Raw genomic sequence first — 228856 nt, 5'->3', positions numbered from 1 at the left:
GAACTTCAAGGGCGTCCTCGACTGCAAGACCTCCGTCGCCGCGACCACCGGCACCATGGGCCAGCCCCAAAACCGCCCCAGCCCGGCCACGGCCGGTGACATCCCCGTCGACGAAGGCCTGGACCTCGCCGAGACCGGGAGCTCCGACGCGACGCCGATGATCGCGGGCGTGGCGATCGCGTTCGTCGTGGCCGGCGGCGCCGCGGTCTTCCTGCTCCGCAAGAAGAAGGCACCTTCGGACGACGAGTAGGGACAGGTGCAGTACGGCAGCGCTCGGTGACCGAGCGGTGACAGCGGCCCCGGTTGCCCTTTGGCGCACCGGGGCCGTTGGCATACCCGTTTCCGTCAGGGGATGGACGTCAGGCAAGATGGGGTGTATCTGCCCACACATCGATTGCCGGACGGTTTCTCTTGGCTGAGTACATCTACACGATGCGCAAGACGCGCAAGGCGCACGGCGACAAGGTCATCCTTGACGACGTCACGCTGAGCTTCCTGCCCGGCGCGAAAATCGGTGTGGTGGGTCCCAACGGTGCCGGTAAGTCCACGGTGCTGAAGATCATGGCCGGCCTGGAGCAGCCGTCCAACGGTGACGCGTTCCTGTCGCCCGGATACAGCGTCGGCATCCTCATGCAGGAGCCGAAGCTCGACGAGTCCAAGACGGTCCTGGAGAACGTCCAGGACGGCGCCGCCGAGATCATGGGCAAGCTCCAGCGCTTCAACGAGGTCGCCGAGCTCATGGCGACCGACTACTCGGACGCCCTGATGGACGAGATGGGCAAGCTCCAGGAGGACCTGGACCACTCCAACGCCTGGGACCTCGACGGTCAGCTGGAGCAGGCCATGGACGCGCTGGGCTGCCCGCCCGGCGACTGGCCCGTCACCAACCTCTCCGGTGGCGAGAAGCGCCGCGTCGCGCTCTGCAAGCTGCTGATCGAGGCCCCCGACCTGCTCCTCCTCGACGAGCCCACCAACCACCTCGACGCCGAGTCGGTGAACTGGCTGGAGCAGCACCTCTCGAAGTACGCGGGCTGCGTCATCGCCGTCACTCACGACCGGTACTTCTTGAACAACGTCGCCGAGTGGATCCTTGAGCTCGACCGCGGCCGTGCCATCGCCTATGAGGGCAACTACTCCACGTATCTGGAGAAGAAGCAGGCCCGCCTCAAGGTCGAGGGCCGTAAGGACGAGAAGCGGCAGAAGCGGCTCAAGGACGAGCTGGAGTGGGTGCGGTCGAACGCCAAGGGGCGGCAGACCAAGTCCAAGGCGCGTCTTGCCCGTTACGAGGAAATGGCCGCCGAGGCGGACAAGATGCGGAAGCTGGACTTCGAGGAGATCCAGATTCCGCCGGGCCCGCGTCTCGGTTCGATCGTCGTCGAGGTCGAGAACCTGTCGAAGGCGTTCGGCGAGAAGGTTCTGATCGATGACCTGAGCTTCACGCTGCCGCGCAACGGCATCGTGGGCATCATCGGCCCCAACGGCGCCGGCAAGACCACGCTCTTCAAGATGCTTCAGGGCCTGGAGACGCCGGACGCCGGCCAGGTCAAGATCGGCGAGACGGTCAAGATCTCGTACGTCGACCAGAGCCGCGCCAACATCGACCCCAAGAAGACCCTCTGGGCGGTCGTGTCGGACGAGCTGGACTACATCAATGTCGGTCAGGTCGAGGTGCCCTCGCGGGCCTACGTCTCCGCCTTCGGCTTCAAGGGCCCCGACCAGCAGAAGCCGGCCGGTGTCCTGTCGGGCGGTGAGCGCAACCGCCTCAACCTGGCGCTGACCCTCAAGGAGGGCGGCAACCTGCTCCTCCTCGACGAGCCGACCAACGACCTCGACGTCGAGACACTGTCGTCCCTGGAGAACGCGCTGCTCGAGTTCCCCGGTGCGGCCGTGGTCATCTCCCACGACCGCTGGTTCCTCGACCGAGTGGCGACGCACATCCTCGCCTACGAGGGCGAGTCCAAGTGGTACTGGTTCGAGGGCAACTTCGAGTCGTACGAGAAGAACAAGGTCGAGCGCCTCGGTGCGGACGCGACTCGCCCGCACCGCGCGACGTACAAGAAGCTCACCCGGGGCTGATGTGAGCCGGCACATCTACTCCTGCCCCCTGCGCTGGTCGGACATGGATGCCTTCGGGCACGTCAACAACGTCGTGTTCCTCCGATACCTGGAGGAAGCGCGGATCGACTTCATGTTCCGGCTGGCGCCGGGGGACGGCTCGCCGTCGTTCTCCGGCGGGTCCGTCGTGGCCCGGCACGAGATCGACTACAAGCTGCCGCTGGTCCACCGGCACGAGCCGGTGACCATCGAGTCCTGGGTCACGAAGATAGGCGCGGCGTCCCTGACGATCGCGTACGAGATCAAGGACGAGGACACCGTGTACGTACGGGCCTCGACCGTCGTCGTGCCGTACGACCTGGAAGCGGCGCGGCCCCGTCGTATCTCGGCGGAGGAGAAGCGCTTCCTCCAGGCGTACCTGGACGACGGTCAGGATCGTCAGCAGGAGGCCGTGGCCGCATGACGGCACAGCGTCTCGCGCCGGCCGATGCCGGGGAGGCGGCGGATCTCGTCGCCTTCCTGGCCCGGCTGATCCACTGGGACAAGACCGCGGTCGTACGGCTGCAGGGGCACGGATCGGCGCTGGCCGTCTTCGGGCAGCCGCCCTTCGGGGGCGGCGTGCTCGCCGTCCGTACGGTGGAGATCGCCGCGCCCGTCGAACTGGACACGACCGTGTCGGCCGGGCAGCTCCTGGAGGGCATCGACGAGCAGGGCGGGCTGGTGTCTGTGCCGCCGGCGGTGACCGGTAAGCCGTGGGCCGGGGTGCTGCCGCCGCAGGGTGGCTGGAAGCGGGTCGCCGAGCTGGCGGCGGATGATCTGCGGGGCGCGGCTGCTGCCGCGGTCCGCGAATTCCGCGCTCGCAGCGAGGAGTTGGCTCCGGAGCGGCGGACCCGGGCGGGGCTCGACGCGCTCGCGGACGAGATCTGGTCGCGGCAGCTGGGCGGGTCCGGGCTGCCGTTGCGTGCGGTGCACGCGGCTCAGGCGCTGGGGTTTTTGCGGCCGGTGCGGGCCGGGGTGTCCTCGGCCGCCGGCGGCGGTGAGGGTGCCGGTGCGGAGCCGCTCGCTTTGCTGGCGGCCGGGCCGTGGCTTCGGCTTCGTACGCCGTACGGGTCGATCGCTGTGCGGCGGGCGGGGCTCGGGGCGCTTTCGGTGGCGCCGGTCTAGCTCGGCGGCGGTGCGGTGCGGGTTGCCTGCGGGTCGGAGAAAACAAGCCCCCGCAAGCCCCCACGCACCCGCGTCAGTCTGCCGCGTTCACCATTGAAGCCGCGGCGTACGTCAGGTACCCCCACAGCTCCTGCTCGTGCTCCTCGGAGAGGCCGAGCCCCTCGACGGCCTCGCGCATGTGCTTCAGCCAGGCGTCGTGAGCCGCCTTGTCGACGGTGAACGGCGCGTGCCGCATCCGCAGGCGGGGATGGCCGCGCTCGTCGCTGTACGTACGCGGGCCGCCCCAGTACTGCATCAGGAAGAGGGCAAGCCTCTCCTCGGCGGGGCCCAGATCCTCCTCCGGGTACATGGGCCGCAGCAGCGGATCCTCCGCGACCCCCTGGTAGAAGCGGTGCACCAGGCGCCGGAAGGTCTCCTCGCCGCCGACCCGCTCGTAGAAGGTCTGCTCCTGAAGCGTGCCTCGCGGAATCTCTTTCACGGGTCCATGGTCTCAGACGGGCGGCCGAAGACCTTCGGCCTAGGACCATCGGCCGGACTGGTACTCGCTTCCTGCCGCACGCCGCGCGACAGTGGGCCTATGGGCGCTGACGTCGACATGTACGCCGAGGCCCGCGCGGCGCTCGTGCAGGAGCTGGTGGCCGCCGGGGTTCTGGAGGACCCTGCCTGGCGCGCGGCCTTCACGGAGGTCCCGCGCCACCTTTTCGTGCCGTACTACTTCGTCGGCGGCGCGACCGGCTACGAGCGGCTGTGGGGCGAGGACCCCGATCCGGAACGGCGGGCGCGCTGGCTGCGCGGGGTGTACGAGGACACGCCCCTGGCCACTCGCGTGCGCGACGGCGAGCTGATCTCCTCCAGCAGCCAGCCGTCCCTGATGGCCAAAATGCTGACAGAGCTGGACGTACGGGGCGGGCACGCCGTACTGGAGATCGGCGCGGGCACCGGCTACAACGCGGCACTCCTCGCCCACCGGCTCGGCGGGGAGCTGGTGACCACCGTCGACCTCGACCCGGAGATCACCGAGTCGGCGCGCAAGCATCTGGAGGCGGCCGGTTACGACCCGGTGGTGGTGACTGGTGACGGCGCGCGCGGCTGCCCCGCGCGTGCGCCCTTCGACAGGATCGTCGCGACGTGCGCGCTGCCGTCCGTACCGCGTGACTGGCTGTCCCAGTGCCGGCCCGGGGCGCGGATCCTGGCGCCGCTGGCGACCGGGCTGATCGCGCTGGTGGTACAGGACGACGCGCACGCCGAGGGGCACTTCCTGCACACGCCCGCCTACTTCGTCCCGCTGCGGGGCGGCTCGCCGGGGCCTGCTCCCAGGTATGCGGGGGGACTGCCGCGCAGGGCGATGGAGAACGACCTCTTCCAGTTCATGCTGAGCCTGACCGCGGGCAGCCTCGACCCGTACGAGGCGCTCGCCCTGTGGCACCGGGAGCGGCGGCCGGAGCGGGAGCGGTTCGGGGTGACGGTCACTGGTGAGGGGGAGTGGGCGTGGCTGGACGACCCGCAGGGGCCGTATGCGTGGCCGCTGGTGGGTGGTGCGACGCGATAGGGGGTCTGGGGGCAAGCCCCCAGACCCCCTGGAGGAAGGTCCTCAGCCCCGGCGCACCGTGATCGTCGTCCAGGCGCCGACATGCACCCGGTCGCCGTCCTGGAGCGGGATCGGGACGTAGGGCTGGATCGGTTCCTCCGCGCCGTTCACCGTCGTGCCGTTGGTCGAGTTCTGGTCGACCACCGCCCAGGAGCCGTCGGGCTGCTGGACCAGTACCGCGTGCTGGTGCGAGACGCCCGGGTCCTCCGGCGGTACCGCCAGATCGATGTCGGGGGCTTCGCCCGTGCTGTGGCGGCGGCGGCCGATGGTGATCTGGTTGCCGGTGAGCCTGCGCTGCTGCTCGGGCGAGTACGCGGGCAGGTTGAGGCCCGCCGCGTCGGGGCCGCTGCGCTGCATCATCGCCATGAAGTACTCACGGTCGGGGCCCACGGTCGCCGTCCAGCTCGCGGGAGCCGTCGGCTGGCTGTGCTGCTGGGGCATCTGCTGCTGGTGCTGCGGTTGTTGCTGTTGCTGCTGTTGCGACGGCGGGGGCAGCATCCAGTCGTCGTTGCCATTGCCCTGCGGCTGCTGCTGCGGCGGCTGTTGCTGTTGCGGCGGCGCGGGCGGCGGCGCCTGCTGCTGGAACGCCGGGGGCGACGGAGCGGCGGGCTGCTGGAAGACGTCGGACCGCTGGAAGGTGTCCGGCTGCTGCTGGAACGGGCTCGGCGGGGCCTGGTGCCCCGACTGCTCGGGCGCCAGCGGCTCGGCGGGGCGGTTGATCTGCGACGGCCGCGAGCTCTGGTACTCGTACGGGTCACGAGGCTGCTGCGTCTGCTGCGGCTGCGCGGGCGGCGGCGGAGGAGGCCCCTGCGGCGGCGCCTGCCGCTGCGGAGGCTGGGGGTGCTGGGGCTGAGGGGGCTGCTGCGCCTGGAAACCAGGCGGCAGGTTGAGGCCGCCGGGCCCGGGGCCCTGGCCCGAGTTCTGCGGGGCGACCGGCGTGTACGAGGTTGCCGTGTTCGTGAGGAAGTTCCAGCGGCACTCCTCGCAGAACGGCGCCATCGCCTCGCGCGGCGTCCGGCACTGCGGGCAGATCTCCGCCTGCTGGGTGGCGTCCTGGCCCGGGTAGCCGGGGGGCGGGGCGCCCTGCGGGTAGCCGTAACCAGGGGCGGGCGGCGGCGGGGGAGGCGGCGGCACGGCGCCGGCCATGCGATGGCCGCAGACCTCGCACCAGTCTTCGGAACCCGACTGGTGTCCGTTCGGGCAGGTCGGCATGTCGGCGCTTCCCCCTCTCTCGTCCGGCCCGCAGGCCGCAAATCGGTACTTCTCGTCGCTTCTTGGTTATTTCTTCACGCGAACTGTCTTGGTGGAGCGCGTCTCGAGGGTCATCTCGTCCGCCTCCGCGACCTTCGCCTTGAGTCGCACAGTACCCGTCGTCGCGTCGACGACGTCCACCACCTTCGAAAGGAGTTTCGCAGTGTCGGCGTTCCCCGAAGCGGCCGCCAGCTGCACCGCGCGGCCGAGTTTCGCGGTCGCCCCGTCGAAGTCGCCCGACTTGCGTGCATCAAGACCCTGTTGGATGACTTGCGCCAGTTCCGCCTGGCCCGTGTAGTGCGCGACCTGGGGGTTTATAGAGGTGGATGCGACCATGTCGTCCGTCCACACCGCCCGTACGAGACCCTGGGAGAGCGTTCGCGGCGTACCCCCCGACGGGTCGGGAAGGATGAGCGAGACGCGGGCCGCCAGCATCTCCTGGCCGATGCCGGCCTCGGGGACCTGCACGCACACGTGGTAGTCGCGCGACTCGTCGCCCCACGAGCCCGTCGGGTAGTCGCCCGCGCGCGGGGGCACCTCGGTGCGGCGGCCGGTCAGGTCCTCGACCGCCGGCGCCACCTGCTTGACGAACTTGATCTCCACGCCGACGGGCGTCCACAGCCGCAGCGCCACGTCCGCGACCTCCTTGCCCATCGCGTTCTCCATCATGTGAGTGAAGTCCGCGGCCAGGCCCGTCGGGTCGGCGACGATGTCGGCCGTGCCGAGCAGCGCCGATGCGATGCCGGTGACCTCCTTGACCTCCCAGTCCGTACCCACGCCACGGGCGTCGCAGGTGAAGCGCCCCACGCAGGAGTCGATCGCGGCCCGCAGGTCCTCGGGGCTCTCGTGCTCGTTACGCCCGTCGGTCAGCAGAATGCCGTGCCGGATGGAGACTTCGGCCGCGCCGAGCAGCCGGTCCGTCAGCCGCAGCCACGTGCCGATCGCCGTGCCGCCGCCCGCGCTCAGCTTGCGCAGGGCCTCCTTGGCCTCGGCCCTGGTCCGGTGATCGGCGGTCGCGAGGCCGCCGTTGCCCGGGTAGACCTCCGTGGCGATGTGCGTACCGCCGACCACCGCGAACGCGACACCGTCGCGCAGGGTGTCGATGGCGGCTGCCGTGGCGTCCCGCGCGTTGCGCATCTTGGTCGGCGGGTAGTCCATCGACCCCGAACAGTCGACCATGATCACAACGGCCGCGCTCGGCCCCTGCCCCGGTATGTGCGCGGGCGAGGAGCCGGCCCCGGCGAGCAGCGAGGCGCCGCTCGTACCGCCCCCGGTGGAGGTGACCGTGACGATCGCGTTGACCTCGCGACCGCCCTCCGGCAGGTACTCGTTCTGATACACGTCGACGGAGAATTGCGGCACATGGGACTTGGAGAAGTTGGCCATCGAATTGGCTCCTCGGGACTCCAGAAGGAAGGGGAACAGGGGCCTTACGCCGTGCCGTAGGCCGATCCTGCCCCTTGCGGCGGTACGGGGAACGGCAGCACCGCCACTGTTACGTTGTCGTGGCCCCCGCCGTCGAGTGCGTGCCCCACCAGTACCTGGGCGCAGTGCAGCGGCCGGTCGGCGGCGTCGGCCGGTGCGACCCGCGCCATCTCCTGTGCCGCCTCCGCGTAGTTCCACAGGCCGTCGGTGCATACGACGACCACGCCCGGCCGGTCCGGCTTGAAGGCGGCGGTGTGCGGCTCCAGTTCGTACGCGTCCGCGCCGAGCCAGCCGGTGATCGCGTGGGCGCGCTCGTCGGCGTACGCCTCCGCCTCGTTCATCAGGCCCGCAGCCACCATCTGGGCCGCCCACGAGTCGTCCTCGGTGAGCCGGGCGGGCGGTGCGGTGCGGTCGTCGGGCACCCAGTAGACGCGGCTGTCGCCGACCCAGCCGATGACGAGCAGTCCGCTCGCGACGATCGCGCCGACCAGGGTGCAGGCGGGCGCGTTCGTGTGGTGGTCGGGGTCGTGCTCCTTGGTGTGACCGGGTTCCACGGCAAGGGAGTTGACCGACTCGGCCGCCGCGACGATCGCCTCGTGCATCGCCTGCTGCGGGTGAGTGCCGCGCGGCAGGGATTCGAGGAGCGCCTCGTTGGCGGCGCTCGCGGCGGCCGCCGAGGCCTCGTCGGGGCGGGTCGCCGAGGACACGCCGTCGCAGACGATCGCGACGACGGCCGGCGACCCGTCGGGCAGGGCCGCCGAGGAGACCGCGAAGGAGTCCTCGTTCCGGTGGTGGCGCAGACCCCGGTCGCTGACCGCCGCGACGGCGTCCAGCTCCTGCTCCATGTGGTCGCGCTCGCGGGGCTGGGCGTGGCCGCAGTTCTCGCAGTAGCCGTCCTCGTCGATCCGGCCGCTGCGGCAGGCGACGCACACCTTGGCGGCGGGCGTTCCTGCCGGGGGTGTCGGCTCGGGCACGGGCACGGCGGTGCGGGGGTCGACGGGCTGTACGGGGACCACGGGCGCCTGCGCGGGTGGGGGGACCGGCGCCGCCGCGGGTGGGGGGACCGGTGCCGCTGCTGGTGCGGGGAGGGCGAAGTCGCCGTCCGCAGGGGCGGCTTGGGGCGGGTCGTCATACCGTACGGCGGCGGGGGACAGCTCCGCGCTGCCCGCCGCTGCCGCGCGCGGCCCCACCGAAATGGCCACCGTGGGCTGGTCCTGCGGCATCGGCGGGACGGCCGACAGGTCGTACCCGCACGCACCGCAGAACAGGTCACCCGGCTCCAGCGGCTCCTCGCAGCCGGGACAGGCGGCCGACCCAGCAGGCTGCTGGTGCATCTGCGACATCATTCACACCCAGGTCCGGGGGCGGAAACGGTTGGCCCGTTCCACCAGGTCGATCCTCTCCTCGCCGCGCTGGGCGAGCCGGGCTAGCACCCGGTACGAGCGTTCCAGACCGAAGCGCAGGCCGCGCTCGTCCAGTTGGCTGCCGAGCAGCGCGGTCTGCGCGGGGCTAGCCCCGCGCCCACCGGAGAGTACCCAGTCGAGGGCTGTGCCCAGCACCTCTGTGGACAACTGCTCACGGCGTACGGCGTCGAGACCGACGCTCTGCAGGGCCTCCACCTGGGTGGCGGCCGCCGTCAGATCGTCGATCAGCGGGTCCTGCACGGCGCGGCGCCGCAGGCGTGCCCGTACAGCGGCGACACGGGCCGCCGTGTAGTGGATCGACGCCTCCGGTACGGACTCCAGCGTGCGTACGGCGCCGGGCCGGTCGCCCGCGGCGAGCTGCACGCGGGCAAGGCCGAAGGCCGCACTCACGTAACTCGGGTCTGTCGTCCATACGAGTCGGTAGTACTCGGCGGCGTTGTCCAGCTGGCCGAGGACTTCGGCGCAGACCGCGAGGGCGAGCTTGGGGGCGGCCTCGCCGGGGAACGCGTCGTAGATCGCGTCGAAGGACAGCGCGGCGTTCTCGTTGTCCCCTGTGGCGAGGGAGGCGATGCCCCGGTACCAGACGACCCGCCAGTCGTCCGGGTGCTGCACCTCCAACGCCTGCAACGCATCGGCGGCGGTGATCAGTTCGCCCATCTCCAGCCGGGCACGCAGCTCGCGCAGCCGCCGCTCGACGGAGTCACCGGGCGCGGACTGGAGCGCGGCGATCAGCTCGGCGGGTGCGGAGGCCATCAGGCCCGCGAGGAACCCGGCGTTGGGGTCGTTCGGGTCGACGCGCGGCACGGGCAGCGCGAGCGAAGTGGCCCGCGCCTTGAGCGGCGCGAGGTAGGAGGCCTCCGCCGTTACGCCCGGCGGGACGCGGGGTGCCGGAACGGCGGTCTGGGTAGCGGCATACGCAACGGCAGCGCCCCCGCCACCGTGCGACGACGCCCCCGGACCGGTGTACGTACCGGCACCCGGACCGGCGTAGGCCCCGAACTGCGAGCCCGCTGCGGAGGCCCAGCCGCCGGGTGCCCCGGCCCCACCGTGCCCGCCCGCGGGTGCCCCGGGCGCCGGGTATCCGCCGGGCTGCGAGCCCGCTCCCGGGTATGCGCCGCCGGGTGCCCCGCCTCCGCCGTACGCCGCGCCTCCTGCGCCGTAACCACCAGCTCCGCCGGGGCCGTTGCTGCGCGGGGTGCCTGTGCCTGTGCCTGCGCCTCTGCCGCCGCTGCGGTGCGTCGGCTCCGCGCCGACGTACCCCTCGGCCGCGCCGGGCAGCGGCCTTACTCCCGTGACCTGCGCCGGGACAGCCGACGCGCCCGCGCCGACCGGGACCGGCCCGGGAGCGGCGCCCGCTCCAGCACCGCCCGAGGCCACCGCCTTCGCCGCCGCGCGGCGTGCTCGCCGTCCCTCCGGGAGCGTCCGGCCGCCCAGCTGCGACACGTCGCCCGTCAGTTCCGCGAACAGCTGCGTGTCCGTGACCCGCAGTTCGGGGCCGAAGAGGGTCGACAGGGACGGGCGCGGGCGGCCCGTCTGGAGAGCCACCACCTCCCGCAGTACGCCCGTCAGCTGCTCCGCCATCTCCGTCGCCGACGCGAACCGCCGTGCCGGATCCGGGTCGGTGGCCCGGACCAGGAGGCGGTAGAAGGACTCGTACGTGCGGAAGACCTCGATGTGCTCGGGGTCGGGCAGGCTGGCCACGAAGACGTTCGTGTAGCCCTGGAAGTCGAAGGTCAGCACGGCGAGCGTGCGCGCCACCGTGTAGAGGTCGGAGGCGACGGACGGGCCCACCTCGGCGACCTCGGGGGCCTGATAGCCCACCGTGCCGTAGATCGCGCTCTCCTCGTCGTCCATCCTGCGGACCGCGCCCATGTCGATGAGCTTCAGCTGGTCCTGCTGCTGGATGGCGTTGTCGACCTTGAAGTCGCAGTAGAGGAGGTTCCTGCTGTGCAGGTGGCCCAGCGCCTCCAGCGCCTCGATGCCGTACGCACACGCCTGCTCGACCGGCAGCGGATCCCGCTTGCCCGCCTCGCTGCGCCGCTCATTGGCGATCTCCTTGAGCGACTTGCCGCCGACGTACTCCATGACGATGTAGCCGTCCATGGAACCGGTGCGCTGGTCGAGGTGCTCGACGAAGTTGTAGATGCGGACGATGTTGGAGTGCTCGATCTCGGCGAGGAAGCGCCGCTCCGAGATCGCCGCCGCCATCGCGTCCTGGTCGCCGGTGTCGAGCAGGCCCTTCAGGACCACCCAGCGGTCGGAGACGGCGCGGTCGACCGCGAGATAGACCCAGCCGAGACCGCCGTGCGCCAGGCAGCCCATGACCTCGTACTGGCCGTGCACGATGTCGCCCGCGCCCAGCTTGGGCACGAAGGAGTACGGGTGCCCGCACTTCGTGCAGAACCCTTCCGTACGGCCCGGCCGCTCACCGCGCGAACGCCCCACCGGCGCCCCGCAGTCGGAGCGCGAGCAGAACCGCTTCCGCTCCGGGACCTCCGGGTTCTTCATCACCGCGGTCTGCGGGTCGGGACGCGGCACGTCCGGTATGGAGACAAGACCCGCGCCCAGCCGGTTGCGCCCGGACGCCCCCGACGACGAACCGGAACTGCGGACCGAGACCGACCGGGAGGCGGAGGCGCCCGACAGGGACCGGGAGAGGCGGCCGGAGACCGAGCGGCGCGAAGTGGAGGACCGTGACGAGCGGGAGGAGCTCCGGGAGGACGCCCCCGAACCGCTGCGTGAGGATGTGCTGTTGCTGCCCCGGGCGCCCTGGTTGCTCTGGCTGCCCTTGTTGCTCCTGCCGCCGGCCGCGATCCCGGTAGGCGGAGACGACAGGTTTCCGTTCGGCGACACGACGGGCGCGAGACCGCAGGTGTCGCAGTACATCTCACCGCCGCCCATGTCTTCGTACGACCCCTCGCAGCCGGGGCGCTGACACGTGCTCATGATGTGTTCCCCCTGTGGTCCGTGGGACCGGACTGCTGCCGCGGGACGAGGACCTCCGCCGCGGCCTGCTGATAGCGCAGCACCGCCTGCTCGGCGACGCGCAGATCGCACGGCGCGCTCCACAGCATGCGGCGGGCCGCGTCGTACCGCTCGATCAGCACGGGGTCCTCCGCCAGGCCGTGTCGGGCGACCTTCGCCTTGTACGCATCGAGGCGCCCGCGCAGCTCGGCGCGGACCGCCAGAGGCGCCGTGACCGCCGTCAACGACTCACGCGCCCGCATCAGCTCGTCCTCGGCCTCGCGCTCCAGGGACTCCAGGAGCGGCGAGAGCCGGTGCCACTGGGCGTGCCTGCGGTAGTCGGCCGCGAGCACCAGCTGCTCCTGGAGCACGGTGGACGGGCCGCCGACCGCCGGCACCTCGGAGGCGGCGATCTTCGCCAGGACCTCTCCGCGCGCCGACCGGGCCTCGGTGAGCGTGCGGTCCGCACGCGACAGCACGTCGCGCAGCCGCACCAGCCGCTGCTCGGCGTCCTGCCGTACGGTCAGCACCGCCTCGATCTCGCGCCGGATCTCCTCCAGCGCGCGGGCCGCCCGGTCGTAGCGGTCGGTGTCGGGGCGGCCGCCGCCCGGCGCCGAACTGCCGAGACCCGGACGCCAGAAGGCCAGTGGGTCCGACACCACCTGGGCGCGTAGCGTCGTCAGCTCATGGGTGATCGACTCCAGCTCGTCGCCCGCCGGGTGCTCACCGGGCCGTACACCGACGGAGTACGCCAGCGAACGCGTGCGCCCCAGCTCCGCCGCGAGGAGGTCTATACGGGCGGGCAGCGCCGACCACACAGCGTCGGCCGTGACGACCATGTCCAGCGACTGGGCGTACAGATCGTTCATCCGGGACACCAGCTCCGCCAGGGTGAACCGCTCGGAGAGCTTGGCGGGACCGGTGATCGCGGGCGCGTGCTGTCCGGACGCACCGCCGGCGACGGTCACGCTCTCGCCGCGCAGTACGTCGGTCAGCTCGACCAGGTCGTCCCGGTTCGGCCAGCGCCGCCGCGCCCGCAGCTCACGGGCGCCGTGCAGGGCGGCGGCGTACGCGTCGAAGTACGACCACAGCAGCGTGATGGCCTGCTCGGTGGCTGCCCAGCGGTCCTTGGTGGCACCCGTCAGCTCGGCGCCTTCGAGGAGTCTGCGGCCCGCGTGGTCCTGGAGGGCGAGGAGCGAGGTCTCGATCGCCTCGTGCTCCGCCTCCAGCCGCGCCAGCGCACGGTCGACCTCGTCCCGGTCCATCACCGGGCGATGGGGCACTCCCGCCTCGCCGGGACTGGGGAAGGATCCCGCCGCCACGCCCATTGATCACCTCTCCGCTCTTCCGCAATCCGGTCTTCCGTCATCCGGTCGTCCGCTGTTGATTCCCTTGCTACTGCCGCTAATTGTCCCGGTATTTGGGCGCCGGTGGCTTGGTTATGCCCGGAAGGTCGTCCTTCAGCCATTTGGCGTAAGCCTTCATCCACGGGCTGTCGTCGCCGCCCTCGCGGTAGTCGACGAGCACCTGGTTCAGCCGGCGCACCAGATCGTCGCTGCCGAGCTTCGTGGCGATGCCGTAGTACTCCTGCGTGAACGGTTCTCCCTTGAGCTCGACCGCCGGGTCCTGTGCCGCCTGGCCCGCCGCCAGAGCGTTGTCCGTCACCACCGCGTCGACCTCGCCGAGCTGGAGCCGCACCAGGCAGTCCAGCTGGTTGGACACGGTGCGGTCCTTGAAGTCGGCGCCGTACGACTTCTTGACGAGCGCGTCGTACGCCGTGGAGCCCTTCGCCGTACAGACCTTCTTGCCTGCGAGGGACTTGTCGTAGCCCGTGATCGGCGATTCCTTGGGGGCGAGCACCTGCTGGCCGGCCTGGAAGTACGCCGTGGAGAAGGCGACGTCCTTCAGGCGGGTGCAGTTGACCGTCATCGTCCTGACGACGACGTCGACCTTCTCCTCCTGGAGGGCGAGGATGCGCTGATTGGTGGGTATGGCGCGGTAGATGACCTTGTCGGGGTCGCCGAGGATGCTCTCGGCCACGGCGCGCACGAGGTCGATGTCGAAGCCTTCGAGGTCACCGGTGGCCGGATTGCGGTAGCCCCAGCGGAAGCTGTTCTGGTCGACTCCCGCGATCAGCTTGCCCCGCTCCTTGATCTTCTCGATCGCCGGACCTTCGGCTCCCGACGGGGTCAGGCTCGCCTCGGGGGTGTCGCAGGAGTCCGCCCGCTGCGCGGTCACGGCCCGGCCCACTCCCTGGCCCGCCACTTTGTCGCTGCCGTCGCTGTCGTCGTCGCCGCCGCTGTGTGAGAGCGGCAGCAGTGTCACCGCGGCCGTCAGCGCGCAGGCGGCGGCCATCGCGGCCACTCCACCCCAGCCGCGCAGCCTGCCGACAGGGATCCGCCGGTCCGGCCTGCTGCCCGTTTCGCCGCCTGTGCTGGTCACCGCGCCTCCTCCCGCCCGTCTCACCTGTACTCCGAAAGCCTGCGCCCGATGCCGAGCACCGCGCCCGCGGCGCCGAGCACCGCCAGCACCGCGGCGCCCAGCGGCAGCCCGGTCAGGAAGCCCCGCCCGTCCTCGGCGGCCTGCGTGAACTCTTTCTGCTCGTGGGCGAGCGCCTTCTCCAGCGCCGCGTCGACGCCGCTGAAGCATTCGCCGGTGGAGCCCTTGTCGCCGATGATCTGCTTCAGGGCTCCCTCGTAGTCACCCTTGTCGTCGGTGCCGCGTGCGGTGCCGTGGCGCTTGCGCCACTCCTTGGCCTTGACGGCGGCGTCCGCCACGGGGGCGCTGCCCTCGGGGTCGTCGGCGAGCTTGCGCGCGTCACCGAGCGCCCGGCCGAGGACCTTCATGCCCTGTGTGTACTCGGATTCGTACAGGTCCTGCTTGCCGTCCGCGGCCAGTACGGCACCACGCGCGACCAGGGTGAGATTCTCGTTGGCGCGGGCCTTGAGCGAGTTGATGCGTGCGTCGTTGAGGACTTCGAGGGACTCCTGGCCGTGCGTCTTGGCGTCCTTCAGGCCGGCACTCGCGACGGCGTGCCCGACACCGAGCCACAGCAGCACGACGGCGGACGCGATGCTGGCGGCCAGCAGGCCGTGGTTGAACACCCGGTTCGTACGCCGGTAGTTGCGCCGCTGCGACCAGAACAGGCCACCGAGCGCTACGAGGCCGACGCCGAGCCCGATGAACGGCCACGCGCGTGCCTCGTCGTAGTCCGCTCCGAGGCGCTTGGTCTCCGCCTCGTACAGCCTCTCGGCGGCAGGGAGCAGCGTTTTCGTCATCCGCTCGTTCGCATAGCGGAGATACGCGCCGCCGAGAGGCAGGCCGAGGCGGTTGTTGGCGCGGGCGCGCTCGATCAGGCCCGTGTAGCGGGGGAGCTGCTCGTTGAGGGTGACGATTTCACGCCCGGACGGGCTGGAACTGTCCGTATTGGCGGCGGCCTTCACCAGCAGCCCCGACGCGGTCGCGATGTCCTTCTCGTACCGCTCGCGCACGTCCTGCGGTTCCTGAGCCCCCGCGAGGAAGCCGCTCGCCGCGGCCGAATCGGCGTCGGCGAGGGAGCGGTAGATGCTGGCCGCGTCGGCGCTCAGGGGCTGGCTGCGGGTCACCACGGCGTCGGCGGCGGCCGCGCGGTCCGAGATCTCCCAGGCCGTTGCCGCCCCGAACGCGATGACGAGCGCGGCGACGAGTGCGCCGATGATCCGGAGTCGGCCGGGCTCGGTGGTCGCGCCGGTGCGCAGCCGGTCCACGCCTTCTGCCCACGCGGTGGTTCGTGCGGGTGGCTGTGCCTCGCGCACGTTCGGCGGGTGTGCCACTTGACCTCCCCCTCGGTCACTGACGGAGCTCAGTATGGCCGCAGTGGCCGTCATCCACACCAAGATTGACTGGATCTTGCCCCTGCGGAACCCTCCGAACGCCGATCTCCCCCTCATGAATACGCAGGAGAGATCCGTTCGGTTCCCGTTCGGGTGCGCGGCATGATGCGGATGCGGGCAGGGGAACAGCGCCGCAGGCACCGGCACCGGCACCGGCACTGGCACTGGCACGCGCACCCGCCCTACGCCTCGTACTGCGCCCGCAGCCTCGCGTGTGCCCCGGGCGGGGCCGATACGTGGTCCAGGCCCAGCAGGCCCGCTCCCAACACCGGCGGTGCCGTTACCACGCGCGGCGCCGCCTTAGGGGCCCGCACCGCGAGCAACGTCGCGATGCGGTCGTCCAGTTGCGGATGCCGCGCCGCGAGAACGCTCCCGCCGAGCAGCACCGGCGCCTCCTCCTCCAGCAGGCCGAGCCGCCCGAGCGCAACCGTCGACATGGCCACAACCTCGTCCGCCAGCCGGTCCACCAACGCCCGGGCGACCGCGTCACCCGCCCCGGCCGTCGCGAAGAGCACCGGGGTGAGCTCGTGCCGGCGCACCGGCTCGATCCGGCCAAGGTGCAACGCCTCGATCAGCGCGTACATCGACGGCAGCCCGAAGTGCGCCGGAAGCGCCCGCGCCAGCGCGGTCGCCTCGCCCCGCCCGTCCTCCGCCCGCGCCGCGCACCACAGCGCCTCCTCCGCCAGGCCCCCGCCGCCGCCCCAGTCGCCGGAGATCCGGCCGATCGCGGGGAAGCGGGCGGTGCGGCCGTCCGGGAGCATGCCGACGCAGTTGATGCCCGCACCGCACACCACCGCGACACCCCGCGGCTCGTCCACGCCCGCGCGCAGTATCGCGAAGGTGTCGTTGCGCACCTCGGTCGTACGCCCCCACCCGCGCCCGTGGACCGCCGCCTCCAACTCCCGCTCCTCGACCGGGAGATCCGCATTGGCCAGGCAGGCGGATACGTGCTCCACGCGCTCGGCCCCCGCCTCGGCCAGCGCCCGTCCGACCGCGTCCGCGAGGACGTCGACGGCCGGTTCGACCCCGACCACCGGCGGCTGGAAGCCGCCCCCGCGCGCCGTGGAGAGAAGCGATCCGTCGGCGGCGATCACGGCCACGTCCGTCTTGCTGTTCCCGGCGTCGATGGCCAGGACCGAAGCGATCACGCCCACGCCAGGTGCTCCCGGTTGTGAGCGATCAGCCGCTCGGTGAGCGCCTCGGCGTGTTCGTACTGGCCGATCAGCGGATGCGAGAGCAGCGCCTTGAACACTCGGTCCCGCCCGCCGTGCAGCGCGGCCTCCAGCGCCAGTTCCTCGTACGCCGTCACATGCGCGATGAGCCCCGCGTACATCGGATCGAGTGCGGGCACGGCCAGCGGCGTCGCCCCCGTCTTGTCCACCCGCGCCTGGACCTCGATCACCGCGTCGTCGGCGAGGAACGGCAGCGTGCCGTTGTTGTACGTGTTGACGACCTGGTACGTCGAGCCTCCGCCCACCCGTCGCCCGCCACCACCCTCAACGGATGGCCCTTCGGGCCCGCTGTTGTTTCCCAGCAGGGACGCCGCCAGATCCACCGCGGCCTCCGAGTAGAACGCGCCGCCGCGCTCGGCGAGCAGGGCGGGCTTCTCGTCCAGCGCCGGGTCGCCGTACATGGCCAGCAGCTCCCGCTCCATACCGGCCACCTCGGCGGCCCGGGACGGCTTGGTCCTCAGCTCCCGTACGACCTCGTCGTGCGCGTAGAAGTAGCGCAGGTAGTACGAGGGGACGACGCCGAGCCGGTCGACGATCGCGCGCGGCATGTGCAGATCGTCGGCGATCGCGTCACCGTGCTCGGCCAGCAGCCTGGGCAGGACGTTCTCGCCCTCGGGGCCCCCGAGCCGTACAGCCGTCTCCCACGTCAGGTGGTTCAGCCCGACATGGTCCAGGTGCACATCCGCCGGTGCCACATCGAGCAGTTTCGCGAACTTCCGCTGGAAACCGATCGCGACATTGCACAGGCCGACGGCCTTGTGACCCGCCTGGAGCAGCGCCCGCGTCACGATCCCCACCGGGTTGGTGAAGTCGATGATCCATGCGTCCGGGTTGGTACGCCGTACCCGCTCCGCGATGTCGAGCACCACCGGCACGGTCCGCAGTGCCTTCGCCAGGCCCCCGGCGCCCGTCGTCTCCTGCCCGATGCAGCCGCACTCCAGCGGCCAGGTCTCGTCCTGCTTCCGTGCCGCCTGTCCGCCGACGCGCAGCTGGAGCAGCACCGCGTCGGCGTCGGCGACGCCCGCGTCCAGGTCGGAGGTCGTCGTGATGCGGCCCGGGTGGCCCTGCTTGGCGAAGATCCGCCGCGCCAGGCCGCCCACCAGGTCGAGCCGCTCGGCGGCCGGATCGACGAGGAACAGCTCTTCGACCGGCAGTGTGTCCCGAAGCCGTGCGAAGCCGTCGATCAACTCAGGTGTGTAGGTGGATCCGCCACCCACTACTGCGAGTTTCATATGTCGTCTCAGCCCTTTACTCCGGTCAGCGTGACACCCTCGACGAACGCCTTCTGCGCGAAGAAGAACACGAGGATCACGGGGGCCATGACCAGTACGGTCGCGGCCATGGTCAGATTCCAGTCGGTGTGGTGCGCGCCCTTGAAGGACTCCAGCCCGTACGACAGCGTCCAGGCGCCGGGGTTCTCCGAGGCGTAGATCTGGGGGCCGAAGTAGTCGTTCCAGGCATAGAAGAACTGGAACAGTGCGACGGCCGCTATGCCCGGCTTGGCCATCGGCAGTACCACCCGTATGAGGGTGCGGAATTCGCCGCAGCCGTCGACTTTCGCCGCATCCAGGTACTCGTTCGGGATGGTCAGCAGGAACTGCCGCAGCAGGAAGATGGAGAAGGCGTCGCCAAAGGCCATCGGGATGATCAGCGGCCACAGCGTGCCGGACAGGTCCAGCTGCTTCGCCCAGAAGAGGTACATCGGGATGATGACGACCTGCGGCGGCAGCATCATCATCGAGATGACGAGCATCAGCGACAGATTGCGGCCGCGGAAGCGGAACTTGGCCAGGGCGTACGCCACCGGGACCGAGGAGACGACCGTGAGTACGGTGCCGACTCCGGCGTACAGCAGGGTGTTCCGCCACCAGGTCAGGAAGCCGGGTGTGTCAAAGACCTTGGCGTAGTTGCCCCACTCCCAGGTGTTCGGGGTGAGGTCGCGGGTCAGCGCCTGCTGGTCGTTCATCAGCGATGTCAGTACGACGAAGACGAACGGCAGCACGAAGAAGAGCGCGGCCGCGACACCCAGCGAGTGCACGGCGATCCAGTGCAGCAGCGCTTTGCGGCGTGCGGTGCGCTCGGCCGGCGTGAGGGTGGTGTTCGTGGAGGCGGTGTTCACCGGTTCATTCACAGGCTCAGTCACAGTCACCGTCATCATTCCCCTGCCTGGATCAGGCCGCCGCGCCGCCGCATCAGAAGTGCGGTGAAGGCCATGGCCAGGGCGAACAGAACAAGCGCGACGACGCAGGCGGCCCCGTAGTCGAAGCGCTGGAAGCCGAGGTTGTACACGAGCTGGGGGAGTGTGAGCGTCGACTTGTCGGGGTAACCCGGCTCGAACTGCTGGCCCGAGCCGCCGATGATGCCGGAGGCGACCTTCCCCGCGACCAGCGGCTGTGTGTAGTACTGCATGGTCTGGATCACGCCGGTCACGACCGAGAACATCACGATCGGCGCGATGTTCGGCAGCGTGACGAAGCGAAAGCGCTGCAGCCCGGACGCGCCGTCCAGTTCCGCCGCCTCGTACTGCTCCTTCGGTACGTCGAGCAGTGCGGCCATGAAGATGACCATCAGGTCGCCGATGCCCCACACCGCGAGCACGGTGAGCGCCGGCTTCGACCAGGACGCGTCGTTGAACCAGCCGGGGGCGGGCAGGCCCATGTCACCGAGGATCGAATTGACCGGCCCGGTCCCGGGGTTGAGAAGGAAGACGAAGGCGAGCGTCGCGGCGACGGGCGGCGCCAGGAAGGGAAGGTAGAAGAGGGTGCGGAAGATGCCCGTACCCGTCTTGATCCTGGTGATGAGCAGGCCGATGCCGAGGCCGAAGACGACCCGGCAGGTGACCATGACCAGGACCAGCCACAGCGTGTTGCCCAGCGACGGCCAGAACATCGGGTAGTCGCTGAAGACATACGTCCAGTTGTCGAGTCCGTTGAAGGCGGGGACACCGAAACCGTCGTATTTCATGAACGAGAAGTAGACGGTCGACAGCAGCGGGTATGCGAAGAAGACGCTGAAGCCGACGAGCCACGGCGACATGAAGGCCGCCGTTCGAAGGGCCGACCTGCGGCGCTTCGAGCGGAGCGTGTTCGTGCTCATCGGAGGGCTACTTCGCCTTCGCGATGTCGGTGTCGATCTGCTGAGCCGTCTTCTCCAGGCCGGCCTTCAGGTCCTTCACCGCGCCCTTTTCGTACTGGTACCCGAAGTCCTGGAGCGTGTTCAGGTACGTCGCACCATTCACCGCACCCGCCGGGGTGTTCGACTTCGGGTGCTGCGCGATGTCCAGGAAGGTCTTGAAGCGCGGGTCGAGCTTGAGGCCGGGCGACTTCAGGGCGTCGAAGGTGGACGGCACATTGCGGATCGCGTTGGCGAACTCCACGACCGCCTTCGTGTCCGTGGTCATGAACTTGATCAGCTCCCAGGCCGCGTTCTGCTTCTTGCCGGCCGGGGCGATGCCCATGATCGTGCCGGACAGGAAGCCCTTGCCGTAGCTGTCGGCCTCGTCGTCGGCGACGGGCATCGGCGCGACGCCGATCTCGAACGGCACCTTGGCGTCCTCCGCCATGCCGAGCCGCCACTCGCCGTCCATCTGCATCGCGACCTGGCCGGTGTGGAACGGGTGCTTGGCGCCCCACTCGTCACCGAACGTGCCCCGGTACTTCTCCAGCTTCTCGAAGCCGCCGAGCTCGTCGATCAGTTTCTTCTGCTGCGTGAACATGGCGGCGAAGGCCGGATCCTTGGCGATGTTGGACTTGCCGCTCTCGTCGAAGTACTTCTGGTCCCAACTGCCCATGTAGTGCTCGGTGGTCGTCTCGAAGCCGTGGAAGTTCGGCATGAAGCCGAGCTGCTCGTAGCTGTCGCCCTTGGTCTTCGTGAGCTTCTTCGCCGTCTCCGTCAGCTCGGACATGGTCTTCGGCGGGGACGCGATGCCGGCCTTCTTGAAGGCGTCCTTGTTGTAGTAGAGGCCGTACGCGTCGGCGAGCAGCGGCATCGCGCACCGCTTGCCCTCGAACTGCGTGTAGTCCAGCGTCACCTTCGGGAAGGTCTTCTCCAGGTCGAGCTTCGACTTCTCGATGAAGGGCTTGAGATCGGCGAAGGCGCCCGACGAGCAGAACTTGCCGACATTCGACGTCGTGAAGGACGAGACGACGTCCGGGCCCTTCGAACCACCCGCGCGCAGCGCCTGGTTGAGCTTGTCGTCGTTGATGTTGCCGACGACGTTGACCTTGATGTTCTTGTGCTGTGCCTCGAAACGGTCGACGTTCGCCCGGATCGCCTTCACCTCGGCCGGGGCGCTCCAGCCGTGCCAGAAGGTGATCGTGGTGTTCGCGTTCGGGTCGTCGTTCGCCTCGGACGCCGACTGGCCCGTACACGCGGAGGCGAGCACGGATATCGCAGCGACCGCGACGGCTGAGGTGATGAGACGGCTGGTACGGCTGGTTCTGCGCATGACAAAGCTCCCAGGGGCAGGGACGGGGGTCGGGCGGTAGAGAGAAGGGACTAGCGGGAGGTGTCGAAGACCTCGTCCCGGGTGGTCGCGAGGGCGCTCTCCAGCGCCCCGCGCAGCACCGGCTGTTCCTGTACGGATCCGATGACGAGCCGAGGCCGGGGCGCCGCCAGTTCGGCGAGCTCCGACTGGACCAATGCGCGCAGCGGTTCGCCGCCCGCGACGAGAACGCCGCCGGACAGCACGATCAGTTCGGGGTCGAGGAGCGCGACCATCGAGGCGAGGCCGGTCGCGAGCCCGGTCGCGAAGGCCTGGAGGAGATCCCGGTACGGGCCGCTGCCGGCCAGGGACGCCTCGGCGAGCAGCGCGACGGCCTCCTCGGTGTACGAATCGGCCGCCGGCACCGGGATGTCGAGCTCCCGGGCCAGCCGCGGTACGGCCTGCCCGCCCGCGAGCTCCTGGAAGCCGCCGGAGTTCGCCTTGGTCACCCGGCGTACGAGCGGAGTGCCGGGCACCGGCATGAAGCCGACCTCGCCGGCGCCGCCGGTCCAGCCCCGGTGCAGCTGCCCGTTGATCACCAGCGCGGCGCCGAGCCCGCCCTCGTTCCACAGGAGTACGAAGTCCTGGTGCCCGCGCGCCGCGCCCAGACGCTGCTCGGCGACCGCGGCCAGGTTCACGTCGTTCTCGTACTCGACGGGCATGGGCAGCGCGGCCGCCAGCTCGTCGAGGAGCGTGGGGGAGTGCCAGCCGGGCAGGTGGGACGCGTACCGCAGGCGTCCGGTGCCGGGGTCGAAGGCGCCCGGTGTCGCGACGACGACCCGGTGGACGTCGGACCGCACGAGCCCGGCGGCCTTCACTGCTCCGTCGAGGGCCTCGGTCACTTGGACGACGACGGACTCGGCGGCGCGGCGGCCGGGCGTGGGCAGCGCGAACTGCCCGACGGTCTCGCCCGTCACGTCGGCGACGGCGGCCAGAATCCGCTCCGGTGTCACGTCGAGCGCGGCGACATGGGCGGCGCGGGCGTTGACGGCGTACAGCTGGGCGTTGGGTCCCGGCCGCCCCTCGCTCGTACCGGTGGCGACGACGAGGCCCGCGGACTCCAGGCGGGCCAGCAGCTGGGAGGCGGTCGGCTTGGAGAGCCCGGTGAGCTTGCCGATCTTCGTGCGGGAGAGGGCGCCGTGCTCAAGGAGCAGGTCGAGCGCGGCACGGTCGTTCATCGCGCGCAGTACGCGCGGTGTTCCCGGCGTACCCGGTGTCCCGGCCATGGCAACGCACCCACCTTTCAGCTACCGACACTTTCCCGGAGATCATTGTTAGGAAAGTTTCCTATTCGGTGGGAGGAAGGTAGGACGCCCGTAAGGCAGGCGTCAAGGGCCTCAGCGGGAGTTACTTCGCGAGATTCGTGGGCGGCGGGATCGGGGACGCCGAGACCGACTGCGGGGAGGTCGCCGAGGCGTAGGCGGACGGCGCCGCCATGCCCGCCGTCGGATCGGCAGCAGCGGCCTCCGGCCCGGCTCCCACGGGGCCGCCGACGATCCGGATGCCCGCCCGGTCGAACGCCTGCTTGATCCGCCAGCGCAGTTCCCGCTCCACCCCGAGCGCCTTGCCCGGCATCGTCTTCGCGGAGACCCGCACGACCATCGAGTCGAGCAGCACCGAGTCCAGGCCGAGGACCTCGACCGGACCCCACAGCAGCTCGTTCCACGGCTCGTCCTTGGCGAACTGGTCGGCCGTCTCGGCGATCACCTTGCGTACGCGGTCCAGGTCCTCGGAGGGGCGTACCTGTACGTCGACTCCGGCCGTGGCCCAGCCCTGGCTGAGGTTGCCGATCCGCTTGATCTCGCCGTTGCGGACGTACCAGATCTCGCCGTTGTCGCCGCGCAGCTTGGTCACCCGCAGGCCGACCTCGATGACCTCGCCCGACGCGACGCCCGCGTCGATGCTGTCCCCGACGCCGTACTGGTCCTCAAGGATCATGAAGACGCCGGAGAGGAAGTCGGTGACGAGGTTGCGCGCACCGAAACCGAGCGCCACACCCGCGACACCCGCCGATGCGAGGAGCGGCGCCAGATCGATGTTGAGGGCGCCCAGCACCATCAGGGCGGCCGTACCGAGGATCAGGAACGACGCGACGGACCGCAGGACGGACCCGATCGCCTCGGAGCGCTGGCGGCGCCGCTCGGCGTTCACCAGGAGGCCGCCGAGCGCGGTGCCCTCGACCGCCTGGGCACTGCGGTTCATGCGCGCTATCAGCCTGGTGAGGGCGCGGCGAATGACCGTACGGAGTACGACGGCGATCACCACGATCAGCAGAATGCGCAGGCCCACACTCAGCCAGGCGGACCAGTTCTCCTCCACCCAGCCGGCGGCGTTGTTCGCCTGCTGCGTGGCCTCGTCCAGGGTGACGGGCTCGGTCGTCGGGTCGGTGGCCGACAGGGCGGACCAGAACACGGCAAGAACCTCCAGGCACGGACGACAGCAGACCAACCACACTAACGGGGCATCCCGCCTAGTCCGGTGCTCTGTTCGAGGGAGAGACAAGCCTCACCAGGGCATGAAGGTGATGTGGTCGAAAACACTCCGAGCCCGTTACCTGGACGTGGTGGCGTTTCGACCAGGCATGAGGGGAGACTGAGAGCAGATCGTCCCGGCGCGAGCCACGCGCCGCCGGCGTAATAGGAGGCATCCGTGCCGCATGTCCTGGTCCTCAATGCGTCGTACGAGCCGCTCGGCGTCGTACCGCTCCGCCGCGCGCTCGTCCTCGTCCTGGAGAACAAGGCTCTCTGCCTCGAGGAATCCGGCGCCTTCATGCACAGCGCGACCCGCGCCGTCCCGGCACCCAGTGTCGTGCGGCTCAAACGGTTCGTGCGGGTCCCCTACCGGGGGCCCGTCCCTCTCACCCGCCGTGCGCTCTTCGCCAGGGACGGCGGGCGCTGTATGTACTGCGGTGGCGTCGCAACCAGCGTCGACCACGTCATTCCGCGCAGCCGAGGCGGACAGCACGCCTGGGAGAACGTGGTGGCGGCCTGCCGCCGCTGCAATCACGTCAAGGCCGACCGGCACCTGATGGAGCTCGGCTGGCGGCTGCGCCATCAGCCCGCCCCGCCGTCCGGGCTCGCCTGGCGGATCATCGGGACCGGGCACAGGGATCCGCGCTGGCTGCCGTACTTGCAGCCGTTCGGCGCGGATGATGCGCTGGCCCGGATCGACGGCATTTCCGCCTGACGGTCCGGGCTTTTGCGGTGCGGGGCGTGCGTTGGGGTGCGGTCCCTGCGGGGCCGGTTCCCCTACCCGCCCCGCAGGCACCCCGACCACCGAGCGCGTCACTCCGAGGGCGCATCCACCGCGTACGCCTCCACCCCGAACAGCGAGTAACCGAACGGCAGCGCCCGCTCGTCGCACTGCACCCGCACGAAGCGCGCCCCCTTCGCATCCATCCGCACCGACTCGCGCCCGCCCTGCCCGTCCCTGACGGTTGCCGCCGTGCGCCATGTACGGCCGTCCTCCGACACCTGGACGCGGTACTTCTTCGCGTACGCCTCCTGCCAGTGCAGTACGACCTGGCCGAGCCGCACCGGCTCCGCCAGCTCGGCCTGCCACCACGCGGAAGGGCCGACCGGCGAGGTCCAGCGGGTTGCCGGGTCGCCGTCGGCGGCGGCCGGGGCCGGGAAGTCGGCGGTCTCGTCGCCGGACGACGAGACCCTCGCGCCCTCGCCGCGGATCAGGTCCGGGCCCCCCGTGCGCGGGAACGCCCGCACCGTCAGGACGCTCTCCTGGCCGTCGAAGGCGACCGGCACCTTGTACTCGCCCGCAGGCACCGACTTGTCCACGCTGATCTCGACGGGGACGGTGGCGCGGGAGCCGCGCGGCACCGTCGTCGTCCGCGGCGCCCTCACCGCTATGCCCTTGGGCGGCTCGGCCGTCAGCCGGGCCCGCACATCCCCGGGGCGCTGGCCGGTCAGCCGTGCCTCGACGCGCTGCGGCCTGCCGCCGATCTCCGCGTCCGTCTCGGTGCGCTTGAGCCGCAGCTCCGCACGCGGCTCGTCCGCGAACCAGGGCACGAGGTGGTGGACGGCGGGCGCATCGGCGCCCTTCCGGGACTCCTGCCAGGACACGCGTATCGCATCCGCGCGCGCATCCTCGGCGTCCGCCTGCGTCCAGCCGCTGCCGTGCAGCGTGCCGATGCGCCGCCAGCCCTGACCGGGGACGTGCGCCTCGACGGCCGCGCCCTCGCCCTTACCGGGCTCCGTCATGGCGGTCAGCGCCTCGATGGGACGCGGCCGGCCGAGCTGCACGGTGTACGAGCCCGGGCCCCCGGAGACGCTTCCGCCCTTGCGGTCGGCGCCGGTCCAGGCGTCCGCCTCCTTGCGCACCTGCGTGAGGAACGGGTCGAGCACGCCCTTGCCGACGGTGGCCGGGCTCGCCTTGAGGGAGCCGCGCAGCTCGTCCAGGTCGAGTGACGCCCGCCAGGCGGCCCGGCCGTCGCCGCGCGCCTGCGCCTGGAGCAGGTCGACGGAGAGCTCGCCCGCCGTGCCGTACCGCGCCAGCTGCTCGATCCACGGCCGTACCTCGTCGTCGAACGCACCGCCCGCCGACGACCGGAGCCGCTGCGGCGCCTCCCGCATCACGGTGAAGGCGGCGCGCAGCCTCTTGGCCGCCGCGTCCCGCACGCCCTGGTCCGTGGACGTACGCGCACGCCAGAAGTCGTGGATCAGCGGACGCAGATACGCCGATTCCTCGCCGCCCAGTACGGAGGAGGCGTCATTGCCGGCCAGCGCCCGCATCGCCTCGCGGGCGGGTGCGTCGGCGCCCGCCAGGTCGTCGATCGCGGCCTGCCAGGACTCCTGCGGCTGGTAACCCCGGGGGTTCCAGGCGTAGTCGGCGGCCGTGAAGAGGGGGATGCGGGAGGCGGAGGCCTGTTCCATGGCGTTGGCGAGGAGAGCCGCCGAGCCGGTCGCGACGGCAGGCTCACGGCCCGTATAGGGGCCGAGGAATATGCGGTCCTGCGCGTAATCGTTGACGGGGTAGTTGTCCATGGTGACCAGCGGACGCCTGAACGCGGTGCGCGCGCCCGCCAGTTCACGCCCGGTGATCGTCTTCGGTACGACGCCGACACCCGTCCACGCGACCTGCACCCCGTCGTCCAGCTGGGCGGCCAGGGCCTGCCGGTACGCGGTGTTGCCCTCCTGGTAGAACTCCGTCGGCATCACGGACAGCGGCTCCGCCCCCGGGTGCCGCTCAGTCAGATGCTTCGCCACGGCGTTGGCCACGCGGGCGTGCGCCTTCGCCGCCGCACGGGGGCCCGAGCCGAACGTGTCGGAGTCCTGGCCGCAGTGCCACTCGCTGTAGCTGACGTCCTGGAACTGGAGCTGGAAGGACCGCACCCCGAGCGCCCACATCGCGTCGAACTTGCGGTTGAGCGCCTTGATGTCGTCGTCCGACGACATGCACATCGCCTGCCCGGGAGCCACGGCCCAGCCCAGCGTCACATGGCTGCGCCGGGCCCGTTCGGCGAGCGCCCGGAAGGCGGCGCGCTGGTCCGCCGGGTAGGGGTCGCGCCAGCGTGCCTGGCGGTACGGGTCGTCGCCGGGCGCGTAGAGATAACGGTTCTGCTTGGTGCGGGCCATGAAGTCGATCTGCGCGAGGCGCTGTTCGGGCGTCCACGGCTGCCCGTAGAAACCCTCGGTCATCCCGCGTACGGCCGTCCCCGGCCAGTCGCGGACCATGGCCCCGGCGATCTCCTGCCCGCCCTGCCCGTCCTTGGCGGCTGTGACGAGCTGCCGCAGGGTCTGCGCGGCGTGGAAGAGACCGTCGTCGCCGATCCCGTCGAGCGCGACCGTGTCCCGGCCGTCGACGCTGCCGACGGCGATCCTGTAGCCGCCGGACGGCAGGTCGTCACGTGCGGTGGCGCGCAGGGCACGCAGCGCGTCCTGCGCGCCGGTTCCGCCCGCCTTCACGACGAGGCCGCGCGCGGGCACCGGCTCGCCCTCCTTGACGCTGTACAGCGTCTTCACGCCCGCCCCGCGCAGCACCGCTTCGAGCGCCTCCACGGCGTACGAATCGGATCCGCGCCCCGCTACGAGCACCGCGTCGTCGCCCACGGGGACCGCCGGCCCCGCCGCCCGCATCGACTGCGGACGCGGCCAAACGGGTGGCAGCGCGGCATCGCTCTCGCGGTCCGGCAAGGTGGTGGCGGGGGTACCGGGGCCTGGGTCGGACGGGGCGGCGAACGCACCGTGCGCACCGCCGAGCAGACCGCCTATTACGGCGACCGCGACAGCGGTCGCGCCTCTCCTGCGCCCGAGCTGCACAGCCGTCTCCCCAGTCGCCTCAGACATCCCAGTGTGGGCACCGAGCCCACCACCCGGCCGCCGAGCTGTCAATTTCCCAAGGGGGAACGGATTGTGACCCGGGACACGTTCGGGGAATGTATACGTCTGCGGCCGCGCCCACTGGGTAGGGCTGCTGTGTCCACGTAGACCACCGTAGGGAGGCCCCTGTGGCCGCAGCACAGCTTCTCCTTTCCGCCCTGTCCAAACAGGTGCCGGGCCCGACCACGGCATACGACGCGATGCACGCCGGATACGACTACGCCTCATACGACTATGCGGAGCCGCTGCTCACCACCGAGCCGCCGCTGACCAGCGAGCCTCCGATGGCCGACGCCGCCCCGCTCACCAGCGAGCCCCCGATGGCCGACGCCGCACCCCTGACCAGCGAACCGACTGCCCACGGCACAGCATCGGGCATGGAGCCCACGGGGGTCTGAATGGGCCTTGCCCGCCTCGCCGCCCTGCACGGCGTCGCCACGTCCTACCAGCCATCGGCGAACCGCACCCTCCAGGTCCCCGACGACACCGTTGTGGCCGTGCTCGCGGCCCTCGGCGTGGACGCGGGAACACCCGAGGCGGTACGGGCAGCCCTCGACGCCCACGGGACGGCCGCCGCACACCGTCTGCTGCCCGCGACGGTGGTGACCTGGGCGGGCCCCGCAGGCCCACTGCCGCCACCGGCCCTGACCGGCCTCCCCGACGGCGCCCTGCTCCGCGTCGAAACGGAGCAGGGCGAGACCGTGGAGTGGCCAGTGGAGTGGCAGACCCCGCCCCGGGGCGAGGAGGGGTGGGGTCAACTGCCGCTCGGCGTGCACCGGTTGAGCGTGCGCACGCCGGACGGGGCCGAGGGGGCCGCCACCCTCGTCGTCGCCCCCGACCGCGTCCCGCAGCCACCCGGCCGCTCCTACGGGCTGCTCGTCCAGCTCTACTCCCTGCTGTCCCGGCGCTCCTGGGGCATGGGCGACCTCGGAGACCTCGCCGAACTGGCCGCCTGGTCGGGACGCTCCCTCGGCGTCGGATTCGTACAGATCAATCCGCTGCACGCGGCCGTCCCCGGTACGCCGACGGACCCCTCGCCCTACCGTCCGTCCTCGCGCCGCTTCCCCGATCCCGTACACCTGCGGGTCGAGGACGTGCCCGAGTTCGCGCATGTCCCGGCAGGCGACCGCGCGCGCATCGAAGACCTGCTCGAACAGGCCGCCGCGCTGCGCGACTCCGTCCTGAACAAGGGCGCGCTGATCGACCGCGACGCCGTGTGGGAGCTGAAGAAGGAAGCCCTGGAGGCCGTACGGAAGGTGCCGCTCGGCCCCGGCCGCCGCGCCGCCTTCTGCGATTTCCTCGCCGAGCAGGGCGCCGCCCTGGAGGACCACGCGACCTGGTGCGCGCTCGCCGAGGTGCACGGCTCGGACTGGCACACCTGGCCCGCCGGGCTGCGCGACGACCCGCGCGCCGCCGAGGTCCGGCACGCCCGCTCCGACCTGTACAACCGGGTCGATCTGCACTGCTGGCTGGCCTGGCTCACCGACTCCCAGCTGGCCTCCGCCCAGCGCGCCGCCCGTGACGCCGGTATGCCTGTCGGCGTCGTGCACGACCTGGCCGTCGGCGTGCATCCCGGCGGCGCCGACGCCTGGGCGCAGCAGCACGCCTTCGCCCGGGGCATGTCGGTCGGCGCCCCGCCGGACGCCTTCAACGCGCGCGGCCAGGACTGGGGCCTGCCGCCGTGGCGCCCGGACGTCCTCGCCGAAGCGGCGTACGCCCCGTTCCGAGGCCTGCTGCGCGGGCTCCTGCGCCATGCCGGCGCCCTGCGCATCGACCACGTGATGGGGCTCTTCCGGTTGTGGTGGGTTCCGGAGGGCCGCGAGCCCACGGAGGGGACGTACGTCCGCTACGACGCGGAGGCGATGCTCGCCGTCCTCGCGCTGGAGGCACACCTGGCCGGCGCCGTCGTCATAGGGGAGGACCTCGGCACCGTCGAGCCCGGTGTGCGCGACGCCCTCGACGAGCGCGGAGTCTCCGGCACCTCGGTGCTGTGGTTCGAACGCGACTGGGCCGATACGGGCGAGCCCCTCCCCCCGCAGAACTGGCGCGAGCACTGCGTGGCCACCGCCACCACGCACGACCTGCCGTCCACCGCCGCCCGCCTCACCGGCGGCCATGTCGCGCTGCGCCACCGCCTGGGCCTGCTCACCCGGCCCCTGGAGGAGGAGCACGCCGAGGGTACGGCGGAGGTCGCCGAATGGCTGGCGTACCTGGCGCGGCTGGGGCTGCTGCCGGAGGGCGCGGGCGACGAGGAGGGCGAGATCCGCGCCGTCTACCGCTTCCTGCTGAGCACCCCGGCCCGGATGGTCGGCATCTGGCTGCCGGACGCGGTGGGCGACCGGCGCCCGCAGAATCTGCCGGGCACCTGGGACCAGTACCCCAACTGGCGGCTGCCCGTCGCCGACGCCGAGGGACATCCCGTAACCCTGGAGGACCTGGCTGCCTCGCCGCGGGTGCACAGGCTGATCGACGTGTTCAGGGCCTCGGGGGGAGTGCCTGTGGGATCGCCTGCGGGAATCCGTGCGGCACTGCGTATGGCACCCCCGGGCGCGCGGCCCTCGTAGGCATTCGCTACGTTGGCACCGTGGACAAGAAGAACACCCTGCGCGCCGGAGCCGTCGCGGCCGGTACGACGCTGATGATGCTGCTCATGTCGTCCCCCGCGCTCGCGGTCACCCCCGACGACGGTGACGACCCGGGTCCGGGCCTGAGTGTGGCCGAGACCCTCGGCCTGTATGTCGCGGCACCGATCGGCCTGTTCCTGGTGATCGCGGGTCTCGTCATGGTGCTGGACAAGTCCAGGAAGCAGAGCCGCTGACCCGCGTCCGGGTCCGGGCTCTGCCGCCAGGCACAGCTTTCTGAGGGCGCCCCTGCTCCGTACATACGGCAGCGGGGGCGCCTTCGGTGCGTTTTCCTACCCTTCGGCCGTGCCCGCCAGCAGCTGTCGCAGCAGCTCCGAGAGCTGCTCCGCCTGCTCCTCGCCGAGCCCTTCCAGCGCCTCGCTCTGCAGCTCCAGACCGGTGACCACCGCCTGGTCGACGATCGCGAGGCCGCGCTCCGAGAGCGTCACGCGCAGGCCGCGCCGGTCGTGCGGATCAGGGCTGCGGACCAGCAGTCCGGCCCGCTCCAGCTTGTCGAGGCGGCCCGTCATCCCTCCGGTGGTCAGCATCAGCGTCGCGGAGAGCTGGCGCGGTGAGAGTGTGTACGGCTCGCCGGAGCGGCGCAGCGTGGCGAGGACGTCGAACTCGCCGCGCGAGATGCCGAATTGCGCGTACGCCTTCTCGATGCGGTCGCCCATGGCGCGCGCGATCCGGTAGATGCGGCCGAAGACGGCCATCGGGGCGGTGTCGAGCTCGGGTCGCACCTCGGCCCACTGGGCGGTGATGGCGTCGACGGGGTCCTTGGTCGCCTTGGTCGTCATGCCCGCAGTATCTGCAGAGGTTCGGTCGACCGCAAGAAAGTTGCTTGACGGAAAGTAGCTTACGAGTAAGCTACTTTGGACCAAGCTACTCCTGGGGGTTGCCATGAACCGCGCCGGAACAATCGCCCTGACCGCGCTCGCACCCATCTCGTGGGGTTCCACGTACGCCGTCACCACCGAGTTCCTGCCGCCCGACCGGCCGCTGTTCACCGGCCTCATACGCGCACTCCCCGCCGGGCTCATGCTGCTCGCGATCGGCCGGACCCTGCCGCGCGGCGCCTGGTGGTGGAAGGCGGCCGCCCTCGGAGCGCTGAACATCGGGGCGTTCTTCCCGCTGCTCTTCCTCTCTGCCTACCGCCTCCCCGGCGGCATGGCGGCGGTCTTCGGCTCGCTCGCGCCGCTGTGGGTGGCCGGGCTCGCGATGCTCCTGCTCAGCGAGAAGCCGACCGTACGCACCCTGCTCACCGGGATCGCGGCGGCGCTGGGCGTCAGCCTGGTCGTACTGCGCGCCACGGCGGCGCTGGACATGATCGGGGTGGTGGCCGCCCTCACCTCCTCCGCCTCGATGGCCGCGGGCACCGTCCTCACCAAGCGCTGGGGCCGGCCCGACGGCGTGGGCCCGCTGGTCATGACGGGCTGGCAGCTCACTGCGGGCGGGCTGTTGATCGCGCCCGTCGCGCTCCTGGTGGAGGGTGCGCCGCCCGCGCTCGACGGGCGTGCGGTGGCGGGTTACCTCTACCTCGCGCTGGTCAACACCGCGGTCGCCTACTGGCTCTGGTTCCGCGGCATCGGGCGGCTGACGGCGACCTCCGTCACCTTTCTCGGCCCGCTGTCGCCGCTGACGGCCGCGGTCATCGGATGGGCGGCGCTGGGGCAGGCGCTGACGCCGGTGCAGGTGATCGGAATGGTGATCGCGCTCGGCGCGACGCTGGTGGGGCAGATGACCGTCAGGCCCCGATCTTTCAGCTCACCTGAAGGGAATGGTTCGAAACATTCGATGGACCTGACTGGTGCGTCGGTGCGACGGTAGATCCCGTAACCAAGATCCCCGAACGGGGAGAGGGAAGAGGGATATCAGTGGCAGTCCTGGACCGCGTCCGTGCCGGCATCAGCATCAGCGGCGAGTCGGCAGTGGGGAGGGCGAAGGGGCTGAAGCAGGCCTCCGCGCTCGGCCTCGTCCTCGCCGCCGTCGCTACGGTCGTCTGGTCGGGAAGCTTCGTCACATCCCGCGCCCTCCACGACTCCGTACCCCCCGTGCAGGCCGCCTTCTGGCGCTGGATCGTGGCCATCGTCGCCGTGGCCCCCTTCGCGGCCCGCGAGGCCTGGCGCCAACGGGCCCTGCTCCGCCGCCACCTGGGCTTCGTCACGCTGGCCTCGCTGCTCGGCGTCACCGTCTACAACACCCTCGTCAACCAGGCCGGACTGTCCACCTCCGCAGGCAACATGGGCATGATCATGGCCGCCTCGCCGGTCCTGATGGCACTCTACGAACGCCTCGGCGGCCGGCGCCTCGGCGCCCGCCGCACCCTCGGCATGCTCGTCGCCTGCGCCGGAGTGCTGCTCCTGGTCAGCAAGGGCTCGCTCGCCATGGACTTCGCCACCGGCGACCTGTGGATGCTCGCCGCCGCCCTCTCCTTCGGCTCGTACAGCGCGCTGCTGCGCCGCAAGCCCGACGGGCTGGGCGGACTCGCCTTCCTCTTCAGTACGTTCGTGCTCGGCGCGCTGATGCTGCTCCCGGCGTACGCCGTCAGCCTCGCCGTCCAGGGCGGCTTCGAGCCGACGACGGGAACGGTCGGACCGCTGCTGTACGTCGGCGTCTTCTCCTCCGCGGTCGCCTTCTTCGCCTGGAACAAGGCGATCGCCCTGATCGGCGCGGCGCGAGCGGGGGTTGTGTACTACCTCCAGCCGGTGTGCGTGGCGCTGCTCTCCTTCGCTCTGCTCGGCGAGGCGACCGGCGTGATGGGGGTTGTGTGCATGGTGCTGATTCTCGGCGGAGTGATGCTGGGGGCGGGGCGGGGCAAGTAGGGCCAGGGGCGGGATATGTTGCGCCCCATGATCGAGTGGGACATCAAGAAGCTGCGGATCCTGCGCACCCTGCGCGACCGGGGAACCGTGACCGCGACGGCCGAGGCGTTGATGATGACGCCGTCGGCCGTTTCGCAGCAGCTGTCCAACCTCGCCAAGCAGCTCGGCGTACCTCTGCTGGAGGCGCACGGGCGGCGGGTGCGCCTGACCGACGCGGCCCACCTGGTCCTGCGGCACGCGGAGGCGGTCTTCGCTCAACTGGAGCGGGCGGACGCCGAGTTGACGGGGTACGTGCAGGGGGAGGCGGGGGAGGTGCGCGTCGGGGCGTTCTCGACGGCCGTGCCCGCGCTGGTGGTCCCGGCGGTGCAGCGGCTCCGTACGACACATCCGGCGCTGGAGGTGCGGGTCAGGGAGGCGGAGGCCGCCGAGGCGTACGAGCTGCTGGCGGGCGGGGACGTCGACCTCGCCCTGTCGCTGGCGGCGCACGCCCCGACCGCCCGCGACCCGAAGCTCGCCCGCTTCCCGCTGCTGGCCGACCCGCTGGACGTGGCACTCCCGGCCGGGCACCCGCTCGCGGCCGCGCCGGGTCTGCGGCTTGCGGACCTCTCCGGCGAGGCGTGGATCTTCGGCGGGAGCGGCCCGTGGTCCGAGATCACCCGGCACGCCTGCGAGGCGGCGGGCTTCGTGCCCGAACAGGCCCACAGCGCCGCCGGCTGGACGGCGATCCTGGCCATGGTGGAGGCGGGGATGGGCGTTGCCCTGGTGCCGAGGATGGCGGCGGGGGAGCGTCGTACGGGCGTGGTGATGCGCGTACTCAGCGCGGACCAGCCGCAACGCCACGTGGTGGCGGCCGTACGCCGCGGGGCGGAGGCGGGGCCCGCGGTGGCGCGGGTACTGGCGGCGCTGCGGGAGGTGGCGGCGGCGCGGGTGGGGTGAGGGACCGGACTTGGACCTGATCGTTCGGGTTTGCTTCAAAGGCTGTCCAGAAACTTTCGATGGACCTGACCGGTCAGGCCTGTGAAAGTCAGGGCATGACGACGACCGACGCGCACCCCGAAGACCCGCACGCCAACGACGCCGCTCCCTACACGGGGGGCGACCCGTACGCCGACTACCGGGGCGGGGACTTTCCCTTCACCGAGCTCGTCGATCTGGCCGACCGGCGTCTGGGTGCGGGCGTCATCGCCGCCAATGACGAGTTCTTCGCCGAGCGCGAGAACCTCCTGGTCCGCGAGCGCGCGGTCTTCGACCCGGAGCACTTCGGTCACAAGGGCAAGATCATGGACGGCTGGGAGACCCGCCGCCGCCGTGGCGTCGACGGAACGCAGCCGTTCCCCGCGCCCGACGACCACGACTGGGCCATCGTGCGGCTCGGCGCGGCTGGTGTCATTCGCGGGATCATCGTCGACACCGCTCACTTCCGTGGCAACTACCCGCAGCGGGTGAGCGTGCAGGCCGCGTCCGTGGAGGGCTCGCCCAGTCCCGAGCAGCTGCTCGGCGACGACGTGAAGTGGGAGGAGATCGTCCCGCTGACGCCTGTGCGCGGTCACGCCGCCAACGGGTTCGAGATCGCCTGCGAGCGGCGCTTCACCCATGTGCGGCTGTGCCAGCACCCCGACGGCGGGGTCGCCCGGCTGCGTGTCCACGGCGAGGTCGTGCCCGACCCCGAGTGGCTCGGTCTCCTCGGCACGATCGACCTCATCTCGATCCTCAACGGCGGTACGTACGAGGACGCTTCGGACAAGTTCTACTCGTCACCGGCGCAGATCATCCTGCCCGGGACCTCCTGCAAGATGGACGACGGCTGGGAGAACCGCCGTCGCCGTGTCCGCGACACCAATGACTGGGTGCGCTTCCGGCTCGTCGCGCAGGGCGCGATCCGTGCCGTCGAGATCGACACGGCGTACCTCAAGGGCAACTCGGCCGGCTGGATCGCGCTGAGCGGGCGCAACGGTGACACGGGCGAGTGGTTCGAGATCATCCCGCGTACGAAGCTCCAGCCCGACACGCTGCACCGGTTCAAGCTTCCGGCGCAGGCCGTCGCCACCCATGTCCGGCTCGATGCCTTCCCCGACGGCGGTGTGGCGCGGATGCGGCTGCACGGTGAGCTCACGGAGCAGGGCGCGGCGGAACTGCGTGCACGGTACGAGGACTTGGGCGGCGGCGCCGCCCTGTAGACCCCCGCTCGGCGGGCGGAGCGGCACAGCGCCTGCCCGCCGGGCGGTTTCAACGTAAGACCAGGGGGGACCGGGGGAGAAACGCCGGACGGGCTGGATTTTCCAGCCCGTCCGGCGTTTCGGCGTGGGGAACAAGCCCCACAGGGCGATGCCTAAGCTGCCGCCGCGTCCGCCGCCTGTGCCTTCAGTGCTCGCTCGATGCCCGACCGGGACTCCGAGATCAGGCGGCGCAGCGCCGCGTTCGGGCCCGCCGAGGCCAGCCATGCGTCCGTCGCGTCCAGCGTCTCCTGCGAGACCTGGATGGCCGGGTACAGGCCGACCGCGATCTGCTGCGCCATCTCGTAGCTGCGCGACTCCCAGATGCCCTCGACCGCCGCGAAGAACTTCTCCGCGTACGGTGCGAGCAGCTCACGCTGGTCGGTCTGGACGAAGCCGCCGATGACCGCCTCCTGCGTGGAGTTCGGGAGCTTGTCGGACTCCACGACCGACGCCCACGCCTCCGCCTTCGCCTCCGCGGTCGGCCGCGCCGCCCGCGCGGCCGTGGCGTGCAGTTCGCCCTGGGACGTCCTGTCGCGCTCCAGCTCCGCCGAGATCGCCTTCTCGTCCGCACGTCCCGTCGCCGCGAGCCGCTGCACGAACGCCCAGCGCATGTCGGCGTCCATCGCCAGACCCTCGATGGTCTCCGTGCCGTCCAGCAGGCCCTGGGCCAGGTTCAGCTGTTCGTCGGTGCGGGCCGTCGCCGCGAACGCCCGCGCCCACGCCAGCTGCTGGTCACTGCCCGGCTCGGCGGCCCGCAGGTGCTCCAGCGTCGCCTCCGTCCACCGCGCCAGCCCCGTCTCGCGCCACTCCGGAGCCGCGTACAGCTCCAGTGCCAGCTTCGCCTGGCGGTGCAGCGACTGGACGACGCCGATGTCCGACTCCTTGCTGATGCCCGACAGGACCAGCGCAAGGTAGTCGCGGGTGGCGAGCTCGCCGTCCCGGGTCATGTCCCACGCGGCCGACCAGCACAGCGCCCGCGGCAGCGACTCGGTGAAGTCACCGATGTGCGCGGTGACGGTGGACAGCGACTCGGCGTCCAGGCGCACCTTCGCGTACGACAGGTCGTCGTCGTTGAGGAGGATCACCGCCGGGCGGCGGGTGTTCGCCGGGAACGGGACCTCGGTCAGCTCGGCCGCCTCGATGTCCAGCTCGATGCGGCTCGTACGGACCAGCTTGCCGGCGTCGTCCAGGTCGTAACAGCCGATCGCGATCCGGTGCGGACGCAGCGTGGAGGTGCCCTTGGCGCCCGTGGGCAGCGGCGGCGCTTCCTGGCGTACGGCGAAGGACGTGACATGGCCGTCCGCGTCCGTCTCGATCTCCGGGCGCAGGACGTTGATGCCGGCCGTCTCCAGCCACGCCTTCGACCACGTCTTCAGGTCGCGGCCCGACGTCTTCTCCAGCGCGCCCAGCAGGTCGGACAGGCGCGTGTTGCCGAAGGCGTGCGCCTTGAAGTACGCCTGCACGCCCCGGAAGAACTCGTCCTGCCCGACGTACGCCACGAGCTGCTTCAGTACGGAAGCGCCCTTGGCGTACGTAATGCCGTCGAAGTTGACCAGCACGTCGTCCAGGTCACGGATCTCGGCCATGATCGGGTGCGTGGACGGGAGCTGGTCCTGGCGGTACGCCCAGGTCTTCTCCGCGTTCGCGAACGTCGTCCACGAGTGCGGCCACTTCGAGCCCGGCGCGTACGCCTGGCAGGCGACCGACGTGTAGGTGGCGAACGACTCGTTCAGCCACAGGTCGTTCCACCACTCCATGGTGACGAGGTCGCCGAACCACATGTGGGCCAGCTCGTGCAGGATCGTCTCGGCCCGCCGCTCGTACGCCGCGTCGGTCGTCCGCGAGCGGAAGATGTACTGGTCGCGGATGGTGACCGCGCCCGCGTTCTCCATCGCGCCCGCGTTGAACTCCGGCACGAAGAGCTGGTCGTACTTCGCGAAGGGGTACGCGTAGTCGAACTTCTCCTGGAACCAGTCGAAGCCCTGCCGCGTCACGTCGAAGATCTCGTCCGCGTCGAGGAACTCGGCGAGGGAGGGGCGGCAGTAGATGCCGAGCGGGACGCTCTGCCCGTCCTTCTCGTACGAGCTGTGCACCGCGTGGTACGGGCCGACGACCAGCGCGGTGATGTACGTCGAAATGCGCGGCGTCGGCTCGAAGCGCCAGACGTTGTCCTTCGCCTCGGGCGTCGGCGAGTTCGAAATGACGGTCCAGCCCTCGGGCGCCTTCACCGTGAACTGGAACGTCGCCTTCAGGTCCGGCTGCTCGAACGAGGCGAAGACCCGCCGCGCGTCCGGCACCTCGAACTGGGTGTACAGGTACGCCTGCTGGTCCACCGGGTCGACGAACCGGTGCAGGCCCTCGCCCGTGTTGGTGTACGCGCAGTCGGCGACGACCTGCAGCTCGTTCGGGCCCTCGTGAAGGTGCTTCAGCGCGATCCGGGAGTCCCGGAAGACCGCGGCGACGTCCAGCGACTTGCCGTTCAGGACGACCTGGTGCACGGCGGGCGCCACCAGGTCGATGAAGGTCTCCGCCCCCGCCTGGGCGGAGTTGAACCGCACAGTGGTCGCGGACCGGTAGGTGCCGCCCTCCTGCGCGCCGCTCAGGTCGAGATCGATCTCGTACGCGTCAATGGTGAGCAGGCTCGCCCGCTGCTGCGCCTCTTCGCGGGTCAGATTCGTGCCAGGCACCCGGTCATCTCCTCGGTATGTGACGTTTTTCGTCATCCTTCCACGCCGTTCATGTAATGGCTGCTGAGTATGCTCGCAGCTGACTGGGAGCGGGTGGCAAGGCATGTCCTACCCGGGTAGTATTGAGGGTATGAAGATCAGTGTGAGCCTGCCGCAGGAGGACGTGACCTTCGTCGACGCGTACGCGGCCAAGACGGAGGCGCAGTCCCGGTCCGCGGTGATACATGCGGCGATCGAGCTGCTGCGCAACTCTCAACTGGAGTCGGACTACGCGGCCGCTTTCGACGAGTGGGACGCGAGCGAGGACGCGGCGTTCTGGGACCGGACCGTCGGGGACGGGCTGACCGATGCGCAGAGGTGAGATCTACTTGATCGACTACGAGCCGGTGCGCGGCAGCGAGGCCAACAAGGCTCGTCCCTCGGTGATCGTGTCGAATGACGCCGCCAACCAGAGTGTGCAGCGTATGGGCAGAGGCGTGGTCACCGTCGTTCCGATGGCCTCGAACACCGCCCGGGTCTTCCCGTTCCAAGTCTTGCTGCAGGCCGCGGAATGCAACCTTGCGAAGGACTCCAAGGCCCAGTGCGAGCAAGTCCGCGCGGTTGCCGTGGAGCGGGTGCGACACCGCATCGGCGTGGTGCCTGCCCAGCGCATGGCTGAGGTCGACGCAGCGCTGCGTCGGCACCTGGCGCTCTGAGGCGCCTCGCGAGCATGACGGCGGGGCGGGACTCCGTACCGCAGAGTCCCGCCCCGCCGTCACAGGCGCCGGAAAGGTCAGGCCCGGTCGGCCTTGAGCTCGGCCGCGACCAGCTCCGCGATCTGCACGGCGTTGAGCGCCGCACCCTTGCGGAGGTTGTCGCCGGACAGGAACAGCGAGAGGCCGTTCTCGGCGGTCTCGTCGAGGCGGATGCGGCCGACGTACGACACGTCCTTGCCCGCGGCCTGGAGCGGCGTCGGGATCTCGGACAGGGCCACGCCCGGGGCGCCGCCGAGCAGCTCGTACGCGCGCTCCACGCTCAGCGGACGCTCGAAACGGACGTTGACCTGGAGCGAGTGGCCGGAGAAGACCGGGACGCGCACGCAGGTGCCGGAGACCTTGAGCTCCGGGATCTCAAGGATCTTGCGGGACTCGTTGCGGAGCTTCTGCTCCTCGTCGGTCTCGTGCGAGCCGTCGTCGACGATGCTGCCGGCCAGCGGCAGCACATTGAAGGCGATGGGGCGCTTGTAGACACCGGGCTCGGGGAAGTCCACGGCGTCGCCGCCGTGGGTGAGCTCGGCGGCGTGGTCGACGACCTTCTTGACCTGGCCGTCGAGCTCGGCCACACCGGCGAGACCCGAGCCGGACACGGCCTGGTAGGTGGTGGCGACCATCGCGGTCAGACCGGCCTCGGCGTGCAGCGGCTTGAGGACCGGCATCGCGGCCATCGTGGTGCAGTTCGGGTTGGCGATGATGCCCTTGGGGCGGTCCGCGACGGCGTGCGGGTTGACCTCGGAGACGACCAGCGGCACCTCGGGGTCGCGGCGCCAGGCCGAGGAGTTGTCGATCACGACGGCGCCCTGGGAGGCGACCTTCTCGGCCAGTGCCTTGGAGGTCGCACCGCCGGCCGAGAAGAGCACGATGTCCAGGCCGGTGTAGTCGGCCGTCGACGCGTCCTCGACAGTGATGTTCCTGCCCTGCCACTCGATCGTGGAGCCCGCGGACCGGGCGGAGGCGAAGAGACGCAGCTCGTCGGCCGGGAATTCCCGCTCGGCCAGGATCTTGCGCATGACTGTGCCGACCTGACCGGTGGCTCCGACGATTCCGACCTTCACGGGGACTCCTTCGTACGTAACGGCTGGCCAGGGGTGGCGCACTCCATCATGCGCGTGCCCCCGGCCGCCTTGTCCAATCCATTGTCCGGCCCTCGGACGACGGACGGTGTGCAGCTGCCCAGCCCCAGCGGACGACGGACCGTGGGCGGCCTGGGGCGCCGCGGGTCTCGTGGGTGAGCATCGTCTCGGTTTGGGGGCCGGTGTTGCGTACGACTCAGTACCGCTGCCCGGCGACGTGCGGCCCGACGTGTCCGCAAGCAGAAGGGCGGATGCTCGTGCGAGCACCCGCCCCTCTTCCCTGCAGACCTGGAGGTCAAGCCGTTACGGCGTGACCTTCTCGATCTGGACGCTGCCGACGCCCGCGGCGGTGCCGCGCGCGTTCACCAGCTGCACCTGGCCGAAGAAGGCCCGGCCCTCGGGGGCCGCACCGGCCACCACGACCTCCGCCTTGACCTGCGCGGAAGCGCCGTTGGCCAGCTTCACGACCTGCGAGTCGTCGACCTTGACCGAGCCGAGCGACGGCGCGAAGTACACGTCGCGGTAGTTGTACTCGGTCCCGGCGTCGCCGACCGCGTAACCGTCGACCTCGATGGTGTACGTACCGGCTGCGGGCTTGCTGAGGCTGACGGCCTCCTCCGAGTCGCCGTCCGCGGCCTGGCCGACCTGCACCCCGTCCTTGAGGACGGTGAGGTCGAGGTCGGCGCTCTGGTCGGAGACCCCGCCGATGGCGACGTCGAGGCGCTCGACGCCCTCACCGACGGTGACCGTGGTGGTGTGCTTCTCGCCCTTCTTGATCGAAGGACGCGCGTCCTTCGACGAGCCCAGCGAGCCGCCCGTCAGCTTGCCGTCGATCGCGGCGAAGCCGTTGGTGACCTTCCAGTCCACCGCGGCCGGGGTACCGACCTTGGCCTCCGGGATGGTCTTCACAGCCGGGTCGAAGGCGGCGCCGAGCACCGTGACGTCCAGCTTGTACGGGTTGTCGAGCAGCGGCGACGTACGACGCGACTCGACCTCGACCTCCCACACACCGGCCTGCGGGTTCGCGTACGAACGCTGGTCCGGGCGGCAGGTGTTGGCCGGGTTGGTGTAGTTCGCGTAGCAGTTGATCGTCGACGTCGGGTCGGACGGCACACCGTACGGGTGAATGCTGATGAACCGGGTCTGGCTGTCCTTCGCGAGACCGCCGAGCGCGACCTCCAGGGACTTCGCGCCCTCGGGGACGGTGATGAAGTACGACGTCGGGTTGTTGCGCTGCACCGAGCCGGAGTCCGAGAAGGTGTACGACGGCTTCACCAGATCCTTGGCGGCGACCACGGTCGCGAGGATCTGCTTGTCGACACCCTCGGTGCGCTCGTCGTCCGCTTCCAGGACGGCGCTGTGCAGACCGGTCGAACCGGGCCTCGCCTGCACCTTGACGGTGACCGGCTTGTTCAGCGGCAGGTCGACCTCGTCGTCGCCGAGCAGCCGGAACGTGCCGTCGTTGTACTTCCAGTCCAGCTCGTGCTCGATCGCACGGTCCGGGCCGCTCGTACGCGTGATGGTCACGTCGTACGTCTTCTTCTGACCGGCCTTGAGGCCGCCTTCGCGGTCGTACAGCCCGGTGCCGAAGCCCGGGGTCTTGAGCGCGTAGTCGATCGCGGTGTCGACCGGAGCCTTGACCGTGTAGTCGTGTGCCGTGGCGCCGTCTTCGATGGCGTCCCAGGCGTCCACGATGTCGATCAGGCCGGAGCCCTGCTCGTGCGCCTGCTCGCCGCTGATCCGGTTGGCGGTGCTGGTCAGCGCGGTGCGCAGCTTCACCGGGGTGAGCTCGATCTTCTCCTGCTTGGCCGCGGAGAGCAGCAGCGCGCTCGCGCCCGCCGCCTGCGGCGAGGACATCGACGTGCCCTGCAGCATCGAGTAGCCGGCCGGGAGCCGGTAGCCCGCCTCGGCGACCGGGCCGCCGGGCGCCCAGGTCTGGGTGGTGTTGATGGACGCGCCGGGCGCGGTGATGGTCGGCGTGAAGCCACCGTCCTCGCGCGGGCCGCGCGAGGAGAACGGCATCATGGCGTACCGCTTCTCCACGGCCGAGCCGTAGTTGGCGGCCCAGGTCTCCTTGGAGATGGCCGCGCCGACCGAGATGACCTTGTCGGCGAGGGCCGGGTCACCGATGGTGTTGGTGCCGGGGCCGCTGTTGCCGGCCGAGACGACCAGCTGCACGCCGTACGTGTCGATGAGGCGCGTGTAGAGCTCGGCACGCGCGTTGTTGCCGTCGTTCAGCGCGGGCAGGCCGCCGATCGACATGTTGACGATGTCGACACCGCGCTTGGTGACGAGGTCGATCATGCCCTCGGTGAGCGCGACGTTGGTGCAGCCGCCGCTCCAGGTGCAGGCGCGCGAGGAGACCAGCTTGGCGCCGGGGGCGGCGCCGTTCATCCGGCCGCCGAAGAGGCTGTTGGCGGCGGTGATGCCGGCGACGTGCGTGCCGTGCGAGCCCTCGATGATGCCGATGTTGACGTAGTCGGCCTTCGCGCCGGCCGCGTTGTAGACGACGTCCTTGCGGATCTCGGCGACGAACGGGATCTGCTCGACGACCTCGGTCGCCGGGTCGTCCTTGCCGAAGTACCGGACCTGGTGCTTGTCCTTGTACGGCTTCATCGCCTCTTCGTCGCCGAAGTCGGCGTCGTTGTCGAGGTCGACGCGGACCGTGCCGGACGCGGCGTCGTACAGCACGCCCCAGACGTCGGTGGTGTCACCGTCGCGGTTCAGGTCGCCCGCCATGTCGCCACCCTTGGTGGCGTCCTCGCGGAAGAGGTTGAACTTGTAGCTGCCTTCGGGAGCCGACCACGTACGGTCCGCGATCGTGAAGGTCGGGCCGCTCACGGCGGCCGTCATCCGGCGCCAGGTCCCGTCGCCGTCGGCGACCGGGTCGGTGGCCGTCACCCAGTCGACGATCTTGCGCTCGCCGGTGGTGGTCTTCTGGAGCGCCGGGTGGCCGAGGTCGACACCCGAGTCGAGGATGCCGATGGTGATCCCGCGGCCGTCGGCCTTCGGGTTCTCCTTCACGAACTCCACGGCACCGGTCTCGTGGGACGGGTTGTACGGGTTCTTCGCGGGCGTCTGCTTCCCGGGGCCCGAGTACGTGCCCTCGGCGCCGGCGGCCGCACCCTTGGCGCGGTCCGCCGCCGGGGTCGGGTCGTCCAGCTCGATGACCTGCTTGAGGTCGATGCCGTGTACGTCGGTGAGCTTCGAGGCGGCCTTGATGGCCGCGTCCGCCTTGCCGGTGGGCAGGGTGGCGCGTACGTAGCCGAGCTTGTCGTCCGTACGGCCGACCACGCCGCCCTGTACGGCGTCGAGCTGCTGCGCGACGCGCTCGGTCGCGCCGGGCGCGGTCGCGACCATCAGCGTGACGTTCTTCGTGCCGTCGGCCTGCGCCTCGGCGAGCACCTCCGCGTCGGCGGAACCGAGCTTCGCGGCGGCGGACTTGGCGACCGGCGGCGTGACCCACGGGTCGTCGGCGGCGGCCGCGACGGCGGATACCGGTGCGGCCGCGCACAGCGCGGCGACCAGGCCGGCGGCGAGCGCGATGCGGGCCGCGGGTCTCGCCCCGGGTATCGAGGTGGGGGATTCGAGGGTCATGGGCATCCCTGCTGTCTGAAAGTTTGAAAGAAAGGGTCCGGGCCGGGTCAGGACCTGGAGTCCGGAATACGGTGCCGGATGACCGCTCAGCCTTGCCTAAGTGGAGGTTGTTTGGGGAGTGTTGTCGTCTATGCAATGGGTCAGTGGCGCACATCCGCCACTGCGCGGTATGCGCCACAGGACCTGAACCGCCATATACCGGGCGGGCGTAACCTCAGCCAATGAACCAAGAGCTCAGGGTGGCGGCCTACGCCGTGTGCGTCCGGGACGAGCAGGTCCTGCTGGCCCGCTGGGTGGCACCCGACGGTGCGAAACGCTGGACGCTGCCGGGCGGAGGCATGGACCACGGCGAGGACCCGTACGACACGGTGGTGCGGGAGGCCGAGGAGGAGACCGGGTACACGGTCGAACCGGTGCGGCTCCTCGGCGTCGACTCCGTCAGGCGCCGATATCCGCGCCGGCTGGGCAAGTTCGCCGACTTCCAGGGCCTGCGGATCGTGTACGAGGGCCGGGTCACGGGCGGCGAACTCCGCCACGAGACGAACGGCTCCACGGACCTCGCGGCGTGGCACCCGCTGACGGGCGTGGCGGCGCTGGACCGCGTGGAGCTGGTCGACGCGGGCATCGAACTGTGGCGCACGAGGCCGGCGGTGGGGCGGGTCGGGGTGCGGGGCGGGGGCTGAGGGGGGCGGTGCGGTGCGCCGGTGCGGGGTGCCTGCGGCGCTTTCCCCTACCCGCCCCTTTCCCGAAGCTGGGGCTCCGCCCCAGACCCCGGTCCTCAAACTCCCCCAAGGACTACGTCCAGGGGGACCCCCAGGCTCAAAGATCAGCCCGTCCGGGGGTCTGGGGGCCTGCCCCCAGTGGCACCGCACCCACCCCCCTTCCCCGAAAGGTGAACGCGGAGTGAGCGCAGCCGTGCCGCCCGGGGAGGGGCGGATGGCGTTTCGCGCGCACCCCGCACAGCGGGTGATCCCTGTCCGGTGATCGGCGCTGCGCGTTGCGAAGCCGTTAACGCACAGGCCATCCCCGATGCCAACCATCCAGGTGGGCGGCGGATTTCACCTCCGCCCGGCCGATGCGTTCGCACCCCGGGGAGACCGCACCATGTCACGCCTACGCTCCGCAGCCGAAGCCGCCCTCGACCGCCGTTCGTTCCTCGCCGCCACCGGGGCGGTCGGCGTCTCGGCCGGCCTGGGCCTCACCTTCCGCCAGGAGCACGGCGCAGCCGCCCCCGCCGAGCCCCCCGCCGTGGCCGCCGCGCCGGCAGCCGCACCCACCGCCTCGCCCACCCCCGCCCGCCTCCCCGCCCCCGTCACCCCTACCTGGACCGGCACTTCGCTGCGTACGGTCGCTACCCCCCGCACCTCCGGGTCCGGCTACCGCCGCCTCGGCCCCGGCCCCGGCTGGCAGCGCGTCGTACGCTCCGAACTCGCCGCCGCCCGCTCCGGCCGCGCCGACCGCCGCACCGCGCTCGCCTCCTTCGTACAGCTGACGGACCTCCACCTCACCGACGTACAGCACCCTGTCCGTACGGAGTACCTGCGCGCACAGGCCGCCGGGGCGTGGCGCCCGCAGGAGGCCCTCACGGTGCACGGCGCCGTGGCCCTCGTCGAGCGCGTCAACGCCCTGCGCGGCGGCCCGGTCACCGGGGCCCGCCTCGGCTTCGCCATGACGACCGGTGACAACACCGACAACAACTCCAAGGCCGAACTCGACTGGTTCCTGCGCACGATGAGCGGCGGCCGCATCACCCCCAACACCGGCGACGCGACGCGCTACGAAGGCGTCCAGGACTCCGGCCTGCCCCTGTACTGGCACCCGGACGACGCCCTGCGCGACGCCGACAAGAAGCGCGGCTTCCCCCGCGTCGAGGGCTACCTGGCCGCCGCGATCCGCCCCGTGAACAGCCCCGGTCTGCGCATCCCCTGGTATTCGACCGTCGGCAACCACGACGACCTGCCCAGCGGCTGTTTCGCGAACGCCGACGCCACCGGATTCCTCGCCGACTTCGCGGTGGGCAGCCGCAAACTGCTCTCCCTCCCGACGGCAGACGCCGCCGCCCTGGAATCCGTACTGAAGAAGGGCAACGACCCCCGGGGCAGCTACTTCAAGGACCTCCTGCGCCGCGAGACCCGCCGCATGCGCCCGATCACGCCCGACCCGTCCCGCGCACCCTTCACCCCGCGCGAGTACGTACAGGCACACCTCAACCCGGCGTACGCGGGCGCGCCCGGCGCACCCGGCCACGGCTACACCCAGGAGAACGCCGACTCCAAAACCCTCTACTACTCCTTCCGCATCGCCGACGGCGTACTGGGCATCAGCCTCGACACGACCGACCAGGGCGGCCACTTCGCAGGCTCGATCGGCACCACCCAACTGGCGTGGCTGAAGCGCACCTTGCTCGCCCACGAGGACGACCACGTCATCGTCTTCAGCCACCACAACAGCTGGACCTTCGACGACGGCGGCGGCGACAAGCTGGTCGCGCTCTTCAAGCAGAACCGCAACGTGATCGCCTGGATCAACGGGCACAGCCACCGCAACGAGATCCTCCCGCACGGCACGTTCTGGGAGATCTCCACGGCCTCGCACATCGAGTTCCCCCAGCTCGCCCGCATCATCGAGCTGGTCGACAACCACGACGGCACGCTGTCTCTCTTCACGACGCTCATCGAGTCGGCCGCCCCGCACCGTACGGACTTCACCGACCTGTCCCAGACCGGCCTGGCGGCGCTGTACCGCGAACTGTCGTTCAACGCGCCGGGCGCCCGGCAGACCCTGGCAGGCCCGGCGAACGCCCGGAACACCGAGTTGGTCCTCAAGAAGCGCTAACGAGGCAGAACCACCACATAAGCGGACGGCTCGCGGTCCGCCGACGCCATCAGCGCCGTACGCACGACGGTCGCCTGCTGCTCCAGCGACTCCCGCAGCTTCTTCGGCGTGATGTGTACGACGGTGATGCCGAGCCGCTCCAGGTGCTCGCGCTTACGGGCGTACTCGGACCATTCCCCAAGCTCTCGGCTTCGCTCGAGCAGGGGAGACCCCATTGCGTCCTCGTCCTGGCGGGGCGCCCGCGTGTCAAGCTCCACGGCCACGGCCTGCTCGGGCCAGTAGATGTCCACGCCGCCGAGGTGCGGTCCGCCGGGCAGCCGCAGATCGACGTTCCACAGCGGGTCGGGCAGTCCGTGCTCGCGCACCATGGCATAGAGCCGGTCCTCGGCGATGGCCCGCCCCTCGGCGAGCAGCGAGTCCACGGCGTCGACGACGTGCGGCCGCGACAGCAGCCGGGCGAGGGTCAACTCCCGTACCACCGCAGCAGGTTCGCAATGCGAACCGCGCACGGCCTCGGTGAGCAGCCGCCGTACGGCATCCGCGTCGCTGAGCTGCGCGACGGCGTCCGCGAGGGCGCGGGCGACCGGGGCGACGGGTACGCCGCCGACCTGGTGGGTCGCGGGCATGGCGTGCGCCCGCACGAGCCGTGCGCACCCGGTGGACCGGAGGCGGCGCGTGCGGGGCACGAGTACGTCGATGCGGTCGAGGGAGAGGAGCGGGGGAGCGGAGGAGAACCGGTACAGGGCGAGGGCGGCCAGCCCGGTGACCATGACGTCGCCGTACGACGTCACCTCGCCCTCGGTCCTGGCCTGCGCCGGCACAAGGGGGGCGACGGCCGGCCGCCCCGCGTACAGCAGGGCGGCGTGCAGCCGCTCTTCGCTGGTGGGCGGCCCCGGGTGGAGCACGAACACACCGGGGAGGATCTGCTGCCAGGGCCCGCCGGGGCGGCACTGCGCGGCGGTCTTGGCGGCGGTGACGCCATGCGCACGCAGCTGCGCTGCGGACAGCACGCGCCGCTGGGCGTCGGTGAGGTGGCTGAGGGGGCGGGGGGAGACGGGGGTGTCGTGGTTCATGTCCCGGGCGTTCCCGCCCGGCCCCCGCTCTCTAACCGCTGTTACACGCTCGTCGACAATTCAGGACAACCCCGCACTAAAGTACGGGCGTTCGACTGCCGAAAAGGCAACCCGCCAAACAGTCGAACGCCCCCCGGGGCTCGCCCCGGGGGCGGGGGAACGAAGTCCCTGATTCCGCCCCCGGGAGGCGCTCCGTCACGAGTCCGCAGCGGTGCCGGTGCTCAAGCGGTGCCCAGGGTTCAGGCGGCCGCCGCTGCCCTGTCGCACTCCTGTCCGCGCAGCGTCCGCGCCAAGTCGTCCCGCGCCTCCAGCACCAGCCGCCGCAACGCCGGCGCCGCGTCCTTGTGGGCGGTCAGCCATGCGTCCGTCGCGTCCAGCGTGCCCTGGTTGTCCTGGAGTCCCGGGAACAGCCCGGACACCACGTCCATCCCGATCTGGATCGACCGCTCGGCCCAGACCCGCTCGATCGCGTCGAAGTACTTCGACGCGTACGGCGCGATCAGCTCCCGCTGCCCCGCCTGCACAAAGCCGTCGATCGTGGCCACAACCAGCGCGTTCGACAGTGCGTCCGACTCGACGACCGCCGCCCACGCCTGCGCCTTGACCGCCGCCGAAGGACGCGACGCAAGGCACCGCACCTGGTGCCGCTTGCCTGACGCCGTGTCGTCGCGCGCCAGCTCCGCGTTGATCACGGCCTCGTCCGCCACGCCGTGCGAAGCGAGCGGACTCAGGAACGCCCAGCGCAGCTCCTGGTCGACGTCAAGGCCGTCGATCTTCGCGCTGCCGTCCAGGAGCCCCTGGAGCAGCTGGAAGTCGGCCGGCTCGGTGGCGGTCGCGGCAAAGAACCGCGCCCACGTGAGCTGGTTCTCGCTTCCGGGCTCGGCGAGCCGCAGCTCCCGCAGCGCACCCTCCGCGAGCGCTCGCCCGCCCTCCTCGCGCCACTCGGGAGCGGCGTAGTGCGTAAGGGCCGACCGCGACCACGCGTGCAGCATCTGGAGCACCCCGATGTCGCTCTCGCGCCCGGCGAACCGCAAGACCAGATCAACGAAGTCCCGGGCCGGCATCAGCGCGTCCCGCGTCATGTTCCACAGTGCCGACCAGCACAGCGCCCGCGCCAGCGGATCCGTCAGCTCACCGAGGTGCGCACGCAGCGTGGCGAGCGACTCGGCATCGAAGCGGATCTTGCAGTACGTGAGGTCGTCGTCGTTGACGAGCACCAGCTCCGGCTTCTCGCTGCCCGCGAGCTCCGCCACGACGGTACGCGGCCCGGCGACATCGACCTCCGCCCGCGCATACCGCACCAGCGCCCCGCCCACGCTCTCGCGCCGGTACAGCCCCACCGCCACCCGGTGCGGCCGCAGCTCGGGGTGACTGGGCGCCGCCTCCTGGAGCACCGCCAGCTCGGTGATCCGCCCGGCAGCGTCATAAATAACCTGCGGAGTAAGGGAGTTGACCCCAGCCGTCTGGAGCCACGCCCGCGACCATGTGGCCAGATCGCGTCCCGAGGTCTCCTCCAGCACCGTCAGCAGATCATCGAGCCGGGTGTTCCCGTATGCGTGCCGCTTGAAGTACCGACGGGCGCCCTCCATGAAGGCGTCCTTCCCGGCGTACGCGACGAGCTGCTTCAGTACGGACGCACCCTTGGCGTACGTAATCCCGTCGAAGTTGAGCTTCGCGTCTTCCAGGTCGTGGATGTCGGCCGTGATCGGATGGGTGGAAGGAAGCTGGTCGGCCCGGTACGCCCACGCCTTGCGGTTGTTGGCGAAGGTGATCCACCCATTGGTGAAGCGCGTCGCCTCCACCATCGAATACGACCCCATGAAGTCCGCGAACGACTCCTTCAGCCACAGGTCGTCCCACCACTCCATGGTGACGAGGTCGCCGAACCACATGTGCGCCATCTCGTGCAGGATGACGTTGGCCCGGCGCTCGTACGACGCCTGCGTCACCTTGCCGCGGAAGATGAATTCCTCGCGGAAGGTCACGCAGCCCGGGTTCTCCATGGCGCCGATGTTGTACTCGGGCACGAAGGCCTGGTCGTACTTCCCGAAGGGGTACGGGTAGTCGAAGTTGTCGTGGAAGAAGTCGAGCCCCTGCTTCGTGACCGTGAAGATGTCGTCGGCGTCGAAGTGCCGGGCGAGCCCCTTGCGGCACATGGCGCCGAGCGGAATCTCAAGCTCCGTGCCGTCACCGAACGTCCGCCGGTACACATCGGTCTCGTAGTGGTACGGCCCGGCGACGAAAGCGGTGATATAGGTCGAAATGGGCCTGGTCTCGGCGAACCGCCACACCCCGTCCACCAGCACGCCCACGCCGTTGCTCCACGCGGTCCAGCCCTCAGGCGTGGTGACCTCGAACCGGAACGGTGCCTTCAGGTCCGGCTGTTCGAAGTTCGCGAAGACGCGGCGCGCATCGGCCGGCTCGTACTGCGTGTACAGATAGACCTCGCCGTCCTCCGGATCGACGAAGCGGTGCATGCCCTCGCCCGTCCGGCTGTACGCACACTGCGCGTCCACGACGAGCACATTCGAACCGGCGGCCAGTCCGGCCACTGCGACCCGGGAACCGTCGAAGACGGCGGCCGGATCCAGCAGCTCGCCGTTCAGTGTGACGGTCGTCACTGAATCCGCCAGCAGATCAACGAAGGTGGCCGCGCCGGCCCGCGCGCACTGGAAGCGGATCGTCGTCACCGAACGGAAAGTGCGCGCCCCCTCCCCGGCTTCCCCGACAGCCGATCGCAGGTCGAGGGCTACTTCGTACCCGTCGACGGACAGCAGCTCGGCCCGCTCGCGGGCCTCGTCGCGGGACAGATTCTCACCGGGCACGGGCACTCCTTCGTGTCTCGTCCGAACGTTCCGATCCTCCCATGCGGCACTGACACCCGGCATCGCGGGAATGCGCCGATCAAGCAGCGGCGTTGCCACGGACAAGTTGCGCACGCTTCCTCATGAGGAGAGACATGCCCGAGAACGCCCGGACCGAGACGCAGACCACCACCACGGCCGATTTCTGGTTCGACCCGCTCTGCCCTTGGGCCTGGATGACTTCGCGCTGGATGCTGGAGGTCGAGAAGGTCCGTGACATCGAGGTCCGCTGGCACGTCATGAGCCTGGCCGTACTGAACGAGGACAAGCTCGACGAGCTGCCCGAGCAGTACCGCGAACTGCTCGGCCCCAAGGGCTGGCGCCCGGTGCGCGTGGTGACCGCGGCCCAGCAGCTGCACGGGGACGAGGTCGTCGGCAAGCTCTACACCGCGCTCGGCACCCGGTTCCACAACAAGGGCGAGGGCTCGACCCTCGAGGCGATAGCCGGCGCGCTGGCCGACGCGGACCTCCCCGCCGACCTGATCGAGTACGCCGACAAGGACACGTACGACGCGGAGGTGCGCGCCTCGCACAAGGTGGGCATAGACAAGGTCGGCCAGGAGGTGGGCACTCCGGTCATATCGGTCCCCGGCGCGAACGGCGACGAGGTCGCCTTCTTCGGCCCGGTAGTCACCCCGGCCCCCAAGGGTGACGCGGCGGCCCGCCTCTGGGACGGCACGCTGCTGGTGGCGTCGACCCCGGGCTTCTACGAGATCAAGCGCACGCGCACCGAGGGCCCGATCTTCGACTGACGGGGTGGCGGAGGGCCGTGCCCTAGTGGTGCGGCGGGACGCGGAGCGGCGGGGTGAAAGGGCGCTTGTCCCAGCCCGTGCGCAGGTTCCGGCAGCCCTCTCTCACACACATGATGTACGCGTCGACGTTCCTCGCGTGGATCTGGCCCTTGAGCCAGGTCTTCTCCGAGCTGCTCAGTTGCCGGTGCTGCTCCGTCGAGTCGCAGGTCTCGCAGTAGTACGGCTTGTTGTTCGCCATGCTGCCCTCTCGCGTCAGGAGCTCGCGAGCATATGCCCGCCCGGGCGGGCAACGGCAGAACGAAACGCGCAGAAACAGACAGTTGGCCCCCGCGAGTCACGTCCTCGCGGGGGCCTCCTGTTTTTAACCACCCGCCCCGGTGAAAGTTGAGAAGACGATCACGAGGCAGGGCGTGTGCGGTCCCGCAGCGCTACGGGACGAGCAGCAGGTTGTTCGCGCGCACCTTCGCCGAGGCGTAACGCTTCGCGACGTCCTGCCAGTTGACGACCTTCCACATCGCCTCGATGAAGTCCACCTTCTGGTTCTTGTACTGAAGGTAGAAGGCGTGCTCCCAGGCGTCGAAGACCAGGATCGGGACCGACCCCTGGCCCACATTCCCCTGGTGGTCGTAGATCTGCTCGACGATGAGGCGGCCGCTGACCGGCTCGTACGCGAGAACGCCCCAGCCGGAGCCCTGGGTGGTCGCGGAGGCCTTGGTCAGCTGGGCCTTGAACTTGGCGAAGGACCCGAACGACTCGGCGATCGCGTCCGCGAGCTCGCCCACGCCGTCCTCCGCCAGGGGCTCGCCGCCGCCGTCGCCGGTCATGTTGTGCCAGTAGATGGAGTGCAGGATGTGGCCGGAGAGATGAAAAGCGAGATTCTTCTCCAGGCCGTTGATGGCACCCCAGGACTCCTTGTCGCGCGCCTCTTCGAGCTGCTCAAGGGTGTCGTTCGCGCCCTTCACGTAGGCCGCGTGGTGCTTGTCGTGGTGCAGCTCGATGATCTGCGGGTTGATGACGGGTTCGAGGGCCGCGTAGTCGTAAGGAAGTTCAGGAAGTGTGTAAATGGCCATGATCCGAGCCCTCCGACTGCTTATTGCGACTGATGTGCAAGTGCAGGCTAGCAGCAGGAGGGGTCGGAGTTGATCAGGCGTTGGTCCTAGGACCCGCTCCGGGTCCTACCCCGCGGCCGCGTCCCTGGCGATCACCGCGAGGTCCGGGAAGTCCGTCACGACTGCGTCCACCCCGAGCCCGAAATGCAGGGCGTACTCCGCGAACGCGTCACCGAAGTCGTTGGGCGCGGTGCCGCGCCGGAACTGGGCGGGCAGGAACTGGTTCTCGCAGCGGAAGGTGTACGCCCCGACCTCCAGCCCCGCGGCGTGCGCGTCCGCGAGCAGCGGCGAAGGGGCGACGACGGAGGACTTGTCCGGGCCGATCCAGTCGGCGTACTCCGCGATCCGGCGCAGACCTGCCGGCGTCATCATTTCCTTGTACGTCGCCGGGTGGCCGTACGGCCCGCCGGTGGTGCCGAGCGCCTGCCAGAGGGGGAGGCGCAGGCGGGCCTCCGCGATCCGGGTCAGGCTCGACGGCTCGAAGGACTGGACGATGCACTCGTGGGCGTCGAGGTGGTTGCGGCGGATGACGCGGACGAGTTCCGGTTCGAGGGGGAGGCCGATCGAACGGAAGTAGGTGGGGTGCTTCGTTTCGGGGAACACGGCGATCGTGCGCCCGTACCGCTTCGACAACTTCCTTGCCAGGTCGACGACTTCCTGGAATGTCATGATGTCGAGCCGGCCGTCGAAGGCTGTGTTCCTGTTTCTTACGAGCGGCAGGCGCTCCACGGCACGCAGCGTCTTGAGCTCGGCGAGCGTGAAGTCCTCCGTGAACCAGCCGGTGACGGAGCGGCCGTCCACGGTCTTCGTCGTGCGACGGGCGGCGAATTCGGGGTGCTGCGCTACGTCCGTGGTCCCGGATATCTCGTTCTCGTGTCGTACGACGAGGACGTGGTCCTTGGTCGGTACGAGATCGGGCTCGATCCAGTCGGCGCCGGTCTGGACGGCGTGCGTGTACGAGGCGGCCGTGTGCTCGGGACGCCAGCCGGCTGCGCCGCGGTGGCCGATGACGACGGGGCGGTTGCGTTGTGGTTGTTGCCGGGGTGCGGCGGAGGCGCCTGCGACGGGCAGTGCGGATGCGGCGGTTGCGGCGCCGGCGGCGAGGAGTACGGAGCGGCGTCTTGGCTGTGCGGGCATGTAACTCTCCCTGGCTGAGGCGGATATGAGTGGGCGGCGCATGCACGATAGGCGAGGCCGGACGGGTTCGGGTGGCGCGTGCGCGCCCCTTTCACGCAGTGGCCGATCGGTGGCCACGCGGGGTTCACCCGGCGCACCGGGGTGGGGGCGGACGGCTTGTTCCCCCACCCCGCCCCTTCCCGGCTGTGACATGTGCGGCTGCCGCCGGCGGGGGCTCCGCCCGGACCCCGGTCCTCAACTCCCCCAAGGACTACGTGCAGGGTGGACGCCCAGGCTGAGAGATCAGCAAAGCGGGAAGAATGGGGTCTCCCCTGCTCGAACGAAGTTGAGAGCTTGGGGAAGGGTAGGGGAAAAGGCGCCGGTCACCGATGCGCCCGCGCACGCGCCCGCGTCCTCGCATGCGCCAGCTCCGCCAAGTGCTTCGCGTAGCCCACCCCGTAGCGCTCCGCCCGCGCCCCGTCCGGCTCCACCACCGTCGTCGGCTGCGTCCATGCCGCCACGTCCAGCGGCACCCCGTACCGTTCCGCCGCCGCCAGAACCGCGCCCCGCGCGCCCACCTCGCCCTCGACCACGCGCAGCGGGCGGCCCAGTACATCGGCGAACAGGCGCATCCACGCCGGGGAGCGCGTACCGCCACCGCACACCGCCAGGTCGCCCGTGAGGCCCGCCGCCTCCAGGCAGTGGCGCGCGGCGTACGCGATGCCCTCGCACGTGGCGCGGACCAGGTCGCCCTTCGTGGTCTCCAGGGACACCCCCGTGAGCTCCGCCCGCAGACGCGGTTCCACGAACGGGGCGCGTTCGCCCGAGGGTGCGAAGTAGGGGAGGACCTCAACCCCGTTCGACCCCGGCGGCGTCGCGTCCAGCAGCGCGTCGACGTCCGCGTGCTGTACGCCCGTTGTGTTCAGCACCCAGTCGAGCGCCGCCGTGCCGACCATGGCCGGCATGGCGCGCAGCCACTGGCCGGGGCCGTCGGTCGAGATGTAGAGGCCGGCCGGTTCGCCCTCCAGGTCGAGTACGTCCGTCGCGACGAGCGAGGCCAGGCAGGTGCCGATGATGAGCAGTCCGTCGCCGGGCCGCGTCACCCCCGCCCCGAGCGCGCACGCGGGCAGGTCGTACGGGCCGTCCGCGATCCGGGTGCCGGGCGGCAGACCGGGGCCGTCCGTCTCGCCCACCGCGACCGGGTCGCTGACCGGGGGCAGCAGGCCCCGCCGGTGGCCGAGGCCCAGCAGAGCCAGGGTCTCGTCGTCGTACGTCCGCGTCCGCGGGTCCAGGAACGGCATGGACGCGTCCGACACGTCCGTGGCCCGCACCCCCGTAAGGCGCCGGAAGACCATGTCCTTGCAGTACAGGGCGGTGGCGGCCGCGTCCAGCGCCTTCGGCTCGTGCCGGTCCAGCCACCCCAGCACAGGTCCCGGACACCCCGGGAACATCGCACTGCCCGTACGCCGGAACACCGACGTAAAGACGCCCGACTCCATCCACTGGCTGAGGAGTTCGTGCGCCCGGCCGTCCATCCACGAGATCGCGGGCCGCACCGGACGGCCCTCCTCGTCCACCAGCCACACCCCGTCGCCCTGCCCCGTGAGCCCGGCCAGCTCGACAGGGCCGTCCAGCCCCGCCGTCAGCGCCGCCAGGACGTCCACGACCGCCGCGTACACCTCGTCCATGTCCTGCTCGACGAACCCGTCGCGGATGTCGAGCGCGACCGGTCGCGCCTGGACGGCGATCTGCCGCCCGTGCGCGTCGAACGCGGCCGCCTTCACCATGGACGTGCCCACATCGATACCGACGTACATCCCGGTCCGGCCTCCTCAGGTCAGGCAGTGCGCGAGTGGGGTTCCTGCGGCGTACCTGGCCACCTCGGCCGCCGCGATGCGCGCCGCTTTCTCGGCGACCTGGCGGCTCGCGCCGCCCAGGTGCGGCGTCATGACGACACCCGGCACGCCCCGCAGCCGCGCCCCGGCGGGCAGCGGCTCCTGCTCGTACGTGTCCAGGGCGGCCGCCGCCAACTGACCGCTGTCCAGCGCGTCGCACAGCGCATCCGTGTCGACCAGACCGCCTCGCGCCACGTTGACCAGTACGGACGAGCGCGGCATCAGAGCGAGCTCCCGGGCGCCGATCAGACCCCGCGTCTCCTCCGTCAGGCGCGCATGCAGCGTCACCACCCGCGACCGCGACAGCAGCTCGTCGAGCGAGGCGACCCGTAGGCCGTGCACATCGCCGCGCACATACGGGTCGTACACCTCCACCTCCGCACCGAACGCGCACAGCACCCGCGCGACCCGGCTGCCCACGGCGCCGTAACCGATCAGGCCGACGCGGGTGTCTTCGAGCTCGGGCCCGCACCGCTCGTACGTGTAGTACGAGCCGTCCCAGAGGCCCTGCCGGGCGAGCGAGTCGTGGGTCTCCGGGATGCGGCGCATCGCGGCCAGCATCATCCCGACCGTGAACTCGGCCGTCGCGGCGGCGTTCCGTCCCGGCGCGAAGCACACCTTCACGCCGCGCTTGCGGGCCGCCTCGACGTTGACGTTGACCGGGCCGCCGCGGCAGACGACGACGAGCCGCAGGTCGGGAGCGGAGTCGAGCACCCGCTCCGTGAACGGCGCCATCTGGGTCACGCACACCTCGACGCCCTGGAGCGCCTTGATCAGCTCGTCCTCCGAGTTGCTGGCCTCGTCGACCTCGGCGACCTTGCCGAAAGGTTCCAGCGGCCAGGGGAGGGTGAGCTCGGTCAGTTCGACGGGCGTGCCGGTCATGGCGGAGGCCAGGGCGTCGCCGATCAGTGGGTTGAGGACGAAGTGGTCACCGGCGGCCAGGACTTTCATCGCAGGGCATCTCCTGTCTCGGCGTCGAAGACGTGCGTGAGCTGCGGGTCTGCGGTCACCCGCACGGTCTCGTCCCGGTCGAGGCGTACCTCGGGACCGGTCTGTACGACGAGGGGCTCGGCCACCCCGTCGAGGGCGAGGGTGGCGATCCCCGCTTCGAGCAAGGGCTCGTGCGCGCTGACCCGGGCCGGCACGCCGGGCGCCCCGTCCTCCGCCAGGCGCAGGTCCTCGGGCCTTATGCCGAGGACGACCTCGCGCCCGGCCTCCAGCCGTACCCCCGCCGGAACTGCCAGCCGTACGTCGTCCGAGAGCCGCACCCGCCCGTCGTCCTCGACGACACCTGGCAGCAGGTTGATCGCGGGCTCCCCGACGAAGTCGGCGACGAAGAGGTTCGCCGGGCTGTCGTAGATCTCGTACGGCGTACCGAGCTGCTGGATCACGCCGTCCTTCATCACCGCGATCCGGTCGGCGAGCGACAGCGCCTCCTCCTGGTCGTGCGTGACCAGGATGGTGGTGTGCCCCAGGTCCTTCTGGATGCGTTTGAGTTCGCGCCGCGTCGTGTCGCGCTGCGCCGCGTCCAGATGGGACAGGGGCTCGTCGAGCAGCAGTACGTCGGGCTCGCGGATCAGCGCGCGGGCCAGCGCCACCCGCTGCTTCTGGCCGCTCGAAAGCCCGCCCGGCCTGGCGTCGAGGATGTCGGTCAGGCCGATCCGCTCGGCCATGTCCCGTACGCGCGAGGCCACTTCCTTGCGCGGCCTGCGGCGCGCGGCGAGCCCGAAGCCCAGGTTGTCGGCGACCGTCAGCGGCGGGTAGAGGGCGTAATTCTCGAAGGCGACCCCGATGTTGCGCTGCTGGGCCGGGACGGTCACCACCGAGGAGCCGCCGACGAGGATGTCCCCGCCGGTCACCGGCTCCAGGCCCGCGATCATGCGCAGGGTGGTGGACTTGCCGCAGCCGGACGGGCCGAGCAGGCCGAGCAGCTCACCGGAGTGCAGCTCCAGGTCGATGCCGCGTACGGCCCGGACCTGGGGTCTGCCCCGGGAGGCATAGGTCTTGCGCAGCTCACGCAGCGCCAATTCGGTCATTGCCGGGCCCTCCCGTCGCCGTCGCGCACACCTCGTACGGGACTTTGTGTTCGTCGAGGTCGCGCAGCAGTTCCGCCGACGCCCCGTCGTCGACCAGCACCAGGTCGAAGCGGGACAGCGGGGCGAGGCGGTGGAGTGCGACGCGGCCGAGCTTGGAGTGGTCGAGCAGCAGCACGTTCTTCGCGGCGGAGTCGAGCATGGCCCGCTTGACGGAGACGATGTGCTGCTCCTGGTGGTAGGCGAAGCCGCCGGAGACCGCGGACGTCGACGTGAAGCAGATGTCGACCTGGAGGAGCTGTACGGCCTCCATGCAGGAGACGCCCAGGAAGGAAGAGTGAAGGGGGTCGTAGTCGCCGCCGAGCGCCATCAGGTGGATGCCGCGCTCACTCGACAGCAGGGTCAGCGCTTCGAGGAAGTTCGTGACCACGGTCAGCGGAGTGATCGGGCCGAGCCGGCGCGCTATCTCCAGGGTCGAGGTGGAGTCGTCGAGCATCACGGCCATGCCGGGCTCTATGAGCTTCAGCGCGTGCTCGGCGACAGCGGCCTTCTCGGCGCGCATCGTCTTGAGGCGGTACGCGACGTTCGATTCGAAGACGCCGGACGGCTGGGCGGTGACCCCGCCCCTGAACTTCCGGACCAGGCCCTGCCGTTCGAGCTCGTCGAGGTCCCGGTGGATGGTCATCAGGCTGACGTCGAAGCGCTCGGCCAGCTCGGCGGCGGTCGCCGAGCCCGCCGCGAGCACCTGTTCGGCGATGGCTGCCTGGCGGGGTGCGGGGCCGCGCTGCTGGTCGCTGTTCATTCGGTGATCCTTCGTCCTGGTCGGTCCGGCCCGTCGGCCTCGAACAGCAGCAGGCTCTCAGGCCGTACGGACAGCCTCACCGGCGCATCCGGCCGCAGCCCGGCGGCGTCCGCGCGCGGCACGACCAGGGACAGGTGCTGCTCGCCGAGGCGGACGGTGACCTCGGTGGCGCGGCCCAGGACTTCGGTGATGTAGACGGTGCCCGCCAGTTCGATGCTGCCGGGCCCGAGACCGGATCCGCCGAGCGTCAGGTCGCGCGGTCTGACCCCGATCTGTACAGGCGTGCCGGGTGCGGCGGACCGTACCGTCAGCGGCACCTCGAAGAAGCCGTCCTCCGACAGGAAGGAGCCGTCGCGGGTGACCGTGCCCGGCAGCAGGTTGATGCGGGGTTTGCCGAAGGAGCGGGCGACGAAGGTGTCGTACGGCTGGTGCCAGATCTCCTCGCGTACGCCCGTCTGGACGATCCTGCCCTCCCTGATCACCCCGATCCGGTCACCGAGTGCCAGCGCCTCCACCGAGTCGTGCGTGACGTACAGGGTGGTGGTGCGCCGGACGGCGCCGATGGCCTTCAGCTCGGCGCGCATCGCCTGCCGGAGCTTGGCGTCGAGGTGGGACAGCGGCTCGTCGAGGAGGAAGGCGCGGGCCGGGCGCACCAGGACCCGGCCGAGGGCGACGCGCTGGCGCTGCCCGTTGGAGAGCTGGCCGACGGGGCGGTCGAGGAGGCCGTCGATGCCGAGGAGTTCGGCGATGGAACCGATCCGCTTGCGCGCCTCGGCTGCGGGGAGCTTGTACTTGGGAGAGCGCAGCGGGGACGCGAGGTTGTCGTACGCGCTGCGGTGCGGGTAGAGGGCGTACGACTCGAAGCACATCGCGACGCCCCGGTCGTACGGCTCGACGCCCGTCATGTCCGTGCCGTCGAGCCACACCGTCCCGGACTGGGGCTCCTCCAGGCCGGCGACGGTCTTCAGCGTCGTGGTCTTCCCGGCACCCGACGGGCCGAGCAGGCAGAAGAACTCGCCCTCCTCGACGTCGAGTTCCAGGCCGTCGAGTGCGGTGTTTTTGCCGTACGTCTTGTGGATCCCGCGCAGCGAGATGGCTGCTGTCATCAGGACTTCACCGCCCCGAAGGAGAGCCCGCGCACCAGATAGCGCTGGATGGTGAGGGCGAGGAGGAGCGGCGGGATCACGGAGACCAGCGCCGCGGCAGCTGTCAGGTTGTACTTGGGGCGGTCGCCGCCGAGGAAGGACAGGGCGCCGACGGTGACCGTCTGCGCCTCGGAGGAAGTGAGGATCAGGGGGAAGACGAAGTTGTTCCAGGCGAAGATGAAGGCGAGCAGCGAGACCGCGGCGATGCCCGGCTTGACCAGGGGCAGCGCGACCTTGAAGAAGGCCTGTTTCCTCGTGTAGCCGTCGAGCAGCGCGGCCTGTTCCAGCTCCGGGGAGAGGTCGGAGAAGTACGAGCGCATGATCCAGACGATCAGCGGCAGCGTGACGAGCTGGAGCACCCAGATCATGCCGACGTACGTGTCGAAGAGTCCGAACTTCTGGTAGAGCACGAACAGCGGGATGATCACGGTGAGTTCGGGCGCGAACCGGAAGGACAGCAGGGTGAACATGAGGTTCTCCGAGCCCCGGAACCGCCACCGGGCCGCGGCATAGGCGGCAGGCAGCCCGATCACCAGCGACAGCGCGACGGCCCCCAGCGACACGACCAGGCTGTTGACGAAGAAACGGAGGAAGGGCACACCCTCGTCGTTGCCCGCTCCGAGCACGGTCTTGTACGAATCGAAGGTCGGCGAGAAGGAGAAGTACGTACTGAACAGCTCGTTGGCCGGCTTCAGCGACAGAATGATCATCCAGGCGATCGGAAAGAGCGCGAAGACGAAGTAGAGAATCAACGCACCGTCGGCTGCGATCGCCAGCATCCTGCGTTTCATTTCGGTACCTCCGCCGCCCGGTTCTGGATCGTGCCGAGATACCGGACCAGCACCATCGTCACCAGGTAGACCACCGCCCACAGCACGATCATGTAGCTGATCCCGAACGAGTACCGCTGGAAGCGGATCGCCTCCAGGTACGCCCGGATCTGGAGCACCACGGTCGAGTCACCCGGCCCGCCCTCCGTCAGGGCATAGATGATGTCGAAGACCTTCAGCGAGTCCATGAACCGGAAGATCACCGCCACCAGGACGTACGGCCAAAGCATCGGCAGCGTCAGCTTCCGGAACGTGAACCACCACCCGGCCCCGTCCACCGCCGCCGCCTCGAACGGCGACACGGGCAGCGACCGCAGTCCGGCCAGCGCCAGGATCGCCACGAACGGCGTATAGACCCACACATCCACCGCGATCGACGAGAGCAGCGCGCCGGCCGGGGTGTCCGTCCACTGCACGCCCCCGAGCCCGAAGGGCTTCAGCAGGTAGTTGATGACGCCGACACTCGGCTGGAGCATCAGCTTCCACATGATCGCGGCGATCACGGGCGCGATCATCAGCGGCAGGATGAGGATCTTCTCCAGTACGCGCCCGACCAGCGTCGAGCGGTGCAGCAGCAGCGCCACCGCGACCCCGAGCACCGTCTCGACGGCCGCCGCGCCCACGGCGTACAGCACCGTCACCCACGCCGAGTTCCAGAACGACGTCTCGGTGAAGATGCGCCGGTAGTTCTCCAGGCCGACCATGTCGGGCTGCGGCTTGCTCGCCGCGAAGTCGAAGAACGTGTAGAAGAGGCCGAGCCCGAAGGGGTACAGGATCCCGCCGGTGAGCAGCAGCGCGGGCACGATCAGCAGATACGGCCGCAGCGAACGCCGCCAGCGCGGTACGGCCCGCGCCGGCGGCCCACCCCCCTCGTGTGAGGCCGCCCCGTGGTCGGTCTCCTTGAGGGACGTATACATGAAGCGTCACCCAACCTTCGGCGCCAGGTCGTTGGCCAGGCCGTTCAGCACGGACTTGGCGCTCTTGCCGCCGTAGATCTCCTGGAGCGACGCCGCCCAGCTGGTCGTCGCGTCGAAGAACTGTTCCTGCGGCGTGAACTGGATCTTCGTCTGGTCGACGACCGTCTCGAAGGTCTCGATGAAGCCCTCCAGGTCCTTCATCTTGTCCTTGTACGCCGCGTCCTGACTGACCGACTTGCGCACCGGGTCGATGTGGTTGCCCTCGATCGCCGCCTTGCGCAGATGCTCCTTGCCGGTCGCCCACTGGAGGAACAGCCAGGCCGCGTGCTTGTTCTTGCTCTTGGCGTTCATGCCGAGCGACCAGATCCACATGTTCGTGGCGAGCGACCCGTCCGGCCCCTTCGGCCCCGGGTGGAAGGCGATCTTCCCGGAGGCGGGCGACGCGCCCTTCACCGCTTGGAAGTACGCGGCCGTATCGGCGTCGAAGAGCATCCCGGCCTTCTTCGCGCCGAGGTCGCTGGAGCACTGGTACCAGGTGTACGACGTCCAGGACGGCGGGCCGCCCTTCTTGATCATCTCGGCCCAGTCCTGGGTGAAGGAGATGGCCTCCGGGCTGTTCATGGCGGGCGTGATCCTGCCGCCGTCGACGGTGAAGTCCTTGAGCCCGTAGCGCGAGTACATGGTCATGAAACCGGGGTGGATCGTCGCCCAGCTCCGCGAGCCGCGCACCGCCACGCCGTACATCCCGTCGTAGCCCGCCCCCGGCGCCTTGCGTTTGATGGCGCCGGAGATCTCACGGAGCTCGTCGAAGGTCTCGGCGGGCTTCAGCCCAAGCTTCTTGAAGACCTCGGTGTTGTACGCGACGACGTTCGTCTCCCAGCCCCACGGCAGCGCGTACTGCCCGCCCTGCCCGAGCGGGGCGCCCGCCTTGAGCGACCACTGGTCGGCCTGGAGGAGATTGGGGAAGAAGTCACCCTGGTCCCACTCGCCGCCCGTCGCTGAGGAGTTGCTCATCCACGGGCCGAGATCCTCCAGCCAGCCGGGCGGCCCGTACTGCCAGACCATGTACGCGCCGAGCATGAAGATGTCGTACGACGCGCGGCCGCTGGAGAGGTCGACGGTCAGCTTGTCGAAGTAGTTGTCCTCGGGGAAGACGTCGTACTCGACCTTGATGCCGGTCTTCGCCGTGAAGGACTTCAGGTCGGCGATCAGCGCATCCGTGTACGGGTGCTTGTTCAGCAGCGCCTTGACCGTCTTGCCCTTGGCCTTCTTCCAGTCGAAGGAGCCGGTGACGTCGTCCGCCGCCGATCCGCCGCCCTTCGTGCTCTCGTCGCCGCCGAAGCCCGTACCGCAGGCGCTCAGCAGCGGAGTGGCGGAAGCGGCCGCCGTAAGAGCGAGGAACCGCCGCCGGTCGTGTACGCGCATGTCCATCCCGACCTCCGTAACAGGATCAGCCGACTGGTTAACAGAGCTTGGAACAGGGGAACTTGCGCGTCAATCCCTCGCGCAACGGAATATCTCGGTGCACAGTGAGAACTTCACAGATGAAGACGATATGCGCGGGAGGATCGTGTGCGGTCCGACGACACGGCATGGATGGGCATCGACCTGGGTACGCAGAGCGTCCGGGCGATGGTCGCCACCACCCACGGACACATCCTGGGCAGCGGCTCCGCCCCGCTGACCGGCCGGCGCAGCGGTGTGCGCCACGAGCAGGAACCGTCCGACTGGTGGGCGGCCGTCTGCACCGCCGCCCGCGCCGCCCTCACCGGCGTACAGGCACGCAGACTCCATGCCCTCGCAGTCTGCTCCACTTCCGGCACCGTGCTGCTCACCGACACGTACGGCCATCCGCTGACACCCGGTCTGATGTACGACGACGGGCGTGCCGCACCCGAGGCCGACGAGGCCGGTGTGCCGCCGAGCTGGGGCCTGGCGAAGGCCCTCTGGCTGACCCGGCGGCGCGATGGAACCGGGCCGCCCGTACGCCTCGCCCACCAGGCCGACACGGTGACCGCCCGGCTCACCGGCGGCCCGGTCGCCACCGACTCCAGCCACGCCCTCAAGACGGGCTACGACCTGGAACGCGACACCTGGCCCGCCGAGGCGATGGAAATGCTCGGCCTGGCCCCGGACCTGTTCCCCGAGGTCGTACGCCCCGGAACCCGCCTGGGCAAGGTCGCCGACGCCGCCTCCCGCGAGACCGGCATCCCCGCGGGCACCCTCGTCGTCGCCGGAATGACCGACGGCTGCGCCGCCCAGATCGCCTCCGGCGCCCTGCGCATCGGCTCCTGGAACTCCGTACTCGGCACCACCCTCGTCCTCAAGGGCGTTGCCGCCGACCCGGTCCACGACAGCTCCGGCATCGTCTACAACCACCGCTCCCCGGACGGCAAGTGGCTCCCCGGCGGCGCCTCCAGCGTCGGCGCCGGCGCCCTCACCGCCGCCTTCCCCGGCGCCGACCCGGCCCGCCTCGACCGCCTCGCAGCCCACCACGAGCCGTCCGTCGCGCTCGCCTACCCGCTGGCCTCGCACGGCGAACGCTTCCCCTTCCGCGCCCCGGACGCCACCGCGTTCGTACTCGACGGCGGTACGTCGGAAGGCGACCGGTGGGCGGCGCTGCTCCAGGGCGTCGGTTACGCCGAACGGCTGTGCCTGGACTACCTCCACTATCTGGGAGCGCCCGTCGAAGGCCCGCTGACCTTCACCGGAGGCGCGGCGCGCAGCGCGTACTGGAACCGGCTGCGCGCCGACATCCTGGGCCGCCCGGCCCGTATCCCCGAACAGACCGAACCGGCGCTCGGCATGGCGGTCCTGGCCGCGCACGGGGCGGGGGGCACGGGCGACCTGGCCGGGGCGGCGGAGGCCATGGTCCGCATCCGCGAGGTGCTCCAGCCACGCCCGGAGCGCACGGCGGCCTTCGCGGAGCCGTACGCCCGTATCGTCGGGGAACTGGAGCGGCGCGGCTGGCTTCCGGAGCCCGTCGCGGCGCACGCCCTGGCCCGTCTGGAGACATCCTCGTGAGTACGAATGCGAGTACGAGTACGACGCTGCTGCTTGCCCGTCACGGCCAGACCGTCTGGCACGCCGAGAACCGCTACGCCGGGACCAGCGACGTAGCCCTGACCGAGATCGGCCGCAGGCAGGCCGAGGCGCTGGGGGAGTGGGTGGCCAGGCATCCCGTCGACGCGGTGTGGACGTCCACGGTGCTGCGGGCCATCGAGACCGCCGAACCCGCATGCCGTGCGCTCGGGCTCGCAGCGCACCGTGACCACGAGCTGCGAGAGTGCCACTACGGCGTGATGGAGGGTCGTACGCTCGGCGAATTCGCCGCCGAGAAGCCCGAGTTGGCCGAGGCCTTCCGCGCCGATCCGGTCGCGAACGCCTTTCCGGACGCGGAGGACCCCCGGGCCGTGGCGGCCAGGGGGTCCGATGCAATGCGCCGTATCGCCCGGGAGCACGAGGGGGAGCGGGTACTGGTGGTTGCCCACAACACCCTGCTGCGGCTCGTGCTCTGCGAGCTGCTCGGCATTCCGCTGAGGGACTACCGGAGGGTCTTCCCGCAGTTGCGCAACGCGGCGGTGAGCGAGGTGCGCATCAGCGGGAAGGACACCGCGCTGATCTCGCTCAATCTTCCGTGTTCGTGACGGCCTTGGCGGACCGGGACCGCTGGAGTGCGAAACCGGCGATCGCGAGGGCCACGGTCAGACCGCCCGTCCAGTACAGCTGCAGACGGGTGCCCTCCTCACGGGCCATCAGGACGAAGATGGCGGCCATGCCGGCGAGCGCGACCCAGGTCAGGACCGGGTAGGCCCACATCTTCACGACCAGCGTCTCGGGCGCCTCGCGCTCGGTGCGGCGGCGCAGCAGCAGCTGGGAGACGGCGATGAAGATCCAGACGACCAGGATCACCGCGCCGATCATGTTGAGCAGCCACTGGAAGATGTCGTTCGGCCGCCAGTAGCTGAGCAGCACGCAGCCGAAGCCGAAGACGGAGGACACCAGTACGGCGATGCGCGGGACGCCGCCGAAGACCTGGCCCAGCGCCTTCGGACCCTGGCCGCGGGCGACCAGCGAGCAGGCCATGCGGGAGGCGCCGTAGACGTTGGCGTTCATCGCGGAGAGCAGGGCTACCAGCACGACCACGTTCATGATCTGGCCGGCGGCGGGGATGCCCAGGTGGTCGAGGGTGGCGACGTACGGGCCCTTGGTGACGACCGCCTTGTCGTTCCACGGGACGAGGGTGACGATGACCGCCATGGAGCCGATGTAGAAGATCGCGATGCGCCACATCGCCGTACGCACGGCGCTGGCGACGCCCTTGACCGGGCTCTCGGACTCGGCCGCGGCGATGGTGACCGTCTCCAGGCCGCCGTACGCGAAGACCGAAGCGAGCAGACCGACGATCAGGCCCTCGGAGCCGTTCGGTAGGAAGCCGCCCGCGCCGGTGAGGTTGGCGGTGCCGGGGGCGGGGGCGTCGGAGCCGGGCAGGAGGCCCAGGATCGCGAGGGCGCCGATGCCCAGGAAGAGCGCGATCGCGCCGACCTTGAGGGCGGCGAACCAGAACTCGAACTCGCCGAAGTTCTTCACGGCGGCCAGGTTCGTACCGCAGAAGACCAGCATGAAGAGGGCGACCCAGGCCCACTCGGGTGTGTCCGGCATCCACGCGACCATGATCTTCGCGGCGCCGATGCCTTCGAGGCCGACGGCCACGCAGAGCAGGAACCAGAAGGACCAGCCGGCGGTGAAGCCCGCCCACGGGCCGATCGCCCGCTCGGCGTGCACGGAGAAGGAGCCGGAGGCCGGGTTGGCCGCGGACATCTCGCCGAGCATGCGCATCACGAGCATGACGAGCAGCCCGGATATCGCATAGGAGACGACGATCGAAGGACCGGCGGCGGCGATGCCGGCACCCGACCCGACGAAGAGTCCCGCGCCGATGACACCGCCGAGGGCGATCATCGACAGATGGCGTTGCTTGAGTCCGTGAGTGAGCGGCGAGTCGACTGTGTTCTCGACTCTGTTCTCGCCGTTGTTCTCTACGGGCTCGACGGCGGCGGCGTCCTCGATGGGCGTCGGCGCGGAAGACCGAGACATGGGCATGCCCTGTTCAGTAGCTGAGACGGGGGAGCAGAGCCCACAGTCTGAAGAAATGCCCCGCTCACAGGGAACACCTGACCGCTATACGGACACTACGTTCACACATGGTGAACGATCACGCACGCTTCGAACACCATTCCCTCACGACTGCCACCAGCAGCACCGCGCCGGTGGCCGCCGCCGACCACAGCAACTGAGGCCGCGCGGCATCGTCGGTGAGCATCAGCAGCAGTACGCCGACGAGCCCGGCCAGGGTGACCCAGCTCAGCCAGGGGAAGCCCCACATCTTGAGGACGAGCAGCTCCGGCGACTCGCGCTCGATGCGCCGCCGCAGGCGCAACTGCGAGGCGACGATCAGGCCCCACACGAACAGCAGCACCGCGCCGACGGCGTTGAGCATGTAGAGGAAGACGCTGTCGGGCCACTTGAGATTGAGGAGTACGGAGACGAACCCGAAGGCCACGGAGGCGAGCACCGCACGGCGCGGTACGCCGCCGCCCTCGCCGCCCGACACCTTGAGCAGGCCCTTCGGCGCCTCGCCGCGCTCGGCCAGCGAGAAGATCATGCGCGAGGACCCGTACAGATTGGCGTTGAGCGCGGACAGCAGTGCCACGAACACCACGATGTTCATGATCTGCCCGGCGGACGGGATGCCGATGGCGTCCAGCACGGCGACGTACGGACTGAATCCCGCCTTCTGCGCGGTCCAGGGCAGCACGGTCACGATGACCAGCATCGAACCGACGTAGAAGAAGAGGATGCGCCACACCGCAGCGCGCACCGCGCGGGCCACGTTGCGGGCCGGATCGTCGGTCTCGGCGGCGGCGATCGTGACGACCTCCAGGCCGCCGAAGGCGAAGACGACGGTGAGTACGCCGGAGACGACGCCTTCCCAGCCGTGGGGGAGAAAACCGCCCTGCCCGGTGAGGTTGGTGAAACCGACCGGGGAGGTGTCGGGCAGCACTCCGAAGACGGCCAGTACCCCCAGCCCCAGGAACAGCACAATCGCGCCGACCTTGAGAGCGGCGAACCAGAATTCGAACTCACCGAAGTTCTTCACGGCGGCAAGGTTGGCCCCGGTGAAGACCACCATGAAGATCAGCACCCAGGTCCACTGCGCGACATCGGGCACCCAGCCGTGCGCGATCTGCGCGGCGGCGGTCGCCTCCACGGCGAGCACCACGACGAGCAGGAACCAGTACAGCCAGCCGACGCTGAACCCGGCCCAGCGCCCGAGCGCACGCTCCGCGTGCACCGAGAAGGAACCGGACGCGGGCATGGCGGCGGACATCTCGCCGAGCATCCGCATCACCAGCATCGCGAGTGCGCCCGCGATCAGATACGAGATGACAATGCCGGGTCCCGCGACCGCGATACCGGCACCCGAGCCGACGAAAAGCCCGGCACCGATCACTCCGCCGAGGCCGAGCATCGTGAGGTGTCGCCGCTTCAGCCCATGGGCAAGGGGCTCGGCCGGATCGTCGTGCATGCTGCTCGCAACTCTAGGAACTTCAGCGGATCATTTATGAAGACCCCACAGTCTCGCCGAGCATGCCCCTTATCCGCAAAATGGCCGTGCACTCCTGTGACCTCAGTGACGCGCATCACGCATTCTCAGGATTGCCTCTGCCTCTTTGTGTGAACCCCACCAAACGGTCAACCGCCACTTTGTCGGCGGCTGATGGTGATCGCGCGTTAACTCCTGAGCTAACGTCACGTTGTCCTTCCCTGCCTCCACCTCCACCTTCAGTCCAGTCCTTCCTCAACCCGAACCTGCAACCTGCGGAGTCCCGATGAGCACTGCTGCCGCCCCCGTCCGTTCCGGAGCGGTCCTCGCCGACCTGCTGCCTTCCGCCTCCACCGCCACGCGTGCCTTCGCCCGCGACGCGGCCCTGGTGCTCGGCGGCGCGGCGCTCACCGGCATAGCGGCCCAGATCGCGGTGCCCGTCCCCGGCTCCCCGGTTCCGGTCACCGGCCAGACCTTCGCGGCCCTGCTGGTCGGCACGGCCGTCGGCGCCCGCCGCGGCTTCCTCTCCCTCGCGGTGTACGCCGTGATCGGCATGGCCGGGATGCCGTGGTTCGCGGGCGGCACGTCGGGCGCGGGCGGCGCGTCCTTCGGCTACATCCTCGGCATGCTGCTGGCCGCCACGGTGGTCGGTGCGCTGGCCCGCCGCGGCGGTGACCGCTCGGTGCTGCGCACGGCCGGGACGATGGTGCTGGGCTCGGCGGTCATCTACGCCGTGGGCGTGCCGTACCTGGCGCTGTCGACCGGCATGTCGCTGAGCGCGGCGGTGGCGGCCGGCCTGGTTCCGTTCCTGATCGGCGACGCGCTGAAGGCGGCGCTGGCGATGGGGGCGCTGCCGGCGGCGTGGAAGCTGGTGGGCGACCGGGGCTGAGCCCGGCCGTAAGCACGACGAGAGGCCCGCACCTGCAAGGCAGGCGCGGGCCTTCGCGCGTTCTGCTCGGCCTCTTCTGCCGGCGTCTTCTACTTGGCGTCGGCCCGGCTGCGAGTCGACCACCACGCCCCGGCGCCGCCCGCGGCGAGCAGCAGTACTCCGGCCAGGCCCAGCGGCAGCGTGCCGTCGTACGGGCCGGTCGACGGCAGGTCTTCGGCGGGCTCGGACGACCGGCCGCCGGGACCGAACGGCGTGTTGTCGGTGCCGAGGAGGAGAGGGGTGTCGGGGGCGTTCGGTGTCGGGTGGGACGCGCCGAAGGCGACGGGCCCCTGCTGCCACAGCAGCTCCTTGCTGCTTCCCTTCGTCACGGGCAGGCAGATCTTGCCGGTCTTCTGGAGGTCGAAGGTCGCGGTGACGGCGTACGAACGGTCCTTGCCCGCCGCGACGTTGTCGATGACGCAGGCGAAACCGCTGTTGGAACCCTTGGGCAGCCGGTTCCCGGGAATCGGTGAACAGCCCTCAACGGCGGTTATCCGCATACCGTCGAAGCCGACGACGGCCATGGTGATCGGACCGGTGTCCTTCTTCCCCTGGTTGAGCACCTTCGCGGACAGCTCCGTCTTCTCCGACGTGTTGTCGACCGTGATGCGTTCGGGCAGCTCGGTGGTGACCTTCACGTCGGCTTGGGCAGCGGCTGCCGGACCTGGCTTTCCCCCTTTGCTGCTGCCGGGCGCGGGTTCGTCCGCGGCCGATGCGCTGAACGGCAAAAACAGCACGGCCGCCATGGCGGTCGCCGTCATTGATCCAGCGGTTTTGGTCTTCGATGCGTGCATTTCCCATCCCCCTTGCCGTGCAGGGCGTTTCGCTACTTGAAGAGGTACCACAAGATTTCACGCAACTATGCTGTGATAGTGGGAAGTTCACGCTTCTGTCCTGGCCGCAGCGGGTGCTGAGGGGGAGGACTCCAATGCCGGGAATATCGAGGAAGTCCGGGTCAACGGGGAAGCCGGTGCCGCCGGGAATGCCGGGCACCCCGGGTTTATTGGTCGCCGGGCGTTATCGCCTGGGCGAAACAATAGGCCAGGGGGGAATGGGGCGTGTGTGGCGTGCGTTCGACGAAATCCTGGACCGCCGTGTCGCCGTAAAGGAAATGCGGATGGACGGCCTCGACGCGGAGGACAGCAGGATCCGCCGCGAACGCACACTGCGCGAGGCGCGCGCGACCGCCAGGATCGACCACCCCAATGTGGTCAGGGTGTACGACGTGGCGGAGGAGAACGACCGCCTGTGGATCGTGATGGAGCTCGTCGACTCGCGTTCCCTGGAACAAACCCTGGCAGAAGAAGGCCCGTTGTCCCCGCAGGAGGCGGCGAGAATCGGCATGGGCCTGGTGGCGGCGCTGAGAGAAGTCCACACGGTAGGAGTCCTGCACCGCGACATCAAGCCGGGCAATGTGCTGCTCGGCCGGGCGGGCAGGGTGGTCCTGACGGACTTCGGCATCGCGGCGATCCAGGACACGAAGGCGCTGACGATGGCGGGGATGCTGGTCGGCTCACCCGACTACATGGCCCCCGAGCGGGTGGGCGGCCGCCCCCAGGGCCCGCCGTCGGACCTGTGGTCCCTGGGCGCGACACTGTGCGCGGCGGTGGCGGGCCATTCCCCCTTCTCCCGCCCGACGACCCTGGCAACACTGCACGCGGTGCTGTACGAGGAGCCCGTACTCCCGCCAGAGGCGGGCCAGTTGACCCCGGTACTGGCAGCACTACTGGTCAAGGACCCGGCACTGCGCCCGGACCTGAACGCCTTGCATGCGGCGCTGGAGGCGATCGAGTCGGCAGAGGCGGCTGCGCCGGGGCGTGGCGGGTCGGAGCTCCAGGAAGGGCCGCCTCGCGGCGTGGCGGAGGCCCTGGACGTGCTGCCGCGCGGCGCGTCCGAGGCCCCGGACACGCCGCGCGGCTTGGCGGAGCCCCCGCAGGAGCCCCTTGATTCGCCGCGGCGTGGCCTGGCGGAGTCCCCTGGGGGGCTGCCCGTGCCGGGCGCGGATTCGGGGCGTACGCCTGCGGGGAGTCGTAACGCCGCCCAGGCCACCGTTACCGCCGCCGCCCCGGCCGTCCCGCGCCCGCCCCGCTTCCGTAAGCCCACGAGCCACGCACTCGTCGCGGCCGTACTCGCCGCCGCTGCGGTCGTCGCCACCGTCATGGTCCTGATCGCCCGCGACCGTGGCGGCGACCCGGTCGGGAGGACGACACGTACGCCCGCCCCGGCCTCGACCTCCGCCCCCACCGTTGCCGGGACTTCCCGGCCCCCCACCGCGCCGCCCGGCACCCGCAGCGAGACCGGGTTCGCCTGGGCGCCGCCCAAGGCGTGGACCCGTAGCGCCAAAAGCCCGTCCAACGTCCACTACCACTCGCCCGCCGGACAACAAGAAATCGCCGCCTCGTACGCACTCGTACGCGGCGGCGATCTCCTCGCCCAATGGCAGCAGTTCGAACGGGACTCCCAGGACGTCCCCGGCTACAGCAAGGTGCGCCTGGAGCGCACCACCTTCCAGCAGCGGCCCGCCATCGTCTGGGAGTACCTGTTCACGCAGGGCGGCGAGCCCTGGCGGGCCCGTCAGCTCGGCTTCAATGCCGGCGGCAAGTCGTACCAGCTCAACATCTGGTACGCCGCCGGCACCCGGACCGAAGCCCTGCGTATTTACGACACGGTGGCCGAATCCTTCACACCACTCTGATCCTGCTGCTCCTTGTCCCGGCGGAGCTTCTCGCGGACCAGGGCGATACCGACCACGACCGCCGCGACCAGCAGCGACAGCAGCACCTGCTCGCGCGCCGCGTCGTCGTACGCCATGTAGACGATCACAAACGTGATCACACCGGCCGTCGCCCACGTCAGGTACGGGAAGAGCCACATCTTCACGATGAGCTTCTCCGGCGCCTCGCGCAGGATGATCCCGCGCATCCGCAGCTGCGTGAAGCAGATGACCAGCCACACGAACAGCGCAACCGCACCCGACGAGTTCAGCAGGAACGCGAACACCGTGTCCGGCCACTTGTAGTTGAAGAAGACGGCGACGAAGCCGAAGGCGACCGACGACAGGATCGCGGCGCGCGGGACGCCCTGCGCGTTCGTACGGGCGAACGCCTTCGGCGCGTCACCGCGCTTGCCGAGCGAGAACGCCATGCGCGAGGCGGTGTAGAGGCCGGAGTTCAGGCACGACAGAACCGCCGTCAGCACGATGACGTTCATGATCTGACCCGCGTGCGGGATACCGATCGAGTTCAGCGCGGCGACGTACGAGCCGTCCTTGACGATCGACTTGTCGTTCCACGGCAGCAGCGTCAGCACGACGAAGATCGAACCGAGGTAGAAGACACCGATACGCCAGATCACGCTGTTGGTCGCCTTGGTCACGGCCCGCTGCGGGTCCGCCGACTCACCGGCCGCCAGCGTGACGATCTCGCTGCCCATGAAGGAGAAGACGACCATCAGTACGCCGGTCAGGATCGCGCCCGGCCCCTCGGGGAAGAATCCACCGCTGTCCGTCAGATGCGCGAAGCCCGCCCCCGGGTTGTCCGAGCCCGGCAGCACGCCGAAGACAGCGAGCAGACCGATGATGACGAAGCCGCCGATCGCGACGACCTTGATCCCGGCGAACCAGAACTCGAATTCGCCGTACGAAGCGACCGAAGCGAGGTTCGTGGCGGTCAGCACGACCATCACGATCAGTGCCCAGCCCCACTGCGGTACGGCCGGTATCCAGCCCTCCAGGATCTTCGCGCCCGCGGTCGCCTCGACCGCCAGCACCACGACCCAGAAGAACCAGTAGAGCCAGCCGATCGAGAACCCGGCCCAGCGCCCGAGCGCTCGGTCCGCGTACGCCGAGAAGGATCCGGACGTCGGGTTCGCCGCGGACATCTCGCCGAGCATCCGCATCACGAAGACGACCAGCGCGCCGACGAGTGCGTACGACAGCAGAATCGCGGGACCGGCGGCTGCGATGCCGCCGCTCGATCCGACGAAGAGGCCGGCGCCGATGACGCCGCCGATGGCGATCATGGACAAATGGCGGTTTTTGAGACCGGCCTGGAGACCGTCGGAGGGCTGCGAATTCCCGGGTTCTACGGGGTTCTCGCCTGCCTTCGCAAGGGTCGGCTGCGCGTTCATGCACAATCCTTAGCTTCTCGGGTCACTCGGGTCACGAGCCCACGCATTCAAACGCGACATGTCTCTGGACGGAAGAGCCGACTCCGGATCGTTGTACAGCGAGCGAATTTCCGAGTGCGGAGGCGACGCGGAACCGGCGGCGGACCCGACCCGGAACGCGACCCCGACCGGACCCCGGCGACGGCGGCCGGGCGTCCCCCGTGCCACACTCGTCCCATGCGCGTGTACCTCGGTTCCGACCATGCCGGATACGAACTCAAGAACCACCTCGTCGAGTGGCTGAAGGCCCACGGCCACGAGCCCGTCGACTGTGGTCCCCACATCTACGACGCCGTGGACGACTACCCGCCGTTCTGCCTGCGCGCCGCGGAGAAGACGGCGGCGGACCCGGACAGCCTCGGCATCGTGATCGGTGGCTCGGGCAACGGCGAGCAGATCGCCGCGAACAAGGTCAAGGGCGTACGGGCGGTGCTGGCCTGGAGCGAGCAGACGGCCGCGCTCGGCCGGGAGCACAACGACGCGAACGTCATCTCCATCGGTGGCCGGATGCACACGGAGGAGGAGGCCACGAAGTTCGTGGAGATCTTCCTCGCCACTCCGTACTCCAACGAAGAGCGCCACCAGCGCCGCATCGACATGCTGGCGGCATACGAGCAGACCGGCAACCTCCCCCCGATCCCCTCTCACCACCCGCAGCAGCCGTAACCCGAGCCGCACCCCGCCCGCCGTCCGTCGGGTGGGGTGCGGTGCGGTGGCTTCGAGGCCGGTGCCGCGCAGGGGCGGCCCCTTTTTGGATGCCGCGCTCGCGCCGTTCGGCCCTTGGGGCCTGCGTCGGACCCCGTCCGCCGGGGCGGGGCGTGGTGCGGTGGCTTTGGGGTCGGTGCCGCGCCGGGGCGTCTCCTCGGGTGCCGAACGGGCGGGGGAGTGGTTTGTACGCCGCCCAAACTGTGTTCGACACCCTGCGGGGAGCGCCCCTGCACGTCCCCTCCCGCAAACCGGTTTGCGAAGCGGCGTGGGGCTCGTCCCGCGCCGCGAAGCCGGCGCACCGCCAGGGGTAACCCCGTACCCGGGGGTCTGGGGGCCTGCCCCCAGTTTCGGGAAGAATGGGGTCTCCCCTGCTCGAACGAAGTTGAGAGCTTGGGGAAGGGGCAGGGGAGAAAATCACCGCGCCGCACCGGACACTCAACCCGCAGGAGACCTGGACCATGCCCGAGGGGCACACTATCCACCGCCTCGCCGAGGACCACCTGGCGCGCTTCGCCGGGTGGCCCGTGCGCGTGAGCAGCCCGCAGGGCAAGTTCTCCGACAGCGCGGCCCTCCTGGACGGCCAGGTCCTCGACGGCGTCGACGCCCACGGCAAGCACCTCTTCCTCGGCTTCGACGATGCCGACTGGATCCACATCCACCTCGGCCTCTTCGGCAAGCTCGGCTTCGGTACGACTCCGGCGCCCCCGCCCACGGACACCGTCCGCCTGCGCCTCCTCAACGACGACCACTACGCCGATCTGCGCGGCCCCACCACCTGCGCCCTGATCACCGAGCCCGAGAAGCGTGCGATACACGACCGCCTGGGACCGGACCCGCTGCGGAACGGCGACGACCCGGACAAGGCGTGGCGGCGGATCTCGAAGAGCCGCACCACGATCGCTGCCCTGCTCATGGACCAGAAGATCATCGCGGGCGTCGGCAATGTCTACCGCGCCGAGGTCCTCTTCCGGCACGGCATCGACCCGTACCGCGCGGGCAAGGACCTCACCCACCGCGAGTGGGACGCGATGTGGGCGGATCTCGCGGACCTCATGCGGGAGGGCGTACGCAACAACCGGATCGATACGGTCCGCCCCGAACACACCCCGGAAGAGATGGGCCGCCCGCCGCGCGTCGACGACCACGGCGGCGAGGTCTACGTCTACCGCAGGGCCAACCTGCCCTGCCACATCTGTGGCGGCGAGATCCGCACCGCCGGTCTCGCCGCCCGCAACCTCTTCTGGTGCCCGGCCTGCCAGCACCGCTGACCGGCCGGGCGCGCAGCGCCGCCGCTCAGAAGCCGTGGGGCAGGAAGGGTGCGACGGCCGCCCCGAACGCAACCGACGCCTCCCCCAACGCCCCCGGCCGCAGCTCCCGCACCCGCCCCGCGCCCGCCAGCGCGGCCAGGCTGACGCCGCCGAGATACGCCGCGCCCAACTCCCGTACGGACAGCGCGAGATCCGCCGCATCGTCCGTACGCTTGCACGACGCGCCGCCCTTGTCGTCGCACCTCAGCCGCCAACGCCCCTCGTTCCAGGGGCAGAACGCGTCCGCGACCTCGAACACCACATCCACAGGCGCCTGATACGTACGCGCCTCCAGCGCCGCCCCGACGTCCACGAGCCGCACATACAGCGAATCCCGCAGCCGTACGTCGCACCGCCGGATGTCCGAGACGAGGTGCTGCCAGGGATCGTCAACGGGCCTATTGCGCGCCCGGATTCGCGATGTGAGGTCGATGTCGAAGAGGAAGCGCCACAGCGCCGCGTACGCCGCCGGGTCGACCGCCTCCAGGTCGCGCAGCACGACGGTGCCCTTCGCCCCCGCCGCGTCCCACTCCGGCTTGACGTGGAACCGGGCGTACCCCACCGTCTCCCCGTCCAGGTCGGCCAGCACGCACCGCAGCGGCGAAGCACCCTCGCGCTCGCTCACCGGGTCGAGCAGCGGCACGCCCTCCCAGTGCGGCCTGCGCGCGAGCATCCCCGGCCGGACCGCGACCTGTTGTGCGTACAGGGCCTCGCACACGTCCCGCGCATCGACCGGCTTCGCGAACCGGAGCCGTACGTCGTCCGTCCCCGGCGGCACCGAGAGCCGTACCCGCGCGGTGTCGATCTCCGCCGACATCTGCTGCGTGGCGGCGCCGTAACCGAATCGTCCGTAGATCGCCGGCTCCGACGCGGTCAGCAGCGCGAGCGGCTCGTCCCCTGCCCGTACGTCGTCAAGCTGGCGCCGCATCATCGCGGTGAGGATCCCGCGCCGCCGGTGCGTCGTCGCGACGCTCACCATGCTTACGCCCGCGGCCGGCACGACGGCGCCGCCCGGCACGGACAGCCGGAACGAGAACGCCGTCGCCGTACCGACGTACTGATCCCCGTCACAGACCGCCAGGCTCCGGTCCGGTTCGGTCACCGCGCGGTCGAGCTCGCGCTCCTCCGGACTCGCCGCTACGCCCCCGAAAGCGAGTTCCACCGCCTCGAACCAGTCGTCCCATTCGCCGGGCCGCAACACGCGCAGTTCGGTGGTCATATGCCATGCCTACCAGGCCCCCGGCAATCGGGCGACTCAATTTCGAACACAATGTCACAGGGGTCCCCCTGCGGAGCAGCGACGAGGATGGATAGGGTCCACCGCAATGGCACGTGGAGTAGGAGCAGATTCGTACACGGCCCGGACGCGCAAATCGGCGCACCGGGCCCGCATCGCGCTGCGCAAATCCGGCGTCGACTACTTCCGGGGCGACGGGTCCGACTGGATCGCACTGGCGGGCCTGCTGCTCACCGTCCCGGCGATCGCCTGCGGCACGATCGCGACGCCCGTGTGGTGCGCGCCGTCCGCCCTCGTCCTCCCGATCGTCGCGGGTGGCCTGCTGCTGCGTCCGGCGAGCCTGCTCGGGCTCTACGCCGCGGCCGCCACCGCGCTGATCGTCGAGTCGATCGTGCTGGGCCCGTACACGCAGGGCCCGGCGAGGGTCACCCCCGGCACGGTCCTGACGGTCGCGGCGTGCGGTTTCTTCGGCCTGGTGATCGCCCAGTTCCGGGCCCGGGTCGGCGTCCCCTGGCGGCGCGGCGGCACGATGCTCTTCGACCTGCGCGAACGCATCCGGGTCCAGAGCGCGCTGCCGCGCCTCCCCAAGAACTGGCACCGCGAGATGGCGCTGCGGCCGGCGGGCGGCCAGTCCTTCTCCGGCGACTTCGTGGTCGCGGCGCGCACGAACGGCGACCGCACGCTGGAAGTGGTCCTGACCGACGTCTCGGGCAAGGGCATGGACGCGGGCTCCCGGGCCCTGCTCCTGTCAGGCGCTTTCGGCGGCCTGCTGGGCTCCCTGCCACCGCACGCCTTCCTCCCGGCGGCGAACGCGTACCTCCTCCGCCAGAACTGGGACGAGGGCTTCGCGACATCCATCCACCTGGTCCTGGACCTGGACTCCGGCGACTACGAACTCTTCTCGGCAGGCCACCTGCCCGCGCTCCAACTCCACGCGGGCAACGGCCGCTGGGAGGAGCAGTCGGGCGAGGGCCCGCTGCTGGGCGTGTACGACGGCGCGCAATTCGACCCGGTAAAAGGCTCATTGCGCCCCGGCGACGTACTGATGCTGTTCACGGACGGCCTGGTGGAGACGTCGGGCCGGGACATCGCGGAAGGCATAGACCGCCTGACGGGCGAGGCGGACAGGTACGTCGCCTCAGGCTTCGGCGGCGCGGCATGGCACCTGATCGAAGCAGTGGCAAAGGACGTGAACGACGACAGGGCGCTGCTGCTGATCTGCCACGAGGCGTAGTAGGGGCGCGGTGTTTGGGGCCGGGGACCCAGATGCCCGGAGGCCGAGGGGCCTGTGCCCGTCGGCCTTTGTGCCCGTCGGCCTGTGCCCGTCGATCAAGTCGGCCCGTCGGTCTGCACCCGAGCGCCCGACGGTCTACAGCCCGGCGGTCTATGGTCTGCGGTCTGCGACCGAACGGCCTGCGGGCTTTGGGGCGGGCCCCGAAAGCTCCGACCGCCCCGACGCCACGAAGCCGCCGCTCCGGACCGCCGAGGCAGGACCAGCCTCTCGAAGTCACCGCCCCGCACCGGGCCCGCGCCTCGCCCTAACCCTTCCCCAAGCCCAGGGGTCTGGGGGCCTGCCCCCAGTATCGGGAAGGGGCGGGTAGGGGAAAAAGCCCTTCGCCACCCACCCCCGGATGCCCCCAGCGCATCGCCCCACCCTGCAGGAGCCTCCGTCAACCAGCCCGCTGACCGGGGGTTTCCCCCACCCCCCTTCCGCCAGCAGCCGCCATGGTCTGCCCCGCCCCTCCCTCCGTAGGTTCGAAGACGTAGAACGACGAACCGGAAAACGCGAGCGGGAAAGGCGGCCACCCATGGGACTGCGCACGAAGAAGAGCGACGGGCACAAGCCGGTGGGCAGCACAGCCGGCACGGGGGACTGGGCCGTCGAACTCCGCGGCGTACGCCGCCAGTACGGTCGAGGCGCCTCCGCAGTGCACGCCCTGCGCGGCATCGACCTCGCCCTGGCGCGCGGCAGTTTCACCGCCGTCATGGGCCCCTCCGGCTCCGGCAAGTCGACGTTCCTGCAGTGCGCGGCGGGCCTGGACCAGCCGTCCTCCGGTTCGGTACGCCTCGGCGGCACCGAGATCACCGGCATGAGCGAGAACAAGCTCACCGCACTGCGCCGCTCCCGCCTCGGGTTCGTCTTCCAGGCGTTCAACCTGCTGCCCTCCCTGACCGTCGAGCAGAACGTCCTGCTGCCGATGCGCCTCGCCGGCGCCCGCCCTGACCGCCGCCACGCCGCAGACGTCCTCGCCCAGGTCGGCCTCGGCGACAAGGGCAAGCGCCGTCCCGGCCAGCTCTCCGGCGGCCAGCAGCAGCGCGTGGCGATCGCCCGGGCCCTCGTCACCCGGCCCGACGTCGTCTTCGCGGACGAGCCGACCGGCGCCCTCGACACCACCACCGCCGCCGAGATCCTCGGCCTCCTGCGCAACGCCGTGGACGGCCTCGGCGCGACGGTCGTCATGGTCACGCACGACCCGGCCGCCGCGGCGTACGCCGACCGCGTCCTCTTCCTCGCCGACGGCGAGATCGCCGGCACCCTGCCGCGCGCCTCCGCGGCCCAGATCGCCGCCCGGATGACCACACTCACCGCCCCTTCCTTCGCCGAGGCCGCCACCGCCGCATGACGGGGTGCTTGACTGCACCCATGACGCATCTGAGCCTGGCCGAGGTCGAAGCCATCGCCCGCGAGGCCCACGCCGCGCAGACCGACAAGGCGGGGCGCCCGTACGCCGAGCACCTTCAGGCGGTCGCCGAGGGGGTACGGGCCCGGGGCGGCACCGACGAGCAGATCGCGGCGGGCTGGCTGCACGACTCCGTGGAGGACGACGCGCTGTCCCGCGCCTGGCTGGATCGGGCCGAACTTCCGCAGTCCGTGAAAGACATGGTGCTGGCCGTCACCAAGCGCCCGGGGGAGGACCTGCGTACGTACACCGCCCGCATTCTCGCGACCCCCGGCGCACTGCTGGTCAAGGAGGCGGACCTCGCACACAACGCGGACCCCGGCCGTCTCGCCGTACTCGACGAGGCGACCAGGGCCCGGCTCACGCTCAAATATGCAGAGGTACGCCGCCTCCTGGGGCTGGCCTAGGAGCTCTTCCCGGCCGGCTGGGGACGGTGCTCGCGCTGCCTGGCGACCTCGACCGCGTCGCGGCGGAAGGCCCAGTTCATCTCCGGCTCCATCGCGAAGCGGAACAGCCGCCGCACCGGCGGGGTGCAGAGCAGCGTGACCGCGACGGCCATCACGACCGTCACGAAGATCTCGCCGAGCGGGGTCGAGAGCGACGGGTAGGTCTCGAAGAGTTCCGCGTAACCGGCGCCCTTCACCAGGAAGCCGTGCAGCAGATAGCCGCCGAGGGTGCCGGCGCCGAGCACCGTGAACCACATCTTGCGGCGCGGGACCCAGGACAGGAAGCAGGCGGTCAGCACCAGCGAGCAGCCGAAGAGGGCGAAGGTCATGACGACCCCGGCCCACCACGGTGCGCCGATCTGCTGCGAGGCGCTGCTGTGGTAGAACCACCCGAGCCCGACCCGCGGGGCCGCCCAGTAGGCGAAGACCAGCGTGCACAGGACGACGGGGATCGCCAGCAGCCTGACCTCGCGGCGCCGCACCATCTGGAAGTGCTCCGGCTTGAGCAGCAGACCCAGCACGAAGAACGGCAGGAACTGCAGTACGCGCTGGAGGTTGAGGTCGTCTCCGATATTGGGGGTCACGGAGGCGAGCACAGCGATACCGAGCGCGACCGGCAGCGGGTACCTGATCACGCGCCACAGCGGGGTGGTGATCCGCCAGCAGAACAGGGCGATCAGGAACCAGGTCAGGTACCAGGGGTCGAGCAGACTGATCGACTGGTCCGGGTCGTCGGCCCACCGCTTGAAGAAGGTGTAGGCGGTCTCGAAGATTACGTACGGTACGGCGACGCCCGTCACCAGCCGCTGGATCTTCTTGGGGCTCATGTCGAAGCCACGCGAGAAGTAGCCGGAGATGATGATGAACGCAGGCATGTGGAAGCTGTAGACCACGATGTACAGCGCCCGGGTGGCACGGCTGCCGTCCATCACCGGTTCCCACATGTGTGCCATCGCCACGAAAACGATCGCCAGGTACTTGGCGTTGTCGAAGAAGGCGTCGCGCTGCTTCGCTGCCGGAGCGGAGGATGCGGGAGCAGCTTCGGCCCCGGACCGCGGGGTGGTCGCGCCGGTCCGTGCAGGGGGGGCTTCGGGCTCCAACTCCCGGGCCGGGGGGAGCGGGGCCCTCTGATATCCGTGCGGAGCGTGAAACATCTGAGGCACCCTAGCGTCGCCCGATGGATTTCGTAAAACGTCGTTCTCGACGATCTCCTATTCGCTCGGGTACCCCGCTCACGGGAAGTCGACATAGTGATGCGCTCTTATGACGTGACTCACATGTTCGCCCTCGTATGGCCCAATTCATCCCACTTAAATGGTGCATACCGCCATCGGGCGACTCTGGTGATATGTCCTGTTCATTGGGCCTATATCGACCCCATCGGATGTGCACTGCCCGGCTATTCGAATTTCCTGCGAACAATATGTGTGGGAGCGGAAACGATCACGACGTATTAACTCCCGCGCGTGGCGGATCAATTCAGTGGCGCTCAGGAGGCGCTCCGGTGGCGATTTGGCCGCGCGCATGTGCGGCGCCCGCGCCGGGTTGTGCGCGCTGGGGGCCACCGCGGCGCGAACCGGCCACGGACGTTCCGTCACCCGGCAGCCACCACTGGTGAGTTGGTGGCACGATGGTGCCTGCGGGAGTGCGCCGGGTCGTTCGCTCCCGGGCCGGCAAGGCGGACCGACCAAGGGTGTGATCAGTTGTGGCCATTTCACTGTCTGTGGTGCTTCTGTTGGCGATCGTCCTCGTGGTGTTGATCCGAGGGGGCTCGATCAAGGCGGGACCAGCGGTGGTGGCCGTGCTCTTCGGCTTCTTCCTCGCGTCCACCGGGATGGCGCCGTCGATCAATCGCTTCCTGGACTCGATAGCGGACACCATCAACCAGATCAGCTTCTAGCGCTTGAGCGGCTTCCACAGCTTCTGGAGCGCAAAAAAACCTCCGGCCCGGCCTGGTGACGTAATCACCGAGCCGGGCCGGAGGCCGTGGAGCGGGCGACGGGAATCGAACCCGCGTAGCTAGTTTGGAAGACTAGGGCTCTACCATTGAGCTACGCCCGCACATGTCGCACCGCAGGTCAGGTGACCGCGGCACGAGAAGCATCGTAGCGGGTCCGGGGCCGCCGGTGCACACCCGCTAACGCCCTCGGTAAACCTGCGGCCGCACTCTCTGCGGGCATGTACCCTACGTGTCGCACCGACGGGGTGTGGCGCAGCTTGGTAGCGCGTCCGCTTTGGGAGCGGAAGGTCGTCGGTTCGAATCCGGCCACCCCGACCATTACCAGCACGATCTTGCCTGATCCCACCCGATCCCGATTCATGATCGCGTTGTGGGAGTCTTCCTCCTTGCCGTTACTATGCAATCTGCGTGCCCGTGTGTCTGATGTGCCGGGCCCGATCGGCGAAGCCGCCTCCCGCGCGGCCCAGCAGAACCCCAGATGTCAGCCACCAAGGAGACCGAACCGTGAAGAGCGCCGTGGAGACCCTGAACCCGACCCGGGTTCGGCTCAGCATTGAGGTGCCCTTCGAGGAGCTCAAGGACAGCCTCGACGCGGCGTACAAGAAGATCAACCAGCAGGTCACGGTGAAGGGCTTCCGTAAGGGCAAGATCCCGAACCGAGTCATCGACCAGCGGTTCGGCCGTGGTGCTGTGCTGGAGGAGGCCGTCAACGACGCCCTTCCGAAGTTCTACACCGAGGCTGTCAACGAGGGTGAGCTGAACGTTCTCGGCCAGCCCGACGTCGACATCACCGAGCTGAAGGACGGCGAGCTGCTGTCGTTCACCGCCGAGGTGGACATCCGCCCGACGATCGAGATCCCGGACTACTCCGGCATCGAGGTCGAGGTCGACGCGGTCGAGGTCACCGACGAGGACGTCGACAAGGCCGTGGAGGAGCTGCGCGCGCGCTTCGCCTCCACGAACCCGGTCGAGCGTGCCGCCGCCGAGGGCGACGTCGTGACGATCGACCTCGAGGCCAAGGTCGAGGGCGAGGTCCTCGAGGACGGCGTCGCCGAGGGTGTTTCGTACACCATCGGTTCCGGCGAGCTTCTCGACGGCATCGACGAGGCCGTGGCCGGCCTGGAGGCCGGTGGCGAGGCCACCTTCACCTCCTCGCTCAAGGGCGGCAGCGCCGAGGGCAAGGAAGCCGAGGTCACCGTCAAGGTCACCGCGGTCGCCGCCCGTGAGCTGCCCGAGCTGGACGACGACTTCGCGCAGATGGCGAGCGAGTTCGACACGCTGGACGAGCTCAAGGCCGACAGCCGCAAGCGCCTCGAGAACATGAAGCAGTACGACCAGGCCACGCAGGCTCAGGAGCGTGTCCTCGACAAGCTGCTCGAGCTGGTCGAGGTCCCGATCCCCGAGAAGCTTCTCGCGGACGAGGTCAAGACCCGCAAGCACAACCTGGAGCACCACCAGCTCGGCCAGATGGGCCTGGACATCGAGAAGTACCTCGAGATCCAGGGCAAGACGGCCGAGGAGTTCGACGCCGAGCTCAGCGAGCAGGCCGTCAAGGGCATCAAGACGCAGTTCATCCTCGATGAGCTCGTCAACAAGGAGAAGCTGAACGTCAACCAGGAGGAGCTCACCGAGCACCTCATGCGGCGTGCGCAGTCCTCCGGCATGAGCCCCGACCAGTTCGCCCAGGCCGTCGTCGAGGGTGGCCAGGTGCCGATGCTCGTCGGCGAGGTCGCCCGCGGCAAGGCGCTCGCGGTGGTCGTCGAGGCCGCCAAGGTCGTCGACACCAACGGTGAGGCAGTCGAGCTCGAGGACGAGGACGAGGTCGAGACCGCCGTCGAGACGGTCGAGGCCGTCGCCGAGGGCGAGGACAAGTCCTCCGAGGGCGAGGACAAGACTGAGGCCTGAGCTTCAGCCTGATCTCCTGCAACGGGCCCGGACGCGTCATGCGTCCGGGCCCGCTGTCGTACGTGGGTACGGGCCCGTACCTTGCGCTCCCAGCGAACAGTTCGGGAACCGGGATGGCGTTGTCCCACCTGCGCGTTAGGGTCCATGAAGAGGAGAGTGGGGAGTCCCCGCCCTTCGGTACAAAGACGCTGAGACGGCCGGAGCCGTCAGAGACGAGCAGGTGTAAACGTGACGAATCTGATGCCCTACGCCGCGGGTGAGCCGTCCATCGGTGGAGGCCTCGGCGACCAGGTCTACAACCGGCTGCTCGGCGAGCGGATCATCTTCCTCGGCCAGCAGGTCGACGATGACATCGCCAACAAGATCACCGCGCAGCTGCTGCTCCTTGCCGCGGATCCGGACAAGGACATCTTCCTGTACATCAACAGCCCCGGCGGCTCGGTGACGGCGGGCATGGCGGTCTACGACACCATGCAGTACATCCCGAACGACGTCGTCACCATCGGCATGGGCATGGCGGCCTCGATGGGCCAGTTCCTGCTGACCGGTGGCACCGCGGGCAAGCGCTTCGCGCTCCCCAACACCGACATCCTGATGCACCAGGGCTCGGCCGGCCTGGGCGGTACCGCCTCCGACATCAAGATCCAGGCCGAGCAGCTGCTCCGTACGAAGAAGCGCATGGCCGAGATCACCGCCAGGCACTCCGGCCAGACCGTCGAGACGATCATCCGTGACGGTGACCGCGACCGCTGGTACACCGCGGAGGAGGCCGTCGAGTACGGCCTCATCGACTCGATCATGGCCACTGCCTCGGGCGTTCCGGGCGGCGGCGGCACCGGGGCCTGATCCCCCCCAGCCGAGCCTCCCCAGCCCACCGAACGCCACCAGGATGGTGAACACCCACATGAACAACTTCTCCGCGAACGGCCTCTACACCGGCCCGCAGGTGGACAACCGCTACATCGTCCCGCGCTTCGTCGAGCGCACTTCGCAGGGCGTGCGCGAGTACGACCCGTACGCGAAGCTCTTCGAGGAGCGCGTGATCTTCCTCGGCGTGCAGATCGACGACGCCTCCGCCAACGACGTCATGGCGCAGCTGCTGTGCCTGGAGTCGATGGACCCGGACCGCGACATCTCGATCTACATCAACAGCCCCGGCGGCTCGTTCACGGCCCTCACGGCCATCTACGACACGATGCAGTTCGTGAAGCCGGACATCCAGACGGTCTGCATGGGCCAGGCGGCCTCCGCCGCGGCCGTGCTGCTCGCCGCCGGTACGCCGGGCAAGCGGATGGCGCTGCCGAACGCGCGTGTCCTGATCCACCAGCCGTCTTCGCAGACCGGCCGTGAGCAGCTCTCCGACCTGGAGATCGCGGCCCGGGAGATCCTCCGGATGCGCTCGCAGCTGGAGGAGATGCTGGCGAAGCACTCCACCACCCCGATCGAGAAGATCCGCGACGACATCGAGCGCGACAAGATCCTCACCGCCGAAGACGCTCTCGGTTACGGCCTGATCGACCAGATCGTGTCCACGCGCAAGAACGTGCCGGCCATGGCCGTTTGACGCGTGGCAGCCAGCCCCTTGGCACAGAGCACGTCAATGTGAACCGTGCCAAGGGGGGCCCGAACGGGGGGCCAGGCAAGGTACCGTCGGATATGAGGCACCAGGAGACGCTGAACGTGGCGTCTCCCAGGCGAAGGGGAAGCACCTCGTGGCACGCATCGGTGATGGCGGCGACCTGCTCAAGTGCTCGTTCTGCGGGAAGAGCCAGAAGCAGGTGAAGAAGCTCATCGCAGGTCCCGGTGTGTACATCTGCGACGAGTGCATCGACCTCTGCAACGAGATCATCGAGGAGGAGCTCGCAGAGACCTCCGAGGTGCGGTGGGAGGAACTCCCCAAGCCGCGGGAGATCTACGAATTCCTCGAAGGGTACGTAGTCGGCCAGGAGCCGGCCAAGAAGGCCCTCTCGGTAGCGGTGTACAACCACTACAAGCGCGTCCAGGCCGGCGAGAACGGCGGCGGCGCGGGCCGCGACGACGCGATCGAACTGGCCAAGTCCAACATCCTCCTGCTGGGCCCCACGGGCTCCGGCAAGACGCTGCTGGCCCAGACACTCGCCCGGATGCTCAACGTCCCGTTCGCCATCGCCGACGCGACGGCGCTGACGGAGGCGGGTTATGTCGGCGAGGACGTGGAGAACATCCTCCTGAAACTGATCCAGGCCGCCGACTACGACGTCAAGAAGGCCGAGACCGGGATCATCTACATCGACGAGATCGACAAGGTCGCCCGCAAGAGCGAGAACCCGTCGATCACGCGCGACGTGTCGGGCGAGGGCGTACAGCAAGCGCTCCTGAAGATCCTCGAGGGCACGACGGCGTCGGTCCCGCCGCAGGGCGGCCGCAAGCACCCGCACCAGGAGTTCATCCAGATCGACACGACGAACGTGCTGTTCATCGTGGGCGGCGCGTTCTCCGGTCTGGAGAAGATCATCGAGTCGCGTGCGGGCGCGAAGGGCATCGGCTTCGGCGCGACGATCCGCTCCAAGCGGGAGATCGCGGCGAGCGACCAGTTCCAGGAGGTCATGCCGGAGGACCTGGTGAAGTTCGGGATGATCCCCGAGTTCATCGGCCGCCTCCCGGTGCTGACCTCGGTCCACAACCTGGACCGCGAAGCGCTCCTCCAGATCCTGATCGAGCCGCGCAACGCGCTGGTGAAGCAGTACGAGCGCCTCTTCGAACTCGACGGCGTGGAGCTGGAATTCGAGCGCGAGGCGCTGGAAGCGATCGCGGACCAGGCGATCCTCCGCCAGACGGGCGCGCGGGGCTTGCGCGCGATCATGGAGGAGGTCCTGATGTCGGTGATGTACGAGGTCCCGTCCCGCAAGGACGTGGCGCGTGTCGTCATCACGGCGGACGTGGTCCACAACAACGTGAACCCGACGCTGGTCCCGCGAGAGCCGCGCATCATCAAGAACGACGGCCGCCACGAGAAGAGCGCGTAGCGGTTGCGACGTACGAACGCCGAAGGGGCGCCCGGCCAGTCCAACTGGCGGGGCGCCCCTTTGCGTTGGGGGCAGCCACTACTGCTTGATGCGGATTTCCGCCCGGAGCTTGGCGGCGAGATCGGCCGTTTCGTCCATGGTCGGGGGCTTCGCCCTGTCATCGGCCATGACCAGCGCGAACGTGCTGTAGTCGGCCCACAGGCACATCACGCTCGTCCGGTTCTGCCCGGTGGCGGCGTCCTTGCCCTCGAAGTTCTGGCACTTCATGATGCCGCTGTCGAAGCCGTCCGGGGAGACTTCCTCGGGGTCACCGATCAGCTTGGTGGCGTTCGGCTTCCCTGCGTTCTTCTGGGACTCTTCCTTCATCTTGGCGAATTGGAGGTCCAAGGTGTTCTCGGGGTCGCTGATCTCGCCCCAGGTCCCGAAGACATTCAGGGACTTGGCCGTCTTCATGTCCTCGAGCGCTGTGGGGTCAGTGGGGTCGAACTTGCTCAAGTCCGCGGTCGAGTAACTGGCCCCGGTGGGGTGCCCGTTCTTGATCCCCAGGGCGGCGAGTTCCTTCTCGTCCTTCGGGGTCGTCTCGGACTCGCCGGACCCCTTGCCCAGGCGCTTGTACTCGCCGCCGAGCACCGTCGCCGGAGTCGTCAGCTTGTGCGGGCCGTCGTCCGCGAGGTCGGAACCGCCGGCACCTGCGGTGAAGTACCAGACACCACCACCCACAACCGCCAGCGCCACAATCACCGCGCCCACGATCAGGCCCGTCTTCTTCTTCGGGGCGCCCGGCGGGGGCGGGACCATGCCGCCCGGGTACTGGGGCTGCTGGCCGTAGGGGCCCGGCTGTTGGGGGTGGCCGTAGGGCGGCTGCTGGGCCTGCTGGGGGTAGCCATAGCCCTGGGGCGGCGGGGCCTGCTGCGGGTAGCCGTAGCCGGGCTGGCCCTGCGGGGGCTGCTGTCCGTACGGGTTCGGCTGGCCCTGCGGCGGCTGCTGGCCGTAGGGGCCGGGCTGCTGAGGCTGCTGCCCGCCGTACGGGCCCGGCTGGTTGTAACTCATTACTGGGTTCCCCTCCAGATGCTTATGCGTTCCGAACATCCTGACGGAACCGTCATCATCATGGGACGGCGGGGGGCTCACCGTTACCAACAATCCGGTTTCGGTACGGGGCTGTGACGCCCGTAAACTGAGCCCGTGACCGAGAACTCTCAGCAGCAGCCAGCAGCCACCCCCGAACTGCCGACCCAGTACGCGCCGGCCGAAGTAGAGGGGAAGCTGTACGAGCGCTGGGTAGAACGCGGTTACTTCGAAGCCGACGAGAAGAGCGACAAAGAGCCGTTCACCGTCGTCATCCCGCCGCCCAACGTCACCGGCAGCCTCCACCTGGGGCACGCCTTCGAGCACACCCTGATCGATGCCCTTACGCGCCGTAAGCGCATGCAGGGGTACGAGACGCTGTGGCAGCCCGGCATGGACCACGCCGGTATCGCCACCCAGAACGTCGTCGAGCGCGAGCTCGCCAAGGAGGGCAAGTCCCGCCACGACCTGGGGCGCGAGGCGTTCGTCGAACGCGTCTGGCAGTGGAAGGACGAGTCCGGGGGCCAGATCTCCGGGCAGATGAAGCGCCTCGGCGACGGTGTCGCCTGGTCGCGCGAGCGGTTCACCATGGACGAGGGCCTGTCCAAGGCCGTCCAGACGATCTTCAAGAAGCTGTACGACGACGAGCTGATCTACCGCGCCGAGCGCATCATCAACTGGTGCCCGCGCTGCCTGACGGCCATCTCCGACATCGAGGTCGAGTACCAGGAGGACGACGGCGAGCTCGTCTCCATCCGGTACGGCTCGGGCGAAACCGAGATCGTCGTCGCGACGACCCGCGCCGAGACGATGCTCGGTGACACCGCCGTCGCCGTCCACCCCGACGACGAGCGGTACGCCCACCTCGTCGGGACCGAGATCGAGCTGCCGCTCACCGGCCGCCGTATCCCGGTCGTCGCCGACGAGCACGTCGACCCCGAGTTCGGCACGGGTGCCGTCAAGGTCACCCCGGCCCACGACCCGAACGACTTCGAGATCGGCCAGCGGCACGGGCTGCCCAACCTGGCCGTGATGGACGAGCGGGCCGTCATCACCGCGCACGGGCCGTTCCAGGGCCTCGACCGTCTCGAAGCGCGCAGCGCCATCGTCGCCGCCCTGCGCGCCGACGGCCGGATCGTCGCCGAGAAGCGTCCGTACGTCCACTCCGTCGGGCACTGCTCCCGCTGCAAGACGACCATCGAGCCGCGCCTGTCCCTGCAGTGGTGGGTCAAGGTCGGCCCGCTGGCGAAGGAGGCCGGCGACGCCGTCCGCGACGGCCGCGTCAAGATCCACCCGAAGGAGATGGAGCCCCGCTACTTCGGCTGGGTCGACAACCTCCATGACTGGTGCATCTCGCGTCAGCTGTGGTGGGGCCACCGGATCCCGGTCTGGTACGGCCCGAATGGTGAGGTCGTCTGCGTCGGTCCCGACGACGAGGCGCCGACCGGCGAGGGCTGGCACCAGGACACGGATGTCCTGGACACCTGGTTCTCCTCCGGCCTGTGGCCGTTCTCCACGCTCGGCTGGCCCGAACAGACGCCGAGCGTCGAGAAGTTCTACCCGAACTCCGTGCTGGTCACCGGCTACGACATCCTCTTCTTCTGGGTCGCCCGGATGATGATGTTCGGCCTGTACGCCATGGACGGCACCCCGCCGTTCCACACCATCGCCCTGCACGGCATGGTCCGCGACCAGTTCGGCAAGAAGATGTCGAAGTCCTTCGGCAACGCGGTCAACCCGCTGGACTGGATGGACACTTACGGCTCCGACGCGGTCCGTTTCACGCTCGCGCGTGGTGCGAACCCCGGCGTCGACGTGCCGATCGGCGAGGACTGGGTCCAGGGGTCCCGCAACTTCGCCAACAAGATCTGGAACGCCACCCGCTTCGCGCTGATGAACGGCGCGACGGTGGAGGGTGAACTGCCGCCCGCCGAGCAGCTGTCGGCGGCCGACCGGTGGATTCTGTCGCGGCTCAACGCGACGGTCGCCGAGGTCGACGCGTACTACGAGGACTACCAGTTCGCGAAGCTCTCGGACTCGCTCTTCCACTTCGCGTGGGACGAGGTCTTCGACTGGTACGTCGAGCTGTCGAAGACGACGTTCTTCGCGGGCGGGGAGGCTGCCAAGGTCTCCGGCCGTGTCCTCGGCGAGGTCCTCGACGTCACGCTGCGGCTGCTGCACCCGGTCGTCCCCTTCGTCACCGAGACGCTGTGGACCACGCTCACGGGCAAGGAGTCGCTGGTCATCGCCGACTGGCCGAACGACTCCGGCTTCCGCGACGAGGCGGCCGAGAAGGAGATCGCGCTCGTCCAGCAGGTCGTCACCGAGGTCCGCCGCTTCCGCTCCGACCAGGGCCTCCAGCCCGGCCAGAAGGTTCCGGCCGAGCTCACCCTGACCGGTACGGCGCTGGCCCCGCACGAGGCGGCCATCCGCCAGCTGCTGCGCCTCCAGCCGGCCGGCGAGGACTTCCACGCCACCGCGTCGCTGCCGGTCGCCGGTGCCAGGGTCGCGCTCGACCTGTCCGGCACGATCGACGTCGAGGCGGAGCGCAAGCGCCTGGCGAAGGACCTCGCGGCGGCCGAGAAGGAGAAGGGCCAGGCGACGGGCAAGCTCGGCAACGAAGCGTTCCTCGCGAAGGCTCCGGACAACGTCGTGGACAAGATCCGCACGCGGCTCGCCAAGGCCGAGGCCGACATCGAGCGGATCACCGCGCAGCTGGCGGCGCTGCCGGAGAAGTAGGCCACGGCCGGTACGGACGGTACAGCCGGTACGGACGGGTACGTACGTACGCCGATGGGGCCCCGCGCAGTGCGCCGGGCCCCATCGGCGTACGGGGGCGCAGCTCCTGTCAGTGGTGCTCCGTAGACTGGTCCCGTGAGCCAGCTCCCCCCGCACGACGACAGTGATGCCCCCGACGCCCCCGACGCCTTCGAAGAGATCGTCCAGGCCGAGACCGGCCGCGATCCCGACCTCGCGGTGATCGAGGCAGGCAGCCGCACCCTGCGCACCCAAGGCGCCCCGCCGCAGGGCGACGGCGCCGCCGGCCGCCCCAAGGACCCGGAGGTGGACAAGGCGCTGCGCGCGGTCGAGCAGGAGCTCATGGGCCGCTGGCCCGAGACCAAGCTCGATCCGTCGCTGGTGCGCATCGCCGCGCTGATGGACCTGCTGGGCGAGCCCCAGCGCGCGTACCCCTCGATCCACATCACCGGCACCAACGGCAAGACCAGCACCGCCCGCATGATCGAGGCGCTGCTCGGCGCCTTCGAGCTGCGCACCGGGCGGTACACCAGCCCGCACGTGCAGTCGATCACCGAGCGCATCAGCCTGGACGGCGCCCCGATCGACCCCGAGCGCTTCATCGAGACGTACAAGGACATCCAGCCGTACGTCGAGATGACCGACGGCATGCAGGAGCACCGCCTGTCGTTCTTCGAGACGCTGACAGGCATGGCGTACGCCGCCTTCGCGGACGCACCGGTGGATGTGGCCGTCGTCGAGGTCGGCATGGGCGGCAGCTGGGATGCGACGAATGTGATCGACGCGTCGGTCGCCGTCGTCACTCCCATCGACCTGGACCACGTGGAGCGGCTCGGCGCCACGGCCGGCGAGATCGCCGTCGAGAAGGCCGGAATCATCAAGCAGGGTGCCACGGTCATCCTGGCGCAGCAGCCGGTCGACGCGGCCCAGGTGATGCTCAAGAAGGCCGTCGAGGTCGACGCGACGGTGGCCCGCGAAGGCATGGAGTTCGGCGTCGTCGCCCGCGAGGTCGCGGTCGGCGGCCAGCTGATGACGCTGCGCGGTCTCGGCGGTGAGTACGAAGAGATCTTCCTGCCGCTGCACGGCGCGCACCAGGCGCACAACGCGGCGGTCGCGCTGGCGGCCGTCGAGGCGTTCTTCGGCATCGGCGCGGAGCAGGCGCGCACGCTCGACAACGAAACGGTCCGCAAGGCCTTCGCCTCGGTCACGTCACCGGGCCGCCTGGAGGTCGTACGCCGCAGCCCCACCGTCGTCCTGGACGCGGCGCACAACCCGGCGGGCGCGCGGGCGGCGGCCGACGCCGTCACCGAGGCGTTCAGCTTCAGCCGCCTGATCGGGGTCGTCGGCACGAGCGGCGACAAGGACGTGCGGGGGCTTCTCGAAGCCTTCGAGCCGATCTTCGCCGAGGTGGTCGTCACCTCCAACTCCACGGGCCGTGCGATGGACGTGGACGAGCTGGCCGCGATCGCCGTGGAGGTCTTCGGCGAGGACCGGGTCCAGGTCGAGCCGCGCCTCGACGACGCACTGGAGGAGGCGATCACCCTCGCGGAGGCGGAGGGCGAGTTCTCGGGCGGCGGCGTGCTGGTGACCGGTTCTGTGATCACGGTCGGCGAGGCCCGGCTGCTTCTCGGGAGGGGCTGAGTTCTTGTGCGTACGCTCTGTGCATCCACGCTGATCAGCGAAGTTTTCGTCATAGGCTTCGCCGGCCTGGTCGCCATGAAGTCCGACGACATCTCGATGACCACGGTCTGGACGGTCTGCGGCGCCGGGATGCTGCTGTCCGTCCTGCTCTGCGGGATGCTCGGCCGCCCCGGCGCGGTCCAGCTCGGCTGGGCGCTCCAGATCGGGCTGATCGGCAGCGGCTTCGTGGTCCCGACGATGTTCTTCCTGGGCGCGGTCTTCGCGGGCCTGTGGTGGGCGTCGATCCACTACGGCCGCCAGATCGACGAGGCGAAGGCGAAATGGGCCGCGCAGGCGGAGGCATCCGCCGGGCCTGACGCTGCGTGACCGGTCACCGGACACGCAGGGTAGCCTTCTCGCACTTCCGCACCCACGTTTTGAAGGAGCCCGCACCGTGAGCCAGCGCACGCTCGTCCTGCTCAAGCCCGACGCCGTACGCCGCGGCCTGATCGGCGAGATCATCAGCCGCATCGAGCGCAAGGCGAACTGGACCATCACCGCGCTGGAGATGCGCAGCCTGGACCGGGTGATCCTTGAGCAGCACTACGGCGAGCACGTCGGGCGCCCCTTCTACGAGCCGCTCGTCGAGTTCATGTCTTCGGGACCGGTCGTCGCGCTCGTCGTCGAGGGCGAGCGCGTCATCGACGGCGTACGCCAGTTGGCGGGCCCCACTGACCCGATTGCCGCCGCGCCTGGCAGCATTCGTGGTGATTTCGGGACTATTGTCCGTGAGAACCTCGTCCACGCCTCGGACTCCGAGGAGTCCGCAGAGCGAGAGCTGAAGCTTTTCTTCCCCGGCATTTCCTGACATAACGTCAGCCATATAGAGCTCATGGTCTGGGGCGACCGAAGTAATTCGGTCGCCCCTCGGCATATGCACGATGATGCAGGGAACGCATCCCTCAGACACGACGTCACCATTACTGGGGCGGGTACGTGTTCCGCTCACAATGGCGAAGGACCCTCGCGCTGTGTCCGTGCAGGCGGCACTACGATGAAGCCTCACGCCCACACCACTCACTTCGCCGTCCTAAAAGCCAACCGCTCCGCTTGGGAAGGCCCGACGCATCCTCATGGGGAACAAGGGGAACTCAATGTCGTTCATCGGCCGTGACATGGCTATCGACCTCGGGACTGCCAACACGCTGGTGTACGTCAGGGGTCGCGGGATCGTGCTCAACGAGCCCTCCGTCGTCGCCATCAACACCAACACGGGCGGAATTCTCGCGGTCGGTTCCGAGGCGAAGAAGATGATCGGCCGTACGCCCGGCAACATCGTGGCCGTGCGACCGCTGAAGGACGGCGTCATCGCCGACTTCGAGATCACGGAGCGGATGCTCCGCTACTTCATCCTGAAGATCCACAAGCGCCGCTACCTGGCCCGCCCCCGCGTCGTCGTCTGCGTACCCTCCGGCATCACCGGAGTCGAGCGCCGCGCCGTCATCGAGGCGTCCACGCAGGCCGGCGCCCGCCAGGTGCACATCATCGAGGAGCCCATGGCCGCGGCCATCGGCTCGGGCCTGCCGGTCCACGAGGCCACCGGCAACATGGTCGTGGACATCGGTGGCGGCACCACCGAGGTCGCCGTCATTTCGCTCGGAGGAATCGTCACAGCACAGTCCATCCGGGTCGCCGGCGACGAGCTGGACAACGCGATCATCCAGCACATCAAGAAGGAGTACTCCCTCCTCCTCGGCGAGCGCACCGCCGAGCAGATCAAGATCACCATCGGTTCGGCGTACGACCTCGACAAGGACGAGCACACCGAGATCCGCGGCCGTGACCTCGTCTCGGGCCTGCCCAAGACCGTCGTCATCTCCGCCGCCGAGGTCCGCAAGGCCATCGAGGAGCCGGTCAACGCGATCGTCGACGCGGTGAAGACCACGCTCGACAAGTGCCCGCCCGAGCTCTCCGGCGACGTCATGGACCGCGGCATCGTCCTCACCGGCGGCGGCGCACTGCTCCGCGGCCTCGACGAGCGGCTGCGCCGCGAGACCGGCATGCCGATCCACATCGCCGAGGACCCGCTGGACTCCGTCGCGCTCGGGTCCGGCAAGTGCGTCGAGGAGTTCGAGGCGCTCCAGCAGGTACTGGACGCCCAGCCCCGCAGATGACCGGCTCAATGAATCCGCCGTACGAGGCCTCCCAACTCGTGCGGCGGATCGTTGATATACAGGCATAGGTATTCCGACGAGGAAGGCACGGCCGCCGCACGTGAGGGACACACGAGAGAGCCGGCTGCTCCTGGTGCTGCTGATCGCCATCGCATTCGCACTGATTACGGTGGATATCCGCGGCGGCGAGGAGTCACCGGTAGACGGCGCGAGGCAAGCCGCCGCCACCGTCTTCGGACCGGTGGAGAACGGGGTCGCCGCAGCTGTCGACCCGATCGGCAACGCCGTTGGCGCCATAAGGGACTCCGGTGAGCGGCACGACCGCCTCGCCGTCCTTGAGCGCGAGAACGCCGCACTGAAGCAGAAGCTCGGCAGCGACGACCGCAACCGCAGCCGCGTACGCCAGCTCGACAAGATGCTCAAGACAGCGGGCGCCGGCCGGTACGGCATCAAGGGCGCCGAGGTCATCGCGATAGGAGCGGCCCAGGGCTTCTCCTGGACCGTCACCATCGACGCCGGCCGCAACGACGGCCTCAAGCGGGACATGACCGTACTCAACGGCGACGGACTCGTCGGCCGCATCACCACCGTGGGCCCGGACACCGCGACCGTGCTGCTCGCCAACGACCCCGACTTCACCGTCGGCACCCGCCTGGAGAAGACCGACGAACTCGGCTTCGCCACCGGCCACGGCGACCGCCCGCTCGCCGTGCAGATGCTCAACGGCAAGGCCAAGGTCAAGGCCGGCGACCGCCTCGTCACCTTCGGCTCGCAGGCGTCCAAGCCGTTCGTGCCGGGCGTCCCCGTCGGCCAGGTCACCCGCGTCGACCCGTCCGGCGGCGACCTCACCCGCACCGTCTACGTCCGCCCGTACGTCGGCTTCAGCAAGCTCGACATCGTCGGCGTCGTCGTCGAAGCGCCCCGCCAGGACCCGCGCGACACGGTGCTGCCGGCCAAGCCCGCCGGCCCCAAGCCCACACCCACGGTCACCGTCACGGTCACCCCCTCGGCGCCCCCCGCCGACGGCACCCAGTAGGAGCTGAACTTCATGCGCTTCAACCGGATGCTGCTCTCGACCACCCTGGTGGTCGTCGCCCTGGTCGTCCAGGTCAGCGTCCTCGCCAGGCTCCAACTCCCCGGCGCCGTCCCGGACATAATGCTCCTCACCGTCCTCGGACTCGCCTTCGTGTACGGCCATGTCAGCGGCGCCCTCATCGGTTTCGGCGCGGGCCTCCTCGCCGACCTGGCCCCGCCCGCCGACCACGCCGTCGGCCGCTACGCCCTCGTCCTGTGCGTCATCGGCTACCTCGCGGGCCTCGCCAAGCCGGAGAGCGGCCAGCTCAGGTCCGCCTCGGGCCCGATGGTCGCGGTCGTCGTGGCCGCCCTCGCCTCCACCATGCTGTACGCCGGAGTGGGCGCCCTCGTCGGCGACACCGCGGCCCGCCATGTGGGCATCGGCTGGCTGCTGTTCACCTCCGCGCTGTACGACCTGCTGCTCGCCCCGTTCGTGGTGCCGCTGGTCATGGCGCTGGCGAGACGCGCGGAGAACGATCCGCTCGCCGACACCCAGAGCAGCCAGGGCAATGACGTCGCCACCGGCTGGCTCTCCTCGGGCACCGGGCTGCGCATCGGCAGCCAGGGCGGCGGACTGCGCATCAGGGCCGCACGCTCGCGGGCGGCAAAGGCCGGACGTATCAAGGGGGTCAAGCGCCTGTGAGGCTGCGTTTCTCCGGGGGGCCCCAGGCCCCCGGCCGGACATTCTGTGGGGGGCCACGTGAGTAACATCCCCGAGACCGGCCGGACCCCCCGGGTCCAGATCCGGCTCATCATCATCCAGGTCCTCGTCTTCTCGCTCCTCCTGACCCTCGGCGGCCGCCTCTGGTACATCCAGATCCGCAACGGCGACGAGTACACCGCCGAAGCCGCCAGCAACGGCGTCCAGCAGGTCGTCCAGCCCGCCGTCCGCGGCTCGATCCTCGACGCCCGCGGCGTGCCGCTCGCCGACAACGAGACCCGCCTCGTCGTCTCCGCCAGCCGCACCGAGCTGATGAAGATGAAGGACGACGGCAAGGCCGTACTGGCCCGCCTCGCCCAAGTCCTCGGCATGAAGCCGAAGGACGTCGCGTACAAGGTCAGGCTCTGCGACTCCAAGACCCCCCAGCCCTGCTGGAACGGCTCGCCCTACCAGCCGATCCCCGTCACCGACGAGGCCACCACCAAGCAGGCCCTCCAGATCCGCGAGCGCGCCGAGGACTTCCCCGGCATCACCGCAGAGCCCACCGCCGTACGCCGCTACACCGCCCCGGGCAAGGCCAAGACCGCCCAGGTCCTCGGCTACCTCTCGCCGGTCACCGACGAGGAGATCGAGAAGGCGAAGGACGGCCCGTCGCCGTACCTGCGCTCCGACATGGTCGGCCGCTCCGGACTTGAGCGTACGTACGACAAGGAACTGCGCGGCAAGGCCGGCGTCACCCGCTACGAGGTCGACAACCTCGGCCGCGTCATGGGCGAGGCGGAGAACGACCCGGCGGAGCCCGGCTCCAGCGTCGTCACCAGCCTCGACGCCCGGGTCCAGGCCGTCGCCGAGTACGAGCTCCACCAGGCGATGAAAACCGTCCGGAAGGAGACCGACAAGATCACCGGCCGCAAGTACGAGGCCGACGCGGGCGCCGTCGTCGTCATGGAGTCCAAGACCGGCCGCGTCGTCTCGATGGCCTCCCAGCCCGACTACGACCCCAACGCCTGGATCGGCGGCATCTCCGGCAAGGAGTACGCCAGGCTCACCGACAAGAACTCCAACTACCCGCTGCTCAACCGGTCCATCCAGGGCCAGGCACCCGCCGGCTCAGTCTTCAAGGTGGTGTCGGCGAGCGCGGCCGTGCGGGCCGGCCACCCCTTCGACAACCGCTACAACTGCAGCAGTTCCTACAGCATGGGCAACCGGAGCTTCGCGAACTTCGAGTCCAAGGGGCACGGCCCCATCTCCCTCGGTGACGCCCTCAAGTTCTCCTGCAACACCGTCTTCTACCGTCTCGGCCACGAGGAGTGGAAGCGTGACGGCGGCATAAAGCCGAAGAAGAACGCCCACGACTGGTTCTACCGGACCGCCCATGACTTCGGATTCGGTGGCGAGACCGGCATCGACCTGCCGAATGAGGTCAAGGGCCGCATCCCCGACCGCAAGTGGAAGCAGAACTTCTGGGAAGCCAACAAGGACGCCTGGTGCAAGCAGGGCAAGAAGGGCGGCACCTACGTCGAGAAGATTGCCTACGAGAGCTGCCTCGAAGGCAACCAGCTGAAGGCCTTTGACAGCATCAACTTCGCCATCGGCCAGGGCGACGTTCTCATCACCCCCATTCAGCTGGCCACCGCCTACTCCGCCATCAGCAACGGCGGCACCCTCTACAACCCCACCATCGGCAAGGCCGTGATCAGCCCCGACGGCAAGAGGATCGAGGAGATCAAGCCCAAGGCCCACAGCAAGCTGCCGGTCGACGCCGAAACCATTCGAGACCTCGACAAGGGCCTGCGCTCCGTCGTCGAGCCCGGCGGCACCGCCGCCTGGCGGTTCGGCGGCTGGCCGCAGGACAAGATCCCGATGCGGGCCAAGACCGGCACCGCCCAGGTCTACGGCAAGCAGACCACCTCGTGGTTCGCGACCTACACCGACGACTACACGATCGTCATGACGATCTCCCAGGGTGGTACGGGCTCCGGCGCCTCCGGCCCCGCCGTACGCAACATCTACGACGCCCTCTACGGCGTCAGTGACGACGGCGAGATCAACCCGAAGAAGGCCCTGCTCCCCAAGCCGCAGAAGGCCCTCCCGAAGATCGATACGGACGGCTCCATCGACGCCCCGGAGATCAGGCCGTACGTACCCGAGAAGCCCAAGGACCCGGCCGCGGACAAGCAGATCGCTATCGGCAGGAGTGGCGACTGATGGCCGGCCCTCACGGTTTCTCCGTCCAGCGGTACACCCCCGACCGCGGCGCACTCGCCAGGCTCACCGCCCGCGACTCCATGCTGCGCAGGCTCGACTGGCCGCTGCTCTGGTCGGCGCTCGCGCTGTCCGTCCTCGGCGCGCTGCTCGTCTGGTCCGCGACCCGCGGCCGCGACTCGCTCAACCACGGCGACCCGTCGTACTTCCTCGTCAGGCACATCCTCAACACCGGTATCGGTCTCGCCCTGATGATCGGCACCATCTGGCTGGGACACCGCACCCTGCGCGGCGCGGTCCCCGTCCTGTACGGCCTGTCCGTGGTGCTGGTCCTGGCCGTACTCACCCCGCTCGGCGCGACTGTCAACGGCGCGCACGCGTGGATCGTGCTCGGCGGCGGATTCTCCCTCCAGCCCTCCGAGTTCACCAAGATCACGATCATCCTGGTCATGGCGATGCTGCTCGCGGCCCGCGTCGACGCGGGCGACCAGCTGCATCCGGACCACCGCACGGTCGTCAAGGCGCTCGGCCTCTCCGTCGTACCGATCGTCGTCATCATGCTCATGCCCGACCTCGGCTCGGTCATGGTCATCGCGGTGATCATCCTCGGCGTGCTGCTCGCCTCCGGCGCGTCCAACCGCTGGGTGCTCGGCCTGCTCGGCACGGGCGGGTTCGGCGCGGTCCTCGTCTGGCAGCTCGGCCTGCTCGACGAGTACCAGATCAACCGCTTCGCCGCCTTCGCCAACCCGGAACTCGACCCGGCGGGCGTCGGCTACAACACCAACCAGGCGCGCATCGCGATCGGCTCCGGCGGCCTCACAGGCACCGGCCTCTTCAAGGGCAGCCAGACCACGGGACAGTTCGTCCCCGAACAGCAGACCGACTTCGTCTTCACCGTCGCCGGCGAAGAGCTCGGCTTCGTCGGCGCCGGGCTGATCCTGCTGCTGCTGGGCGTGGTGCTGTGGCGTGCGTGCCGCATCGCGCGCGAGACGACCGAGCTCTACGGCACGATCGTCGCCGGCGGCATCATCGCCTGGTTCGCCTTCCAGTCCTTCGAGAACATCGGCATGACGCTGGGCATCATGCCGGTGGCGGGCCTGCCGCTGCCGTTCGTCTCGTACGGCGGGTCGTCGATGTTCGCGGTCTGGGTCGCGATCGGACTGCTCCAGTCGATCAGAGTGCAGCGCCCGCTGTCGGCGTAGGTCCCGGCCCCTGCCCCCTGCACGGATGCCCGATTCGCGTCTAGATTCGGTACATGGCGGACACTAAGCGCGAGATCGAGCGGAAGTACGAAGCCGATGCCGAGGCCCGGGCCACCGGCGAGACCCCGTTGCCCGACCTGACCAGGGTGGCCGGGGTCTCGTCCGTTCCGGACAAGGGCGTCGCGGAACTCGACGCCGTCTACTACGACACGCACGACCTGCGGCTCGCCGCCGACTCCATCACCCTGCGCCGCCGCACCGGCGGCGACGACGCCGGCTGGCACCTCAAGCTTCCGGTCTCCCCGGACGTACGCGACGAGATCCGCGCCCCGCTGGCCGACGCGATCCCGCGCTCGCTGGCGGGCCTGATCCGCTCCCGCACCCGCGACGACCTCGTCGTCCCCGTCGTACGGCTCCTCTCCTCCCGCGACGTCCGCCACCTCCTCGACGCGCGCGGTGAACTGCTCGCCGAGGTCAGCGTCGACTCCGTCACCGCGGAGCGGCTCGACGGGGACGGCGGCACGGCCCGCTGGACCGAGATCGAGGTCGAACTCGCCGACGGCGGCGACCCCGCCTTCCTCGACGCCGTGGAGAAGAGACTCCGCAAGGCGGGCGTGCGCCGGGCATCCTCGGCGTCCAAGCTGGCCAGGGCCCTGGCGGACACGGCGCCAGGGCCGAAGCCGGAGAAGGAGAAGAAGCAGCGGAAGACCGCGCCCGACACCGCGGGCGACCATGTCCTCGCGTACCTCCGCGAGCAGGTCGACGCCATCGTCGCGTACGACCCCGCTGTACGGCGCGACCTGCCCGACTCCGTGCACCAGCTGCGCGTCGCCACCCGCCGCCTGCGCAGCGCATTGCGTACGTACAAGAAAGTCCTCGACCGGACCGTCACCGACCCGATCGCCGAGGAACTCAAGTGGCTGGCCGGGGAGCTGGGCGTCGACCGCGACCACGAGGTCCTGAACGACCGCCTCCAGACCCGCATCGCCGCCCTCCCCAGGCCCCTCCTCCTCGGCCCGGTGCGCGGCCGCCTGCGGTCCGTGTCCCGCCGCACCGGATCGCGCCGCAAGAGCATCGCCGTACTCGACAGCCGGCGCCACCTGGACCTGCTCACGACCCTGCACGCCCTGCTGGCCGACCCGCCGCTTCTCCCGGCTGCGGCGCGACCGGCCGCGAAGCTGATCCCCAAGGCGGTCCTCCGGGACTACGCCCGCCTGGCCGCCCGCGTGGAGCACGCACTGTCGGTCCCGCCCGGCCACGACCGCGACCTGGCCATGCACGAGGCCCGCAAGGCCGCCAAGCGCGCCCGGTATGCGGCGGAGGCGGCCTGCCCGGCGCTGGGCAAGCCGGCGAAACGTTTCGCGAAGCGCATGAAGGCCGTCCAGACCGTACTGGGCGATCACCAGGACAGCGTCGTGGCCCGCGACGCCCTGCGAAACCTGGCGGTACAGGCGCACGCGGCGGGCGAGACGGCGTTCACCTGGGGACTTATGTACGGACAGGAGGAGGCGGACGCCGCCGCGCGCGAGCGGGAGCTGCCGGAGGTGTGGGAGCGGGCTTCGCGGCAGGAACTGCGCGCGGATCTGCGGGCCGTTTGAGGCGGGTCCGAGGCTGGCCCGAGGGTGGATCCGCGGGCGGATCTGAGGGGGTGACCACCGGGGTACGCTTGATGGTCACCCCTTTGCCCGCTCACGAGAGACACCACGATGCCTGTCGAGTCGGTCTTCCCACGCCTGGAAGCCCTCCTGCCGCATGTGCAGAAGCCCATCCAGTACGTCGGTGGAGAGCTCAACTCCACCGTCAAGGACTGGGACGCCTGCGATGTGCGCTGGGCCCTGATGTACCCGGACGCGTACGAGGTCGGGCTGCCCAACCAGGGCGTCATGATCCTTTACGAGGTACTGAACGAGCGTGACGGCGTCCTCGCCGAGCGCACCTACAGCGTGTGGCCGGACCTTGAGGAGCTCATGCGTGAGCACAAGGTCCCGCAGTTCACGGTGGACGCGCACCGGCCGGTGAAGGCCTTCGACGTCTTCGGTCTCTCCTTCTCCACCGAGCTCGGCTACACCAACATGCTCACCGCCTTGGACCTGGCGGGCATCCCGCTGGAGTCCAAGGACCGCACGCTCGACGACCCGATCGTGCTCGCGGGCGGACATGCCGCCTTCAACCCCGAGCCCATCGCGGACTTCATCGACTGCGCCGTGATCGGCGACGGCGAGCAGGCCGTCCTGGAGATCACCGAGATCGTCCGCGCATGGAAGGCCGAAGGCCGTCCCGGCGGCCGCGACGAGGTGCTGTTCCGGCTGTCCAAGACCGGCGGCGTCTACGTCCCGCGCTTCTACGACGTCGAGTACCTGCCGGACGGACGTATCGGCCGCGTCGTACCGAACAAGTCGGGCGTGCCGTGGCGCGTCTCCAAGCACACCGTCATGGACCTCGACGAGTGGCCGTACCCCAAGCAGCCCCTCGTCCCCCTCGCCGAGACCGTCCACGAGCGGATGTCCGTCGAGATCTTCCGCGGCTGCACCCGCGGCTGCCGTTTCTGCCAGGCCGGCATGATCACGCGCCCCGTGCGGGAGCGAAGCATCACCGGCATCGGCGACATGGTCGAGAAGGGTCTCAAGGCGACGGGCTTCGAGGAGGTCGGCCTGCTCTCGCTGTCGTCCGCGGACCACACCGAGATCGCCGACGTCGCGAAGGGCCTGGCCGACCGGTACGAGGAAGACAAGATCGGTCTTTCGCTGCCGTCGACCCGCGTGGACGCGTTCAACATCGACCTCGCCAACGAGCTGACGCGCAACGGCCGTCGCTCGGGTCTGACGTTCGCGCCCGAGGGCGGATCCGAGCGCATCCGCAAGGTCATCAACAAGATGGTCTCGGAAGAGGACCTCATCCGGACGGTCTCCACGGCGTACGGCAACGGCTGGCGCCAGGTGAAGCTGTACTTCATGTGCGGCCTGCCGACCGAGACCGACGAGGACGTCCTCCAGATCGGCGACATGGCCGTCAAGGTCATCGCCGAGGGCCGCAAGGTGTCCGGCCAGAACGACATCCGCTGCACCGTCTCCATCGGCGGATTCGTGCCGAAGCCGCACACCCCGTTCCAGTGGGCGCCGCAGCTGTCGGCGGAGGAGACGGACGCGCGGCTGGAGAAGCTGCGCGACAAGATCCGCGGCGACAAGAAGTACGGCCGCTCGATCGGTTTCCGCTACCACGACGGCAAGCCCGGCATCGTCGAGGGCCTGCTCTCGCGCGGTGACCGGCGCATCGGTTCGGTCATCCGCGCGGTCTACGAGGGCGGCGGCCGCTTCGACGGCTGGCGCGAGCACTTCTCGTACGACAGGTGGATGGACGCCGCCGCGAAGACGCTGCCGGACTTCGGCGTGGACGTCGACTGGTACACGACGCGTGAGCGCACGTACGAGGAAGTCCTGCCCTGGGACCACCTGGACTCCGGTCTCGACAAGGACTGGCTCTGGGAGGACTGGCAGGACTCGCTCGACGAGACCGAGGTCGAGGACTGCCGCTGGACGCCGTGCTTCGACTGTGGCGTCTGCCCGCAGATGGACACGCAGATCCAGATCGGCCCGACGGGCAAGAAGCTGCTGCCGCTGACGGTCGTCAAGTAGTTGTGAGGTGAAGGCCCGGCCCCGGGAGCTCCCGGGGCCGGGCCTTCGCGTGTACTTGCACTTGCACTTGCACCGGACCTGGCACAACGCACGGCAAGGAAAGCCCTGATGGTGGATCCGGACGGCGGACTGATGCGTCCTTGCTGGGGAGAACACGGGGAGAGACCGACATGGATTTCGAAAAGCAGCCGCCGGCGCGGCACGAGCCTGCCCGGCACGAGCCTGTCCGGCAGGGGCCCGAGCAGGCGGAAGGCTGCCTGACGGCCGTCATCAGGATCCCGGTGCGGATCGTCGTGCTGGTCCTGGTCGTTCCCGTGCGGATGGTCTGGGACCTGCTGGTCGTCTGCGCGAAGGCGACAGGGCGGGGGCTGGGCCGGCTGGGCCAAGTGCTGCTGGTGGTACCGCTGTTGTGGCTGTACGAGAACGTCCTCGTCCCCGTCGGGAAGGCGCTCGCGTACGTCGCCTACGCGGTGCTGGTCCTGCCGTGGATCGTGCTCTGGAAGTACGTCGTGGTGCCGGTGGTGCGGTACGGGATCGTGGTGCCGGCGGTGTGGGTGTACCGCTGGCTGCTGACGCCCGTCGGGCACGGTCTGGCCTGGCTCGGGCGCATCGTGGGCGTGGCGGTTACCTGGCTGGTCATGACCTTCGTCGTGACGCCGCTGGCCTGGCTGTACGCGCAGGTGCTCACCCCGGTGGGACGCGCGCTCGCGTGGGTTGCGGTTGGGATCGGACGAGCGGTCGCGTGGCTGGCAATTGGGATCGGGCGGGTGCTCGCCTGGCTGGGCAAGGCGGTGTTCGTGTGGCCGTGGGTGGCGCTGTGGCAGTACGTGCTCGCGCCGGTGGGGCGCGCGCTGTGGACGGCGTTGGCGTGGTGCGTCATGACGCTGCTCGTGACGCCCGTGGCCTGGGTTTGGCGCCGGGTCGTGGTGCCGGTCGGGCGCGAGCTGGCCGCCGCGTTCGGGCACGCGTGGCGCATCGCCGGGTACATCTCGCGGGCCGTCGGGCGCGTACTGAAGTGGCTCGGGTGGAATCTGGTCGGGCGGCCGGTGCGGTCGGTGTGGCTCGGCGTTTGTACCCCGGTGGGGCACTGGGTCCGCGACACGATCTGGGCGCCGGTGAAGCGGGCGTCCCTCGAAGCGGGCCGGGCGGCGCGCGGCGCGCTGCGCTCCGCGCGGGAAACGGTGCGGCGGGCTCGGCGGGATGCGTGGCGGGCGGTTGTCGGGGGCCCGGGAGATACGTGGGCGGCTGAGCCGCGGGGTGTGGGCGGCGGGGACGCGAGTGCGCCGCCGAGCGTCGGTCCGGGCGTGGATCCGGCGCAGGGTCCGGGGGCGGCTCGGCCCTGAGTGGGGCGGGCCTTGCGGGGGCTTGGTCCCTTCCCCGCCCCTTCCCGGACTGGTGGCAAGCCCCCAGCCCCCCGGTCGGACTGATCTTTCAGCCTGGGGGTCCCCCCTGGACGTAGTCCTTGGGGGAGTTTGAGGACCGGGGTCTGGGGCGGAGCCCCAGGTCTGGGAAGGGGCGGGGTGGGGAAAAGGCTTGCGCCCGAGCCGCTCGCCACCGGGGCCGGACCAGGGCGGGGAACTGGTTGCGGCTGCTGCGCGTACTCTGGGTAGTAAGACGACTGCCCCCAGCGCGGCACCCGCGTCCGTGATCTCCCTGCGCAGGCAGGGGTGAGCCGGGCGGTCGGGACGCGAGGGGACATCCCACGCCGGAGGGTGGCGCGCGGAGAGCGCGCCGCCCCGCACGAGGAGAAGAACCACTGGGCAAGCGACAGCCCGAAGGCCCGCCGCCCGCACCGGCGGTGCAGCGCATCCGACTGCGCTACACCAAGCGCGGCCGCCTCCGGTTCACCAGTCACCGCGACTTCCAGCGCGCATTCGAGCGGGCGCTGCGCCGCGCCGAGGTGCCCATGGCCTACTCGGCAGGCTTCACCCCGCACCCGAAGGTCTCGTACGCCAATGCCGCACCCACCGGCACGGGCAGCGAGGCCGAGTACCTCGAAATCGCGCTGACTGCCACGCGCGACCCCGACGAGCTGCGCGAGCTGCTCAATGAGTCGCTGCCGGCCGGGCTCGACGTCACCGACGCCGTCGAGGCCCGTACGTCGGGTCTCGCCGACCGGCTGCAGGCCTCCGTATGGGAGATGCGCCTCGACGGCGTCGCTCCCGAGGACGCGGAGAAGGCCGTCGAGGCCTTCCTCGCAGCCGAGAGCGTCGAGGTCCAGCGCCGCGCGAAAAACGGCATGCGGACCTTCGACGCACGGAGTGCCGTGGCAGATCTGCAGGCCATCCGTCCAGCGGCCGATAGGCCGGGGGACGGGCCCTGTGCGATACTGCGGCTGGTTGTTCGGCATTTGACACCCGCCGTTCGACCCGACGACGTCCTGTCCGGTCTCCGAGCTGTGGCCGACCTGGCGCCGCCGGTCCCCGCAGCGGTGACCAGGCTGGCGCAGGGGCTCTTCGACGAGGAGTCCGGCACGGTGACCGACCCGCTCGCGCCCGACCGCGAGGCAGTCACGGCCGCCCCACCCATGGCCGCCGGACTGACCGCCGCGACGGCGCCGGATGGTGCAGGTTCCGCGTAGGACGGTCGTCGTAGCGCAGCCCTGGTACTCGGGAGCCACCTGGGTCGGGCAGCGCACTGACCAGAAGACTTTCGCCAGGCCGTGCGTACAACGCGTACGGAACCGGCGAGCTAGACAACAGCTCCCGTGCGGCGCCCGCGCCCCGGACGGCGGTACTGCGCTCATCGCGCGGACCGGACCGGACCGGAATCAGGTGTGGCGCCCGGGAGCGTGACGGGAGAACCGCCCGCAATGCTTGAGCCGATCAGTTCCACTGAGCCCTCGGAAGGTACCGCGCGTACCGCCGGGGACACTGACAACAACCATTCGCCCAGCGACACGCTGCCGCCGCGTCGTCGGCGCCGCGCGGCTTCGCGTCCTGCCGGACCTCCGTCCGGTGACACGAAGGCCGCAGTGACCGCCCAGCCCGCCGAGAGTACAGAGGCCGCGGCTCCGGCCATACCGGCCGGAGAGAGTGCTGTGAGCGACACCAGCGACATCAACGAGACCACTGAGCCGACGCCGCCCGCGCGCCCGCGTCGCCGCGCCACCCGTAAGGCGACCGCGCCCGCCGGGGCGCCCCAGCCCGCCGAGAGTACAGAGGCCGAGGTGCAGGAGGCGGAAGAGACGGCTGCGGCCCCTGTGGCTGCCGCCGACGAGAGCGCTGCCGCCGAGGAGACCGCACCGCCGGCTCGTACGCGTCGCCGTGCGACCCGTAAGGCCACTGCGCCCGCCGGTGCGCCCAAGGCCGCTGAAGCCGAGGCCGCGCCCGAGGCAGAGGTCGAAGTCCAGGCTCCGGCCGAGGTCGTAGCCGCAGACGAGAGCGCCGAGGTGGCTCCGCCGGCTCGTACGCGTCGCCGTGCCACCCGTAAGGCGACCGCGCCTGCCGGTGCGCCGAAGCCCGCCGAGGCCGAAATCGAGGCCGAGGCCGAGGTGCCCGTCGCCGTGTCCGAGGTCGCCGAGGTTGCCGAAGCGCCCGAGGCCGTCGCCGAGGAGGCGCCGCGTGGCCGTGGTCGCCGTCGTGCGACGCGCAAGGCCACCGCGCCCGCCGGTGCGCCCAAGGCCGAAGAGCCCGCCGCCGAGGAGGCCGCCCCGGCCGAGCCCGTGGCTCCCGCCGCCGAGGCGGAGGAGGCACCGCGTGGCCGTACGCCGCGTCGTCGCGCCGGTCGCAAGGCGGCCGACGAGGCTGCCGTGACCGCCGAGGCCGCTGCCCCGAAGGTCGCTGCGCCGAAGGCTGCCGCCCCGAAGGCTGCCGCCCCGAAGGCCGCCGAGCCCGCCGCCGAGGAGCCGGCGCGTTCGCGCCGCCGTGCGGCGCGTCCCGCTGTCGCCGTGTTCCAGGCCCCGGTCTTCACCGAGCCGATGTTCCAGACCCCGGAGACGGCTGCGGCTGCCGCTGCCGCCCGGGCGAAGGAGCCCGAGTACATCGAGGACATCGTAGAGGAAGAGGAGGCGGAGGAGACGGTCGTCGAGGCCCCGCCCGCCCCTCAGGGCCCGGCGCGCGGCCGCCGTCGCCGCCGTCGTGGTGAGGCCGCCGAGGAAGAGCGCCCGGAGCGCGCCGAGCGTGTCGTCGAGACCGCGCCCGAGGTCGAGGAGGAGGCCGAGCCGGCCGAAACCGACGAGTCGGAGGAGGCCGAGGACCGCAGGGCCCGTCGCCGTCGCCGTGGTGGCCGTCGCCGTCGTCGTGGCGAGCCCTCCGACGAGGACGAGCGCGCTGAGGAGACGGAGGAGGCGGCCGAGGCTGTCGCCGAGCGCGAGGCCGAAGAGGAAGAGCGGGCCGAGGAGGACGAGGACGAGCAGGCGGGTGCGGGTTCCGCGTCCAGCCGTCGCCGTCGTCGCCGTCGCCGCCGTAGTGGTGACGCGGGTACGGAGGCTGCCGAGAACGGCGTCGACGACCCGGAGCGTACGGTCGTCAAGGTCCGCGAGCCGCGCAAGAAGGAGGCCGAGCGCGAGCCCGGCACCGGCTTCGACGAGGTCCAGTCCATCAAGGGCTCGACCCGTATGGAGGCGAAGAAGCAGCGCCGCCGCGAAGGTCGTGAGCAGGGCCGCCGACGCGTCCCGATCATCACCGAGGCCGAGTTCCTGGCACGCCGCGAGGCCGTCGAGCGTGTGATGGTCGTCCGTCAGAACGGCGACCGCACGCAGATCGGTGTGCTCGAGGACAACATCCTCGTCGAGCACTACGTCAACAAGGAGCAGGCGACCTCGTACGTCGGCAACGTCTACCTGGGCAAGGTCCAGAACGTACTGCCGTCGATGGAGGCAGCCTTCGTCGACATCGGCAAGGGCCGCAACGCCGTCCTGTACGCCGGTGAGGTCAACTTCGACGCGCTGGGCATGGGCCACGGCCCCCGCCGCATCGAAAGTGCCCTGAAGTCCGGCCAGTCGGTCCTCGTGCAGGTCACGAAGGACCCGATCGGCCACAAGGGCGCCCGCCTCACCAGCCAGGTCTCGCTGCCCGGCCGCTACCTGGTCTACGTGCCCGAGGGCTCGATGACCGGCATCAGCCGCAAGCTGCCCGACACCGAGCGCGCGCGTCTGAAGACCATCCTCAAGAAGATCGTCCCCGAGGACGCGGGCGTCATCGTCCGTACCGCCGCCGAGGGTGCGAGCGAGGACGAGCTGCGCCGCGACGTCGAGCGTCTGCAGCAGCAGTGGGAAGACATCCAGAAGAAGTCCAAGAGCACCGGCGCGACCAGCGCCCCGACTCTGCTCTACGGCGAGCCGGACATGACCGTCCGCGTGGTCCGGGACATCTTCAACGAGGACTTCTCGAAGGTCATCGTCAGCGGCAACGACGCGTGGGACACCATCCACGGTTACGTCGCGCACGTCGCCCCCGACCTGACGGACCGGATCTCGCGCTGGACCTCCGAGGTCGACGTCTTCGCGACGTACCGGATCGACGAGCAGCTGATGAAGGCACTGGACCGCAAGGTCTACCTGCCGAGCGGCGGCTCGCTGGTCATCGACAAGACCGAGGCGATGGTCGTCGTCGACGTCAACACCGGCAAGTTCACCGGTCAGGGCGGCAACCTCGAAGAGACCGTCACCAGGAACAACCTGGAGGCGGCCGAGGAGATCGTGCGCCAGCTGCGGCTGCGCGACCTGGGCGGCATCGTCGTCATCGACTTCATCGACATGGTCCTGGAGTCCAACCGCGATCTGGTGCTGCGGCGCCTGCTGGAGTGCCTGGGACGCGACCGTACGAAGCACCAGGTCGCCGAGGTCACGTCGCTGGGCCTGGTCCAGATGACCCGTAAGCGGGTGGGCCAGGGTCTGCTGGAGTCCTTCTCCGAGACCTGCGTCCACTGCAACGGGCGCGGCGTGATCGTGCACATGGAGCAGCCGACCACCGCCGGTGGCGGTGGCAAGCGCGCCAAGAAGCGCGGCCGTGGCGGTGCGGCGGAGCCGGAGCACGAGCACGTCGAGCTGATCGAGGCAGAGGTCGAGACCGAGGCCGAGGTGGCTGCCGAGGCGGCCGCGCCCGTGGCGCTCGCCGAGCCCGAGTTCGTACCGGACGAGGAGCTGTACAGCAGCCCGGCGGAGGCCGAGGCGGCTGCGGGACGCGGGCGTTCGCGCCGCAGGGCGTCGCGCAAGGCGACGGCTCCGGCCGGTGCGCCCAAGGCGGCCGTCCCGGTCCAGGTTCAGGAGCCGGTGAGTGTGCCGGAGCCCGAGGCCGCACCGGAGCCCGAAGCGGTGACGGAGCCTGCGGCCGAGCCGCAGCCGGAGGCCGTCCCGGTCCGTACGCGCCGTCGTGCGACCCGGAAGGCGACGGCCCCGGCCGGTGCGCCGAAGGCCGCCGAGGCGTCGGCCGAGGCTGTCGTCGTCGAGCCGGTCGTCGTCGAGGAGGCGCAGGTCGCAGCCCCGGCCCCGGTGGTCGAGGAGCCGAAGGCCGCGGAGCCCGTGGTCGAGGCCCCGGTGGCCGAGGCGCCCGCAGCGGCGGCTCCGCCGCGTGCGCGCCGTCGTGCGACCCGCAAGGCCACCGCGCCCGCAGGTTCGCCGAAGGGCGCGGAGGAAGCGGCCGTGCTCGTGGTCGAGACCGCGCCCGAGGCCCCGGAGGCCAAGGCCGAGGTCAAGGCTGAGGCCAAGGCCGAGGAGCCGGTGGCCAAGGCGGAGGCCGCTGAAGTCGGCTCCGAAGCCGAGGTCGCGGCCCCGGCCAAGAAGGCGGTTCGTAAGACCGCCAAGAAGGCCACCACCAAGAAGGCGGCGACCGCCACCAAGGCGACCGCCGCGAAGAAGACGGCCGCCAAGAAGACCACGGCGAAGAAGACGACGGCCAAGAAGGCGTCGGCTTCCAAGAAGACCGCGGCGGCGGAGCAGTCGGCGCCGTCCGTCTCGGCTCCGACCGAGGACTGACCTTCGGTCGCGTCCAGCGCAACACAGCCGTGTGGGCTGTCCCGGATTCACTTCCGGGGCAGCCCACACGGCTGTTCATGTGTCAGCTGTCCGCGTGTCTGCTGTCGATGTGTCCGCCCAAGAGGCCGATGCAACCTTTCACCTGCCTGAGGAGTCTTGTCTGCGATTTCTTTCCCTGGGGTTTACCTCCAGTTTTCCCTGAAAGGCTCGTCGCCCATGGCCTCCACCTCTGTCGGTACCGTCCCCGCCCAGCTGAGCCGGAACATGAAGTACTTCCCGGAAGCTTCCGCCGCGGACCGTGCCGCATTCCTCGCCGAGGCGAAGGAATTCATGGCGAAGGCCGATCCCAGGAAGGTGGCGAAGTTCCCGCCGGTCAGCCGGATCCAGTGGCACCTGGCCGCGCAGGGCCGCGCGGAGGAGCTCGTCGAGGCCCTGCGGTACGAGAGACAGAACCCGGGGGTCTACCGGGTCAAGGGCCTCAGACAGGCCCGGATCGAACTGCCGGGTGTGGAACTGGGCCCACTGCCGCCGCAGGCGCGCAACCTCAGCCGGCGTGAACTGCCCATGCGCAGCAAGCTGACCGACATGGTGTGGCAGGACGGCCGCCTGATCCTCCGCGGTTACGCGTACGTGCCCAACGCCCCGGCCGCGACCGGCAAGCGCTCCCTCCGCATCGCCGGACTCCGCGGGGAGGGCGGCGGAGGCAGCGTCCCGCTCAAGCTGAAAACGGTCCTGGAGCCCCGCGCCACCGCATCCGCCAAGGGCGGCCTGCACTGCTACGACTGGGCGGGCTTCGAGATCGTCATCGACCCCAGGCGGCTGCGCTCCCGCGGCCGCTGGCAGCCGGGCACCTGGGCCCTCGGCATCGGCATACCCCGGCCCGGCGGGCTCTCCGTCGGGCGGGTGCGCAAGAGCGACGCGGGCCGCGCGGGGCACAGCCAGGTGCAGGTCTTCGACGGCGGTGTACGGGTGGTGGCGGGCTTCAAGAGCGGCCGCTTCCAGCTCACCGTGGATGTGGTCCCGGTGGAGGTCGAGGCCCATGAGGCCGTACGGGACGGTGTGGCGGTGACGCTGCGGTCCCGGCCGAAGACCCCCGAGGCGAGGCGGCCCGCAGCGCTGCGCGTCACGCACGCCGCCTCCAAGACGGTCCACGAGTACCCGCTGGAGGCTCAGGAGGGCAGTTACGGGGACGGCTGGGCGCGGACCACGGCGTGCATCCCCTTCGCGGATCTGCCCGTCGACGGCGTGCGGCCCAAGAAGGTGCAGAACTTCCGGGCCTCCGTGGTCTTCGCCGACGGCACCACCCGCCGCGCCACCGTCGCCGATGCGATGCGGACCGGTACGTACCCGCTGGGCGGCGGCCAGGAGCTGGCCGCGCACACGGATGGGGCCGGCACCTTCTTCCTCCAGGCCAGGGTCGTACAGCCGGTGGTCGACCGGATGCACTGGACCGCGGACGGTGAACTCGCCCTCGAAGGCTCGTACTCGGGCAGCGGCTCGGGCAGTGGCTCCGGCAGCGAGGAGCCGATGCGGCTCATCCTCAGGCACGGCACGCGCCACGAGGACAAGGCGCTTCCCCTCACGGTCGCCGACGGCCGGTTCTCCGCGCTCGTCGCGCCGGACGCGATGCCGACGTACGACGGGACGCTTCCGCTGCGCAGCGGGCGCTGGTACTTCGCCTTCCGCGCCGCGAGCGAGTGGGACCACGCCAACGACATCCCGGTGACGATCCGCCCCGACCTCGTCGCCGCGCTGCCCCTCGCCCACAAGGGCGAGCACCGCAAGTACACCGTGGACCGGCGCTTCTTCGACCGCTTCTTCCTGCGCTCGGGATCGGCGCTGAGCCCGCAGGTGCGCGGCGGCTACCGGCAGCGGCAGCTCCGCGACGTCCACTACCCGGCGCAGCAGCAGCTCCCGCTGCGCGAGGCCGTGCTCTACAACAGCTTCGGCGGCAAGCAGTTCTCCGACTCGCCCCGGGCCGTGTACCAGGAGCTGGTGCGGCGCGGCGCCGACGTGGAGCACATCGCCGTCGTCGCCGACCAGCAGGCGGTCCTGCCCGCCGGGGTGCGCGGCGTCGCGTGGGGCAGCCAGGAGTGGTACGAGGCGCTGGCGCGCAGCCGGTACGTCGTGACCAATGTCGGCATCAACGACTGGTTCACGCGCCGTGAGGGCCAGATCGTCGTACAGACGTGGCACGGTACGCCGCTCAAGCGCATCGGCGCGGACCTGCTGGGCACCCCGAAGGCGAACCTCGCCTACATCGCCAGCCTGCCCCAGCGCTCGCGGCAGTTCAGCATGTTCGTGTCGCCGAACGCGTTCACGACCCCGATCATGACCCACGCCTTCCAGCTCAAGTGCGAGGTGCTGGAGGCCGGTTACCCGCGCAACGACGTCTTCCACGCCGAGGACCGAGTGAAGGCGGCGGCGCGCGTGCGCGAGCAGCTGGGGATTCCGGACGGGAAGAAGGTCGTGCTGTATGCCCCGACCTGGCGCGACGACCAGCGCTACGGCGGCAAGCGCTTCAAGCTCGACCAGCAGGTCGACCTGACGGCGGCCGAAAAGGCGCTCGGCGACGACCACGTCTTCCTCTACCGCAAGCACAACAAGGTCCTGGACAGCATCCCCGGCGCCGGGCAGGGCTTCGTCTACGACGTGGCGGCGTACCCCGACATTGCCGACCTGTATCTGATCGCCGACGTCCTGATCACCGACTACTCGTCGGTGCTGTTCGACTTCGCGCACTCGGGCCGCCCGATGCTCTTCTTCACCTACGACCTGGAGCACTACAGGGACACACTGCGCGGCTTCTACTTCGACTTCACGGAGCGCGCTCCGGGGCCGCTGCTCAAGACGTCCGAGGACCTGGTCGACGCGATCAGGAACATCGATTCGGTGTCGGCGGAGTACAAGGAGAAGTACGAGCGGTTCGTGAAGGACTTCTGCGAGCCCTCGGACGGCCGCGCCGCCGCCCGGGTGGTGGACCGGATGCTGGAGACGGCCGCGGGGGAGTGACCTCGTGGGGGAGTGACCCGGCGGACCCGGTTTGACCCTCCCTGCCGGGGGCCCGTACTCTTGACCGTCGGCGTGTTTTTATGCACGCCATCTCCTGAGCATCTCCCTTCCAGCACTCCTCAGGTGTGCTGTTAGAGGCCGCTCGTCCATTCGGATTCGTCGCGGGCCCCGGCCCGTGCGAGCGGCTGGCATCAGGGGTCCCGTTCCGAGCGAAAGAGAGATCCGCGTGTACGCCATCGTGCGCAGCGGTGGTCGCCAGCACAAGGTTGCTGTCGACGACATCGTTGAGGTTGACAAGATTCCCACGGCCAATGTTGGCGACACGGTCGAGCTCTCGACCCTGCTCGTGGTCGACGGCGACTCCGTCACCAGCGACCCGTGGGTCCTGGCCGGCATCAAGGTCACCGCCGAGGTCGTGGACCACCACAAGGGTGCCAAGATCGACATCCTTCGGTACAAGAACAAGACCGGCTACCGCCGTCGCCAGGGTCACCGCCAGCAGTACACGGCGATCAAGGTCACCGGTATCCCCACGGCTGCGAAGTAAAGGGACTGAGACATGGCACACAAGAAGGGCGCATCGTCCACTCGGAACGGTCGCGATTCCAATGCCCAGCGGCTCGGCGTGAAGCGCTTCGGCGGTCAGGCCGTCAACGCCGGTGAGATCCTGGTCCGCCAGCGCGGCACCCACTTCCACCCGGGCACGGGCGTCGGCCGTGGTGGCGACGACACGCTGTTCGCTCTCGCCGCAGGTGCGGTCGAGTTCGGCACGCACCGTGGCCGCAAGGTTGTGAACATCGTTCCGATCGCCGAGTAATTCCGGCTTTCGTCGAGCGGTACGCACAGCACTTTCCGAGGGCGGACGCGCTTTCCCGGGTGACGGGGAAGCGCGGCCGCCCTTGGCGCGTTACGTATGTAGACATTTCCGTATGTACTGGAGGACCCACCCATGACCACCTTCGTGGACCGCGTCGAACTGCATGTCGCCGCGGGTAACGGAGGCCACGGCTGCGCCTCCGTACACCGTGAGAAGTTCAAGCCGCTGGGCGGTCCGGACGGCGGCAACGGCGGGCGTGGCGGCGACGTCACCCTCGTCGTCGACCAGTCCGTGACCACGCTGCTCGACTATCACCACAGCCCCCACCGCAAGGCCACCAACGGCCAGCCCGGCGCGGGCGACAACCGCTCCGGCAAGGACGGCCAGGACCTGGTCCTGCCGGTTCCCGACGGCACCGTCGTCCTCGACAAGGACGGCAACGTCCTGGCCGACATGGTCGGCCACGGCACCACCTACGTCGCCGGTGAGGGCGGCCGCGGCGGCCTCGGCAACGCGGCGCTGGCCTCGGCCCGCCGCAAGGCGCCCGGCTTCGCGCTGCTCGGTGAGCCGGGCAAGGGCGGCGACATCGTCCTGGAGCTCAAGACCGTCGCCGACGTGGCGCTGGTCGGCTACCCGAGCGCCGGCAAGTCCTCGCTGATCTCGGTGCTGAGCGCGGCCAAGCCGAAGATCGCGGACTACCCCTTCACCACGCTCGTACCGAACCTCGGCGTCGTCACGGCGGGCTCGACCGTCTACACGATCGCGGACGTCCCCGGCCTGATCCCGGGCGCGAGCCAGGGCCGTGGCCTGGGCCTGGAGTTCCTGCGGCACGTGGAGCGCTGCTCGGTGCTCGTGCACGTACTGGACACGGCGACGCTGGAGTCCGACCGTGACCCGCTGACCGACCTCGATGTCATCGAGGAGGAGCTGGCGCAGTACGGCGGCCTGGGCGACCGGCCGCGTGTGGTGGTCCTCAACAAGATCGACATCCCGGACGGTCAGGACCTCGCGGACATGATCCGCCCGGACCTGGAGGCGCGCGGCTACCGCGTCTTCGAGGTGTCCGCGGTCGCGCGTACTGGCCTCAAGGAGCTGTCCTTCGCGCTCGCCGAGGTCGTCGCCAAGGCGCGTGCGGCGAAGCCGAAGGAGGAGGCGACCCGCATCGTCATCCGCCCGAAGGCCGTCGACGACGCGGGCTTCACAGTCACGGAGGAGGACGGCGTCTTCCGCGTGCGCGGCGAGAAGCCGGAGCGCTGGGTGCGCCAGACCGACTTCAGCAACGACGAGGCCGTGGGTTACCTCGCGGACCGCCTCAGCCGCCTCGGTGTCGAGGACAGGCTGATGAAGGCCGGTGCGCGTGCGGGTGACGCGGTCGCGATCGGTGAAGAGGAGAACGCGGTCGTCTTCGACTGGGAGCCGACGATGATGGCGGGCGCGGAGATGCTCGGCCGTCGCGGCGAGGACCACCGCCTCGAAGCCCCGCGCCCGGCGGCGACACGCCGCAGGGACCGCGAGGCGGCGCGCGACGACGCACAGCGCGAGTACGACGAGTTCGACCCCTTCTAGGCGGTGGGCCCTGCGGGGCTTCTCCCCTCCCCGCCCCTTCCCGGCTGTGACATTTTGCGGCTGCCGGGAAGGGGCGGGGAGGGGAACCGCGCCGCCGGCGCCTGTGGCATCTGTCACCGTGCAGTGCGCAGCGGCCACCAACCCCCGCATGTACCCCACGCACACCTGCGGTTTCGCACAGATGTCGGCAGAACGACGTCCACCTTGCGAGACGGTCACGGAGAGTGCGACCATCAGCCTGTCTCCCAGCCCTCGCAAGGTAGGTCGTCTGTGTCTGTGCAGCCCATAGCGAAGCCCCGAACCACAGCAGTCGTGCTCGCCGGTGGTACCGGTCAGCGTGTGGGTCTGTCGATCCCCAAGCAGCTGCTGAAGATCGCAGGCAAGGCGGTCATCGAGCACACGCTGTCGATCTTCGAGCAGGCAGAAGGCATCGACGACATCATCGTGTTGATGGCGCCGGGTTACGTTCCCGACGTCGAGAAGATCGTCGCCAAGGCCGGTCTCACCAAGGTCACGAAGATCATCGAGGGCGGTACGACGCGCAACGAGACCACCGAGCGCGCCATCTCCGCGCTCGGCGAGGGCCTCCTCGACGGCGAGGACCGCAACGTCCTCTTCCACGACGCCGTGCGGCCCCTCCTGTCACAGCGTGTGATCCAGGACTGCGTCGACGCGCTGGAGCGCTACGACGCGGTCGACGTCGCCATCCCGTCCGCGGACACGATCATCGTGACGCGTACGCACGGCGGCGACGGCGAGTTCATCACCGAGGTCCCGGACCGGTCCCGGCTGCGCCGCGGCCAGACCCCGCAGGCCTTCAAGCTGTCGACCATCCGCAAGGCGTACGAGGTCGCGGCCGGTGACCCGAACTTCCAGGCCACCGACGACTGCTCGGTCGTACTGAAGTACCTGCCGGACGTGCCGATCTACGTCGTCGCGGGCGACGAGTACAACATGAAGGTGACGCAGCCCGTCGACGTCTTCATCGCCGACAAGCTGTTCCAGCTCGCCTCCACCGCAGCCCCGCAGCAGGCCGACGAGGCCGCGTACCGCGAGCTCCTCGCCGGCAAGACGTTGGTCGTCTTCGGCGGCTCGTACGGCATCGGCGCGGACATCGCGACCCTCGCCGAGCAGTACGGCGCCAAGGTGTACGCACTGGGCCGCTCCACCACCGGTACGCACGTCGAGAACCCCGAGCACGTCGACGACGCCCTGTCGAAGGCGTACTCGGAGACCGGCCGTATCGACTACGTGATCAACACGGCGGGCGTGCTCCGCATCGGCAAGCTCGCCGAGACGGACAACACGACCATCCAGGAAGCGCTGAACGTCAACTACCTGGCCCCCGTCCAGATCGCCCGCGCCTCGCACAAGTACCTCGCCGAGACCAAGGGCCAGCTGCTGCTCTACACGTCCAGCAGCTACACCCGCGGCCGCGCCGAGTACAGCCTCTACTCCTCCACGAAGGCCGCCATGGTGAACCTCACCCAGGCCCTCGCGGACGAGTGGGCGGGCGACGGCGTACGCGTCAACTGCGTCAACCCGGAGCGCACGGCGACCCCCATGCGCACCAAGGCGTTCGGCGACGAGCCCGCGGGCTCGCTGCTGTCCTCCGAAGCCGTGGCCCGTACGTCGCTGGACGTACTGCTCTCCGAGCTGACGGGTCACGTCATCGACGTACGGCAGGTCGACCCGACCCGTGGGGCCTCCGAGGCTTCCGGCTTCGAGCAGGCGCTGGCCGCCGTCCTGGACCGTCAGGCAGATGTGTAATACTCCTTGACAATCCTTGACTGATTCGGGCCTCTGTAGTCGCCAGCAGCGACCTGCAGAGGCCCGAGTTCGTGGAGCTCGGCTTCACATTTGCACCGTAATTAGCACCGTAAATAGCCGGCACCCTCTGGAGCAGGTTCTTCGTGATTTCGACCGCCATCCGTCTCGCCCGTGTGGGCAGCGGATCCGAGCTGGCCGCCGCCGCAGTCATCGGGCTCGGGTATCCGTGCATCATGCTCGCCGCCCTGATCCCGAACCTCTGGATCTTCGCGGCCGCCGTCGCCGCGACGTATGTCGCGGACCAGCATCTGCACCAGCGTGGTAGCTACCTGATCAATCGCCTCGGCAAGGTGCGCGCGGGTCTGTCGATCCGCTTCCTGGTACGCCAGCTGCTGCTGATCCTGTTGCTCGCCCGCATGCAGCTCGCCGAGCAGACGATCTTCTACTTGACGATCGCCTCCCTTCTGCTGTTCTACGGCCTCCAGGCCCCGCACGGCGCGCTTGTGACGCTGGTCCGGCTGCGCCGCAAGATGCCGGTGGTCACCCGCAACATCGACCTCGGCATGCTGCGCATCCCGTCGGCCCCGCCGCGGCGGCTGCTGAACCGATCCGCCGAGAAGATGCTGCACCTCGACATCTTCGGCTTCACGGGCGTCCTGATCGCGGTCCAGAGCGGCAAGGACGTCTTCGGTTACGTCGGCCTCGGCCTCACCGTCGCCCTGGCGATCGGCTACGTCGCCGCGCTGCTGCCGTACCTGCGGCGGAACCGCCGGGTACCGGCCGTGGACACCGTCCTCCAGGGCGTCGACGAGTGGCTGCGCGAGTACCGGCCGACCACGGTCCTGTACTTCTCCGGCTCCCGGGACTCGGCGTACCAGGTCAACATGTGGCTCGACACGATGAAGCAGGTCGAGGGCAGGCCGCTGATCGTCCTGCGCGAGCGCCACATCGTGGGCCAGCTCGGCCCGACCTCCGTGCCGGTTCTCTGCGTCCCGAGCGCCACGCATCTGATGAACATGGACCTCTCCACGGTCCGTGTCGCGCTCTACGCCGCCAACGTCGGCAAGAACATCCACATGCTGCGCGTCCCCACCATGAAGCACGTCTTCATCGGCCACGGCGACAGCGACAAGGTCGCGAGCATCAACCCCTTCAGCAAGGTGTACGACGAGGTGTGGAGCGCTGGCCGGGCAGGCCGCGACCGCTACGCCCTCGCCGACGTCGGCGTACGCGACGAGGACATCGTGGAGGTGGGCCGCCCCCAGCTCGCCCCCATCCAGACCTGGACCGGTACGCCGAAGAACCCGGTCCCGACCGTCCTGTACGCCCCCACTTGGGAGGGCTGGGACGACAACCCGGGCAACACCTCGATCCTGCTGGCCGGCGAGAACATCGTCAGGCGCCTCCTGGAGGCCCAGGAGCCCGTAAGGGTGCTGTACAAGCCGCACCCCTTCACCGGCACCCGCAGCCCCCAGGCCAAGGCCGTACACGCCCGTATCACCGCGATGGTGGAGGCGGCGGCCGCCGAGCGCGCCACCGACGCCCGCTGGGCGAAGGACGCGGCGGAGCTCCAGGCGGAGCAGAGCGCGGCGACTGCCGAACTGGCCCGTATCGAGGCACGCCTGGGCGAGCTCGGTGCCAAGGGCAGGGGCAAGGCGAAGCCGACCGGCAAGGACGAGGCCGAGACGTCCCGCGACGCGCTGGCCGACCCGGCCCGCGAGGCGGAGCTGGCGCAGCTCAAGGACGAGTGGAACGCGGCGTACTGGCGTTCCTTCGGCTGGTGGGAGCACCGGGTCATCACCGGTGCCGAGCCGCGTCTGTACGACTGCTTCAACGAGTCGGACGGCATGGTCTCGGACATCTCCAGCGTCGTGTCGGACTTCATCGCGAGCGGCAAGCCGTACGCGGTGACCGACTCCGCGGAGCTGGGCGTCGAGGAGTTCAAGCAGCAGAACACCGCTGTACGGGCCGCCGTGATCCTCTCGAACAGTGCGGCCCAGCTCGACGAGCTGCTCGCCGCCATCACGGGCGGCGAGAGCGCCGATCTGCTGGCGGACGCACGGCGTGAGCTGAAGGCGTACCTCCTCGGTCCCGACGAGCCCGCGTCCATCGTCCAGTTCAACGACGCCGTACGGGCCCTGGCGGACAAGTCCGAGGCCCGCAACCAGGGTGTCGCGCAGCGCATGGGCGTCGAGCTGGCCGCCGCGGCGGAGCCGAGCGACTCGGCGCCGGAGGCGACCGGCGACCCGGTCGACGGTGACTCAAGCACCGGTGACCTGACCGGCAGCGAGTCGGCCGACGTCGATTCGACGGTGGCGGGCTGACCCTCCGGCACTGACTGACAACCAGATAGCGGTATAGAACCGGCCCGGTAGAACGTCATTTAAGACGTTTTGCCGGGCCGCTCTGCGGTGCGCTGTGGTGAGCGTCACGTGGAAAAGTACGGTTGGTGAACAACCCGCACCCATGTGCCGACTGTCTTGGATGTCGATGAACGAGAATGTGACAGGCCTGGCTGCCAGTGAAATCCCCGACGTGACCGTGATCGTCGGGGCATACGAAGCAATGCCGTACCTGATCCCCTGCCTGGAGTCGGTCGAAGCCCAGACGCTGGGTGCGGACCGCATAGAGATCGTGGCCGTCAACGACGGCTCGACCGACGGGACCGGAGACTATCTCGACGAATTCGCCGCCAAGTCCAAGGTCGCCACGAGGGTGGTCCACCAGGAGAACTCCGGGGGCCCCAGCAAGCCGCGCAACGTCGGGCTGAGCATGGCGCGCGGGCGCTATGTCTTCTTCCTCGACGCCGACGACTACCTGGGTGGGGAGGCCCTGGAGCGGATGGTCGCGATGGCCGACCGCAATGGCACGGACGTGGTGCTGGGCAAAATCGAAGGCATCGGGCGGGGTGCGCCCAAGTCCATGTTCGGCCGCACTCTGGAGCGTACGGACCTCTTCTCGTCCAACATCAAATTCACGCTCAGCGCGGAGAAGCTCTTCCGGCGCGAGCTGTTGGAGCGGCACAGCATGCGCTTCGACCAGCAGCTGTACACCGGCGAGGACGCGCGCTTCACCCTCGAAGCGTATGTTCGCAGCGCCGGGGTCTCGATCGTCGCCGACTACACCTGCCTCTACATCGTGCGCCGCGACGACGGCAAGCACATCACACAGAGCGGCAGTTACGCGATGCGGTTCGACTCGGCGACCGCCCTGATGGACCTGATCGCGAAGTTCTTCCCGCCGGGGGAGAAGCGCGACGAGCTGATGATCCGTCCGTTCGTGATCACCCTGCTGCCGCAGTTCGACCCGCGCTGGCTGAAGCTGAAGACCGCGACACGGCAGCACAAGATGGAGCTGGCCAAGCCGCTCATGGACAAGTACTGGTCGCCCGGCGTCGCGCGCCGGCTGAAGGTCCCCGAGCGACTGCGGATGCATTACGTCGCCGAGGGCCGGGCGGATCTCCTGGCCGACCACCTGGAGTTCATGCGGAGCAAGGCGGTGCCCGACATCGTCCGCAGGGGTTCCGCGGGCAAGCCGTACCTCGCGTATCCGCACTTCGGCGACAAGGCGGCGGGCGTACCCGACGAGATGTTCGCGGTGACGGTGGCGGAGTGGGTGGGCGGGGTCCGTATCACCGTCCCCAAGGGTGCGAGGCCCAAGGTGTCCTTCGCCCGGCGCGTGGTCCGCAAACTGCGCCGGATGGCGAAGGGCACGGTACGGGGTACGCCGGTCCGTTCCTGACGGGACGTTACGTGCGGGAGCGGCGCGTACGGTTGTGCTGTGCGTAGCTTCGCTCACGAGTTCCGTTCACCCGGCCAACAGCCTCAGGAACGGTACTGGAAGGACACCGGCTGCCGAGCAGCTGATGGAGGGCACGGTCGATTCGAGCAGCGAGATCATCGACCGTGCCCTCCACGTGAGCCCGGGCCCCCGCAACCCCTCGGCCCACCGGCTCGTACGCGGCGATCACAGCAAGATGCAGATCGCGGTTTCATCGGCTCGCACTACGTCCGTACGGTCCTCGGCCCGCAGGGGCCCGCCGATGTGTCGGTCACGGTGCTCGACAAGCTCACGTACGCGGGCAGTCCGGCGAATCTCGACGAGGTGCGCGCCCATCCCGGATTCGCCTTCGTGTAGGGCGACATCTGCGATCCGGAGCCCGTCGGCAGGCTCGGGCGGTCCGGCGCCCCGCCCGTCGGCCGTCCAGGCCGCGGAATGCGGAGGCGGCATCCGGACCTGCTCACGTACATTGCGGGGAGAACCGGGCGAGCAAAAAGTGGGGTCTGTACGTGTCAGTGGCAAGGCAGGGCGTAGCGGAAGCCCGCAGGATCGTCGTCAAGATCGGATCCTCCTCACTCACCACCGCATCGGGCGGCCTCGACGCCGACCGCGTCGACGCCCTCGTCGACGTCCTCGCCAAGACGCGCAGCGGCGGCGAGAAGGAGATCGTGCTGGTGTCGAGCGGTGCCATCGCTGCCGGACTCGCGCCGCTCGGGCTCGCCCGCCGCCCCAAGGACCTCGCCAGGCAGCAGGCCGCCGCCAGCGTCGGCCAGGGCCTGCTCGTCGCCCGCTACACCGCCTCCTTCGCGCGCTACGGCGTACGCGTCGGCCAGGTGCTGCTGACCACGGACGACACCAGCCGCCGTGCCCACTACCGCAACGCCTACCGGACCCTGGACCAGTTGATCGCCATGGGCGCGGTCCCGGTCGTCAACGAGAACGACACCGTCGCTACGGACGAGATCCGCTTCGGCGACAACGACAGGCTCGCCGCCCTCGTCGCCCACCTCGTACGGGCCGACCTGCTGGTCCTGCTCTCGGACGTCGACGGGCTCTACGACGGCGACCCCAGCACCCCCGGCACCTCACGGATCGACGACGTCCGCAGCCCCGAGGACATCGCTCACGTCTCCATCGGCAGCGCCGGCAAGGCGGGCGTGGGCACCGGCGGCATGGTCACCAAGGTCGAGGCGGCGCGTATCGCCGCGGCGGCCGGCATCCCCGTCGTCCTCACCTCCGCCAGCCACGCCGCCGACGCCCTCGCCGGCCGTGACACGGGCACCCACTTCCACCCCACCGGCCGCCGCAGCGCCGACCGCTTGCTGTGGCTGGCCCACGCCTCCACCCCGCAGGGCGCGCTCATCCTCGACGACGGGGCCGTACGGGCCGTGGTCGAGCGGCGTACGTCGCTGCTGCCCGCCGGGATCGCCGGGGTCGAGGGGGAGTTCAGCGCGGGCGACCCCGTGGAGCTGCGCGACACCGCGGGCCGGGCCGTCGCCCGGGGGCTCGTCAACTACGACGCCAAGGAGCTCCCGCAACTGCTCGGCCGCTCCACCCGTGACCTGGCGAAAGAGCTCGGGCCGACGTACGAGCGCGAGGTCGTACACAGGGACGATCTGGTTCTTCTCGCCCCCTGAAACGGCTGAAAGTCCGGTCTCGCGGCAGATACCTTCCCCAAAACCGTCACGCGCCCGGCCCAGGACTGGTCAACTTTGCTGGGGAGTACAGCACGACAACGCATTACAGGAGGCCGCCGGTGAGACGAGCGCGTCCGGGGGCGCTGCCCCGAGGGACGGCCGAGCGAGCCCTGACGAGTGTCGGGGCAGGGGCGGACTTCGACGACGCCCCGAAGACGGAGTCGGAGCAGAGGCCGGCTCCCGGCCGGGAGATCCGCGACAACCGTGAAGTGTCCAGGCTCTGGCACATCACCCTCAGCGTCTCGGGTGCCGAGGCGCCGCTGAAGGAGGTCAGGCGAGGTCTCGAACAGCTTGCCCACGACCATCCTTTCCTGCTGACCAGCAGATACGCCAATGATCACGCGGAGATCCGGTACTGGGAAGAGGCCCGGGACCTGCACGACGCGGCGGCGGTCGCGCTGCGCCTGTGGGGCGAGCACCGGTCGACGGCGAAGCTGCCGCCGTGGGAGATCGTGGGCCTGGAGGTCATCGACCGGGACACGTACCACCAGCGGATCGCCGAGGGGTACGGCCCGCCGCCCGCGGCCCCCGTCGGCGTTCATCCGTACTGATTGCTGTCATCGGTGCTGCGGTCGTGAGGCGGGCCGGCTGTGATCGTGAGGTGGGCGCGGCGTCTCGCGGAGCGGGATTGACCATGAACGCCCGCGGCGGGCGCATTACCCTGCGGGCATGACCTCGCACTCTCCCCTCGCCGATTCCGCCCCGCAGTCACCCGAGTCCCCGGTCCTCCGGACCGCCCGGCGGGCCCGCACCGCCGCTGCCGAGATCGCGCCACTCCCGCGCTCCGCCAAGGACTCCGCACTGCTCGCGATCGCCGAAGCGCTGGTCGCCAGGACGGCCGAGATCGTCGAGGCCAACGCCCAGGACATCGCCAAGGCCCGCGCCGCGGGCACCAGCGAGACGGTGATCGACCGGCTCACCCTGACCCCGGAGCGGGTCGCCGCCATCGCCTCCGACGTACGGGACGTGGCCGCGCTGCCCGACCCGGTCGGCGAGGTCGTACGCGGCTCCACCCTGCCCAACGGCATCGACCTCCGCCAGGTCCGTGTGCCGCTCGGCGTCGTCGGGATCATCTACGAGGCCCGCCCGAACGTCACCGTGGACGCCGCCGCGCTCTGCCTCAAGTCCGGCAACGCAGTGCTGCTGCGCGGCTCGTCGTCGGCGTACGCCTCCAACACCGCGCTCGTCGGCGTCCTGCGCGACGCCGTCGCCGCGGCCGGGCTGCCCGCCGACGCCGTACAGCTCGTGCCGGGGGAGTCCCGCGATTCGGTACGGGAGCTCATGCGGGCCCGCGGCCTGGTCGACGTCCTGATCCCGCGCGGCGGCGCCTCCCTGATCCGTACGGTCGTCGAGGAATCCACCGTCCCCGTCATCGAGACCGGCACCGGAAACTGCCACGTCTACGTCGACGCCCGCGCCGACATCGACATGGCCGTCGACATCCTGATCAACTCCAAGGCCCAGCGGCCCAGCGTCTGCAACGCCGCCGAGACCCTCCTCGTCCACCAGGACATCGCCGACGCCTTCCTGCCGCGCGCCCTGGACGCGCTCGCCGACGCGGGCGTCACGGTGCACGCGGACGAGCGGGTGGCGGCGTACGCCGGCGCGTCCAAGGCCACCGTCGTGCCGGCCACGACGGAGGACTGGGAGACCGAGTACCTGTCGTACGACATCGCGGCCGCCGTCGTCGACTCGCTGGACGGCGCCGTCGAGCACATCCGGCAGTGGACCTCCGGCCACACCGAGGTGATCGTCACGACGTCGCAGGCGGCGGCCCGCAGCTTCACGCAGCTGGTGGACTCGACGACGGTCGCGGTCAACGCGTCCACGCGTTTCACGGACGGCGGCCAGTTCGGTTTCGGCGCCGAAATCGGCATCTCCACGCAGAAGCTGCACGCCCGTGGCCCGATGGGGCTGCCCGAGCTGACCTCGACGAAGTACATCGTGACGGGCGACGGCCACACACGCTGACCCACTCCCGGTTCGCACTTTTCCCTGCCCAAACCGACCCGCCAGGGCTACGCTGAACGGGTGCCGGACGACGTGGGGGGCAAGCCGTTTCCGGACGGCTGGGAGCCCGACGACGACCGCGGAGGCGCGGACGAGGACTTCGCCTCCGTGGTGTTCGACGAGGACTTCGTACGAGCCGCCGAGATTCATGAACCGACCGCTGTGGAGCGGCTGCTGGCCGCTGCCCAGGCGCGCGCGGACGCCGAGGCGGCCCGGGCCAGGGCGGGCAAGGGCCCGTCGGACGACGACCTCTACGACGACGGGTACGGGTCCGAGTACGGCTCCGGGCGCGACCCCCGTCACGACGGCGCGTACGGCCCCTCGGACGACGACGGCTACGACGATGGCTACGGCGACGGCGCATACGACAGCAGGGGCCCGTACGGACGCCACGGCGGCGCCCTGCGGCCCTACCGGGGGCATGCGCGCTGGCACCGGCCCGTGGCCTGGCTGCTCGCCCTGCTGATGGGAATCGGGATGGTCGCGCTCGCCTTCAGCGCCGTCTACCGGGGGGCGTCCTCCGACCGGCAGGACCAGGTGCCGCCGGCGACCAGTGAGACCCCCAGGCCCGGCGCACCGGTGATGCCCGGTGGCCCCTCGGCCTCCGCCGAGTACTCCGCGCCCGCAGCATCTGCGGTGCCGCGCATTCCCTGACCTTCGGAGCGGGTGGGCAGGACCTTCCGACCGGGTGGGCAGCTCCGATCACCGTGCGTGTGCGAACAGGTCGGAACTTGTCACCTACCAGCGCGTTTACCTTCGCCTCCATCGACCTACCCTGAAGGTATGGCAGGGCACGGAGAGCCACCTGAGGGTGCGCCCGAGGGCCTCCCGGGCGGCAGCGACGACGAGTTCCGGTCCGTCGTCTTCGACGAATCGTTCGTGCGGGCTGCCCGCCTCCAGGAGTACTCCGCGACCGAGCGGATGGCCGACCACGAGCGGGCCGTGCGCCACCGTCCCGTCTGGAAGGCCCGCGGCCATGGCGGCGGCGGTGGCGGGCGTGGAGGCGGCGGCTCGAAGCAGGCGCTGCTGCTCGTCCTGCTGGTCGCGCTGGCCTTCGGTACGGCGCTCTACATGGGCGTACGCCATCCGTACCAGCCACCGCCCGCCGCGCGCGCGGGGTTGATGCGGATGACGGTCATACCCCTGGCCCCCGAGGGCAGGGTGCCGGGCGGCGAGCCGGAAGAGCTCTTCCGGCGCAGCCCGGCCGCGCAGTTCGCGACGGGCGCCGAGGGCATCAACCTGCCGGCCGCCCGGCGCACCACGCACTTCTCTGAGGGCCAGGTCGTCGCCGCGCTGAGCACCGTGAAGGACTACCTCGTCGCGTCCTCTCTCGACCCCGCTGTACTGGGCGGCCGCACCGTACGCCCGGTCCGGGCATTGCTCGACCCGGACCAGCTGGATCAGTTCGACCGCAGCTTCGACCGCCCCGCCGACGACGGGCGGCACGCCGCGACGGGATGGCTGGTCCGCTTCGACCCGGCGAAGGTGGCACTCGCCGTCGGCGTGCAGGCACGCGTACACGGTGTCCTGCGCATCGAGGAGACCGAGTCCAACCACCTCGAAGTGACCTCCGACCACATCTTTGTGTACGCACTGCGGCCGTCCGGCTCGGCTGCCGGACGGCCGCAGGCGGACGCCGCTTCGCTCTTCACTGTCCGCCGCGAGCTGCACTTCCGCTTCGACCGGGAGGATCTGCGGATGCACCGGGCGGAGCTGCTCGTCTCCTACGCACAAGCCGGGCCCCAGGCGTGCTCGGCCGAGATGGCGAGCCACCTGCGGCCGGTGACGGCCGGGCAGCGCGCCACCGCCGAAGGTCCCGCGGGCACCGACCCCTACGCGAGGGGCCCGGCCACGGCGGCCCTGTGCGGGGCGCTCGACCCGAGCGCTATGCCGAGCCCTCGGGCCCCTTAGAACCGCTGGGGCCGGTGTCCTTGCCGCCGCCGGAGCTGCCGCTGCCGCCACTGCTGCCGTTTCCGCCTCCGCCTCCGCCTCCGAACGCGCCGCGCAGCTTGCCGCCCAGGTCGCCCGCGCCACCCGCGATGTCGCCCACGAGCTTCATCAGCGGGTCCTTGCTGGTGCGCACCGTGTCGGCATAGTGGGTGGCCGAGTCCCGGAAGGAGTCGGAGACCGAGGTGTCCTTGTCCTCGTCGCGCCGCGGGTAGTGGCCGTCCATGATCCGCTGGTAGTCGCGGGTCTCCGCCCACTTCTTCAGCTCGGCGGCCCGCACCGTCGTGAAGGGGTGCGTACGGGGCAGGACGTTGAGAATCTTCAGGACGGAGTCACGCAGGTCGCCCCCGGCCTCGTACTCGTCGGCCTGCTCCAGGAACGCGTCCACGTTCATCTCGTGCAGGTGGTTGCCGCCGGCGATCTTCATCAGGCCGCGCATCGACGCCCTGAGGTCCTGGCCGACCAGCAGCCCGGCCCGGTCGGCGGAGAGCTCCGACTTGCGGAACCACTCGCGCAGCGCCGTCACGATCGCCATGATCGCGATGTTGCCGAGGGGAATCCAGGCGACCTTGAGGGCGAGGTTGGTGAGGAACAGCAGTATCGTCCGGTAGACCGAGTGCCCGGACAGGGCGTGGCCCACCTCGTGGCCGACGACCGCCCGCATCTCCTCCTCGTCGAGCAGCTCCACCAGGCCCGTGGTGACCACGATGATGGGCTCGTCGAGGCCGATGCACATGGCATTGGGCTTCGGGTCCTGCGTGACGTACATCGGCGGGACCTTCTCCAGGTCCAGGATGTAACAGGCGTCCAGCAGCATGGTGTTGAGGTGCGCGAACTGGGCTTCGCTCACCCGCACCGAGTCGGACAGGAACAGCAGCCGCAGGCTGCGCTCGGGCAGCAGCCCGCTGAGCGCCTTGAAGACCGTGTCGAATCCGGTGAGCCTGCGCAGGGCAACCAGGGCCGAGCGGTCTGCGGGATGTTCGTACGCCCGGGACGAGATGCCCGGGAAGCGCTTGCGATTACGGCTCGGCACATTCTCGTGATTGCCGTCGGTCATGGGTGGCCCCCTGTCTACGAGTCTTCCCGTCCCCCGGACGACCCCAGCGTATGTGCTGACGTCCGGCCCGCCCGGCCGGTTCCTGAAGCAGGACAATCGGTGAACGACTGAGTCGGCGTGAGCGTGCCCGGCCCGCCCGCATACGATGTCGCGTGAAGTCTCCGCTCCGACTCCCGACTCCCGATAGGTCCTGCCGAAGATGAGCCTCCACCACACTGCCGCCTCCCTCGTGACCCTTGCCTCCGGTGAGGGCGGCGAGCACGGCGGGAACCACGAATCCCTCAGCGCCTACGTCACCGGCGGCGGAGCGCTCTTCGTGCTCCTCCTCCTGCTGTGGATCACCACCCGCTTCAACCGCGACCGCTGAGGCAGGGCCGCCAGACGGGGCCAGTAGGCTCTGCACGCATGGGAGAGCAGGAAGTGCCTCGCGGTCCGGGCAAGCGCCGACTCGGCGTGATGGGCGGTACGTTCGATCCGATCCATCACGGACACCTGGTGGCCGCCAGTGAGGTGGCCGCCCAGTTCCACCTCGACGAGGTGGTTTTCGTGCCGACGGGGCAGCCCTGGCAGAAGACCCACAAGCACGTGTCCCCGGCCGAGGACCGCTATCTGATGACGGTCATCGCGACCGCGTCCAACCCGCAGTTCTCGGTGTCCCGTATCGACATCGACCGCGGCGGTCCGACGTACACCATCGACACGCTGCGGGACCTGCGCGCGCTCAACAGCGACTCGGACCTGTTCTTCATCACCGGCGCCGACGCGCTCGCCCAGATCCTCACGTGGCGGGACGCGGAAGAGCTGTTTTCGCTCGCCCACTTCATCGGTGTGACCAGGCCCGGTCACCACCTGACGGACGACGGACTGCCCGAGGGAGGCGTCTCCCTGGTGGAGGTGCCGGCCCTGGCGATCTCGTCCACCGACTGCCGGGCGAGAGTCGCGCAGGGCGAACCTGTCTGGTATCTCGTTCCGGACGGTGTGGTCCGCTACATCGACAAGCGCGCGCTGTACCGCGACTGAGCGGCGGGCGCGGCCGTACGGGGAGCACAGACAAGCAGGGAAAGGGGCACCGGTGAACGACCGACAGTACCCGTACGACCCGTACGCCCAGGACCCGTACGCCCAGCAGCCGGAGATCATCGGCTACGACGCGTACGGCAGGCCGGTGTACCAGCAGGCGCAGCAGACACAGCAGCAGACACAGCAGGGCGAGACGCAGGGGCAGTACGACCCGTATGCGCAGCAGCAGGGGTACGGCTATGACCCGTACGCCCAGCAGCCGTCGTACGACCCGTATGCCGGGCAGCAGCAGACCGGGCAGCAGCGGCAACAGCAACAGCAGCTTCAGCAGCAGCAGTGGATCCCGCAGCAGGCCGCGCCTGCCGCTGCCCCCGAACCCGCACCGGAGCCGGCTCCCGCCGCCCCGCCCGTGCCCGAGCAGCGCCGCGCCTCTCCCGAGTACGCGACAGAGCAGTTCTCGTTCGTCGAGGAACCGGACGAGAACTCCGAAGACGTCATCGACTGGCTGAAGTTCACCGAGAGCCGTACCGAGCGCCGTGAGGAAGCCCGCCGCCGGGGCCGCAACCGGGTCGTCTCCCTGGTCGTCGCCCTGACGCTGGTGGTCGCCGGCGGCGTCGGGTACCTCTGGTACGCGGGGATGCTGCCCGGCCTTTCCGGCAAGGACGACAAGCAGAACACCGCCACGGGCCCGGAGAAGCGCGACGTGATCGTGGTGCACATGCACAACACCAAGAAGGGCGGCACCTCCACGGCGCTGCTCGTCGACAACGTCACCACGAAGCAGGGCACGACCGTCCTGCTCCCCAACTCGCTGTCCGTCGCGAACGACGACGGCACCACGACGACGCTCGGGAAGTCGGTCGACGACGACGGTTCGACGGGCACGCGCGAGGCGATCGGTTCCGTACTCGGAACCAAGATCGGCGGCACCTGGCGGCTGGACACCCCGTACCTGGAGAACCTCGTCGAGCTGGTCGGCAACGTCGAGATCGACACCGACACCGATGTGCCCGACACCAAGAAGGGCGCGTCTCCCGTAGTGAGGCAGGGCAAGGAGCAGACGCTGAGCGGCCGGATGGCCGTCGCGTACGCCACCTACCGGGCGCCCGGCGAGGCGGAGGCCAAGCAGCTCCAGCGGTTCGGCCAGGTCATGCAGGGCATCCTGCGGAAGATCTCGGACGACCCGCAGGCCGCGACCACCACCGTCCGCACGCTCGCGCAGATCCTCGACCCTTCGCTGCCGGAGAACGACCTGGGCGCCTCGCTCGCCAAGCTCGCCGAGCACGCCAAGGGAGGCGACTACAAGACGGCGCAGCTGCCCGTCGAGGCCGACGGCAAGCTCAGCGAGTCCGCGGCGGACAGTGTGGTGAAGGACATCCTCGGCGGCTCGGTGAGCAGCCCCGAGCAGGGTGCCGCGGTGCGGGTCGGGGTCAAGAACGCGACCGGGAACCCGGATGGGGGCGAGGCGGCCAGGATCCGGCTGGTCAACGGCGGCTATGCCTTTGTGGACGCGGGCAAGGCGGCCGCGATCGTGTCGTCGCAGGTCAGCTATGGCGACGCGGCACAGAGGGCGGCGGCCGAAGAGACCGCGAAGACCCTCGGTCTGCCGGCGAGCTCGGTGAAGAAGGGCAAGGCGGCGGCGAACGCCGATGTGACGGTCGTACTGGGCCAGGATTTCAAGGTCAAGTAATCCCGTCGGCGCTGTCGGCGGTCCGTGAGACCCTGGTGGTACTCCTGACCGCCGACGAAAGCCTGCATGTGACCGCCACGGACCGTTCCATCGAGCTCATCAACGCCGCCGCCCAGGCGGCCGCCGACCGGCTCGCGCACGACATCATCGCGTACGACGTCAGCGATGTGCTCTCCATCACCGACGCCTTCCTGGTCGCCTCGGCGCCCAGCGACCGCCAGGTCAAGTCGATCGTCGACGAGATCGAGGAGCGGCTGAACAAGGAGCTCGGCGCCAAGCCGGTGCGCCGCGAGGGCGACCGCGAGGCCCGCTGGGTGCTCCTCGACTACATCGACATCGTCGTCCACGTCCAGCACAGCGAGGAGCGTGTCTTCTACGCTCTGGAGCGCCTCTGGAAGGACTGCCCCGAGATCGCCCTGCCCGAGGACGCCGTCAAGACCCGCGGCCTGGCCGAAGAGCACGCGAAGTCGCGCGCGGCCGGTGATCTGGACGGAGACCTGAGCTGAACGGCAGCGACACCGGCAGCGAGAACCTGAACCGCCGGGGCCGCCGCATAGTCCTGTGGCGGCACGGTCAGACGTCGTGGAACCTGGAGCGCCGTTTCCAGGGATCCACCGACATCGAGCTGACCGACACCGGCGTCGCCCAGGCACGCCGGGCCGCCCGGCTGCTCGCCTCGCTGAAGCCGGACATGATGATCGCGTCCGACCTCAAGCGGGCGGCCGCCACGGCCGGTGAGCTGGCGGCTCTGACGGGCCTGGAAGTCACGCACGACGCCGCGCTGCGCGAGACGTACGCGGGCGCCTGGCAGGGCCTGACGCACGACGAGATCATCGGGCAGTTCGGCGAGCAGTACGCGGCGTGGAAGCGCGGCGAGCCGGTGCGGCGCGGTGGCGGCGAGCTGGAGACCGAGGTTGCCGACCGGGCGGCTCCGGTCGTGCTCGCGCACGCCGACAAGCTGGGCGACAACGGCACCCTGGTCGTCGTCAGCCACGGCGGCACGATCCGCACCACCATCGGCCGGCTCCTGAGTCTGGAGTCGCACCACTGGGAGGGCCTTGGCGGGCTCTCCAACTGCTGCTGGTCCGTCCTGGGCGAGGGCGCTCGCGGCTGGCGGCTGCTCGAGCACAACGCCGGGACGCTCCCGGAGCCCGTGCTCGGCGACGACGACTGACGGATTTCACTTTCCGGCAGGTCGCAGGCTAAAGTTCTTCTTGTTCGCGGCGCACAGCGCAGAGAACAGCGGGGCTATAGCTCAGTTGGTAGAGCGCCTGCATGGCATGCAGGAGGTCAGGAGTTCAATTCTCCTTAGCTCCACAATCAAGATCCCGTCCCCTCAGGGGGGCGGGATTTCTTGCTGTTTCGGGACCTGCGTGTGTTCAGGACCGGCCGGTTTCAGGACCGGCTCTCCCACAGATCAACGGTCCGCTCCCGGCTCTCCTCGTCGTTCGGGGTGTACGCCACGATCCGGCACTCCGGCATCCCGTTGATGGAGAGCGACACCGAGGTCATCCGTATCTCCCCAACAGCCGTGTGCCGGAAGGTCTTCACGCGAGGGCCGGGCGGGACCACGTCCCCGCTCTCCCACAGTTCGGCGAAGTACGGGCTGGCCGCGCGGAGTCGGCGGACGAACGATTCCCAGTCGGGCTCGCCGACATGGCGTCCGTACGCACCGCGCAACTGCGCCACCATCAGGGGCAGCTCCGCCTCCCGGAACACCAGTGGGCAGGCAGGCTCGGGCACGGTGAAGAGCACCCACAGGACATTGCGTACGCCCCCCTCGTGCAGGTCGACGTTGAAGAGGTGGCGGTAGGCGGCGTTGGTGGCGAGGACGTCGTACCGGGCGTTGTAGACGACGGCAGGACGCGGGTCCAGGGCGTCGATGATGCCCTGCACTTCCGGGCTGACGGCCGCCACGTCGTCCGCCCGGTCCGGGGCGTACGGCACCTCGGCCAGATGGTAGAGATGCTCCCGCTCGGGCCGGTCCAGCCGGAGCGTACGCGCCACGGCGTCCAGGACCTGGGCGGAGGCATTGATCGGGCGGCCCTGCTCCAGCCAGGTGTACCAGGTGACCCCCACGCCGGAGAGCTGCGCGACCTCCTCGCGGCGCAGCCCGGGCGTGCGGCGGCGCAGTCCCGGGGGCATCCCCACGTCGGCCGGGGTCACCCTGGCCCGTCGGCTGCGCAGGAACGTGGCCAGCTCGGAGCGGCGGCGCTGCGTCGGTGCTGCCATCGTTGTCACACCCCCATGGTCGATGGTCCGCCCCGCCGATGCCAGGTGCTGTCAGTACCAGGATCAGCGGGCTCTCGTTACCCGTATCCGATCGGAGTCAGGCTCCATGCCATGACAACTTCCGTACTCGGCAAGGGCAGTAGAAACACTGGAGCCAGTAAAGCCGGTGCCACTGACAATCGGGCGGGCCTGCTGCTCGCCGTCGTGCTCGCCGCGCAGTTCATGGCGCTTCTCGACGTCTTCATCGTCAACGTCGCCGCCCCGACGATCCGCACCGAACTCGACGCGTCGGGCGCCGGATTGCAGATGGTCATAGCCGGATACACCGTCGCGTACGCCGTCCTGCTCATCACCGGCGCGAGACTGGGCGACCTGTTCGGCCACCGCCGTGCCTACCTCGGCGGGCTCGCGGTCTTCACCGTCGCCTCGCTGGCCTGCGGACTGGCCGCGGACACCGGGCAGTTGATCGCCTTCCGGCTGGTCCAGGGCGCGGGCGCGGCGCTGATGATTCCCCAGGTGCTCAGCCTGATCCAGCGCAACTTCGAGGGCGAGTCGCGGGTCAGGGCCCTCGGCGCGTACTCGGCGGTGCTCGCCACCGGGGCCGCGGCGGGCCAGGTGGTGGGCGGTGTGCTGGTCAGCGCCGACCTCTTCGGCACGAGCTGGCGCCCGGTGTTCCTGGTGAACGTACCGATCGGCCTCGCGCTGCTGGTCCTCGGCGCGCGCCTGCTGCCGCGCGACGGCCGCGGCGAACCGGAGCGGACACGCGGCCTCGATCTGCCCGGCCTGCTGCTGCTCGCCGCCGCTGTGTCGCTGTTCACCGTGCCTCTCGTGCTCGGGCAGGAGCAGGACTGGCCCCTGTGGTCCTGGCTGTCTCTGGGCGCCGCTGTCGTGCTGTTCGCAGGCTTCCTGGCGTACGAGTCGCGGCTGGCCGCGCGCGGAGGTGCGCCGCTGATCGCGCCCAGGGTGCTGCGGATCCCGGGCATGGGGCTCGCTGTCCTGAGGATCGCCGTGGTGATGGCGGTCAACGCGGGGTTCCTCTTCACCCTGACCCTGCACGTCCAGGCCGGCCTCGGCTATTCGGCGCTCCGCGCGGGGCTCACCTTCGCACCGACAGCGGTGGTCTTCGGAGTGGTCGGGCTGACCTGGCGGCGCTGGCCCGCCGCGCTGCAACGGGTGATGGTCCCGGGCGGATTCGCGCTGACCGCCGTGTCGTCCGCGGCCGTCGGCCTGGTGCTGCGGGACGGCGGCGACGGAGGCTTCGCGATGTACGCCGCCTTCGCGGGCGTCGGGGCCGGCCTGGCCCTGGGGTTCAGCCCCACGCTGACGGGCGCGCTCGCGCGCGTACGCCCCGAGGACGCGGCGGATGCCAGCGGGCTGCTCGTAACCGTCACACAGCTCGGGCAGTTGCTGGGCGTCGCGACATTCGGGACTCTCTTCCTGAACCGGCTGAATGCGCTGGGTGCCCACGCGTACGGAGAGGCCCTGTGGGTATGTGCCCTCGCGCTGGCTGCCGCGTCGCTCTTCGGCTCTGTGGCCGGCCTCCTGCGCTCACGTCACTGACCCCCTTGCGGAGCCATGGCAGAATCGGACCGCCGGAGGGGGACGACGGTCGCCCAGGTGCTCGGCGACAACGGAGGTATCTCGTACGTGTGCACGGCCTGCGGCCACAGCTGGAGCTGAGTGATGGGTGCACACAGGCGTAAATGCGACTGGTGCGGCAGTGGCACGCCCATCGTCAGGGACATGGAACCGATCAACCCCGACTACCAGTACTGGTGCGAGGAATGCGCGCGGGCGCTGATCATAAAGGGCGACCCGATCGAGACGTACCGCGAGCTGGAGGGCGAGCCGATCTACGGCCGCCTGCTCGACGAGCACTGCACGCTCAAGCGCTTCTATTCCTTCGCCACAGCGTGAGCAGCGCGGCGGCCGCCGTGAGGGTGTAGAGCGCGGAGAGCGCCATCTGGCCGCCGCTCTGGGAAAGTTCGAGCCGTCCCGGGCCGTGCGGCACCCACCAGAGTGCGTACGAACAGAAGACCAGGGCCATCACCGCCGCCAGCCGCTTCCTGCCCCGAGCCGCCAGGAAGAGGACCACGGGCACGCACCACACCCAGTGGTGCGACCAGGACACGGGGCTGATCAGCAGCGCGGTCAGCGCGCATGCGACCACCGCTCCGGCCCGCTCGCCGCGCAGTTCCGAGGTCACCGCGACGGTGATCCCCGCCGCGGCGGTCAGGGCGGCGGCCGCCGCCCACCACAGTGCCGGATCGCCGGTGTGCAGGAGCCGGGCCAGTACTCCGCGCAGGGACTGGTTGGCGGTGTCCTCGGCATGACCCACGCGGCCCGCTTCGAAGACCATGGCGGTCCAGAAGCGGCGGGAGTCGTGCGGCAGGACGGCCGCGGTGGCCAGGGTGGCGGTGAGGAAGACCGCGGTGGCCGTCGCCGCTTGCCGGAGCCAGGGGTTCCAGGCTCGGCGGACGGTGCCCCGTGCCCGTACAAGACCGGCTATGAGAAGGAAGACGGCGAAGAGTGCGGGTGTGAGTTTCACCGCAGCGGCGAGGCCGATGCCAGCCCCTGCCCACCGGTGGTCAGGGCGGCGGGTGAGGTCCCAGAGGACGGCTACGGCGAGCAGGAGATTGATCTGTCCGTACCGCAGGGTCGTCCATACCGGCTCGCACCAGACGGCGAACGTGGCGGCCCACAGGGCGGTCGCAGGATCCTTGCGGCCCACCAGGCGCAGGGAGAGATGGACCAGTGCGACGAGGAGTGCGAGGTTGCCGAGGGTGGCCAGAGCGCGCATCTCCGGGACGCCTATCAGCGTCAGCGGGGTGAACAGCAGTGCCGCGAAAGGCGGGTAGGTGGTCGGCAGGTTCGCTTCTGTGGCCCGCATCGCGTACAGGTCCTGACCAGCTCGTACGGTCTCGCCCTCGGCCCGGTAGACCATGAGGTCGATCATCGAGACCCCGGCGGCGCGCTGGGCGGCCCAGAAGATCAGGAAGGACAGCAGGCAGGCGGAGGCCGCGACAAGTACGGGCCGCCGGGCGAGAGCGTCGCGGGCGGCGGCGGTCTGCGCGGTCACGGTCACAGGCACGGTCACGCAGGCAGACAGTACCGGTCGTGTGCGTACAGAACACGTGTGCGGGCAAACGATTTGGTGAAGGGCAGGGGGGACCGTGTAATGTTGGCGAAGCCGCAGCGGGGAAGCCCGCAAACGGCAGCAAACAAGGGGCTATAGCTCAGTTGGTAGAGCGCCTGCATGGCATGCAGGAGGTCAGGAGTTCAATTCTCCTTAGCTCCACAGAAAGAAGATCCCGTCCGATCGAATCGATCGGACGGGATCTTTTCGTTTCCCGTCGTTTCCCGTCGTTTCCCGTCGGGACCCGTCGGGGTGGCGGCCGTCGGCCGCCACCCCGACGTCAGCCGTCAGTCCCTGCCGCTGCCCAGAGCCCTCCTGTTGCTCATCGGCAGAGCGGGCCGTGCCGGCCGCTCGGGAGCCTCCTGTTCGATCCGGAGGGCGAGCGCGGGGCAGCGGCGCACGGCGCGCTGTGCGCGGCCCCGCAGATGCACGGGGACCGACGCGTCCGCGAGCGCCGGATAGCCGTCGGGGCCGAGCCGGATCAGCTCGGGGATGATGTCCGCGCAGAGCCCGTGGCCCTTGCAGAGCGTCCAGTCCACGGCGAGCTTCTCGCCGCTCGGGATGCCCTCTTCCTCGTAACCCGGTCCCGGGAGGGGCAGTACGCCGGTCGTCTCGCGGCCACAGCCGCCGCCCAGGACGTGCGCCGCCAGATCGTCCGTGAAGGCATTCAGGGTGGAGACGAAGAACCGCACGGAGCCGTCCGGGTGCTTGCACGCACCGCGGCCCTTCACGGCCTGTGTGACCTCGCGCAGGGCCTCCAGTGCGGCCTGGCCGCCGCCGTTCAGTACGTCCGACAGGCCCCCGGCAGCTGCGGGCAGGCCCAGCCGGCAGGGGCCGCACTGGCCCGCCGTTTCGGCCGCCAGCCAGTTCGCGACGCGCAGCGACTCACCCAGCGGGCAGGTCTCCGGGCCGATGGGGAGGATCGCGCCCGCGCCAAGGGCGCCGCCGAACGAGGCGAGGGACTCGCGGGAGATCACGGCGTCGTGCGCGGCGACCGCGTCGATCCAGTTGCCGTGATAGCCGCCGGTCAGTACGCCCTGCGGCAGGGGCGGGGCGCCGGCGAGCTGGAGGACGTAACGGAGCGGCACTCCCGTCGGCACCTCGACGACCATCGGGCGCGATACAGCGCCGGAGATGGTGAGCATGACGGTGCCCGGTTCGTTCTCCAGGCCGGTGTGGCAGTAACGGCGGGCGCCGATGCGGGCGGCCACGGCCAGCTGCGCGAACGTCTCCGTGTTGGACAGCAGCGTCGGGGCGCCCCCGACCCCTGTCTCGGAGGCGCGCTCGCGGCGACCCGGCGGCAGGGCGGGGCCGCCGTTCGCGGCGCGGATCAGCGAGGACGCCTCGCCGGAGACCATGCGCTCAGGGGTCCGTACGATCCGCGCGCGCAGTTGCTGTCCACGCCGGTCGGACAGGCCGCGCTCTGCGAACGCGGCGCGGATGGAGGCCTCGGTGGAGTTCCGGGTGACGCCGACGATCAGAGTGCGGGCGCCGAGGGCCTCTGCGGCCAGCAGGGCGCCGTCCAGGGCGAGGTGGGGGGCGCGGTTGAGCAGGACGGTGTCCTTGCGGCAGGCGGGCTCGCCCTCACTGCCGTTGATGACGACGACCGGCCGTACACCGCGCCGGATGGACGCCTGGGCGACCGCCCGCAGCTTCTTCCCGAAGGGGAAGCCCGCGCCTCCCCGGCCGCGCAGGGATATGGCATCGGCGAGCTCGGCCAGGCGCTCCCCGCCCATCGGCTCCAGCGGGCCGTGCACCTTGAGGTGCATGCCGAGGTCGAGGCGCTCGACGAGATCGAAGCCGGTGGTCAGCTGGGGAAGACCGACGACGCGGACTTCGGGTACGTCGGGAAGGGGGACATTCAACGTCGTTCTCCTGCGGGTGCGTGCCAGGGCTCCCCGGCGGCCGGCCGGTAGAGCGGGCCAGGCGCTGGGTCTGTGCCGTCGAGAGGGCCGGTGAGCGGGTCGGTGAGCGGTCCGGTCGGGGCCTCGGCGCCGTATGAGGGGGCTCCGGAAGCGGGGGCCGCGACCGGGTCGTACGGAGGGGTGTCAGGGGCGGGGTAGTCGCCCGGGCTGTACGCCGGGTAGTCCGGAGCGGGCACTGCCCCCGGGCCGTACGCCGCACGGTCGGGGTCGTACGGGGGGCGTACGGCCTGCGCGGGGGGCGGGGGCGAGGGGGTGGGCCAACGGGACGGTGCCGGGCCGGCCGAGGGAGGCGCCGGCTGGACCGGGATCTCCTCGGTCATGGGGATCTGTTCCGCCAGGGGAATCCGCTCGGTTGGGGCGGATGCGGCCGACGCCGCCGACACGGCACGGTACGCGGCCGATATGCCGGTGTCCGGCGCCGAGTTGAGCCCGGGGGAGCGGGGAAGCCCGGCCTCGTACAGGGGCGGCGCCGGGGCCGCGAGGCGCTGGGGCTCCGGCGGGTCCCGGAACAGCTGCTCGGACTGGCGCGGCGCCCGCTCCGGCTTCTGCGGCGGTACGGCCCCGGCGCCCGGCAGCGGGGACAGCGCGGCGTCACGTGGCGCCGGGTCGGGCGCCTGAGCCAGCGAGCCCGAGGTGGCCAGGGCCACGATGCGGTCGGCGACGGTCCGCTTGAGCGGGGGCGGGAGCATACGCAGCGAGAGGGCGGCGACCACCGCCGTGAGGGACAGGCCGTACATCGTGACGACCCAGCCCGCGGCCGGCCGGCCCGCGAACAGGCCGTGCACCAGGGCCGATCCCCAGGCGGGGTAGGCGACCATGTGCAGCGCCCGCCAGCGGCCCGCGATGCGGCCGGGGGTGGCGAAGGCGCTGCGCAGCGCACCGGTCGAGGCGGCGACGACCATGAGGATTCCGGCGAGCGAGCCGAATCCGATGAGTCCGGACGTACCGCTGACGCCGAGACCGAAGGGGACGAGGGCTCCGAGAAGTGCCACGTGCCCGAGCGAGACCTTGACCGTCACATGTAGCAGGAGGAAACCGAGCGAGGCGACGGCCGTGGCCCGGTGGATGCCCTGCGCGAGGAGGCGGTGGCGCGGCTGGAGCAGCAGCCGGTCGGTGGCCAGCAGGCCCCAGCCGACGGCGGCGGTGAGCGAGACCAGAGAGAGGACGCCCGTGGTGAAGTCGAGTGCGGCGCGCAGGCTGTCGCTGCCGACTATGGCGATCAGGGGTATGAGCAGCAACGCGGCGGCGGTGAGGCCTCCTTGGGCCGGGCGACTCAACACGGGGAGTGAGATGGATGAGCGGATCTTGCGGTGGGGGTTCATGGGGGCGACTCCGAATGGTTCGGCAAAGTGGTCCCGTTGCCGCATGCTAGGTCGCCCCATACCAGGCAGTGCGCGCTTTGGAGGTTTAGTGCGGGGGTTGTGGGAAAACTTGCTCGAACGTTGCCCCGGATAGGGCCGATACGCGGAGTAACCTCGGGGCGAGGCCGAGGTCCACCCGGCCCCGGCCGGGCTCCCGCGCCGTCCGGCCCGGCGCAGTCCCGCTTCGTCCGCCCTGTGGATACTCGGCGCACCCCTCGCGGGCCCTGCGGTACCCTGACGCCATGCGTGCCGTACGCCTTCTGCTTAGCGAGCCGCGCTGATCACTACCGACGGATGAAAGATCCGGTCGGAATCGGCGCGGCGTCCCCTCCTGTGCGAGGGGATTTTTCGTTTGCTGAGTGTCAGCAGCCTGAATGTCGCAGCCGCGGGCAGAGACGATCGATGGAGCTTTGAGGATCATGAGCGAGACGAATTCAGGTGCCGAGGCGGCAGCTCCGCACCGCTATACGGCGGCGATGGCCGCCGACATCGAGGCACGCTGGCAGGACTTCTGGGACGCCGAGGGTACGTACGAGGCGCCGAATCCCACTGGGGACCTGTCGGGCGACGCGGCCATGGCCGCCAAGCCCAAGAAGTTCATCATGGACATGTTCCCGTACCCCTCGGGTGCGGGCCTGCACGTCGGGCACCCGCTGGGCTACATCGCGACCGACGTCTTCGCCCGCTACCAGCGCATGACCGGGCACAACGTCCTGCACACGCTGGGCTTCGACGCCTTCGGCCTGCCCGCCGAGCAGTACGCCGTGCAGACCGGCACGCACCCCCGGGTCTCCACCGAGGCGAACATCGAGAACATGAAGGACCAGCTGCGCCGGCTGGGCCTGGGCCACGACAAGCGCCGCTCCTTCGAGACGATCGACCCGGACTACTACAAGTGGACCCAGTGGATCTTCCTGCAGATCTTCAACTCCTGGTACGACAAGGAGGCGGGCCGGGCCCGGCCGATCGACGAGCTGGTGGCCCAGTTCGAGAGCGGGGAGCGCACGACGCCGGACACGCGCCCCTGGAGTGAGCTGAGCGCCAACGAGCGCGCCCACATCCTGGGCGAGTACCGGCTGGCGTACGCCTCCGAGGCGCCCGTGAACTGGGCGCCGGGCCTGGGCACCGTACTGGCCAACGAGGAAGTCACCGCCGACGGCCGCTCCGAGCGCGGGAACTTCCCCGTCTTCAAGGCCAAGCTGCGCCAGTGGAACATGCGCATCACCGCCTACTCGGACCGCCTGCTGGACGACCTGGACGGCGTGGACTGGCCCGAGGCGATCAAGCTGCAGCAGCGCAACTGGATCGGGCGCAGCGAAGGCGCGCGGGTCGACTTCCCGGTCGGCGACTCCGACGCGATCACCGTCTTCACCACCCGCCAGGACACCCTGTTCGGCGCCACCTACATGGTGCTGGCGCCCGAGCACGAGCTGGTCGAGAAGATCGTCCCGGCCGCCTGGCCGGAGGACACCCACGACGTGTGGACCGGCGGTCACGCCACCCCCGCCGAGGCCGTCGAGACGTACCGCAACCAGGCCGCGTCGAAGTCGGACGTCGAGCGGCAGGCCGAGGCCAAGGACAAGACCGGTGTCTTCACCGGTGCGTACGCGACCAACCCGGTCAGCGGCGAAAAGGTCCCCGTCTTCATCGCCGACTACGTGCTGATGGGCTACGGCACCGGCGCGATCATGGCCGTACCGGCGCACGACTCGCGTGACTTCGCCTTCGCGCGCGCCTTCGAGCTGCCGATGCGCTGTGTCGTCGAGCCGTCGGACGGTCGCGGGACGGACCCGGCGGAGTGGGACGACGCCTTCTCCTCGTACGACGCGAAGATCGTGAACTCCTCCGGCGCCGACATCTCGCTGGACGGGCTGGGTGTCGTCGACGCCAAGGCGAAGATCACCGAATGGCTGGCCGCGCGCGGCATCGGCGAGGGCACCGTCAATTATCGGCTGCGCGACTGGCTGTTCAGCCGCCAGCGCTACTGGGGCGAGCCCTTCCCGATCGTCTACGACGAGGACGGCATCGCACACGCGCTGCCCGAGTCGATGCTGCCGCTGGAGCTGCCGGAGGTCGAGGACTACTCGCCGCGCACCTTCGACCCGCAGGACGCCGACACGCAGCCGGAGACGCCCCTGTCGCGCAACGAGGACTGGGTGAACGTCACCCTGGACCTGGGCGACGGCGCGGGCCCGAAGAGGTACCGGCGTGAGACCAACACCATGCCCAACTGGGCCGGTTCCTGCTGGTACGAGCTGCGCTACCTGGACCCGCACAACAGCGAGAAGCTGGTCGACCCGGACATCGAGCGGTACTGGATGGGCCCGCGGGAGGGCATGCCGCACGGCGGTGTCGACCTGTATGTCGGCGGGGCCGAGCACGCCGTACTGCACCTGCTGTACGCACGGTTCTGGTCCAAGGTGCTGTTCGACCTGGGGCACATCTCGTCGTCCGAGCCGTTCCACAAGCTGTACAACCAGGGCATGATCCAGGCCTTCGCCTACACCGACGCGCGCGGCGTGTACGTGCCGGCGGCCGAGGTCGAGGAGATCGACGGCAAGTACTTCTACCAGGGTGAGCCGGTCAAGCGTGAGTCCGGCAAGATGGGCAAGTCCCTGAAGAACGCCGTCACTCCGGACGAGATCTCCGCCGAGTACGGCGCGGACACCCTGCGCCTGTACGAGATGGCGATGGGCCCGCTGGATGTGTCGCGGCCGTGGGACACGCGCGCGGTGGTGGGCCAGTACCGGCTGCTGCAGCGGGTCTGGCGCAATGTCGTCGACGAGACGACCGGTGAGGTCACCGTCACCGACGCCGAGCCGGACGAGGCAACGCTGCGTGCGCTGCACAAGGCGATCGACGGCGCGGGACAGGACATGGCCGGGCTGCGCTTCAACACCGCCATCGCCAAGATCACCGAGCTGAACAACCACCTGACCAAGTCGGGCGGACCGCTGTCGCGTTCTGTCGCCGAGCGGCTGGTGCTGCTGGTCGCGCCGCTGGCTCCGCACATCGCCGAGGAGCTGTGGCGCAAGCTGGGGCACACCGATTCGGTGGTGCACCAGGACTTCCCGGTGGTCGATCCGGCGTATGTCGTGGACGAGACCGTGACGTGCGTCGTGCAGATCAAGGGCAAGGTCAGGGCCCGGCTGGAGATCTCGCCGTCGATCGGTGACGAGGAGCTGGAGAAGCTGGCGCTGGCCGACCCGGCGGTCGTTGCCGCGCTGGGCGGCGCCGGGATCCGCAAGGTGATCGTGCGGGCGCCGAAGCTGGTCAACATCGTGCCGGCGTAGCTGCCGGTAGGTACTGGCAGGCGTGAGTAGGTGCTTTCCCCTACGGGCAGGTTGGGGGTTCCGATGGAACCCTCGGCCTGCCCGTTCCGTTTACCGTTGAGGGACCACCGAACCCGAGTGGTCCGACAACGGAGGGGCCCTCATGGAAGCCGTCATCCTGATCCTGACGCTGCTCTTTGTGGCGTTCGTGGGACTGGGGGTGTACGTGGGCGTGAAGGCGGTCGGCGCGGCCAAGCGCGGCGTGGACCGCACGATCACGCAGGCACGCCGCACCGTCGAGGACACCACCCTGCGGGCCAAGAGTTACGGGCAGTCCGGCGTGGCGGGCGAGCTGGCACAGCTGAGGCTTTCTCTGCGTACGTCGATGAGGGCCACGCAGGAGGCGCTGCAGGCGGGTGTGGCCGAAGACGCGTCCCTGTCGGAGTCGATCGGCCTGTTCCAGCGGCTGAGCGGTCACGGACACGAGCTGGACGACGAGCTGAAGCGGCTGGAGCGCGAGCCGGACAAGACGCGGGTCGCGGAGCGGCTGCCGGATCTGCGTGAGCGCACGGAGCGGGTGACGCACGCGGCGGACTCACTGCGGTGGGCGGCGCGGGACCGGGCGCAGCAGTTCGCGAACGATGACCTGGCCTCGCTGAGCGCGCAGATCGAGGTGGAGTCGGGCGCGCTGCGGCACTGGGCGACGACGGAGCCCGGGGCGGCGTCTGCGCAGACTTGGCCGGAGGCGGACGCGAAGGCGGAGAAGGCCGGAAAAGAAGCCGGAAAAGAAGGCGGCGGGGCCGAGCAGGCGGGCTGGGGTGCCGGGCCGGAGGCCATCACCGCGCGCGACCCTCAGCAGCAGCCGACCTACCCGTGGCAGAAGGCAGCGCGTCCGGAGAGCACCCGTTGAGGTACGGCGAGTACCTGTTGAGGTCCGGAGGGCACCCCGCTGAGATGGATGTTTCACTCTGGAATTGATCAGTCGGGTGGATCATCCAGGGCGATCCCAGGCGGACCGTTGGGAGGGGCCGGACTGCCGTCGGGCGCCCTCGCCGGGTAACCTCCCGCTCATGTCCCGCCATGTCGCTATCGTCACCGATTCAACGGCCTACCTGCCGCACCAGACGATGGAGCGGCACGGCATCACCGCGGTGCCGCTGACCGTCGTCATCGGCGATCAGGCCCTCGAAGAGGGCACCGAAATCTCGGCCCGCACGCTCGCCCAGGCCCTGCAGAAACGCAAATCGGTGACGACGTCCAGGCCGAGCCCCGAGGTCTTCGCGGCGGCCTACCGTGCGGCGGCGGAGACCGGTGCGACGTCGATCGTGTCGCTGCATCTGTCGTCCGAGTTCTCCGGCACGTACGACGCCGCCGTGCTCGCCGCACAGGACGCCCCCGTGCCGGTACGGGTGGTGGACACCGGAATGGTCGCCATGGCTCTCGGTTTCTGCGCGTTGTCGGCGGCGGAGGTCGTCGATGCGGGCGGCACGGTCGACGAGGCGGTGGCCGAGGCGGAGAAGCGCGCGGCAGGGACGTCGGCGTTCTTCTACGTCGACACGCTGGACTACCTGCGGCGGGGCGGCCGGATCGGCGCGGCCCAGGCGCTGCTCGGCTCGGCGCTCGCGGTGAAGCCACTGCTGGAGCTGAACGGTGGCCGGATCGAGATGCTGGAGAAGGTACGTACGGCCTCCAAGGCGATCGCCCGGCTGGAGGAGATCGTGGCCGACCGTGCGGGGACGCGCAGCGTGGACATCGCGGTGCATCACCTGGCGGCGCCGGAACGGGCGGAAAAGCTGGCCGAGCGGCTGCGCGAACGGGTCCCGGGGCTGGCGGAATTGCACGTCAGCGAGGTGGGGGCGGTGATCGGCGCGCACACGGGGCCGGGGCTGCTGGGGGTCGTGGTCTCACCCCGCTGAGCGCTGGTGAGGGTGGCCGGTTTATCCACAACCACCGGGTTCCCCACAGGATTCGGCCTTGATCATCGCGTCCGGGCGGATGTGCCTACCGTCTCGTGGCATGGCTCTTCGATCACGCTCACGATCACGCTCTGCGACCAGTGGCCCGGGTCGCGCCCCGGCCTCCGACGTCCGCGCCCGGGATGGGCACGGCCGCCGTCGCCGCCTGCGCAACCACGGTCACGACACCGCCGCGCCGACGGCACTGCGCCGCCGCGCGGAGGCACTCCTTGCCCCGGCACCACGTGCGGCGCCGAGGTCTCCTGGCATGCTGCACGGCCCACCGGCTCCGGAGCGCCTACGGGAAGAGCCGCGCCGCCCGGCCGCTCCGGTCAGTCCAACTGGACCGGACCGGGTGGACGCTGGGGAGGCTGAGGCAGCCCTTGGGGCGGGGGCAGTTGGGCAGCGCGGATTTGGGGCTGTGCGGGAGCGGTTACCGGTTTGGGTGCAGGCCCGATGCGGGCTCGAGCTGAGCACGCTGGCCGCGTTGGCGGTTGTTCTCGTCGTGGCGGCAGGCTTTGCCGCTCAGCACTTCTGGGTGGGGCGGCCACAGACCGTACAGCCGCCGGAAGTGGTGGCCGGGAGCCCGGCGGTCCCGGAGCCGGACCCGTCGCCGGGCCGGCCGCCGACCGCGTCCGCTGGTGGGCCCGGCGGTGAGACCGACGGGCGCATCGTCGTCGATGTGAGCGGCAAGGTCCGGCAGCCGGGCATCCACCGGCTGCCGACCGGATCGCGGGTGGCCGACGCGCTGCGGGCTGCGGGCGGCATCAAGGACGGTACGGACACCGCAGGGCTCAACCGGGCCCGCGTGCTGACGGACGGCGAGCAGGTGGTGGTCGGGATCCCCGCACCAGCACCGGCAGCCACCGGACCGGCTGGGGGCGGCAGCGCCCCCGCGGCTGGTCCGGTCAGCCTCAACTCCGCCACCGCGGAACAGCTCGAAACCCTGCCGGGGGTCGGTCCCGTACTGGCCCAGCACATCTTGGACTACCGGGCCGAGCACAGCGGCTTTCGCTCCATCGACGAATTGCGCGAAGTGAACGGGATCGGCGACCGCCGGTTCGCGGATCTCCAGTCCCTCGTACGGCCATGACGCGCCCGGCAGTCCACGCCGCGTCCGGCCACCGTCTCGGTGCCTCCGAGCCCCGGCAAGAGGGGCCCACGGACCTGCGTCTGGTTCCGCCGGCGCTGGCGGCATGGGGTGCGGCGGCGCTGGCGGTGGGGGCATCGGGGCGCTGGATGGCGGGTTTTGTGGTGGCATGTGTGGCCGTGGCGGGAGGGCTGTTGGCGATCCCCTCGATCCGGTCGGCACGCGCGTCCGGCACGCGGCGCGGTCTCAACGCCGACGCCAGCGCCACCGCCACCGCCACTGCCGTCGCCGCGGCGCTTCTGTGCGCGGCTGCGGGAGCGGCATCGGCAGGGCTGCACACGGCCGACCTCCACCGGGGCCCCGTGCCGGGCCTGGCCGACCAGTACAGCCGGGTCACGGCGGAGCTGACGGTCACCTCGGACGCGCGCATGACCCGGCCTCGGGTGCGGGGTGCCAACACTGTGCCGACGTCGGTCGTGTTCGACGCGGACGTCACGCGCGTATCCGGGCCGGACCGGGTGGCCGCCACCGTCCGTACGCCGGTCCTGGTGATCGCGCCTGCGCATGGGCCGGCGTCGGCCCAGTGGCAGCGGCTGCTCCCGTCCGCCGAACTGCGGCTGACCGGGCGGCTCGCGCCTGCGATGCCCGGTGGTGGCGACCGTATCGCCGCCGTCCTGCGGGTGTCGGACGGTGGACTGCCGGTGGTCACAGGGCCGCCAACTGCCGTACAGCGCACGGCCGGAGACCTCCGGGCGGGTTTGCGTGAGGCGACCGAAGGACTCGCCCCCGACGCGCGGGCGCTCCTGCCGGGGCTGGTCGTAGGCGACACGTCCAGGGTGCCGCCGGAACTGCACGATGCGTTCGCGGCCACCGACCTCACACACCTCCTCGCCGTGTCCGGTGACAATCTTTCCTGGGGATATATGTGACGCCTAGAGATCTTCCCAGGTGAGGCGGGGTGGCCGCCGGCGACGTTACTTGTGAGTCTCCCTGATGAGAGCGAGAGCGTCATCGAGGGCACCGCGTAGCCGCTCGACGAGCAGGATCAACGACACCTGATCGAGGGCCGCGAGGTCGGCCTCGCGCGCGCTTTTCAGCTCATCTTGCGCGTAAGCGAACCGAGTCTGCTGGTCGTGGGTGAGCGGGGGACAGCAAGCGGGCTCTCGGTCGGACTGCTGATTCAACTCATCACCATCGGTTGGTTCGGGGAGGTGGCGACGGCTGGAATGGGCAGCAGCCGTTAACGATGACTAACGAACAGTGACCTAAGCAGAGGCCAACTTTCAAGGTCATATGACGATCGTAATTCGAACGAGCGAACGAGCGATGATGGTGCCCGGCGGGATCAGGGGCGGGGGTCAACCGCCGGGCACCGGTCTTACACAGTGCCCTCTTGCTCTAGCGACGAGGAGGCAGCTCGTCGGGCGAACGCGTCGGGAGCGTTCGCAGGTCCATCCCCCTCGCGCTCGACATGCGAGCAGGCGCCCGCCGGGCGATCGTGGGGGTGAGGGCGAAACACCTCTCGCCGCCACCTCCACCTCGGGAGGCAGCATGCAGCAGTACGACCTAACAGACGCCCAGAAGAAGGCTTTCGAAGAAAACGAGGCAGACTTCCGCAGACTCGACGACCAAATACGCGGCGTCCAGGAAACCGCCCGAACGCGATTGACTAACAACGGCTGGGAGCCCGAGCCCGACCCCGACGGCGGCATCCCCTGTCTGGCCTGCCCGTGCCCCGAGTTCCAGTTCGGCGGCCAGCTCGGAAAATGCAAAAGAGGCAGCTGCCGACACTCATCCGGCAGCCACGACTGGCCAACCTGACCCGGCCACCCGCTCGCGTCAGGTGCCCTCGCGGCGGCAGGAGGCAAGCAGGCCAAGCCCGGTCGGGCTACCCGCGCGCTCCGCGCGGACTGCGACGGGTACTTAAGCGGTGGCGCCGCGCTGGAATCGCGCGCGGCCTCTCGCAGGATCAGCTCGCCGAGCGCGCCGGCCTCGGCCGACGCAGTATCCAGCGGATCGCCGACGCGATCGGCGTCCCGCTCGCGGACCTCGTCCGGCAGTAGAAAGCCCCGGCTTGCCTGCGCCCCCAGGGTGCGAGGCAGGCCGGGGCGGTGTCAGCGGCCGAGGGTGTACGACTTCCGGGTTGTCGGGTCCACGACGATCACGAACGGGGCTCCATAGGTCCTCCTGGACCAGCCCCGGTTTCTCTTCGGGGGCGGCCCTGCCAGCGCCTTCTGTGACCGGTAGCTATCCACCACATCTGCGTACCGCGGATCAACCCACTCGCGCATATCGGCCTCGTCCCTCTCCGTTCCCCAACGACCGTACGGCCGCAGGGGAACGCAGACCAGAGCATCGGTTAGTTCGGGCCCGAATTGGAGCAGTCCCCGGTGCACGCCCCGCCGCCCTCGGAGTGCTCGCACCCCGCTGCAACAGGAATGCTGGTGTCGGTGGGCGCGACCCACAGCGCGGGTTCGGGGGTGTACCCGGCGGCCGTGATGGCTTCCTGACTGCGGGTGAGGGCGTCGGGGTCGTGGCGGTTGGTGTCCGGGGCCTCGGGTACGTGGTGGACGAACAGGCCGAGCCGGTCAGCCAGCGACGCCTTGACGCGCGTGTGCAGGATGATCGCGTGCCAGCCCTCGTCGACGACACGGGACGGCTGCAGGCGGGCACGGGGATGCGCGGCGCAGGCGGCCTCGAACTTGATGGCCTCCAGGGTGATCAGCTCGGCGACGTCGATCGCCATGCCGGGGTTGTTGCGCTGGACGGTGGCGGTCACAGCCACCAGGTCCTCGGGATGGATCAGGTCGAAGACGTTCCGTGTGACGGGCGCCTCGGTGGTGATACTCATGGTGGTGTTCTCCCGTTTCTGGATGGGACGGACGTCCGCGCCTCGGCCGGGGTTTCCTGGCCGGATGCATCGGCCGAGGCGGGTCTTGCAGGCCCGCTGCCCTCCTCTTGCACAGGGTGCTGAGGGCAGCGGGGGTCAGTGGGCGCCGGGCTGCCGGGAACATCCGGGGACGGCGAAGGGGGGCGTGGGCGTCCACGGTTTGTCGGATGGCTGGCCGGCGCGCTTACCGTCGTCGGACATGGGACCCTCCCGGTTCGAGGTGGGGGGGGGAACCTGCCTCAGCTGTCGACGCCCCCAGGCGCCCGGCGACCGAGGCAGGAGTCATGGGGTGGGCCGCTGGCACTTACCAGGGCCGGGAGTGGCGCGGAGGAACGCGGTGACGATCTCCCTGTAGCCCGTGTGGTGAGTCAGGCCTGCGTGGCGGAGTGCCCAACTGTCCGGTTCCAGCTGGTCGGTGCTGGCCTCGGACCGGTCCTGGCAGGTAGTGCATTCGATCTCGCGGATCGGCGGTGACGCGCCCTCAGAGCGGTCCGCACCGAGCGTCCAGGTTGCCTCTTTGATGACGGAGCGTGGGGTCACTGCGTCTCACCCACGCGCTTCGGCCATGCCTCACGGGAGTAGGCGCGGAAGTGGTCGCCACTATGGCCCGCGCGGAGGGTGCAACGCATCGGGGTGCCCGGCTTGGGGACCCAGCACAAAACCGGGATGTGCACGCGCCTCTGCTTCCAACTCGTCATGACGGCCGCCCCGGCGTCGCCTGCCCCGCGGCCGGGGTGAGGCGGCGCTGTTGACGGCACGGCGCGCAGGCGTACCGGCCATAGCCCGGACCGGAAGTCTGCTCGACGGCGTCGATGAGGACTGCCGTCAGCGATGGGCCCTTGTGCCAGTGACACCAGGCGTAAGAGCCGCTGGTGTCGGTGTCGCGGGCCTGCGTAGTCTCTGCCATGTCGGCGCTCCTCAGCAGCGTTGGCCACGCCCCGGGAGGCCTCCACCTCGCCGGGGTCTTGCTGTAACTCCCGACGCTAGGAACCAGCACGTCCGCGCCGCTACGAAGTTGCACCGGATTACACAGCAGTTAAGACCCCCGGCCATGGCTGAGAGGCGCTCTTGACCGCTTGATCCGCAGGCATGACGGTGTGTAAATCCCTGCAACAACTAGCGCGGGAGGCCGCCGATCATGAACATTCAGTTCGTCGGGATCGACCCCGAAACAGACGAGGACGGATGCCCAACCGTATGGGTGGACACGGACACAGCAGACCTGCTGATCCAGAGCTACCAGGCCGACGACGAGACGACCGCGACGTGCGACGGTCTGTCTCCGGCCAGGGCGCCGATCCCGCCCGGCGAGACCGTCATCAGGATCCCGAAGCGAATGGTCCCGATCATCAGGAAGGCGTGCGATGAGCTCGATCCCGGAGTTCGGTGAACTCCTCGCCGACGCCCAGGAGTCGGCCGTCCACCTCGAGATGCGGGACGCCTACTACAGCAACCCACGCTTCGAGGCCTGGCAGGACGGCCAGCGCGTCGACTGGGACGACCGTCCATCGTGGTGGCGGCCCTTCCACCAGGACATCGCGGATGCCGTCGCCCGCGGCGTCGTGGTGCGCCGAGCCCGGATCGTGTCCGAGCCGATCACCGACTACATCCGGTGGGAGCACCACCAGACCCGCGCCAACGTGGAGGCAGGCGAACAGGTCCGCTGGCTTCCCCGGCACCGGGCGTGGGACCTGCTCCTGCCCGGAAGCGACCTGTGGATCTTCGACGGGCAGCTGATGCGCGTCCACCACTTCTCCGGTGACGGCGAGTGGATCAACAAGGAACTCTGCGACGATCCCGCCGTGGTTGATCAGCACGCGGCCGCGTTCGAGAAGGTCTGGGAACGCGCCACCCCCCACGACGAGTACGAGGTCAAGTAGCCCGGTCATGTCTACTTTCCCCACGTCCAGCGTGCAGGAAGCACGCGCAGCTCTCGCAGGCCGGTTGCGGGAGCTGCGCCTGGACGCGGGTATCACCGGCAAGCAACTTGCCAGGCGTTGCGACTGGTCCGTGGCCAAGTCCTCGCGGATCGAGAACGCCGTCACCGCCCCGTCTGACGCTGACATCCGGGCCTGGTGCACGGCCTGTGGCGCCGAGGGACAGGCGGCCGATCTCATCGCGGCCAACCGGCAGGCCGACTCCATGTACGTGCACTGGAAGCGGCTCCAGCGCACCGGCATGCGGCAGTTGCAAGAGACCTCCGCGCGCCTGTACGAGCGCACCCGCCTGTTTCGCGTGTACGCCTCCCACGTCATCCCGGGGTACCTACAGACGCCCGGCTACGCGACCGCTCTCATGGGCACGATCGCGGGCTTCCGCGGCATCCCCGACGACGTCAGCGATGCCGTTGAGGCCCGCATGCGCCGTTCCCGCGTCCTAAACGAAGGTGACCACCGCTTCGCCACGCTCATCGAGGAGAAGGTCCTCAACCACCGCGTCGGCGACACGGAAGTGATGGCCAGCCAGCTCGGCTACCTGATCGCCTGCATGGGCCTGCCGTCCATGTCGCTGGGCATCATCCCCGCCACGGTGCCCCGGGAACAGGTCATGTGGCCGCTCGAACAGTTCACCGTCTTCGACGATGTACGCATCCATGTGGAGCTGCTCGCCGCGAAGGTGACCGTCACTGCGCCTGGCGAACTGGACGTGTACCTACGTGCGTTCGCGCGGCTGACGGAGATGGCTGTGTACGGGGCGGACGCGCGCGCGCTGATTGTGAACGCCATCGAAGCACTGCGTTGACTCCGGACGCAGGGAAGGGCCCCCTGCTCTCCTCTAAGGGAGAAGCAGGGGGCGCGGTGCGTCAGGCGGAGAACCGTGGGATCAGGGCGAGGACAAGACCGGCGACGGCGACCAGCGCGGCGAGGGACGGCAGTGGCCACCGGGCCCGCTCCAGAGCAGCGACGCGGCTCTCCAACTCAGCGACATCTTTCTCCACCTGCCCGGTCCGCTGGAGCGTGGTATCGAGCCTGCCGTTCAACGTGGCGAAGCCCTCGGCGACTGTGCCGCGGAGCCGCTCCAGCTCGACGGCGACCTGAGTCGACTCCTGCGGGGTCACCGCACGTCGAAGCGCGGCGTGTGCCTCGCGCGGTAGCCCGTAACGAACGCGATCGCGGCGGGCACGAGAGCGAGCACGAACAGCGTCACGCTGTCCGGCACCCACTCCAGAAGCCTCGCGTTGTCCTGCACTACGGCGAGTGCTCCAAGGAGTCCCGTCGAGGCGACGTACGTGCCTGCGGTCGCGGCGGTGACCTTCTTCTCAACAGGTGCAGCCATGGTGTTGATCTCCGATCAGGCGGTGACGGTGAAGCCCCGGCGGGCGCCGAGCTTCGAAAGAGAGGACCGGCCCGGGATGCTGTCGGCGTCGGCGCCCTTGTAGCCGCAGCGCCTCTGCCAGGACGCGTACGCGGTGCGGGTAGCCCATCCGAAGTGCCCATCAGCGAGCGCCCGGGACAGAAGCCCTTCGGCAACGAGGGCCTGCTCGACGACCTTGACCCCGTAGTACGAGATCGGTGTGCCACGCCGAGGCGGATCGGCCTTGGCCGCGGCCACAAGCTTGGACAGGTCCACGACGGGCTTCGCGGCAGGCTTGGCCGGCGGCTTGGCGTCCGCCGGCGGCGTCGGTACCGGGTCGGCGAGACGGTCCGCGATCTGGTCCCGCATCGCGTCCATCGTGAAGCCGCGGGGATCCACTTTGCCCGGCTGCCACTCCAGATGCCCGATGACAGAGCGAGGGCCCCAACCGTGATACCGGCAGATCGCCGCCGTCGCTTTCTCGATCGCCTCCAGTTGGACGGTCGGCCAGGGGTCTTGGCCGTCGCCGAGGTTCTCGCACTCGAAGCCGTAGAAGTGCCGGTTGCCGTCGGTGTCGGCCTCGTCGTCCCGTGGGAGGGCGGGGGTCTCGGTGATGACGGCCTGGAGTACGTCGCTGTCGCCGAGGCCGGCGTGGTTGGCGCGTCCGTATCCGACAAGGTGGATGGTGCCCTGCTTGTCGATGACGACGTGGCACAGCGGGCCGGGCAGGGCGGTGTAGCCGTCGCGGCAGATACGGACGGTGGCGTCGGTGCCCTTGGTGACGGTGTGGTGGATCATCACGCCGTGCACGGGGCCCCAAGGGCCTTTGTGGTTGCGGTTGTGGTTCTGCCAGCGGCCGACCTCGACGACGGTCAGGCCCTCGGCGCGCAGGAGCGCTGCGAAGGTGTCGGCAGTAGGTGGAGTGGCCATCAGCGATCCTCCGCACCCGCCCGAGCGAAAGCAGCGTTCGCCCAGAACATGACCTCTTCGATCTTCGTGACAACGAGCGCCTTCTCGCGCCCCTCCGGGAGCCGCTCGTTCAGCTCGTCAGCCAGGCGTCGACAGGCCTGGCGCACGCTGGTGTGTTCGTCGCGCTTCTCCTCCGTCGTTGCGGCGTGGAACGCAAAACGGTGGGCGATGTCCTCGGGTTGCATGAGCCCTCCAGGGCATGAGAAAAGCCCCGCCGCAGGGGATACACGACGGGGCGATGGTGGGTCCGCGGTTGGCGGAGATTCAGTTAGGTCACGGACTCAGGCGCCTGTGGGGACGCGCTGCTCACCTGCTCAGTTGTTCACACAGGTGTTGCCAAATGCAGGGTTGAGCGCGGCGATGACGTTGACGGTGTTGCCGCAGACATTGACGGGAATGTGCACGGGAACTTGCGCCATGTTGCCGCTGAGGACGCCGGGCGAGTGCGCGGCCACCCCTTCGACGATGGCATCCCCGGGCCAGGGGGCAGCGGCAGCGGACGTGGCACCGCCGAGGAGCGCGATGGCGGTGAACGCGGCCGCAGCGAGAATCCTGGGCTTGCTCATGGGTTACCTCCAGGTGAGAAGGGAGTACTCCCCTGGAGGTTCGCCCAGAGGGCTGCACGATGAGATGACTGGTAGCCCGGAAGCAGTAGTGGAATCGCCCGTTCGTGAGTCACAGCGTCCGTGGCTGCTTGACATCGACATTGAGATGCCCCGGCCAGAAGGCACGGGGCGGAAGGGTCGGAGCGGGTTATTCGACGATGAAGCTGATGTGCAGACGCAGGTTTCTACTGGTCGCAATATCAGCAGTCGACGTACGCAGGGTGCACAGCCCGCTGGTGGCGATCACGAAACCCCCCGTACAAATCCCGTCGTCCCAGTCACCGTTGACCGGTCCAGCAGCTGGGCGCCATCCGGAAGGGGCTGTGCAGATGTCCGTGTCTGGCAGCTGCCCGCCGACCAGCGCGATGGCGGCGCCTGTGCGCTGGACGTACATGTCCAAGACGACCGTGTTGCCGGAACGGGCGCCCCGGAAGTCATTCACGCTGAACCCGGCGGCCGCGGCGAGCCCGGCGGTGGTGATGGTCGACGTGTGGGTCAGGAGCCGCCCTGCGGTGATCCGCATACCGGCGAGCCAAGCGGTCATGCGAGCCTCCTACAGGGCGACGATGGTGGGCTGCGCCAGGCGGATATCGGTGCCTGCGGCGTGCGCCTTGGTGATCCCGTTGACGGCGCGAGTGACCGTGAAGCGCTGCGGATTGACCACCTCGAACTGATCGAACTTCGCCTGCGGGCTGACGTTCGTGTTGCCCGCGAACGTCGACGCCGTGATGCCGACTGCACCGCTGGCGATGGTGTTCGTGACGATCGTTTCGTCGTGGTGCCACACCGTCGGCTCCTCGGTGCCGACGGGCCACACTCGCATCTGGATTCGGTGCCCGGTCAGCAAGACCCTGACTTCGAACTCCGTGCCCGCCGTGTACGTGTACGGCAGGGTCGGAGTCCCGCCGATCTGCGTGGTGTCCCGCGTCACGGACAGGAACAGGGCGCCACCCGTGCCGAAGTGCAGACGCGCCCGGTAGTACGTCGAGGTGTTGACGTAGCGCAGCAGCACGGCGGGCACCATCGACGCCCCGGTGGAGACCTGCCCCGCCGACATGCGGCACCGAACCTCGCAGTCGGCGAGGTCCCCAACCGTGGCCTGGAAACGCACGTTGGTGATCGGGGCGCTGAGGGTGATGGCGCCGCGGGATCCGTCGACTGAGCGGTCCGCGGCGACTCCGCCAACCTCGGTCCACAGATGCCCCGAACTGCTGGTTCCCCAGGAGTTCGCGACCGTACGCGCGAAGGTGTCGGTGCGGTTGGTGACCGCGGTTGCCGTGACCACCTCCCCGCCGAGGCGGAGGTCCATCGGCATCTCGGCCGGATCCGTCACCCACCCAGGCCCCACATCGGCGTGGACCTCCAGCTCGGCGACCGCGCTGGAGACAGCCGTGCCAAGTGAGCTGCCGTCGGTGTCGGCCCGTCCGAGGACCGGATCATCCACAACACCGACCGTCCACGGTGATCCGGGCGAGCAATTGAAGCTGATCTCCCACGTGCGTACGCCGATCTGCTCCGCGTAGCCCTCGACGATCAGGTCGAGGGTGTCGGCGCCCACCCAGATCGGCGGGTGAAGGATCCGCAGGAGGTCGCCCTCGCGCAGCCGCAGGACGTCGGGAATCAGGTGCGGTGCCTTGTGCAGCAGGATGCGGACCGACGGGACGCGGACTCCATCGACGGTGCCGAGGTACAGGCGCCACCCGGCGATCTGCTCCGGCTGATCGTCGCTGTAGAGGTTGAGGCTCGTCTCCTCGTCGTAGCGGCCCACGCCGTCTGGCGGGTCTTGCACGGACAGCGGGCCTTCCTCCAGGACCACGCGCGCCGAGCTGCCCCCGATGCGTTTCACTGTCTCGTCGTTGCGCAGCGCAGAGTCGTCCTCGACTGGCTCCAGCGGCGGCGCCACCTCCCGCGCCGTGTAGTCCAAGACGAGCGCCGGCGTCTGGTTGTAGAGGCTGGATCGGTCCCGGTATCGCAGGGCGAGCCGCTCGCGGTCCTCGTAGAGGATTCCGCCGTCCGCCTCCGAGCACTCCTCCAGCAGGCTCAGGATGGTTGCCGATCGCTGCGGGCCCATCCGCTCGGCCCCAAGGGTCAGGTCCCCGTCGTACACGACCAGCGGAAGAGCCTCCTCGGCTGCCAGCCGCCGCAGGCGCTCGATCGCGGACTCCCCAGCGAATCCGCTGTCGGCGCTCTCGTAGGTGGTGACGCCGGCGGCGGCCGGAGTGACTGTGCCCGCCACTCCGTTCCAGGTGGCGAGGTGTCCGATCGTCATGCCGTCCAGGGCGCTGCCCCATGCTGCGGTGAGCGCCGAGGCTCTGCCGGGGACGCCGGTGTAGACCGTCCGCGCGTACGAGTAGCTGTTGGCGACGACGTCGCGCCAGGCTGCGGCCACGTACGTCTGTCCGCCGGAAACAGCGGTGAACACTTGGAGCCTGTTCCAGACCCCCACGAAGGCGGCCAGCGCGTCGGCGTCCGTGAACGACACGAAGGCAAGTACGGCGTCTTCGATGTCGCGGATCTCAACCCGCACCGCCGACACACTGACCAGGACCACCACGCTGTTCATGCCGGCCCCGGCGACCTGTACCCGCAGGATCTGCTCCAGCGTGGGCGGCAGGGCAGGCAGGTTGTAGACGGCCTCGACGTGCCAGCCGGTCGCGGTAGTTTTGGGGATCTGGCCCGCGATGCTGGCGGGGGCTTTGGTGGTGGGCAGGGCTTTCGAGCCGTACAGGCTGTCGTCCGCCGCGAATTCGAGACCGCTGACCTTGAGGGGTGCGACTCCCGCGATGGGCGAGTAGGCCTGTGTGGCGTCGCGGTCCTCCTCCATTGGCCAGTACGCAGCTGGGGCTCCGGAAGGGATGCGGCGCCGGAGCGTCGACTCCAACGCTTTGGTGCCCTGCCCGTATCGGCGGAGGATCCCTGACGCCTGGGCGGGCACCCACGCGGCCTGGCCGGAGGTCTCCCAGCGCCCGGGCCACTCCGAGATTTCGCCTGTGAAGCGGGCCTCGCGATCGGTGATCTCTGCGGCGCCCGCGAGCGTCCACGTCTTGCCGGTGCCGTCTGCGAAAGCGGCGGTCCCCGGGGTCAGGGCATGGAAATCGGGGCTCGCCACGATGGTCCCGCCGATGCCCGACCGGACCTCGGCACGGTGAACACGCCCGGTCGGGGGCAGCCACGGCGGGGTGACCGTGAACGTACTCGGCGACAGCTCCAGTGGTGCCGTCGAGTTGAAGATGCCCGACGGCGTCCCGGACACGACGTCGGCCCCGGCCTGAGTCCACGGCCCGTCCAGGCTCTCCGCCCAGTACAGGCGGACCGTGCACCCTCCTGCCCCGTTGTCGACGTCCAGCGTCGCCCGCACCGCGGCGCGGCCAGGCAGAGCGGGCAGGGTGCGCCCGCCAGCGGACGAGGTCACGCCGTCGGTAGACCAGCGGAACCACAAGTTTCCCGAGTCGACGTGCAGCATCCACGACCGCTGATTGCCGGTCGTCACCCACTTCCCGATGAGAATCTGCGTGTTGACCTCCCCCAGGTCTGCCGAGAGCTCGACGCGTACGTCGATGTCCCCCGTGATGTCGAGGGCTGCGGTGTCGGGGGTGGACGCGATGTCGGTGCTCTGGCCGGTGAGCGCCAGGTAGGACTCCGGGCCCAATACCGAGACCCGCACGGGGCTGTTGCGGCCGATCAGCCCGTAGTGGGGGGACAGCGGATTGCGCCGTGAGTACCGGCCGTCCTTGTTGTTGAGCGTCAGCGTGCAACTGGCCGGGTCCGTACGGCTGCCCTGGTCCCGGCGGCCGCGGTCGTGCGTGATGATGTCGCGCAGTAGGACGTCCCCGGTGATGTCGGTCCACACGCCGCCCACCTGCAACTCGATCTTCGCGTCGAGCGGGTCTTCCGGGAACGCCACGGCTGGTCTCCTCTCATTTGCCGAATGCGGTCTGCACGCTGCCGCGGCCGTCGCTGGCCACGATCGTGCGGATCAGCTTCTTGACTGCCTCGGGCCCTTCGACCACCACGCGGACAGTTGTCGTGCTCTGTCCGGATCGGCGTCCGGACACGCCCCCACCAGGCGCAACACCGGTTTGTCCGGGGCGCGGTACGGACACGAGTCCGGACATCGTCCGGTCCACAGCGGACTGTCCGGAGCGGATTCCGGCGACGAGGCCGGCGGGGATGTGACGCCCGACCTGGTCGGCCATCACCTTCGAAGGCGATCGGATGCCGAGCGCCTTCTTGATCGCCTTGGACATGCCCTTGGCGATGGCGACCATCTGCTTCTCGATCGCGGACTGCTGCGACCGCATGCCCTGGATGAGGCCCTGAGCCGCCGAAATGCCGGTCCCGTACATGGCGTTGCCCGCGACCGAACCGGCCTGCTCCGCTGCTGTCTTCAGCAGCTGCTGCTGGGCGTTGATCTGCCGGATCGTGCCCTTGTCCGCCGTCGCCAGGGCCTGCGCCGCGGCGGACCCGCCCGCGACTCCTGCCTGCGCGATCTGAGCGATCAGGTCAGCGCTGACGCCCTTCTTTTTCAGAGCCGCGAGGTTCGAGGCGAACTGCTGGGCCTGGCCGACGTCGCCGATGAGCCCGGACAGGATGCTGTCCCCAGTGACGGGCCCGCCGTCGTTGCTGGTGATGTTGGCACCGGACAGCACTCCCTCGCGTACGTCCTTGGCCAGCTTGTCCCTGCTCTTGATGAGGTCGGCATACGCCTTCGACGCGGTCTTCATCCGTGTGGCGAGCGTCGCCTCCTTCCCTGCCAGGCGGGTCAGTGCCCGTGTGTCCTTGTCGATCCGGCCCAGCGCGTTGGAGCGGCGCCGGCCGGGGGCGAGGCGATCGCGCACGATATCCGCGAGCCGCTGCGATGCCGACCGGACTTGCTTTGCCGAGCCGGTGAGGCCCTCGACGAGGCCCCGGGCGATCCAACGCCCCTGCGCCGTGGTGACCTTGGACGGCGACGAGATGCCGAGGGCCTTGGCGATCGGTCCGGGGATGACCGAGCGCGCCCAGCCCATGATCTGCGACTTGATCCACCCGCCCATGGACTGAATGCCACGCCACAGGCCGGACACGACGTCCATGCCCTTGTTGTAGAGCAGCGAGCCGAGGGAGCCGATCCCGCGCGAGATCCGACCCGGTAGCTCGCGCACCCAGGTGATGAAGGACAGCACCTTGGCGGTCGCGGCGTCACGGAAGCGCTGGAACGCCGCGGAAGCAGCCGTACGGAGTTTCCCCGCGAGGCCGCTGATGGCGTTGTAGGCGCGCGAGGGGAGGCCCCGGAGCCAGATGACGAGCTCCGCCATTTTGCGGATCGACCACTGCTTGGCCTGGTCGAACCAGGTTCGGACCTTGCCGGGGATCTCGCGGAACCACTCGATCGCGCCCATGATCCGGCCGACCGCTGCAAGGACGGCGTCCTTGATCCACGCCCACGCGGTATCGACGATCCGCCGGAAGGTCTCCGACTCGTTGTACGCGTAGATGATCGCGGCGACGAACGCGATGATCGCGATCACGATCCACGTGATCGGATTCGCGAGGAACGCGCTGTTCAGCAGCCACTGAGCAGCCGCCCACACCTTCGTGGCCACGGCCACCAGGCCGCCCCACAGGGCGTACAGCTTCATGGCGACGACGACCGCGGTGATCCCGATCGCGATCCCGTTGAGGACGTCCGGAGGCAGGGCGTTGACCACTTCAGCCAGCTTGAGAGCCAGCATTGACGTGATGCCGATCAGCGGTCCGAAGGCGATCAGCACGTTGATGGCGGCCCTGGCGAGGGTGCCGAGGAGCTGCCCGGCCTCGCGCGCCAGAGCCATGAAGCGCTCGAACCCTTCGGAGCCCTTGAGACTCCCTGCCCACTTGGAGAAAGCCGCCGTCATCGACACGAGGCCGCCCGTGACGCCATCGCTGGCGGGGAGGAAGGCCTGGAGGAGCTTCGCGAATCCGACCGCGAGGTTCTTGATGATCTGGAGGAAGTTCGTCAGCGCCGGGCCCGCAGCGCCGGACATGTCGTCCGCCCACTGCTTGAACCCAGCCGACTTGACGCCCTTAGCCACGCCGTCCAGGAATTCCGAGAACGCGCTCGCCGCGGCCTTCACGAACGGCGTGAGGACCGGCAGTAGGTCGCGCAGGATCCCGATGCCCTTGGTGAAAACGGGCATGGTCGTGCCGGAGAGGCTGTCGGACCAGGCCTTGAAGTCGGACTTGAGGCCGATGAACGCCTTCGCGGTGGCCTGCGTCGCGGGGGGAAGCTTGGACAGAGCGTCGGTGTAGGCCTTCTGCGCGGCTGCGGCTTTCTCCCCGCCCTCCGCCGCCGCCTCCTCCGCAGCGGCGGCCAGGTCGGCGACCTTGCGTACGGCTTCCATCTGTTGGCCCGTCGCGAGGCCGAAGGCCTTCACAGCGATGCCGGCAGCGGCTGCGCCCGCCGCGAGGCCGCCCACAGCGGTCGTCACGGCGGCGACGGCCGGCACCCCAGCGCCCACCCCTGCCACGGCCTTGCCGACCCTGCCGAGCGCCGAGATCGCGGTACGTGCGCCCCTGGCGATCCCGGCGCCCAGGGTGCGGCCCATGGCGTCCGACTGCGACACGAAACGGCCGTGCATGTCGCGGAGTCGGCCGTCGGCCATGCGCGTGAAGCCAGCCAACCGCAGTTGTGACTCGCGCAGGCCGTTTCGCCAGCCAGAGTCGTCGGTGCGGAGAAAGCCGACGAGTTCACCGAGCCTAAGTCCCACGGCGCACCCCCTTGGATTTCGGTTCGGGAGGTGCGAAGTGCCTAGCCAGGCGGGTCTCAGCCGACAGGAGGCCGAGGATGCGCAACTTCAGCCAGCGCCACGTTCGTTCGTGGAGGATGCCGCTGCCGATGTCGATGCCGTACGTGCCGTGCAGGTCGGCCTCGATCAGCGGCCATTGCTCCAGCAGGGCGGGCCAGGTCAGTCCTTCGATACCGCCTTGCGCTTGCGGGCGGTGGCCTGGCGGGTACTCGTACCACTCGTAGAGGCCCGTCGCTTCGTCTTGTTCTCCACAGCCGATGAGGCCCCGGCTCGGCGCTGCGCCCTGTTCTGCGCCGGGGCCACCTTTTCCGGGTCACCACCCGCCGCCCAGAAACGCTCGGCGGTCTCGGTGTCGGCCACGACCCAGAACACGCAGGTCAAGGCTGTGTGCTTGAGCCAGGCCCAGTCGACCTCGGTGCGCAGGGCGTCGTAGGCGGAACCGAGCGCAGTCCGGTAGAGGTCCAGCTCCTCGGCGTCGTCGAGGGCCTCGGTGTCGATCTCCTCGCCCGACTCCACCATGCGTGTCGCGCTGGTCATCAGGCGCTGGATACGGAGCCCGTCATCAGCGGACGGAGCTTCGATGCGGTAGACGCGGACCGTCTTGTCCTTGCCAGGGACGGGGAGCTCCAGGGCGTCGTCGAGCAGCTCATCAACGGCTGCGAATTGGCGGGCCATTACGGGGCAATCGGGTTCGTGATGGGCGTCAGCGCGCCCGTGCCGGTGAAGGTGACCTGGACCTGGTCGAGGTCGGTGTACTCGCCGCCCTGGGGCTCCCAGTTGGGCAGGCCGTAGCCCTCGTACGCCTCCGGCAGGCCGTTGCGGTCCATCCACCGCAGGTGGACCTTGTGGTCCTCGCCGTACGCGAGCCACGCGGTGCGGATCTTTTCATGCACCGGGCTGTACGCAGTGGAGTCGGGGGTCGCCTTACGGTTGAACGTGGCCTCGACTTCCCACTCCTGGGCCGTCTTCGTGTTTTCCTTCCAGCCATCAGAGTCGTAGCTCGTGCTGTCCTCGTGGTTGGGCTCGGCGGTCCACTGGAACTCCGTGACCGCCGGGCACAGCTGCCAGTCCGGCACGGCCACGGTGCCCATGTTGATCTCCAGCCGCCAGCGGCGGGCAAGAGCGGTCTCGGTCGGCGTCGACATGACGGCCTCCTACTCGTAGAGGTGTGATGAGGGGCGCGTCGTGCGCGCGTAGAAATTGGCGGCGAGCTCCATGCGTCCGTGCTGGTCCTGGCCCATGAGGGCCTGCGACTGCCGCCAGATCAGGGCCACATGGACACCGCCGAGCACGAGGCCGCGGCGGTTGTGGAGCAGGTCGAACAGCGCGTCGGCGATCGCGTCCAGGTCGCGTGGGTCGCGGCCGGCGCGCATGCGGATCTGGATGCCGGTGGTGGCGTCGGTGAGGCCGGTGTCCGAGACGGGGTACGCCGTCAGGCACAGGACCCGGTCCGGTTCGTCCGGCATGACCGTGAAGGTGATCCCGGTCTCCGTGGCGGCGTAGATGCCATCGGGCCGGTAGATGGCGAGGCCGGTGTCCTCGACGAGCGTGGCGAGGCCTCCGAGGAGGTCGCTGGTGTAGCCCACGGGCACCTCCGGACATGCGAAAAGCCCCGCGCAGGGCGGGGCTTGAGGGGTGGGGAGGTTAGCCGCGGAGCCAGCGGCGGAGGCCGACAGCCATGAGCTCCAGCATCTTGGCGCGCTCCGTATTCATCGGCTGCTCCAAGTACTTGGCCTGCCTGCCGGGGAGGTGCTTCCAGTCCATCTCTTCGTGCTGACGGACGGCGTAGACCGAGTCGAAGCTGATCGACCCGTTGAGGCCGTCCACATCAACGCGGCCGGACCGCTCGAGGGTGCCCTCGTCGAGCGGGACCAGCTTCCTGGCCTCGCCGAGCGTGTGCTCCAGCGCCCGCTCCAGACCCTCCGAGGCGAGGCGCCGGCCGCGGGAAGTCCACAGCCGGTCGCCGTTCCAGTTCATGCGCGCGTACTGCGTCACAGGAGCTGCACCTCCAGATGGTCGGGGGTCGCCAGCCCAGCACCGTCACGGCGAAGCGCGGCGATGACCGTGGTGGTGCGCCCGGTTGGGAGGGTGACGCGGGACTTGGCCGGGCAGTCGGCTTCGAGACGGACATACGCGGTCGACGAGGATGTGACCTCGTCGCCGCCAGGGTTGCGCACCGTGCGCGTCTGCTCGTCGAGGAAACAGCGCACCGTGACCGGGTCTCCGTACTTCGGCCCGTACGGTCCGTCGCCGAGGAGCGGTTCGACGACGATCTGATGGCGCAGGAGGTAGGCGGGGATCCTCACGTGACCACCAGGCCCAGGATGAACAGATCCGCGGTGAGGTCGGGTGAGCGCAGAGCCTCCAGCGCTGCGCCAGCGATCTCGCGGCCGCCGACCGCGGCAGAGCCGCCCGCCGACGAGCTGGCCCCGGACAGAGCCACAGAGCCGATCTTCACCGAGCTCCAATTGCCTGCCACGCCCAGCTCGTCGCCGGTCTCCTCCCACCACTGCACCTGAGCGCAGACCGCATCCGAAAACGCCGCCAGCACAACCGCGTTGGTCGGCATCCCGGTGACCGTGTCGGCCTCGTACCAGCAGAGCCGGAACGCATTCGAGTCCAGGAATCGCGACGCCCGCGCGAGCAGGGCCGCGATGTCCGCGGGCGCCGTCTGCCCGGTGTACGTCACGTACTCCGCCGAGGTGGCGTAGATCCGGGCCATGGCCACCCCCTACGCGGACGCGCCGATGATGACGATGTCGTACGTGACGCTGGTGCCCGCACCGGAGTTAGCCACCTTCAGCAGGTCACCAGTGCCGGCCGTCACCGCGTACGCCGTGGCGTCCGCGACCCCGGCCATGGCTCCCACCGAGGCACCCGGGCGGAGAGTCAGCGTTCCCGTCGCAGTGAGCAACCCGATCCACGGGTTCGTGGCGGCCCCGCCGACGACGACGTTGTTCACGTTGGCGTCGGCCGCGGAGACGTACAGGCCCTTGACCCGCACGAATGTCAGGGCGGCCCCGAAGGCATCGAGCAGCACGCCCGCCAGGTCGAGATCCTCTGTCGCACTCGCGGCGAGGGTGCGCCGGTCGTGGAAGACCTTGTCTGCCTTCCCCGCGGTCGTGCCCGAGCCGAGATTGACCGCCCTGCGGAACGCGAGGGAGTCCTCAACCGAGGTCAGGTCCAGGGCCTTGGTCTGGGACACCGACGCGGCCATGGACAGCGTGCTCGTCACACCCATCAGGACTCACCCCCATCTACGTACAGTGCGGCCAGCTCGTCGCGGGTCGCCTTATCGGCTACCTCGTCGTCCATGCCCTGACTGATCACGTAGGCCTTCCAGTCCGCCTTGGACGCGCTCTTGACCGGACGCTCCAGCGGTCCGGCATGTTCCTCCTCGGGCTCCGCCGGCGCATCAGCGACGCGGCGCCAACCAGACGCCCGATCCTCTGCGAGGGCTTCGTACCGCTGGGCTTCCTCGCTGCCCTCAACAGGCCGTACCCGCTCGGCGACGAACTGGCCTGAGCCTCGCTCATAGGTGGTGGCCATGGGCGTCACACCTTCAGCCCGGTCATGGCCGCGTGGGCCTTCTCGTTGCCGTACTCCAGGCCGATCTCGCCGTACAGCTGGACCTCGTCGGAGGCGCCGGTCTTGGCGAGCGGCTCCTCGAACATGACTCCCTTACCGGGCACGTTGAGGAACACCGGGCGGCACTGCTCCAGGGAGGCGACCGTGATGGTGTCCTGCGGTGCGTGGCGGTCCATCATCACGTTGAGGGTGCCGAAGTCGGTGATGATCGTGTCGACGGCGACACCGCCGACCGTCCGGGACGTCTCCTGGAACTGGCCGTAGGCGCTGGCAAACGCCTTGGTCACCGCTCGGCGCTGCGCGCTGTTGACGACGAGCGTCGCGGTCTCCTGCTCCGAGATGCCGCCGTTGTCGTAGGCGAGCTGGAGCAGGTCCGAGACGTGGTCCGTGGTGAGCGCGGTCTCCCACGGGTTGGTGTACGCGATGCCCGTGGCCGTGCCCAGGGTGATCGCCGCGCCGCCCGAGGACGTGGCCACCTTGAAGGTGTTCACGTCGATGGCGTCGACGTAGTAGATCCGCCCGGCGACGACCCCCGTCGCCGTGGACGTGTTGGTGAAAACGATCTTGTCGCCGTCCGCCAGGCCGTGCGCCGTCGAGGTGATCGTGTCGGTCGCCGACGTCGCGCCGGTCGTGGTGACGCCCTTCGCGATCCGGTTGCTGGTGATCGCAGCGAGCAGACCACGGGTCTTGCGGGCGGTCGCGTTCGTGGTCGGGTTCGAGTACGCCCCGTTGAGGAAGCTGTAGTTCACGTCCAGGGCGATGGACTTCAGCGCCTGAGCGACCTGCCAGTCCAGCTCGTTGTTCACCGGGTTCGAGCCGTCCACGCCCCGGAACGGTGCCGCACCCGGGGTCGCCAGCTGACCGATCGCGGCCTGCTTGGTGTACGAGACGGACACCTTCTCCTGGTGGATCTGCGCGACGTTCCGCACGTTCGCCCGCACGCGCTCCTCGGCGGTCGGCGCGGTCGCGCCCTCCACCCGGGTGCGCTGCGACGGGTCCCGCAGGTCGTACGTCTGCCACTCGAACTCAACACCGGTCGTCATACCGCCGCCGGTCAGGCCGCCGATGGCGGACAGGAACGGAGTGTCGGCCGGAGTCAGGGCGAACAGCTCGCCCGCGTAGTTGGGAAGATCGAACGTGGTGCCCATCCCGGTGATTCCGGCCATGGTCGCTCCTTAGGTCATGTCTGCGCGGCCTTCTGCCGCTTGAGTCGGATGACGGTCGCGAAGTCGCGACGCTTCGTTGCTTCCTCGATCTGCTTGTCGAGGGTGTGGGGCTGATCGCCAGAGCCGCCAGAGAGGTCGGCACCGGAACGGCCGGCGCCCTTCGGGGCGAGCCTGGAGAGCTTGGCGACCGCCGACTTGATGGCCTTGAGGTCGACCTCGCCGTCCGCGCCTACGAACTGGCGGGTGTCGATGAGGTCGGCGGCCTCTCCGAGGTCTACGCCTGCGGCTGCGACGGCCGCGCGGAATTCCGTGGCGGCGAGCCGGGGGGCGTATTCGGCGGCGGCGGCCGTGCGGCCTGCCTTCTCCGCTTCCTTGACGGCCTTCTCCTGCTCGGTCATGTTCGCGGCCTTGAGCGTGGCGAGCTCGTCCTGCGCGGTCTTGTTCTCCTTGGCGCGCTTCTCCCACTTGCGGGCCTCGGCTTGCCAGTCCGTGGTGTCTCCGGACGCCTGTCCGGACTGCTGTCCGGCCTGGTCAGAGCTCTGACCGCCGGAGCCGTCACCGCCCTGTCCGGACGTGCCGGTCTCACCGGAGCCGGACTGTCCGCCGGATCCGGAGGCGCCTTCGCCCTCGCCGTTGCCACCCGCGATGGCGTAGATCGGCGAGCCGTTGCGGCGCCTGCCGAGGACGGTGCCCGCCGCGAAGGTGGCCAGCGGGTGTTTGAAAGGGTGCTGCATGGTGTTCTCCCTTTTCGGGTTCCGGCGTGCCCGTGCGGGCAGTGCCGGGGGGCTGTGGGCCGCGAGCCCGTCGGGGGCTCCGCAGGCGAGCTGTGAGGGGCAGGCGTACCGTCAAGACATGGCTGTGTACGTGCACTACCTTGACGGCGCAGTGCCAGAGGACTACGGGCGGAATCATGAGAACTTCGCTGATGACCACGAAGTGATCTACGAGTACGAAGTCCTGGAAAGTGGCGCCGTACGGGTCCTTCGGAGCCGGGAGGGCTGGCCAACGGTGGTAGACACTGTCGTCGGACCGCATGCCTACCTGACCATCAAGGGGCGGTTCCGAGGCGACCCCTCGGCCTGATTAGCGAGCGCTCCCGATCTGCTCGCGCGCAGGCTTGCGGCGTAGGTCGTCGTGCGCAGCCACGTGGGAACGCATCACGGCCTGCCACGCCCGAACCTTCACCCCGGCCTGGCGGCGCGCCTGCTTGTCGAGGGCGACGGCCTGGCGGCGCTTCCAACGGCGGATGTGCCGCTCGATTTCCCGCTGCCGCTGGGTGTCCTCGTACGTCGTGCCTGGCGTCGCATGGTGCGGCGGCCGGGTAGTCACTCCGGGGAGGTAGGCGGACAGCGAGTGCCTGCAATTGGGATGGAATAGCCCGGCGGCCCTGGCCTCCAGCAGCGATCCGGCGACGTGCACGGCTACTGTCCGCGTCGGGGCGAGTAGCTGTGACGGCTGGACGCTGTGCTCAGCGCGGATCGTGTGCGGGCCGGACTCCGGGCCGAGGGTGAGGATCTCGCCCTCCCAGCGGGCGCACAGCGGGCATTCGAGCGGCGCGTCCGACACGATCACCAGACCCACTCGGATCTCGGCCAGGGCGTCGATGTGGCCCTCGATCGCCGCGCGTGCGGTGACGGACCGTACGGCCATCTCGGCGTACGAAGCGAGCTCCCAGGAGCGGCCGGAAGAGTCTACGAACCCAGTGACGCCGCGATGCGAGAACTGATCGAGCGCCCGCTGCGACGCCTGTCGCCGCGTCAGGCCGCCAAGAAGCGTGCTCGCCGACGCACGCGCCACTACGGACCGGTACGTGTCGACGACGGCGCGGGTGATGCGCTGGTACAGCGGGCGCGTGTCCTCGGCGTACGACGCCGCAAGCCGGTCGACCGCCGACGCGTTGGGCAGTGCGCGGCGCGCGGCCAGCTCCCGGCCGATGTCCAGAGCCCCGAGCTCGGCGACCGCAGCCTGACGACCGCGTCCGTACGCCTCGATCAGGGCCTCTGCGATGGCCCCGTTGGCGTCCTGCTGGAGCGCCTCGGCGATGGTCTCGACGGCCTCGCGGAGGTTGCCGACTGCGGCGAGCTTGAGCTCTGCCCACCGTGGACTGTCGATGTCCTCGGCGAGTGCTCGGGTGAGGTGCCCGAGGAGCGCGTACTCCGCGTCCTCGTACAGCTCACGGACTTTCGCCGCGAGATCCTCTGCCATCGCTGGGGACACCGGCATATTTCCTCCGAACCGGGGCTGTGCCGACGGTGGTAAACCCGTTCGCCTCGTTGCGCATGCGCACGGGATCGACGTGTGATTTCCTCAAATCCCGCTGCGTAGGCCAGAGGAGATGCCGTGTCGACTCCGCTCGAAGAATGGGAAGTTCAGGATTTCCTCAACCGTGGCATTAATCTATTGCTCGTGGACTTTTTCTGGACGCGATGGCTGAATCGATCGGAGCTTTCGGATCTGGAGATGGGCGAGTTGGCAATCTTGGGTCAACAAAACCTTGTCGAGCCCTGGCGTCATTTCTCTGGTCCGGACTCCGGTAAGATCCGCGATCTGCTGCTGGCCAATGCGGAAGAGGTGTCCTCCGGCTTCCAGTCCTGGATCCAAAGCAATCCATCTTCTAGCTTGTTGGCAGATGGGATCCGGGAGCCGCTGAGTCGCTTGGTAACTGCGGACGGCTTCAGTGCCTTCACTAACAGTGGCTTTGGGAAGCTGGCCGAAATCTCGTATGGTGAGGCAGACAGTCTCGCGCGAAAGGTGAAATCCCTGGAGCATCGGGAGTGGACACCTGGAGATTTGCCTCAGCTGGCGGTATGCGCAACGTTGGGTGTGCTAATTGCCTCGGCTCTTCATAACAAGAATTACCGTTTGGCTTTCTTCCTTTCGAATTGGTTCGAAAGGGTTGGATGCACAGACCTAATCGTCTGAGCACGCCGTGCTTACAGGGTGAGAGGACCCTCTTCCCCGATCTTCAAGGGGTCGGCGACGGTGCGCCCTGACTCCCCGAGAATCCGGTCGGTCTCCGCAGTAACCTGATCATCGTCCCAGTCGGGATGGATCAACCGCACCAGGGTCTCGGTGGACGCTGCGTCAGCACGGCGCAGTAGCTCGGCCGTGGTGGCCAGCTCGACGGGCCCCTCGCTGATCGAGTCCTGGAACTCCACCTTCGGCGGGGTTACGTCCAAGCCGCTCACCCGGAACCGGAACCCGGCCAGCACAGCTAGCCACGCCGCAGAGATGTTCGCGACGCCTGGGTTCCAGTACAGGGCCTTACGCCCGCGAGTGCTGAGGCTGCGCCGGTCCCGTGCCCGGATCTCCGTCGCGGTGACCGCGGTGCCGTCGCCGTGCTCGCCGAACGTCGAGGCGGAGTAACCGGCCTGGCGCACGGCCTGCTCGACCAGCTCGCGGGAGGTGTCGCGGTGCTCGGCGACGCGGATCTCGAACTGGACGACGGTGAGCGGGTTGGGGTCGCCCGCGCGCGGCAGCATGTTGAGCCCGCTGTAGATGCGGCGCTCTTCGTTCCAGGTGGCGCCCTGCCCAGGGCCGAGCGAATCGAGCATGGACTGGGGGACGACGATGCGGCCCTTGCCGTTCTGCACGTCCCGCATCCAACTCGAGTACGTCTCGTCGAGGGCGTCCATGATGCCCTCGATGCCCTGGTAGTCCGACTGCCCCCAGTACGCGGCCGTGGGGATGTGCCGCCAGGCGCGCGCGGGGCGGACGTTGGGCACGTACGCGGCGGTGAGGTGGTCCAGGGCGCCGGTGTCGAGACCGCCATCTGCGTCCACCTCGGCGGCCAGCGGCGCCGTATCCGGGTGGTCCTGGAGCGGCCGGGCGGCGCCGAGCGCAGTCAGCGACCCCTCGTACAGGCCGTGGTAGATCCGGCCCTTCTCGTGGCGCTCCAGGTGCCGGAACACTCGGCGGTCGTTGGTGCTCTCGTTGTCCAGCACAGTCCAGAAGGTCACGGCGACCAGTCGGCCGTAACGGAACTCGGGCGCGGCTCTGTCGGCGGCCACAACGTCGATCCATGGCCGGTCCGAGACGTCCTCGTCCCAGACCACCCGGAGGTAGGCGCCGCCGAGGGCCGCGCACACCTCGCCGGCCTCCAACAGCGTCGGGTGCAGGCCACCCTCGACGAGGTTGTCGAGGTGCTGCTGCGTCGCGTCGTTGCCACCGATCAGCGAAGGGGGTTCGGAGAAGAGCAGCTCTGACGAGGTGCGGGCGATATCACCGGCCAGCGGAACGTGGAGCTTGTCGCGCTTCTCGCCGTCGGCGGTGGGCTGGCCCCAGAACCAGCGGGCGAGGCGCCCAACAACGCCGCCGCGGTGCTTTGTGGGGTGGCCGACGGCCTCGCGGTGGCCGCGTCCGGCGTAGCGGAATTCGAGCCGGTCGGGGTCGGCGGAGTACCAGGCGTCCCAGTCGGCGAGCGCGGCCTGGACGGTGGGGTCGGTGGGCGGCCAGACGGTGTCAGTTGTGGGCAGGGGCATTGGTGGCGTCCTCCTGCTCCGGGTGTTCGTAGGCGTCGGCGGCGGCGCGCAGGAACTCGGCGATGGTCTGCCGGGTGACCTTGTCGACGACTTCGATCTCGATCTCGCCGACTTGGTGCTCGTCGCCGTCACCGACGCGCAGGAACACGGGCACGGACACGGTTGCGGGCATCAGGCAGCCACCTCCAGCAGAGTCGGGATGTACGGCCGCCACAGGGCCTCAGTCGTACGGACCCCGTACCGCAGCGCGTCACAGGAGTGGTCATCGAGCTTGATGGGCTTGTCCTCGCCCTTCTCGGCCGCTTCGTCGTCCCAGGAGTAGCCGGGGAGCTCGTCGATGAGGCCGGTCGCCGAGCGGTGAACGCGGAGCCGGTCGGCGCTGAGGAGGGTGGCCACCGTGCGGATGCCGTCCAACACGGTGTTGTCAGCGGGCATCACGGACGGGGTGTTGTCGCGGTGCAGTTGCTCGATGAAAGAGGCAGCCGACGGGTCGACGATCGTCCACTCGGGCCGGATGCCGATCACGTTCGAGCCCGGGTGTGCAACAACGGCGAGCCAGCGGCGGCGGGCCTGGGAGTACTCGGCATCGGTCATCTGTCGGCGCGCGGTCCGAGAGTCGTGCCGGTACTCGCTGACGACGTACAGCCGTTTGTCCGTGCCGAGCCCGATGAGCAGGTCAGCGAAGGGGTTGACGGTGCCGTAGTCGATCGCGTCGCACAGCCAGCGCGCGATGGGCGGGACCTCGTCGACGACGTGGTGTTCGGCGTCGAACATCTCGTAGATGGCGCCTTCGGACTGGACCCAGTGGCCGAGGATGAACCTCCGGTACCAGAGCCCGACGTACTCAGCCTTCAGGGAGGCAACGTACTTCGGGTCGAGGGCCGGGTTGTCGTCGAGGGTGAACTGCCAAGACCGCAGGTCCAGTTCGGCAGCTCGGTTGATGAACTCCTTGCGGAGCCAGTGGCCGGGGTTGTCGGGGTTGGTGGTCGCCATAAGCCGGGCGCCGGGCACGGACAGGCGGCCGAGGAGTTGGTTCCAGAAACCGCGGGGTATGAGCGTGGCCTCGTCGACGTAGGCGAGGCACGCGGTCATGCCGCGGAGGCGGCCTTCCGCGCGGGAGTCGGCGGCGCCGATGATGTGGACGGTGCGGCCGAGGATGGTTGCGGTGGTGGCGCCCCGGGTGTGGACGACGAGCCGGGCGACAGGGCCGAACAGGGCCTCATCCTGGAGCGGGTCGAGGACGTTCCGTTCGATCGTCTGCAAGCTTCTGCCGACGATGACGATCAGTCCGGACGACGGTGCGACCGCGATGGCGATAAGGAACGCGACTAGCGAGGCGATGGTTTTGCCGGACCGGATCGCCCCGTGCCAGATGTTGATGCGCGCGGTCGAGTCCGCGATTGACCTGACCTGCTTTCGGGACAGTGGCAGGGAGTCGAGCATCAGCCCTCCTCGCCGTCGTCCTCCTGTGTGGTGGCGAGGAGGCGGATACCGTCGGCGAGGCCTGTGAGCATTGAGCGGGCCGCCTCGACGCCGGACGCCTCCAGCTCGGGCGGCACGAGGCGCAGCGACTGCGCGGCCGCGTTGGTGGCGGCGGCCATGAGCTGGCGTTTGTCGGCGGCCGGCGGTTCGGGCACCTTGCGGGCCTCGTAGGTGTTGTCCTTGCCGCCGAAGTTGTAGATCGTGGCGGGCTGCCACACCTGCTCGCTGAGCCGCAGGGCGTCGTCGGTGAGTGCGTCGGCCAGGATGGTCCGCTTCTCGGCGAGTTGGGCGACGCGGTGGCGGGTGGCGTCCTCGGTCATGGTGACGTCGAAGACGAGGCCCATCTCGGCGGCGAGGACGCTGACGGTGCGCTGTGCGCGGCCGATCTGGCGGGCGATCTCGTTGCGGCCGAGGCCCTGCGCGTGGAGGGCGCGGACCTGGTTCCGGTCTTCGTCGGTGACGCGGGCGTGTTGTCCTCCCATGCGGCTCACCTCCGGGCACGCAAAAGCCCCCGCGTGTGGGCGGGGGCTGGAGTGTCTGTTTCCGGGCACGCCGGATCTGCGGTCAGGATGACGGAAGATCGGCCGGAAAGCAACTATGGACGTATTGGGGGGCGCGGCCGCAGGGGTGCGTGCCGCTAACCTGCCGGTTCATGAGTGGGATCGATTGGGGAGACGCCCCAACTTGGGCAGGGGTGATGTTCGCTGCGGCGGCGGCCTACGGCGCCTTGGCGACGATGAACAGCCAGCGACGACAGTTGTCTGAGCAGCGAGAGTTCATCAACAGGCAGATGGACGTGCTTGCACTAGAGCATCAGGATCTCGGCGATGCATTGGAGGCCAGGAGGCGCCAGCAGGCTCAATTGGTCAAGTTCCAGTACGACTTGATCCCTGTCGCGGGCACTGTAACAGGGGCCAGACACTGGCGTATCAGGGTTCACAATCAGAGCAGCGGGCCTGTAAGGCAGGTCTCCGTGGCCTTCGGTACCGAGCGACCGACCCGCGCGGCCCTGACGGGTAAGCGGCGAGACGAATGGGTTGAATATGACGGCTCGGTCGTCGTGGGCGACGTTGTCGAGGTTCTCGGAGCTGGCAAGGCTGGCGTGTTCTATTCGCGGGCTGGTGAGCGGGAAGAGCTAACCACGCTGCGTCCGGTCGTCAACTTCCTCGACGGGGTCGACATCGCTTGGACGCTTAATGAGTTCGGCCTCTTGACCGAATCGACCGTGGATTAGCGGTACACGGCGGGATCCTCCCACGCAGCGGCCCCGCCGTCCTGCGGGTGCAGGGGGCGGGGCCGGTCCGAGGAGCGCCAGCAACTCGAACTCTCACCGTAACGGCAGGGTCTGACAACGGCGGATCAGTGGCTGTGAGGCGGGTAGTGGCCGCCGCACTGGGGGCAGTACGGGAGTTCCTGCTGCTCGAAGCGAAGCAGCGCCAACAAGAGTGTGATCACGTCTCGTTCACCTCCCCCCGTACTGGGTGGATGGTGCACATAACCCCGTCTCGGCTCCGGACCACTCTCGCGACTACGGGCCGCTCATCCGCATAGACATCGCCGCAGCCCTCAACCCCTTCCGGTGGGGGAGTGGCGGACGAATCGGACACTCGGCGCCTGACGGCTAGCGTCAAACACCCCACGCCGACACCCCAGACGGCGAGCAACCCGACCGTCGGCGAGGCGGCGAACACGACCGCGAAAGCCCCGCCGACGACGACGGTGAGCACGCACCCGCCGGCCGCACGGCTGCTCACGCGAACGCCCCATAAACGGCTGTCCCGGCCCAGTTCGCGGCCTGCGCGAGCGGCACCGCAGCAAACCCGGCGACCCCCGCCGACGTACCCAGGCAGATACCGCACCACGTCCCGAACTTGATGTCTCGCCCGTGCTTGGACTTCTTCATCGCGGCGAGCATGACGACGGTCAGGATGAGCAGGATGCCGCTGCCGGTCTGGGTGAGCGGCAGGTAGTTGGTGCCGGTCGCGGACTGTCCGGTCTGGCCGCCGACGCCCCACACCAAGGCCGCGTCGCCGAGCCAGTTGGAGATCCACAGGGTGGTGTCGGCGATCCAGCCGACGAGGCCGCCGACGCCGAGGATGGCGAGGACGCCGTAGGTCCAGGCGAGGAGGAACGGCAAGAGCTTCCCGGCGTGGTCGAGGGGCTTGGACTTGAGGGACTTCGGGCCGGGCCACCAGATGGTGAGGTGGTGGCAGAGGAGGAGGAGGCCGACGGTGACGCCGCCGTAGGTCACGTAGTTCACGAGGTGCTCCAGATCGCGGCGATGTAGACGGCAGCCGCGGTGATGAGGGCCACAGTGCGTACGGCGGGGAGGAGTCCGGGGATGCGCGGCTCGGATCGCGCGCAGGCGACCAGGCCGAGGGCGGCGAGCAGCGCGAGCATCGGGAAGACGATCAGGTCGAGGAGCATCAGGCGCTCCGCTTGGGGCGGAGGGCGCGGATGTACCGGTCCACGGTGTCCGGGCGGGCGTCCGGGTCGGCCACCTTGCGGACGTACGCGAGAACGCGCTCCGTGTCATCGAATCCGGAGCCGAGGGCCGTCCGTACGGCCTCGCGGACGGACGGACGGAGAGGCCGGACAACCGTGTCCGGATCGGCATCTGCGTCCGGATCAGTGTCCGCTTGCGGCTCCGGATCCGTGTCCGCGCCGGTCGTGAGCGCGGCGGCCTCTGCCTGCACCTGTCCCTCCGCGCGCTGGAGTTGGCGGCGTACGGCGACCATGGCGAGCCTGCCGCCAGCCTCCGCGCGCTGCTGGTCCACCCACTGCTGAGTACGGTGGTCGAGCGGCGTGGCGGCCTGGGTGAGGACAACGGTCCACAGTCCCTTGGCGAGCCCGGAGACGGCGGCTCCGACGAGGCCGATAGCGAGGTGCCCGGCGAGCCATCCGTGGATCGCGACCGCGGCCATGGCCAGGGCAAGGGCGGCGTGCCCTGCTCGGCGCGGGAGTTGGGCGCGGCGGGTGTCGTAGCGGGCGAGCCACTCGATCGCCATGCAGGAGATCCAGACGAGGTCGAAGACGCCGGCCGCGGCGTACGCGGCGGGGGCGATGACGACACGGTCGAGGAGGTCGCCGATGCTGGCGGTCGACCAGACGACGGACGCGGTGACGATGAGTCCGGCGGCCGCGGTGACGCCCGTACGGACGACCTGGTCCCAGTCGCGCGGGGGGACGGGGACGTGGACGGTGTACTCGTCGTCGACCATGGAGGTCTTGCCGTCGATGGTGTGCGGGACCTTGCGGGTGCGGACCTCGATGCGGGTCTTCACGTGCAGCTCCAGGAGCGAGGAGTGGCCGGGCCCCGAGGGGGGTCAGGCCCGGCCGGGTGGTGGTCAGCGGCGGTCGGGCTGCTCGTCGTGTGCCATCAGAGACACACCGCCCCGAGGGCGAGGCGCAGGCGGGCGGCGTACTCGGCGCGGGTGCCGGTCAGGGGTAGGTCGCGCACGGCAGTGAGCGTGGCGACGATGTCGCGGCCGAACTCGGGGGTGCTGCTGCTGTAGTTGCCGTGGTAGTCCCAGACGGCGACCTGGATCTCGACGAATCGCGAGTTGGCGCTCATGCGTGTGCGGCGGTTCATGCTTTCGAGCCGGTCGGCGGTGGCGCGCAAGATCGCCCGGACTCTGTCGGCGTCGGCGGTGCCGGGCTCTGCCCCGATGAGGTGTGTGTGGGTACGCTCTATGGCGGACCTGCTTCCTTTGATCGCTTCAGGGGCGGGTCTGGCCCCGGCCATGTGGCGCTGCGAACGCCGGCCGGGGCCGTTCTGCGTAGTCGTGCGGGCTACTTCCTCAGAGCGTATGGGGCCCCATACGCTCAAGGCAAGCGGCCCGCCCAACGAGATGAGGCCGGGTGTGACCGAGGAGGCCCAGCGGGTGATCGACGCCATGGATGCAGTTGAGGCGATGGCTGATCCCCAGTCGCGCGCGAAGGCGATCAGTGAAGTGCTGGCCGATCAGGCGGGGCGCAGCGTTCGGTGGCGGGAGCTGCGACGGCAAGTCGTGCTGGACATGCGTGGGCAGGAGCCGCCGGTCCCGTATCGGAAGATCGCCGCGCTGCTCGGGGTGTCGCTGGCCACGGTGCAGGACATTGAGCGCGGCTACTCGGGGTCGGGGAAGAACCGGCCGAAGAAGAGCGTCGACGAGTAACTGTGCCAGGACTTCGGCCCGCTCCCAGGAAGCGGGCCGAAGTCATACGTGCGGGTGACGCGGTGGTCGTGGCTCAGTGCCCTGGCTTGCAGCGCGCGAGATGGTCGGATCGTGAGCGACATTGCGGAAGCAGCCCCGATCCAAATCGTTTGTCCACCGTGGTGCAAGAACAGGCACCGTCCGCCCCTCCCCATGATCGAAGAGATTCTCCATTCGGCGAACGGCGTGGGCAGTACCGTCAAGGACGCGGACGGCAAGTGGGTGGACCTCCTGGACTGCGAACTGCTCGCGTACACCAGAGCTGACGGAACCGCCGGTCGCCCCTTCATCGGCTTCGGCCCCGACTGGTGGTCGATCACGGACGTCGCCGAAGTCGACACGGTGATCAGCGACCTCACAGAGGTGCTGGCGCGGATGCGAGAGTGGCGTGAGGTGCTGGCGAGTCACGTGGGCGATTGACCCCTGCTCGCGGGGTGTCCTGTGCCATCGAACCCCAAACGCATGCCATCGAACCTTGAGTGATAAAGCAGCTGGTCATGGCATCACCGGACCCTCCGAACCGTCCCGTGGAGCAAACGGCTGGATAGGGGTGAGGCCGGTTCGGATCGGCTAGTCGGGGTGCACCTGCTGCTGGGACGCGGCAGGCAAGGTCGAAATCGTCCAGATCAGCAACTCATCCGCAGCGGTCCGCAGCTTCTCCGCCACCTCGCGCGCCTTGTCCACCGACATGGTCTCCGACCGGCCTGGCTTCTGGTACGTCGAGTACAGGGCTGTGATCTGCTGGGATTGCTCACCAGCGACGTCGGACTGGTCAATCGCCAGGATGCTGTGAACGAGGCGATTCCGGGCTTTCATCAAGCCCTCGATGTCACTGAGGAAGTCCTCCGCCTTCGTCTTCTGCTGCTTGTCGAGCCCCAGGTGTTCGGAGGCGATCGTCTTGCAGTTGGCAATCAGCGTGCCCACCGGCACACCTGCGGCGACGATCTCCGCGTACTGCGAGTCGAGGAGACCCACCAAGAGGTACCGCAGGGCGAATTCAGCGCGGGCTCCCTCCACTGCGGCCGCACCCACCAGCCGGGGGAGTTCATCACCCAATGCACTATGCGCACTGTCCGTCATAGTTTGACCGTAGGCCGCATCCGTGCGCTTCGCACGAGCTTTGCGCCATACCGGGGTACTTCTGACCAGGCGTGATGCGGCCACTGGCAGTGAGCGGGCACCCGTCGGCGTAGACTCGAACGCATGTACGATCTGCCGCCTGACCTGCTACGCCTCCGCGCCCTGGAGACCTGGCACGCCATGTGGCTCGACCGCATCCGCAACGCCATCCGGGAAGCCGAAGAGCGGGAGGCCGGCAAGCAGCGGGCGGAGGCGCGCAAGCCGCCACCACCGGACTGGGGCGTCCAGCTCGGCATTGGTGTCGGCCGCCCGCCCGTAGCCGTCCACGCCGGGGGCTGCCCGAACAGCGGCAAGAGATGGCGGGCGGTCAACCGAGACGAGGCGCGCCGCCTGCTTGCTGTGGAGGGCGTGGAGGCGTGCGGGATGTGCAATCCGGATCAGGTGCTGGGCCTGCCGTGACCTGCCCGGACACTGTCCGGATGCATCCGGACCGGTCCGGGTCCAGGCTGGAGGCATGTCCGGAGTACCGCCCGTGGTCGTGGAACCCGTGTCGCCGGATGGCGGCAGGCGGGTGACGATCCACGGTGAGCGCGTCGGCGTGGCGTATCACCTGCTGGATGTGATCGAGTTCCTGCGCCGCGCAGGGCTGCCTGAGGCGAACACGAGCATCGATGACCCAGAGCTGATCGAGTGGCGAGGCGGCGGCCCGAACACGTGGGCCGACCCGCCCGGCCGATCTACGCGGCGATGACGCCCTGCTCGGTCCAGATGGCCCCGCAGGCCTTGCACCGCGCGCACGGGATGGCTCCGGCCCCGCCGTACATCTCGATGGTGCCGCCGCACGCGCATGGGTGCTGCCCGGTCAGTTCGCGGCGCTGGTCGGTGAGGTCGAGGAGCGACTCGATGCGGCCGACGGCGCCTGCGGCCACGTTGGCGATGTGCCGCTGCTGGGGTTCGGTGAGGCGCCGGAACGGGCCGGGGCGGTGCTCGACACGGGCCAGCAGCCACAGCGCGGTGTACGGGGCGCGGGGGGTGGTGCCGCGGAACCGCCAGCGGCGGGGGTCCGCGAGGTCTGCGCGGGCGCGGGCGTCACGGCGGGCCCGGTCCGCGGCCGGCCAGTCGCGGGTGGCGAAGGGGGTGGGCTCGATCTGCGCTTCGGCGGCGATCGCGTCGGCGCACTCGGCGAGGGCGGCCTCCACGGTGCGCATGGTCTCGTACACGCGGAGCTGTATCGGGACGGGCCGCTCGCCGATCTGGCCGGGGTCGCGCTCCAGGGCGCGGAGGGCGACGGCCTCGGCGGGGTCGTACTGCTCCAGGGCGTTGAGGTAGCCGCGGAGGCCGATACCGAAGGCGCCGATGGTGGTGGGTGCGCCGAGGGCGTCGCGGAGGTCGGTCCAGGTGGTGGCGATGGTGCGGAGGTGTGTGGCGGCGGTGGTCACTGTGGGCTCCTGTGGTGCGCGGGGGCGGTACGGTGATCGCACCGGTTGGGGCGTGCCTGCTGGGTCTTGGCGGACTGGGCACGCCCCTTCGCCGTGCTCAGTGCTTGCGGCGCAGGGTGAGGGCGCGGAGCCGCTCGTACTTCTGATCGGTCGTGTGGCCGTCCCAGCCGGGCAGCGAGGGGTACGACCGGGGGACGTGCTCGAAGAGGTCCATGTCGCGCGTGGTGACGTGCCAGCTCATCTGACCGGCCGGGGTCTGGACGATGACGACGGCCCAGTCCGGGGCGTCCGGGTCGGTGTGGCCGATGTGGGCCGGGTAGAGGCTGGCGAGGTAGGCGACAAAGTGCGCGCGCTCTCGGTACGCCCCGTCCCGCTCCTGCTCAGCGCGCAGCATGGCTTCGCGGACATCGGCGACGTCCTCGACGACGCCCCGGTTCGGTCCGGTCACTTCGCCGACGGCTGCGGCGTGCATGGCGGCGATCTGTTGGCACGCGTCCTCGTACGTCTCGCGCTGGTTGGCCAGCTCCAGGCGGAGCCGTTCGCCCTCGGCAGCGCGGTCGTACAGCTGGTCGAGGGCATCGTCTGTGATCGTGTCCGCGGTGTGGCGGGGCTCGGTCATCGGGTGCTCCAGGTGTGGCAGTCGGGCGCGTGCACAGCGCCAGCGGACGAGGTCCAGAACGAGCAGCACGGGACGAGGAGAGGCTCCTCCTGCTCGTTGCTGCGGGCCATGCGCTCGCGGGCCAGGGCGTCGCGGTGGGCGCGGGACTCGCGGGCGGAGGCTTCGACGAGGAACACGGCGACGAAGGCGAGCATCCCGGCTTCCCACCACCGGGAGTTGATGGCGAGCGTGGTGCAGCAGAGGCCGAGGGTGGCGGCCCCGGTGGCTGCGGCGGTCTGGTAGGTGCGGTGGCTCATTGGTGCCACCAGGTGGGCCAGTTGGGGTGGCCGGTGATGGTGCTGGCCGCGGTTATGACGACGAGGACGTAGAGCGTGAAGGCGATCACGAGGGGTCTGCGGTGCGGTGGCGGACGTTGATGCCTGTGCCGGTGTGTATGCCGTCGTCGTGGTTCTGGATCAGCTCGAACCACTGGTCGTGCTGGTCGCCATGCGGCTGCGTCACCCACTCGATCGTGGTGACGTTGATGTCGCTCTCTGACTGGAGCCAGGCGATAGCTGCGCCCTTGGCGGCGGCCTCGCTGTTGGCGTAGCCGATCAGGTAGTCGGAGACGTTGCCCGGCTCGTACATGGCTTCCCACGCGGGCAGGGCGGCGAAAGCGGCTTCGGCGTCGAGCGCGTCGAGCAGGGCGTTCGCGTCTTCGGCGCTGCCAACGCCGTGGGCCTCGGTCGTGGCGTTCCACTCAGGCCACATCAGTTCGCTGTACACGGCGTTGCGGGCGGGGCGGTCGGTCATGTGCTGCTCCTTGTGCGCGGAGTGGTGTGGAACCGGATAGGCGGCCGTGTGCCGGGCTGTTAGCTCTGGTCGGTCTGTCGGGTGCGGGGTGTGCGTCGTGGGGCTTGTGTGGGGCGGGTGTCGGGCGTGATGGCGTATCCGGAGGCGATGAGGTACTTGGCGGCGCGTTCGGCGGCTCCGTGGGGGGTGGCGGTGGCTTCGGGGGTGGTGAGCCGGTAGTCGTCGAGTGCGGCGGCGATGACGGCGATAGCGGCCAGCGGGATGGTCACGCGGCTGCTCCTCGTCGGCGGTCGCGGCCGGTCATGGCGATCACGTGGGTGTCTTCGGAGAGACGGGAGACGATGCGCTCGCCGAGCACGGTGGTGAGGTCGGGGCCTTGGCGGTGGCCGTGCTCGTCGCGGGAGTCGGCGGGGAGGTTGCTGGTGTAGATCGAGGGGCGGCAGGCGTTGTACCGCTCGTTGATGAGCCGGTAGGTGACTTCCTCGGTCCACTCGGAGGCTTTGGCTGAGCCGAGGTCGTCGAGGAGGAGCAGGGGGACGCGGCAGAGGCGGCGGAGTTCTTCCTCTGTGCCGCGGTCGGACCCCTTGGGGCGGAGTAGGCCGTACATGTCGGCGGCGGTGGTGGCGACGATTTCGTAGACGTGGGGGCCGGCGGCGGCGATGCGGCGGAGTGCGCCGTATGCCTCGTGGGTTTTGCCGGTGCCGGTGGTGCCGGTGAGGAGGAGTGATCCGGCGGTTTCGGGGTCGGCGGCGGCGCGGTCGGCCCACTGCTGTACGTCGGGGAGGGTGGCGTCGGCTCGGCGGTAGCGGGGCGGGGTGGTGGTGGCCCAGCGCTTGAGTGCCCAGTCGGCTCGGCGGTTGCGGTGGTATTCGGGGTGGCCGGGTTCGTCTGGGTTGGGTGCGTCGTCCACAGGGCCGGGTTGGATCTGTGGACGGTGGGCGATGCCTGCCATGAGGTTGGCGAAGGCGCTGGGGCCGAGGCTGCCGACGGTCTGCGGTTCTCTCATGGTCAGAATCCGTTCTCGTACACGGAGGGGTCTACGGGGTTCTGGTAGGGCGTCCAGCCGTCGTTGGCGACTGCGCGCAGCGGTGGGCGGTCAGTGCCAGCAGGGGGGAGGGGCGGGAGTTCAGCCCAGCCGTTGAGGAAGTATTTGGCCGACTCGACTTCGGTTCGGCGGGAGACCTTGACGGCGTGGTCGACCATGGCGGGCACGCCGGTCTTGGTGATGAGGGCCAGGAGGGGGAACCAGTCGTTGCCCTTGAAGGGCCAGCGGACGAAGACGCCGGCTTTGGTGAGTCCGTGGACGAGGGGGCGGGCGGCTTCTGGGATGTCGGAGTCGGGGGGTGCGGGCGTGCTTGCTTGCTTCTTCTCCGTAGGAGAAGAAGGGGTAGGGGGCGGGGACGGGGGGCCGTTACTAACGCCGTTACGAAACGCTGTGGCCTGCGAAGATGCGTTTCCTTCGGGGGTGCTTCGTCGCTCCGTCGTGTCGCCGTCGTGTCGCGTTCGTGTCGCCGTCGTGCGTTCCGAGCCGTCTTTCCCGTCAGGCGTAACGCCGTTACTCGGGGGGTTACGCCCGCCGTTACGGGCGGCTTCACGCTCGGCGCGCTTCCGCTCCCGGAACGCTGCCTGCCGTGCCGCGTTCGCTGCCCGGTCCTCCTGCACCCGCGCCCGGTCCGGGTTGTATTCGAGGTAGTCGTGAATGCTCCAGCCGCCCTCGGTGCGGTCCCACAGCCGCGCGTCCTCCAGCTCCTTCGCCGCGGCCTTCGCACCACGGAGGCGGGTGACGATCGGCAATTCGCGGTCGGTGATGCGGCCTTCGGTCAGGTTCTCGGAGGACCAGCAGAGGGCCGACACGTACAGCCGGAACGCGCGGTCGGACAGGAGGGCGACCTTCCGGTGCGACGGGAACCGGTCGTCCAGGCGGACCCAGGGCATGTGCGGCTTCTCTCGGTCGTGGTGCGGGTGGTGCGTCCGGGGCGGGGCTCGGGGCCGGCCGCCCCGGACGGTCAGGCGCGGTCGGGTCAGCTGAGGTCGGGAATGACGAGCCACCCGGGGGCACGGGCGACGACTCCGAGCGCTGCGGCGGCGGCCTTGAGTTCGCGGTTCCACGCCTCGTACTGCTCGGCGGGATGCGTCTGGGGCGTGACGTGCTCGAACTTGCCCAAGGTGACTTCGGTGGAGTGGGTGACGAGGAACGTCATGTCGCGGTCGTAGTCGCCCGCGTTGAGGTGCCCGACGTCGCCGCCGTGCTGCTCCCTGTGGCGCTGGAGCTGGGTGTCGAGGTCGTCCAGGTCGTTCGGGTGCGTGTCGGTGATCTGGAAGCCGTAGGCGAAGTAGGTGGAGTGGTAGTAGCCCATCAGCTGTTCAGCCCCCTGACGTGCAGCTCCCACGGCCCGGCGAACCGGTCGAGCGACTTGTCCGGCGTGACCATGCCGAACTCCTTGCCGCACTGGCAGCGGCCGTACAACTCGCAGTCGCCGTACTCCACGACGAGGGAGTGGCCGCCGTTCCAGGTGGCGGGGAACTCGGCGTCGCCGCTCGGGGGGGCGTTCTCGTCGTCCCATCCGTCGGCGACGCTGCGCAGCACGTAGGCGGCGGCGGGCTTGCTGAGGCCCTTGGCGGCGGCCTCGATGGAGACGCTGCCCTCGGTGCTGCCGGGGCGGACGATGACGAACGCCAGGGCGTCGCGGCCGTCCACGGCGGTGATGGTCGTATCGGGCTCGGTGGTCATGAAAGGTGTCCGTTCTGGTAGGCGCCGGCCGCGTCGGCGGCCTGCTGCGCGAGGGCCTGCTCCGCGCACGTCTTGTGCGCGGGCTTGTGCTTCGAGTCGCGAAGGTGTGCGGGCTTCCCGCAGTACCGGCAGGGCTTGGCGGTCCACGACCAGTGCGAGGCGTCGCGCCAGTCGAGGAGTCCGCCGGGCGGCGGTTGCGGGCGGGGCCGGTGGGCAGTCACGCGGCGGCGCCGGCAAGTTGCTGTGCGGCCTGCTCGCCGAGGAACTGCGTGTACGCGGGCGGGATGGCCTCGGTCAGTTCCTCGTGCACGTCGGTCCACGTGATGCCGAGCGCGGCTTGCGCTTCCGGGACGGTGGCCTTCCCGCCACCCTTGCCGTAGATCGCGAGGTAGTCGCCGGGGTACTTCTTGCCGTGCCGGTGGCCGCGGACCCGGCCGCGGTGCTTCGTGTGGGGGATGCCCATGGGGGTCCAGCCGTGGACCTCGAACCGGCGGTGCCGCAAGATCGGCAATCCGAACTGGGTCCCGCACAGCACCAGGTCCGGCCGCGCCTCGGGGTTCTCGATGACGTACGGCCTGCCCGTGGCGAGCATTGCGGCGCGGCCAGCCGGCAGGAGGTTGGGGTAGGTGTCGCGGAGGTGGGCGTTCGTGCCCTTGGTGATTGCGGCTCCGTACTGGCACGGCCATGACGCGTGGATGAGGTCGTACTCGTGGCCGTGGGCCAGGGCGTACTCGATGGCGTCGGCCTGGACGAACGTGAATGGGTAGCGGGGCCGGTTGCGGTTGTCGACGCCGGTGACGTTGAACCCTGCGAGCCAGTAGCCCATTGATGCGCCGCCAGAGCAGCAGCAGAGGTCGAGGACGGTGAGCCCGTTCCATGGCCGCTCGGGCGGGATTTCAGCGGCCATCTGTCCGGGGATGACGTCGGGTGCGGGCTGGTTGAGCAGCGCGCGGGCCCGGTCGAGGGCGGTCATGCGCTTGCCCTCTTCTTCGCGAGCCGGTAACGCTGCCGGGGGCCCAGGCCGCCACGGATGCCGAACCGGTAATCCACCCCGCGGCCGGCCTCTTCCTCCATGGCGTCCTGGAGGCAGAGGTTCTTCACAGGGCATCCGTCGCACACCTGCTTGGCGTGCGGGTTGGTGCCGTGCTCGGGGAAGAACGCTTCGGGGTCGGTCTGGGCGCACAGGCCGTCGTCGTGCCAGTCGAGGGTGGTCACTGCTCCCCCTTGGTGCGGCCGCAGCGGCCGCACCTCCAGGCGCCGTCGGGCTGCGGGTGGTGGCGGGTGGTGAGGTGGGCGCAGGTGGTGGTGTCGCAGACCAGCCACCGGGTGCCGGGCAGCAGGTCGACGAACACCGGGGCGGGGGCGGCGCGGTGGCGGCCGTGGGGCCGGAGCAGGGCGGGGATGTGGAGCTTCACGGGCGGGCCCCCGATCCGGGCTGCGCGGCCGCCGGCCACTGCTTCGCCGTCCCGGTGTCCGCAGACGGTTCGCTGTCCGGGGTGGAGGTGGTGGCCTGCTGGTGGATTTCGCTCACCGTGACGCGCTGCGGGGGGAACTCCTCGTCGCGGGTGACCTCGCCGCGCTGGAGCGACTGGTAGATGATCTGGAGCTGGCCGAGGTCGATGTTCGTCCACTTGTCGCTGTCGCGGCCGAGCTTGGTCTCGATCTGGTCGACCGTGACGCCGAGCCCCTCGAACGAGGTGATGGCGTCTGCGATGCGCTGCGAGCGAGGCTTGTCGCCCTCGCCGTTGTTCAGCGTGTTGGTGGCGATCTCCTTGGCCTGCTCGCGGTACCACGAGGGCAGCACCGTGAAAATCATTTCGCGGAGGCGTCGCGCACCGTTATTCGAGTTGCTCTCGTAGACGTCGCGCGGGTCCTCCAGGCGCGTGCTGCCGTTCGTCTTCGTCCACCGGGAGTGAGGGACGATGAACGTCGTGGAGGAGCGCTCGTTGGTCTCCAGGTCCCACGCCCACGCCTGCATTTCCGACTCGCCCGCCACGTCATCACGGCGCAGCTCGGCCAGGCCGTGATGGATGTTGCCCCAGCAGCGAGCCAGTTCCTTCGCGAACTGGATCGTCTCTCCGTTGACGTTCGACCCGCCGCGGTTGAAGCGGAAGAACGAGCGCGCGGCCAGGTTCTTCTGTTGGAACGCGGTCTTCATCTTCTGGATGGCCAGGGCCTCGTTCCGGGGGAACTGGCGGGCGACGATGACGGCGGCCTGGACCTCGGCGACCGCCCGCGACTGCTCAACTGCGGTCCCCTGCCCAACGAAGTTGGGGGCCGGGGCGGGCGCCGGGGCGAACTGCTGCTCTACGGGGAAGTTCACAGGTACTCCTCGGTGTCACGGATCTCGGCCCACGGGGGCAGGGAGAGGTAGGCGATCTCGTCGCTGTAGCCAGGCCAGCGGCCGGTAGCGGTGCACTCGGCGAAGCGCTCCAGGGCCCGGCGGTTGCGGGCGGCGCCGATCCGGCGGGCGGTGGCGTCCATCTCCACGACCGTCACGACGTACGGGGCGGTCTTCTCCTGGCAGACGAAGACGAACGCGGCGTCCTCGTCGGCGAGGTCGAGCGCCTTCGCGCCGGCGCGGTACCAGTCGTCTTGCTGGTGGTAGCCGAACTCGTCGACGGCGCGTGCGAGGGCGGCCGGTTCAGCGGATCGGCAGGTCTTGTAATCGGGGATGATCAGGCGTCCGCTGCGGGCGTCGGGCAGCCAGTCGAACCGTGCTCGGCGCATCACACCGGTGAGCGGGTCGCGCCAGAACAAGGACTGCTCAGGGCGGCCGCGTGCCGGATCGAACAGGACGGAGGCGACGGGGTGGCGGCGCAGCGCGTCAGCCATCGAGTGAACCTGCTCGTGCTCGGCGGGCTTCAAGGGGATTCCGCCCTCGGCGCGCACCGCGGCGACGTCCGCCTTGACGGCGTTGGTCGTCCACTTGTCGGCGTCGATCCGTACGAGGTCGGGCCCCTCGCCGAGGACGAGTTTGTGCGCGGCGGAGCCGAGATCGAACGTCTTCTTCGGCTCCTGGGGGGTGTCCTGGGAGTGCCGGAAGAGGGCGGGGCAGGACGGGGGGAGGAGCTTCCGGGCGCCGCTGGACGACAGGCTGCCTCGGTCGGCGTGGTACTCCTCGTTGGTCATCTGGTAGATGCCGGGCTCGGTGATGGGCTGGGCGGCGGTCTGAGGCTGCACGGCGGTGGCCATCAGGCGTTACCTCCGGTCTTGCGGTAGGTGTAGAAGCGGCGTGGCGTTCCGTCGCCGTGCCGGGTGAGGTGGCCTGCGGCCTCAAGGCGCGCGAGGTGCCGGCGGATGGTGGCGCGGTAGATGTGCTTGCGCAGCAGATGCCGGTACACGGGCTTGGCTCGTCCGACGGTCCACTCGCCGCGATCGCGCTTGATGACGGCCAGCAGGTGCGCCATGGCGTCGATTCGCCGGGGGCACCCCCCGGCGGCCGGGGCCGAAGCCCCGACCATCGGTGTCGTCGTCATCAGGCGTCGCCTCGCTCTTCCGCCTCGTACTCGGCGGCGTTGCAGGCGTCGTCCTCCGCGTCCTGGCGGAACTCGTCGTCGCGGTCCATCTCGTACAGCTCGGACTCGGTGAAGACGTCGGCGTTGCTCATGTCGTCGAGCTGGGGAGCTGCCTTGGGCAGCGTGTAGGCGTGGAGCCAGGCGGCCTCGTCGTTGAGGCAGGAGAGGCATCCCTCGCCGCCGGTGCTGCCGAGGCGCTGGTGGGCCGTCGGGCCGTGCTCGCAGGTAGCGCACGGCTGGGGAGTGAACTCGCCCATGGGGGTGTCCTTCTCGCCCTGCGCGGCGGCGTCGGCATTCAGCAGCTCGACCAGGTACGCCGCGAAGATCGATGAGAACGTCTCGATCTGCGGCCACGGGCAGCAGTCGTAGACGCCCTCCTCGTCACGAATCGGGCCGCCGGGATAGTCGTGGATCATGTGCAGGGCGTCGCTGCGCTCGGCGGTGCAGACGAGGGCGACACCGGTGGGCGACTCGCTGTCGGTGATGATGAGCCGCCACCGTGGGCGCTGGCCTCCGGTGTCCTGCTCGACCATGGCGGCGACTGCCTCGCGGGCCTTCGCGAGCGTCGCGTCGCGGGCGCTCATGCGGCATCACGCTGCGTCGGCGCGGCCTTCGGGGCGGCGATCGACCGCAGCCGGTCCGCGAGACGCATGACCTGCGCCCCGTACACCGGAATCCGCCCGTCGTCCGCGACCTCGGCCAGCAACTCCGCGACCTGTACGTCCCGCTGGTGCGCGGCGTGCGAGTCCCTGCCCTGGTGAGCGGCGGACCGCGCCAGCTCGGCGATGTCGACGAGCTCAGAGAGGAGCCCCTCCCCGTCCTCCTCGGCGGCGTGCGCGAGGTTCAGCAGCACGGTGGCCAGGTAGTGCGACACGTCGATGGTCGCGCCGGTCGGCAGTGCGTCGACGTAGATGCGATACGGCCCGTCAACGGGCATACGGTCAGGCATCGGTGCCTCCGAGGGCGAGTTCGAGGAGCCAGAAGGAGAGCCAGGCGAGGGACAGGGCGATCAGCCAGATCACGGCGTCACCTCGGGCAGGTTCCGGAGCGTCCGGTACTCGTGGTGCAGCGGCGAGTCGTGCGGGTCCTCGACAGCGCCGGCCTGCCGGGCGATCAGCGCGCGGACTTGGGCGACCTGCGGCCGTACGTCCTCGGCCGCCCGAAGTGCGATGGTGGTCTCGGCGAGCGCGTCGTTCGTCGAGTGCCGCTCGGCCTCCAGCTCGGCAACCCGAGCCCGCAGGCGCACCAGCTCAGCGGCACCGCCCGAGGGGACGAGCATCCCGGCGTCGATGAAGATCTGCGGGGCCGCCGACACGAGCTCGTCGCCGTTGTCGATCAGTCCGGCCCACAACACCCTTCGGGCCTCGGAGAGGAGCTCCTCGGGCTTCATGCCGCACGCCCGATCGGGCTCAGCGCACCGACGGCGACGGCGAGTTCGGCTTCCTTCGCCCATACCCAGCGGGCGCACTTCGCGGGGTCAACCTGCTCGGGGACGAACAACCGGCCGCCGTTGGAGTCGGTACCGGCGAGGCGCCAGCGCTTCCCGTCCTCGGACTGGAACAGCTCGATCGCGGCGGTATTGGGAGCGGTAGTGTTCTTCACGGTGTCCTCGTTTCTCGTGTGGATGAGGTGCCGAGGGGTTCCTGGACCGGGCATGGTCCGGGGGCCCCGTTTGCGTTGGTCAGGCGGCGCGTCGGGCCGGTGTCCTCGGCGTCGTACGAGCAGCGGGGCGCGTCAAGATGCGGCGCAGCTCGGCGATCACGTGCGGCGGCGGGGGCGGTGCGGCGGCGACCTGGCGCTGAATGTCGGCGATCACGTCGTCGCCGAGCAGTGCGCGACGTTCCTCGCGTGACTGGCCGCTCATGCCACGACGCTGTCGGTGTTGGCCAGTTCCATCAGGTCTTCGACGGCGATGCCGTAAGCCACGGCCAGTCGCAGGGCCGAATTCAAGTCAGGCTGCGACTCGCCCGAGAGGATCCGGTAGACGGAGGACTCGGAGATTCCGGTGCGGCGAAAAATGGCGGCGCGGGTCGTATCACCCTGTCGAGCCGCCGCATCCTTCAGCTTGTCGATGTGCAGGCGGTACATGTCTCACCTCGTCCCGTGCAGGTAGCGGGTGGTTTCTTGCTTGCTAGGGAGACTCTAAATAGAAAATCCCTCCCGCGCAAGGGAGCTTGCGAGGGAGGGAGATTGCTTTTTGTTGGGACGGGTACTCGGCACGTGGCGTCGCCTGCGAAGACGCCCTAGGGGGTGGCCAGACCTGCCCCCTTGCTTGCGAGGGATTTTCTGGCTACTCCCTACCTAGGGAGCTAGGGTTGCCTTATGAATGACACTCCCCCCACGCGCGCTCAGCGGTTCGCCGCAGTCGTCGCCCCCGCAGTGAAGGCCGCCGGCTACACCGGTCACGGCTCCAGGTCACGCCTGGCCCGCGATACGGGCATGACCGAATCCACCGTCAGTCGCATGCTGCTGGGGCAGGCGCTGCCCGACCCGCGATTCTTCGAACCACTGGCGAAAGCTGTGGGGGTGAGTGTGTACGAACTACTGCACACGGCAGGAATCATTTCCCGCCCGTTCCCTCCGCCACTGTCCGAAACTGAGTCATCACAGGTAGGGTCGCGATCAACTACCTCGTCACCGTCCGACATGGCAGATCAGCTCGGCCTCACTGATCCCATCGCGCGTCAGATGTTCTTCGGGACCATCGAGCGACTAAAGCGGGTCCAACAAGAAGAGGGCTCCGCAGCAGAGTCGGCCGACGACGAGCACGGGGGCACGGCAGCACGGATGTAACGGGGTGGCAGATGGATCTCACGGCCGGCACACGAGCAACAGCAATAAGCGCCGCAATCGTTCTGGTCCTCGGGGTAGCCGTGATCCTCTATGGCGTCGCCGAGAACGACCTAGCGCGCAGCCTCGGCGGCGCGTGCCTGAGCATGACCGCCCTGACCCTGATAGCGCTGGTCGCCATCAAAAAGTGGTGCACCGACACTCGCGTCGAACGTGCCAGCCTCACCGCAGCCACCCGCGCGGCCGATGCCGAACGCACGCGGTACGTGGCTCTGGAGTCGGCTTTGGCCACCGAGCGCGCGAGAACGCGCCGTGACATCCAAGCGCAACAGGAAGCGATGGCTGCCCGCCTCGAAGCGGAATGCGTCGCCATGCAGGAACGATTCGAGGAACGGCGGGCCCAACTCATCTGCGACACCATGGAAATGACGCTGCAGATGAAGAACGCCGGACTGCTCGACCCCCCGGCGGCAGGCGAGGATCGAGGTCGGGTCATCGGCTTTCCGGCACAGCATCCCCAGACGCAGGCAGAACGCGCTCGGGACCACGGCGCCAATCACTGATGAAACCCGGCTGACCAATGAACGTCAGTCCGATACGGCCGGGCTCGATCTTCCTCACACCGCGAACCCGAGCCTTGAACAACCTGACATTCACGACTAGGCGCAGGATCATGCGCTGTTGGCTGATCGTGAGCCCCTCCCACACTGCCTCCACGTCCGGTCGGCCGACCAGACCGCGCAGCATCGGAGGCGCCGAGGACACTTGCATGTCCCGCTCGCACTCCTCGATCTGCGGCTGCAAGTCGGCCTCCAAACCGGCCAGAGCCACGATCGACAACTCCGGCTTACCGTCGGCCCGTAGCCGACCCGCAGCTTGACGAGCCTCCGTGAGCTGAGCGTTCAGCGCATCGCGCCGAGTCCGTGCCCGTTCCGCCGCGTTCGCTGAATCGGTGGACCGGAACGCGTCCACAGCGGCCGGCGAGCCGAGCCACATGATCACTGCTGTTTCTACGTACCCGTCGAGCAGCTCTTTCCGCATGACCGTGTCGAATCGCTGATGGCACTGATAGGACAGGTACTTGCGGTTCTTAAGGACCTTCAGATGCGGTGCACTGGCGCACACGCCACACCGGGCGATCCCCGACAACAGATGCCGCACCGACCAATCCTTCGTTGTCAGCCGCGCCGGATTGCTCACGATGCGTTGGACGGCATTGAACAGATCCTCGTCCACGATGCCCGGCCACGTCGCCGGGCCGAAATCCTTGCCCTGATGGACCCGCCGACCGACGTATGTGGGACTGCGCAGCATGTCGACTAGGTGGTACTGATCCCAGGCGTTCCCGGGAGTCCTCTCGCCGCGCGAGCGGAGATCCAAGAGAATCGAGTACTCAGTCTCGCCGGCTGCGACCCGCTCGAAGATCTCCGCCACGATCGGCGCCCGCTCGGGGTGCGGGTACTGCTCGATCAGCTCACCGGTATCGGGGTCGTACCGGCGGGCGTAGCCGTACCGGATCCGGCCGTGCGGGGTGCCCGCTTTCGCGGACTGCCGGACAGTGCGCAGGTTCCGGTCGCGGATCCCCTCCGCCTCGTCCTCGGCCTGCAGCGCGTCTTGTGCTGTCGCCTTGCGGTCGCCCCGCTTTGAAAGGTCATAGACGGTGCCGTTGTAGCAGAGCAGCACCCCGGCGGCCATGCATACGTTGCGCAGCCGCAGATACACCTCAAGATCGCGGTAGTAGCGGCTCGCTTCCCATGCGACGAGAATCCGGCACTCGCCAGCCTCGATGCCCTCGATCATCTCCTCGAACTCTTCGCGGTCCCTCTTGGCGTAGCGGGAGGCGGATCGGTTGATGTCTTGGAATTCTCGTTTGATGGGCCAGTCGTTCGCCTTACACAGATCTCGCCCGTCGCTCAGCTGACCGCCCACGCTGCGGCCTTTCATCTTCGGGTCACGGCTCGCGCGACCGTAGAGGAAGGCGTCGAAAGGGCCGGGGTAGATGAGACTCACGTGCTCCGGTGCGATCGGCATGAGTTGAGGCTAGGCACACACATCTGTGCTGCATAGGTTGTCGGGCAGCAACCTCACCATCGTCCTGATCCTGCTGATCGGGCCGCCCGGCGCCGCCCTGCGCGCCGAACGCGGGGGAATCGCCCCGCGCCTGGGCATCTCGCTGCGGACGACCGCGCTCCTCGGCGGCGCGCTCACGCTCGCCTTCGTGGTCGTGTGCAGGCCGGAGCCGAGCGTGCTGCGGGCCGCGGCCTGTGGCCTCATCACGCTGCTCGCCATCGGTACGGGCCGCCGCAGGCAACTGATCCCCGCCCTCGCCGCAGCCGTACTGCTGCTCGTCCTGTACGACCCGTGGCTGGCCCGGAGTTATGGATTCCTGCTCTCCGTGCTGGCCACAGGCGCCCTCCTCACCATCGCCCCGCGCTGGAGCGACGCGCTGCAACGGCGCGGTACGCCGCCGAGGCTCGCCGAAGTGCTGGCCGCTGCAGCCGCCGCCCAGGCCGTGTGCGCGCCCGTCGTGGCGATGATGGCGGCCCGGGTGAGCCTGGTGGCGATCCCGTGCAATCTGCTCGCCGAGTTCGCGGTAGCCCCCGCTACGGTGCTCGGCTTCGCGGCGCTGGCCGCCGCCCCGGTGGCGATGCCCGTCGCCGAGCTACTGGCGCGGTGTGCGGGGTGGCCGGCCGGGTGGATCGCCTCCGTCGCCCGTACCGGCGCGGCGCTTCCCGGCGCGGAGGCGGACTGGCCGGACGGCTGGCGCGGCGGGCTGCTGCTCGGCTTTGTGACCGCGTTGGCCGTGTTCGCCGCCCGTCGGCTTCTGCGCCACCCCTGGCTGAGCGCCGCCTGCGTGCTGATCCTGCTGCTCGCGGTCCTGCGGCCGGCGCCACTCACCAGAGTGCTCACCGGCTGGCCGCCGCCGGGCTGGAAGTACGCGATGTGCCACACCTTCCCTATTGGATCGGCGTGTTGATACCGGTCTGACAGGGTGGCGCGATGAGCAAGTGGCGTGTGTTTTGGGTGCCGAAGACGGCGATGACGGTGCCTCCTGGACCAGTGCTGGTGGGGTGGGCTGACCTCGCAGAGCGCGAGGAGTCCGCAGGGATTCGCCCCGGAGATCCGATCCTCTTGGCGCCGGACTACCGAGTGGACGAGCTGCTCAGCCTGTACATCCGCAGTAGCCCGTTCCGGGGGTACACGGCAGAGACGAAGCGGAACTACACCACGGACGATTGCCTGTTCTTCAACTTCCTGTGGCAGCGCGGGAAGATATGGACGCAGGCAGTGGAATCCGATGTGAACGATTTCCAGTACTGGCGTCAGGACTCGCCAGACAACCCTGTGCGGGTCGGCGCGAACAAGTGGGACCGCGACCTTGCTGCGCTGATGAGCTTGTATAAGTGGGCGGCGAAGCCGGAGAACGCATTCGTACCGCGAAACCCTATTCCGACGCACCAAGTGACGGGTCGTTATGGGCAGATCATCGAGGTTCCGGACGATAAGGCGAAGGATGTCAAAGCCAGCAACGTGCATTGGCTGACTCCTCGTACATTCCGGCTCTGGGTGGATGTGGGGCTGCGCGGATGCGGTGCTGACGGGCTGCGCACTCCGGGCTGGGTGGGGCGGCTGGAAGACCGCAACGTCGCGTTTGTGCGCTTGCTGACCTCGTCCGGGCTGCGGCGGCTCGAGGGGGCCTCGCTGCTGACGTTCGAGGTGCCCTCGTTGCGGCTGGAAGGCGGGCGCTACTACACGGGTCGGCTGGCAGCGGCGGTCACACGTTCCAAGAAGGCCCGCACCTATTACGTTGCGGCGGGTGTGGTCGGCGACATCGAGTGCTACGTGGACTCCTCTCGGGCGGCGGTGATCCGCAAGGCTCAGGCGAAGGGGCGCTACGACGGCGTGAGGGACATGCGCCTGGTCACAAAGGTGACTCGTGGCCCCAAGCCGATCGTTCACTGGTGCGACCGCGACGGTGTCATGGGTCGGGTCGCGCTGACGGACGCGCTCGCTGAAGAGCGGATGACTTGGTACACCGAGGGTCCTGGAGGCCCCGAGCCGTTGTGGTTGTGGCTGAGCGAGACGGGCCTGCCATTCCAGCCGCATTCGTGGGAGAACGTCTTCACTTCGGCCAACAATCGGTGCCGGGCGGTTCTTGATCCGGAGCCGGAGCGTCGACTGGACCCGCACCGCAGCCTGGCCCCCTATGCGACTTTGCATTCCTGCCGGCACAGCTTCGCCCTCTACATGCTCGTAATTCTGCACCACTTGCTGGACCAGAGATTGGGCCTGACGCCTGAGGAACGACGGGATTACCGACTTCTCTACGGAGATCCGTGGCGAATGGTTCAGGACCTGTTGGGGCATTCGTCCATCGAAACGACCCGAGAGCGGTATCTGGCCCCGGTCGCTGACCTTCAGCTGCGGTCTCTGCTGGCCACGGCCCCCGTGACCGGGCGGGGAGGGCAGTCGGAGCAGGAGATGGACGACGTGTTCGCGCGCCTGGCGCGCGAAGCCGAGGGCATCCAGGACATCGACGCGAAGATGCAGGTCCCATCGGGTGCGGTGGCATGAGCCGGCGCGGACGCTCAGCGTCACTGCCGACAACTCCCCAGCGAAAGCCGCCTGTTCTCGTATCCGACGGGATGGTCGTCGACCATCGTGACGACGAGGGGAACGTTGCGGTCTATGACTTCCGGACCTTGCCGGTCCCCGATCCGATGCGGCGGTCGCTGGCCAGCTTGTTCGCTGCCCGTTGCGTTCCAAGCCGGTGGACCTCTCACTTCAGTAGCAGACACGTGTGGGTTCATCTGGAGACTTTCACCGCGCACTTGTCCACGCTCGAGAACCCACCAGCGGACGTCGAGGACCTGACCGCGGGACTTTGGAAGGAGTGGAAGCTCAGCCGCAGGAACACGCAGATGATCGGCTACAAGGAACTCACCGCCGTGAGAGGTCTGCTGCTGGATGAGCCCCGGCTGACGGCGGGGGCACGCGAAGCTCTTTCCAAGCGAATACCCCAGCCGGAGGTGACGGAGACCTCCTTCGAGGACGGCGAGTTCGACGCGATCTCTTCTGCGGCACGGCGAATGTTCCGGACCGCGCATCTGAGGATCACGGAGAACGCTCGGCACCTGGCCGACTGGCGGGCGGGAACCTTCCCTCAAGGTGGCGACGACTGGCTGCTGGGCGAGGCACTCGACCATCTCGCCCGCACCGGCACGGTCCCCTACTACACCAGGGCGAACGCCTCCACCAGGATCATTCACCGCTACATCAGGGTGCTGGGCGGAGAGAGACCGGAGAACACCTGGCAGCGGCTGTTCCTGACCCGCATGGAAGCGGTCGCACTGGGAGTGTTGCTGCTGGCCGAGCACGGGTGGAATCTGTCGGTGATCAACCGTCTCGCGGTGCCGCGGGCGACGCCGGATGCTGGTCAGGATGGCAAGCGGATCTACCGGGTCGAACTCGAGAAGCACAAGAGGGGCACCGGACGGTACTTCGAGACCCGAAACCTGACCGATGACGGGGCCGGCACCCCGGGACGACTGATCACTCAGGCCCTGGAGGCCACCGTGTTCGCACGGGCAGCCGTCCACGACCTCAGCCCCGGCACGGACCGCCTGGTGGTCTGGCGCACGGGCAAACTCCCGGCGGCCGATGCTCCGGCGGACCAGAAGAAGGGAGCCGGCGTCGGCCCTTTCCGGTTCGGAATCTCCGGATCTTCCGCAAAAAGCTGGGCCGCGGACGCGGAGTTCGCGTCCTCACCGTTCCGCAGGGGACGTCGGACGGTGAACGTGGTGCACCGCCGGGAGCCCGGCCAGAACAGCCAGGGCACGCATGACAGCACCTACGTCCTGACCGACCACCGGGCCCAGGAGGCAGCGGTCCCAGTGATCGCCGCGGCGGCTGAGGCGGTCGTGGCCAAGGCCCGCGAGGTGGTGTTCGGCGCCGAACTACGCGAGACGGCCGATCCGGCAGACCAGCCGACGGCCACCGCCGACTGCCACGACTACGAGAACAGCCCGTTCCCCAGCCCCGACGGGGGCTGCGGCGCTTCGTTCCTCATGTGTCTGGCCTGCCCGAACGCCCGCGTTCACCCCGTCCATCACAGTCGGCTCGCGCATCTTCACCATGCCCTGGACAACTTGCGATCCGTCATGGACCCCGGCCAGTGGCAGACCGACTGGGCCGACGCATACGCCCGCCTGGAACACCTCAAGAGTGAGCGTCTCCTCGGCGCCGCCGTCTGGACCCAGGCACTGGCCGAGGTCACTGAAGCCGACCGCGAAATCATCAGCTACCTGCTCAACGGAGACTTCGACCAGTGACGGCAACCGCAACCCTTCAACTTCTTGCCGTCCCCGGACCGGCCACCCCTGTCATCCCGGCTCACCGGATCATTGACGGCTACACAGGACCGATCGCTTGCTTTTCGGCCCCGTCCTGGCCGCTGCTTCCCATGAACGGCAATCCGGGCGTCACCCACAGCACGATCCACTGGGACCCGTTTCCTGCCGCTTTCCGGGAGGAAATGCGCCTGCTGGCCTGGACGCTGATCAACCGGGAGTTGACGTCCGTGTTCCTGCGTGAACGCGGTCCGTCCTGGAGGTCGCGGCAGAGCCCAGCGACGACCTGCAAGACCGTCGGAATCTGGGCCCGCCTGGCCGAGTGGCTCACCGAACGCGGCACCACCGAGCTCCGTTCCTGCACCACGGAGGTGCTGCGTGAGTACGGCCATCATCTGCGTGACAGCGGGGCCGCCCGCAGCACGGTGCACATCATGCTGTCGTCCCTGACCCGGCTGTGGGCCTTTGACCAGCTCAGCGCCCTGCCCAGCGAGGTCGGCTGCCCGCCCTGGGAGACCGAAGGAGTGGACGACTATCTACCGCCGGCCACTTCGGGCGGGGAGAACGAAACCGAGGCAATCGCCGAACAGACCATGGGCCCCCTGCTGATCTGGGCGATCCGTATGGTCGAGGACTTCAACGACGACATCCTCGCCGCCTGGGCCGAGCGGAATCGCCTCCACGCGGTTGCCCTGGCCAACCAGACCACCCCCGCTTCTCTGGCCTCGCTCAAGTCCTTCATGGAGCCGCTGATCGCCGGGGACCTGCCCATCCCGACCACGGATTGGTACGGCGAGACAGCGCTCGCCGGCACCTACATCGCGGCGATGACTGGCGCGTCACGGAACCAGGTCGACAACACCGCCAGACGCCTGGGCTGGCGGCAGGCAGCCCGGCAGAAACCGGGTCCCTGCCCTCTCAGCATCCCGGTCACCGGAATGCTGGCCGGCATCACCTGGCGAGAGGCCCTCGACTACAGCGAAGGCGCCTACCTGATGCGGCAGTTGGGATCAGCCTGCTTCATCGTCATCGCCTACTTGACCGGAATGCGCCCCGGTGAGGTGGTCGGCCTGCGCAGTGGATGCTGTCCTGACCCCGAGCCCGACGAGCAAGGGCAGCCGGGACGGCACTTGATCACGAGCACTGTTTACAAGACTGCCCGCGACGAGGACGGCAACCACCGATCCGAGGGCGAACTCCGCGACGTTCCCTGGGTGGCCATCGCCCCGGTGGTGAACGCGATCCGTGTCCTGGAGCGCTTCGTCCCGGACGGGGCGCTGCTGTTCGATCACCATGCGCACGACCTACGCGGCACCCGTGCTGGCACCGGAGCACTGACCGTCCAGACGATGGCGGACCGGGTGGAGGACTTCGTCTCCTGGGCCAACGAGGAGGCGACAAGTCACGGTCTGATCAGCGAGGTCATACCGCCGGACCCGCACGGCGCGATCGGCACCGAGCGATTCCGTCGCAGTCTCGCCTGGCACATCGCCCGCCGCCCCGGCGGCCTGGTCGCCCTGGCCGTTCAGTATGGCCATCTGCGAACTTCCGTATCCGTCGGATATGCCTCCCGCAGCCGCGACGGCATCCACGAACTCCTCGACGTCGAAACCGCCCGAGCAACCATCGACACCGTCGCCGACCTGCACGACGACCTCGAAGACGGGATCGGGATCTCCGGACCGGCCGCCCGGCGAGCCATCAAGGCCGCAGCCACCGCAGCCCAATACGAGGGAACGGTCATCAACATCCGCCAGGCCCGCCAGATCCTTGCCAACCCCGAGCTGGCCGTCTACGACAACCCCAACACCTTGCTGATGTGTGTCTACAAGCGTGACAAGGCCCTGTGTCATCGCGGCGTCAAGGACACCCCCAGCCTCGATCGATGCGTATCCACCTGCGGAAACATCGCCCGCACCGACCAGCACATCACCAAGATCCTGGACCGAGCTGACTACCTCGAGAAGCAGGCGGCTCACGTCCCCGGCCCACTCGGTGACCGCCTTCGTCGCAACGCCAGCCGCCTGCGCGACCTCGCCGATGTTCACCACCGCACCCGAATCACTCTCCAGGACGGCGCCGCATGAGCCCTGCACACGACGAACGCGATCGCATCCGCGCGGCCATGGACCGCATCTTTAAGGGCACCCCGCAGCACTCCAACGGAGCGTTGACGATCGTTGCCCTCGCTCAGGAAGCCGGCGTCCCACGCAACGCACTCACCCAGCGCCACCTGGATCTCAAGAATGACTTCTATGCGGAGGTCAAAACGCGAGGCCAGATACCGGACTCTGAAGTTCGCCTGCGAAAGCAGATCGTGAAATTGAAGGAGCTTCGTCAGGAAGATGCCAAGGAGTTGAGCCAACTCCGGACCGATGTCGAACATCTCGTCCGGGCCGTCAACCAGCTCACTTCGGAGAACCGGCAGCTGCGGAATGCATTGGCCCAGCCTGATCCGCGAGTCAGAGCACTACCGACTCAGCCACATCCCAGTCGGACACCATGAGCTGGACGACATCAACTGACTGAGGGCAGTCGGTCCCGGGGGCGCAGATGACCACCGGGACCACCGGAACGAGCAGCTCGTCGGGCAAGGCTCACGACGGACGAAACTCAACACGCAGAACTTGACAGGGAAGACATCGGGCAGGGCGACGCCTCCGTCCTCGCTGCGGGCGAAGGAACGGCCGTGGTCGTGGACGCGGGCCCGGACCCCAAGCCCGTCGACCGCTGCCTGCGCACGCTCGGCGTCACCCGCGTCCCGCTCATCCTCCTGACGCACTTCCACGCCGACCATGTGGCGGGGCTTCCGGGCGTGCTGCGAGGCCGGGCGGTGGGGGAGATCCGGACGACGACGCTCCAAGAACCCCGGGACCAGAGCGCGTTCGTACGGCGCACAGCGGCCGCAGCCCGGGTGCCCGTTCTCAGGACGGCACCGGGCGAGCGGCGCCGCATCGGACCACTCTCGTGGCGGGCACTGTGGCCGCCGCCCCTCCCGATCCCGACACCCGAAGAGGCGAACGACGCCAGCGTCACGCTCCTCGTCCGCTCGGGCGACCTCACCCTGCTGCTCCCCGGCGACCTGGAACCACCGGCGCAGCAGGCACTGTTGAGAGCCCACCCGGCACTCCCGCCGGTGGACGTACTCAAGGTCGCCCACCACGGCTCGGCCTACCAGGACACCGCCCTCCTCGCCCGCACCCGCCCCCGCCTGGCACTGATCTCCTGCGGCCACGACAACCCATACGGCCACCCCTCGCCCCGGACACTCGCCGCGTTACGCGCCGGGGGCGCCACGGTGCTGCGTACGGACACGGACGGCTCAATCGCGGTGACCGGGTCCGGCCCCGGCCTGCGCGCAGTGCCCTTGGGGCCGTAACTGACGTGGTGACGGGCCGCGACGGCCACCGCCGTTCGTCGTTGCGGTCAGGTGGGTGAGATCGCTCGTGCCGGGGAAGCCGCAGGAGCCGTCCTCAGACGAGCCATTCGCCGGCCCGCATCAACTCCCGGTCGGGCAGCTCGTTCTCCTCCCGCCAGGCCTTTACCACCCTCGGTGTGACACGCAGGTAGACCCAGGACTTCCCGTTGCGGGGATCCCAGCCGCCGAGCTTTGCCGCGAACGCGTCGGCCGACTCCGTCGCGAGGTCCCGTCCTTCCACCGGCTCGGCGGAGCCCTCGATGTGCACCACATCCCTGGTGTGGCCGAGCGTCAGCCGTATCTCTCCGGCGGGTGTCAGGTTTCGGGCCGTCGGGTTGGTCCGCCGGGTGCACATCAGCAGTGTGTTCCTGTCCCAGACGAATGACAGGGGTACGAGGCAGGGCTCGCCGTCCGGCGAAGCCGTGGCGACCCAGACGTCCTCGTCCTTCTCCAGCCGGTCGAGTACGTCCTGTTTCCGCTGTTCAAGGCTGCGCGCCGGTTCCCATGTCGTCATGCCCGCACGCTAGCGACGTCCCGCGACGCGTGCCTCGGCCAACGGTCCTAGGACCAATGGCCATGGCGGTACGGCCAACCCCCGGGCGAGAATTCGGTCATGGAAGAGCCCTGGCGGACCGCCGCCCACCTCCGCCGCATCGGAGCCGCGCGCCCCGCCCGTCCCGGTGCCGAGGCCCTGCGCGACCTGCATCTGCGGCACTTGCGTACCGTCCCCTTCGAGAACCTCTCGATCCACCTCGGCGAGGACATCGTGCTTGCCGACAAGGCACTGTTCGACAAGGTGGTGACGGGCCGTCGCGGCGGCTTCTGCTACGAACTGAACGGCGCCTTCGCCGCGTTGCTCAGCGCCCTGGGCTTCCGTGTGACCCTGCTCCAGGCCCGCGTCTTCGGTGCCGACGGGCAGCTCGGCATTCCGTACGACCATCTCGCGCTCCGGGTGGAGAGCGGCGAGACCGGCGACGCAGGGGCCTGGCTCGCCGACGTCGGATTCGGCGATCACAGCCACTTCCCCCTCGCCCTCGACGAGCGCGGCGACCAGCAGGACCCCGGCGGTACGTTCCGCATCGTCGACGGGCCCGACGGCGACCTCGACGTACTGCGGGACGGCAAGCCGCAATACCGCCTCGACCCGCGCCCGCGCGCTCTTTCCGACTTCGAGGCCGCCGCCTGGTGGCACCGGACCTCGCCCGCCTCCCACTTCACGCAGTCCCTCGTCTGCTCGCGTCTCACCGAAGACGGCCGCGGCCGGATCACCCTCAGCGGCCGCAAGCTCGTGACCACGGTGGACGGCGAGCGCAGTGAGCAGCCTCTGGCCACCGACCACGCGGTCCTCGCCGCCTACCGCGACCACTTCGGGATCACCCTCGACCGCGTACCCGCGCTGCGAGGAACCGGACGTCGAGGAACCGGACGTCGAGGAAGCGGAAGTATTTGAGTGCGGGGGTTCGTCCGTTCAGGTGGCCGGGCCCTCCAGCCAGCCCTCGTACTCCGCTGCGAACGCGTGCAGCGCCGCCGTGTCGAGACGCCCGTCCGGGTCCTCCACCACGACCAGCCACTGCACGTCCTCGGCATCGTCCTCGCCGGCCAGCGCGTCCCGTATCAGCTGGGGCTCCTCAACGATCCCGAAGCGCTCGCCGAGCTCCAGGGCCACCTCCTCGGCGGCGTCCCGGTCGGGCAGTACCAGCACGTGTCTCACATCGCTCACCTGCCCATTCTCCAACAGGTTCGGGACTGTCGGTGGCACATGGGATGCTGGAACGCGATGGCCACCAGGAAGAATTCAACCGACGACCCGCTCGCCCCCGTCACCCTCGCCGTGGGGCAGGAGGACCTGCTGCTCGACCGCGCCGTCCAGCAGGTGGTGGCGGCTGCCCGCGCCGCCGACGCCGACACCGATGTGCGTGACTTGACGTCCGACCAGCTCCAGCCCGGCACCCTCGCCGAGCTGACCAGCCCCTCGCTCTTCGCCGAGCGCAAGGTCGTCGTCGTGCGGAACGCGCAGGACCTCTCCGCCGACACGATCAAGGACGTGAAGTCCTACCTCGACGCCCCCGCCGAGGAGATCACGCTCGTCCTGGTGCACGCCGGGGGCGCCAAGGGCAAGGGCCTGCTGGACGCCGCCCGCAAGGCCGGGGCCCGCGAGGTCGCCTGTCCCAAGACCACCAAACCCGCCGAGCGCCTGTCGTTCGTACGGTCGGAGTTCCGCGCCCTCGGCCGCTCCGCGACCCCCGAGGCGGGCCAGGCCCTGGTCGACTCCATCGGCAGTGACCTGCGCGAGCTGGCCAGCGCCGTCGCGCAGCTCGTCGCCGACGTCGAGGGGACGATCGACGAGGCCGTCGTCGGCCGGTACTACACGGGCCGCGCAGAAGCCTCCAGCTTTACGGTCGCCGACCGCGCGGTGGAGGGCCGGGCGGCCGAGGCGCTCGAAGCCCTGCGCTGGTCGTTGTCCACCGGCGTCGCTCCCGTCCTGATCACGAGCGCCCTCGCCCAGGGCGTACGGGCCATCGGCAAGCTGTCGTCGGCCCGTGGCGGCCGCCCCGCCGATCTCGCGCGTGAGCTCGGTATGCCGCCGTGGAAGATCGACCGCGTACGGCAGCAGATGCGTGGCTGGACACCGGACGGGGTGGCCCTGGCCCTACGGGCGGTCGCCGAGGCCGACGCGGGCGTCAAGGGCGGCGGCGACGACCCGGAGTACGCACTGGAGAAGGCCGTGGTCGCGGTCGCCCGCGCCGCCCGTAACCGGTAAGCAGGCAGCACAAAGGCCCCGGTCACCGTCCTGGGGAAGGGCGGAAGACCGGGGCCTTTGCGTGAAGCCTGTGAAAGCTGCTCTGTGCGCCGCACCCGCGTGGCGAACGCAGGCCGCGTGCGGCGCGAGGTGCCGGTCAGGAGCGGATGAGAGGGCCCGCTTGGTCCTTACCGGCGATCAGTCAAGAGAATGCTCAGCCCTGCAGGGAGGCAACCTTGTGAGCCAGCGCCGACTTCTTGTTGGCGGCGGCGTTCTTGTGGATGACACCCTTGGAGACTGCCTTGTCGAGCTTCTGCGAAGCCTCGCGGACGGCCACAGTGGCCTTCTCGAGGTCACCCGCAGTGACAGCCTCGCGGGCCTTGCGGATCGAGGTCTTGAGCGCAGACTTGACGGCCTTGTTGCGCAGGCGCGCCTTCTCGTTCGTCTTGTTGCGCTTGATCTGGGACTTGATGTTCGCCACGAAAGAGCCTTTACAGGTTCGTTGGATCTTCGATGAGTGCATCGCTGCTTAGAGGGCTACGAGACACAGCTGCTCAGAGTACCAGCGGCCCACCAGGCGGCCCAAACCGAGCACCGCCCCCCGTCCGTGGGACCATGGAACCTACGTATCGATCCATCATCGCCCCGAGACGAGACCCTGCGTGCCCGCGACTCCTACCAACGTGCCCGAGCCGAGCCGTACCGACCCGGCGCTGATCCGCAATTTCTGCATCATCGCGCACATCGACCACGGCAAGTCCACGCTTGCCGACCGGATGCTCCAGCTGACCGGTGTGGTCGACCAGCGGCAGATGCGCGCCCAGTACCTCGACCGTATGGACATCGAGCGCGAGCGCGGCATCACGATCAAGTCCCAGGCAGTACGTCTGCCCTGGGCGCCCACCGAGGGCCCGGACGTGGCGAAGACCCACATCCTGAACATGATCGACACTCCTGGCCACGTGGACTTCACGTACGAGGTCTCGCGTTCGCTCGCCGCCTGCGAAGGCACGGTCCTCCTGGTCGACGCCGCGCAGGGCATCGAGGCGCAGACCCTGGCCAACCTGTACCTGGCGATGGAGAACAACCTCACGATCGTTCCCGTCCTCAACAAGATCGACCTGCCGGCCGCCCAGCCGGAGAAGTTCTCCGAGGAGCTGGCGAACCTCATCGGCTGCCAGCCCGAGGACGTACTCAAGGTCTCGGCGAAGACCGGCCTCGGCGTGGACGCGCTCCTCGACCGGGTCGTCAAGGACGTACCGGCTCCGGTCGGGAACGCCGACGCCCCCGCCCGCGCGATGATCTTCGACTCGGTCTACGACTCGTACCGCGGTGTCGTCACCTACGTACGTGTCATCGACGGAGGGCTCAACAAGCGCGAGCGCATCAGGATGATGTCCACCAACGCGACCCACGAGCTCCTCGAGATCGGCGTCTCCTCTCCCGAGATGACGCCCTCCGACGGCATCGGCGTCGGTGAGGTCGGCTACATCATCACCGGCGTGAAGGACGTGCGGCAGTCCAAGGTCGGTGACACGATCACCTCCCTGCACAAGGGCGCCACCGAGGCCCTCGGCGGTTACAAGGATCCGAAGCCGATGGTCTTCTCGGGTCTGTATCCGCTGGACGGCTCCGAGTACCCCGACCTGCGCGAGGCCCTCGACAAGCTCCAGCTCAACGACGCCGCCCTCGTGTACGAGCCGGAGACCTCCGCCGCGCTGGGCTTCGGCTTCCGCGTCGGCTTCCTCGGCCTTCTGCACCTCGACGTGATCCGCGAGCGCCTGGAGCGCGAGTTCGGGCTCGACCTGATCGCCACCGCGCCCAACGTGGTGTACCGCGTCGTCATGGAGGACCGCAGCGAGCACACGGTCACCAACCCGAGCGAGTTCCCCGAGGGCAAGATCTCGGACGTGTACGAGCCGGTCGTACGGGCCACGATCCTCGCGCCCAGCGAGTTCATCGGCGCCATCATGGAGCTCTGTCAGACCCGCCGCGGCACGCTCCTCGGCATGGACTACCTCTCCGAGGACCGCGTCGAGATCCGCTACACCCTCCCCCTCGCGGAGATCGTCTTCGACTTCTTCGACCAGCTGAAGTCCAAGACGCGCGGTTACGCCTCCCTGGACTACGAGCCCACCGGCGAGCAGGCAGCATCCCTCGTCAAGGTCGACATCCTGCTGCACGGCGACCGGGTCGACGCCTTCTCCGCCGTCACGCACAAGGACGCGGCGTACGCGTACGGCGTACGGCTCGTCGCCAAGCTGCGCGAGCTCATCCCGCGACAGGCCTTCGAGATCCCCATCCAGGCGGCCATCGGCTCCCGGGTCATCGCCCGCGAGACGATCCGCGCGATCCGCAAGGACGTCCTCGCCAAGTGTTACGGCGGTGACATCTCCCGTAAGCGGAAACTGCTGGAGAAGCAGAAGGAAGGCAAGAAGCGGATGAAGATGGTCGGCAGCGTGGAGGTCCCACAGGAGGCCTTCATCGCGGTGCTGTCCAGCGACGAGTCCGGCGGCGGCAAGGGCAAGAAGTAGCCCCCAGGTTTGCGCCAAGATTTACGCAAAAGCGCCCTCCGTACCCCGGACGGGCGCTTTTCGCGTATACGAACGCGGCGGGTCCGTTCCGTTATCAAGCCGCGTGCCGCAGCCTCTTACGCCCCGGCGCCTCGCGCTTTACTCTGACTCGGAGGTTACTCGCCAGTTAAATACCAGCCAGTCGTGCAGCAGCCGCAGGCCCGGAGGACGTCGTGAGCGACACACAGACCTTGATCGAGAACCGGCCGCCGTCGGTGGCGACCCTTTTCATTGAGCGCGTGGCTGCCACGCCCGATGCCGAGGCTTATCGGTACCCCGTACCGGCCCCCTCGGGGCAGGGGCCCGACACTTGGAAGTCACTGAGCTGGGGCCGGGCGGCCGAGCGGGTGTACGCCGTCGCCGCCGGGCTCATCGACCTCGGCGTCCAGCCCGAGCAGCGGATCGCCCTCGCCTCCAGCACCCGCGTCGAGTGGATCCTCGCCGACCTCGGCGTGATGTGCGCCGGTGCGGCGACGACGACGGTCTACCCGTCCACCAACGCCGAGGAGTCGGCGTACATCCTCGCCGACTCCGAGAGCCGGGTCCTGATCGCGGAGGACGCGGAGCAGCTCGCCAAGGCGCGTGAGCGGCGGGCCGACCTGCCGAACCTCGCTCATGTCGTGGTCATCGACCCCACGGGCGCAGAGCCCGCCGAGGGCGACCCCGAAGGCTGGGTCCTCTCGCTCGCCGACCTGGAGGAGCGCGGGGCGGCGTACCTGGAGAAGCACCCGCAGGCCGTCAGCGAGCGGGTAGACGCGATCAGGGCCGACCAGCTCGCGACGCTGATCTACACCTCGGGCACCACCGGCCGCCCCAAGGGCGTACGGCTGCCGCACGACTGCTGGTCGTACATGGCGAAGGCCACGGTGGGGACCGGCCTGATCACCTCGACGGACGTGCAGTACCTCTGGCTGCCGCTCGCTCACGTCTTCGGCAAGGTGCTGACCTCCGGGCAGATCGAGGCCGGGCATGTCACCGCCGTCGACGGCCGGGTCGACAAGATCATCGAGAATCTGCCGGTGGTCCAGCCGACGTACATGGCCGCCGTGCCGCGCATCTTCGAGAAGGTATACAACGGGGTCGCGGCCAAGGCACGGGCCGGCGGCGGCGCCAAGTACAAGATCTTCCAGTGGGCGGCGGAGGTCGCCCGCGAGTACGCCAAGGTCACGCAGGACAACTTCCGGCGTACGGGCACGGCCTCCGCGCCCTTCGCCCTGTCCGCCAAGCACAAGGTCGCCGACACCCTCGTCTATGCCAAGATCCGCGAGGCCTTCGGCGGCCGGCTGCGGGCCTGCGTGTCCGGCTCGGCGGCCCTCGCGCCCGACATCGGCTTCTTCTTCTCCGGCGCAGGGATCCACATCCTGGAGGGTTACGGACTCACCGAGTCCAGCGCCGCCTCCTTCGTGAACCCCGGCGAGGCCTACCGCACCGGCACGGTCGGCAAGCCGCTGCCCGGCACCGAGGTGCGCATCGCCGACGACGGCGAGATCCTGCTGCGCGGCCCCGGCATCATGGAGGGCTACCACGGGCTGCCCGAGAAGACCGCCGAAGTGCTGGAGTCGGACGGCTGGCTGCACACCGGGGACATCGGCGAGCTGTCCGCGGACGGCTACCTGCGGATCACCGACCGCAAGAAGGACCTGATCAAGACGTCGGGCGGCAAGTACATCGCGCCGGCCGAGGTCGAGGGCCAGTTCAAGGCGGTGTGCCCGTTCGTCTCCAACATCCTGGTGCACGGAGCCGACCGAAACTTCTGCACCGCCCTGATCGCACTCGACGAGCCGACGATCCTCGGCTGGGCCAAGGACAACGGCCTGGAGGGCAAGTCGTACGCCGAAGTGGTGTCCGCCAAGCAGACCGAGCAGCTCATCGAGGGCTATGTGAAGCGGCTCAACGAGGGACTGCAGCGCTGGCAGACCATCAAGAAGTTCCGGCTGCTGCCGCGTGACCTGGACATCGAGCACGGCGAGCTGACGCCCAGCCTCAAGCTCAAGAGGCCGGTCGTCGAGCGCGAGTACAAGAACCTGATCGAAGAGATGTACGCGGGTTCGCGCGAGAACTGAGCGGGAATCAGCGAGAGCCGGGGGACCGGCGAGAACCGGCCGTATCCGGCCGGACCTGCGGGAGTCGATGCGGGCGGGGTCACTGCGACCTCGCCCGCGTCGCTCATTTACGGCCCATTTTGGTGACTCGGTGCTTATGGGCGAGACCAGTCTGTCACTCTGTCCGTGTCATCAGCGGCGTAATGAGAGACCGGCCGGGAGCCGCACTGTGAGGTCCATTCCGAGGCAGCGGGAGAGTACTCACCGCTCGACGCACCTGCCCGACGGCCTGCCCGACCCACGGGCCGCGGCCTGCACCAGCCTGCCCGGCAACCCGCTCGCGGCCGCCGCCGCCCGGCGGTTCGTCCGGGCCGCCCTCGCCGACTGGACCGGGCTCGGACTGCCGCCCGCCGACGGCTTCACCGACCGCCTCGCGGACGACGCGGTTGTCCTCGTCAACGAACTGGTCACCAACGCCGTCGTCCACGCGGGCACCAATGTCGAGCTGGTGTGCCACCTGGAGGAGGCGCGGGACGACGACCCGGCGGCCCTGGTGCTCGAAGTCTCCGACCACCACCCCGCCCGCGTCGTACGGAACGAACCGGCGGGCTCGCTCACCCCCGGCGGCCACGAATTCGGCCGCGGCCTGCACCTCGTCGCCGCCCTCGCCGACTGCTGGGGCGTCACCTACCGCCCCGGCCTCAAGACCGTCTGGGCCCGGCTCTCCATCGAGGGCAGGCCGCCTGGAGCGCTGCCGGTGCCCGCCGAAGGAGCCGACCAGGCGCTCCAGCGCGGGCTGCGCGCCGCCGAGATCCTGGCGCCCGTACAGGGGCGGACGGCGCGGGAGTACGACAGCGACTGGATCAACCGCGGGGCGCTGTCCTTCCTCGCCGAGGCGTCCGACCTGCTCACCGGCCAGTTCGACGAGGACATGGTCGCCGCCCTCGCCGGACAGCTGCTGGTGCCCAGGCTCGCGGACTGGTGCGCGGTGTGGCTGGAGGAGGAGGGGGCCGCGCCCCGGCTCGCCCGCGTCTGGCACCAGCGGGAGAACTGCATGGAGGAGCTGCGCAGGCGCGTCGAGAAGGAGCCGCCCCGCCTGCTGGAAACCGCGCGCGGCGGCCCTGTCCCGGTGCCGTGGCCCGGCGGGGACGAGCCGGGCGGCGGCGACGGCGCGGCGGTCGCCTACCGGCTGATCGCGGGCGGGCGGGGGCTCGGGACGCTGATGCTGGGGCGCTCCGGGCTCATGCGGATGCCCGACGAAGTGACGGGCCTGATCGAGGACTTCGTACGCCGCGTAGCTCTCGCCGTCGCCGCCGCCCGCCAGTACACCCGGCAGGCCACCATCAGCCGCGTCCTCCAGCGGGCGCTCCTGCCGGGACAGATGGCGGACATCCCGGGCATCGCCAAGGCCCTGGTGTACGAGCCGCGAGGGCAGGGCGTCGCGGGCGGCGACTTCTACGACGTGTTCCCCGGCGCGAGCGGCAGCTGGTCCTTCACGCTCGGCGACGTACAGGGCAACGGGCCGGAGGCCGCGGTCGTCACCGGCCTCGTCAGGCCCTGGCTGCGGCTGCTCGCCCGCGAGGGCCGTGGAGTCGGCGTGGTCCTCGACCGGCTCAACCGGCTGCTCCTCGACGACGCGGTCGAGGCGGCGGAAGCCACGGCGAGGATGGCGACGGCGGGCGCCGGGGGCGGGGTGGCGGGGGTGGCCGGAGCAGGGTCAGGAGTGGGGACCGGCTCGGGGCCAGGTGCGGTGCTGGAGGCCACTCAGCCGCGGTTCCTGTCGATCCTGTACGGCGAGTTGGTGCCGCTGGCCGAGGAGGAAGGCGGCGGTGTGCGCTGCACGCTGGCCTGCGCCGGGCATCCGCTGCCGCTCGTCCTGCGGCCCGACGGGAGTGTGCGGCCCGCCGCCGCCTCGCAGATGCTGCTCGGCGTCGTCGAGGACGTCACGTACGAGAGTCAGAGCTTCGTCCTGCGGACGGGCGACACCCTGCTGTGCGTCACGGACGGCGTGACCGAGCGGCGCTCCGGACGGCGCATGTTCGACGACGCGGACGGGCTTGCCTCGGCGCTCGGGCGGTGCGTCGGGCTGAGCGCACAGGGGGTTGCCGAGCGGATCATGCGCGAGGTGCACGATTTCTCGCCGGTGCCGCCCGACGACGACGTGGCGCTGCTGGTCCTCCAGGCGCTTTGACGGCAGCTGTGACAATAGGGGTATGCCTTCCGTACTGCCCGATGGTGAGCCCATGCCCGAAGACGGGGCGCTTCCGCCGCACGCCCTGACCGGTGCGGGGGAGCGACCGCTCGGCTTCTACCTGCACGTTCCGTACTGCGCGACGCGCTGCGGGTACTGCGACTTCAACACATACACGGCGACCGAGCTGCGTGGCTCGGGCGGTGCGCTGGCCTCGCGCGACAACTACGCCGACACGCTGGTGGAGGAGGTGCGGCTGGCGCGCAAGGTGCTGGGCGACGACCCCCGTCCGGTACGGACCGTGTTCGTGGGCGGCGGTACGCCGACGCTGCTCGCTGCGGGCGATCTCGTACGGATGCTGGGAGCGATCCGGGACGAGTTCGGGCTGGCCGAGGACGCGGAGATCACCACGGAGGCGAATCCGGAGTCGGTCAATCCGGCGTATCTGGCGGAGCTGAGGGCCGGTGGCTTCAACCGGGTCTCGTTCGGGATGCAGAGCGCGAAGCAGCACGTGCTGAAGATTCTGGACCGTACGCATACGCCGGGCCGGCCGGAGGCGTGTGTCGCGGAGGCGCGGGCGGCGGGCTTCGAGCACGTGAATCTTGACCTGATCTACGGCACGCCGGGCGAGAGCGACGCGGACTGGCAGGCGTCGCTCGACGCGGCCATCGGGGCCGGTCCTGACCACGTCAGTGCGTACGCGCTGATCGTGGAGGAAGGGACGCAGCTGGCGCGGCGGATCCGGCGGGGCGAGGTGCCGATGACGGACGACGACGTACACGCCGACCGGTACCTGATGACGGAGTCCGCGCTGTCCGGGGCGGGTTTTGAGTGGTACGAGGTGTCGAACTGGGCCACCTCGGACGCTGCGCGGTGCCTGCACAACGAGCTGTACTGGCGCGGGGCGGACTGGTGGGGCGCGGGCCCTGGCGCCCACAGCCATCTGGGCGGGGTGCGCTGGTGGAACGTCAAGCACCCCGGTGCGTATGCGCAGGCGCTGGGGGAGGGGCGGTCGCCGGGGGCGGGGCGGGAGGTGCTCGCTGCGGAGGATCGGCGCGTGGAGCGCATCCTGCTGGAGCTGCGGCTCCGCGACGGCTGCCCGCTGTCCTTGCTGGCCCCTGCGGGGCGGGGCGCGGCGGAGCGTGCGGTAAGGGACGGGCTCCTGGCGAGTGCTCCTTACGCAGCGGGGCGGGCGGTGCTTACTTTGCGGGGGCGGTTGCTGGCGGATGCGGTGGTTCGGGACCTGGTGGACTGAGGCCGAGTGGCTGAGGGGTGCGGGTGCGCTGTGCCGTGCCGGTTGCCTGCGGCGCAGTTCCCCTACCCGCCCCTTCCCGGCTGTGACATTTGCGGACGCCCTTGAGGGCCGGGGAGGGGCGGGGTGGGGAAGAGACTGCCCTGGCCCCAGGATCAAGCGCCGGGCGCCGTTACGAAGTCGATCAGCTCTTCCACTCGGCCCAGCAGCGCCGGCTCCAGGTCCTTGTACGAGCGGACCCCCGCCAGGATCCGCTGCCACGCCGCCCCTGTGTTCTCCGGCCAGCGCAGCGCCCGGCACACCCCCGTCTTCCAGTCCTCACCGTGCGGGACCTTCGGCCACGCCGCGATGCCCACCGACGACGGTTTCACCGCCTCCCAGACGTCGATATAGGGGTGGCCGACCACCAGGACGTCCGCGCCCGTCACCTGTGCCGCGATGCGGGACTCCTTCGAGCCCGGGACCAGGTGGTCTACCAGGATGCCCAGGCGGGCGTCGGCGGCCGGGGCGAAGTCCGTGACGATCGCGGGGAGGTCGTCGATGCCCTCCAGGTACTCGACGACCACGCCCTCGATGCGGAGGTCGTCGCCCCAGACCCGCTCCACCAGCTCCGCGTCGTGGCGCCCTTCGACGTAGATACGGCCGGCGCGCGCGACCCTCGCCCTCGCCCCCGGTACGGCGAGCGAGCCCGACGCCGTGCGCGTCGCGGTCCGCGCGGGTGCCGCGGGGCGTACCAGCGTGACGACCCGGCCCTCCAGCAGGAAGCCGCGCGGGGTCAGCGGGAACACCCGGTGCTTGCCGAAGCGGTCCTCCAGGGTCACCGTCCCCGCCTCGCACCGGATCACCGCTCCGCAGAACCCTGTCGTGACCTCCTCCACGACCAGATCCGGTTCGGCGGGGACCTCAGGAGCGGGGGCGGTCTTCTTCCAGGGGGGCGTCAGATCGGGCCCGTACTGTCTGCTGCGCATTCGGCCGACGATAGTGCCGACGACAGTTCCGTACCGTCCGTCTCACGAGACGCCGAAGCGCGCCGCCAACTCGTCCCGCTGCGCGCGGACATACGCCGCGTCCACCACCGCCCCGTGCCCCGGTACGTACACCGCGTCCTCGCCGCCCAGCGACAGCAGCCGGTCCAGTGCGCCCGGCCAGCTCGACGGGTGCGCGTCCGGGCCCGCCTGCGGGGTGCCCGACTCCTCCACCAGGTCGCCGCAGAAGACGACCTCGGGGCTGCCCGGCACCAGGACCACCAGGTCGTGGCCGCTGTGGCCGGGGCCGACGTTCGCCAACAGCACCTGGCGGCCGCCGCCCAGGTCGAGCGTCCATTCGCCGGAGACCTTGTGGTGCGGCACGACCAGTACGTCCACGGCCTCTGCGGCAGCCGCCCGGTCGACGCCGTGCTGCATCGCGTCGTGCCGCAGCTCGTCGCGGCTCCGCGTCAGCACCCCGTCGATACCGACCGCCCCGTACACCTCGGTCCCCGCGAACGCCGCCGTCCCCAGCACATGATCGAAATGGGGGTGGGTGAGGGCGATATGCGTCACTCTCCGGCCCAGCAGCCGCTCCGCCTCGCCGCGCAGTTCCGCGCCCTCGCGAAGCGTCGAACCCGTGTCGATCAGAAGGGCTCCGCCGGACCCCGCGACGAGGCCGGTCGTCGCGTCCCACACGGGCAAACGCCGTCGGCCCACCCCCGGGGCGAGCCGCTCCCAGCCTGCCTCTTCCCAACTGACGTCCATACCGAGACGCTAGACCCAACCCGGGGCCCCTCGCCCGCTGAACAGCGCCGTCGCACCATAACGTGACCGGCCGCCCTTGCTAGGGGCCCACCTCCCCGCCGTACACTGGCTCGGGGGTTTGCTGGCACTCCCACGAGGCGAGTGCCAAAGCCGGCACCGACGAACGACAGCTGGAGGTGTGCGCGATGCTCAGCGAACGCAGACTCGAGGTGCTTCGCGCCATCGTCCAGGACTACGTGGGCACCGAGGAGCCCGTCGGCTCCAAGGCGCTCACCGAGCGGCACAAGCTCGGCGTGTCCCCGGCCACCGTGCGCAACGACATGGCGGCCCTGGAGGACGAAGGTTTCATCGCGCAGCCTCATACGAGCGCCGGGCGCATCCCGACGGACAAGGGTTACCGCCTGTTCGTCGACAAGCTTGCGGGCGTCAAGCCCCTGTCGTCGCCCGAGCGCCGCGCCATCCAGAACTTCATGGACGGAGCGGTCGACCTCGACGACGTCGTGGCCCGTACGGTCCGGCTGCTCGCGCAGCTGACCCGGCAGGTCGCCGTCGTGCAGTACCCCTCGCTCACGCGGTCGACAGTGCGGCACGTGGAGCTGCTTTCGCTCGCTCCTGCCCGGGTGATGCTCGTACTCATCACGGACACCGGCCGGGTTGAGCAGCGCATGATCGACTGCCCTGCGCCGTTCGGCGAGACGTCCCTCGCGGACCTTCGGGCGCGGCTCAACAGCCGGGTCGTGGGGCGCCGCTTCGCGGACGTACCGCAACTGGTGCAGGACCTCCCCGAATCCTTCGAGACGGAGGACAGGGCAACCGTCACGACGGTGCTCGCCTCCCTCATGGAGACCCTGGTCGAGGAGACCGAGGAGCGGCTGATGATCGGCGGCACCGCCAATCTCACCCGCTTCGGGCATGATTTTCCCCTCACCATCCGGCCGGTGCTGGAGGCGCTGGAGGAGCAGGTCGTGCTCCTCAAGCTGCTAGGTGAGGCCAAGGACTCGGGCATGACCGTACGAATCGGGCACGAGAACGCCCATGAAGGGCTGAGCTCCACGTCCGTCGTCGCAGTCGGCTACGGTTCGGGCGACGAAGCAGTCGCCAAACTCGGCGTGGTCGGACCGACCCGCATGGACTACCCCGGAACGATGGGAGCGGTACGCGCAGTGGCACGTTACGTCGGACAGATCCTGGCGGAGTCGTAAGTGGCCACGGACTACTACGCCGTACTCGGCGTGCGCCGCGACGCTACTCAGGACGAGATCAAGAAGGCATTCCGGCGGTTGGCGCGTGAGCTCCACCCGGACGTGAATCCCGATCCCAAGACGCAAGAGCGCTTCAAGGAGATCAACGCCGCGTACGAGGTGTTGTCGGACCCGCAGAAGAAGCAGGTCTACGACCTCGGCGGCGACCCCCTCTCGCAGGCGGGCGCCGGAGCCGGCGGCTTCGGCCAGGGCGGCTTCGGGAACTTCTCGGACATCATGGACGCCTTCTTCGGTACGGCGTCGCAGCGTGGGCCGAGGTCGCGTACGCGGCGCGGCCAGGACGCGATGATCCGGCTGGAGATCGACCTCAACGAGGCGGCCTTCGGCACGACGAAGGACATCCAGGTCGACACCGCCGTGGTGTGTACGACCTGCTCCGGTGAGGGCGCGGCGCCGGGCACCTCGGCCCAGACCTGCGACATGTGCCGCGGTCGCGGCGAGGTCTCGCAGGTCACCCGGTCCTTCCTGGGCCAGGTCATGACCTCGCGGCCCTGCCCCCAGTGCCAGGGCTTCGGCACGGTCGTGCCGACCCCGTGCCCGGAGTGCGCCGGCGACGGCCGCGTACGGTCGCGTCGCACGCTCACGGTCAAGATCCCGGCCGGTGTCGACAACGGCACGCGGATCCAGCTCGCGGGCGAGGGCGAGGTCGGCCCGGGCGGCGGCCCCGCCGGTGACCTGTACGTCGAGATCCACGAGCTGCCGCACGCGGTGTTCCAGCGGCGCGGCGACGATCTGCACTGCACGGTGACGATCCCCATGACGGCGGCGGCGCTGGGCACGAAGTGCCCGCTGGAGACGCTCGACGGGGTGGAGGAGATCGACGTACGACCGGGCACGCAGTCCGGCCAGTCGATCCCGCTGCACGGGCGCGGCATCACGCACCTGCGGGGCGGCGGCCGCGGCGACCTGATCGTGCACGTCGAGGTGCTGACCCCGTCGAAGATGGACCCGCAGCAGGAGGACCTGCTGCGCCAGCTCGCGAAGCTGCGCGGGGAGGAACGGCCCACGGGTCAGTTCCAGCCCGGGCAGCAGGGTCTCTTCTCGCGCCTGAAGGATGCTTTCAACGGGCGGTGAGTCGGCTCGGCCGGGGGTCCGGGGGTTGGCCCCCGGGAGATGCAGCAACGGGCGCTGAGCCCGTCGCCCGCCCGTGCGGAAGGCTGGATTCGGCGCAGTGCGGAGGGCATGAAACTATGCGTTCATGTCCTCCGCACTGACCGATCTCTGCCGTTATCCGATCGTGCAGGCCCCCATGGCGGGCGGTGCCTCCAGTCCGCAGCTCGTTGCCGCCGTCTCCGAGGCCGGTGGTCTCGGCTTTCTTGCCGCCGGGTACAAAACCGCGGACGGCATGTACGAGGAGATCAAGCAGCTGCGGGGGCTGACGAGCCGTCCCTTCGGCGTCAATCTCTTCATGCCGCAGCCCGGCAACGCCGACCCCGCCTCCATCGAGGTCTACCGCCACCAGCTCGCCGGCGAGGCCGACTGGTACCAGACGCCCCTCGGTGAGCCGGACAACGGCGCCGACGACGGCTACGAGGCCAAGCTGGCCATCCTCATCGACGACCCCGTCCCCGTCGTCTCCTTCACTTTCGGCTGCCCCACTCGCTCCGTCCTGGACGCCTTCGCGAAAGCCGGCACTGTCACGATCGTGACGGTCACCACGCCCGAAGAGGCCCAGGCCGCGCAGTGGAGCGGCGCCGACGCCGTGTGCGTACAGGGCATCGAGGCGGGCGGCCACCAGGGCACGCACCGCGACGACCCCCAGAGCGACGGCAACGGGATCGGCCTGCTGTCTCTCGTCACGCAGGTCCGCGAGACCGTACAGCTGCCGATCGTCGCGGCGGGCGGCCTGATGCGCGGCGCGCAGATCGCGGCGGTACTGGCGCTGGGCGCGGAGGCGGCGCAGCTCGGTACGTCGTTCCTGGTCTGCCCCGAGTCGGGCGCGAACGCACTGCACAAGCAGGCCATGACGAACCCGCTGTTCGTACGTACGGAACTCACCCGGGCCTTCTCCGGCCGCCCCGCCCGAGGCCTCGTCAACCGCTTCATGCGCGAGCACGGCCCGTACGCCCCCGCCGCCTACCCCCAGGTGCACCACATCACCGCCGGCCTGCGCAAGGCCGCGGCCAAGTCGGGCGACGCGCAGGGCATGGCGCTGTGGGCGGGCCAGGGGCACCGGCTGGCGCGTGAGATGCCCGCCGGGCAGCTGGTCGAGGTCCTGGCCGCCGAGATCGACGCCGCGCGGGCCACGCTGGCGCTCGGAGCAGGATCATGACGGCGCCGGTTTTCGTGGTCGACAAGCTGTCGGCGGGGCCGGGGGGACGGTTCGTGCTGGACGGTCCCGAGGGGCGGCACGCCGTATCCGTGAAGCGGCTGCGCGCGGGCGAGGACGTCGTACTGACGGACGGTCTCGGGCGCTGGGCGGACTGTGTCGTACGGGAGACGGAGGGCAAGGACCGCCTGGTGGTCCAGATGGACGCGGTCTCCGAGGAGCCCGAACCCACCCCCCGTATCACCGTCGTCCAGGCGCTCCCGAAGGGCGACAGGGGCGAAGTCGCCGTCGAGACCATGACGGAGACCGGGGTCGACGCGATCGTGCCGTGGCAGGCGTCGCGCTGCATCACGCAGTGGCGGGGCGACCGGGGCCTCAAGTCGCTCGCCAAGTGGCGTGCGACGGCGCGCGAGGCGGGCAAGCAGTCGCGCCGGGTGCGGTTCCCGGAGGTCGCGGACGCGATGAGCACGAAACAGGTTGGCGCACTTCTCGCCACTGCGGATTTCGCGGCCGTGCTCCACGAGGACCGGGACTGCGACAGCGGGGCGCTGGCCACTGTGCCGCTGCCCGCAGAGGGGTCGATCGTGCTGGTGGTCGGGCCTGAAGGGGGCGTGTCTCCGGAGGAGTTGGCAGTGTTCGCGGAGGCGGGGGCGGGGCCGTACCGGCTGGGGAGCACGGTGCTGCGTACGTCGACTGCGGGGACGGCTGCGGCGGCACTCCTGCTGGGACGCACGGGCCGCTGGTCCTGACCTCATTGCGGCAACTTCGGCCCGTTGGGGTTCCTGCACCCCAACGTGGCCGCAAGTCGTCTGTTCCGGCCGGGGGCCCGGTGGCAGGCTGCCGCCCATGCAGGCATTGACGCGACTCCGGCACCGGCGCACCCTCGCAGCCCTCGGCATCGCCGCTGCGTCAGCCGTCGGCGTCTCGGCCTGCGAACCAGGAGCCGATGGGCTGAGTTCGGTGGCCGTGGCCATGACCACCGACCAGACCGGCACGCGTGCCCTGGAGCGCGCCGGCGTCGACGTGCAGTGGATGAGCTGCACGTCGACGGTCGGCGAGGAGCGCGGCAAGGGCACCGCCAAGTCGACGCCCTCCGCCCCCGACTTCGCGACCGTCACCTGCGAGGGCGAGACAAAGGACGGCAAGGACATCCGCATCGACGGCAAGGTGACCGACGAGCGCGACGGACGGTGCGTGCGCGGCGACCTGACCGCCAAAGTGGCGGGCAGGACCGTCTTCCAGGCCAACGTGCTCGGCAACTGCAACGCCGCGTCGCCGACCACCACCTCTCCGGACCGCCCGACCGTGACGGTCACTGTCACTACCACCGTCACCGCCGGTCCGCCCGGCAAGTGACCGACGGGCCGGTGGGCAGCGGGCGTTGGGCGCTTCGTAGGCTGTCGCCATGCCCGACGAGTCCCCCTTGATCCAAAGCCTGCGCGCGGCTGTCGCGGCCGCCCCCGGCGACGTACCCCTGCGGCTGCATCTGGCCGAACTGCTGCTGGCCGCAGGGCAGAGCGACGCGGCCGTGACGGAGGCGGCGACCGCACTGACGCACGCCCCGGGCGATGCACAGGCGCGGGAGCTGATGGTGCGGGCGATGGGCGGCGCCCCGAAAGCCCCCGCAGCCCCAACAAACGCGGCAGCCCCAACAAACGCGGCAGCCCCCACAACGCCGCCGCCCCCGCAGACACCTCCCACCCCCGACTTCGACTGGCAGGCAGCCGAGCAGGAGGTCGGCGGGATCGTGCCCCCGCGCTTCGTCGCACCAGAAGGGGGCGACGGCGCCGGGCTCGAAGCGCCGCTCGCCGCCGACGGGCGTGGCGACCCCGGTGACGCCTCCGCCTGGGACATCGAAGCGCCGGGAGCCGTGCGGCTCGCCGACGTCGGCGGAATGCAGGACGTCAAGGACCGGCTCGAAGCCGCCTTCCTCGCCCCCATGCGCAACCCCGAGCTCCGCAAACTCTTCGGCAAGAGCCTGCGCGGCGGCCTGCTGCTGTACGGGCCGCCCGGCTGCGGCAAGACCTTCATCGCCCGCGCCGTCGCCGGTGAACTGGGCGCATCGTTCATGTCCGTCTCGCTCAGCGACGTACTCGACATGTACATCGGGCAGTCCGAGCAGAACGTCCACGACGTCTTCCAGACCGCCCGCCGCAAGGCCCCCTGCGTCGTCTTCCTCGACGAACTGGACGCGCTCGGCGCCAAGCGCAGCCGTTCCCACCACAGCGGACTGCGCAACGCCGTCAACCAGCTGCTCGTCGAACTCGACGGCGTGGACGGCCAGAACGAGGGCGTCTTCGTCCTCGCCGCCACCAACGTCCCCTGGGACGTGGACATCGCACTGCGCCGCCCCGGACGCCTGGACCGCACCCTCCTCGTCCTGCCGCCCGACGAGCCCGCCCGCGAGGCCATCCTCCGCTACCACCTGCGCGAACGGCCCATCGAGTCCGTCGACTTGGGCAAGCTCGTCAAGGCGACCGACGGCTTCTCCGGCGCCGACCTCGCGCACGTCTGCGACTCCGCGTCCGAGACCGCGCTGCTCGACTCGGCCCGCACCGGCACAGTCCGCATGATCGGTATGAAGGACCTGCTGAGCGCGGCCAGGCAGATCCGCCCCTCCACCGACCCCTGGTTCGCGTCGGCCCGCAATGTCGCCATGTTCGCCAACGACGGAGGTACGTACGACGACCTCCTCGCCTACCTGAAGAAGAAGCGAAAGCTGTGAGCATCTGGTTCGAGAGAGCGGCGATGCGACGCTCATGAATGCCGAAGCCACCCTTGAGCGGGCGGAAACGCTCTTCGATCTGGGCCGGTACGCCCCGTGCGCAGCCCTCCTCGGCCCGCACATCGCGAGCCACCCCGACGACGCCGAGGCGCTGAACCTCCTCGCGCGCTGTCTGCGCCGCCTCGGCGACAAGGCCGGTGCGCTGCGGGCCGTGGACGACGCGCTGCGCTGCGACCCGATGAGCCGGAGTTCCTGGATCGTACGGGCCGACACGCTCGCCGACTTCGGCGCGATGGCCGACGCCGAACGCTCCGCACGCGAGGCCATCAGGCTCGACCCGGGCCACTGGGGCGGCCACGCCACGCTGGCTTCCGTGCTGAGCCGGGCCAACAGCGGGCGCGGCAGCCGGGGCGACAAGCGGCGCGGCAGGGAGGCGTACGACTGTGCCAGGCATGCCGTGTCGCTGGCGCCCGAAACGGCGTACGCGCACTGCCTGGTCGGCATCACCGCCCACGAGCTGCGCCAGTACAAGATCGCGGAGGAGGCGTATCGTACGGCGCTGCGCCTCGACCCGGAGGACGCCACCGCCCGCCACAACCTGGCCCTGCTGGAGCTGAAGCACCGCTTCCGTCGGCGCGGCGCCTGGTCCAGGGCGGTCGAGGGCTTCGCCGAGGCGGCGACCCTGGACCTGGAGGACCGCGACGCGCGGTACAACCTGGAGGTCATGGCCTGGCGGACCGCTGCGAGCGCCCGCTGGATCGGGTCACTGGCCCTGGGCATCGCCCTGGCGACCCAGGCGAGCGGCACCGACGGGATGGTCGTGGGCCTGCCGCTGTTCGTGGCGGTCTGGGCCGCCTGGGGCCTGTGGATACGCCGCCGCGTCCCCCAGCGGCTGCGCACCCCGATGCTGCAACTCGCCCGCCGCTGCCCGCCCGTGATGACGATGGCGTGCGCCGTGGGGTGGCTGGGCACGGTGGGGCTGGTGCTCGCCGCGGTGCCGGGGCTGCCGGACTGGTCGATGGGGGCGCTGGTCACTCCCACGATCTGGCTGATGTTCCTCGCGTACTGGATCAGCAGGTCGATGCTCAAGAGGCGCATGCCGTAGGACGGATAGCATGCGGCCATACTTGATCGGTACATCCTGATTCAGCCGCATCCCAGGAGGCCAGGACCATGACCACAACGGGACAACCGCAGGCGGACTGCCTGTTCTGCAAGATCGTCTCGGGGGAGGTGCCGGCGACCGTCGTCCGTGAGACGGAGACGACCGTCGCGTTCCGCGACATCAACCCCCAGGCCCCTACGCACGTCCTGGTCATCCCCAAGGTGCACCACAGGGACGCCGCCGCACTCGCCGCCGCCGAGCCGCAGATTGTCGCCGACCTGCTGATCGAGGCGGGCAAGGTCGCCGCCGACGACAAGGTCGACGCCACCGGCTACCGCGTCGTCTTCAACACGGGTACGGGCGCGGGCCAGACGGTCTTCCACGCGCACGCCCATGTGCTCGGCGGCCGCGGTCTCAACTGGCCCCCCGGATAAGGTAATTCTGTGTCTGTACGAGAACTGGTGGTCCTCGGCACCGCCAGTCAGGTCCCCACCCGCCACCGCAATCACAACGGCTACCTGCTGCGCTGGGACGGCGAGGGCATCCTCTTCGATCCCGGCGAGGGCACCCAGCGCCAGATGCTGCGTGCCGGTGTCGCCGCGCACGACCTGAACCGGATCTGCGTCACGCACTTCCACGGCGACCACTCGCTAGGCCTCGCCGGCGTGATCCAGCGCATCAACCTCGACCGGGTCCCGCACCCCGTCGCCGCGCACTACCCGGCGAGCGGGCAGCGCTTCTTCGACCGCCTGCGGTACGCCACGGCCTACCGCGAGACGGTGCCGCTGGAGCAGGTGCCGGTCTCCACCGACGGTCCGGTGGCCACGGCGCCTTCGTACGTCCTGGAGGCGCGCAGGCTCTCGCACCCCGTCGAGTCGTACGGCTACCGCCTCGTCGAGCCGGACGGGCGCCGGATGCTGCCTGAGCTGCTCGCCGAGCACGGCATCAAGGGCCCGGACGTCGGCCGCATCCAGCGCGAGGGAGAGCTGGGCGGGGTCACGCTCGACCAGGTCAGCGAGGTGCGCCGGGGGCAGCGGTTCGCCTTCGTGATGGACACCCGGCTGTGCGACGGGGCGTTCGCCCTCGCCGAGGGGTGCGACATGCTCGTCATCGAGTCGACCTTCCTCGACGAGGACGAGCTGCTGGCGCTCGACCACGGCCACCTGACGGCGGGCCAGGCGGCCCGAGTGGCACGCGAGTCGGGCGTACGCCATCTCGTGCTGACCCACTTCTCGCAGCGCTACAACGACCCGGAAGTCTTCGAACGGCAGGCCCGCAGGGCCGGTTTCGACGGCGAACTGACCGTGGCCGCCGACCTGTTGCGGGTTCCCCTGCCCAAGCGCCACCTCTGAACGCTACTCTGCATCTCCATACATGGCCTTCGTTCACATATGGAGATGAGCTTTTGTGGCGGACCTGACCATCACCGATGTCCGGCTGACCCCCGTCCTCATCTCCGACCCACCCCTCCTCAACGTCCAGGGTGTGCACCAGCCGTACACGCCACGCCTGGTCGTCGAGGTCGTCACGGCCGACGGGACCACCGGCGTCGGTGAGACGTACGGCGACACCAAATATCTGGAACTGGCCCGCCCGTACGCCGAGCTGCTGCCCGGCCACTCGGTCGCGGATCTGAACGGACTCCACACGCTCGCCCAGCAGGTCGGCGTCGACGACGCCCGCGTGGAGCACGCCATCGACGTCGGCGGGCTGCGCGGCGTACAGACCGCCGACAAGCTGCGGCTGTCCGTCGTGTCCGCCTTCGAGGTGGCCTGCCTGGACGCGCTCGGCAAGGCGTACGGGCTGCCCGTTCACGCACTGCTCGGCGGGAAGGTCCGCGACCACGTCGAGTACAGCGCGTACCTCTTCTACCGCTGGGCGGCGCACCCGGGCGGTGCGGGCGAGAGTGACGACTGGGGCGCGGCGCTCGACCCGGCGGGGATCGTCGCGCAGGCGCGGCGCTTCGTACGGGACCACGGCTTCCGTTCCTTCAAGCTCAAGGGCGGAGTCTTCGCGCCCGAGCAGGAGATCGCCGCCGTCCGGGCGCTCGCCGAGGCCTTCCCGGGGCAGCCGCTGCGGCTCGACCCCAACGGGGCCTGGTCTCCCGGGACTTCGCTCAGGGTCGCCAAGGAGCTCGAAGGGCTGCTGGAATACCTGGAGGATCCCGCGCCGGGCACCTCTGCCATGGCCGAGGTCTCGGCGGGTACGGACGTACCGCTCGCCACCAATATGTGCGTGACGACCTTCCCCGAGATCCGCCAGGCATTCCTCACCGACGCTGTGCAGGTGGTGCTCTGTGACCACCACTACTGGGGAGGCTTGCGCAACACCCGCGAACTGGCCGCCGTCTGCCGGACCTTCGGCGTCGGCCTGTCCATGCACTCCAACACCCACATGGGCATCAGCCTCGCCGCGATGACTCAGGTCGCCGCCACCGTCACCGACCTGGACCACTCCTGCGACAGTCACTACCCCTGGCAGACGGAGGACGTCATCACCCGGCGCCACACCTTCGAGGACGGCAGGCTGGAGGTCTCCGACGCCCCCGGCCTCGGCATCGATCTGGACCGCGAGGCCCTGGACCGGCTGCATCGCCGCTGGCTCGACGAAGCGGCGTACGGCGCGATGCGCGACCGCGACGACGCCGCCGCGATGCGCCGGGCCGAGGGTCGCGAGGACTGGACGGCGCCCGCGCTGCCCCGCTGGTGACACACGAGAAGTGACTGTCTGATTACCGCGAGCTCCCGTGGGTGGGTATCGGGCACACTGGCTGAATCCGCACCACACCACGGGAGCGCACGGTGAGTACGTACGCAGCGAGCACCGACCACGGCAGACAGCGCGACGAGGCCGCGCACCTCGATCCTCTGGACGGTCTGCGCGCCCCCGACGACCCCTGCTGCGACGTCTTCCTCACCGGCACGGTCTTCCTCGACATCATCTTCACCGGCCTCGACAGCGCCCCGGTGCGCGGCACCGAATCCTGGGCGCGCGGCATGGGTTCCAGCCCCGGCGGCGTGGCCAACATGGCCACCGCACTGGCCCGCCTCGGCCTCCGTACGTCCCTGGCGGCGGCCTTCGGAGACGACCACTACGGCGAGTACTGCTGGGACGCCCTCGCCCAGGGCGAAGGCATCGACCTGAAGATGTCACGCACGGTCCCTGGCTGGCACTCGCCGGTCACCGTCTCCATGGCGTACGAGGGCGAGCGGACCATGGTCTCCCACGGCCACGAGGCCCCGCCGCCCGCCGAGCCCGGGCCCTTCCCCGACTGCCCGCCCCGCGCGCGTGCCGCCATCGCCGCCCTCACCCCCGGCCGGACGGAGGAGTGGATCGCCTCCGCCGCCGGCCGGGGCGCCAAGATCTTCGCCGACGTGGGCTGGGACGAAACGGGCCGCTGGGAGCTGTCGGGCCTCGCCGACCTGGAGCACTGCGAGGCGTTCCTGCCCAACGCCGAGGAGGCGATGCGCTACACCCGCACCGACTGCCCGCGCGCGGCCGCCCGCGCCTTGGCCGAGAAGGTGCCGGTCGCCGTCGTGACACTGGGCGCGGAGGGTGCGTACGCCGTGGACGGGGCGACCGGGGAGACGGCGGAGGTCCCAGCCATCGCCGTCGAGGCACTGGACCCGACCGGCGCAGGTGACGTCTTCGTCGCCGGATTCGTCACCGGTACGCTCGCGGGCTGGCCGCTCGCCGACCGGCTGGCCTTCGCCGGGCTGACCGCCGCCCTGTCGGTGCAGGAATTCGGCGGCTCCCTGTCGGCGCCCGGCTGGACCGAGATCGCCGCCTGGTGGCAGCAGGTGCAGGCGTGCGACGGGCAGGACCCGGAGGCGCTGCGCAGGTACGCGTTCCTGGAGGGGCTCCTGCCGACGGCCACCCGGGTGTGGCCGCTGCCCAGGGCGGTGCCGACGATCGGCTTCCGCAGGCCCGCTTAGGGGGTGTCCGGCGAACGCCTGCACAACCGCCTGCACAGCAGCCTGCGTAACCGCTCGGTACCGAGTGCGGGAGCGCGCCCGAAAAGCCCTCGGCGTTGTCAGTGCACCGTCGTACGCTGGTATTCGAGAGGTTGTCGATCAGCGAGAACCCCGCAACGGGAGGTATGTGCAGGCCACAGTGCCGGCCCATGACTCAGACACCCACACAACCGCAGGCCCGCGCCCAGTTCACCGTTCCTGCCAGGCACCCGATGGTGACGGTTCTGGGTTCCAGCGACTCCCTGTTGCGCGTGATCGAGAAGGCATTCCCGGCCGTTGACATACATGTCCGGGGGAATGAGGTCAGTGCGACCGGTGACGCAGCCGATGTCGCCCTGATCCAGCGCCTGTTCGACGAGATGATGCTGGTGCTCCGCACCGGACTGCCGATGACGGAGGACGCAGTGGAACGCTCGATCGCCATGCTCAGGGCGACAGCCAACGGCACCGCCGGGGAACTGGACACCGAGACCCCGGCCGAGGTGCTCACCCAGAACATCCTGTCCAGCCGCGGTCGGACCATCCGCCCCAAGACGCTCAACCAGAAGCGGTACGTCGACGCCATCGACAAGCACACCATCGTCTTCGGCATCGGCCCCGCCGGTACGGGCAAGACCTATCTCGCCATGGCCAAGGCGGTCCAGGCCCTGCAGTCCAAGCAGGTCAACCGGATCATCCTGACCAGGCCCGCCGTCGAGGCGGGTGAGCGGCTCGGCTTCCTGCCGGGCACGCTCTACGAGAAGATCGACCCGTATCTGCGCCCGCTCTACGACGCGCTGCACGACATGCTCGACCCCGACTCGATCCCGCGCCTGATGGCCGCGGGCACGATCGAGGTCGCCCCGCTGGCGTACATGCGAGGCCGCACACTCAACGACGCGTTCATCATCCTGGACGAGGCGCAGAACACCAGCGCCGAACAGATGAAGATGTTCCTGACGAGGCTCGGCTTCGACTCGAAGATCGTCGTCACGGGTGACGTCACGCAGGTCGACCTGCCGGGCGCGACGAAGAGCGGTCTGCGCCAGGTCGTGGACATCCTGGACGGCGTCGACGATGTGCACTTCTCCCGGCTCACGTCGCAGGATGTCGTCCGGCACAAGCTCGTCGGCCGTATCGTCGACGCGTACGAGCAGTACGACGACCGCAACGGGTCGTGACATTTTAAAGCGGGAGTAACCCAGCACCATGTCGATCGACGTCAACAACGAGTCCGGAACCGAGGTCGACGAGCAGGCGATCCTCGACATCGCCCGCTACGCACTCACCCGGATGCGGATCCACCCGCTCTCCGAACTCTCGGTGATCGTCGTGGACACGGCCGCCATGGAGCAGCTCCACATGCAGTGGATGGACCTCCCGGGTCCGACCGATGTCATGTCCTTCCCGATGGACGAGCTCCGTCCGCCGTCACGGGACGATGACGCCGCGGAGCCCCCGCAGGGGCTCCTCGGCGACATCGTGCTCTGCCCGGAGGTCGCCCAGAAGCAGGGTGAGGACGCCGAGACGCAGCACTCCATGGACGAGGAGCTCCAGCTCCTGACCGTCCATGGCGTGCTGCATCTTCTCGGTTACGACCACGAGGAGCCGGACGAGAAGGCCGAGATGTTCGGACTTCAGGCGGCGATCGTCGACGGCTGGAGGTCGGAGAAGGGCATCACAGGTCCGTCGCCCGCACCGACAGTTTCATGACCGCGCAACTGATCATCGGCGCGGTCCTGCTGGTTGTCGTCGCCTGGCTGGCCGCCTGCGCGGAGGCGGGCCTCGCCCGCGTCTCCAGCTTCCGGGCCGCCGAGGCCGTACGGTCCGGCCGGCGCGGCAGCGCCAAGCTGGCCCAGGTCGCCTCCGACCCGACCCGCTACCTCAACGTCGCCCTGCTGATGCGGGTCGCCTGCGAAATGGCTGCCGGCGTCCTCGTGACGTACGTCTGTCTGCAGGAGTTCGACGAGACGTGGGAGGCGCTGACCGTCGCCATCGGGGTGATGGTCCTCGTGTCGTACGTCGCCGTGGGCGTCTCGCCGCGCACCATCGGCCGCCAGCACCCGATCAACACGGCGACGGCGTCCGCGTACGTACTGCTCCCGCTCGCCCGCGTGATGGGCCCGATCCCGCAGCTGCTGATCCTCATCGGCAATGCGATGACCCCCGGCAAGGGCTTCCGCAAAGGCCCCTTCGCCAGTGAGGCCGAACTGCGGGCGATGGTCGACCTGGCCGAGCAGGAGTCCCTGATCGAGGACGACGAGCGCCGCATGGTGCACTCCGTCTTCGAGCTCGGCGACACGCTCGTACGCGAAGTCATGGTCCCCAGGACCGACCTGATCTCCATCGAGCGCTTCAAGACGATCCGCCAGACCCTCACCCTCGCCCTGCGCTCCGGCTTCTCCCGCATCCCGGTGACCGGCGAGAACGAGGACGACATCGTCGGCATCGTCTATCTCAAGGACCTGGTCAGGAAGACCCACATCAACCGTGAGTCGGAGTCCGACCTGGTCTCCACCGCGATGCGCCCCGCCGTCTTCGTCCCCGACACGAAGAACGCGGGCGACCTGCTGCGCGAGATGCAGCAGGAGCGCAACCATGTCGCCGTCGTCATCGACGAGTACGGCGGCACGGCGGGCATCGTCACCATCGAGGACATCCTCGAAGAGATCGTCGGCGAGATCACCGACGAGTACGACCGTGAACTGCCGCCCGTGGAGGAGCTGGACGACGGCTGCTACCGGGTGACCGCCAGGCTCGACATCGGGGACCTCGGCGAGCTCTTCGGCTTCGACGAGTTCGACGACGAGGACGTGGAAACGGTCGGCGGCCTGCTCGCCAAGGCGCTCGGCCGTGTGCCGATCGCGGGCGCGTCCGCGACCGTGGCCCTCCCCGACGGGCGCTCTCTGCGCCTCACCGCGGAGTCCCCGGCCGGCCGCAGGAACAAGATCGTGACCGTGCTTGTGGAGCCGGAGGAGAAGGCAGCAGCATGACACCGCAGGAGCTCAGGGCGTTCTGTCTGGAATTCAACGCGGCGACCGAGGAGTTCCCCTTCGGCCCGGAGACGTCCGTCTTCAAGGTCCTCGGGAAGCTCTTCGCGCTGAGCTCGCTGGACGCCGAGCCTCTCGCCGTGAACCTCAAGTGCGAGCCGGAGATCGCGGTGCAACTCCGCGAGGAGCACCCGGAGATCGCCCCCGGCTATCACATGAACAAACGCCACTGGAACACGGTCAATGTCGGCGGATCGCTCCCGGACCGTATGGTCCGGGAGCTGATCGAGGACTCGTACGACCTGGTGGTGGCCGGCCTCCCGAAGGCGGAGCGCCTGCGGCTCGACCGGCCCTGAACCAGCGGAGCGCCTGCCGCTCGACCGGCCTGAACCACCCGGTCAGGCCCGCCGGTTACGGAGCCCCACCGCGATCAGCAGCGCCGCCGCCAGCACGATCGTCGCGTCCACGGCGAGGACCGTGCGTACACCGCCGAAGAGATCGCCCTGCGTCGTCGCCAGCACACCGAGCAGCGGAATGCCGATCGTGAGGCCGACCTGCTGGGTGGTGGTGACCAGGCCGGTCGCCAGGCCCTGCTCCTCGTCCGGGACGCCGGACGTCACGATCAGCCCGTACGAGATGATCGCGCCCAGGTGGCACATGCTCGCCAGCGAGACAGCCGCGGTCGCGAGCAGGGCGCCCGATTCGGTGCCCACGGCCAGCAGGGCGGCGACGAACAGGCCCTGGCCCAGCAGCGAGCCGACAAGCACGCGGCGCGCGCCGAAGCGGCCGATGAACTTGGCGGCGTAGCCACCGGCGACGGCCGACAGCGCACCCTGGACGCCGAAGACGAGGCCCGTCCGGAAGGCGGAGAGCTTCAGTACCTCCTGGAGATACAGGGTCAGTACGAAGACGACGGTGCTCATCATCGCGAACGTCACCAGACCGCCCAGATTGCCCCAGGCCACCGTCCGGCGCCGCAGCATCGGCAGCGAGACCAGAGGCTCGGCGGAACGGGACTCGACGTACACGAACGCGGCCAGTAGGGCGATGCCGACGATCAGCGTCACCAGGACGTCCGCGCCGCCGAAGCCGCGCTCGGCCGCCGTCGACAGGGCGTAGATCAGTGCGAGCAGGCCGCCGGTGACGGTGACCGCGCCGGGGATGTCCAGGCGGGGCTGCTCGGAGACGGGGGCACCTCCCATGCCTTCAGGGCGATGGGGGATGGACTCGGTCAGCAGGCCCGGCGCCAGTACGAGCACGATGACGGCGGCGACGGCCAGCAGACCCATCGTCGAGCGCCAGCCGAGGGTGTCCGTCATCACGCCCCCGAGCACCATGCCGACGGTGAAGCCCAGCGAGAGCAGGGTGCCGCTGATGCCCAACGCCCGGTCGCGCTGCGGGCCTTCGGGGAAGGTGGTGGTCAGCAGCGACATGCCGGTCGGCACGATCGCGGCCGCGCCCAGACCCTGCAGCGCCCGCCCGGTCAGGAACGACGCCGGGTCCCAGGCGAAGGTGGCCAGCAGCGAGGCAGCGCCGAAGACGGCAAGACCGCCGAGGAACAGCTTCCGCCGCCCGTACAGATCGGCGATCCGGCCGAAGAGCAGCAGGAATCCGCCGGAGGGGAGGGCGAAAGCGGTGACCGCCCACTGCAGCGCGGACTGGCTCATGCCGAGGTCCTTGCCGAGGACGGGCAGCGCGACATTCAGTACGGAGAAGTCGAGGGCCACCATGAACTGGGCGGCGCACAGCACGAAAAGGATCAGCTTCGCGCGACCGGAGAGTCGTGGTGGCGCGGTGGTCGGAGCGGAAGGGAGGGATGCGTCGATTGCCATGGTCAACACCCTCGGGCCGCCGGAATAGCCGTGGGGAGCGGGAACTTATCCTGTTGGTGCCACCACCAGGCAGTCGGACGGGGGGAGTACGAGTACGTGGCTACACAGCCGCTCGATCTGAAGGCGCATCGCCTCGGCGAACTGCGTGAGTTCCTGCGGAGCAGGCGTGCCCGCGTCAGCCCGGCGGAGGCGGGGCTTCCGGGCGGCGGGGCCCGGCGGCGTACGCCCGGACTGCGCCGTGAGGAGGTCGCGGTACTCGCGGGCGTCGGGGTCTCCTGGTACCAGTGGCTGGAGCAGGGCAGGGACATCACGGTCTCGCCGCAGGTTCTCGACTCGGTCGGGCGGGTGCTGCGGCTGAGCAGCGCGGAGCGCCGCCATCTGTACGTACTGGCCGGGCTCAACCCGCCCGCGCCCGAGGTCGATCCGCGCAACGCGCATATGTGCGACGGGCTGGGGCGGCTGATCGATACCTGGATGCCGTACCCCGCGCACGTCATGGACGCGTACTGGAACGCGGTCATGTACAACGACGCGGCCCGGATGGTGCTCGGCATGCGGCCGGGCGGCGTCGAGAACTGCCTCATCGCCTTCTTCACCGACCCCGTCTACCGCTCCCGGGCGAAGAGCTGGGAACAGAACGCGGCCCATGTCGTAGCCCAGTACCGTGCGGCCTGCTCCGAGCGCCCCGGCGACGACGGATTCAGGGCGGTCGTGGAGGAGGCGAAGGAGCTGTCGCCGGAGTTCACGGAACTCTGGGAACGGCGGGACGTCGCGCCCGGCGGCCAGGTCCGCAAGGAGATGGAGCACCCCGTGGTCGGCACGCTGGTGGTGGAGTCGACCCAGCTGCGCGTCCCGGCCCGCCCGGACCTGGCGATCGTGCTGCACACCCCGCTCGCCGAGGCGGACACGGCGGCCAAGCTGGAGTGGCTGGCCTCGCCGGAGGGGCGCCGCGGCTCGATGTACCCGGTCGCGGGCTGACCGCTGCGCGCTCTTTATGCTCGGGCACATGACGACGCCTGAGCTCGATCCCGAGGACCGCAAGATCATCACCCTGGCGCGCAGCGCGCGGGCCCGTAACGGTGTGCCGGAGGGGGCGGCCGTACGGGACGAGACCGGCCGGACGTACGTCGCCGGGACGGTGGATCTCGACACCCTCAAGCTGAGCGCGCTGCGGACCGCTGTCGCGATGGCGGTCGCGAGCGGCGCGCAGTCGCTGGAGGCGGCGGCGGTGGTCACTGCGGCGGAGACGGCATCGGAGGAGGACCGCGCGGCGGTACGGGACCTGGGCGGGGCGGGGACGCGGGTGCTGGTGGCGGGGCCGGACGGTGCTCTCAGGGCGACGGTGACTGCTGGCTGAGGCCAGCTGACGGGCGCGCTGCGGTTTGCCTGCGGCGGACGCCGGACGGGCTGAAGCGGACGCCGGACGGGCTGAAGGTGCCGCAAATTTCAGCCCCTCCGGCGTTTGAGGACCGGGGTCTGGGGCGGAGCCCCGGCCGGCGTCGGCCTGCTCTGGTCGGGCAGGGGGCGTACATCGGGGAGAATGGCACGCATGAGCGCTCGCACCCAGTCTTCCGAGGCCCCCCACCGGGCCGGCTTCGCCTGCTTCGTAGGTCGCCCCAACGCGGGCAAGTCCACCCTGACGAACGCTCTGGTCGGCCAGAAGGTGGCCATCACCTCCAGCCGTCCGCAGACCACGCGCCACACCGTGCGCGGCATCGTGCACCGCCCCGACGCCCAGCTGATCCTGGTCGACACCCCGGGCCTCCACAAGCCGCGCACCCTGCTGGGCGAGCGGCTCAACGACGTGGTGCGCACCACTTGGGCCGAGGTCGACGTGATCGGCTTCTGCCTGCCCGCCGACCAGAAGCTCGGCCCTGGTGACAAGTTCATCGCCAAGGAACTGGCCGGCATCAAGAAGACGCCGAAGATCGCGATCGTCACGAAGACGGACCTCGTCGACTCCAAGCAGCTCGCCGAGCAGCTCATCGCCATCGACCAGCTCGGCAAGGAGCTCGGCATGGAGTGGGCCGAGATCGTGCCGGTCTCGGCCGTCGGCGACAAGCAGGTCTCCCTGCTCGCCGACCTCATCGCCCCGATGCTGCCGGAGAGCCCGCCGCTCTACCCGGAGGGCGACCTCACCGACGAGCCCGAGATGGTGATGGTCGCGGAGCTGATCCGCGAGGCCGCGCTCGAAGGCGTACGGGACGAGCTGCCGCACTCCATCGCGGTCGTCGTCGAGGAGATGCTGCCGCGCGAGGACCGCCCGGCCGACAGGCCGCTCCTCGACATCCACGCGAACGTCTACATCGAGCGCCCCAGCCAGAAGGGCATCATCATCGGCCCGAAGGGCGCCCGCCTGAAGGATGTCGGCATGAAGTCGCGCAAGCACATCGAGGCGCTGCTGGGTACGCCGGTCTTCCTCGACCTGCACGTGAAGGTCGCGAAGGACTGGCAGAGGGACCCGAAGCAGCTGCGCAAGCTCGGCTTCTGAGCCCGGTCCCTCAAGCCGGTCCTTGAGACCGGGACGCCCTAGTCGACGCCCCTGATGCGTACGACCAGCACCGCGCCCACAAGCCCCACGCCCGCCGCCACCAGGTACAGCGTCGTGTAGCCGCCCAGGTGCGTGACGATCGGGGCGGCCACCGCCGGGGCCGCGACCTGGGGGAGGGCGTTTGCGATGTTGATGATGCCCAGGTCCTTGCCGCGGTGTGCGGCGGCCGGCAGTACGTCCGTCATCAGCGCGAAGTCGACCGACGTGAAGACGCCGAAGCCGACGCCCAGCAGCGCCGCCGCGACCAGCGCGCCCGTCCACGTCTGCCAGCCCGCCAGCATGGCTGTGGCCGCCGCCATCAGGACGCCCGCCCACAGTACGAACGGCTTGCGGCGGCCCGTACGGTCCGACCACACCCCGCCCACGACGACCGTCGCCAGCAGCAGCGCCCCGTTGACGGCGGTCAGGATGAGGACGCCGTCCTCCGGGTTGCCGTACTTCAGCTCGTCGCGCAGGTAGTAGAGCAGGTAGAGCAGCGCGATCGCGTTGCCGAGGTTGATCAGGAAGCGGGTCAGCCAGGCCCAGCCCAGATCGGGATGGCGGCGCGGCGAGATCCAGAAGCCGCGCAGGAAGGGCCGCCACGTGAATGGCTGCCGTTCCGGGAGGACCACATCCCTGTGGCGCAGTACGTACGGCAGGACGCCCAGCACCGTGAACACCGCGCACGCCACATACCCCGCCGTAATCCCGCCCGCCACGGTCGCAAGCCCCGTTCCGGCCACCACGCCGAGGACCTGCGCCGCACCCAGCCACCCTCCGACGGCGCCGCGCTGCCCGTGCGGCACCCGGTCGGGTACGGCGGCCGTGACGGCGGCGAAGGCGGCGTTGAGCGCGAGCTGGACCAGGCACCAGCCGAGCGCCATGACGCCGACGCTGCGGGCGGCCGAAAGCAGCACGAGCGCCGCCGCCCCGCCCAGCACCCCGGCCACGA

Annotated in this window: 216 protein-coding genes, 4 tRNA genes and 3 pseudogenes (2 of these 223 cut by a window edge); 117 read left to right on the top strand and 106 right to left on the bottom strand. The window is 69.7% G+C overall.

All coding sequences use genetic code 11. The annotated features are described in order from the left end of the window. The 4 genes from J7I98_RS05120 to J7I98_RS05105 all read left to right on the top strand — a co-directional run. A protein-coding gene (locus J7I98_RS05120) for a Cys-Gln thioester bond-forming surface protein (protein WP_308377670.1) crosses the window boundary here: on the top strand, window positions 1-250 show its final stretch. The gene continues 1109 nt to the left of window position 1, outside the view; 250 of the gene's 1359 nt are visible here — the last part of the coding sequence; its start codon lies off the left edge, out of view; the stop codon is at window positions 248-250. Between the two features lie 161 nt (window positions 251-411). Beyond that, entirely contained in the window at window positions 412-2076 is a 1665-nt protein-coding gene (ettA, locus tag J7I98_RS05115) for an energy-dependent translational throttle protein EttA (protein WP_214918955.1), read from the top strand. 1 nt (window position 2077) lies between these two features. Further along, window positions 2078-2518, top strand: coding sequence for a thioesterase family protein (locus J7I98_RS05110; RefSeq protein ID WP_214918938.1), 441 nt, complete (start codon window positions 2078-2080; stop codon window positions 2516-2518). Further along, window positions 2515-3219, top strand: a complete 705-nt coding sequence (locus tag J7I98_RS05105; RefSeq protein WP_214918935.1) for a hypothetical protein — start codon at window positions 2515-2517, stop codon at window positions 3217-3219. Before J7I98_RS05110 ends, J7I98_RS05105 begins: the two co-directional genes overlap by 4 nt. A 73-nt stretch (window positions 3220-3292) precedes the next feature. Here J7I98_RS05105 and J7I98_RS05100 read toward each other — a convergent pair whose 3' ends face one another. Then, the gene (locus J7I98_RS05100; protein WP_214918921.1) at window positions 3293-3697 is read right to left on the bottom strand and encodes a globin; all 405 of its coding nucleotides are present in this window, start codon (window positions 3695-3697) and stop codon (window positions 3293-3295) included. A 99-nt stretch (window positions 3698-3796) separates the two neighbouring features. Between J7I98_RS05100 and J7I98_RS05095 the strand changes: the two genes are divergently transcribed. Next, window positions 3797-4768 (top strand): methyltransferase domain-containing protein, encoded by a 972-nt coding sequence (locus J7I98_RS05095; RefSeq protein ID WP_214918907.1) that lies wholly within the window; start codon window positions 3797-3799, stop codon window positions 4766-4768. 42 nt (window positions 4769-4810) lie between these two features. On the opposite strand, the gene J7I98_RS05090 is transcribed toward J7I98_RS05095, so the two are convergent. From J7I98_RS05090 to J7I98_RS05025, 14 genes are all read right to left on the bottom strand, one after another. After that, complete coding sequence (locus J7I98_RS05090; RefSeq protein ID WP_214918904.1) at window positions 4811-6019, bottom strand: FHA domain-containing protein; 1209 nt, start codon at window positions 6017-6019, stop codon at window positions 4811-4813. Between the two features lie 66 nt (window positions 6020-6085). Continuing rightward, entirely contained in the window at window positions 6086-7444 is a 1359-nt protein-coding gene (locus J7I98_RS05085; RefSeq protein WP_214918901.1) for a VWA domain-containing protein, read from the bottom strand. Window positions 7445-7488: 44 nt separating this feature from the next. Next, window positions 7489-8826, bottom strand: coding sequence for a protein phosphatase 2C domain-containing protein (locus J7I98_RS05080; RefSeq protein WP_214918898.1), 1338 nt, complete (start codon window positions 8824-8826; stop codon window positions 7489-7491). A 3-nt stretch (window positions 8827-8829) separates the two neighbouring features. Beyond that, on the bottom strand, window positions 8830-11853 hold the full coding sequence (locus tag J7I98_RS05075) for a serine/threonine-protein kinase (protein ID WP_214918895.1): 3024 nt from the start codon (window positions 11851-11853) through the stop codon (window positions 8830-8832). Continuing rightward, the gene (locus tag J7I98_RS05070) at window positions 11850-13199 is read right to left on the bottom strand and encodes a hypothetical protein (RefSeq protein ID WP_214918867.1); all 1350 of its coding nucleotides are present in this window, start codon (window positions 13197-13199) and stop codon (window positions 11850-11852) included. The genes J7I98_RS05075 and J7I98_RS05070 overlap by 4 nt, the downstream gene beginning before the upstream one ends. A 76-nt stretch (window positions 13200-13275) precedes the next feature. Next, on the bottom strand, window positions 13276-14226 hold the full coding sequence (locus J7I98_RS05065; protein ID WP_214919187.1) for a glutamate ABC transporter substrate-binding protein: 951 nt from the start codon (window positions 14224-14226) through the stop codon (window positions 13276-13278). Between the two features lie 107 nt (window positions 14227-14333). Continuing rightward, window positions 14334-15737: a hypothetical protein gene (locus tag J7I98_RS05060; RefSeq protein ID WP_374225071.1), complete on the bottom strand. Its 1404-nt coding sequence runs from the start codon at window positions 15735-15737 to the stop codon at window positions 14334-14336. A gap of 188 nt (window positions 15738-15925) precedes the next feature. Further along, window positions 15926-16897, bottom strand: a complete 972-nt coding sequence (locus J7I98_RS05055; protein ID WP_214918864.1) for a BadF/BadG/BcrA/BcrD ATPase family protein — start codon at window positions 16895-16897, stop codon at window positions 15926-15928. Continuing rightward, entirely contained in the window at window positions 16888-18207 is a 1320-nt protein-coding gene (locus J7I98_RS05050) for a 6-phospho-beta-glucosidase (protein WP_214918861.1), read from the bottom strand. Before J7I98_RS05050 ends, J7I98_RS05055 begins: the two co-directional genes overlap by 10 nt. A gap of 8 nt (window positions 18208-18215) precedes the next feature. Next, on the bottom strand, window positions 18216-19118 hold the full coding sequence (locus tag J7I98_RS05045) for a carbohydrate ABC transporter permease (RefSeq protein WP_374225070.1): 903 nt from the start codon (window positions 19116-19118) through the stop codon (window positions 18216-18218). An 11-nt stretch (window positions 19119-19129) separates the two neighbouring features. Further along, on the bottom strand, window positions 19130-20071 hold the full coding sequence (locus tag J7I98_RS05040) for a carbohydrate ABC transporter permease (protein ID WP_214918858.1): 942 nt from the start codon (window positions 20069-20071) through the stop codon (window positions 19130-19132). A 7-nt stretch (window positions 20072-20078) separates the two neighbouring features. Further along, window positions 20079-21422, bottom strand: coding sequence for an ABC transporter substrate-binding protein (locus J7I98_RS05035; RefSeq protein ID WP_214918855.1), 1344 nt, complete (start codon window positions 21420-21422; stop codon window positions 20079-20081). Window positions 21423-21472: 50 nt separating this feature from the next. Next, a complete protein-coding gene (locus tag J7I98_RS05030) occupies window positions 21473-22684 on the bottom strand; it encodes an ROK family transcriptional regulator (protein ID WP_214918852.1) in 1212 nt (403 codons plus the stop codon). 121 nt (window positions 22685-22805) lie between these two features. Continuing rightward, window positions 22806-23870, bottom strand: a complete 1065-nt coding sequence (locus J7I98_RS05025; RefSeq protein WP_214918849.1) for a mechanosensitive ion channel family protein — start codon at window positions 23868-23870, stop codon at window positions 22806-22808. 237 nt (window positions 23871-24107) lie between these two features. On the opposite strand from J7I98_RS05025, the gene J7I98_RS05020 reads away from it, so the two are divergent. Further along, window positions 24108-24644: an HNH endonuclease gene (locus J7I98_RS05020; RefSeq protein ID WP_214918834.1), complete on the top strand. Its 537-nt coding sequence runs from the start codon at window positions 24108-24110 to the stop codon at window positions 24642-24644. Window positions 24645-24742: 98 nt separating this feature from the next. On the opposite strand, the gene J7I98_RS05015 is transcribed toward J7I98_RS05020, so the two are convergent. Beyond that, window positions 24743-27730, bottom strand: coding sequence for a beta-N-acetylglucosaminidase domain-containing protein (locus tag J7I98_RS05015; protein ID WP_214919170.1), 2988 nt, complete (start codon window positions 27728-27730; stop codon window positions 24743-24745). Between the two features lie 260 nt (window positions 27731-27990). On the opposite strand from J7I98_RS05015, the gene J7I98_RS05010 reads away from it, so the two are divergent. The 3 genes from J7I98_RS05010 to J7I98_RS05000 are packed head-to-tail and all read left to right on the top strand — an operon-like array spanning window position 27991 to window position 30608. Next, window positions 27991-28188 carry a hypothetical protein gene (locus tag J7I98_RS05010; protein WP_251020172.1) on the top strand — a complete coding sequence of 66 codons (198 nt, stop codon included), beginning with the start codon at window positions 27991-27993 and terminating at the stop codon, window positions 28186-28188. Beyond that, window positions 28189-30354, top strand: a complete 2166-nt coding sequence (gene malQ, locus J7I98_RS05005; protein WP_214918808.1) for a 4-alpha-glucanotransferase — start codon at window positions 28189-28191, stop codon at window positions 30352-30354. A gap of 20 nt (window positions 30355-30374) precedes the next feature. Beyond that, window positions 30375-30608 (top strand): hypothetical protein, encoded by a 234-nt coding sequence (locus tag J7I98_RS05000; RefSeq protein WP_214918805.1) that lies wholly within the window; start codon window positions 30375-30377, stop codon window positions 30606-30608. A 96-nt stretch (window positions 30609-30704) separates the two neighbouring features. Here J7I98_RS05000 and J7I98_RS04995 read toward each other — a convergent pair whose 3' ends face one another. After that, on the bottom strand, window positions 30705-31211 hold the full coding sequence (locus J7I98_RS04995; protein WP_214918802.1) for a MarR family winged helix-turn-helix transcriptional regulator: 507 nt from the start codon (window positions 31209-31211) through the stop codon (window positions 30705-30707). Between the two features lie 103 nt (window positions 31212-31314). Here J7I98_RS04995 and J7I98_RS04990 point away from each other — a divergent pair, with 103 nt between their 5' ends. The 4 genes from J7I98_RS04990 (at window position 31315) to alc (ending at window position 35413) form a co-directional block, all read left to right on the top strand. Further along, window positions 31315-32241 carry an EamA family transporter gene (locus J7I98_RS04990; RefSeq protein ID WP_214918799.1) on the top strand — a complete coding sequence of 309 codons (927 nt, stop codon included), beginning with the start codon at window positions 31315-31317 and terminating at the stop codon, window positions 32239-32241. An 83-nt stretch (window positions 32242-32324) separates the two neighbouring features. Continuing rightward, on the top strand, window positions 32325-33236 hold the full coding sequence (locus tag J7I98_RS04985) for a DMT family transporter (protein ID WP_308377676.1): 912 nt from the start codon (window positions 32325-32327) through the stop codon (window positions 33234-33236). Between the two features lie 27 nt (window positions 33237-33263). Then, window positions 33264-34172, top strand: coding sequence for a LysR family transcriptional regulator (locus tag J7I98_RS04980; protein WP_214918783.1), 909 nt, complete (start codon window positions 33264-33266; stop codon window positions 34170-34172). A 95-nt stretch (window positions 34173-34267) separates the two neighbouring features. Further along, window positions 34268-35413 carry an allantoicase gene (gene alc / locus J7I98_RS04975; protein WP_214918769.1) on the top strand — a complete coding sequence of 382 codons (1146 nt, stop codon included), beginning with the start codon at window positions 34268-34270 and terminating at the stop codon, window positions 35411-35413. Between the two features lie 152 nt (window positions 35414-35565). Here alc and pepN (J7I98_RS04970) read toward each other — a convergent pair whose 3' ends face one another. After that, complete coding sequence (gene pepN, locus J7I98_RS04970; RefSeq protein WP_214918766.1) at window positions 35566-38139, bottom strand: aminopeptidase N; 2574 nt, start codon at window positions 38137-38139, stop codon at window positions 35566-35568. 130 nt (window positions 38140-38269) lie between these two features. On the opposite strand from pepN (J7I98_RS04970), the gene J7I98_RS04965 reads away from it, so the two are divergent. Together J7I98_RS04965 and J7I98_RS04960 are read left to right on the top strand one after the other, a co-directional pair. After that, window positions 38270-38500, top strand: a complete 231-nt coding sequence (locus J7I98_RS04965) for a ribbon-helix-helix domain-containing protein (RefSeq protein ID WP_214918752.1) — start codon at window positions 38270-38272, stop codon at window positions 38498-38500. After that, window positions 38487-38834: a type II toxin-antitoxin system PemK/MazF family toxin gene (locus tag J7I98_RS04960; RefSeq protein ID WP_214918749.1), complete on the top strand. Its 348-nt coding sequence runs from the start codon at window positions 38487-38489 to the stop codon at window positions 38832-38834. Before J7I98_RS04965 ends, J7I98_RS04960 begins: the two co-directional genes overlap by 14 nt. 77 nt (window positions 38835-38911) lie before the next feature. Here J7I98_RS04960 and J7I98_RS04955 read toward each other — a convergent pair whose 3' ends face one another. Together J7I98_RS04955 and J7I98_RS04950 are read right to left on the bottom strand one after the other, a co-directional pair. Next, window positions 38912-39949 (bottom strand): aspartate-semialdehyde dehydrogenase, encoded by a 1038-nt coding sequence (locus J7I98_RS04955; RefSeq protein ID WP_214918746.1) that lies wholly within the window; start codon window positions 39947-39949, stop codon window positions 38912-38914. 321 nt (window positions 39950-40270) lie between these two features. Then, the gene (locus J7I98_RS04950) at window positions 40271-43564 is read right to left on the bottom strand and encodes a S8 family serine peptidase (RefSeq protein ID WP_214918732.1); all 3294 of its coding nucleotides are present in this window, start codon (window positions 43562-43564) and stop codon (window positions 40271-40273) included. A 221-nt stretch (window positions 43565-43785) separates the two neighbouring features. Between J7I98_RS04950 and J7I98_RS04945 the strand changes: the two genes are divergently transcribed. Further along, the gene (locus J7I98_RS04945) at window positions 43786-44247 is read left to right on the top strand and encodes an NUDIX hydrolase (RefSeq protein WP_214918729.1); all 462 of its coding nucleotides are present in this window, start codon (window positions 43786-43788) and stop codon (window positions 44245-44247) included. A gap of 421 nt (window positions 44248-44668) precedes the next feature. Next, window positions 44669-46399, top strand: coding sequence for a TIGR03767 family metallophosphoesterase (locus tag J7I98_RS04940; RefSeq protein ID WP_214918717.1), 1731 nt, complete (start codon window positions 44669-44671; stop codon window positions 46397-46399). On the opposite strand, the gene J7I98_RS04935 is transcribed toward J7I98_RS04940, so the two are convergent. Together J7I98_RS04935 and pepN (J7I98_RS04930) are read right to left on the bottom strand one after the other, a co-directional pair. Continuing rightward, a complete protein-coding gene (locus tag J7I98_RS04935; protein ID WP_214918714.1) occupies window positions 46396-47472 on the bottom strand; it encodes a hypothetical protein in 1077 nt (358 codons plus the stop codon). The two genes, J7I98_RS04940 and J7I98_RS04935, sit on opposite strands and share 4 nt — an antisense overlap. Before the next feature lie 239 nt (window positions 47473-47711). Beyond that, a complete protein-coding gene (gene pepN / locus J7I98_RS04930) occupies window positions 47712-50297 on the bottom strand; it encodes an aminopeptidase N (protein ID WP_214918711.1) in 2586 nt (861 codons plus the stop codon). Window positions 50298-50431: 134 nt separating this feature from the next. Here pepN (J7I98_RS04930) and J7I98_RS04925 point away from each other — a divergent pair, with 134 nt between their 5' ends. Beyond that, window positions 50432-51088 (top strand): DsbA family protein, encoded by a 657-nt coding sequence (locus J7I98_RS04925; protein ID WP_214918708.1) that lies wholly within the window; start codon window positions 50432-50434, stop codon window positions 51086-51088. Window positions 51089-51110: 22 nt separating this feature from the next. On the opposite strand, the gene J7I98_RS04920 is transcribed toward J7I98_RS04925, so the two are convergent. The 11 genes from J7I98_RS04920 to J7I98_RS04870 all read right to left on the bottom strand — a co-directional run bounded on the left by J7I98_RS04920 (window position 51111) and on the right by J7I98_RS04870 (window position 62366). Continuing rightward, complete coding sequence (locus J7I98_RS04920; protein WP_214918705.1) at window positions 51111-51326, bottom strand: hypothetical protein; 216 nt, start codon at window positions 51324-51326, stop codon at window positions 51111-51113. 190 nt (window positions 51327-51516) lie between these two features. Further along, the gene (locus J7I98_RS04915) at window positions 51517-52158 is read right to left on the bottom strand and encodes a superoxide dismutase (RefSeq protein WP_214918702.1); all 642 of its coding nucleotides are present in this window, start codon (window positions 52156-52158) and stop codon (window positions 51517-51519) included. Between the two features lie 105 nt (window positions 52159-52263). Continuing rightward, a complete protein-coding gene (locus J7I98_RS04910; RefSeq protein WP_214918685.1) occupies window positions 52264-53334 on the bottom strand; it encodes a glycerophosphodiester phosphodiesterase family protein in 1071 nt (356 codons plus the stop codon). A gap of 362 nt (window positions 53335-53696) precedes the next feature. After that, the gene (locus J7I98_RS04905) at window positions 53697-55130 is read right to left on the bottom strand and encodes an FGGY-family carbohydrate kinase (RefSeq protein WP_214918682.1); all 1434 of its coding nucleotides are present in this window, start codon (window positions 55128-55130) and stop codon (window positions 53697-53699) included. Between the two features lie 15 nt (window positions 55131-55145). Further along, entirely contained in the window at window positions 55146-56159 is a 1014-nt protein-coding gene (locus J7I98_RS04900; protein WP_214918678.1) for a 2-hydroxyacid dehydrogenase, read from the bottom strand. Then, window positions 56156-57244 (bottom strand): ABC transporter ATP-binding protein, encoded by a 1089-nt coding sequence (locus J7I98_RS04895; protein WP_214918676.1) that lies wholly within the window; start codon window positions 57242-57244, stop codon window positions 56156-56158. Before J7I98_RS04895 ends, J7I98_RS04900 begins: the two co-directional genes overlap by 4 nt. Continuing rightward, on the bottom strand, window positions 57222-58043 hold the full coding sequence (locus J7I98_RS04890) for a DeoR/GlpR family DNA-binding transcription regulator (protein ID WP_214918662.1): 822 nt from the start codon (window positions 58041-58043) through the stop codon (window positions 57222-57224). Before J7I98_RS04890 ends, J7I98_RS04895 begins: the two co-directional genes overlap by 23 nt. After that, window positions 58040-59149, bottom strand: coding sequence for an ABC transporter ATP-binding protein (locus tag J7I98_RS04885; RefSeq protein WP_214918659.1), 1110 nt, complete (start codon window positions 59147-59149; stop codon window positions 58040-58042). Before J7I98_RS04885 ends, J7I98_RS04890 begins: the two co-directional genes overlap by 4 nt. Further along, complete coding sequence (locus J7I98_RS04880) at window positions 59149-59979, bottom strand: carbohydrate ABC transporter permease (RefSeq protein ID WP_214918656.1); 831 nt, start codon at window positions 59977-59979, stop codon at window positions 59149-59151. The genes J7I98_RS04885 and J7I98_RS04880 overlap by 1 nt, the downstream gene beginning before the upstream one ends. Continuing rightward, window positions 59976-60935 (bottom strand): carbohydrate ABC transporter permease, encoded by a 960-nt coding sequence (locus J7I98_RS04875; protein WP_251020100.1) that lies wholly within the window; start codon window positions 60933-60935, stop codon window positions 59976-59978. Before J7I98_RS04875 ends, J7I98_RS04880 begins: the two co-directional genes overlap by 4 nt. 6 nt (window positions 60936-60941) lie before the next feature. Continuing rightward, window positions 60942-62366: a sugar ABC transporter substrate-binding protein gene (locus J7I98_RS04870; protein WP_214918652.1), complete on the bottom strand. Its 1425-nt coding sequence runs from the start codon at window positions 62364-62366 to the stop codon at window positions 60942-60944. Window positions 62367-62531: 165 nt separating this feature from the next. Here J7I98_RS04870 and J7I98_RS04865 point away from each other — a divergent pair, with 165 nt between their 5' ends. Next, on the top strand, window positions 62532-63959 hold the full coding sequence (locus tag J7I98_RS04865) for an FGGY-family carbohydrate kinase (RefSeq protein WP_214919153.1): 1428 nt from the start codon (window positions 62532-62534) through the stop codon (window positions 63957-63959). After that, a complete protein-coding gene (locus J7I98_RS04860; RefSeq protein ID WP_374225073.1) occupies window positions 63950-64582 on the top strand; it encodes a histidine phosphatase family protein in 633 nt (210 codons plus the stop codon). The genes J7I98_RS04865 and J7I98_RS04860 overlap by 10 nt, the downstream gene beginning before the upstream one ends. Here the strand turns inward: J7I98_RS04860 and J7I98_RS04855 are convergent. Together J7I98_RS04855 and J7I98_RS04850 are read right to left on the bottom strand one after the other, a co-directional pair. Beyond that, on the bottom strand, window positions 64563-66032 hold the full coding sequence (locus J7I98_RS04855; protein WP_214918645.1) for an amino acid permease: 1470 nt from the start codon (window positions 66030-66032) through the stop codon (window positions 64563-64565). The two genes, J7I98_RS04860 and J7I98_RS04855, sit on opposite strands and share 20 nt — an antisense overlap. A gap of 118 nt (window positions 66033-66150) precedes the next feature. Next, a complete protein-coding gene (locus tag J7I98_RS04850; RefSeq protein WP_214918642.1) occupies window positions 66151-67524 on the bottom strand; it encodes an amino acid permease in 1374 nt (457 codons plus the stop codon). A gap of 304 nt (window positions 67525-67828) precedes the next feature. Between J7I98_RS04850 and J7I98_RS04845 the strand changes: the two genes are divergently transcribed. Continuing rightward, window positions 67829-68431: a biotin transporter BioY gene (locus tag J7I98_RS04845; RefSeq protein WP_214918639.1), complete on the top strand. Its 603-nt coding sequence runs from the start codon at window positions 67829-67831 to the stop codon at window positions 68429-68431. Between the two features lie 89 nt (window positions 68432-68520). Here J7I98_RS04845 and J7I98_RS04840 read toward each other — a convergent pair whose 3' ends face one another. Beyond that, window positions 68521-69264, bottom strand: coding sequence for a hypothetical protein (locus tag J7I98_RS04840; RefSeq protein ID WP_214918636.1), 744 nt, complete (start codon window positions 69262-69264; stop codon window positions 68521-68523). Window positions 69265-69521: 257 nt separating this feature from the next. Between J7I98_RS04840 and J7I98_RS04835 the strand changes: the two genes are divergently transcribed. Next, window positions 69522-71165 (top strand): serine/threonine-protein kinase, encoded by a 1644-nt coding sequence (locus J7I98_RS04835; RefSeq protein WP_251020099.1) that lies wholly within the window; start codon window positions 69522-69524, stop codon window positions 71163-71165. Here the strand turns inward: J7I98_RS04835 and J7I98_RS04830 are convergent. Beyond that, complete coding sequence (locus J7I98_RS04830; RefSeq protein WP_214918630.1) at window positions 71129-72598, bottom strand: amino acid permease; 1470 nt, start codon at window positions 72596-72598, stop codon at window positions 71129-71131. The genes J7I98_RS04835 and J7I98_RS04830 overlap by 37 nt on opposite strands. A gap of 216 nt (window positions 72599-72814) precedes the next feature. Between J7I98_RS04830 and J7I98_RS04825 the strand changes: the two genes are divergently transcribed. Next, window positions 72815-73303, top strand: a complete 489-nt coding sequence (locus J7I98_RS04825) for a ribose-5-phosphate isomerase (protein WP_214918627.1) — start codon at window positions 72815-72817, stop codon at window positions 73301-73303. A 500-nt stretch (window positions 73304-73803) separates the two neighbouring features. Further along, the gene (locus J7I98_RS04820; RefSeq protein ID WP_214918624.1) at window positions 73804-74613 is read left to right on the top strand and encodes an Fpg/Nei family DNA glycosylase; all 810 of its coding nucleotides are present in this window, start codon (window positions 73804-73806) and stop codon (window positions 74611-74613) included. 25 nt (window positions 74614-74638) lie between these two features. Here the strand turns inward: J7I98_RS04820 and J7I98_RS04815 are convergent, their stop codons facing one another. Continuing rightward, window positions 74639-75871 (bottom strand): GNAT family N-acetyltransferase, encoded by a 1233-nt coding sequence (locus J7I98_RS04815; RefSeq protein WP_214918621.1) that lies wholly within the window; start codon window positions 75869-75871, stop codon window positions 74639-74641. Between the two features lie 106 nt (window positions 75872-75977). On the opposite strand from J7I98_RS04815, the gene J7I98_RS04810 reads away from it, so the two are divergent. The 3 genes from J7I98_RS04810 to J7I98_RS04800 all read left to right on the top strand — a co-directional run bounded on the left by J7I98_RS04810 (window position 75978) and on the right by J7I98_RS04800 (window position 78977). Then, window positions 75978-77123: a PP2C family protein-serine/threonine phosphatase gene (locus tag J7I98_RS04810; protein WP_214918607.1), complete on the top strand. Its 1146-nt coding sequence runs from the start codon at window positions 75978-75980 to the stop codon at window positions 77121-77123. Between the two features lie 574 nt (window positions 77124-77697). Continuing rightward, the gene (locus J7I98_RS04805) at window positions 77698-78513 is read left to right on the top strand and encodes an ABC transporter ATP-binding protein (protein WP_214918602.1); all 816 of its coding nucleotides are present in this window, start codon (window positions 77698-77700) and stop codon (window positions 78511-78513) included. A gap of 20 nt (window positions 78514-78533) precedes the next feature. After that, on the top strand, window positions 78534-78977 hold the full coding sequence (locus J7I98_RS04800) for an HD domain-containing protein (RefSeq protein ID WP_214918598.1): 444 nt from the start codon (window positions 78534-78536) through the stop codon (window positions 78975-78977). On the opposite strand, the gene J7I98_RS04795 is transcribed toward J7I98_RS04800, so the two are convergent. Next, on the bottom strand, window positions 78974-80170 hold the full coding sequence (locus J7I98_RS04795; protein WP_214918594.1) for an acyltransferase family protein: 1197 nt from the start codon (window positions 80168-80170) through the stop codon (window positions 78974-78976). The genes J7I98_RS04800 and J7I98_RS04795 overlap by 4 nt on opposite strands. Window positions 80171-80721: 551 nt before the next feature. Here J7I98_RS04795 and J7I98_RS04790 point away from each other — a divergent pair. Then, a complete protein-coding gene (locus tag J7I98_RS04790; RefSeq protein ID WP_214918591.1) occupies window positions 80722-80916 on the top strand; it encodes a hypothetical protein in 195 nt (64 codons plus the stop codon). A gap of 87 nt (window positions 80917-81003) precedes the next feature. Here the strand turns inward: J7I98_RS04790 and J7I98_RS04785 are convergent. Then, window positions 81004-81077, bottom strand: a tRNA-Gly gene (locus tag J7I98_RS04785). A 140-nt stretch (window positions 81078-81217) separates the two neighbouring features. Between J7I98_RS04785 and J7I98_RS04780 the strand changes: the two genes are divergently transcribed. The 5 genes from J7I98_RS04780 to clpX all read left to right on the top strand — a co-directional run bounded on the left by J7I98_RS04780 (window position 81218) and on the right by clpX (window position 85886). Beyond that, window positions 81218-81294: transfer RNA gene (locus J7I98_RS04780), tRNA-Pro, on the top strand. A gap of 186 nt (window positions 81295-81480) precedes the next feature. Beyond that, window positions 81481-82881, top strand: coding sequence for a trigger factor (tig, locus tag J7I98_RS04775; RefSeq protein WP_214918587.1), 1401 nt, complete (start codon window positions 81481-81483; stop codon window positions 82879-82881). A gap of 228 nt (window positions 82882-83109) precedes the next feature. Next, window positions 83110-83727: an ATP-dependent Clp protease proteolytic subunit gene (locus J7I98_RS04770; RefSeq protein ID WP_374225069.1), complete on the top strand. Its 618-nt coding sequence runs from the start codon at window positions 83110-83112 to the stop codon at window positions 83725-83727. A 43-nt stretch (window positions 83728-83770) separates the two neighbouring features. Further along, window positions 83771-84445 (top strand): ATP-dependent Clp protease proteolytic subunit, encoded by a 675-nt coding sequence (locus J7I98_RS04765; RefSeq protein WP_285437988.1) that lies wholly within the window; start codon window positions 83771-83773, stop codon window positions 84443-84445. A gap of 148 nt (window positions 84446-84593) precedes the next feature. Next, the gene (gene clpX / locus J7I98_RS04760) at window positions 84594-85886 is read left to right on the top strand and encodes an ATP-dependent Clp protease ATP-binding subunit ClpX (RefSeq protein WP_214918556.1); all 1293 of its coding nucleotides are present in this window, start codon (window positions 84594-84596) and stop codon (window positions 85884-85886) included. A 78-nt stretch (window positions 85887-85964) separates the two neighbouring features. On the opposite strand, the gene J7I98_RS04755 is transcribed toward clpX, so the two are convergent. Beyond that, window positions 85965-86936 (bottom strand): hypothetical protein, encoded by a 972-nt coding sequence (locus J7I98_RS04755; RefSeq protein WP_214918553.1) that lies wholly within the window; start codon window positions 86934-86936, stop codon window positions 85965-85967. Between the two features lie 135 nt (window positions 86937-87071). Between J7I98_RS04755 and J7I98_RS04750 the strand changes: the two genes are divergently transcribed. The 27 genes and pseudogenes from J7I98_RS04750 to J7I98_RS04620 all read left to right on the top strand — a co-directional run bounded on the left by J7I98_RS04750 (window position 87072) and on the right by J7I98_RS04620 (window position 125758). Further along, complete coding sequence (locus J7I98_RS04750; RefSeq protein ID WP_214918550.1) at window positions 87072-89693, top strand: valine--tRNA ligase; 2622 nt, start codon at window positions 87072-87074, stop codon at window positions 89691-89693. A 135-nt stretch (window positions 89694-89828) separates the two neighbouring features. Then, window positions 89829-91352, top strand: coding sequence for a folylpolyglutamate synthase/dihydrofolate synthase family protein (locus tag J7I98_RS04745; protein WP_214918487.1), 1524 nt, complete (start codon window positions 89829-89831; stop codon window positions 91350-91352). Between the two features lie 6 nt (window positions 91353-91358). Beyond that, window positions 91359-91718: a DUF4233 domain-containing protein gene (locus J7I98_RS04740; protein ID WP_214918473.1), complete on the top strand. Its 360-nt coding sequence runs from the start codon at window positions 91359-91361 to the stop codon at window positions 91716-91718. Window positions 91719-91785: 67 nt separating this feature from the next. Continuing rightward, entirely contained in the window at window positions 91786-92199 is a 414-nt protein-coding gene (ndk, locus tag J7I98_RS04735; protein WP_214918471.1) for a nucleoside-diphosphate kinase, read from the top strand. 286 nt (window positions 92200-92485) lie between these two features. Continuing rightward, on the top strand, window positions 92486-93505 hold the full coding sequence (locus J7I98_RS04730) for a rod shape-determining protein (RefSeq protein WP_055599051.1): 1020 nt from the start codon (window positions 92486-92488) through the stop codon (window positions 93503-93505). A 100-nt stretch (window positions 93506-93605) separates the two neighbouring features. Further along, window positions 93606-94541 (top strand): rod shape-determining protein MreC, encoded by a 936-nt coding sequence (gene mreC / locus J7I98_RS04725; protein WP_214918456.1) that lies wholly within the window; start codon window positions 93606-93608, stop codon window positions 94539-94541. Between the two features lie 12 nt (window positions 94542-94553). Next, window positions 94554-95222 carry a rod shape-determining protein MreD gene (mreD, locus tag J7I98_RS04720; RefSeq protein ID WP_214918441.1) on the top strand — a complete coding sequence of 223 codons (669 nt, stop codon included), beginning with the start codon at window positions 94554-94556 and terminating at the stop codon, window positions 95220-95222. Window positions 95223-95279: 57 nt separating this feature from the next. Continuing rightward, on the top strand, window positions 95280-97448 hold the full coding sequence (gene mrdA / locus J7I98_RS04715) for a penicillin-binding protein 2 (RefSeq protein WP_214918438.1): 2169 nt from the start codon (window positions 95280-95282) through the stop codon (window positions 97446-97448). After that, window positions 97448-98647, top strand: coding sequence for a rod shape-determining protein RodA (rodA, locus tag J7I98_RS04710; protein WP_214918434.1), 1200 nt, complete (start codon window positions 97448-97450; stop codon window positions 98645-98647). The genes mrdA and rodA overlap by 1 nt, the downstream gene beginning before the upstream one ends. Before the next feature lie 53 nt (window positions 98648-98700). Then, the gene (locus tag J7I98_RS04705; protein WP_214918420.1) at window positions 98701-100245 is read left to right on the top strand and encodes a CYTH and CHAD domain-containing protein; all 1545 of its coding nucleotides are present in this window, start codon (window positions 98701-98703) and stop codon (window positions 100243-100245) included. A 108-nt stretch (window positions 100246-100353) separates the two neighbouring features. After that, window positions 100354-102279, top strand: a complete 1926-nt coding sequence (locus tag J7I98_RS04700) for a TIGR03960 family B12-binding radical SAM protein (protein ID WP_214918417.1) — start codon at window positions 100354-100356, stop codon at window positions 102277-102279. 170 nt (window positions 102280-102449) lie between these two features. Further along, window positions 102450-103622, top strand: a complete 1173-nt coding sequence (locus J7I98_RS04695) for a hypothetical protein (protein ID WP_214918415.1) — start codon at window positions 102450-102452, stop codon at window positions 103620-103622. 455 nt (window positions 103623-104077) lie between these two features. After that, the gene (locus J7I98_RS04690) at window positions 104078-104860 is read left to right on the top strand and encodes a TIGR03936 family radical SAM-associated protein (RefSeq protein WP_214918401.1); all 783 of its coding nucleotides are present in this window, start codon (window positions 104078-104080) and stop codon (window positions 104858-104860) included. Between the two features lie 231 nt (window positions 104861-105091). Beyond that, entirely contained in the window at window positions 105092-109195 is a 4104-nt protein-coding gene (locus tag J7I98_RS04685; protein ID WP_214918398.1) for an Rne/Rng family ribonuclease, read from the top strand. A gap of 216 nt (window positions 109196-109411) precedes the next feature. Further along, window positions 109412-112207, top strand: a complete 2796-nt coding sequence (locus tag J7I98_RS04680) for a CDP-glycerol glycerophosphotransferase family protein (protein ID WP_251020098.1) — start codon at window positions 109412-109414, stop codon at window positions 112205-112207. 226 nt (window positions 112208-112433) lie between these two features. Then, window positions 112434-112754 (top strand): 50S ribosomal protein L21, encoded by a 321-nt coding sequence (rplU, locus tag J7I98_RS04675; RefSeq protein WP_214918395.1) that lies wholly within the window; start codon window positions 112434-112436, stop codon window positions 112752-112754. A gap of 12 nt (window positions 112755-112766) precedes the next feature. After that, window positions 112767-113024, top strand: coding sequence for a 50S ribosomal protein L27 (gene rpmA / locus J7I98_RS04670; protein WP_028813462.1), 258 nt, complete (start codon window positions 112767-112769; stop codon window positions 113022-113024). Window positions 113025-113156: 132 nt separating this feature from the next. Next, window positions 113157-114590, top strand: coding sequence for a GTPase ObgE (obgE, locus tag J7I98_RS04665; protein ID WP_214918392.1), 1434 nt, complete (start codon window positions 113157-113159; stop codon window positions 114588-114590). A 270-nt stretch (window positions 114591-114860) separates the two neighbouring features. Then, the gene (locus J7I98_RS04660) at window positions 114861-116360 is read left to right on the top strand and encodes a bifunctional cytidylyltransferase/SDR family oxidoreductase (RefSeq protein WP_214918377.1); all 1500 of its coding nucleotides are present in this window, start codon (window positions 114861-114863) and stop codon (window positions 116358-116360) included. 143 nt (window positions 116361-116503) lie between these two features. Then, window positions 116504-118684 (top strand): hypothetical protein, encoded by a 2181-nt coding sequence (locus J7I98_RS04655; RefSeq protein ID WP_308377669.1) that lies wholly within the window; start codon window positions 116504-116506, stop codon window positions 118682-118684. A gap of 160 nt (window positions 118685-118844) precedes the next feature. After that, complete coding sequence (locus tag J7I98_RS04650) at window positions 118845-120101, top strand: glycosyltransferase family 2 protein (protein WP_251020097.1); 1257 nt, start codon at window positions 118845-118847, stop codon at window positions 120099-120101. A 252-nt stretch (window positions 120102-120353) separates the two neighbouring features. Then, a pseudogene (locus tag J7I98_RS04645) lies at window positions 120354-120494 on the top strand (dTDP-glucose 4,6-dehydratase); the annotation flags it as partial. Between the two features lie 155 nt (window positions 120495-120649). Next, the gene (gene proB / locus J7I98_RS04640; protein WP_214918365.1) at window positions 120650-121777 is read left to right on the top strand and encodes a glutamate 5-kinase; all 1128 of its coding nucleotides are present in this window, start codon (window positions 120650-120652) and stop codon (window positions 121775-121777) included. 119 nt (window positions 121778-121896) lie between these two features. After that, a complete protein-coding gene (locus J7I98_RS04635; protein WP_214918362.1) occupies window positions 121897-122388 on the top strand; it encodes a hypothetical protein in 492 nt (163 codons plus the stop codon). 118 nt (window positions 122389-122506) lie between these two features. Then, window positions 122507-123808 carry a glutamate-5-semialdehyde dehydrogenase gene (locus tag J7I98_RS04630; protein ID WP_214918359.1) on the top strand — a complete coding sequence of 434 codons (1302 nt, stop codon included), beginning with the start codon at window positions 122507-122509 and terminating at the stop codon, window positions 123806-123808. A gap of 60 nt (window positions 123809-123868) precedes the next feature. Then, a complete protein-coding gene (locus tag J7I98_RS04625; RefSeq protein ID WP_214918333.1) occupies window positions 123869-124501 on the top strand; it encodes a hypothetical protein in 633 nt (210 codons plus the stop codon). Window positions 124502-124630: 129 nt separating this feature from the next. Next, the gene (locus J7I98_RS04620; RefSeq protein WP_214918317.1) at window positions 124631-125758 is read left to right on the top strand and encodes a hypothetical protein; all 1128 of its coding nucleotides are present in this window, start codon (window positions 124631-124633) and stop codon (window positions 125756-125758) included. Here the strand turns inward: J7I98_RS04620 and J7I98_RS04615 are convergent. After that, window positions 125733-126851, bottom strand: coding sequence for a M48 family metallopeptidase (locus tag J7I98_RS04615; RefSeq protein WP_214918304.1), 1119 nt, complete (start codon window positions 126849-126851; stop codon window positions 125733-125735). The two genes, J7I98_RS04620 and J7I98_RS04615, sit on opposite strands and share 26 nt — an antisense overlap. Window positions 126852-127050: 199 nt before the next feature. Here J7I98_RS04615 and J7I98_RS04610 point away from each other — a divergent pair, with 199 nt between their 5' ends. The 6 genes from J7I98_RS04610 (at window position 127051) to J7I98_RS04585 (ending at window position 130878) form a co-directional block, all read left to right on the top strand. After that, window positions 127051-127218, top strand: a complete 168-nt coding sequence (locus J7I98_RS04610) for a hypothetical protein (RefSeq protein WP_214918301.1) — start codon at window positions 127051-127053, stop codon at window positions 127216-127218. 38 nt (window positions 127219-127256) lie between these two features. Beyond that, on the top strand, window positions 127257-127871 hold the full coding sequence (nadD, locus tag J7I98_RS04605; RefSeq protein ID WP_214918298.1) for a nicotinate-nucleotide adenylyltransferase: 615 nt from the start codon (window positions 127257-127259) through the stop codon (window positions 127869-127871). Window positions 127872-127923: 52 nt separating this feature from the next. Further along, window positions 127924-129561, top strand: coding sequence for an LCP family protein (locus J7I98_RS04600; RefSeq protein ID WP_214918295.1), 1638 nt, complete (start codon window positions 127924-127926; stop codon window positions 129559-129561). Window positions 129562-129629: 68 nt separating this feature from the next. Then, complete coding sequence (gene rsfS / locus J7I98_RS04595) at window positions 129630-130067, top strand: ribosome silencing factor (RefSeq protein WP_214919131.1); 438 nt, start codon at window positions 129630-129632, stop codon at window positions 130065-130067. After that, window positions 130064-130735 (top strand): histidine phosphatase family protein, encoded by a 672-nt coding sequence (locus J7I98_RS04590; RefSeq protein ID WP_214919133.1) that lies wholly within the window; start codon window positions 130064-130066, stop codon window positions 130733-130735. The genes rsfS and J7I98_RS04590 overlap by 4 nt, the downstream gene beginning before the upstream one ends. Before the next feature lie 70 nt (window positions 130736-130805). Beyond that, window positions 130806-130878: transfer RNA gene (locus J7I98_RS04585), tRNA-Ala, on the top strand. Window positions 130879-130956: 78 nt separating this feature from the next. Here the strand turns inward: J7I98_RS04585 and J7I98_RS04580 are convergent. Continuing rightward, window positions 130957-131793: a helix-turn-helix transcriptional regulator gene (locus tag J7I98_RS04580; protein WP_214918292.1), complete on the bottom strand. Its 837-nt coding sequence runs from the start codon at window positions 131791-131793 to the stop codon at window positions 130957-130959. 111 nt (window positions 131794-131904) lie between these two features. Between J7I98_RS04580 and J7I98_RS04575 the strand changes: the two genes are divergently transcribed. Beyond that, a complete protein-coding gene (locus J7I98_RS04575) occupies window positions 131905-133353 on the top strand; it encodes an MFS transporter (RefSeq protein ID WP_214918289.1) in 1449 nt (482 codons plus the stop codon). A gap of 123 nt (window positions 133354-133476) precedes the next feature. Next, entirely contained in the window at window positions 133477-133710 is a 234-nt protein-coding gene (locus J7I98_RS04570) for a hypothetical protein (protein ID WP_214918286.1), read from the top strand. On the opposite strand, the gene J7I98_RS04565 is transcribed toward J7I98_RS04570, so the two are convergent. Beyond that, the gene (locus tag J7I98_RS04565; protein WP_308377674.1) at window positions 133679-134884 is read right to left on the bottom strand and encodes a glycosyltransferase 87 family protein; all 1206 of its coding nucleotides are present in this window, start codon (window positions 134882-134884) and stop codon (window positions 133679-133681) included. The genes J7I98_RS04570 and J7I98_RS04565 overlap by 32 nt on opposite strands. A 134-nt stretch (window positions 134885-135018) precedes the next feature. Between J7I98_RS04565 and J7I98_RS04560 the strand changes: the two genes are divergently transcribed. Next, a tRNA-Ala gene (locus tag J7I98_RS04560) sits at window positions 135019-135091 on the top strand. Window positions 135092-135216: 125 nt separating this feature from the next. On the opposite strand, the gene J7I98_RS04555 is transcribed toward J7I98_RS04560, so the two are convergent. Together J7I98_RS04555 and J7I98_RS04550 are read right to left on the bottom strand one after the other, a co-directional pair. Beyond that, on the bottom strand, window positions 135217-136794 hold the full coding sequence (locus J7I98_RS04555) for an NADH-quinone oxidoreductase subunit NuoF family protein (protein ID WP_214918283.1): 1578 nt from the start codon (window positions 136792-136794) through the stop codon (window positions 135217-135219). Further along, window positions 136791-138176, bottom strand: a complete 1386-nt coding sequence (locus J7I98_RS04550) for a hypothetical protein (protein WP_251020096.1) — start codon at window positions 138174-138176, stop codon at window positions 136791-136793. The genes J7I98_RS04555 and J7I98_RS04550 overlap by 4 nt, the downstream gene beginning before the upstream one ends. 458 nt (window positions 138177-138634) lie before the next feature. Between J7I98_RS04550 and leuS the strand changes: the two genes are divergently transcribed. The 6 genes from leuS to J7I98_RS04520 all read left to right on the top strand — a co-directional run bounded on the left by leuS (window position 138635) and on the right by J7I98_RS04520 (window position 146353). After that, the gene (gene leuS, locus J7I98_RS04545; RefSeq protein WP_214918280.1) at window positions 138635-141508 is read left to right on the top strand and encodes a leucine--tRNA ligase; all 2874 of its coding nucleotides are present in this window, start codon (window positions 138635-138637) and stop codon (window positions 141506-141508) included. A gap of 142 nt (window positions 141509-141650) precedes the next feature. Next, complete coding sequence (locus J7I98_RS04540; RefSeq protein WP_214918277.1) at window positions 141651-142397, top strand: hypothetical protein; 747 nt, start codon at window positions 141651-141653, stop codon at window positions 142395-142397. A gap of 160 nt (window positions 142398-142557) precedes the next feature. Beyond that, window positions 142558-143403, top strand: coding sequence for a DegV family protein (locus tag J7I98_RS04535; RefSeq protein WP_214918274.1), 846 nt, complete (start codon window positions 142558-142560; stop codon window positions 143401-143403). Between the two features lie 526 nt (window positions 143404-143929). After that, on the top strand, window positions 143930-144535 hold the full coding sequence (locus tag J7I98_RS42840) for a helix-hairpin-helix domain-containing protein (RefSeq protein WP_374225067.1): 606 nt from the start codon (window positions 143930-143932) through the stop codon (window positions 144533-144535). Continuing rightward, window positions 144532-145461, top strand: a complete 930-nt coding sequence (locus tag J7I98_RS04525) for a ComEC/Rec2 family competence protein (RefSeq protein WP_214918267.1) — start codon at window positions 144532-144534, stop codon at window positions 145459-145461. The genes J7I98_RS42840 and J7I98_RS04525 overlap by 4 nt, the downstream gene beginning before the upstream one ends. A gap of 622 nt (window positions 145462-146083) precedes the next feature. Further along, the gene (locus J7I98_RS04520; protein ID WP_214918264.1) at window positions 146084-146353 is read left to right on the top strand and encodes a hypothetical protein; all 270 of its coding nucleotides are present in this window, start codon (window positions 146084-146086) and stop codon (window positions 146351-146353) included. Window positions 146354-146891: 538 nt separating this feature from the next. Here the strand turns inward: J7I98_RS04520 and J7I98_RS04515 are convergent. Continuing rightward, window positions 146892-147383, bottom strand: a complete 492-nt coding sequence (locus J7I98_RS04515; RefSeq protein WP_251020095.1) for a hypothetical protein — start codon at window positions 147381-147383, stop codon at window positions 146892-146894. Between the two features lie 733 nt (window positions 147384-148116). Further along, a complete protein-coding gene (locus tag J7I98_RS04510; RefSeq protein WP_214918261.1) occupies window positions 148117-148329 on the bottom strand; it encodes a hypothetical protein in 213 nt (70 codons plus the stop codon). A gap of 231 nt (window positions 148330-148560) precedes the next feature. Between J7I98_RS04510 and J7I98_RS04505 the strand changes: the two genes are divergently transcribed. The 3 genes from J7I98_RS04505 to J7I98_RS04495 are packed head-to-tail and all read left to right on the top strand — an operon-like array spanning window position 148561 to window position 150164. Continuing rightward, window positions 148561-148812 (top strand): hypothetical protein, encoded by a 252-nt coding sequence (locus J7I98_RS04505; RefSeq protein ID WP_214918206.1) that lies wholly within the window; start codon window positions 148561-148563, stop codon window positions 148810-148812. Then, the gene (locus J7I98_RS04500; protein ID WP_214918203.1) at window positions 148787-149302 is read left to right on the top strand and encodes a DUF6879 family protein; all 516 of its coding nucleotides are present in this window, start codon (window positions 148787-148789) and stop codon (window positions 149300-149302) included. Before J7I98_RS04505 ends, J7I98_RS04500 begins: the two co-directional genes overlap by 26 nt. 7 nt (window positions 149303-149309) lie before the next feature. Further along, a complete protein-coding gene (locus J7I98_RS04495; protein WP_214918200.1) occupies window positions 149310-150164 on the top strand; it encodes a helix-turn-helix transcriptional regulator in 855 nt (284 codons plus the stop codon). Between the two features lie 61 nt (window positions 150165-150225). Here the strand turns inward: J7I98_RS04495 and J7I98_RS04490 are convergent, their stop codons facing one another. The 18 genes from J7I98_RS04490 to J7I98_RS04405 all read right to left on the bottom strand — a co-directional run bounded on the left by J7I98_RS04490 (window position 150226) and on the right by J7I98_RS04405 (window position 164545). After that, window positions 150226-150480: a hypothetical protein gene (locus J7I98_RS04490; protein ID WP_214918197.1), complete on the bottom strand. Its 255-nt coding sequence runs from the start codon at window positions 150478-150480 to the stop codon at window positions 150226-150228. Beyond that, on the bottom strand, window positions 150477-150698 hold the full coding sequence (locus tag J7I98_RS04485; protein WP_214918194.1) for a holin: 222 nt from the start codon (window positions 150696-150698) through the stop codon (window positions 150477-150479). Before J7I98_RS04485 ends, J7I98_RS04490 begins: the two co-directional genes overlap by 4 nt. Window positions 150699-150713: 15 nt before the next feature. Beyond that, window positions 150714-151646: an N-acetylmuramoyl-L-alanine amidase gene (locus J7I98_RS04480; RefSeq protein ID WP_214918191.1), complete on the bottom strand. Its 933-nt coding sequence runs from the start codon at window positions 151644-151646 to the stop codon at window positions 150714-150716. Further along, window positions 151646-151870, bottom strand: coding sequence for a hypothetical protein (locus tag J7I98_RS04475; RefSeq protein ID WP_214918172.1), 225 nt, complete (start codon window positions 151868-151870; stop codon window positions 151646-151648). Before J7I98_RS04475 ends, J7I98_RS04480 begins: the two co-directional genes overlap by 1 nt. A gap of 129 nt (window positions 151871-151999) precedes the next feature. Next, complete coding sequence (locus J7I98_RS04470) at window positions 152000-152251, bottom strand: chaplin (protein WP_214918143.1); 252 nt, start codon at window positions 152249-152251, stop codon at window positions 152000-152002. A 187-nt stretch (window positions 152252-152438) separates the two neighbouring features. Then, window positions 152439-152834: a hypothetical protein gene (locus J7I98_RS04465; protein ID WP_214918140.1), complete on the bottom strand. Its 396-nt coding sequence runs from the start codon at window positions 152832-152834 to the stop codon at window positions 152439-152441. Between the two features lie 9 nt (window positions 152835-152843). Continuing rightward, entirely contained in the window at window positions 152844-156194 is a 3351-nt protein-coding gene (locus tag J7I98_RS04460; protein ID WP_214918128.1) for a hypothetical protein, read from the bottom strand. A 13-nt stretch (window positions 156195-156207) separates the two neighbouring features. Next, window positions 156208-159018 (bottom strand): hypothetical protein, encoded by a 2811-nt coding sequence (locus J7I98_RS04455; RefSeq protein WP_214918125.1) that lies wholly within the window; start codon window positions 159016-159018, stop codon window positions 156208-156210. Window positions 159019-159216: 198 nt separating this feature from the next. Further along, the gene (locus tag J7I98_RS04450) at window positions 159217-159732 is read right to left on the bottom strand and encodes a hypothetical protein (RefSeq protein ID WP_214918122.1); all 516 of its coding nucleotides are present in this window, start codon (window positions 159730-159732) and stop codon (window positions 159217-159219) included. Continuing rightward, window positions 159732-160202: a phage tail tube protein gene (locus J7I98_RS04445; RefSeq protein ID WP_214918106.1), complete on the bottom strand. Its 471-nt coding sequence runs from the start codon at window positions 160200-160202 to the stop codon at window positions 159732-159734. Before J7I98_RS04445 ends, J7I98_RS04450 begins: the two co-directional genes overlap by 1 nt. A 9-nt stretch (window positions 160203-160211) precedes the next feature. Then, entirely contained in the window at window positions 160212-160643 is a 432-nt protein-coding gene (locus J7I98_RS04440; RefSeq protein ID WP_214918103.1) for a minor capsid protein, read from the bottom strand. A 58-nt stretch (window positions 160644-160701) separates the two neighbouring features. Further along, window positions 160702-161052 (bottom strand): hypothetical protein, encoded by a 351-nt coding sequence (locus tag J7I98_RS04435; RefSeq protein WP_308377668.1) that lies wholly within the window; start codon window positions 161050-161052, stop codon window positions 160702-160704. After that, a complete protein-coding gene (locus J7I98_RS04430) occupies window positions 161049-161363 on the bottom strand; it encodes a hypothetical protein (RefSeq protein ID WP_214918100.1) in 315 nt (104 codons plus the stop codon). The genes J7I98_RS04435 and J7I98_RS04430 overlap by 4 nt, the downstream gene beginning before the upstream one ends. Then, complete coding sequence (locus tag J7I98_RS04425) at window positions 161360-161779, bottom strand: hypothetical protein (RefSeq protein ID WP_214918097.1); 420 nt, start codon at window positions 161777-161779, stop codon at window positions 161360-161362. The genes J7I98_RS04430 and J7I98_RS04425 overlap by 4 nt, the downstream gene beginning before the upstream one ends. 9 nt (window positions 161780-161788) lie before the next feature. Continuing rightward, on the bottom strand, window positions 161789-162298 hold the full coding sequence (locus J7I98_RS04420) for a hypothetical protein (protein ID WP_214918094.1): 510 nt from the start codon (window positions 162296-162298) through the stop codon (window positions 161789-161791). Continuing rightward, window positions 162298-162606, bottom strand: coding sequence for a hypothetical protein (locus J7I98_RS04415; RefSeq protein ID WP_214918090.1), 309 nt, complete (start codon window positions 162604-162606; stop codon window positions 162298-162300). The genes J7I98_RS04420 and J7I98_RS04415 overlap by 1 nt, the downstream gene beginning before the upstream one ends. A 5-nt stretch (window positions 162607-162611) precedes the next feature. Next, a complete protein-coding gene (locus J7I98_RS04410; protein ID WP_214918074.1) occupies window positions 162612-163811 on the bottom strand; it encodes a DUF5309 family protein in 1200 nt (399 codons plus the stop codon). A gap of 14 nt (window positions 163812-163825) precedes the next feature. Next, on the bottom strand, window positions 163826-164545 hold the full coding sequence (locus tag J7I98_RS04405; RefSeq protein WP_214918071.1) for a hypothetical protein: 720 nt from the start codon (window positions 164543-164545) through the stop codon (window positions 163826-163828). 118 nt (window positions 164546-164663) lie between these two features. On the opposite strand from J7I98_RS04405, the gene J7I98_RS04400 reads away from it, so the two are divergent. After that, complete coding sequence (locus J7I98_RS04400; RefSeq protein ID WP_214918059.1) at window positions 164664-164894, top strand: hypothetical protein; 231 nt, start codon at window positions 164664-164666, stop codon at window positions 164892-164894. Here the strand turns inward: J7I98_RS04400 and J7I98_RS04395 are convergent, their stop codons facing one another. Next, window positions 164895-166016 carry a phage minor capsid protein gene (locus tag J7I98_RS04395; RefSeq protein ID WP_251020094.1) on the bottom strand — a complete coding sequence of 374 codons (1122 nt, stop codon included), beginning with the start codon at window positions 166014-166016 and terminating at the stop codon, window positions 164895-164897. 135 nt (window positions 166017-166151) lie between these two features. Between J7I98_RS04395 and J7I98_RS04390 the strand changes: the two genes are divergently transcribed. Then, on the top strand, window positions 166152-166733 hold the full coding sequence (locus J7I98_RS04390) for a hypothetical protein (protein WP_214918053.1): 582 nt from the start codon (window positions 166152-166154) through the stop codon (window positions 166731-166733). 11 nt (window positions 166734-166744) lie between these two features. Here J7I98_RS04390 and J7I98_RS04385 read toward each other — a convergent pair whose 3' ends face one another. The 4 genes from J7I98_RS04385 to J7I98_RS04370 are packed head-to-tail and all read right to left on the bottom strand — an operon-like array spanning window position 166745 to window position 170256. Then, a complete protein-coding gene (locus J7I98_RS04385; RefSeq protein ID WP_214918030.1) occupies window positions 166745-168292 on the bottom strand; it encodes a phage portal protein in 1548 nt (515 codons plus the stop codon). Then, on the bottom strand, window positions 168273-168464 hold the full coding sequence (locus tag J7I98_RS04380; RefSeq protein ID WP_214918028.1) for a hypothetical protein: 192 nt from the start codon (window positions 168462-168464) through the stop codon (window positions 168273-168275). The genes J7I98_RS04385 and J7I98_RS04380 overlap by 20 nt, the downstream gene beginning before the upstream one ends. Further along, complete coding sequence (locus tag J7I98_RS04375; protein WP_214918025.1) at window positions 168464-169735, bottom strand: PBSX family phage terminase large subunit; 1272 nt, start codon at window positions 169733-169735, stop codon at window positions 168464-168466. The genes J7I98_RS04380 and J7I98_RS04375 overlap by 1 nt, the downstream gene beginning before the upstream one ends. After that, complete coding sequence (locus J7I98_RS04370) at window positions 169735-170256, bottom strand: helix-turn-helix domain-containing protein (RefSeq protein WP_214918011.1); 522 nt, start codon at window positions 170254-170256, stop codon at window positions 169735-169737. Before J7I98_RS04370 ends, J7I98_RS04375 begins: the two co-directional genes overlap by 1 nt. Window positions 170257-170426: 170 nt before the next feature. Between J7I98_RS04370 and J7I98_RS04365 the strand changes: the two genes are divergently transcribed. After that, a complete protein-coding gene (locus J7I98_RS04365) occupies window positions 170427-171008 on the top strand; it encodes a hypothetical protein (protein ID WP_214918008.1) in 582 nt (193 codons plus the stop codon). Window positions 171009-171524: 516 nt separating this feature from the next. Here the strand turns inward: J7I98_RS04365 and J7I98_RS04360 are convergent. The 4 genes from J7I98_RS04360 to J7I98_RS04345 form a co-directional block, all read right to left on the bottom strand. Beyond that, window positions 171525-172034 (bottom strand): hypothetical protein, encoded by a 510-nt coding sequence (locus tag J7I98_RS04360; protein ID WP_214918005.1) that lies wholly within the window; start codon window positions 172032-172034, stop codon window positions 171525-171527. Then, window positions 172031-172201 (bottom strand): hypothetical protein, encoded by a 171-nt coding sequence (locus J7I98_RS04355; protein WP_214918002.1) that lies wholly within the window; start codon window positions 172199-172201, stop codon window positions 172031-172033. Before J7I98_RS04355 ends, J7I98_RS04360 begins: the two co-directional genes overlap by 4 nt. Next, window positions 172201-173058 (bottom strand): protein transporter Sec31, encoded by an 858-nt coding sequence (locus J7I98_RS04350; protein WP_214917999.1) that lies wholly within the window; start codon window positions 173056-173058, stop codon window positions 172201-172203. The genes J7I98_RS04355 and J7I98_RS04350 overlap by 1 nt, the downstream gene beginning before the upstream one ends. Before the next feature lie 95 nt (window positions 173059-173153). After that, window positions 173154-173366: a hypothetical protein gene (locus J7I98_RS04345; RefSeq protein WP_214917996.1), complete on the bottom strand. Its 213-nt coding sequence runs from the start codon at window positions 173364-173366 to the stop codon at window positions 173154-173156. Window positions 173367-173637: 271 nt separating this feature from the next. On the opposite strand from J7I98_RS04345, the gene J7I98_RS04340 reads away from it, so the two are divergent. Together J7I98_RS04340 and J7I98_RS42835 are read left to right on the top strand one after the other, a co-directional pair. Then, on the top strand, window positions 173638-173931 hold the full coding sequence (locus J7I98_RS04340) for a helix-turn-helix domain-containing protein (RefSeq protein WP_308377667.1): 294 nt from the start codon (window positions 173638-173640) through the stop codon (window positions 173929-173931). Between the two features lie 48 nt (window positions 173932-173979). Further along, on the top strand, window positions 173980-174390 hold the full coding sequence (locus J7I98_RS42835; protein WP_374225066.1) for a hypothetical protein: 411 nt from the start codon (window positions 173980-173982) through the stop codon (window positions 174388-174390). A 150-nt stretch (window positions 174391-174540) separates the two neighbouring features. On the opposite strand, the gene J7I98_RS04330 is transcribed toward J7I98_RS42835, so the two are convergent. Further along, on the bottom strand, window positions 174541-175050 hold the full coding sequence (locus J7I98_RS04330; RefSeq protein WP_214917990.1) for a hypothetical protein: 510 nt from the start codon (window positions 175048-175050) through the stop codon (window positions 174541-174543). Window positions 175051-175173: 123 nt separating this feature from the next. Here J7I98_RS04330 and J7I98_RS04325 point away from each other — a divergent pair, with 123 nt between their 5' ends. Beyond that, the gene (locus tag J7I98_RS04325) at window positions 175174-175509 is read left to right on the top strand and encodes a DUF6233 domain-containing protein (RefSeq protein WP_214917987.1); all 336 of its coding nucleotides are present in this window, start codon (window positions 175174-175176) and stop codon (window positions 175507-175509) included. Between the two features lie 55 nt (window positions 175510-175564). Then, entirely contained in the window at window positions 175565-175801 is a 237-nt protein-coding gene (locus J7I98_RS04320) for a hypothetical protein (protein ID WP_214917983.1), read from the top strand. Here the strand turns inward: J7I98_RS04320 and J7I98_RS04315 are convergent. From J7I98_RS04315 to J7I98_RS04210, 22 genes are all read right to left on the bottom strand, one after another. Continuing rightward, window positions 175788-176489, bottom strand: a complete 702-nt coding sequence (locus tag J7I98_RS04315; protein ID WP_214917980.1) for a hypothetical protein — start codon at window positions 176487-176489, stop codon at window positions 175788-175790. The genes J7I98_RS04320 and J7I98_RS04315 overlap by 14 nt on opposite strands. A 97-nt stretch (window positions 176490-176586) precedes the next feature. Continuing rightward, entirely contained in the window at window positions 176587-177108 is a 522-nt protein-coding gene (locus J7I98_RS04310) for a hypothetical protein (protein ID WP_214917976.1), read from the bottom strand. Beyond that, a complete protein-coding gene (locus tag J7I98_RS04305) occupies window positions 177105-177404 on the bottom strand; it encodes a hypothetical protein (protein WP_214917944.1) in 300 nt (99 codons plus the stop codon). Before J7I98_RS04305 ends, J7I98_RS04310 begins: the two co-directional genes overlap by 4 nt. An 85-nt stretch (window positions 177405-177489) precedes the next feature. Continuing rightward, window positions 177490-177900 (bottom strand): hypothetical protein, encoded by a 411-nt coding sequence (locus tag J7I98_RS04300; RefSeq protein ID WP_214917933.1) that lies wholly within the window; start codon window positions 177898-177900, stop codon window positions 177490-177492. A 59-nt stretch (window positions 177901-177959) separates the two neighbouring features. Next, window positions 177960-178169 carry a hypothetical protein gene (locus J7I98_RS04295; RefSeq protein WP_214917921.1) on the bottom strand — a complete coding sequence of 70 codons (210 nt, stop codon included), beginning with the start codon at window positions 178167-178169 and terminating at the stop codon, window positions 177960-177962. After that, window positions 178166-178906, bottom strand: a complete 741-nt coding sequence (locus tag J7I98_RS04290) for an ATP-binding protein (protein WP_214917918.1) — start codon at window positions 178904-178906, stop codon at window positions 178166-178168. The genes J7I98_RS04295 and J7I98_RS04290 overlap by 4 nt, the downstream gene beginning before the upstream one ends. 2 nt (window positions 178907-178908) lie before the next feature. Then, window positions 178909-179835: a hypothetical protein gene (locus tag J7I98_RS04285; protein WP_214917916.1), complete on the bottom strand. Its 927-nt coding sequence runs from the start codon at window positions 179833-179835 to the stop codon at window positions 178909-178911. 86 nt (window positions 179836-179921) lie between these two features. After that, the gene (locus J7I98_RS04280; protein WP_214917914.1) at window positions 179922-180257 is read right to left on the bottom strand and encodes a hypothetical protein; all 336 of its coding nucleotides are present in this window, start codon (window positions 180255-180257) and stop codon (window positions 179922-179924) included. Next, a complete protein-coding gene (locus J7I98_RS04275) occupies window positions 180257-180631 on the bottom strand; it encodes a hypothetical protein (RefSeq protein WP_214919195.1) in 375 nt (124 codons plus the stop codon). Before J7I98_RS04275 ends, J7I98_RS04280 begins: the two co-directional genes overlap by 1 nt. Then, entirely contained in the window at window positions 180628-180852 is a 225-nt protein-coding gene (locus tag J7I98_RS04270) for a hypothetical protein (protein WP_214917907.1), read from the bottom strand. Before J7I98_RS04270 ends, J7I98_RS04275 begins: the two co-directional genes overlap by 4 nt. Next, window positions 180849-181604 (bottom strand): DNA methylase, encoded by a 756-nt coding sequence (locus tag J7I98_RS04265; RefSeq protein ID WP_374225065.1) that lies wholly within the window; start codon window positions 181602-181604, stop codon window positions 180849-180851. The genes J7I98_RS04270 and J7I98_RS04265 overlap by 4 nt, the downstream gene beginning before the upstream one ends. Beyond that, window positions 181601-181846: a WhiB family transcriptional regulator gene (locus tag J7I98_RS04260; protein WP_308377666.1), complete on the bottom strand. Its 246-nt coding sequence runs from the start codon at window positions 181844-181846 to the stop codon at window positions 181601-181603. The genes J7I98_RS04265 and J7I98_RS04260 overlap by 4 nt, the downstream gene beginning before the upstream one ends. Beyond that, window positions 181843-182046, bottom strand: a complete 204-nt coding sequence (locus J7I98_RS04255) for a hypothetical protein (protein ID WP_214917893.1) — start codon at window positions 182044-182046, stop codon at window positions 181843-181845. Before J7I98_RS04255 ends, J7I98_RS04260 begins: the two co-directional genes overlap by 4 nt. Continuing rightward, window positions 182043-182954 (bottom strand): hypothetical protein, encoded by a 912-nt coding sequence (locus tag J7I98_RS04250; protein WP_214917890.1) that lies wholly within the window; start codon window positions 182952-182954, stop codon window positions 182043-182045. The genes J7I98_RS04255 and J7I98_RS04250 overlap by 4 nt, the downstream gene beginning before the upstream one ends. Then, window positions 182951-183826 carry a PD-(D/E)XK nuclease-like domain-containing protein gene (locus J7I98_RS04245; protein ID WP_214917887.1) on the bottom strand — a complete coding sequence of 292 codons (876 nt, stop codon included), beginning with the start codon at window positions 183824-183826 and terminating at the stop codon, window positions 182951-182953. The genes J7I98_RS04250 and J7I98_RS04245 overlap by 4 nt, the downstream gene beginning before the upstream one ends. Beyond that, window positions 183826-184110 carry a hypothetical protein gene (locus J7I98_RS04240; protein WP_214917884.1) on the bottom strand — a complete coding sequence of 95 codons (285 nt, stop codon included), beginning with the start codon at window positions 184108-184110 and terminating at the stop codon, window positions 183826-183828. Before J7I98_RS04240 ends, J7I98_RS04245 begins: the two co-directional genes overlap by 1 nt. Further along, window positions 184110-184733 carry a hypothetical protein gene (locus tag J7I98_RS04235; RefSeq protein ID WP_214917871.1) on the bottom strand — a complete coding sequence of 208 codons (624 nt, stop codon included), beginning with the start codon at window positions 184731-184733 and terminating at the stop codon, window positions 184110-184112. The genes J7I98_RS04240 and J7I98_RS04235 overlap by 1 nt, the downstream gene beginning before the upstream one ends. Next, window positions 184730-185098 (bottom strand): hypothetical protein, encoded by a 369-nt coding sequence (locus tag J7I98_RS04230; RefSeq protein WP_214917868.1) that lies wholly within the window; start codon window positions 185096-185098, stop codon window positions 184730-184732. The genes J7I98_RS04235 and J7I98_RS04230 overlap by 4 nt, the downstream gene beginning before the upstream one ends. 69 nt (window positions 185099-185167) lie before the next feature. Continuing rightward, window positions 185168-185539 carry a hypothetical protein gene (locus J7I98_RS04225; protein ID WP_214917865.1) on the bottom strand — a complete coding sequence of 124 codons (372 nt, stop codon included), beginning with the start codon at window positions 185537-185539 and terminating at the stop codon, window positions 185168-185170. After that, complete coding sequence (locus J7I98_RS04220; RefSeq protein WP_214917861.1) at window positions 185536-185751, bottom strand: hypothetical protein; 216 nt, start codon at window positions 185749-185751, stop codon at window positions 185536-185538. Before J7I98_RS04220 ends, J7I98_RS04225 begins: the two co-directional genes overlap by 4 nt. A gap of 79 nt (window positions 185752-185830) precedes the next feature. Continuing rightward, the gene (locus J7I98_RS04215) at window positions 185831-186013 is read right to left on the bottom strand and encodes a hypothetical protein (protein WP_214917857.1); all 183 of its coding nucleotides are present in this window, start codon (window positions 186011-186013) and stop codon (window positions 185831-185833) included. Continuing rightward, a complete protein-coding gene (locus J7I98_RS04210) occupies window positions 186010-186237 on the bottom strand; it encodes a helix-turn-helix transcriptional regulator (RefSeq protein ID WP_214917852.1) in 228 nt (75 codons plus the stop codon). The genes J7I98_RS04215 and J7I98_RS04210 overlap by 4 nt, the downstream gene beginning before the upstream one ends. Window positions 186238-186471: 234 nt before the next feature. Between J7I98_RS04210 and J7I98_RS04205 the strand changes: the two genes are divergently transcribed. Together J7I98_RS04205 and J7I98_RS04200 are read left to right on the top strand one after the other, a co-directional pair. After that, entirely contained in the window at window positions 186472-186942 is a 471-nt protein-coding gene (locus J7I98_RS04205) for a helix-turn-helix transcriptional regulator (protein ID WP_285437987.1), read from the top strand. Window positions 186943-186953: 11 nt separating this feature from the next. After that, a complete protein-coding gene (locus J7I98_RS04200) occupies window positions 186954-187502 on the top strand; it encodes a hypothetical protein (RefSeq protein ID WP_214917845.1) in 549 nt (182 codons plus the stop codon). Here J7I98_RS04200 and J7I98_RS04195 read toward each other — a convergent pair. Then, window positions 187432-188970, bottom strand: a complete 1539-nt coding sequence (locus J7I98_RS04195; RefSeq protein ID WP_214917842.1) for a recombinase family protein — start codon at window positions 188968-188970, stop codon at window positions 187432-187434. The genes J7I98_RS04200 and J7I98_RS04195 overlap by 71 nt on opposite strands. Window positions 188971-189007: 37 nt before the next feature. On the opposite strand from J7I98_RS04195, the pseudogene J7I98_RS04190 reads away from it, so the two are divergent. The 6 genes and pseudogenes from J7I98_RS04190 to J7I98_RS04165 form a co-directional block, all read left to right on the top strand. Further along, window positions 189008-189886 (top strand): annotated as a pseudogene (locus J7I98_RS04190) (ComEC/Rec2 family competence protein); the annotation flags it as partial. A 53-nt stretch (window positions 189887-189939) separates the two neighbouring features. Next, window positions 189940-191514, top strand: coding sequence for a site-specific integrase (locus J7I98_RS04185; protein WP_214917818.1), 1575 nt, complete (start codon window positions 189940-189942; stop codon window positions 191512-191514). Between the two features lie 257 nt (window positions 191515-191771). Continuing rightward, window positions 191772-193271 carry a hypothetical protein gene (locus tag J7I98_RS04180; RefSeq protein ID WP_214917815.1) on the top strand — a complete coding sequence of 500 codons (1500 nt, stop codon included), beginning with the start codon at window positions 191772-191774 and terminating at the stop codon, window positions 193269-193271. A gap of 131 nt (window positions 193272-193402) precedes the next feature. Beyond that, the gene (locus tag J7I98_RS04175) at window positions 193403-195376 is read left to right on the top strand and encodes an integrase (RefSeq protein ID WP_251020093.1); all 1974 of its coding nucleotides are present in this window, start codon (window positions 193403-193405) and stop codon (window positions 195374-195376) included. Next, the gene (locus tag J7I98_RS04170) at window positions 195373-195795 is read left to right on the top strand and encodes a hypothetical protein (RefSeq protein ID WP_214917797.1); all 423 of its coding nucleotides are present in this window, start codon (window positions 195373-195375) and stop codon (window positions 195793-195795) included. Before J7I98_RS04175 ends, J7I98_RS04170 begins: the two co-directional genes overlap by 4 nt. Window positions 195796-195927: 132 nt before the next feature. Next, a pseudogene (locus tag J7I98_RS04165) lies at window positions 195928-196668 on the top strand (ComEC/Rec2 family competence protein); the annotation flags it as partial. Between the two features lie 94 nt (window positions 196669-196762). On the opposite strand, the gene J7I98_RS04160 reads toward J7I98_RS04165, so the two are convergent. Then, window positions 196763-197221 (bottom strand): pyridoxamine 5'-phosphate oxidase family protein, encoded by a 459-nt coding sequence (locus J7I98_RS04160; RefSeq protein WP_214917795.1) that lies wholly within the window; start codon window positions 197219-197221, stop codon window positions 196763-196765. A gap of 99 nt (window positions 197222-197320) precedes the next feature. Here J7I98_RS04160 and J7I98_RS04155 point away from each other — a divergent pair, with 99 nt between their 5' ends. Beyond that, on the top strand, window positions 197321-198157 hold the full coding sequence (locus J7I98_RS04155) for an arylamine N-acetyltransferase (protein ID WP_214917792.1): 837 nt from the start codon (window positions 197321-197323) through the stop codon (window positions 198155-198157). An 18-nt stretch (window positions 198158-198175) separates the two neighbouring features. On the opposite strand, the gene J7I98_RS04150 is transcribed toward J7I98_RS04155, so the two are convergent. Then, entirely contained in the window at window positions 198176-198427 is a 252-nt protein-coding gene (locus J7I98_RS04150) for a hypothetical protein (RefSeq protein ID WP_214917789.1), read from the bottom strand. Between the two features lie 57 nt (window positions 198428-198484). Between J7I98_RS04150 and holA the strand changes: the two genes are divergently transcribed. Further along, on the top strand, window positions 198485-199468 hold the full coding sequence (gene holA, locus J7I98_RS04145) for a DNA polymerase III subunit delta (RefSeq protein WP_214917786.1): 984 nt from the start codon (window positions 198485-198487) through the stop codon (window positions 199466-199468). 193 nt (window positions 199469-199661) lie between these two features. Here holA and rpsT read toward each other — a convergent pair whose 3' ends face one another. After that, the gene (gene rpsT / locus J7I98_RS04140; RefSeq protein WP_214917772.1) at window positions 199662-199928 is read right to left on the bottom strand and encodes a 30S ribosomal protein S20; all 267 of its coding nucleotides are present in this window, start codon (window positions 199926-199928) and stop codon (window positions 199662-199664) included. A 181-nt stretch (window positions 199929-200109) separates the two neighbouring features. Here rpsT and lepA point away from each other — a divergent pair, with 181 nt between their 5' ends. From lepA to hemW, 4 genes are all read left to right on the top strand, one after another. After that, window positions 200110-201981, top strand: coding sequence for a translation elongation factor 4 (gene lepA, locus J7I98_RS04135; RefSeq protein ID WP_214917769.1), 1872 nt, complete (start codon window positions 200110-200112; stop codon window positions 201979-201981). A gap of 212 nt (window positions 201982-202193) precedes the next feature. Then, window positions 202194-204083, top strand: coding sequence for a long-chain fatty acid--CoA ligase (locus tag J7I98_RS04130; RefSeq protein ID WP_214917757.1), 1890 nt, complete (start codon window positions 202194-202196; stop codon window positions 204081-204083). Window positions 204084-204291: 208 nt separating this feature from the next. Beyond that, window positions 204292-206253, top strand: a complete 1962-nt coding sequence (locus tag J7I98_RS04125; protein WP_374225064.1) for a SpoIIE family protein phosphatase — start codon at window positions 204292-204294, stop codon at window positions 206251-206253. A gap of 22 nt (window positions 206254-206275) precedes the next feature. Then, entirely contained in the window at window positions 206276-207508 is a 1233-nt protein-coding gene (gene hemW, locus J7I98_RS04120; RefSeq protein ID WP_214917741.1) for a radical SAM family heme chaperone HemW, read from the top strand. Window positions 207509-207660: 152 nt separating this feature from the next. Here hemW and J7I98_RS04115 read toward each other — a convergent pair whose 3' ends face one another. Further along, entirely contained in the window at window positions 207661-208473 is an 813-nt protein-coding gene (locus J7I98_RS04115; RefSeq protein WP_214917695.1) for a DUF3097 domain-containing protein, read from the bottom strand. A gap of 42 nt (window positions 208474-208515) precedes the next feature. Further along, window positions 208516-209238, bottom strand: coding sequence for an MBL fold metallo-hydrolase (locus J7I98_RS04110; RefSeq protein WP_214917692.1), 723 nt, complete (start codon window positions 209236-209238; stop codon window positions 208516-208518). Between the two features lie 185 nt (window positions 209239-209423). On the opposite strand from J7I98_RS04110, the gene hrcA reads away from it, so the two are divergent. The 15 genes from hrcA to J7I98_RS04035 all read left to right on the top strand — a co-directional run bounded on the left by hrcA (window position 209424) and on the right by J7I98_RS04035 (window position 223898). Beyond that, window positions 209424-210440, top strand: coding sequence for a heat-inducible transcriptional repressor HrcA (hrcA, locus tag J7I98_RS04105; RefSeq protein WP_214917688.1), 1017 nt, complete (start codon window positions 209424-209426; stop codon window positions 210438-210440). After that, complete coding sequence (gene dnaJ, locus J7I98_RS04100; protein ID WP_214917684.1) at window positions 210441-211574, top strand: molecular chaperone DnaJ; 1134 nt, start codon at window positions 210441-210443, stop codon at window positions 211572-211574. A 124-nt stretch (window positions 211575-211698) separates the two neighbouring features. After that, window positions 211699-212772, top strand: coding sequence for a nitronate monooxygenase (locus J7I98_RS04095; RefSeq protein WP_214917681.1), 1074 nt, complete (start codon window positions 211699-211701; stop codon window positions 212770-212772). Further along, complete coding sequence (locus J7I98_RS04090; RefSeq protein ID WP_214917677.1) at window positions 212769-213518, top strand: 16S rRNA (uracil(1498)-N(3))-methyltransferase; 750 nt, start codon at window positions 212769-212771, stop codon at window positions 213516-213518. The genes J7I98_RS04095 and J7I98_RS04090 overlap by 4 nt, the downstream gene beginning before the upstream one ends. A 97-nt stretch (window positions 213519-213615) precedes the next feature. Next, window positions 213616-214125, top strand: coding sequence for a hypothetical protein (locus tag J7I98_RS04085; protein WP_251020091.1), 510 nt, complete (start codon window positions 213616-213618; stop codon window positions 214123-214125). Window positions 214126-214174: 49 nt separating this feature from the next. Further along, window positions 214175-215494, top strand: coding sequence for a 26S protease regulatory subunit (locus J7I98_RS04080; protein WP_214917675.1), 1320 nt, complete (start codon window positions 214175-214177; stop codon window positions 215492-215494). A 34-nt stretch (window positions 215495-215528) separates the two neighbouring features. After that, window positions 215529-216599 (top strand): tetratricopeptide repeat protein, encoded by a 1071-nt coding sequence (locus tag J7I98_RS04075; protein WP_214917672.1) that lies wholly within the window; start codon window positions 215529-215531, stop codon window positions 216597-216599. Between the two features lie 68 nt (window positions 216600-216667). Beyond that, the gene (locus J7I98_RS04070) at window positions 216668-217033 is read left to right on the top strand and encodes a histidine triad nucleotide-binding protein (RefSeq protein ID WP_214917669.1); all 366 of its coding nucleotides are present in this window, start codon (window positions 216668-216670) and stop codon (window positions 217031-217033) included. A gap of 9 nt (window positions 217034-217042) precedes the next feature. After that, window positions 217043-217951 carry a ribonuclease Z gene (locus tag J7I98_RS04065; RefSeq protein ID WP_214917666.1) on the top strand — a complete coding sequence of 303 codons (909 nt, stop codon included), beginning with the start codon at window positions 217043-217045 and terminating at the stop codon, window positions 217949-217951. A 55-nt stretch (window positions 217952-218006) separates the two neighbouring features. Then, a complete protein-coding gene (locus J7I98_RS04060) occupies window positions 218007-219308 on the top strand; it encodes an enolase C-terminal domain-like protein (protein ID WP_214917663.1) in 1302 nt (433 codons plus the stop codon). A gap of 92 nt (window positions 219309-219400) precedes the next feature. After that, the gene (locus J7I98_RS04055; RefSeq protein ID WP_214917660.1) at window positions 219401-220534 is read left to right on the top strand and encodes a PfkB family carbohydrate kinase; all 1134 of its coding nucleotides are present in this window, start codon (window positions 219401-219403) and stop codon (window positions 220532-220534) included. Between the two features lie 188 nt (window positions 220535-220722). Continuing rightward, window positions 220723-221733, top strand: a complete 1011-nt coding sequence (locus J7I98_RS04050) for a PhoH family protein (protein WP_214917649.1) — start codon at window positions 220723-220725, stop codon at window positions 221731-221733. Window positions 221734-221761: 28 nt separating this feature from the next. After that, the gene (gene ybeY, locus J7I98_RS04045; RefSeq protein ID WP_214917646.1) at window positions 221762-222265 is read left to right on the top strand and encodes an rRNA maturation RNase YbeY; all 504 of its coding nucleotides are present in this window, start codon (window positions 221762-221764) and stop codon (window positions 222263-222265) included. Continuing rightward, window positions 222262-223545 carry a hemolysin family protein gene (locus J7I98_RS04040; RefSeq protein ID WP_214917633.1) on the top strand — a complete coding sequence of 428 codons (1284 nt, stop codon included), beginning with the start codon at window positions 222262-222264 and terminating at the stop codon, window positions 223543-223545. The genes ybeY and J7I98_RS04040 overlap by 4 nt, the downstream gene beginning before the upstream one ends. Then, window positions 223542-223898, top strand: coding sequence for an MmcQ/YjbR family DNA-binding protein (locus tag J7I98_RS04035; RefSeq protein ID WP_214917630.1), 357 nt, complete (start codon window positions 223542-223544; stop codon window positions 223896-223898). The genes J7I98_RS04040 and J7I98_RS04035 overlap by 4 nt, the downstream gene beginning before the upstream one ends. Window positions 223899-223940: 42 nt before the next feature. Here J7I98_RS04035 and J7I98_RS04030 read toward each other — a convergent pair whose 3' ends face one another. Beyond that, window positions 223941-225374: an MFS transporter gene (locus J7I98_RS04030; RefSeq protein ID WP_214917616.1), complete on the bottom strand. Its 1434-nt coding sequence runs from the start codon at window positions 225372-225374 to the stop codon at window positions 223941-223943. Between the two features lie 96 nt (window positions 225375-225470). Here J7I98_RS04030 and J7I98_RS04025 point away from each other — a divergent pair, with 96 nt between their 5' ends. The 3 genes from J7I98_RS04025 to era all read left to right on the top strand — a co-directional run bounded on the left by J7I98_RS04025 (window position 225471) and on the right by era (window position 227865). Next, the gene (locus J7I98_RS04025) at window positions 225471-226352 is read left to right on the top strand and encodes a helix-turn-helix transcriptional regulator (protein WP_214917612.1); all 882 of its coding nucleotides are present in this window, start codon (window positions 225471-225473) and stop codon (window positions 226350-226352) included. Between the two features lie 28 nt (window positions 226353-226380). Continuing rightward, a complete protein-coding gene (locus J7I98_RS04020) occupies window positions 226381-226731 on the top strand; it encodes a cytidine deaminase (RefSeq protein WP_214917598.1) in 351 nt (116 codons plus the stop codon). A 192-nt stretch (window positions 226732-226923) separates the two neighbouring features. Beyond that, entirely contained in the window at window positions 226924-227865 is a 942-nt protein-coding gene (gene era, locus J7I98_RS04015) for a GTPase Era (RefSeq protein ID WP_214917595.1), read from the top strand. Between the two features lie 38 nt (window positions 227866-227903). On the opposite strand, the gene J7I98_RS04010 is transcribed toward era, so the two are convergent. Beyond that, a protein-coding gene (locus J7I98_RS04010; protein WP_214917592.1) for an MFS transporter crosses the window boundary here: on the bottom strand, window positions 227904-228856 show its 3' portion. Its footprint extends 325 nt past the window's final position; the window shows 953 of its 1278 coding nt (coding positions 326-1278); its start codon lies beyond the right edge, outside the window; its stop codon occupies window positions 227904-227906.

This window comes from Streptomyces sp. ISL-98 (assembly GCF_018614055.1).
In the GTDB taxonomy this organism is placed as follows: Bacteria; Actinomycetota; Actinomycetes; order Streptomycetales; family Streptomycetaceae; genus Streptomyces; species Streptomyces spiramyceticus.
This window is presented reverse-complemented; position numbering and strand designations above follow the sequence as displayed.

Bases quoted from the DNA above. Each gene is read 5' to 3' on its own strand.
- J7I98_RS05105 (WP_214918935.1), top strand. From the start codon at position 2,515: ATGACGGCACAGCGTCTCGCGCCGGCCGATGCCGGGGAGGCGGCGGAT.
- J7I98_RS05095 (WP_214918907.1), top strand. From the start codon at position 3,797: ATGGGCGCTGACGTCGACATGTACGCCGAGGCCCGCGCGGCGCTCGTG.
- J7I98_RS05090 (WP_214918904.1), bottom strand. From the start codon at position 6,019: ATGCCGACCTGCCCGAACGGACACCAGTCGGGTTCCGAAGACTGGTGC.
- J7I98_RS05085 (WP_214918901.1), bottom strand. From the start codon at position 7,444: ATGGCCAACTTCTCCAAGTCCCATGTGCCGCAATTCTCCGTCGACGTG.
- J7I98_RS05080 (WP_214918898.1), bottom strand. From the start codon at position 8,826: ATGTCGCAGATGCACCAGCAGCCTGCTGGGTCGGCCGCCTGTCCCGGC.
- J7I98_RS05075 (WP_214918895.1), bottom strand. From the start codon at position 11,853: ATGAGCACGTGTCAGCGCCCCGGCTGCGAGGGGTCGTACGAAGACATG.
- J7I98_RS05070 (WP_214918867.1), bottom strand. From the start codon at position 13,199: ATGGGCGTGGCGGCGGGATCCTTCCCCAGTCCCGGCGAGGCGGGAGTG.
- J7I98_RS05065 (WP_214919187.1), bottom strand. From the start codon at position 14,226: ATGGCCGCCGCCTGCGCGCTGACGGCCGCGGTGACACTGCTGCCGCTC.
- J7I98_RS05060 (WP_374225071.1), bottom strand. From the start codon at position 15,737: ATGACGGCCACTGCGGCCATACTGAGCTCCGTCAGTGACCGAGGGGGA.
- J7I98_RS05050 (WP_214918861.1), bottom strand. From the start codon at position 18,207: ATGAAACTCGCAGTAGTGGGTGGCGGATCCACCTACACACCTGAGTTG.
- J7I98_RS05040 (WP_214918858.1), bottom strand. From the start codon at position 20,071: ATGAGCACGAACACGCTCCGCTCGAAGCGCCGCAGGTCGGCCCTTCGA.
- J7I98_RS05035 (WP_214918855.1), bottom strand. From the start codon at position 21,422: ATGCGCAGAACCAGCCGTACCAGCCGTCTCATCACCTCAGCCGTCGCG.
- J7I98_RS05030 (WP_214918852.1), bottom strand. From the start codon at position 22,684: ATGGCCGGGACACCGGGTACGCCGGGAACACCGCGCGTACTGCGCGCG.
- J7I98_RS05010 (WP_251020172.1), top strand. From the start codon at position 27,991: ATGCACGCCGGATACGACTACGCCTCATACGACTATGCGGAGCCGCTG.
- malQ (WP_214918808.1), top strand. From the start codon at position 28,189: ATGGGCCTTGCCCGCCTCGCCGCCCTGCACGGCGTCGCCACGTCCTAC.
- J7I98_RS04995 (WP_214918802.1), bottom strand. From the start codon at position 31,211: ATGACGACCAAGGCGACCAAGGACCCCGTCGACGCCATCACCGCCCAG.
- J7I98_RS04990 (WP_214918799.1), top strand. From the start codon at position 31,315: ATGAACCGCGCCGGAACAATCGCCCTGACCGCGCTCGCACCCATCTCG.
- J7I98_RS04980 (WP_214918783.1), top strand. From the start codon at position 33,264: ATGATCGAGTGGGACATCAAGAAGCTGCGGATCCTGCGCACCCTGCGC.
- alc (WP_214918769.1), top strand. From the start codon at position 34,268: ATGACGACGACCGACGCGCACCCCGAAGACCCGCACGCCAACGACGCC.
- J7I98_RS04965 (WP_214918752.1), top strand. From the start codon at position 38,270: ATGAAGATCAGTGTGAGCCTGCCGCAGGAGGACGTGACCTTCGTCGAC.
- J7I98_RS04960 (WP_214918749.1), top strand. From the start codon at position 38,487: ATGCGCAGAGGTGAGATCTACTTGATCGACTACGAGCCGGTGCGCGGC.
- J7I98_RS04950 (WP_214918732.1), bottom strand. From the start codon at position 43,564: ATGACCCTCGAATCCCCCACCTCGATACCCGGGGCGAGACCCGCGGCC.
- J7I98_RS04945 (WP_214918729.1), top strand. From the start codon at position 43,786: ATGAACCAAGAGCTCAGGGTGGCGGCCTACGCCGTGTGCGTCCGGGAC.
- J7I98_RS04940 (WP_214918717.1), top strand. From the start codon at position 44,669: ATGTCACGCCTACGCTCCGCAGCCGAAGCCGCCCTCGACCGCCGTTCG.
- J7I98_RS04935 (WP_214918714.1), bottom strand. From the start codon at position 47,472: ATGAACCACGACACCCCCGTCTCCCCCCGCCCCCTCAGCCACCTCACC.
- J7I98_RS04925 (WP_214918708.1), top strand. From the start codon at position 50,432: ATGCCCGAGAACGCCCGGACCGAGACGCAGACCACCACCACGGCCGAT.
- J7I98_RS04920 (WP_214918705.1), bottom strand. From the start codon at position 51,326: ATGGCGAACAACAAGCCGTACTACTGCGAGACCTGCGACTCGACGGAG.
- J7I98_RS04915 (WP_214918702.1), bottom strand. From the start codon at position 52,158: ATGGCCATTTACACACTTCCTGAACTTCCTTACGACTACGCGGCCCTC.
- J7I98_RS04910 (WP_214918685.1), bottom strand. From the start codon at position 53,334: ATGCCCGCACAGCCAAGACGCCGCTCCGTACTCCTCGCCGCCGGCGCC.
- J7I98_RS04905 (WP_214918682.1), bottom strand. From the start codon at position 55,130: ATGTACGTCGGTATCGATGTGGGCACGTCCATGGTGAAGGCGGCCGCG.
- J7I98_RS04900 (WP_214918678.1), bottom strand. From the start codon at position 56,159: ATGAAAGTCCTGGCCGCCGGTGACCACTTCGTCCTCAACCCACTGATC.
- J7I98_RS04895 (WP_214918676.1), bottom strand. From the start codon at position 57,244: ATGACCGAATTGGCGCTGCGTGAGCTGCGCAAGACCTATGCCTCCCGG.
- J7I98_RS04890 (WP_214918662.1), bottom strand. From the start codon at position 58,043: ATGAACAGCGACCAGCAGCGCGGCCCCGCACCCCGCCAGGCAGCCATC.
- J7I98_RS04885 (WP_214918659.1), bottom strand. From the start codon at position 59,149: ATGACAGCAGCCATCTCGCTGCGCGGGATCCACAAGACGTACGGCAAA.
- J7I98_RS04880 (WP_214918656.1), bottom strand. From the start codon at position 59,979: ATGAAACGCAGGATGCTGGCGATCGCAGCCGACGGTGCGTTGATTCTC.
- J7I98_RS04875 (WP_251020100.1), bottom strand. From the start codon at position 60,935: ATGTATACGTCCCTCAAGGAGACCGACCACGGGGCGGCCTCACACGAG.
- J7I98_RS04870 (WP_214918652.1), bottom strand. From the start codon at position 62,366: ATGGACATGCGCGTACACGACCGGCGGCGGTTCCTCGCTCTTACGGCG.
- J7I98_RS04865 (WP_214919153.1), top strand. From the start codon at position 62,532: ATGGGCATCGACCTGGGTACGCAGAGCGTCCGGGCGATGGTCGCCACC.
- J7I98_RS04855 (WP_214918645.1), bottom strand. From the start codon at position 66,032: ATGTCTCGGTCTTCCGCGCCGACGCCCATCGAGGACGCCGCCGCCGTC.
- J7I98_RS04850 (WP_214918642.1), bottom strand. From the start codon at position 67,524: ATGCACGACGATCCGGCCGAGCCCCTTGCCCATGGGCTGAAGCGGCGA.
- J7I98_RS04845 (WP_214918639.1), top strand. From the start codon at position 67,829: ATGAGCACTGCTGCCGCCCCCGTCCGTTCCGGAGCGGTCCTCGCCGAC.
- J7I98_RS04840 (WP_214918636.1), bottom strand. From the start codon at position 69,264: ATGCACGCATCGAAGACCAAAACCGCTGGATCAATGACGGCGACCGCC.
- J7I98_RS04835 (WP_251020099.1), top strand. From the start codon at position 69,522: ATGGGGCGTGTGTGGCGTGCGTTCGACGAAATCCTGGACCGCCGTGTC.
- J7I98_RS04830 (WP_214918630.1), bottom strand. From the start codon at position 72,598: ATGAACGCGCAGCCGACCCTTGCGAAGGCAGGCGAGAACCCCGTAGAA.
- J7I98_RS04825 (WP_214918627.1), top strand. From the start codon at position 72,815: ATGCGCGTGTACCTCGGTTCCGACCATGCCGGATACGAACTCAAGAAC.
- J7I98_RS04820 (WP_214918624.1), top strand. From the start codon at position 73,804: ATGCCCGAGGGGCACACTATCCACCGCCTCGCCGAGGACCACCTGGCG.
- J7I98_RS04815 (WP_214918621.1), bottom strand. From the start codon at position 75,871: ATGACCACCGAACTGCGCGTGTTGCGGCCCGGCGAATGGGACGACTGG.
- J7I98_RS04810 (WP_214918607.1), top strand. From the start codon at position 75,978: ATGGCACGTGGAGTAGGAGCAGATTCGTACACGGCCCGGACGCGCAAA.
- J7I98_RS04805 (WP_214918602.1), top strand. From the start codon at position 77,698: ATGGGACTGCGCACGAAGAAGAGCGACGGGCACAAGCCGGTGGGCAGC.
- J7I98_RS04800 (WP_214918598.1), top strand. From the start codon at position 78,534: ATGACGCATCTGAGCCTGGCCGAGGTCGAAGCCATCGCCCGCGAGGCC.
- J7I98_RS04795 (WP_214918594.1), bottom strand. From the start codon at position 80,170: ATGTTTCACGCTCCGCACGGATATCAGAGGGCCCCGCTCCCCCCGGCC.
- J7I98_RS04765 (WP_285437988.1), top strand. From the start codon at position 83,771: ATGGTGAACACCCACATGAACAACTTCTCCGCGAACGGCCTCTACACC.
- J7I98_RS04755 (WP_214918553.1), bottom strand. From the start codon at position 86,936: ATGAGTTACAACCAGCCGGGCCCGTACGGCGGGCAGCAGCCTCAGCAG.
- J7I98_RS04730 (WP_055599051.1), top strand. From the start codon at position 92,486: ATGTCGTTCATCGGCCGTGACATGGCTATCGACCTCGGGACTGCCAAC.
- mreD (WP_214918441.1), top strand. From the start codon at position 94,554: ATGCGCTTCAACCGGATGCTGCTCTCGACCACCCTGGTGGTCGTCGCC.
- rodA (WP_214918434.1), top strand. From the start codon at position 97,448: ATGGCCGGCCCTCACGGTTTCTCCGTCCAGCGGTACACCCCCGACCGC.
- J7I98_RS04705 (WP_214918420.1), top strand. From the start codon at position 98,701: ATGGCGGACACTAAGCGCGAGATCGAGCGGAAGTACGAAGCCGATGCC.
- J7I98_RS04700 (WP_214918417.1), top strand. From the start codon at position 100,354: ATGCCTGTCGAGTCGGTCTTCCCACGCCTGGAAGCCCTCCTGCCGCAT.
- J7I98_RS04695 (WP_214918415.1), top strand. From the start codon at position 102,450: ATGGATTTCGAAAAGCAGCCGCCGGCGCGGCACGAGCCTGCCCGGCAC.
- J7I98_RS04685 (WP_214918398.1), top strand. From the start codon at position 105,092: ATGCTTGAGCCGATCAGTTCCACTGAGCCCTCGGAAGGTACCGCGCGT.
- J7I98_RS04680 (WP_251020098.1), top strand. From the start codon at position 109,412: ATGGCCTCCACCTCTGTCGGTACCGTCCCCGCCCAGCTGAGCCGGAAC.
- rpmA (WP_028813462.1), top strand. From the start codon at position 112,767: ATGGCACACAAGAAGGGCGCATCGTCCACTCGGAACGGTCGCGATTCC.
- obgE (WP_214918392.1), top strand. From the start codon at position 113,157: ATGACCACCTTCGTGGACCGCGTCGAACTGCATGTCGCCGCGGGTAAC.
- J7I98_RS04650 (WP_251020097.1), top strand. From the start codon at position 118,845: ATGTCGATGAACGAGAATGTGACAGGCCTGGCTGCCAGTGAAATCCCC.
- J7I98_RS04630 (WP_214918359.1), top strand. From the start codon at position 122,507: ATGACCTCGCACTCTCCCCTCGCCGATTCCGCCCCGCAGTCACCCGAG.
- J7I98_RS04620 (WP_214918317.1), top strand. From the start codon at position 124,631: ATGGCAGGGCACGGAGAGCCACCTGAGGGTGCGCCCGAGGGCCTCCCG.
- J7I98_RS04615 (WP_214918304.1), bottom strand. From the start codon at position 126,851: ATGACCGACGGCAATCACGAGAATGTGCCGAGCCGTAATCGCAAGCGC.
- J7I98_RS04610 (WP_214918301.1), top strand. From the start codon at position 127,051: ATGAGCCTCCACCACACTGCCGCCTCCCTCGTGACCCTTGCCTCCGGT.
- nadD (WP_214918298.1), top strand. From the start codon at position 127,257: ATGGGAGAGCAGGAAGTGCCTCGCGGTCCGGGCAAGCGCCGACTCGGC.
- J7I98_RS04580 (WP_214918292.1), bottom strand. From the start codon at position 131,793: ATGGCAGCACCGACGCAGCGCCGCCGCTCCGAGCTGGCCACGTTCCTG.
- J7I98_RS04575 (WP_214918289.1), top strand. From the start codon at position 131,905: ATGACAACTTCCGTACTCGGCAAGGGCAGTAGAAACACTGGAGCCAGT.
- J7I98_RS04570 (WP_214918286.1), top strand. From the start codon at position 133,477: ATGGGTGCACACAGGCGTAAATGCGACTGGTGCGGCAGTGGCACGCCC.
- J7I98_RS04550 (WP_251020096.1), bottom strand. From the start codon at position 138,176: ATGAACCCCCACCGCAAGATCCGCTCATCCATCTCACTCCCCGTGTTG.
- leuS (WP_214918280.1), top strand. From the start codon at position 138,635: ATGAGCGAGACGAATTCAGGTGCCGAGGCGGCAGCTCCGCACCGCTAT.
- J7I98_RS04540 (WP_214918277.1), top strand. From the start codon at position 141,651: ATGGAAGCCGTCATCCTGATCCTGACGCTGCTCTTTGTGGCGTTCGTG.
- J7I98_RS04535 (WP_214918274.1), top strand. From the start codon at position 142,558: ATGTCCCGCCATGTCGCTATCGTCACCGATTCAACGGCCTACCTGCCG.
- J7I98_RS04525 (WP_214918267.1), top strand. From the start codon at position 144,532: ATGACGCGCCCGGCAGTCCACGCCGCGTCCGGCCACCGTCTCGGTGCC.
- J7I98_RS04520 (WP_214918264.1), top strand. From the start codon at position 146,084: ATGCAGCAGTACGACCTAACAGACGCCCAGAAGAAGGCTTTCGAAGAA.
- J7I98_RS04515 (WP_251020095.1), bottom strand. From the start codon at position 147,383: ATGAGTATCACCACCGAGGCGCCCGTCACACGGAACGTCTTCGACCTG.
- J7I98_RS04510 (WP_214918261.1), bottom strand. From the start codon at position 148,329: ATGGCAGAGACTACGCAGGCCCGCGACACCGACACCAGCGGCTCTTAC.
- J7I98_RS04505 (WP_214918206.1), top strand. From the start codon at position 148,561: ATGAACATTCAGTTCGTCGGGATCGACCCCGAAACAGACGAGGACGGA.
- J7I98_RS04500 (WP_214918203.1), top strand. From the start codon at position 148,787: ATGAGCTCGATCCCGGAGTTCGGTGAACTCCTCGCCGACGCCCAGGAG.
- J7I98_RS04495 (WP_214918200.1), top strand. From the start codon at position 149,310: ATGTCTACTTTCCCCACGTCCAGCGTGCAGGAAGCACGCGCAGCTCTC.
- J7I98_RS04485 (WP_214918194.1), bottom strand. From the start codon at position 150,698: ATGGCTGCACCTGTTGAGAAGAAGGTCACCGCCGCGACCGCAGGCACG.
- J7I98_RS04480 (WP_214918191.1), bottom strand. From the start codon at position 151,646: ATGGCCACTCCACCTACTGCCGACACCTTCGCAGCGCTCCTGCGCGCC.
- J7I98_RS04475 (WP_214918172.1), bottom strand. From the start codon at position 151,870: ATGCAACCCGAGGACATCGCCCACCGTTTTGCGTTCCACGCCGCAACG.
- J7I98_RS04470 (WP_214918143.1), bottom strand. From the start codon at position 152,251: ATGAGCAAGCCCAGGATTCTCGCTGCGGCCGCGTTCACCGCCATCGCG.
- J7I98_RS04465 (WP_214918140.1), bottom strand. From the start codon at position 152,834: ATGACCGCTTGGCTCGCCGGTATGCGGATCACCGCAGGGCGGCTCCTG.
- J7I98_RS04450 (WP_214918122.1), bottom strand. From the start codon at position 159,732: ATGGCCCGCCAATTCGCAGCCGTTGATGAGCTGCTCGACGACGCCCTG.
- J7I98_RS04445 (WP_214918106.1), bottom strand. From the start codon at position 160,202: ATGTCGACGCCGACCGAGACCGCTCTTGCCCGCCGCTGGCGGCTGGAG.
- J7I98_RS04425 (WP_214918097.1), bottom strand. From the start codon at position 161,779: ATGGCCCGGATCTACGCCACCTCGGCGGAGTACGTGACGTACACCGGG.
- J7I98_RS04420 (WP_214918094.1), bottom strand. From the start codon at position 162,298: ATGGGTGTGACGAGCACGCTGTCCATGGCCGCGTCGGTGTCCCAGACC.
- J7I98_RS04415 (WP_214918090.1), bottom strand. From the start codon at position 162,606: ATGGCCACCACCTATGAGCGAGGCTCAGGCCAGTTCGTCGCCGAGCGG.
- J7I98_RS04410 (WP_214918074.1), bottom strand. From the start codon at position 163,811: ATGGCCGGAATCACCGGGATGGGCACCACGTTCGATCTTCCCAACTAC.
- J7I98_RS04405 (WP_214918071.1), bottom strand. From the start codon at position 164,545: ATGCAGCACCCTTTCAAACACCCGCTGGCCACCTTCGCGGCGGGCACC.
- J7I98_RS04400 (WP_214918059.1), top strand. From the start codon at position 164,664: ATGGCTGTGTACGTGCACTACCTTGACGGCGCAGTGCCAGAGGACTAC.
- J7I98_RS04395 (WP_251020094.1), bottom strand. From the start codon at position 166,016: ATGGCAGAGGATCTCGCGGCGAAAGTCCGTGAGCTGTACGAGGACGCG.
- J7I98_RS04385 (WP_214918030.1), bottom strand. From the start codon at position 168,292: ATGCCCCTGCCCACAACTGACACCGTCTGGCCGCCCACCGACCCCACC.
- J7I98_RS04380 (WP_214918028.1), bottom strand. From the start codon at position 168,464: ATGCCCGCAACCGTGTCCGTGCCCGTGTTCCTGCGCGTCGGTGACGGC.
- J7I98_RS04375 (WP_214918025.1), bottom strand. From the start codon at position 169,735: ATGCTCGACTCCCTGCCACTGTCCCGAAAGCAGGTCAGGTCAATCGCG.
- J7I98_RS04370 (WP_214918011.1), bottom strand. From the start codon at position 170,256: ATGGGAGGACAACACGCCCGCGTCACCGACGAAGACCGGAACCAGGTC.
- J7I98_RS04365 (WP_214918008.1), top strand. From the start codon at position 170,427: ATGAGTGGGATCGATTGGGGAGACGCCCCAACTTGGGCAGGGGTGATG.
- J7I98_RS04355 (WP_214918002.1), bottom strand. From the start codon at position 172,201: ATGCTCCTCGACCTGATCGTCTTCCCGATGCTCGCGCTGCTCGCCGCC.
- J7I98_RS04345 (WP_214917996.1), bottom strand. From the start codon at position 173,366: ATGAACCGCCGCACACGCATGAGCGCCAACTCGCGATTCGTCGAGATC.
- J7I98_RS04330 (WP_214917990.1), bottom strand. From the start codon at position 175,050: ATGACGGACAGTGCGCATAGTGCATTGGGTGATGAACTCCCCCGGCTG.
- J7I98_RS04325 (WP_214917987.1), top strand. From the start codon at position 175,174: ATGTACGATCTGCCGCCTGACCTGCTACGCCTCCGCGCCCTGGAGACC.
- J7I98_RS04320 (WP_214917983.1), top strand. From the start codon at position 175,565: ATGTCCGGAGTACCGCCCGTGGTCGTGGAACCCGTGTCGCCGGATGGC.
- J7I98_RS04310 (WP_214917976.1), bottom strand. From the start codon at position 177,108: ATGACCGAGCCCCGCCACACCGCGGACACGATCACAGACGATGCCCTC.
- J7I98_RS04305 (WP_214917944.1), bottom strand. From the start codon at position 177,404: ATGAGCCACCGCACCTACCAGACCGCCGCAGCCACCGGGGCCGCCACC.
- J7I98_RS04300 (WP_214917933.1), bottom strand. From the start codon at position 177,900: ATGACCGACCGCCCCGCCCGCAACGCCGTGTACAGCGAACTGATGTGG.
- J7I98_RS04290 (WP_214917918.1), bottom strand. From the start codon at position 178,906: ATGAGAGAACCGCAGACCGTCGGCAGCCTCGGCCCCAGCGCCTTCGCC.
- J7I98_RS04285 (WP_214917916.1), bottom strand. From the start codon at position 179,835: ATGCCCTGGGTCCGCCTGGACGACCGGTTCCCGTCGCACCGGAAGGTC.
- J7I98_RS04280 (WP_214917914.1), bottom strand. From the start codon at position 180,257: ATGGGCTACTACCACTCCACCTACTTCGCCTACGGCTTCCAGATCACC.
- J7I98_RS04275 (WP_214919195.1), bottom strand. From the start codon at position 180,631: ATGACCACCGAGCCCGATACGACCATCACCGCCGTGGACGGCCGCGAC.
- J7I98_RS04265 (WP_374225065.1), bottom strand. From the start codon at position 181,604: ATGACCGCCCTCGACCGGGCCCGCGCGCTGCTCAACCAGCCCGCACCC.
- J7I98_RS04245 (WP_214917887.1), bottom strand. From the start codon at position 183,826: ATGGCCACCGCCGTGCAGCCTCAGACCGCCGCCCAGCCCATCACCGAG.
- J7I98_RS04240 (WP_214917884.1), bottom strand. From the start codon at position 184,110: ATGACGACGACACCGATGGTCGGGGCTTCGGCCCCGGCCGCCGGGGGG.
- J7I98_RS04235 (WP_214917871.1), bottom strand. From the start codon at position 184,733: ATGAGCGCCCGCGACGCGACGCTCGCGAAGGCCCGCGAGGCAGTCGCC.
- J7I98_RS04230 (WP_214917868.1), bottom strand. From the start codon at position 185,098: ATGCCTGACCGTATGCCCGTTGACGGGCCGTATCGCATCTACGTCGAC.
- J7I98_RS04225 (WP_214917865.1), bottom strand. From the start codon at position 185,539: ATGAAGCCCGAGGAGCTCCTCTCCGAGGCCCGAAGGGTGTTGTGGGCC.
- J7I98_RS04215 (WP_214917857.1), bottom strand. From the start codon at position 186,013: ATGAGCGGCCAGTCACGCGAGGAACGTCGCGCACTGCTCGGCGACGAC.
- J7I98_RS04210 (WP_214917852.1), bottom strand. From the start codon at position 186,237: ATGTACCGCCTGCACATCGACAAGCTGAAGGATGCGGCGGCTCGACAG.
- J7I98_RS04205 (WP_285437987.1), top strand. From the start codon at position 186,472: ATGAATGACACTCCCCCCACGCGCGCTCAGCGGTTCGCCGCAGTCGTC.
- J7I98_RS04200 (WP_214917845.1), top strand. From the start codon at position 186,954: ATGGATCTCACGGCCGGCACACGAGCAACAGCAATAAGCGCCGCAATC.
- J7I98_RS04195 (WP_214917842.1), bottom strand. From the start codon at position 188,970: ATGCCGATCGCACCGGAGCACGTGAGTCTCATCTACCCCGGCCCTTTC.
- J7I98_RS04185 (WP_214917818.1), top strand. From the start codon at position 189,940: ATGAGCAAGTGGCGTGTGTTTTGGGTGCCGAAGACGGCGATGACGGTG.
- J7I98_RS04175 (WP_251020093.1), top strand. From the start codon at position 193,403: ATGAACGGCAATCCGGGCGTCACCCACAGCACGATCCACTGGGACCCG.
- J7I98_RS04170 (WP_214917797.1), top strand. From the start codon at position 195,373: ATGAGCCCTGCACACGACGAACGCGATCGCATCCGCGCGGCCATGGAC.
- J7I98_RS04160 (WP_214917795.1), bottom strand. From the start codon at position 197,221: ATGACGACATGGGAACCGGCGCGCAGCCTTGAACAGCGGAAACAGGAC.
- J7I98_RS04155 (WP_214917792.1), top strand. From the start codon at position 197,321: ATGGAAGAGCCCTGGCGGACCGCCGCCCACCTCCGCCGCATCGGAGCC.
- holA (WP_214917786.1), top strand. From the start codon at position 198,485: ATGGCCACCAGGAAGAATTCAACCGACGACCCGCTCGCCCCCGTCACC.
- hemW (WP_214917741.1), top strand. From the start codon at position 206,276: ATGCCTTCCGTACTGCCCGATGGTGAGCCCATGCCCGAAGACGGGGCG.
- J7I98_RS04115 (WP_214917695.1), bottom strand. From the start codon at position 208,473: ATGCGCAGCAGACAGTACGGGCCCGATCTGACGCCCCCCTGGAAGAAG.
- J7I98_RS04110 (WP_214917692.1), bottom strand. From the start codon at position 209,238: ATGGACGTCAGTTGGGAAGAGGCAGGCTGGGAGCGGCTCGCCCCGGGG.
- hrcA (WP_214917688.1), top strand. From the start codon at position 209,424: ATGCTCAGCGAACGCAGACTCGAGGTGCTTCGCGCCATCGTCCAGGAC.
- J7I98_RS04095 (WP_214917681.1), top strand. From the start codon at position 211,699: ATGTCCTCCGCACTGACCGATCTCTGCCGTTATCCGATCGTGCAGGCC.
- J7I98_RS04090 (WP_214917677.1), top strand. From the start codon at position 212,769: ATGACGGCGCCGGTTTTCGTGGTCGACAAGCTGTCGGCGGGGCCGGGG.
- J7I98_RS04085 (WP_251020091.1), top strand. From the start codon at position 213,616: ATGCAGGCATTGACGCGACTCCGGCACCGGCGCACCCTCGCAGCCCTC.
- J7I98_RS04080 (WP_214917675.1), top strand. From the start codon at position 214,175: ATGCCCGACGAGTCCCCCTTGATCCAAAGCCTGCGCGCGGCTGTCGCG.
- J7I98_RS04075 (WP_214917672.1), top strand. From the start codon at position 215,529: ATGAATGCCGAAGCCACCCTTGAGCGGGCGGAAACGCTCTTCGATCTG.
- J7I98_RS04070 (WP_214917669.1), top strand. From the start codon at position 216,668: ATGACCACAACGGGACAACCGCAGGCGGACTGCCTGTTCTGCAAGATC.
- J7I98_RS04050 (WP_214917649.1), top strand. From the start codon at position 220,723: ATGACTCAGACACCCACACAACCGCAGGCCCGCGCCCAGTTCACCGTT.
- ybeY (WP_214917646.1), top strand. From the start codon at position 221,762: ATGTCGATCGACGTCAACAACGAGTCCGGAACCGAGGTCGACGAGCAG.
- J7I98_RS04040 (WP_214917633.1), top strand. From the start codon at position 222,262: ATGACCGCGCAACTGATCATCGGCGCGGTCCTGCTGGTTGTCGTCGCC.
- J7I98_RS04035 (WP_214917630.1), top strand. From the start codon at position 223,542: ATGACACCGCAGGAGCTCAGGGCGTTCTGTCTGGAATTCAACGCGGCG.
- J7I98_RS04030 (WP_214917616.1), bottom strand. From the start codon at position 225,374: ATGGCAATCGACGCATCCCTCCCTTCCGCTCCGACCACCGCGCCACCA.
- J7I98_RS04020 (WP_214917598.1), top strand. From the start codon at position 226,381: ATGACGACGCCTGAGCTCGATCCCGAGGACCGCAAGATCATCACCCTG.
- era (WP_214917595.1), top strand. From the start codon at position 226,924: ATGAGCGCTCGCACCCAGTCTTCCGAGGCCCCCCACCGGGCCGGCTTC.